The sequence below is a fragment of the Shinella yambaruensis genome, from assembly GCF_022899355.1.
GTDB classification, from domain to species: domain Bacteria; phylum Pseudomonadota; class Alphaproteobacteria; order Rhizobiales; family Rhizobiaceae; genus Shinella; species Shinella yambaruensis.
The window spans coordinates 283,915-508,168 of the sequence record NZ_JALJCK010000003.1; the positions used below are offsets into that span (position 1 = coordinate 283,915).

The 224,254-nt window shown below is 66.0% G+C and carries 217 protein-coding genes, 1 tRNA gene and 2 pseudogenes (2 of these 220 running past the window's edge); 103 read left to right on the forward strand and 117 right to left on the reverse strand.

The features are described from left to right. From MUU56_RS08535 to MUU56_RS08580, 10 genes are all read right to left on the reverse strand, one after another. Window positions 1–2,003: the 5' portion of a cellulose biosynthesis cyclic di-GMP-binding regulatory protein BcsB gene (locus tag MUU56_RS08535; RefSeq protein WP_244767152.1), read on the reverse strand. It extends 346 nt beyond the left edge of the window; 2,003 of the gene's 2,349 nt are visible here — the first part of the coding sequence; the start codon lies at window positions 2,001–2,003; the stop codon falls past the left edge of the window. Beyond that, window positions 2,003–4,174, reverse strand: a complete 2,172-nt coding sequence (gene bcsA / locus MUU56_RS08540) for a UDP-forming cellulose synthase catalytic subunit (protein WP_244766883.1) — start codon at window positions 4,172–4,174, stop codon at window positions 2,003–2,005. Before bcsA ends, MUU56_RS08535 begins: the two co-directional genes overlap by 1 nt. A gap of 81 nt (window positions 4,175–4,255) precedes the next feature. Then, on the reverse strand, window positions 4,256–5,179 hold the full coding sequence (bcsN, locus tag MUU56_RS08545) for a cellulose biosynthesis protein BcsN (RefSeq protein WP_244766884.1): 924 nt from the start codon (window positions 5,177–5,179) through the stop codon (window positions 4,256–4,258). Window positions 5,180–5,385: 206 nt separating this feature from the next. After that, window positions 5,386–5,871 carry a GlcG/HbpS family heme-binding protein gene (locus tag MUU56_RS08550; protein ID WP_244766885.1) on the reverse strand — a complete coding sequence of 162 codons (486 nt, stop codon included), beginning with the start codon at window positions 5,869–5,871 and terminating at the stop codon, window positions 5,386–5,388. 107 nt (window positions 5,872–5,978) lie between these two features. Then, window positions 5,979–6,575, reverse strand: coding sequence for a response regulator transcription factor (locus MUU56_RS08555; protein ID WP_244766886.1), 597 nt, complete (start codon window positions 6,573–6,575; stop codon window positions 5,979–5,981). Next, the gene (locus tag MUU56_RS08560; RefSeq protein WP_244766887.1) at window positions 6,572–8,161 is read right to left on the reverse strand and encodes a sensor histidine kinase; all 1,590 of its coding nucleotides are present in this window, start codon (window positions 8,159–8,161) and stop codon (window positions 6,572–6,574) included. Before MUU56_RS08560 ends, MUU56_RS08555 begins: the two co-directional genes overlap by 4 nt. Before the next feature lie 97 nt (window positions 8,162–8,258). Then, window positions 8,259–9,701, reverse strand: coding sequence for an amidohydrolase family protein (locus MUU56_RS08565; RefSeq protein WP_244766888.1), 1,443 nt, complete (start codon window positions 9,699–9,701; stop codon window positions 8,259–8,261). Beyond that, on the reverse strand, window positions 9,694–10,788 hold the full coding sequence (locus tag MUU56_RS08570) for an amino acid ABC transporter permease (RefSeq protein ID WP_244766889.1): 1,095 nt from the start codon (window positions 10,786–10,788) through the stop codon (window positions 9,694–9,696). The genes MUU56_RS08565 and MUU56_RS08570 overlap by 8 nt, the downstream gene beginning before the upstream one ends. A gap of 1 nt (window position 10,789) precedes the next feature. Then, window positions 10,790–11,938 carry an amino acid ABC transporter permease gene (locus tag MUU56_RS08575; protein WP_244766890.1) on the reverse strand — a complete coding sequence of 383 codons (1,149 nt, stop codon included), beginning with the start codon at window positions 11,936–11,938 and terminating at the stop codon, window positions 10,790–10,792. A 179-nt stretch (window positions 11,939–12,117) separates the two neighbouring features. Then, window positions 12,118–13,137 carry an amino acid ABC transporter substrate-binding protein gene (locus MUU56_RS08580; RefSeq protein ID WP_244766891.1) on the reverse strand — a complete coding sequence of 340 codons (1,020 nt, stop codon included), beginning with the start codon at window positions 13,135–13,137 and terminating at the stop codon, window positions 12,118–12,120. Window positions 13,138–13,713: 576 nt separating this feature from the next. Between MUU56_RS08580 and MUU56_RS08585 the strand changes: the two genes are divergently transcribed. Beyond that, window positions 13,714–13,911, forward strand: a complete 198-nt coding sequence (locus tag MUU56_RS08585) for a hypothetical protein (protein WP_244766892.1) — start codon at window positions 13,714–13,716, stop codon at window positions 13,909–13,911. A gap of 52 nt (window positions 13,912–13,963) precedes the next feature. Then, window positions 13,964–14,155: pseudogene (locus MUU56_RS08590) on the forward strand (hypothetical protein); the annotation flags it as partial. A 242-nt stretch (window positions 14,156–14,397) separates the two neighbouring features. Here MUU56_RS08590 and MUU56_RS08595 read toward each other — a convergent pair. Together MUU56_RS08595 and MUU56_RS08600 are read right to left on the reverse strand one after the other, a co-directional pair. Further along, window positions 14,398–15,612: an MFS transporter gene (locus tag MUU56_RS08595; protein ID WP_244766893.1), complete on the reverse strand. Its 1,215-nt coding sequence runs from the start codon at window positions 15,610–15,612 to the stop codon at window positions 14,398–14,400. Window positions 15,613–15,657: 45 nt separating this feature from the next. Continuing rightward, the gene (locus MUU56_RS08600; RefSeq protein ID WP_244766894.1) at window positions 15,658–16,356 is read right to left on the reverse strand and encodes a DUF899 domain-containing protein; all 699 of its coding nucleotides are present in this window, start codon (window positions 16,354–16,356) and stop codon (window positions 15,658–15,660) included. Window positions 16,357–16,442: 86 nt separating this feature from the next. Here MUU56_RS08600 and MUU56_RS08605 point away from each other — a divergent pair, with 86 nt between their 5' ends. Both MUU56_RS08605 and MUU56_RS08610 read left to right on the forward strand, forming a co-directional pair. Next, the gene (locus MUU56_RS08605) at window positions 16,443–17,663 is read left to right on the forward strand and encodes a helix-turn-helix domain-containing protein (RefSeq protein ID WP_244766895.1); all 1,221 of its coding nucleotides are present in this window, start codon (window positions 16,443–16,445) and stop codon (window positions 17,661–17,663) included. 33 nt (window positions 17,664–17,696) lie between these two features. Continuing rightward, window positions 17,697–18,329: a Vgb family protein gene (locus tag MUU56_RS08610; RefSeq protein WP_244766896.1), complete on the forward strand. Its 633-nt coding sequence runs from the start codon at window positions 17,697–17,699 to the stop codon at window positions 18,327–18,329. 49 nt (window positions 18,330–18,378) lie between these two features. Here the strand turns inward: MUU56_RS08610 and MUU56_RS08615 are convergent, their stop codons facing one another. From MUU56_RS08615 to MUU56_RS08640, 6 genes are all read right to left on the reverse strand, one after another. Beyond that, window positions 18,379–19,239 carry an urea carboxylase-associated family protein gene (locus MUU56_RS08615; RefSeq protein ID WP_244766897.1) on the reverse strand — a complete coding sequence of 287 codons (861 nt, stop codon included), beginning with the start codon at window positions 19,237–19,239 and terminating at the stop codon, window positions 18,379–18,381. A 228-nt stretch (window positions 19,240–19,467) separates the two neighbouring features. Continuing rightward, the gene (locus MUU56_RS08620) at window positions 19,468–19,827 is read right to left on the reverse strand and encodes a nuclear transport factor 2 family protein (RefSeq protein ID WP_244766898.1); all 360 of its coding nucleotides are present in this window, start codon (window positions 19,825–19,827) and stop codon (window positions 19,468–19,470) included. Between the two features lie 49 nt (window positions 19,828–19,876). After that, window positions 19,877–20,356 carry a carboxymuconolactone decarboxylase family protein gene (locus MUU56_RS08625; protein ID WP_244766899.1) on the reverse strand — a complete coding sequence of 160 codons (480 nt, stop codon included), beginning with the start codon at window positions 20,354–20,356 and terminating at the stop codon, window positions 19,877–19,879. 133 nt (window positions 20,357–20,489) lie between these two features. Further along, window positions 20,490–22,043 (reverse strand): alpha/beta fold hydrolase, encoded by a 1,554-nt coding sequence (locus tag MUU56_RS08630; RefSeq protein WP_244767153.1) that lies wholly within the window; start codon window positions 22,041–22,043, stop codon window positions 20,490–20,492. Window positions 22,044–22,210: 167 nt separating this feature from the next. After that, entirely contained in the window at window positions 22,211–23,377 is a 1,167-nt protein-coding gene (locus MUU56_RS08635) for an N-acetylneuraminate epimerase (protein ID WP_244766900.1), read from the reverse strand. Between the two features lie 33 nt (window positions 23,378–23,410). Continuing rightward, entirely contained in the window at window positions 23,411–24,952 is a 1,542-nt protein-coding gene (locus MUU56_RS08640; RefSeq protein ID WP_244766901.1) for a putative N-acetylmannosamine-6-phosphate 2-epimerase, read from the reverse strand. A 233-nt stretch (window positions 24,953–25,185) separates the two neighbouring features. Between MUU56_RS08640 and MUU56_RS08645 the strand changes: the two genes are divergently transcribed. The 7 genes from MUU56_RS08645 to MUU56_RS08675 all read left to right on the forward strand — a co-directional run bounded on the left by MUU56_RS08645 (window position 25,186) and on the right by MUU56_RS08675 (window position 32,511). Then, the gene (locus tag MUU56_RS08645) at window positions 25,186–25,917 is read left to right on the forward strand and encodes a FadR/GntR family transcriptional regulator (RefSeq protein ID WP_244766902.1); all 732 of its coding nucleotides are present in this window, start codon (window positions 25,186–25,188) and stop codon (window positions 25,915–25,917) included. Then, the gene (locus MUU56_RS08650) at window positions 25,914–27,500 is read left to right on the forward strand and encodes an ABC transporter substrate-binding protein (RefSeq protein WP_244766903.1); all 1,587 of its coding nucleotides are present in this window, start codon (window positions 25,914–25,916) and stop codon (window positions 27,498–27,500) included. Before MUU56_RS08645 ends, MUU56_RS08650 begins: the two co-directional genes overlap by 4 nt. 246 nt (window positions 27,501–27,746) lie before the next feature. After that, a complete protein-coding gene (locus tag MUU56_RS08655) occupies window positions 27,747–28,706 on the forward strand; it encodes an ABC transporter permease (RefSeq protein WP_064334178.1) in 960 nt (319 codons plus the stop codon). A 7-nt stretch (window positions 28,707–28,713) separates the two neighbouring features. Beyond that, complete coding sequence (locus MUU56_RS08660; protein ID WP_244767154.1) at window positions 28,714–29,583, forward strand: ABC transporter permease; 870 nt, start codon at window positions 28,714–28,716, stop codon at window positions 29,581–29,583. 20 nt (window positions 29,584–29,603) lie between these two features. After that, on the forward strand, window positions 29,604–30,521 hold the full coding sequence (locus tag MUU56_RS08665) for a dihydrodipicolinate synthase family protein (protein WP_244766904.1): 918 nt from the start codon (window positions 29,604–29,606) through the stop codon (window positions 30,519–30,521). A gap of 8 nt (window positions 30,522–30,529) precedes the next feature. Next, on the forward strand, window positions 30,530–31,546 hold the full coding sequence (locus MUU56_RS08670; RefSeq protein ID WP_244766905.1) for an ABC transporter ATP-binding protein: 1,017 nt from the start codon (window positions 30,530–30,532) through the stop codon (window positions 31,544–31,546). After that, window positions 31,543–32,511, forward strand: a complete 969-nt coding sequence (locus MUU56_RS08675; protein ID WP_244766906.1) for an ABC transporter ATP-binding protein — start codon at window positions 31,543–31,545, stop codon at window positions 32,509–32,511. The genes MUU56_RS08670 and MUU56_RS08675 overlap by 4 nt, the downstream gene beginning before the upstream one ends. Before the next feature lie 101 nt (window positions 32,512–32,612). Here the strand turns inward: MUU56_RS08675 and MUU56_RS08680 are convergent, their stop codons facing one another. From MUU56_RS08680 to MUU56_RS08735, 13 genes and pseudogenes are all read right to left on the reverse strand, one after another. Continuing rightward, window positions 32,613–33,842 carry a CaiB/BaiF CoA transferase family protein gene (locus tag MUU56_RS08680; protein WP_244766907.1) on the reverse strand — a complete coding sequence of 410 codons (1,230 nt, stop codon included), beginning with the start codon at window positions 33,840–33,842 and terminating at the stop codon, window positions 32,613–32,615. Window positions 33,843–33,846: 4 nt separating this feature from the next. Next, on the reverse strand, window positions 33,847–34,992 hold the full coding sequence (locus MUU56_RS08685; protein ID WP_244766908.1) for an extracellular solute-binding protein: 1,146 nt from the start codon (window positions 34,990–34,992) through the stop codon (window positions 33,847–33,849). Continuing rightward, a complete protein-coding gene (locus tag MUU56_RS08690) occupies window positions 34,989–35,849 on the reverse strand; it encodes an SMP-30/gluconolactonase/LRE family protein (RefSeq protein ID WP_244766909.1) in 861 nt (286 codons plus the stop codon). Before MUU56_RS08690 ends, MUU56_RS08685 begins: the two co-directional genes overlap by 4 nt. Beyond that, on the reverse strand, window positions 35,849–36,901 hold the full coding sequence (locus MUU56_RS08695; protein ID WP_244766910.1) for an ABC transporter ATP-binding protein: 1,053 nt from the start codon (window positions 36,899–36,901) through the stop codon (window positions 35,849–35,851). Before MUU56_RS08695 ends, MUU56_RS08690 begins: the two co-directional genes overlap by 1 nt. Before the next feature lies 1 nt (window position 36,902). Continuing rightward, the gene (locus tag MUU56_RS08700) at window positions 36,903–37,985 is read right to left on the reverse strand and encodes a hypothetical protein (protein WP_244766911.1); all 1,083 of its coding nucleotides are present in this window, start codon (window positions 37,983–37,985) and stop codon (window positions 36,903–36,905) included. After that, entirely contained in the window at window positions 37,985–38,743 is a 759-nt protein-coding gene (locus MUU56_RS08705; protein ID WP_244766912.1) for an SDR family NAD(P)-dependent oxidoreductase, read from the reverse strand. The genes MUU56_RS08700 and MUU56_RS08705 overlap by 1 nt, the downstream gene beginning before the upstream one ends. 2 nt (window positions 38,744–38,745) lie before the next feature. Next, the gene (locus MUU56_RS08710) at window positions 38,746–39,525 is read right to left on the reverse strand and encodes an enoyl-CoA hydratase/isomerase family protein (RefSeq protein ID WP_244766913.1); all 780 of its coding nucleotides are present in this window, start codon (window positions 39,523–39,525) and stop codon (window positions 38,746–38,748) included. 3 nt (window positions 39,526–39,528) lie between these two features. Beyond that, window positions 39,529–40,356, reverse strand: coding sequence for a carbohydrate ABC transporter permease (locus MUU56_RS08715; protein WP_244766914.1), 828 nt, complete (start codon window positions 40,354–40,356; stop codon window positions 39,529–39,531). Beyond that, window positions 40,353–41,237 (reverse strand): carbohydrate ABC transporter permease, encoded by an 885-nt coding sequence (locus tag MUU56_RS08720; protein WP_244766915.1) that lies wholly within the window; start codon window positions 41,235–41,237, stop codon window positions 40,353–40,355. Before MUU56_RS08720 ends, MUU56_RS08715 begins: the two co-directional genes overlap by 4 nt. A 55-nt stretch (window positions 41,238–41,292) precedes the next feature. Beyond that, the gene (locus MUU56_RS08725; protein WP_244766916.1) at window positions 41,293–42,510 is read right to left on the reverse strand and encodes an ABC transporter substrate-binding protein; all 1,218 of its coding nucleotides are present in this window, start codon (window positions 42,508–42,510) and stop codon (window positions 41,293–41,295) included. Window positions 42,511–42,537: 27 nt separating this feature from the next. Continuing rightward, a complete protein-coding gene (locus MUU56_RS08730; protein ID WP_244766917.1) occupies window positions 42,538–44,298 on the reverse strand; it encodes a substrate-binding domain-containing protein in 1,761 nt (586 codons plus the stop codon). A 249-nt stretch (window positions 44,299–44,547) separates the two neighbouring features. Then, window positions 44,548–44,676, reverse strand: a pseudogene (locus MUU56_RS32815) (sugar ABC transporter permease); the annotation flags it as partial. A 23-nt stretch (window positions 44,677–44,699) separates the two neighbouring features. Next, entirely contained in the window at window positions 44,700–45,377 is a 678-nt protein-coding gene (locus MUU56_RS08735; RefSeq protein ID WP_244766918.1) for a TetR family transcriptional regulator C-terminal domain-containing protein, read from the reverse strand. A gap of 224 nt (window positions 45,378–45,601) precedes the next feature. Between MUU56_RS08735 and MUU56_RS08740 the strand changes: the two genes are divergently transcribed. From MUU56_RS08740 to MUU56_RS08775, 8 genes are all read left to right on the forward strand, one after another. Continuing rightward, the gene (locus MUU56_RS08740; protein ID WP_244766919.1) at window positions 45,602–46,453 is read left to right on the forward strand and encodes a uracil-DNA glycosylase family protein; all 852 of its coding nucleotides are present in this window, start codon (window positions 45,602–45,604) and stop codon (window positions 46,451–46,453) included. A gap of 2 nt (window positions 46,454–46,455) precedes the next feature. Then, a complete protein-coding gene (locus MUU56_RS08745) occupies window positions 46,456–48,087 on the forward strand; it encodes a GMC family oxidoreductase (RefSeq protein ID WP_244766920.1) in 1,632 nt (543 codons plus the stop codon). Further along, a complete protein-coding gene (locus MUU56_RS08750; protein ID WP_244766921.1) occupies window positions 48,084–48,404 on the forward strand; it encodes an NIPSNAP family protein in 321 nt (106 codons plus the stop codon). Before MUU56_RS08745 ends, MUU56_RS08750 begins: the two co-directional genes overlap by 4 nt. A 154-nt stretch (window positions 48,405–48,558) precedes the next feature. Then, a complete protein-coding gene (locus tag MUU56_RS08755; protein ID WP_398431205.1) occupies window positions 48,559–49,584 on the forward strand; it encodes a BMP family ABC transporter substrate-binding protein in 1,026 nt (341 codons plus the stop codon). A gap of 61 nt (window positions 49,585–49,645) precedes the next feature. Continuing rightward, window positions 49,646–51,169: an ABC transporter ATP-binding protein gene (locus tag MUU56_RS08760; RefSeq protein ID WP_244766923.1), complete on the forward strand. Its 1,524-nt coding sequence runs from the start codon at window positions 49,646–49,648 to the stop codon at window positions 51,167–51,169. Next, window positions 51,166–52,212 carry an ABC transporter permease gene (locus tag MUU56_RS08765; protein ID WP_244766924.1) on the forward strand — a complete coding sequence of 349 codons (1,047 nt, stop codon included), beginning with the start codon at window positions 51,166–51,168 and terminating at the stop codon, window positions 52,210–52,212. The genes MUU56_RS08760 and MUU56_RS08765 overlap by 4 nt, the downstream gene beginning before the upstream one ends. Then, entirely contained in the window at window positions 52,197–53,090 is an 894-nt protein-coding gene (locus MUU56_RS08770; RefSeq protein WP_244766925.1) for an ABC transporter permease, read from the forward strand. The genes MUU56_RS08765 and MUU56_RS08770 overlap by 16 nt, the downstream gene beginning before the upstream one ends. A 41-nt stretch (window positions 53,091–53,131) precedes the next feature. After that, complete coding sequence (locus MUU56_RS08775; RefSeq protein WP_244766926.1) at window positions 53,132–54,640, forward strand: amidohydrolase family protein; 1,509 nt, start codon at window positions 53,132–53,134, stop codon at window positions 54,638–54,640. Window positions 54,641–54,697: 57 nt separating this feature from the next. Here the strand turns inward: MUU56_RS08775 and MUU56_RS08780 are convergent, their stop codons facing one another. The 6 genes from MUU56_RS08780 to MUU56_RS08805 form a co-directional block, all read right to left on the reverse strand. Then, window positions 54,698–56,092: an FAD-binding oxidoreductase gene (locus MUU56_RS08780; protein WP_244766927.1), complete on the reverse strand. Its 1,395-nt coding sequence runs from the start codon at window positions 56,090–56,092 to the stop codon at window positions 54,698–54,700. A gap of 33 nt (window positions 56,093–56,125) precedes the next feature. Beyond that, window positions 56,126–56,932 (reverse strand): ABC transporter permease, encoded by an 807-nt coding sequence (locus MUU56_RS08785; protein WP_244766928.1) that lies wholly within the window; start codon window positions 56,930–56,932, stop codon window positions 56,126–56,128. Window position 56,933: 1 nt separating this feature from the next. Continuing rightward, complete coding sequence (locus MUU56_RS08790; protein WP_244766929.1) at window positions 56,934–57,767, reverse strand: ABC transporter permease; 834 nt, start codon at window positions 57,765–57,767, stop codon at window positions 56,934–56,936. 8 nt (window positions 57,768–57,775) lie between these two features. Continuing rightward, a complete protein-coding gene (locus MUU56_RS08795) occupies window positions 57,776–58,891 on the reverse strand; it encodes an ABC transporter substrate-binding protein (protein ID WP_244766930.1) in 1,116 nt (371 codons plus the stop codon). A gap of 65 nt (window positions 58,892–58,956) precedes the next feature. Beyond that, complete coding sequence (locus tag MUU56_RS08800) at window positions 58,957–60,048, reverse strand: ABC transporter ATP-binding protein (protein WP_244766931.1); 1,092 nt, start codon at window positions 60,046–60,048, stop codon at window positions 58,957–58,959. Between the two features lie 104 nt (window positions 60,049–60,152). Further along, complete coding sequence (locus MUU56_RS08805; RefSeq protein ID WP_244766932.1) at window positions 60,153–61,061, reverse strand: LysR substrate-binding domain-containing protein; 909 nt, start codon at window positions 61,059–61,061, stop codon at window positions 60,153–60,155. 116 nt (window positions 61,062–61,177) lie between these two features. On the opposite strand from MUU56_RS08805, the gene MUU56_RS08810 reads away from it, so the two are divergent. The 4 genes from MUU56_RS08810 to MUU56_RS08825 are packed head-to-tail and all read left to right on the forward strand — an operon-like array spanning window position 61,178 to window position 67,127. After that, window positions 61,178–62,761: a zinc-binding metallopeptidase family protein gene (locus MUU56_RS08810; RefSeq protein ID WP_244766933.1), complete on the forward strand. Its 1,584-nt coding sequence runs from the start codon at window positions 61,178–61,180 to the stop codon at window positions 62,759–62,761. Window positions 62,762–62,789: 28 nt separating this feature from the next. Continuing rightward, window positions 62,790–64,517, forward strand: a complete 1,728-nt coding sequence (locus tag MUU56_RS08815) for an amidohydrolase (protein WP_244766934.1) — start codon at window positions 62,790–62,792, stop codon at window positions 64,515–64,517. Continuing rightward, window positions 64,511–65,476, forward strand: coding sequence for a CobW family GTP-binding protein (locus MUU56_RS08820; protein WP_244766935.1), 966 nt, complete (start codon window positions 64,511–64,513; stop codon window positions 65,474–65,476). The genes MUU56_RS08815 and MUU56_RS08820 overlap by 7 nt, the downstream gene beginning before the upstream one ends. Window position 65,477: 1 nt before the next feature. Further along, window positions 65,478–67,127 carry a 5-guanidino-2-oxopentanoate decarboxylase gene (locus MUU56_RS08825; RefSeq protein WP_244767155.1) on the forward strand — a complete coding sequence of 550 codons (1,650 nt, stop codon included), beginning with the start codon at window positions 65,478–65,480 and terminating at the stop codon, window positions 67,125–67,127. Here MUU56_RS08825 and MUU56_RS08830 read toward each other — a convergent pair. Further along, window positions 67,084–67,159: transfer RNA gene (locus tag MUU56_RS08830), tRNA-Ile, on the reverse strand. The two genes, MUU56_RS08825 and MUU56_RS08830, sit on opposite strands and share 44 nt — an antisense overlap. A 154-nt stretch (window positions 67,160–67,313) precedes the next feature. Here MUU56_RS08830 and MUU56_RS08835 point away from each other — a divergent pair. Beyond that, complete coding sequence (locus MUU56_RS08835; RefSeq protein ID WP_244766936.1) at window positions 67,314–68,069, forward strand: SIMPL domain-containing protein; 756 nt, start codon at window positions 67,314–67,316, stop codon at window positions 68,067–68,069. Between the two features lie 427 nt (window positions 68,070–68,496). Here MUU56_RS08835 and MUU56_RS08840 read toward each other — a convergent pair whose 3' ends face one another. The 7 genes from MUU56_RS08840 to MUU56_RS08865 all read right to left on the reverse strand — a co-directional run bounded on the left by MUU56_RS08840 (window position 68,497) and on the right by MUU56_RS08865 (window position 71,728). Continuing rightward, window positions 68,497–68,880, reverse strand: coding sequence for a hypothetical protein (locus MUU56_RS08840; protein ID WP_244766937.1), 384 nt, complete (start codon window positions 68,878–68,880; stop codon window positions 68,497–68,499). A 112-nt stretch (window positions 68,881–68,992) separates the two neighbouring features. Beyond that, a complete protein-coding gene (locus MUU56_RS08845) occupies window positions 68,993–69,343 on the reverse strand; it encodes a nuclear transport factor 2 family protein (protein ID WP_244766938.1) in 351 nt (116 codons plus the stop codon). A 140-nt stretch (window positions 69,344–69,483) separates the two neighbouring features. Then, window positions 69,484–69,906 carry a secondary thiamine-phosphate synthase enzyme YjbQ gene (locus MUU56_RS08850; protein ID WP_244766939.1) on the reverse strand — a complete coding sequence of 141 codons (423 nt, stop codon included), beginning with the start codon at window positions 69,904–69,906 and terminating at the stop codon, window positions 69,484–69,486. An 11-nt stretch (window positions 69,907–69,917) separates the two neighbouring features. Further along, the gene (locus MUU56_RS32655; RefSeq protein WP_263193634.1) at window positions 69,918–70,043 is read right to left on the reverse strand and encodes a hypothetical protein; all 126 of its coding nucleotides are present in this window, start codon (window positions 70,041–70,043) and stop codon (window positions 69,918–69,920) included. Between the two features lie 52 nt (window positions 70,044–70,095). After that, the gene (locus MUU56_RS08855; protein ID WP_244766940.1) at window positions 70,096–70,449 is read right to left on the reverse strand and encodes a DUF1428 domain-containing protein; all 354 of its coding nucleotides are present in this window, start codon (window positions 70,447–70,449) and stop codon (window positions 70,096–70,098) included. 105 nt (window positions 70,450–70,554) lie between these two features. Beyond that, window positions 70,555–71,064, reverse strand: a complete 510-nt coding sequence (locus MUU56_RS08860; protein WP_244766941.1) for a GrpB family protein — start codon at window positions 71,062–71,064, stop codon at window positions 70,555–70,557. 91 nt (window positions 71,065–71,155) lie between these two features. Next, complete coding sequence (locus MUU56_RS08865; RefSeq protein WP_244766942.1) at window positions 71,156–71,728, reverse strand: transglycosylase SLT domain-containing protein; 573 nt, start codon at window positions 71,726–71,728, stop codon at window positions 71,156–71,158. A 301-nt stretch (window positions 71,729–72,029) separates the two neighbouring features. Here MUU56_RS08865 and MUU56_RS08870 point away from each other — a divergent pair, with 301 nt between their 5' ends. Continuing rightward, on the forward strand, window positions 72,030–73,136 hold the full coding sequence (locus MUU56_RS08870; RefSeq protein WP_244766943.1) for an ABC transporter substrate-binding protein: 1,107 nt from the start codon (window positions 72,030–72,032) through the stop codon (window positions 73,134–73,136). 295 nt (window positions 73,137–73,431) lie between these two features. Here MUU56_RS08870 and MUU56_RS08875 read toward each other — a convergent pair whose 3' ends face one another. Continuing rightward, window positions 73,432–74,313 (reverse strand): branched-chain amino acid aminotransferase, encoded by an 882-nt coding sequence (locus tag MUU56_RS08875; protein ID WP_244766944.1) that lies wholly within the window; start codon window positions 74,311–74,313, stop codon window positions 73,432–73,434. 184 nt (window positions 74,314–74,497) lie between these two features. Between MUU56_RS08875 and MUU56_RS08880 the strand changes: the two genes are divergently transcribed. From MUU56_RS08880 to tam, 3 genes are all read left to right on the forward strand, one after another. Continuing rightward, on the forward strand, window positions 74,498–75,538 hold the full coding sequence (locus MUU56_RS08880) for a zinc-dependent alcohol dehydrogenase family protein (protein ID WP_244766945.1): 1,041 nt from the start codon (window positions 74,498–74,500) through the stop codon (window positions 75,536–75,538). Window positions 75,539–75,803: 265 nt separating this feature from the next. Further along, entirely contained in the window at window positions 75,804–76,454 is a 651-nt protein-coding gene (locus MUU56_RS08885) for a haloacid dehalogenase type II (protein ID WP_244766946.1), read from the forward strand. A gap of 11 nt (window positions 76,455–76,465) precedes the next feature. Then, window positions 76,466–77,239: a trans-aconitate 2-methyltransferase gene (gene tam, locus MUU56_RS08890; RefSeq protein ID WP_244766947.1), complete on the forward strand. Its 774-nt coding sequence runs from the start codon at window positions 76,466–76,468 to the stop codon at window positions 77,237–77,239. Here tam and MUU56_RS08895 read toward each other — a convergent pair whose 3' ends face one another. Next, on the reverse strand, window positions 77,240–78,886 hold the full coding sequence (locus MUU56_RS08895; RefSeq protein ID WP_244766948.1) for an alpha/beta hydrolase: 1,647 nt from the start codon (window positions 78,884–78,886) through the stop codon (window positions 77,240–77,242). Between the two features lie 175 nt (window positions 78,887–79,061). Here MUU56_RS08895 and MUU56_RS08900 point away from each other — a divergent pair, with 175 nt between their 5' ends. Continuing rightward, complete coding sequence (locus MUU56_RS08900; RefSeq protein WP_244766949.1) at window positions 79,062–79,445, forward strand: DUF1801 domain-containing protein; 384 nt, start codon at window positions 79,062–79,064, stop codon at window positions 79,443–79,445. Window positions 79,446–79,726: 281 nt separating this feature from the next. Here the strand turns inward: MUU56_RS08900 and rpoD are convergent, their stop codons facing one another. From rpoD to MUU56_RS08930, 6 genes are all read right to left on the reverse strand, one after another. Further along, window positions 79,727–81,781, reverse strand: a complete 2,055-nt coding sequence (gene rpoD, locus MUU56_RS08905; RefSeq protein ID WP_244766950.1) for an RNA polymerase sigma factor RpoD — start codon at window positions 81,779–81,781, stop codon at window positions 79,727–79,729. A gap of 417 nt (window positions 81,782–82,198) precedes the next feature. Beyond that, on the reverse strand, window positions 82,199–82,546 hold the full coding sequence (locus MUU56_RS08910) for a GFA family protein (protein ID WP_244766951.1): 348 nt from the start codon (window positions 82,544–82,546) through the stop codon (window positions 82,199–82,201). Between the two features lie 14 nt (window positions 82,547–82,560). Further along, a complete protein-coding gene (gene tdh / locus MUU56_RS08915; RefSeq protein ID WP_244766952.1) occupies window positions 82,561–83,598 on the reverse strand; it encodes an L-threonine 3-dehydrogenase in 1,038 nt (345 codons plus the stop codon). A gap of 33 nt (window positions 83,599–83,631) precedes the next feature. Beyond that, window positions 83,632–84,819, reverse strand: coding sequence for a glycine C-acetyltransferase (locus MUU56_RS08920; RefSeq protein WP_244766953.1), 1,188 nt, complete (start codon window positions 84,817–84,819; stop codon window positions 83,632–83,634). Between the two features lie 46 nt (window positions 84,820–84,865). After that, entirely contained in the window at window positions 84,866–85,321 is a 456-nt protein-coding gene (locus tag MUU56_RS08925) for a GFA family protein (protein ID WP_244766954.1), read from the reverse strand. Window positions 85,322–85,449: 128 nt separating this feature from the next. Further along, window positions 85,450–86,178 carry a class I SAM-dependent methyltransferase gene (locus MUU56_RS08930; RefSeq protein ID WP_244766955.1) on the reverse strand — a complete coding sequence of 243 codons (729 nt, stop codon included), beginning with the start codon at window positions 86,176–86,178 and terminating at the stop codon, window positions 85,450–85,452. 133 nt (window positions 86,179–86,311) lie between these two features. Between MUU56_RS08930 and MUU56_RS08935 the strand changes: the two genes are divergently transcribed. Next, on the forward strand, window positions 86,312–87,082 hold the full coding sequence (locus MUU56_RS08935) for an SDR family oxidoreductase (protein WP_244766956.1): 771 nt from the start codon (window positions 86,312–86,314) through the stop codon (window positions 87,080–87,082). A gap of 16 nt (window positions 87,083–87,098) precedes the next feature. On the opposite strand, the gene MUU56_RS08940 is transcribed toward MUU56_RS08935, so the two are convergent. Continuing rightward, window positions 87,099–87,578 carry a VOC family protein gene (locus tag MUU56_RS08940; protein WP_244766957.1) on the reverse strand — a complete coding sequence of 160 codons (480 nt, stop codon included), beginning with the start codon at window positions 87,576–87,578 and terminating at the stop codon, window positions 87,099–87,101. A 73-nt stretch (window positions 87,579–87,651) separates the two neighbouring features. Then, window positions 87,652–89,514 carry a DNA helicase RecQ gene (recQ, locus tag MUU56_RS08945; RefSeq protein WP_244767156.1) on the reverse strand — a complete coding sequence of 621 codons (1,863 nt, stop codon included), beginning with the start codon at window positions 89,512–89,514 and terminating at the stop codon, window positions 87,652–87,654. 145 nt (window positions 89,515–89,659) lie between these two features. Between recQ and MUU56_RS08950 the strand changes: the two genes are divergently transcribed. After that, on the forward strand, window positions 89,660–90,043 hold the full coding sequence (locus tag MUU56_RS08950) for a VOC family protein (protein WP_244766958.1): 384 nt from the start codon (window positions 89,660–89,662) through the stop codon (window positions 90,041–90,043). 15 nt (window positions 90,044–90,058) lie between these two features. On the opposite strand, the gene dnaG is transcribed toward MUU56_RS08950, so the two are convergent. The 3 genes from dnaG to MUU56_RS08965 all read right to left on the reverse strand — a co-directional run bounded on the left by dnaG (window position 90,059) and on the right by MUU56_RS08965 (window position 93,170). After that, complete coding sequence (gene dnaG, locus MUU56_RS08955; protein WP_244766959.1) at window positions 90,059–92,047, reverse strand: DNA primase; 1,989 nt, start codon at window positions 92,045–92,047, stop codon at window positions 90,059–90,061. Window positions 92,048–92,132: 85 nt separating this feature from the next. After that, complete coding sequence (locus tag MUU56_RS08960) at window positions 92,133–92,471, reverse strand: hypothetical protein (protein WP_244766960.1); 339 nt, start codon at window positions 92,469–92,471, stop codon at window positions 92,133–92,135. Between the two features lie 249 nt (window positions 92,472–92,720). After that, window positions 92,721–93,170, reverse strand: coding sequence for a GatB/YqeY domain-containing protein (locus tag MUU56_RS08965; protein WP_244766961.1), 450 nt, complete (start codon window positions 93,168–93,170; stop codon window positions 92,721–92,723). A gap of 323 nt (window positions 93,171–93,493) precedes the next feature. On the opposite strand from MUU56_RS08965, the gene carA reads away from it, so the two are divergent. Continuing rightward, window positions 93,494–94,702, forward strand: coding sequence for a glutamine-hydrolyzing carbamoyl-phosphate synthase small subunit (carA, locus tag MUU56_RS08970; RefSeq protein ID WP_244766962.1), 1,209 nt, complete (start codon window positions 93,494–93,496; stop codon window positions 94,700–94,702). Window positions 94,703–94,969: 267 nt separating this feature from the next. Here carA and MUU56_RS08975 read toward each other — a convergent pair whose 3' ends face one another. The 3 genes from MUU56_RS08975 to MUU56_RS08985 form a co-directional block, all read right to left on the reverse strand. Beyond that, window positions 94,970–96,355, reverse strand: coding sequence for an MATE family efflux transporter (locus MUU56_RS08975; RefSeq protein WP_244766963.1), 1,386 nt, complete (start codon window positions 96,353–96,355; stop codon window positions 94,970–94,972). A 151-nt stretch (window positions 96,356–96,506) separates the two neighbouring features. Then, entirely contained in the window at window positions 96,507–97,760 is a 1,254-nt protein-coding gene (locus MUU56_RS08980) for a TCR/Tet family MFS transporter (RefSeq protein WP_244766964.1), read from the reverse strand. Window positions 97,761–97,903: 143 nt separating this feature from the next. Further along, on the reverse strand, window positions 97,904–98,806 hold the full coding sequence (locus MUU56_RS08985) for a LysR family transcriptional regulator (protein ID WP_244766965.1): 903 nt from the start codon (window positions 98,804–98,806) through the stop codon (window positions 97,904–97,906). Window positions 98,807–98,910: 104 nt separating this feature from the next. Here MUU56_RS08985 and MUU56_RS08990 point away from each other — a divergent pair, with 104 nt between their 5' ends. Both MUU56_RS08990 and MUU56_RS08995 read left to right on the forward strand, forming a co-directional pair. After that, window positions 98,911–99,909: an aldo/keto reductase gene (locus tag MUU56_RS08990; RefSeq protein WP_244766966.1), complete on the forward strand. Its 999-nt coding sequence runs from the start codon at window positions 98,911–98,913 to the stop codon at window positions 99,907–99,909. Window positions 99,910–100,109: 200 nt separating this feature from the next. Further along, window positions 100,110–100,700 (forward strand): phosphoethanolamine transferase domain-containing protein, encoded by a 591-nt coding sequence (locus MUU56_RS08995; protein WP_244766967.1) that lies wholly within the window; start codon window positions 100,110–100,112, stop codon window positions 100,698–100,700. On the opposite strand, the gene ypfJ is transcribed toward MUU56_RS08995, so the two are convergent. After that, on the reverse strand, window positions 100,684–101,622 hold the full coding sequence (gene ypfJ, locus MUU56_RS09000) for a KPN_02809 family neutral zinc metallopeptidase (RefSeq protein WP_244766968.1): 939 nt from the start codon (window positions 101,620–101,622) through the stop codon (window positions 100,684–100,686). The two genes, MUU56_RS08995 and ypfJ, sit on opposite strands and share 17 nt — an antisense overlap. A gap of 109 nt (window positions 101,623–101,731) precedes the next feature. Beyond that, window positions 101,732–102,253 (reverse strand): DUF2306 domain-containing protein, encoded by a 522-nt coding sequence (locus tag MUU56_RS09005; protein ID WP_244766969.1) that lies wholly within the window; start codon window positions 102,251–102,253, stop codon window positions 101,732–101,734. A gap of 90 nt (window positions 102,254–102,343) precedes the next feature. Here MUU56_RS09005 and MUU56_RS09010 point away from each other — a divergent pair, with 90 nt between their 5' ends. The 3 genes from MUU56_RS09010 to MUU56_RS09020 all read left to right on the forward strand — a co-directional run bounded on the left by MUU56_RS09010 (window position 102,344) and on the right by MUU56_RS09020 (window position 104,979). Then, window positions 102,344–103,141, forward strand: coding sequence for a LytTR family DNA-binding domain-containing protein (locus tag MUU56_RS09010; RefSeq protein ID WP_244766970.1), 798 nt, complete (start codon window positions 102,344–102,346; stop codon window positions 103,139–103,141). Between the two features lie 78 nt (window positions 103,142–103,219). Continuing rightward, on the forward strand, window positions 103,220–103,879 hold the full coding sequence (locus tag MUU56_RS09015) for a dihydrofolate reductase family protein (RefSeq protein WP_244766971.1): 660 nt from the start codon (window positions 103,220–103,222) through the stop codon (window positions 103,877–103,879). A gap of 68 nt (window positions 103,880–103,947) precedes the next feature. Continuing rightward, complete coding sequence (locus MUU56_RS09020; protein WP_244766972.1) at window positions 103,948–104,979, forward strand: zinc-dependent alcohol dehydrogenase family protein; 1,032 nt, start codon at window positions 103,948–103,950, stop codon at window positions 104,977–104,979. On the opposite strand, the gene MUU56_RS09025 is transcribed toward MUU56_RS09020, so the two are convergent. After that, window positions 104,976–105,863: a LysR family transcriptional regulator gene (locus MUU56_RS09025; RefSeq protein ID WP_244766973.1), complete on the reverse strand. Its 888-nt coding sequence runs from the start codon at window positions 105,861–105,863 to the stop codon at window positions 104,976–104,978. The genes MUU56_RS09020 and MUU56_RS09025 overlap by 4 nt on opposite strands. Before the next feature lie 110 nt (window positions 105,864–105,973). Here MUU56_RS09025 and blaOXA point away from each other — a divergent pair, with 110 nt between their 5' ends. Next, the gene (gene blaOXA, locus MUU56_RS09030) at window positions 105,974–106,780 is read left to right on the forward strand and encodes a class D beta-lactamase (RefSeq protein ID WP_317633300.1); all 807 of its coding nucleotides are present in this window, start codon (window positions 105,974–105,976) and stop codon (window positions 106,778–106,780) included. Between the two features lie 152 nt (window positions 106,781–106,932). On the opposite strand, the gene MUU56_RS09035 is transcribed toward blaOXA, so the two are convergent. Next, a complete protein-coding gene (locus tag MUU56_RS09035; RefSeq protein WP_244766974.1) occupies window positions 106,933–108,114 on the reverse strand; it encodes an FAD-dependent oxidoreductase in 1,182 nt (393 codons plus the stop codon). 84 nt (window positions 108,115–108,198) lie between these two features. On the opposite strand from MUU56_RS09035, the gene MUU56_RS09040 reads away from it, so the two are divergent. The 6 genes from MUU56_RS09040 to fcl all read left to right on the forward strand — a co-directional run bounded on the left by MUU56_RS09040 (window position 108,199) and on the right by fcl (window position 116,485). Continuing rightward, window positions 108,199–108,774 carry a TetR/AcrR family transcriptional regulator gene (locus tag MUU56_RS09040; RefSeq protein WP_244766975.1) on the forward strand — a complete coding sequence of 192 codons (576 nt, stop codon included), beginning with the start codon at window positions 108,199–108,201 and terminating at the stop codon, window positions 108,772–108,774. A 188-nt stretch (window positions 108,775–108,962) separates the two neighbouring features. Beyond that, window positions 108,963–112,445, forward strand: a complete 3,483-nt coding sequence (gene carB, locus MUU56_RS09045; protein WP_244766976.1) for a carbamoyl-phosphate synthase large subunit — start codon at window positions 108,963–108,965, stop codon at window positions 112,443–112,445. A gap of 394 nt (window positions 112,446–112,839) precedes the next feature. Continuing rightward, complete coding sequence (gene greA / locus MUU56_RS09050) at window positions 112,840–113,316, forward strand: transcription elongation factor GreA (RefSeq protein ID WP_024271251.1); 477 nt, start codon at window positions 112,840–112,842, stop codon at window positions 113,314–113,316. Window positions 113,317–113,333: 17 nt separating this feature from the next. Continuing rightward, the gene (locus MUU56_RS09055; protein ID WP_244766977.1) at window positions 113,334–114,410 is read left to right on the forward strand and encodes a glycosyltransferase family 10 domain-containing protein; all 1,077 of its coding nucleotides are present in this window, start codon (window positions 113,334–113,336) and stop codon (window positions 114,408–114,410) included. A gap of 53 nt (window positions 114,411–114,463) precedes the next feature. After that, the gene (gmd, locus tag MUU56_RS09060; RefSeq protein ID WP_244766978.1) at window positions 114,464–115,534 is read left to right on the forward strand and encodes a GDP-mannose 4,6-dehydratase; all 1,071 of its coding nucleotides are present in this window, start codon (window positions 114,464–114,466) and stop codon (window positions 115,532–115,534) included. Beyond that, entirely contained in the window at window positions 115,535–116,485 is a 951-nt protein-coding gene (gene fcl, locus MUU56_RS09065) for a GDP-L-fucose synthase (protein WP_244766979.1), read from the forward strand. Window positions 116,486–116,586: 101 nt separating this feature from the next. Here the strand turns inward: fcl and MUU56_RS09070 are convergent, their stop codons facing one another. After that, the gene (locus tag MUU56_RS09070; RefSeq protein ID WP_244766980.1) at window positions 116,587–117,318 is read right to left on the reverse strand and encodes a hypothetical protein; all 732 of its coding nucleotides are present in this window, start codon (window positions 117,316–117,318) and stop codon (window positions 116,587–116,589) included. 113 nt (window positions 117,319–117,431) lie between these two features. Between MUU56_RS09070 and MUU56_RS09075 the strand changes: the two genes are divergently transcribed. Next, the gene (locus MUU56_RS09075; protein WP_244766981.1) at window positions 117,432–119,663 is read left to right on the forward strand and encodes a glycosyltransferase; all 2,232 of its coding nucleotides are present in this window, start codon (window positions 117,432–117,434) and stop codon (window positions 119,661–119,663) included. Window position 119,664: 1 nt separating this feature from the next. Further along, window positions 119,665–120,624, forward strand: a complete 960-nt coding sequence (locus MUU56_RS09080) for a mitochondrial fission ELM1 family protein (RefSeq protein WP_244766982.1) — start codon at window positions 119,665–119,667, stop codon at window positions 120,622–120,624. A gap of 54 nt (window positions 120,625–120,678) precedes the next feature. On the opposite strand, the gene MUU56_RS09085 is transcribed toward MUU56_RS09080, so the two are convergent. Continuing rightward, window positions 120,679–121,146 (reverse strand): Lrp/AsnC family transcriptional regulator, encoded by a 468-nt coding sequence (locus tag MUU56_RS09085; protein WP_023516337.1) that lies wholly within the window; start codon window positions 121,144–121,146, stop codon window positions 120,679–120,681. 252 nt (window positions 121,147–121,398) lie between these two features. Here MUU56_RS09085 and trxB point away from each other — a divergent pair, with 252 nt between their 5' ends. The 5 genes from trxB to MUU56_RS09110 all read left to right on the forward strand — a co-directional run bounded on the left by trxB (window position 121,399) and on the right by MUU56_RS09110 (window position 126,592). After that, a complete protein-coding gene (trxB, locus tag MUU56_RS09090; RefSeq protein WP_244766983.1) occupies window positions 121,399–122,373 on the forward strand; it encodes a thioredoxin-disulfide reductase in 975 nt (324 codons plus the stop codon). 112 nt (window positions 122,374–122,485) lie between these two features. Then, complete coding sequence (locus MUU56_RS09095) at window positions 122,486–123,382, forward strand: LysR family transcriptional regulator VtlR (protein ID WP_244766984.1); 897 nt, start codon at window positions 122,486–122,488, stop codon at window positions 123,380–123,382. 503 nt (window positions 123,383–123,885) lie between these two features. After that, window positions 123,886–124,191, forward strand: a complete 306-nt coding sequence (locus MUU56_RS09100) for an ArsR/SmtB family transcription factor (protein WP_244766985.1) — start codon at window positions 123,886–123,888, stop codon at window positions 124,189–124,191. 31 nt (window positions 124,192–124,222) lie between these two features. Next, window positions 124,223–125,344 (forward strand): alkene reductase, encoded by a 1,122-nt coding sequence (locus tag MUU56_RS09105; RefSeq protein ID WP_244766986.1) that lies wholly within the window; start codon window positions 124,223–124,225, stop codon window positions 125,342–125,344. Between the two features lie 153 nt (window positions 125,345–125,497). Continuing rightward, complete coding sequence (locus MUU56_RS09110; protein ID WP_244766987.1) at window positions 125,498–126,592, forward strand: calcium:cation antiporter; 1,095 nt, start codon at window positions 125,498–125,500, stop codon at window positions 126,590–126,592. A gap of 82 nt (window positions 126,593–126,674) precedes the next feature. Here the strand turns inward: MUU56_RS09110 and MUU56_RS09115 are convergent, their stop codons facing one another. Then, on the reverse strand, window positions 126,675–126,917 hold the full coding sequence (locus tag MUU56_RS09115) for a hypothetical protein (protein WP_244766988.1): 243 nt from the start codon (window positions 126,915–126,917) through the stop codon (window positions 126,675–126,677). Window positions 126,918–127,152: 235 nt separating this feature from the next. Continuing rightward, window positions 127,153–128,355 carry a pyridoxal phosphate-dependent aminotransferase gene (locus tag MUU56_RS09120; protein WP_244766989.1) on the reverse strand — a complete coding sequence of 401 codons (1,203 nt, stop codon included), beginning with the start codon at window positions 128,353–128,355 and terminating at the stop codon, window positions 127,153–127,155. Between the two features lie 323 nt (window positions 128,356–128,678). Between MUU56_RS09120 and MUU56_RS09125 the strand changes: the two genes are divergently transcribed. From MUU56_RS09125 to MUU56_RS09145, 5 genes are all read left to right on the forward strand, one after another. Beyond that, complete coding sequence (locus tag MUU56_RS09125) at window positions 128,679–129,587, forward strand: EAL domain-containing protein (RefSeq protein ID WP_244766990.1); 909 nt, start codon at window positions 128,679–128,681, stop codon at window positions 129,585–129,587. A gap of 173 nt (window positions 129,588–129,760) precedes the next feature. Further along, the gene (locus MUU56_RS09130) at window positions 129,761–129,961 is read left to right on the forward strand and encodes a hypothetical protein (protein WP_244766991.1); all 201 of its coding nucleotides are present in this window, start codon (window positions 129,761–129,763) and stop codon (window positions 129,959–129,961) included. A gap of 95 nt (window positions 129,962–130,056) precedes the next feature. Next, a complete protein-coding gene (locus MUU56_RS09135) occupies window positions 130,057–131,208 on the forward strand; it encodes a PQQ-dependent sugar dehydrogenase (RefSeq protein ID WP_280530987.1) in 1,152 nt (383 codons plus the stop codon). A 460-nt stretch (window positions 131,209–131,668) separates the two neighbouring features. Then, complete coding sequence (locus tag MUU56_RS09140) at window positions 131,669–131,884, forward strand: cold-shock protein (protein ID WP_064330734.1); 216 nt, start codon at window positions 131,669–131,671, stop codon at window positions 131,882–131,884. Between the two features lie 134 nt (window positions 131,885–132,018). After that, window positions 132,019–132,480, forward strand: coding sequence for a BA14K family protein (locus MUU56_RS09145; RefSeq protein ID WP_244766992.1), 462 nt, complete (start codon window positions 132,019–132,021; stop codon window positions 132,478–132,480). Between the two features lie 341 nt (window positions 132,481–132,821). Here MUU56_RS09145 and MUU56_RS09150 read toward each other — a convergent pair whose 3' ends face one another. The 3 genes from MUU56_RS09150 to MUU56_RS09160 all read right to left on the reverse strand — a co-directional run bounded on the left by MUU56_RS09150 (window position 132,822) and on the right by MUU56_RS09160 (window position 134,419). Next, a complete protein-coding gene (locus MUU56_RS09150) occupies window positions 132,822–133,463 on the reverse strand; it encodes an MBL fold metallo-hydrolase (protein WP_244767159.1) in 642 nt (213 codons plus the stop codon). A gap of 153 nt (window positions 133,464–133,616) precedes the next feature. Next, window positions 133,617–133,781 (reverse strand): hypothetical protein, encoded by a 165-nt coding sequence (locus MUU56_RS09155; RefSeq protein WP_244766993.1) that lies wholly within the window; start codon window positions 133,779–133,781, stop codon window positions 133,617–133,619. 137 nt (window positions 133,782–133,918) lie between these two features. After that, window positions 133,919–134,419, reverse strand: coding sequence for an Lrp/AsnC family transcriptional regulator (locus MUU56_RS09160; RefSeq protein WP_244766994.1), 501 nt, complete (start codon window positions 134,417–134,419; stop codon window positions 133,919–133,921). Between the two features lie 87 nt (window positions 134,420–134,506). Here MUU56_RS09160 and hppD point away from each other — a divergent pair, with 87 nt between their 5' ends. Together hppD and MUU56_RS09170 are read left to right on the forward strand one after the other, a co-directional pair. Continuing rightward, window positions 134,507–135,610 carry a 4-hydroxyphenylpyruvate dioxygenase gene (gene hppD / locus MUU56_RS09165; protein ID WP_244766995.1) on the forward strand — a complete coding sequence of 368 codons (1,104 nt, stop codon included), beginning with the start codon at window positions 134,507–134,509 and terminating at the stop codon, window positions 135,608–135,610. 247 nt (window positions 135,611–135,857) lie between these two features. After that, a complete protein-coding gene (locus tag MUU56_RS09170) occupies window positions 135,858–136,127 on the forward strand; it encodes a hypothetical protein (protein ID WP_244766996.1) in 270 nt (89 codons plus the stop codon). A 54-nt stretch (window positions 136,128–136,181) separates the two neighbouring features. Here MUU56_RS09170 and MUU56_RS09175 read toward each other — a convergent pair whose 3' ends face one another. Next, window positions 136,182–137,069, reverse strand: coding sequence for a branched-chain amino acid aminotransferase (locus tag MUU56_RS09175; RefSeq protein WP_244766997.1), 888 nt, complete (start codon window positions 137,067–137,069; stop codon window positions 136,182–136,184). Window positions 137,070–137,339: 270 nt separating this feature from the next. On the opposite strand from MUU56_RS09175, the gene MUU56_RS09180 reads away from it, so the two are divergent. The 4 genes from MUU56_RS09180 to MUU56_RS09195 all read left to right on the forward strand — a co-directional run bounded on the left by MUU56_RS09180 (window position 137,340) and on the right by MUU56_RS09195 (window position 140,737). Further along, window positions 137,340–137,816 carry a MarR family winged helix-turn-helix transcriptional regulator gene (locus tag MUU56_RS09180; RefSeq protein WP_244767160.1) on the forward strand — a complete coding sequence of 159 codons (477 nt, stop codon included), beginning with the start codon at window positions 137,340–137,342 and terminating at the stop codon, window positions 137,814–137,816. Between the two features lie 32 nt (window positions 137,817–137,848). Next, entirely contained in the window at window positions 137,849–138,556 is a 708-nt protein-coding gene (locus MUU56_RS09185) for a response regulator (protein ID WP_244766998.1), read from the forward strand. A 136-nt stretch (window positions 138,557–138,692) separates the two neighbouring features. After that, window positions 138,693–140,075: an ATP-binding protein gene (locus tag MUU56_RS09190; protein WP_244766999.1), complete on the forward strand. Its 1,383-nt coding sequence runs from the start codon at window positions 138,693–138,695 to the stop codon at window positions 140,073–140,075. Between the two features lie 77 nt (window positions 140,076–140,152). Then, window positions 140,153–140,737 (forward strand): DUF1349 domain-containing protein, encoded by a 585-nt coding sequence (locus MUU56_RS09195; RefSeq protein ID WP_244767000.1) that lies wholly within the window; start codon window positions 140,153–140,155, stop codon window positions 140,735–140,737. Between the two features lie 178 nt (window positions 140,738–140,915). Here the strand turns inward: MUU56_RS09195 and MUU56_RS09200 are convergent, their stop codons facing one another. From MUU56_RS09200 to MUU56_RS09215, 4 genes are all read right to left on the reverse strand, one after another. Further along, entirely contained in the window at window positions 140,916–141,257 is a 342-nt protein-coding gene (locus MUU56_RS09200; RefSeq protein ID WP_244767001.1) for a tRNA-binding protein, read from the reverse strand. A 193-nt stretch (window positions 141,258–141,450) separates the two neighbouring features. Next, window positions 141,451–142,269: a pyrroline-5-carboxylate reductase gene (gene proC / locus MUU56_RS09205; protein WP_244767002.1), complete on the reverse strand. Its 819-nt coding sequence runs from the start codon at window positions 142,267–142,269 to the stop codon at window positions 141,451–141,453. A 2-nt stretch (window positions 142,270–142,271) separates the two neighbouring features. Then, window positions 142,272–142,772, reverse strand: coding sequence for a type III secretion system chaperone family protein (locus tag MUU56_RS09210; RefSeq protein ID WP_244767003.1), 501 nt, complete (start codon window positions 142,770–142,772; stop codon window positions 142,272–142,274). Between the two features lie 391 nt (window positions 142,773–143,163). After that, on the reverse strand, window positions 143,164–143,421 hold the full coding sequence (locus MUU56_RS09215) for an accessory factor UbiK family protein (RefSeq protein WP_244767004.1): 258 nt from the start codon (window positions 143,419–143,421) through the stop codon (window positions 143,164–143,166). Window positions 143,422–143,661: 240 nt separating this feature from the next. Here MUU56_RS09215 and lgt point away from each other — a divergent pair, with 240 nt between their 5' ends. The 7 genes from lgt to MUU56_RS09250 all read left to right on the forward strand — a co-directional run bounded on the left by lgt (window position 143,662) and on the right by MUU56_RS09250 (window position 150,246). Further along, window positions 143,662–144,474: a prolipoprotein diacylglyceryl transferase gene (gene lgt / locus MUU56_RS09220; RefSeq protein WP_398431200.1), complete on the forward strand. Its 813-nt coding sequence runs from the start codon at window positions 143,662–143,664 to the stop codon at window positions 144,472–144,474. 12 nt (window positions 144,475–144,486) lie between these two features. Beyond that, entirely contained in the window at window positions 144,487–145,587 is a 1,101-nt protein-coding gene (locus MUU56_RS09225; protein ID WP_244767006.1) for a class I SAM-dependent methyltransferase, read from the forward strand. A 103-nt stretch (window positions 145,588–145,690) separates the two neighbouring features. Next, window positions 145,691–146,482, forward strand: coding sequence for a peptidoglycan editing factor PgeF (gene pgeF, locus MUU56_RS09230; RefSeq protein WP_244767007.1), 792 nt, complete (start codon window positions 145,691–145,693; stop codon window positions 146,480–146,482). Between the two features lie 37 nt (window positions 146,483–146,519). Next, window positions 146,520–147,671, forward strand: coding sequence for a M24 family metallopeptidase (locus MUU56_RS09235; protein WP_244767008.1), 1,152 nt, complete (start codon window positions 146,520–146,522; stop codon window positions 147,669–147,671). 117 nt (window positions 147,672–147,788) lie between these two features. Further along, on the forward strand, window positions 147,789–148,553 hold the full coding sequence (locus MUU56_RS09240; protein WP_244767009.1) for a hypothetical protein: 765 nt from the start codon (window positions 147,789–147,791) through the stop codon (window positions 148,551–148,553). A 124-nt stretch (window positions 148,554–148,677) separates the two neighbouring features. Beyond that, complete coding sequence (locus MUU56_RS09245) at window positions 148,678–149,610, forward strand: ribose-phosphate pyrophosphokinase (RefSeq protein ID WP_244767010.1); 933 nt, start codon at window positions 148,678–148,680, stop codon at window positions 149,608–149,610. A gap of 75 nt (window positions 149,611–149,685) precedes the next feature. Then, window positions 149,686–150,246, forward strand: coding sequence for a Kazal-type serine protease inhibitor family protein (locus MUU56_RS09250; RefSeq protein WP_244767011.1), 561 nt, complete (start codon window positions 149,686–149,688; stop codon window positions 150,244–150,246). 170 nt (window positions 150,247–150,416) lie between these two features. Here MUU56_RS09250 and MUU56_RS09255 read toward each other — a convergent pair whose 3' ends face one another. The 3 genes from MUU56_RS09255 to MUU56_RS09265 all read right to left on the reverse strand — a co-directional run bounded on the left by MUU56_RS09255 (window position 150,417) and on the right by MUU56_RS09265 (window position 153,537). Further along, window positions 150,417–150,791, reverse strand: a complete 375-nt coding sequence (locus MUU56_RS09255; RefSeq protein ID WP_244767012.1) for a DUF779 domain-containing protein — start codon at window positions 150,789–150,791, stop codon at window positions 150,417–150,419. Window positions 150,792–150,918: 127 nt separating this feature from the next. Further along, a complete protein-coding gene (adh, locus tag MUU56_RS09260) occupies window positions 150,919–152,427 on the reverse strand; it encodes an aldehyde dehydrogenase (protein WP_244767013.1) in 1,509 nt (502 codons plus the stop codon). A 150-nt stretch (window positions 152,428–152,577) separates the two neighbouring features. Next, window positions 152,578–153,537, reverse strand: a complete 960-nt coding sequence (locus MUU56_RS09265; RefSeq protein ID WP_244767014.1) for a helix-turn-helix domain-containing protein — start codon at window positions 153,535–153,537, stop codon at window positions 152,578–152,580. Window positions 153,538–153,933: 396 nt separating this feature from the next. Between MUU56_RS09265 and MUU56_RS09270 the strand changes: the two genes are divergently transcribed. Next, the gene (locus MUU56_RS09270; protein WP_244767015.1) at window positions 153,934–155,124 is read left to right on the forward strand and encodes a benzoate/H(+) symporter BenE family transporter; all 1,191 of its coding nucleotides are present in this window, start codon (window positions 153,934–153,936) and stop codon (window positions 155,122–155,124) included. 3 nt (window positions 155,125–155,127) lie between these two features. On the opposite strand, the gene MUU56_RS09275 is transcribed toward MUU56_RS09270, so the two are convergent. After that, window positions 155,128–156,582: a hypothetical protein gene (locus MUU56_RS09275; RefSeq protein ID WP_244767016.1), complete on the reverse strand. Its 1,455-nt coding sequence runs from the start codon at window positions 156,580–156,582 to the stop codon at window positions 155,128–155,130. Window positions 156,583–156,816: 234 nt separating this feature from the next. Here MUU56_RS09275 and MUU56_RS09280 point away from each other — a divergent pair, with 234 nt between their 5' ends. The 4 genes from MUU56_RS09280 (at window position 156,817) to pth (ending at window position 161,608) form a co-directional block, all read left to right on the forward strand. Next, the gene (locus tag MUU56_RS09280) at window positions 156,817–157,425 is read left to right on the forward strand and encodes a 50S ribosomal protein L25/general stress protein Ctc (protein ID WP_244767017.1); all 609 of its coding nucleotides are present in this window, start codon (window positions 156,817–156,819) and stop codon (window positions 157,423–157,425) included. A 237-nt stretch (window positions 157,426–157,662) separates the two neighbouring features. Then, window positions 157,663–160,050 carry an EAL domain-containing protein gene (locus tag MUU56_RS09285; RefSeq protein WP_244767161.1) on the forward strand — a complete coding sequence of 796 codons (2,388 nt, stop codon included), beginning with the start codon at window positions 157,663–157,665 and terminating at the stop codon, window positions 160,048–160,050. A gap of 20 nt (window positions 160,051–160,070) precedes the next feature. Then, on the forward strand, window positions 160,071–160,820 hold the full coding sequence (locus tag MUU56_RS09290) for a substrate-binding periplasmic protein (RefSeq protein ID WP_244767018.1): 750 nt from the start codon (window positions 160,071–160,073) through the stop codon (window positions 160,818–160,820). A gap of 71 nt (window positions 160,821–160,891) precedes the next feature. Then, on the forward strand, window positions 160,892–161,608 hold the full coding sequence (pth, locus tag MUU56_RS09295) for an aminoacyl-tRNA hydrolase (RefSeq protein WP_244767019.1): 717 nt from the start codon (window positions 160,892–160,894) through the stop codon (window positions 161,606–161,608). A gap of 3 nt (window positions 161,609–161,611) precedes the next feature. Here pth and MUU56_RS09300 read toward each other — a convergent pair whose 3' ends face one another. Then, the gene (locus MUU56_RS09300) at window positions 161,612–161,977 is read right to left on the reverse strand and encodes a hypothetical protein (RefSeq protein ID WP_244767020.1); all 366 of its coding nucleotides are present in this window, start codon (window positions 161,975–161,977) and stop codon (window positions 161,612–161,614) included. 40 nt (window positions 161,978–162,017) lie between these two features. After that, on the reverse strand, window positions 162,018–162,329 hold the full coding sequence (clpS, locus tag MUU56_RS09305; protein WP_244767021.1) for an ATP-dependent Clp protease adapter ClpS: 312 nt from the start codon (window positions 162,327–162,329) through the stop codon (window positions 162,018–162,020). 158 nt (window positions 162,330–162,487) lie between these two features. Here clpS and ychF point away from each other — a divergent pair, with 158 nt between their 5' ends. Genes ychF through MUU56_RS09320 form a run of 3 tightly spaced genes read left to right on the forward strand, consistent with a single transcriptional unit; the run spans window position 162,488 to window position 164,528 of the window. Further along, on the forward strand, window positions 162,488–163,591 hold the full coding sequence (gene ychF / locus MUU56_RS09310; RefSeq protein ID WP_244767022.1) for a redox-regulated ATPase YchF: 1,104 nt from the start codon (window positions 162,488–162,490) through the stop codon (window positions 163,589–163,591). A 6-nt stretch (window positions 163,592–163,597) separates the two neighbouring features. Beyond that, window positions 163,598–164,074 carry a MaoC family dehydratase gene (locus tag MUU56_RS09315; protein WP_244767023.1) on the forward strand — a complete coding sequence of 159 codons (477 nt, stop codon included), beginning with the start codon at window positions 163,598–163,600 and terminating at the stop codon, window positions 164,072–164,074. Continuing rightward, on the forward strand, window positions 164,061–164,528 hold the full coding sequence (locus MUU56_RS09320) for a MaoC family dehydratase (protein ID WP_244767024.1): 468 nt from the start codon (window positions 164,061–164,063) through the stop codon (window positions 164,526–164,528). Before MUU56_RS09315 ends, MUU56_RS09320 begins: the two co-directional genes overlap by 14 nt. A gap of 188 nt (window positions 164,529–164,716) precedes the next feature. On the opposite strand, the gene MUU56_RS09325 is transcribed toward MUU56_RS09320, so the two are convergent. From MUU56_RS09325 to MUU56_RS09360, 8 genes are all read right to left on the reverse strand, one after another. Then, on the reverse strand, window positions 164,717–165,259 hold the full coding sequence (locus MUU56_RS09325; protein WP_244767025.1) for an adenine phosphoribosyltransferase: 543 nt from the start codon (window positions 165,257–165,259) through the stop codon (window positions 164,717–164,719). A gap of 107 nt (window positions 165,260–165,366) precedes the next feature. Beyond that, on the reverse strand, window positions 165,367–166,245 hold the full coding sequence (locus tag MUU56_RS09330) for a cytochrome c1 (RefSeq protein ID WP_244767026.1): 879 nt from the start codon (window positions 166,243–166,245) through the stop codon (window positions 165,367–165,369). Window positions 166,246–166,272: 27 nt separating this feature from the next. Beyond that, window positions 166,273–167,541, reverse strand: coding sequence for a cytochrome b (locus tag MUU56_RS09335; RefSeq protein ID WP_244767027.1), 1,269 nt, complete (start codon window positions 167,539–167,541; stop codon window positions 166,273–166,275). Window positions 167,542–167,555: 14 nt separating this feature from the next. Further along, complete coding sequence (gene petA, locus MUU56_RS09340; protein ID WP_244767028.1) at window positions 167,556–168,134, reverse strand: ubiquinol-cytochrome c reductase iron-sulfur subunit; 579 nt, start codon at window positions 168,132–168,134, stop codon at window positions 167,556–167,558. 264 nt (window positions 168,135–168,398) lie between these two features. Next, the gene (locus MUU56_RS09345; RefSeq protein ID WP_244767029.1) at window positions 168,399–170,267 is read right to left on the reverse strand and encodes an ABC transporter ATP-binding protein; all 1,869 of its coding nucleotides are present in this window, start codon (window positions 170,265–170,267) and stop codon (window positions 168,399–168,401) included. Window positions 170,268–170,343: 76 nt separating this feature from the next. After that, window positions 170,344–170,655, reverse strand: a complete 312-nt coding sequence (locus tag MUU56_RS09350; RefSeq protein ID WP_244767030.1) for a type II toxin-antitoxin system RelE/ParE family toxin — start codon at window positions 170,653–170,655, stop codon at window positions 170,344–170,346. Then, on the reverse strand, window positions 170,652–170,924 hold the full coding sequence (locus MUU56_RS09355) for a type II toxin-antitoxin system ParD family antitoxin (protein ID WP_244767031.1): 273 nt from the start codon (window positions 170,922–170,924) through the stop codon (window positions 170,652–170,654). The genes MUU56_RS09350 and MUU56_RS09355 overlap by 4 nt, the downstream gene beginning before the upstream one ends. 108 nt (window positions 170,925–171,032) lie before the next feature. Then, entirely contained in the window at window positions 171,033–172,886 is a 1,854-nt protein-coding gene (locus MUU56_RS09360; RefSeq protein WP_244767032.1) for an ABC transporter ATP-binding protein, read from the reverse strand. Window positions 172,887–173,338: 452 nt separating this feature from the next. Here MUU56_RS09360 and MUU56_RS09365 point away from each other — a divergent pair, with 452 nt between their 5' ends. Further along, a complete protein-coding gene (locus MUU56_RS09365) occupies window positions 173,339–173,800 on the forward strand; it encodes a tRNA (cytidine(34)-2'-O)-methyltransferase (RefSeq protein ID WP_244767033.1) in 462 nt (153 codons plus the stop codon). Between the two features lie 76 nt (window positions 173,801–173,876). Here the strand turns inward: MUU56_RS09365 and MUU56_RS09370 are convergent, their stop codons facing one another. Further along, entirely contained in the window at window positions 173,877–175,085 is a 1,209-nt protein-coding gene (locus tag MUU56_RS09370; RefSeq protein WP_244767034.1) for an MFS transporter, read from the reverse strand. Continuing rightward, window positions 175,082–175,654 carry an NADPH-dependent FMN reductase gene (locus MUU56_RS09375; protein WP_244767035.1) on the reverse strand — a complete coding sequence of 191 codons (573 nt, stop codon included), beginning with the start codon at window positions 175,652–175,654 and terminating at the stop codon, window positions 175,082–175,084. The genes MUU56_RS09370 and MUU56_RS09375 overlap by 4 nt, the downstream gene beginning before the upstream one ends. A gap of 98 nt (window positions 175,655–175,752) precedes the next feature. Here MUU56_RS09375 and soxR point away from each other — a divergent pair, with 98 nt between their 5' ends. Beyond that, on the forward strand, window positions 175,753–176,187 hold the full coding sequence (soxR, locus tag MUU56_RS09380; protein ID WP_317633299.1) for a redox-sensitive transcriptional activator SoxR: 435 nt from the start codon (window positions 175,753–175,755) through the stop codon (window positions 176,185–176,187). Between the two features lie 38 nt (window positions 176,188–176,225). Here soxR and MUU56_RS09385 read toward each other — a convergent pair whose 3' ends face one another. After that, on the reverse strand, window positions 176,226–177,506 hold the full coding sequence (locus MUU56_RS09385) for a hemolysin family protein (RefSeq protein ID WP_244767037.1): 1,281 nt from the start codon (window positions 177,504–177,506) through the stop codon (window positions 176,226–176,228). A gap of 112 nt (window positions 177,507–177,618) precedes the next feature. Next, window positions 177,619–178,491, reverse strand: a complete 873-nt coding sequence (locus MUU56_RS09390; protein WP_244767038.1) for a LysR substrate-binding domain-containing protein — start codon at window positions 178,489–178,491, stop codon at window positions 177,619–177,621. Window positions 178,492–178,586: 95 nt separating this feature from the next. Here MUU56_RS09390 and MUU56_RS09395 point away from each other — a divergent pair, with 95 nt between their 5' ends. Then, window positions 178,587–178,979: a tautomerase family protein gene (locus tag MUU56_RS09395; RefSeq protein WP_244767039.1), complete on the forward strand. Its 393-nt coding sequence runs from the start codon at window positions 178,587–178,589 to the stop codon at window positions 178,977–178,979. 4 nt (window positions 178,980–178,983) lie between these two features. Here the strand turns inward: MUU56_RS09395 and MUU56_RS09400 are convergent, their stop codons facing one another. Further along, window positions 178,984–179,241, reverse strand: a complete 258-nt coding sequence (locus MUU56_RS09400; RefSeq protein WP_244767040.1) for a hypothetical protein — start codon at window positions 179,239–179,241, stop codon at window positions 178,984–178,986. 171 nt (window positions 179,242–179,412) lie between these two features. Here MUU56_RS09400 and hemF point away from each other — a divergent pair, with 171 nt between their 5' ends. The 3 genes from hemF to MUU56_RS09415 all read left to right on the forward strand — a co-directional run bounded on the left by hemF (window position 179,413) and on the right by MUU56_RS09415 (window position 181,015). Then, window positions 179,413–180,324, forward strand: coding sequence for an oxygen-dependent coproporphyrinogen oxidase (gene hemF, locus MUU56_RS09405; RefSeq protein WP_244767041.1), 912 nt, complete (start codon window positions 179,413–179,415; stop codon window positions 180,322–180,324). Window positions 180,325–180,409: 85 nt separating this feature from the next. Next, window positions 180,410–180,658: a hypothetical protein gene (locus tag MUU56_RS09410; protein WP_244767042.1), complete on the forward strand. Its 249-nt coding sequence runs from the start codon at window positions 180,410–180,412 to the stop codon at window positions 180,656–180,658. A gap of 165 nt (window positions 180,659–180,823) precedes the next feature. Next, window positions 180,824–181,015 (forward strand): DUF1059 domain-containing protein, encoded by a 192-nt coding sequence (locus tag MUU56_RS09415; protein ID WP_244767043.1) that lies wholly within the window; start codon window positions 180,824–180,826, stop codon window positions 181,013–181,015. Window positions 181,016–181,108: 93 nt separating this feature from the next. On the opposite strand, the gene MUU56_RS09420 is transcribed toward MUU56_RS09415, so the two are convergent. From MUU56_RS09420 to MUU56_RS09430, 3 genes are read right to left on the reverse strand one after another with little or no spacing between them, the layout of a single operon-like run. After that, window positions 181,109–182,386: a CCA tRNA nucleotidyltransferase gene (locus MUU56_RS09420; protein WP_244767044.1), complete on the reverse strand. Its 1,278-nt coding sequence runs from the start codon at window positions 182,384–182,386 to the stop codon at window positions 181,109–181,111. Then, window positions 182,383–183,015: a CoA pyrophosphatase gene (locus MUU56_RS09425; protein ID WP_244767045.1), complete on the reverse strand. Its 633-nt coding sequence runs from the start codon at window positions 183,013–183,015 to the stop codon at window positions 182,383–182,385. Before MUU56_RS09425 ends, MUU56_RS09420 begins: the two co-directional genes overlap by 4 nt. Beyond that, on the reverse strand, window positions 183,012–183,629 hold the full coding sequence (locus MUU56_RS09430) for a DUF1285 domain-containing protein (protein ID WP_244767046.1): 618 nt from the start codon (window positions 183,627–183,629) through the stop codon (window positions 183,012–183,014). Before MUU56_RS09430 ends, MUU56_RS09425 begins: the two co-directional genes overlap by 4 nt. Window positions 183,630–183,823: 194 nt before the next feature. Here MUU56_RS09430 and MUU56_RS09435 point away from each other — a divergent pair, with 194 nt between their 5' ends. From MUU56_RS09435 to MUU56_RS09455, 5 genes are all read left to right on the forward strand, one after another. Next, window positions 183,824–184,837: an AAA family ATPase gene (locus MUU56_RS09435; protein ID WP_244767047.1), complete on the forward strand. Its 1,014-nt coding sequence runs from the start codon at window positions 183,824–183,826 to the stop codon at window positions 184,835–184,837. Window positions 184,838–184,851: 14 nt separating this feature from the next. Further along, window positions 184,852–185,772 carry a DUF58 domain-containing protein gene (locus MUU56_RS09440; protein WP_244767048.1) on the forward strand — a complete coding sequence of 307 codons (921 nt, stop codon included), beginning with the start codon at window positions 184,852–184,854 and terminating at the stop codon, window positions 185,770–185,772. Next, window positions 185,769–188,576 (forward strand): DUF4159 domain-containing protein, encoded by a 2,808-nt coding sequence (locus tag MUU56_RS09445; protein WP_244767049.1) that lies wholly within the window; start codon window positions 185,769–185,771, stop codon window positions 188,574–188,576. The genes MUU56_RS09440 and MUU56_RS09445 overlap by 4 nt, the downstream gene beginning before the upstream one ends. A gap of 1 nt (window position 188,577) precedes the next feature. Next, window positions 188,578–190,650, forward strand: coding sequence for a hypothetical protein (locus tag MUU56_RS09450; RefSeq protein ID WP_244767050.1), 2,073 nt, complete (start codon window positions 188,578–188,580; stop codon window positions 190,648–190,650). 187 nt (window positions 190,651–190,837) lie between these two features. Further along, entirely contained in the window at window positions 190,838–191,371 is a 534-nt protein-coding gene (locus MUU56_RS09455) for a glyoxalase superfamily protein (protein ID WP_244767051.1), read from the forward strand. Window positions 191,372–191,539: 168 nt separating this feature from the next. Here the strand turns inward: MUU56_RS09455 and MUU56_RS09460 are convergent, their stop codons facing one another. Next, the gene (locus MUU56_RS09460; protein ID WP_398431079.1) at window positions 191,540–192,142 is read right to left on the reverse strand and encodes a GNAT family N-acetyltransferase; all 603 of its coding nucleotides are present in this window, start codon (window positions 192,140–192,142) and stop codon (window positions 191,540–191,542) included. A gap of 211 nt (window positions 192,143–192,353) precedes the next feature. Between MUU56_RS09460 and MUU56_RS09465 the strand changes: the two genes are divergently transcribed. Beyond that, window positions 192,354–193,340, forward strand: coding sequence for a glutathione S-transferase family protein (locus tag MUU56_RS09465; RefSeq protein ID WP_244767053.1), 987 nt, complete (start codon window positions 192,354–192,356; stop codon window positions 193,338–193,340). A gap of 2 nt (window positions 193,341–193,342) precedes the next feature. On the opposite strand, the gene MUU56_RS09470 is transcribed toward MUU56_RS09465, so the two are convergent. Then, entirely contained in the window at window positions 193,343–193,840 is a 498-nt protein-coding gene (locus tag MUU56_RS09470; RefSeq protein ID WP_244767054.1) for an NUDIX domain-containing protein, read from the reverse strand. Window positions 193,841–193,950: 110 nt separating this feature from the next. Between MUU56_RS09470 and MUU56_RS09475 the strand changes: the two genes are divergently transcribed. The 4 genes from MUU56_RS09475 (at window position 193,951) to MUU56_RS09490 (ending at window position 197,172) form a co-directional block, all read left to right on the forward strand. Further along, window positions 193,951–194,853, forward strand: coding sequence for a metallophosphoesterase family protein (locus MUU56_RS09475; protein WP_244767055.1), 903 nt, complete (start codon window positions 193,951–193,953; stop codon window positions 194,851–194,853). Window positions 194,854–194,982: 129 nt separating this feature from the next. Further along, window positions 194,983–195,600 (forward strand): tetratricopeptide repeat protein, encoded by a 618-nt coding sequence (locus MUU56_RS09480; RefSeq protein WP_398431075.1) that lies wholly within the window; start codon window positions 194,983–194,985, stop codon window positions 195,598–195,600. A 196-nt stretch (window positions 195,601–195,796) separates the two neighbouring features. Then, window positions 195,797–196,315 (forward strand): RNA polymerase sigma factor, encoded by a 519-nt coding sequence (locus MUU56_RS09485; protein ID WP_024270476.1) that lies wholly within the window; start codon window positions 195,797–195,799, stop codon window positions 196,313–196,315. Further along, window positions 196,315–197,172 (forward strand): anti-sigma factor family protein, encoded by an 858-nt coding sequence (locus MUU56_RS09490; protein ID WP_244767056.1) that lies wholly within the window; start codon window positions 196,315–196,317, stop codon window positions 197,170–197,172. Before MUU56_RS09485 ends, MUU56_RS09490 begins: the two co-directional genes overlap by 1 nt. A gap of 90 nt (window positions 197,173–197,262) precedes the next feature. On the opposite strand, the gene leuA is transcribed toward MUU56_RS09490, so the two are convergent. Both leuA and MUU56_RS09500 read right to left on the reverse strand, forming a co-directional pair. Further along, complete coding sequence (gene leuA / locus MUU56_RS09495; RefSeq protein ID WP_244767057.1) at window positions 197,263–198,972, reverse strand: 2-isopropylmalate synthase; 1,710 nt, start codon at window positions 198,970–198,972, stop codon at window positions 197,263–197,265. 500 nt (window positions 198,973–199,472) lie between these two features. Next, the gene (locus tag MUU56_RS09500) at window positions 199,473–200,051 is read right to left on the reverse strand and encodes an ATP-dependent Clp protease proteolytic subunit (RefSeq protein ID WP_117366840.1); all 579 of its coding nucleotides are present in this window, start codon (window positions 200,049–200,051) and stop codon (window positions 199,473–199,475) included. A 245-nt stretch (window positions 200,052–200,296) separates the two neighbouring features. On the opposite strand from MUU56_RS09500, the gene MUU56_RS09505 reads away from it, so the two are divergent. Beyond that, complete coding sequence (locus MUU56_RS09505) at window positions 200,297–200,875, forward strand: HupE/UreJ family protein (protein ID WP_244767058.1); 579 nt, start codon at window positions 200,297–200,299, stop codon at window positions 200,873–200,875. Window positions 200,876–200,905: 30 nt separating this feature from the next. On the opposite strand, the gene queF is transcribed toward MUU56_RS09505, so the two are convergent. The 3 genes from queF to MUU56_RS09520 all read right to left on the reverse strand — a co-directional run bounded on the left by queF (window position 200,906) and on the right by MUU56_RS09520 (window position 204,598). Continuing rightward, window positions 200,906–201,370, reverse strand: a complete 465-nt coding sequence (gene queF, locus MUU56_RS09510; protein WP_244767059.1) for a preQ(1) synthase — start codon at window positions 201,368–201,370, stop codon at window positions 200,906–200,908. Beyond that, entirely contained in the window at window positions 201,357–202,277 is a 921-nt protein-coding gene (locus MUU56_RS09515; RefSeq protein WP_244767060.1) for a cation diffusion facilitator family transporter, read from the reverse strand. Before MUU56_RS09515 ends, queF begins: the two co-directional genes overlap by 14 nt. 131 nt (window positions 202,278–202,408) lie before the next feature. Then, complete coding sequence (locus MUU56_RS09520) at window positions 202,409–204,598, reverse strand: anthranilate synthase (protein WP_244767061.1); 2,190 nt, start codon at window positions 204,596–204,598, stop codon at window positions 202,409–202,411. Between the two features lie 384 nt (window positions 204,599–204,982). Between MUU56_RS09520 and MUU56_RS09525 the strand changes: the two genes are divergently transcribed. From MUU56_RS09525 to MUU56_RS09535, 3 genes are all read left to right on the forward strand, one after another. Further along, a complete protein-coding gene (locus MUU56_RS09525; RefSeq protein WP_244767062.1) occupies window positions 204,983–205,300 on the forward strand; it encodes a hypothetical protein in 318 nt (105 codons plus the stop codon). A 391-nt stretch (window positions 205,301–205,691) separates the two neighbouring features. Next, complete coding sequence (locus tag MUU56_RS09530) at window positions 205,692–206,222, forward strand: extensin-like domain-containing protein (protein WP_317633298.1); 531 nt, start codon at window positions 205,692–205,694, stop codon at window positions 206,220–206,222. A 106-nt stretch (window positions 206,223–206,328) separates the two neighbouring features. Beyond that, window positions 206,329–206,835, forward strand: coding sequence for a DUF1993 domain-containing protein (locus tag MUU56_RS09535; protein WP_244767063.1), 507 nt, complete (start codon window positions 206,329–206,331; stop codon window positions 206,833–206,835). Window positions 206,836–207,064: 229 nt separating this feature from the next. Here MUU56_RS09535 and MUU56_RS09540 read toward each other — a convergent pair whose 3' ends face one another. From MUU56_RS09540 to MUU56_RS09585, 10 genes are all read right to left on the reverse strand, one after another. Continuing rightward, a complete protein-coding gene (locus MUU56_RS09540; RefSeq protein ID WP_244767064.1) occupies window positions 207,065–208,744 on the reverse strand; it encodes a formate--tetrahydrofolate ligase in 1,680 nt (559 codons plus the stop codon). A gap of 244 nt (window positions 208,745–208,988) precedes the next feature. Continuing rightward, on the reverse strand, window positions 208,989–210,137 hold the full coding sequence (locus MUU56_RS09545; protein ID WP_244767065.1) for a DUF2333 family protein: 1,149 nt from the start codon (window positions 210,135–210,137) through the stop codon (window positions 208,989–208,991). Next, window positions 210,130–211,431, reverse strand: coding sequence for a DUF6638 family protein (locus MUU56_RS09550; RefSeq protein WP_244767066.1), 1,302 nt, complete (start codon window positions 211,429–211,431; stop codon window positions 210,130–210,132). The genes MUU56_RS09545 and MUU56_RS09550 overlap by 8 nt, the downstream gene beginning before the upstream one ends. Before the next feature lie 10 nt (window positions 211,432–211,441). After that, window positions 211,442–211,849: a helix-turn-helix domain-containing protein gene (locus tag MUU56_RS09555; protein ID WP_280530988.1), complete on the reverse strand. Its 408-nt coding sequence runs from the start codon at window positions 211,847–211,849 to the stop codon at window positions 211,442–211,444. Between the two features lie 12 nt (window positions 211,850–211,861). Beyond that, window positions 211,862–212,110, reverse strand: a complete 249-nt coding sequence (locus tag MUU56_RS09560) for a type II toxin-antitoxin system RelE family toxin (protein WP_244767067.1) — start codon at window positions 212,108–212,110, stop codon at window positions 211,862–211,864. Between the two features lie 54 nt (window positions 212,111–212,164). Next, entirely contained in the window at window positions 212,165–214,075 is a 1,911-nt protein-coding gene (locus MUU56_RS09565; protein WP_244767068.1) for an AAA family ATPase, read from the reverse strand. 158 nt (window positions 214,076–214,233) lie between these two features. Beyond that, window positions 214,234–215,382, reverse strand: a complete 1,149-nt coding sequence (locus MUU56_RS09570) for a hypothetical protein (RefSeq protein ID WP_244767069.1) — start codon at window positions 215,380–215,382, stop codon at window positions 214,234–214,236. 187 nt (window positions 215,383–215,569) lie between these two features. Beyond that, window positions 215,570–216,658 (reverse strand): hypothetical protein, encoded by a 1,089-nt coding sequence (locus MUU56_RS09575; protein WP_244767070.1) that lies wholly within the window; start codon window positions 216,656–216,658, stop codon window positions 215,570–215,572. 171 nt (window positions 216,659–216,829) lie between these two features. After that, complete coding sequence (locus tag MUU56_RS09580; RefSeq protein ID WP_244767071.1) at window positions 216,830–217,207, reverse strand: c-type cytochrome; 378 nt, start codon at window positions 217,205–217,207, stop codon at window positions 216,830–216,832. A 28-nt stretch (window positions 217,208–217,235) separates the two neighbouring features. Continuing rightward, the gene (locus MUU56_RS09585) at window positions 217,236–217,823 is read right to left on the reverse strand and encodes a thymidine kinase (RefSeq protein WP_244767072.1); all 588 of its coding nucleotides are present in this window, start codon (window positions 217,821–217,823) and stop codon (window positions 217,236–217,238) included. A 229-nt stretch (window positions 217,824–218,052) separates the two neighbouring features. On the opposite strand from MUU56_RS09585, the gene MUU56_RS09590 reads away from it, so the two are divergent. The 6 genes from MUU56_RS09590 (at window position 218,053) to aptA (ending at window position 224,063) form a co-directional block, all read left to right on the forward strand. Then, window positions 218,053–219,012, forward strand: a complete 960-nt coding sequence (locus MUU56_RS09590) for a choline ABC transporter substrate-binding protein (protein WP_244767073.1) — start codon at window positions 218,053–218,055, stop codon at window positions 219,010–219,012. Between the two features lie 265 nt (window positions 219,013–219,277). Continuing rightward, window positions 219,278–220,150: a choline ABC transporter permease subunit gene (gene choW, locus MUU56_RS09595; RefSeq protein WP_244767074.1), complete on the forward strand. Its 873-nt coding sequence runs from the start codon at window positions 219,278–219,280 to the stop codon at window positions 220,148–220,150. Continuing rightward, complete coding sequence (gene choV / locus MUU56_RS09600; protein WP_244767075.1) at window positions 220,147–221,187, forward strand: choline ABC transporter ATP-binding protein; 1,041 nt, start codon at window positions 220,147–220,149, stop codon at window positions 221,185–221,187. Before choW ends, choV begins: the two co-directional genes overlap by 4 nt. 79 nt (window positions 221,188–221,266) lie before the next feature. Further along, window positions 221,267–222,031 carry a HugZ family pyridoxamine 5'-phosphate oxidase gene (locus tag MUU56_RS09605; protein ID WP_244767076.1) on the forward strand — a complete coding sequence of 255 codons (765 nt, stop codon included), beginning with the start codon at window positions 221,267–221,269 and terminating at the stop codon, window positions 222,029–222,031. 180 nt (window positions 222,032–222,211) lie between these two features. Next, a complete protein-coding gene (locus tag MUU56_RS09610) occupies window positions 222,212–222,550 on the forward strand; it encodes an ArsR/SmtB family transcription factor (protein ID WP_244767077.1) in 339 nt (112 codons plus the stop codon). Window positions 222,551–222,737: 187 nt separating this feature from the next. Beyond that, window positions 222,738–224,063 carry an omega-aminotransferase AptA gene (gene aptA / locus MUU56_RS09615; protein WP_244767078.1) on the forward strand — a complete coding sequence of 442 codons (1,326 nt, stop codon included), beginning with the start codon at window positions 222,738–222,740 and terminating at the stop codon, window positions 224,061–224,063. A 52-nt stretch (window positions 224,064–224,115) separates the two neighbouring features. Here aptA and MUU56_RS09620 read toward each other — a convergent pair whose 3' ends face one another. Beyond that, on the reverse strand, window positions 224,116–224,254 hold the 3' end of the coding sequence (locus MUU56_RS09620; RefSeq protein ID WP_244767079.1) for a saccharopine dehydrogenase family protein. The gene runs 1,484 nt beyond the window's last position; only the last 139 of its 1,623 coding nucleotides appear in the window; the start codon falls outside the window, past its right edge; its stop codon occupies window positions 224,116–224,118.

Consider the following 224,254-nt stretch of genomic DNA (forward strand, 5'->3'; position numbering starts at 1 on the left):
GCGACGAGGAAGCGCGCCGTGTCGCCCGGTGCCACGAGCGGCTCTTCGCCGGGCAGCAGGCGCAGCGAGGAGAGCGGGATGTCGAAGGTCTCCTGCAGCCAGGCTTCCAGCGCGGAAATCTGCCCGCGCCAGGAGCCGCCGCGCACGCGCGACTGCCACTCGTCTATGGCGTCCTGCGTCGCGCCGTGCTGCGCGCCGCCATCGGCCGGCCCGCCCCAGGCGGACGCGCTTTCGGCGGCGATATGCGTCTGGCCGAGCACGAGCGGGGGCAGCTGCGAGATCGTGCCCACCAGGATGGCATTGCGTTCGCCGATGGCGAGCGCCGAGGATTCCGGGCGCACCTGCAGCGCGCGCCCGCTCGAGACCGCCATCTTGCCGAGGAAGGTCGCGCTGGTCGACAGGGTGTCCGCGTCGAGGCGGTCGAGATAGAGCGCTACCGGATCGACCTGGCGATTGTAGGGGAAGCCCGTGCCCGACAGGGCGGCAAGGCTGGGGAGCTGCGCGACGCGGGCAAAACGCGGCATGCGGAACTCGGAGGAATCGAACAGCGCGAAGCGCGGCTCCTCGCTTGCGCTTGAGCCCGGCGCGCAGATCTTGTCCGCCTCGGTCAGGAGCGCGGTCTCGATGTCGATGCGGTTCGGCCCGGGCCGGAAATGCCGCATGGTCACGCGGATCGGCAGATGGCGGAAGACGCCGCCGTTGCGGCTGGTGATCGGCACCGTCGTCGCGATGTTGCCGTTCACATAGATGTCGATATGGCTGCCCGGCAGCACCTCCGGCGAATAGGCCGCATCGAGCAGCAGCGTCGCCTCGCCATAGGCATCCGCATAGAAATCCGAGGGAATGCCGATGTCGAAGCCGGTCCGATAGCGCCGGCCGCTGAATTCGCCGGTGCGCACACCGAGCGAGGCGAAGGTCGGCGACGTCTCTCCCAGGATGAGCGGCATGTCCGCGCCGTTGCGCTGGCGCACGCTGAGGGCTTCGCGTGTCACGCTGAGCGGCCGGTCGATGGGCGAGACCATGCCTTCCACCGCGCCTTCGATCGACGGCCAGTCCGGCCCGCTGACGACGAAGACCTTGCGGTCGCCGTCCGGCGCATCGACGAAGGTGGCGACGGCCGAGGAGCGCGCCGTCGCGGGCAGGCCCGGCAGCAGCGCCGCCAGATTGCCGGCCGTGCCGACCAGCACCGTCAGTTCCCCGGCCCCCGCCGTCGGCGGCAGCGCATCCGTAAGGTCGAAGGTCTGGTTCGGCATCTTCGCCATCAGCGCCAGCCCCTGGCTCAGCCGCATCAGCGCATTGGTGGCGACGGGCTGGCCCATTTCCGGCACGACCATGACGAACTTCGTCTGCCCCGTCGGCCCGAGGCCGATGGCCGCGATGTCGTCGGTCGTCAGGAGGCGGCCGCTCGTGTCGCGCGGCACCGTCAGGTAGGTGCGGGCCGGGTCGAGCGACGTCCACAGGTCATAGGTCGAGCGGATCGTGCAGTCGGTGCGGTGGCGATGCGCGGCATTGAAGGTCACCCGGTTGACGCCGGGGCGCAGGAGGCCCGCCGGCAGGTCGAAGCGCACGTCCTTGATGCCTTCCGCGGACTGGACCGGCACCTCGCCCACCACCACGTCGTTGACGACGACGGTGAGCCGGGAGGATTCCGGCGCCACGACGACGGCGTTGGAATAGCCGAGATTGATCGTGGTCGCGCTGCCCGCCTGCTGCGGGGTGAGGAAGAGCGGGAAGGACTGGCTTGCGACCTCTCCTTCCAGAAGCAGCGACTTCGCGGGAACGATGTAGCGCCGCGTGGAAAGGTCGGGGGTCGCCGCCTTCTTCTCCGGCTGCCTGGTTTCCCGCACCGCGGGGGTGGTCTCCTCCACCGCCGGCGTCTTCTCGACGGCCGGATCGCGTTCGCCGGACATGTCGAAGGGCACGGACGTATCCTGCGCGAAGGCGACGGACGCGGAGAGCGAGAAGACGAGGCCGCAAAGCGCGGCCCTGACGGGCGGGAGCATCACGAGGCAGCCTCCTTCTTGCGTCCGCCGCCAAGGCTGCGCGCGAGATAGAGCAGCCCGCGGCTGGTCTGGTAGACGGCGATGCCGAGGAACCACAGCGAGCCGCGGAACAGGCCCGGATTGTAGCGGCGCGAGACCTGGAAATCACTCCACTGGTTGGAGTTCGCGAAGATCAGGTCGGCGACGAGCGAATGGTGCCGCGCCACTTCCGGCATGAAGCGGCAGCCGACGGCGATCACGCTGCCGAGGTTTTCGACATTGCGCACATCGACCGGCAGGACTTCCTCCTGCCCGGCGCCGTAGGGCGTGAAGCGCAACGCGCAGCGCGCATCCTTCGCCAGGTCCGGCTCCAGCCCGAAGACCTGCACGCGCGCGCCGTTGGCCGAGACATTCTCCAGGGTCGAGGGATATTCCCGCCCGTCGACGATGAAGGTGCAGCGGCGCTTGACCGTCACGCGCCGGCTCGCCGCCCTTTCGCTGCGCTCCGAGACGACGCCGAGCGCGCAGCCCGCGATGATGAGGTTGAGCAGGTTCCAGCCGCCGACGACGAAGGTGACGTCGGCCTTGTAGGGCTCGGAATAGAAGCGGTAGATGCTCATCAGGAAGGCGACGAACAGCACGGCGAAGATGACGAAGAACGGCCGGCTGATCTCCGAAAGCCGCGATTCGCGGATCGACTCGTCCTTCGCGGTCACCTTGAAGGTCGGCTTGGTCGGGTTCAGCATGACCGAGACGACGGCGGGCAGGAGATGCACGCTCTGCACATATTCGTAGAGCTCGGAGATCCAGGGCCAGCGGAACGAACCGTAGAGATAGTTCTGCATCATCAGGTTCACGAGCATGTAGGCGAGCGTGTAGCCGAGGAACTCGCCGCCGGAGGCCGTGAAGATTTCCAGGTCGAAGAACAGGTAGAACAGCGGCGCGAAGAGGAAGATCGTGCGCGGGAAGGGAAACAGCCAGAACAGCATCGACGACATGTAGCAGAGCCGCTGCGGCAGCGAGAGGCCGCGCTTGAACAGCGGGAAGCGGAAGCGCAGGATCTGCATCATGCCCTGCGCCCAGCGGCTGCGCTGGCCGATGAAGCTGGCGAAGGTGGCGGGCTGCAGGCCGGCAATCAGCGGCTTGTCGACATAGACGCTGTTCCAGCCGCGCGAATGCAGCGCCAGCGCCGTCTCGCAGTCCTCGGTGATCGAGAGGCCGGAAAAGCCGCCCGCCTCGTTGAGCGCGGTGCGCCGCAGCACGGCGGCCGAGCCGCAGAAGAAGGCGGCGTTCCATTTGTCGAGGCCGCGCTGGATGATGCCGTAGAACATCTCGTTCTCGCTCGGCATCGTCTCGAAGGTGCGCAGGTTCCGCTCCAGCGGATCCGGGTTGAGGAAGAAATGCGGCGTCTGGACGAGGAAGAGCTTCTGGTCGTCGGCGAAGTAGCCCACCGTCTCGCGCAGGAAATCGCGGGCCGGCGCATGGTCCGCGTCGAAGACGGCGATCAGCTCGCCGGTCGAGTGCTGCATGCCGTTGTTCATGTTGCCGGCCTTGGCATGCTCGTTGCGGGCGCGGGTCAGGTAGTTGACGCCGAGGTCGCGGCAGAGCGCCTGGAGCTCGCGGTGGCGGGCTTCGGCCACCTGCGCCTCGATCACCGCCGCCGCATTGCGCTTCTGCTCCGTGCCGCCGTCGTCGAGCAGCCAGACCGTGAGCTTGTCCGCCGGATAGTCCATCGCCTTGGCGGCGGCGAGCGTGTTGGCGAGGAGGCCGGTGTCCTCGTTGTAGCTCGGCACGAAGACGTCGACCGTCGGCAGCCGGCCCTCCTCGGCAACGCGGCTCTTGCGCGGCGGCAGCGGCATGGCGACGACGAAGAGGCTGAGCGCCAGCATCATCACACTGTACATCTCGGCGAGATAGAGCAGGAAGCCGGGTATGAAGTTCTCCAGCTGGTTCAGCGGTGGCAGCGTGCTGGTGGTGCGCCAGTAGACGTAGCGCAGCACGACGGCGGTGCCGAAGGCGAGCGCGATCAGCCGCCAGATGCCCTCGGCGCGCAGCACCTTGATCACCGCCATGAAGGTGACCACCGCGATGCTGGCGATGAGCTGGGTCTGCAGGTTGATGGGCAGCGTGATCACGAGGATCACCAGGGCGGAGACCAGTGCCCACAGGATGATCGTGCCGATATGTCTCATACGCCGTCCTTCGCCGTCATAGCGTGTTCCAACCCGGGACCTTACGCCCCATTATGTTAAGGAAAAATTAGGCGCCGGACTTCAATTGCAGGTTGTCGACCCGGAGGACGATGTAATGCAAACGGGTGACGGCACCACGACGGCCTCCCCTTCCGTTCCTGAGACGGTGCCGCCGGTCGGCGACGGCACGATGACGGCATCGCCCCTGTCGAGCGTCTCGGTGCGCCGTTCGACAGGTTTCCTGTCCGTCTGGCGGCGGGCAGCCGGCACGCGCGTACCGGTCTCCACGACGGTCGTGATCGGCGCCTTGCGCTCCTCGATCGCGACCCGCAGCGGCTCGCCGCCGCCAATCCCGCTGTCGACCGCAGCCGGCGTGCCGTAGGGGTTCCAGGTCGCGCCGGAAAAGCCGCCGACGATGGTGTAGCCGTACATCATCTCGACCAGTTCCTTCTCGCCCGCACCGGACTGGCAGACGCGCAGGCGGATCTGGATGGAGCCGTAGCTGTTGAGCTTGTCGCGGTCCGCCTCGTCCGCGCGGATCTGCTGCCAGCCATAGAGGCAGCCGTCGTCGCCCGCGCCGCGCCCGTAGGCGTAGCCGAACGGCCCGTAGCTGTTGCGCACGAAATTCGGCGAGATCGCCAGCGCGCGGCCGGGCAGCGCGGCGCGGATCTCGCTTCGGATCGCCGAATGCTGCACCGGCTTGAAGGCCAGCGTGCCGCCGGGCATCGCCGTCGTCTCCACCGGGCCGAAGGCCTGGATGCTGATGAAGTTCTGGCCGGGCGTCGCCGCCGAGGTGGACAGCGCGATCTGCTGCTCGACCGCATTGGTATATTGCCGCTGGATCACGCTGACGATCGACAGCGTGCCCGGACCGGGCAGCACCAGCGCGCTCGACGCCGGAACGGTGGTGGAAAGCGTCGCGATACCGGCGCCCGGTCGCGCCGCGCAGCCGGCAGCCAGCGCTGCTGCCGTGCAGGCCGCAAGCAGGAGGCTCCTCTGAAACACCCTGCCGCCACGACCGGAAAAACGAATCGCCGCCGAATCATCCATGCAGCACTCATATTTCGCCCGGGCGCGAATAGGAATCCCCCATATCCAGCCATCGCCCTGCCCGCATCAGCTTCGGGCAAGCGGCGCCTTTGGCCGCGCGAACGGCAAGAAGCCCCGGCATCCGCACGATGCCGGGGCTTTTCCGTCACCTCGACGGCGTCTTACTTCAGCTTGCCGCTGACGGCCTCGATGCCGGCGCGGGCGCATTCGTCGTCGATATCGCCGCTCGGCGCGCCGCCGACGCCGATGCCGCCGATCGTCTCTTCACCGGCCTTGACCGGCACGCCGCCGGCAAGCACCAGCAGGCCCTCGATCGAAACGAGCTGGGCAGCGGCCGGGTTCTTGCCGACATTTTCGGCGATCGTCTGGGTCGGCGTGCGCATGGACGCGGCGGTGTAGGCCTTGCGGACGGCGCTGTCGAGCGTGTGCGGGCCGGCGCGGTCGGCACGCAGGACCGCGCGGGTGACGCCGGCGCGGTCGACGACGGCGACCGATACGTTGAACTTCTTGGCAGCGCAAGCCTTCACGGCAGCGTCGGCCGCCTCGACGGCGATGTCGAGCGGCATGTTGCGCTCGGTGAGGATTTCAGCCCGGGCGGCGCCGGCAAGCGTGAGGGCGGCGAAGGCGGCGGCAACGAAGGTCTTCATGTCTATCTCCATCTGGGCCGCTCGGTCTCGTTGGCGGCGACGGCCCTCTTTTCGGAGATTTCCGGCTTTCGCGGTATCGGTGGACGGACGGAGCGGGGTCGGTAGGACTACGGAGCCTGCCCGATCAGCGAAAGGCGCGCGAATTCCGCGACCGAGGTCGTGCCGAGCTTCTGGGCGATATTGGCCCGGTGCGTATCGACCGTGCGGGGCGAGAGCTGCAGGGCTTCGGCAATCTCCTTCGTCGACCAGCCGCGCCCCACCATGTCCAGCACCTCGCGCTCGCGGTCGGTGAGCTGCGCCACCAGTTTCGCCGCCTCGGCCCGCTCCGCATGCACGTCCAGCGCGCCCGAGGCCTGCTGCAGCGCCTCGACCAGCACCTGCTCGTCGATGGGCTTGGTGAGGAAATCGACGACGCCGGCCTTGAAGGCGCGGCGGCAGGCATGCACGTCGCCATGGCCGGTGCAGATGATCGTCGGCCAGTCGCAGCCGATGGCGGCGAGCTTCTCGTGCAGTTGCAGGCCCGTGATCGCCGGCATGCGCAGGTCGAGCAACAGCACGCCGGGCTTGAGCTTCGGCGCGCGGGCGAGGAACGCGGTGGGATCGCCGAAGGTCTCGATGCGGATGCCGTAGGTGCCGAGCAGCAGCGACAGCGCGCTGCGCACCCCCTCGTCGTCATCGACCAGATAGACCGGCGCCATCGTCATTCCGCTGCCTCTTCCCGTTCCTCGATGCCGTCCGCCGCCGGCAGCCGCACGGTGAAGACCGCGCCGCCCGCCGCCGCGTTTTCCGCCGAAATGCTGCCGTCGAAACGCTCGACGATGCTTTCGCACAGGCTGAGCCCGAGCCCCATGCCGTCCGGCTTGCCGGAGAAGAACGGCTCGAACAGCCGCGGCAGGATATCCGGCGCAATGCCGGCGCCGTTGTCGCGAACGTGGATCGCATAGCCTGCCGCATCGGGCGTGAGCGCCACGCGCACCCGCCCGTCCGTCCGCCCCGCCTCGCCCACCGCGTCGGCGGCATTGCGGATGAGGTTGTGGATGACCTGCTCGATCTCCACCGGATCGACCCGCGCCAGCGCCGGGGCCTCCGGCAGGTCGACGTCGAGCGCGATGCCGCGCCGGTCGAGGTCGATGCGCGACAGCGCGACGATATCGGCGACGTGGCGCGAAAGGTCGTGCACGCCGGCCTCCGGCGCGCTCTTGCCGACATAGGCGCGCAGGCGCACCAGGATATCGGCCGCGCGTTTGGCCTGCAGCACATTGGCGGCAAGCACGCCGTCGATCGGCGTATCCTTGAGGCCGGCCGCCGCCGCGATGCGCCGGCCCGCCTGGCTCTGGCTGAGCAGCGCCGTCAGCGGCTGGGTCAGTTCATGGGCGATGCCCGAGGCCATCTCGCCCATGCTGTTGATGCGCAGCGCATGGGCAAGCTTCGTCTCGTGCTGGCGCAGCGCCTCTCGCCGCGCGGCCGCCTCCGCCGCCTCCCGCGCCAGCGCCGCCTCCTGCCGGTGGCGCAGCAGCGAGCGCACGAGCACAAGCCCGGCGAGCGAGATTGCGGCGAAGAGGGCAAGCGGCAGCGGCGGAAGAAGCGCCGCCAGCGTGACATGGCGTTGCAGCGAAAGGCGCAGCGGCTGCGTGGCGCTGGCGATCGGCGCCTCGAAGCGGATGGTGCGGGCGAGGAAGCCCGAACCCGCGGGCTGCGCCGCCCCCAACTCCAGCAGCGTGCCCTCCCCCGTCGCCAGCCGGAGCAGGGCCCAGCGCGGCAGTTCCTCGTCCTCGACGAGCCTTGCCCCGTCGATATCGAGGCTGACGGCCATCGTGTCGTTCATGCGCTTCATCAGGCGATAGTGGCCGGGCCGCGCGTCCGCGCCGTAGACGGCCTTGCCGGCCGTCAGCGCCGCCACGGCCTTCGAGACCTCTTCGGGGCTCGCCGTCGCGCCGTCGGCGGATGTCGCCGAACTCACGACGCTCGCCCCCTCGCCCGGCGTCAGGCGGATGAGGTCGATCGCGACGATGCGCGGATAGAAGCGCAGGATGGATTTTGCGACGAGATCGAAATCCTCCGACGGCTGCGCCTGCGCAAGCCCGAGGGCACTGAGGCTCGTCAGGTGGGCATCGTGCTGGGCGACGCGCTGCGAGACCGCCCTTTGCAGCGCACGGCCGCTCTCGGAGACGTCCAGCTCCAGCGCCTGCCGGTGGCTTTCGGCCGAATAGAGGCCGAAGGCGGCGACAAGCAGCAGCCATCCGCCGGCAAGGGCGGCCGAGGAACGGAGAAAGGTCGGGCGTGCACGCATCCGGGATGAAGCCGCGTCAGGGATCGGGAGGACCATCATAGGGCCTCGCCCGCGCCTTGGCGATCCGCAGCACCACGGATAGGCGGTCGGGATCGCGTCAGGACAGGACCGGCAGCGACAGCGGTGCGAGCGTCGTGGCGGGCCGGCCGCGCGGATCGTGCGCCGGAAGGCGGCGCACCGCGAAATCCTGCACCGCCTGCAGCTCGGCCAGCGCACCGTCGTAATCGACCAGCGTCGGGCGATCCTCCCACATGACGCAGGCGCCGTCGACATAGACGGCGTCGACGGCGCGTTCGGCGGCGCAATGCAGGAGGTTGCGCAGCGGATCGTAGAGCGGCTGCATGCCGGGGTGCCTGAGGTCGACCAGCGAAAAATCCGCCTTCGCGCCGCGGGCGATGCGGCCGATGTCGCTGCGTCCCAAGGCCCTGGCACCCGACAGCGTAGCGGCCTCGAAGACCGCGGCGGTATCGACATCGAAGACCGAGCCGCCGGCGATGCGGGCGCAGATCATCGCCATGCGCATCTCCTCCAGCATGTTGAACGGATAGCTGTCCGTGCCGATCGCCACGTTGACGCCCGCCTGCCGGTAGCGGCCGAGCGATTGCAGCACCATGCCGCTGCGCGAGAAGGTGATCGGGCAATGGGCGACGCTCGTCCCGCTGGCGGCGAGCCGGTCGAGGTCGGCCGCCGTGCGCTGGCGCGTCCAGGCATGGCTGTCGATGAAGATGCAGTGCCCGAGGATGAGGTCCGGCCCGAGAAGGCCGAGGCTTTCGAGATAGGCGACGGCGGTGAGGCCGTGGCGGCGCATGAGCTCCTCGTGCTCGGCCATGGTCTGCGCGGCATGCACGGTGATCGGCACGCCGCGGCTGCGCGCCGCCTCCGCCGCCGCCTGCAACAGGTCCGGCGAGCAGGTCTCGACCTGCGCCGGGGCGACGATTCCGCCGAGCCGGCCCGAGGGATGCGCGCGGGCGGCATCGACGGTCTCCAGCGCCCGGGCGAAGGCGTCGCGGCCGCGCGCGGCGTCCCAGCGGAAATCGAGCCGGTGGCTGCCTTCGACATGCCAGGCCGCCTCGCGGAAACCCGGGGCGACATAGGCGCGCGCGCCGCTCCTTGCGAGCGTCGGCAGCCAGCAGGCATGCGGGCCGGCAATGTCGACGAAGGTGGTGACGCCGCTGCGCAGGAGATCGCCGAGCATGACGGTGAGCGCGGCCTCGACCGCGTCGTCGCTTATTTCGATCAGCGTCGAATATTCGTACATCGCCTGACCCCAGAGGGCCGCCGTGCCGGCATCCTCGAACAGGCTCTTGGAGACCGGCTCCTCGCCGGAATGGCAGTGCACGTTGACGAAGCCCGGCATGACCATGCGGTCGCGGCCGGAGATTTCCGCCGTGAACGGCCCCTCGTAGCGCCCGCCGACATGGACGAAGCCGGCCGCATCGAAGGCGACGTCCGCATCGCGGAGATAGGCATGGCCGCCGCGGGCCGCATCATAGGCGATGACGGTATGGGCGTTGCGGATGACGGTGATCGTATCAGGCATGGGTCGTCCGGAAATGCTTTTCGAGGAAGCGGCTATAGGCGCCCATCAGGGCACTGAAGGTGAAGTAGACGGCGGCGGCGACGAGATAGCCTTCGAGCACGGCGATGCCCTGCCATTGCGGATCGCGGATGGCCGAGCGCACCGTATCGAGGAAATCGACGAGGCCGACGATGGTGACGAGCGTCGTGTCCTGAAAGAAGCCGATGAACAGGCCGACCATCGGCGGAATGACCTTCTTGAGCGCCTGCGGCAGCACGATCTTGCGCATGACCTGCCAGTAGTGCAGCCCGAGCGAGGATCCCGCCTCGTATTGTCCGGCGGGCACGTCCTGCAGGCCGCCGCGCACGATCTCGGCGATATAGGCGGAGGCGAAGAGGATGATCGCCACCTGCGCGCGCAGCAATTTGTCGATGGTGACGCCCTCGGGCATGAACAGCGGCAGCATGACCGTCGCCATGAAGAGGATGCTGATCAGCGGCACGCCGCGCACGATCTCGATGAAGCCGACGGCGAGGACCCGGATCGCCGGCAGGTTGGAGGCGCGCGCCAGCGCCAGCACGATGCCGAGCGGCATGGCGAGCGTCAGCCCGACGAAGGAGAGCATGAAGGAGAGCGGCAGGCCGCCCCAGCTCGTCGTCGCGACGGGCGTCAGGCCGAAGACGCCGCCGGCCATCAGGATGTAGAGCACCGGCAGGACGACGAGGATCCAGGCGAAAAGCAGGCCCCGGCTCCAGAAGCGCGGCATCATGGAAAGGAGGAAAGCGGCGAAGAGCAGCAGCAGCGCCAGCATCGGCCGCCACTGTTCGTCATAGGGGTAGAAGCCGAACAGCATGTAGCGCAGTTTTTGCGCGACGAACGGCCAGCAGGCGCCGCTTGCCGCCTTGCAGGTCTCGCCGTTGCCGGAGAACACCGCATCGACCACCAGCCAGCCGAAGGCGAGCTTGGCGATGAAGACGATGGCGGCGATGGACAGCACGCTGACGAGCGTGTTGCCGGGCGTGCCGAAATAGGCGGAAAGCCTGCCGAGGCGCGGGGCCGCCGGTGCCGGCTGCGGCGGCGCCAAAGCAAGAGTCTGGACGTCGGCCATCTCAGCGCTCCTTCAGCGCGACATGCGCATTGTACCAGTTCATCAGCAGCGAGATGGCGATCGACAGGGCAAGGTAGACGCCCATGAAGATCGCGATCGTCTCGATCGCCTGGCCGGTCTGGTTCATCACCGTGTTGGAGACCATGACGAGGTCCGGATAGCCGATGGCGATGGCGAGCGAGCTGTTCTTGAAAACGGTGAGATAGGTGTTGGTGAGCGGCGGGATGATGATGCGCAGCGCCTGCGGCAGCACGACGAGCCGCATGGTCTTGCCGCGGGCAAGGCCGAGCGCGGCCGCGGCCTCCCATTGGCCCTTATTGACCGCCTGGATGCCGGCGCGCACGATCTCCGCGACATTGGCCGAGACGCTGAGCGCAAGGCCGAAGAGCAGCGCCACGAATTCCGGTCGCACATGCAGCCCGCCCGTCAGGCGGAATTTTCCGGCCGTCGGGAAATCCCAGCTTATGCCGACGCCGCCCGCAAGCCAGAGCAGCAGGGCCGGCAGCACGAAGGCGGCCGTGGCGATGAGCCCGCCATGGTTCGACCGGCCCGTCGCGACACGCTTGCGCATGGAAACCCGGCGGATGGCGAACGCCGCCACCGCGCCGCCGAGGAGGCAGGCGAGCAGCGCGCTGCCGCCGCTTTCGACCAGGGCCGCCGGCACGACAAGGCCGCTGTTGGAGAGATAGACGCCCGGCAGGAGGTTCAGCGCCTGCCTGACCGGCGGCAGGATGAGGATGATCAGCGAATACCAGAGGAAGAGATAGAGGAGCAGCGGCACATTGCGCAGAAGCTCGACATAGACGAGCGCAAGACGCGCCAGCAGCGGATTGCGCGACATGCGCGCAATGCCTACCGCAAGGCCGAGGAGCGTGCCGAAGATGGCGGCGAGCAGCGACACCTTCACCGTGTTGGCGATGCCGACGAGGATGGCCCGGCCGACCGTATCGGTCGCCTCGAAGGCGATGGCGGCCTCGGTGATGACGAAGCCGGCAGGCCGCGAGAGGAAGTCGAAGCCGGTCGCGATGTTCTGCTTGGCGAGGTTGCCACTGGCCGTCGAAAACATCGTCCAGCCGACGAGGATCACGACGCCGATCGCGACGACCTGGTAGAAATAGGCGCGAAAGCGCATGTCGTGCAGGAAAGCCATGAAACCTCGCCGCCATGATCAGGGATGCATGTACAGGTTCGGCAGGAGAAGGATGTGCCCCCTCAGCCCTGCGGGCATCTCCCCCTGAGATTGATTGTGGCACCCCCTCACCCCTTGCCGATCTCCCCCATCGAGGGGGAGATGCCCGGCAGGGCAGAGAGGGGGTATGCTTCAAGCGATCAGCGGATCGGCGGCGAATAGATCAGGCCGCCGGCGTTCCACAGCGCATTGGGGCCGCGCGTCAGGCCGAGCCTGGTGCCCTCGCCGACATTGCGCTCGAACACTTCTCCATAGTTGCCGACGCTCTTGATGATGCTGTGGCCCCAGTTGTTGTCGAGGCCGAGCATCTTGCCGAGCTCTTCCGTGGCGCCGAGCATGCGCTGCACGTCCGGGTCCTCGCTCTTCAGCATCTCGTCGACATTCGCCTGGGTGATGCCCTTCTCCTCGGCGGCCATCAGCAGCCAGACCGACCAGGAGACGATGTCGCCCCAGTTGGAATCGTTCTGGCGGAAGGCCGGCGCCAGCGGCTCCTTGGAGATGGTCTCCGGCAGGACCACATAGTCGTCCGGGTTGTTGGCGACGGCGCGGATCGAGGCAAGGTCGGACCGGTCGGAGGTGATCGCCTCGCAGCGGCCGGAATAGAAGGCCGCACGGTTCTCGTCCGGGCTTTCGAAGACGACCAGTTCGAACTTGCCGTTGATCGCGCGGAAGAAGTCGGAAATGTTCTGCGCCGTCGTGGTGCCCGGCAGGGTGCAGATCGCCGCTTCCGTCAGCTCCTTGGCGCTGGCAACGCCGAGCGACTTCGCCACCATCAGGCCCTGGCCGTCATAGAAGACCGTCGGGCCGAAATCGAGGCCGAGCGAGGCATCGCGCGAGAAGGTGTGGGTCGTCTGGCGCGACAGGACGTCGATCTCGCCGGACTGCAGCGCCTGGAAGCGCGTGTTGATGTTGGTCGGGACGAACTCGACCTTGTCGCCGTCGCCGAAGACCGCGGCGGCGATCGAGCGGCAGATATCGGCGTCGAAGCCCTGCATGCGGCCCTTGTCATCGGGTGCCGCGAAACCCGGCGTCGCCAGCGAGACGCCGCAGACCAGCTTGCCGCGCGCCTTGACGGTTTCGAGCGTGCCGGCGGCCGAGGCCTGGCCGGCCATGGTCAGTCCGAGCGCGGCCGCGCAGATCGAAAGAAGTGCCTGCTTCATGCTTCCCCTCCCATTGGGTGTCGTTGGATGCGGCCGGCGTCGCCCTCCAGCGGCACCGCCCCATCGCGATCTTCCGGATCGCAATTATTGTGTACAATGCAAAAAACACATCATCAACAGTTCCCGATATAGAATGTCGACAATCCCGTGAAATCGGCCATGTACTTTGGGTATGAAGCCATTTACGTTGGACATTAACTGCCGTTTCGCACGCTTCCAGGGGCGCATCTCACGCCGCAGAAGGGTCAGGGCGTACCGACAAAGCTGTCAGACGATACAGTTTTCCGGATATTTAATTATACAATCTTCGTCGGACATCCGTGGTCGGATCTCCCGCCTGGATTTCTCCCGGACGACGAGGCCGGAACGCGAATGTTCCGGCCTCGTCGCTGTTTCGCGTCGGCGCGGCAGCTTTCCGCAACACGCATCTCCACTCCCCGCAGGCGGGGCTTACGCTATCGCGAAAGCCCCTTCCGCCACGCTCCCGGATGCACCCGATTTTTTCCTCTTTCCACCGGAACAATCGCTCCCCTTGCCGGTTGGAGCAGGGTCGAAGACGATTGAGCGTGATCGCCCATGCCGGACCAATCCAAGCTGTTTCCCGACCACCGCAGGCTGTCGGGGGAGCGCTACACGATAGAAACCTTTCGCGCGGCCTATGACCTGCCGGCGCAGGAGGCCAAGCGCCTCTACGACAAGTTCGGTCCCTCGAAACGGGAGCTGGACCTGCTCATGCGCGCCCGCGAGAACCCGGCGCAGTTCCTGAATTTCTGAGACGCGCCGGAACAAGCCCGGAATAAGCCCCGGAGTAATAAAGGAGCCGACCATGACCATTGGAAAGCCGCAGAGCGGTGCCCCCGGCACCACCGAGCAATCCCCCCGCTGGGAAGGCCCCGAGGCGACGCGTCCGCGGGGCTACCTTCCCGCCAAGGACGATCCGGATCGCGACCGGGACGCCCATGGGGAAAACAATGCCGACCCGTCCCGGGAGAAACTGCGCGATGCCGGCAAGACCCGCGACGACCCGCCGGACGATGCCGCTAAGACCGAGGAAGAAAGGATCGAGCGCAAGCAGGCGACGAACCCCGCCCTGATGCCGATCGGCGACCCGTCCGGAGCGGCATAGGGCAAAGCTGTCCGCACCACGTCTGCATCGCCGCCCACCCCTTCTCCCCGGCGAGGAGAAGGGATGGGCAAAGGTTTTCGTCCATTTCCCGGGGTTGCACCCTGGGAACCGAGCGTACGATGCACCCCGACCGTTCAGGCCGCCGCCAGCGCCTCGCGCGCCTTCGGCACCGGCTTGAACGTCATGGCGATCAGGAAGGCGCCGAGGCCGATGCCCCACGAGCCGACATAGAGCCAGGTATAGCTGGCGAAGGTGTCGTAGATCAGCCCGCCGGCTACCGGCCCCAGCGCCATGCCGAGGCTGCTGGCCATGGCCGTGCCGCCGATGACGGTGCCCATCATGCGCAGCGGGAAGTTTTCCCGCGCGATCACCGCATAGAGCGGCATGACGCCGGCATAGATGAAGCCGAACAGGCCCGCCACGACGTAGAAGGAGGCAAGCCCGCCGGTGAAGACATAGGCGAGCGCGCCGAAGGCCTGCGCGAAAAGGCCGAGCACCAGGATGTGCTTGGCGCCGAACCGGTCGCCGAGAAGGCCGAAGACGACCCGGCCACCCATGCCCGCGAGCCCCTCGATGCTGTAGATCGAGACGGCGGCGATCATCGGAATGCCGCAGGTGATGGCATAGCTCACCGTGTGGAAGATCGGCCCGGAATGGGTGGCGCAGCAGAAGAAGTTCGTCAGGCACAGGATGATGAACTGCGGCGTCTTCAGGATATCGCGCGTCGTCATGCCGGCCTGTGGCTCGTCGGACGCGGCAAGGCCCTCGCCGCCCGCCTCCAGCGCCGGTGCGCGCCGCACCAGCAGGGATGCCGGGATCATCACGACGGCGACGAGGAGCGCGATGATCTGCATCGCGCTGCGCCAGTCGTTGAAGGTGACGAGCCAGGCGGCGAAGGGCGACATGGTCATCGGCGCCATGCCCATGCCGGCCGAGACGAGCGAGACGGCAAGGCTCCTGTGCGTGTCGAACCATCCCGTCACACAGGCCATCATCGGCGCGAAGACCGCGGCGACCGCCACCCCCGCCACCAGGCCGAAGACGAACTGGAAGGCAAGGAGCGACGGCGCAAGGCTCGCCGCAAGCAGGCTCGCCGCCAGGAGCACCGAGCCCGACAGCACGACCGGCCGCGGCCCCCAACGGTCCGAAAGGCCGCCCCAGACCATGCTGGCGAAGGCCATGGCGAGAAAGCCGACGGTCATGGCGGTGGAAATGCCGGTCACCGACCAGCCGGTATCCCTGGCGATCGGCAACAGGAAGACCGGCAGCGAGAACATCGCGCCGATGGCGATGCAGCCGAGGAGGCCGCCCGCGGCCACGATCACCCAGCGATAATGCGTATGGATCATTGTCATCTCCTCTGCGGCCGCCGGCTGGCCGGGGCCGCGCCCAAATCAATACTGATCGTGCCGCCTTACCCATTCCATAGGATGGCGAAGGCCGTCCTCGTCGCGGCCCTTCGGCACGAGGTCGAGGAAGTGATAGGCACCGTTCACCATCTCGACGCCGCGCGCGTAGCAGGAATAGGTGTGGTACACCTCGCCCGGCCCGCTCCTGTAAAAGACGCTGACGCCGACCATTTCCGACACCGTGTTCGAACAAATCGCGAAATTGTAGTAGGCGCGCCCCGCCGCCAGTTCCTCCGGTGTCGCGGAGGCCTGGTAGTCGAAGTTGAAGTCGCTGCCGCCCGAGGACACCCACGGAAAGCTCCAGCCCATGCGCCGCCGGTAGGATTCGATCTTTTCCAGCGGCGCGCGCGAGACCGCCGTGAAGGTCACGTCGCGCTGGCCAAGATGGACCGGAATGCCGTTGAAGTTGTCGGCCCAGAAGGAACAGGACTTGCAGCCTTCCTGCCAGTCGGGCCCGAGCATGAAGTGATAGACGAGGAGCTGCGAGCGCCCGGCGAAAAGATCCTCCAGCGTCAGGCCGCCATCCGGCCCCTCGAAACGGTAGGCCTTCTCCACCCGTTCCCAGGGCATCGCCATGCGGCGGCGGGTCAGCGCCTCGCGCTGGCGGGTGAAGGCCTTTTCCGCGGCCAGCAGCTCCAGGCGGGCTTTCAGCCAGTCCTCATGGGAAACGACTTGATTGCGCATCGTGAAACGCCTTTCTTCTCTATCGATGCACCGAGACTAAGCGGCAGCCGCGGAAAAGCGGGAGTTACAAGTGTGACGGGAATTCAATGGACTCGATGATCACCGCCGCCGCCCGGGCGCTCGCCACCGGCGATCCGCTCGGCGCGCTGAACCGCGTGGCGCTGCGCGACGACGCGCCGGCACTTGCGCTGCGCGGCATCGCCATGGCGCAGCTCGGCGATCTCGACCGCGCGAAGGCGCTGCTGAAGAGCGCCGCCCGCGCCTTCGGCCCGCGCGAGGCGGTGGCGCGGGCACGCTGCGTCGTCGCCGAGGCGGAAATCGCCCTCGTCTCGCGTGATCTCACCTGGCCGGTGAAGGCGCTTTCCGCCGCCGAGGCGACGCTCGCCGCCCATGGCGACCGGCTGAACGCCGCCCATGCCCGGATGCTCGCCGTCCGTCGCCTGCTGCTGATCGGCAGGCTCGCCGAGGCCGCCGCGCTCCTGGCCGCGATCGATCCCGTCCCCCTGCCCCCGCCGCTTCGGGCCGCGCACGCGCTCGCCGCCGCCGGCATCGCGGTCCGCCGGCTGCACACGGCGACGGCCCGCGAGGCCTTCACGCGCGCCGCCGCGGCCGCCCGGCAGGCCGGCATCCCCGCCCTGATCCAGGAGGTGGAGGACGCCGCGACGATCCTGCAAAGGCCGGCTGCCCGCGCGATCGCGGATGGCGGGGAGCGTCCTCTCCTTCCCCATGAGGTCGAGACGCTGCTGGCGACCGACAGGCTGGTGGTCGATGCCTGCCGCCACGTCGTGCGCTGCGGCGAGACCACCGTCTCGCTGGCCACGCGGCCGATCCTGTTCGCGCTTCTGCGCACGCTCGCCGAGGCCTTTCCCGGTGATGCCAGCCGGGAAAGCCTGCTGCTGCGCGCCTTCCGCGCCCGGCAGGCGGACGAGTCCCACCGCGCCCGGCTGCGCGTGGAGATGGGCCGGCTGCGGGCCGAACTGGAAGCCCTCGCCGAGATCACCGCCACGCGGGACGGTTTCCTGCTGGTGCCGCGTGACGGACGGACCGTCGCCGTGCTGGCGCCACCGCGTGACGAACCCCATGCCGACGTGCTGGCGCTCTTTGCCGATGGAGAGGCCTGGTCGAGCTCGGCGCTCGCCATCGCGCTCGGCACCAGCGCGCGCACCGTGCAGCGCGCCCTCGAACAGCTCTGCGCGGACGGCAGGGTGCAGGCGATCGGCCGCGGCCGCAGCCGGCGCTGGCTGACGCCGACGCCCGGCGCTTTCTCGACACTCTTGTTACTCCCGGGTCCGCTGCCGGGCGATTAGGATCGTCCCATCAACGATCCAAAGGAGATTGAGATGACCACTTCCAAGGCAGACATCCTGCGCGAATACGGCCCCTTCCCCGGCGTGGAGCAGGTCCACGGCGTCACCTTCGACGGCAAGGCCGTCTGGTTCGCCTCCGGCGACAAGGTCAATGCCCTGGACCCGGACGACGGCCGCGTGCTGCGCACGATCGACCTTTCGGCCCATGCCGGCACCGCCTATGACGGCCGCCACCTCTTCCAGATCGCGGAAGATCGCATCCACAAGATCGATCCCGCCTCCGGCGCGATCGTTTCCACCATCCCCGCGCCCGGCAATGGCGGCGATTCCGGTCTCACCTGGGCGGAAGGCTCGCTCTGGGTCGGCGAATACCGCAGCCGGCAGATCCACGAGATCGACCCGGAAACCGGCGCCGTCCTGCGCACCATCCAGAGCAACCGCATGGTGACGGGCGTCACCTGGGTGGATGGCGAACTGTGGCACGGCACCTGGGAGGGCGAGGAAAGCGACCTGCGCCACCTCGACCCGAAGACCGGCGCCGTGCTCGACACCATCGTCATGCCGGCGGGCACCGGCGTATCGGGCCTCGAATCCGACGGTGCCGACCGCTTCTTCTGCGGCGGCGGCAACAGCGGAAAGATCCGCGCCATCCGCCGCCCGCGCTGAGCGTCTTGCTACCGCCGCATTGTCCGGCGCCGAAGCGATGCCGCTTCGGCTAGAGCCCGTGGGTGCCGTCGTAGCCGTTGACCGGCGGCGGCGCCCAGCCTTCCGGCAAAGCCTTCGGCTTGTAGATCTCCACGACCATCGGATAACACGCCGCCGTGTCGGAGGAATGCTGCGCCGAGCAATCCCCGCCCGGGCAGGCCGACATGCAGCCGAGAAGGTCGATCTCGGCGAAGAACTCCAGATAATCGTCCGGCCGCACCGGGCTCGCCTTCATGAAATACTGGCCCGTATCGCGCGTGAAGCCGGTGCACATGAAGACGTTCAGCACGTCGTGCACATAGGTCTCCGCCTCGCGCGGCGCCATGCCGGTCTTCGCCGCGAAAGCGCGGGTGAGGTTCGAGTGGCAGCAATGGTGATACTGCCCGCCGTGGCTGAGCAGGTTGTGCGTATAGGGATCGCACCGCGTGCCGATCACGTCATGCACCGCGCCGCCGAACGCGTCGAAGCCGTACCAGTCGAGCGTATCGTGCGTGATGGTCGCGATGGGGCGCAGATAGGGGAAATTGGAGAAGAGCTGGTCGCCGAGGCCGACATGGGTGCCGGCGAGCGCCCGCGTCTTGCCCGTATAGAGCCGCTCCTTCAGGTCATTGGCATTGAAGAGGTTGAGGTCTCCCACCTGCGGCCCCTCGCTGCAGACGATGCGGCAGAAATGTCCCGCCGGCACCGACCAGGTCGCCGCCTCGCGCGGCGGCACGACGACCGTCTCGACGAGCGCCAGATCGTCGCGGAGCGCACGATAGGCGGCAAGGTCGGGGCGCGGCAGGGTCTCGACCGGGTAGCAGATCACCGGCTTGACCGCCTTGCGGGCCGCGGCGTCGCCGGGCGCCGCCGTGATGGGCGTGGGCTTCATCTCTCGTCTCCATGTCCTGTCGCCGCGCCGTCCCCGGCCTCGCGAACCAACGGCGACTATAGCCGCTTCGCACCGCCTGTCAGCCGCCCTTTCCGACGCGGCACGCCGCGATACATGCGAATTTTTTCGAGGAACCTTGGCGCGCCGCCGACGCCCGGCTGACGGCCGCAGGCAGGGCGCAATTCGGGCGCCACGGGCATTGTCGCCCGGGCGCCCTTTGCACCACGCTTACTCGTCCCAGGCCTGCACGACCGTCTGGCGGACGATGAGCCCGTCGGAAAGCTCGAGGATCGCCGCGCAGAAAACGCGCGTGCCGTCCGGATAGGCACAGGCCTGCGTGAAGGCGAGCCGGCTGCCCTCGGCGATCGTCGTATCGACCTGGTGGGTCATTGCCCGGCTGCAGATGTCGTCCCAGAAGGTGGCGATCGCCTGCCTGCCGCGCACGTCGCGCGGCTTGCTCGGCGGGTTGTTCCGGTCGATGACGCGCACGACCGCGTCGTCGGCATAGAAGCTCGCCAGCATCTTGCCGTCGCGTCCTTCGATGGCTTGCTTGATCGCCGCGCCATCCACGGCCTTGGTCCGAAGCATGTCGTCCTCCTTTGGCCGCCTGTCGCGGCGACGGGAATTGCAGCGCCGCCTAGGGCGCCGTCTTCGCCATCCGGGCGGCGCGGGCGAGGATATCGTCCGTCTCCTGCCGGAATGTCGCCGGATCGACCTGCAGGCCGTTCAGCACCGTCGACCAGTGCCGCACGATCGAGGCCATCGCCACCGCCTCGCGGATCTCCTCATCCGTCGCGCCGTTCAGCTTTGCCGCCGCCGTGTGGAAGTAGACGCAATACTGGCAGGGGATCTGCGACGACACGGCGAGCCCGAGCAGCTCCTTCGTCTTGCCGTCCAGCGCCGTATCGGGATTGAGCTGCAGCGACTTGAACTCGGTCCAGGCGCCGGCAATGCCGACCGCCGGGAAAGCCTTGAACATGACGGGCACCTGGCCGAGCGTCGCCTCGATGTCCTTGTAGGCGGCCGCCGAGCCGTCGTCGGCGTGCAGCGGCGCGGCAAGCGCGATACCCGCCGTCAACGCGGCGGCAAAGATCAAGCATGTCCTGATCGGTGTCATTTTCCTGTCTCCCTCGGCTCTTCCCTCCGGCGACCGCCGCCACGGGGAATGCATGCCGCCACCCTAGGATCTTGCCGTTCGCGCCGCTTCGCCCGAAAGCGCCATGCCGCGCATGGCTCTGCCGGGCCAGCGGTCAGCGGTCTTTCTGGCCGGCGGAAAATGCCGCCGCCGCGGCGCGCGAGCCAAGGTCGAGCTTGGTGAGGATGTTGGCGACGTGGCGCTTCACGGTGTGCTCGCTCAGCGCCAGCATGGCGGCGATCGCGGGGTTGCTCATGCCATCGGCGACGCGGGCGAGGATTTCGCGCTCGCGCGCGGTCAGCACGGCGAGCGACGGTCCGGGGCCTTTCTTCGGCACTGCGGGTTCCAGGTGCTGCTCGGCGACCACCAGGACGATCTCCAGCGGATGGCTCCGGCCTTCGACCTCCATCACGCCGCGCGCGGCGAAATGCAGGCCCGAGCCGGCGCTCAGTTCCCCCACAAGCGAGGAGGCCATGATCTCGCCGGATCCGGCCAGGCCCGCGATACGCTCGGTGACCTGCACTGCAAGCCCCGTCATCGTCTCGCCGCCGATCTCGATTTCGCCGACATGCACGCCCTGCGCCAGGGCAAGCCCGAGCGCCGCACCGGCATCCCTCAGCGCGAGCGCCGTGCGGGCAGCGCGGGCCGGGCCGTCGAAGCGCGCGACGAGCCGGTCGCCGTCCCAGCGCAGACACCGCGCCCCCAGCCGCTCCGCCGCGGTGAAGGCCGCGGCCTGAAAATCCTCGGTACACTTCGACCATGCCCGATCCCCAAGACGGGAGGCAAGCCGCTCCGCGCCGTCGATACGCGCCACCAGAAGGGCGGCAAGCACGCGGTCGGCCTCCGTTACCGGCCGCGCGCCGGTCAGGAACTCCTCGACCTCGTCCGCGATGCGGTCAACGTCGCCGGTCCAGACCGGATGGTCGCTGCCGGGTATCTCGACCAGCCGGGCACCGGCGATCCGCGCCTTGAGGTAACGGCTGCCATCGGGGCTGACATGGGCGTCGTTGCAGCGATGGATAAGCAGTGTCGGAACGTTCACGGCCGGCAAGGCGCCACGCACGTCGATCGCGGCATTCATGCGCGCCAGCGAGATCGCGGCGGCAGGGCTTGCCGACAGGCGTTCGAAGCGTGCCCACCACGGGGCGAAACGCTTATCGTTCACCAGTCGCGGCGCAAAACTCTTCAGCGTGGCGCCACTGCCCCAGCCTGCATCCAGCACCCCCATGAATTGCTCGAGCGCCGTCTCGTCCATCACCGAGCTCTTGAAATGCGCATAGCCGCCATAGAGGATAAGGGCGCGCGTGCGCTCCGGGCAGGCGGCGGCGAAGAGGATCGCCATCGGCACCCCCTCGGAGACGCCGAGGATCGCGGCCCGGCCGCTCCCGGCGGCGTCCATCACGGCGCGCACGTCATCCATCCGAGCCTCGATATCGGGCAGCGCCGCGGCATCGACCGGGTCGGAGAGGCCGGTGCCGCGCTTGTCGAACTGGATCACGCGTGAAAATGCCGAGAGCCGCTTCAGCAGGCGGCTGTAGCCGGGATCTTCCCAGTTCAGTTCGAGGTTGGAGATGAAGCCCGGCACGAGGACGAGATCGAGTGCGCCCTGGCCGACGACCTGATAGGCGATGTGGAGGTTCCCGCTTCTGGCATAGCGCGTTTCGAGCATCTTCACGAAACCTCTCCGTAGGGATGCATACCTTACCAGAACACACCATCGGGAAAAATCCGCCATGCACGCCGCATCGCGAGGGGACATTCGTCGGCGGCGGCGCTGCAACAGCCGCGGTCGAGGGCAAGGCCGTTCTGCGATCCGTCCGCTTCTCCGAGGAGCCGTCAGTTTTCGATCGACGTGCCCCGCCCGTCCCACCTGAGCAGGAAGACGTCCGCCCGCGGCATGCCATCGCCGTCCTCGCCGCCGGCGATCAGGAGGCCGCCGGGCACGGCGAAGGAGGCGCCATAGGCAAGACCGCGCGGCAGCCGTCCGGCAAGCTTCCAGCTCGTCCCGCCAAGCACATAGACCTCGTCGCGCCAGCCCTTCTTCAGGCCGTCATGCGCGAACCAGCGGCCGGCCTGCGCATTCGCCCTGGCACCCGGGAAATTCGTGCCGCCGGCAAGAAGGACATCGCCGCCGACGATGCCCGCATAGGCACCGGCCACCCCTTCCTGCCGCTGCCCGGACAGGACCGGCGGGAGATCGGCCAGCTTCGTCCAGACGGCGGACGCTCCCTTGATCTCGACGCGCTTCACCTCCGGCGTGCGCAGGCCGGGCTTGATTTCCCCGCTCATCACCAGGAACCGGCCATCGCCCTCCGCCACCAAAGCGGGGTCGCAGTTCGGCAGGTACGGATTGTCGCCGAGCGAACCCCAACGGTTGGCGGCAGGGTCGTAGACCAGCAGCTTGTCGTTCCACCGGTACGCCTTCGGCTCCATACCCATATAGGACGCGACGAGTGCCCGGAAGCCTTCCGGATCCGCCTCCTTGTCGATGGCCCCGGTCTCGGCGAGGTAGGTGTCGAAGAGCGCCTTGTTGTAGCCGCCGACAAGGACGATGCGGCCGTCGCCGAGCGAAACGGCCTTTGCGCCGGAAAGCCCGACCGGCGTCTTCGTGTCGCGCTTCGACCAGCGGTCCGATTGCGTGTCATAGGCATAGACCGTGTCGAAGATGATCGGGGACCGGGCGTTCTCGGCCGCTTTCCCATTGCCGCTGAACAGGTAGATCGTCGTCGCGGAAACGGCGACGGCCGCGCCGTTGGTCACGGGGCCGATAAAGGGCGCGCGTTTCTGCCAGCCCGCGGCCGGGGCGGAGAGATCGAGGGCGTAGAGGTCGGTTCCGGCCGAGCCGAGACCGACAAAGGCCATGTCGCCGACGCGGGCGGCAACGCCGTTCTTCACCGGGGCGGGCAGGTCCGGCCAGGTTTCAGCGGCCATGGCCGCCCCCGTCGACAGGGCCAGGACGGCCAAGCCCGCCCGGAGCGATCGTGTCGGCATGGAAACAGGCATGCATTTCTCCTCTCCTTCAAAGACCGTTGCCGCTCACGGCGCCGACGCCGCGATATCGGCGGCGCCGATGATGCCGGCATCCGCCCCCAGTTCCGCCAGGGCGAGTTCGGGCACCATGACCTCGGGATGGGCGCGCAGGGCTTCGAGAAGCCCGTCGAGGAAACCGTCGGCAAGCCCGACGCCGCCGCCGATGACGATCCGCTCGGGATCGACGATGGCCTGGAGGCCCGCAATGGCGGCGGCGAGCCGCTTCGTCGCGGTATGGAGAATGTCCTCAGCCCAGGCCTCGGCCGCGCCGGCGGCCGCCAGAACCGTTCGCGCATCGCCGTTGCGGCCGGCCGCGCGCGCCGCCCGGGCCATGCCGAAGCCCGATGCCAGGGTTTCCAGGCGAACGCTTTCGCCCGGAAGGACAACCGGAAGCTGGCCCAGACTGCCGGCGAGCCCGCGCGCGCCGCGGCGCAGCCGGCCGTCAAGGACGAGCCCGCCGCCGATGCCGCTCGACACGGTCAGGAAAGCCATGTCGCGCCCCTGCCCCGCACCGAAGCGATATTCGCCCCAGGTCGCGGCCTGGGCGTCGTTGAGGATCTCGACGGGCATGCCGAGGATTGCGGCAAGTTTGCCGGCAAGCGGAAACTCCCGCGGGATATCCAGCGTCTCCCGGTTGAGCGCCGACCAGGCGCCGCCGGCGACAAGGCCGGTGACGGCGGCGGCGGCACGGGCGTATCGGCCGCCCCAACCTGCCACGAGCCCGGCCATGGCATCGCTCCAGGCGTCCCCTCCGACGACGGCAGGCGTCGGCATCACGCGGCGGTCGAGGATCGCCCTGCCCGCGACGAGGGCGGCAAGCGTCTTGGTGCCGCCGATGTCGAAGGCAAGCACGGGCGCGGGCGGGCGCGCCGCCGTCTCGACCGCCTGCCGGAACCATGCCGTCACATGTTCCGGCCGCGTGATCGCCGATCCGACCACCACGGCATCGGCACCGGCGCGGATGGCCGCGCCCGCCGCTTCCGGTGTGTTGTAGCGCCCTTCGGCGAAGACCGGCGCGCCGAGCCGGGCGCAGCGGGCCACGAGACCGAGGTCGGGTTCCTTCGGCACGGGGCCGGGGCCGGCATAGCCCGACATGGTGGTGCCGACGATATCGGCACCGGCCGCAAGGGCCGCGCGCGCCTCGTCCTCCGTGGCGATATCGGCCATGGCGAGACGGCCGTGCCGCTTGATCTCGGCGATCAGCGCCGGCACGGAGACCGGGCGCGGACGGTCCGTCGCATCGACCGCGATGATGGCGGCACCCGCCTCGGCAAGCGCCGCGACATCCGGCAGGAGCGGCGTGATGCGCACGGGGCTGCCGTCGAGATCGCGCTTGACGAGACCGATGACCGGCAGCCGGCTCGCCCCGGCGACGCCCGCCACATTGGCACGGCCTTCGATGCGCAATCCGGCCGCGCCGGCGCTTTCGGCGGCCCGCGCATAGGCCACCACCGATGCCACGGTGTCGAACGGGCCGGCGGGAACCGGCTGGCAGGAGACGATCAGCCTCCCCTTCAACTGCGCGAGAATGGACTTGAGGTCGTGCATCGAGGGTCTTCCCTGTCCCGTGCGGCCCCCGCTGGGCCGTGTCGTTGAAGGCGCGTCGGAGGGGCCATGCGGCGTGGCCGGTGCGGTTTGCGCTTCGCCGGGAGACCGAATTGAAGTATCCGTGAAGTGAACCGCTTATTGGCAATTTCAATATCCAATTGACAGATATCCTACAAGTGGATAAATGTAGGGCCACTGTCTTTTCGGAGTCAAAAAGGCAACCGGAGACGAAGATGAACGTGAAGTCGATCAAGCCCCTGAAGCGCGCGCCCCTCCTGCATGTCTCGGTGCAGGAAAGCCTGCGCAGCTATATCGAGGACAACCACCTCGATGCGGGCGCGCCCCTGCCGCCCGAAGGCGAGCTTGCCACCCAGCTCGGGGTGAGCCGCAATTCGGTGCGCGAGGGCATCAAGGCCCTGGAATCCGTCGGCGTGCTGGAATCGCGCCGCGGCATCGGCGTCTTCGTCAAGGCGTTCTCCTTCGAACCGCTGCTGGAAAACCTCGCCTATGGCCTCGGCGGCGCGCTGAAGCAGATCGAGGAGGTCATCACCATCCGCCGCACGCTCGAGGTCGGCCTGATCGGGCGGACGCTGGAGGTCATCGGCGCCGACGATATCCGCGAGCTGCGCGAGACCGTCGAGCGGATGCGGGTCCGGGCGGAGCGCGGCGAGAGCTTTCCCGAGGAGGACCGGCATTTCCACCAGCTGCTCTTCCGTTGCCAGCAGAACGAGGTTCTGCTGCGGCTGATCGAGGTGTTCTGGCTGGCCTTCTACAAGGCATCCGACTTCGTCAACCTCAACAATACGGACCCCATGCAGACCTGGCGCGACCACGCCGCCATCGTCGATGCCGTGGAGGCGCGCGACCACGCCGGCGCCCGGGACCGGCTCGACAAGCACTATGCCGGCATCACCCGCGTGATCGCCGACAACAAGACCACCGTTTCATCAGGGAGGATGACATGAATCTGAAGACCACATTGTCGGCGCTTGCCCTTTCGGCGGCGCTGCTCGGCGCCCTGCCCCTGGCGCCGGGCCAGGCACGCGCCGAAGGCGGCACGATCTCCGGCGGCTTCGACGTCGGCCCGGGCGGCTTCCAGGGCAATTTCAATCCGCTGGCGGCGACGAGCGGCTTCACCTGGCTCGTCACCTATTTCGAGCCGCTGGTCATCTACGACGACAAGCTGACGAAGGTCATCGGCGCGCTGGCCGACAGCTACGAGGTCAGCGCCGACCAGAAGACCTACACCTTCAAGCTTACCGAGGCCAAATGGCATGACGGCCAGCCGTTCACCGCAAGGGACGTCCGCTTCACGCTCGATCTCGCCCGCAACGACAAGGCCGGCTCGGTCTTCGCCGCGCGCCTCGGCGTCGTCCAGTCCGTCGAGGCGCCGGACGACCGCACGGTCGTGATCACCCTGTCGGCGCCGTCGCCGAGCATGCTCGACACCCTGACCAAGGTGATGATGCTGCCGGAACACGCCCTTGCCCCGATCCCTCCCGAGCAGATCGCAAAACACGCCTGGTGGTCCACAACGCCGATCGGCACCGGCCCGTTCAAGTTCACCAAATATGTCGCCGACCAGTATGTCGAACTCGCCGCCAATCAGGACTACCACGGCGGCAAGCCGGCGGCCGACAAGCTGATCAACCGCTACTTCGCCGACCCCGCCGCCGCCATCGCGGCCCTCCGGTCGGGCGAGATCCAGTTCACCTATGTCGATTCCAACGATGTGTCGACCTTCAGCGGCGACAGCGCCTTCCGGGTGATCGAGGGCGATTCCTACGTCGTCAACTATGTCGGCTTCAACCAGGAGGTGCCGCTCTGGCAGGACCTGCGCATCCGGCAGGCCTTCATGTACGCGATCAACCGCGACGCCATCATCCAGAGCCTTTATGGCGGGGCGGCCAAGCCTGCCAACTGCGTCTATGTCGCCGACCAGCTCGTGCCGCAGGGCATCGAGAGCTATGGCTACGACCCGGAAAAGGCCAAGCAGCTTCTCGCCGAGGCGGGCTGGGACAAGATCAACGGCGACAAGCCGGTCACGATCCTGACCTATTACACCTCGCCGCTGGCGACCAACGTGCTCGCCGCCATGCAGGCCATGCTCGCGCAGGTCGGCATCAACATCGTGCCGCGCGCCGTCGACACGCCGACCTACAACTCGATCGTCTACCAGCAGTCGGGCAATTCCGGCGACTACCCGCTGATCTATGCCGGCCTGCAGAACGGCCCGGATGCCTCGAACATCAATATCGGCCTCAACGAGAAGCAGATCCCGCCGGCCGGCGCCAACATCATGCGCATCCGCATGGCGGCGGTGACGGAGGCGCTGGACGCCGCCCTGGCCGAGACGGATGACGCCAAGCGCGACGCCCGCTACCAGGACGTCTGCAAGGCGACCAATGCCGAGCTGCCCTGGGCGACGATGTGGGTCGCCAACCGTTATGGTGTCGTGTCCTCGAAGCTCAAGGACTTCGTATGGACCCCGGCGCCGGCCGGCGGCCCGTACCAGGCCCATGCGGAAAAGTGGTCGATCGCCGAATAGGCGAAGACAAGAGGGCGCGGGCTGCCCCGCACCCTCGGTTTGATGACAAACATCGCTCCAAGCACTCCGTCATCCTCGGGCTCGACCCGAGGATCCGATTGCCTCCAGGGGTTATGGATGGTCGGGTCAAGCCCGACCATGACGGAGGAGAGGTTTGCGGACTTTGTCGACAGTGAGGGCACGGCTTGCCCCGCGCCCTTCCACAAGCCACCCTCGGCCAGTCACGCGATCAGGTGTTGAACCCGCATGTTACGCTATTGTCTCCATCGCCTGCTCGTCGGGCTCGCCATGCTGCTTGCGCTGACGGTGCTGATCTTCACGCTGCTGCAGCTGACGCCGGGTGATCCGATCGATGCCTATATCGATCCCAACGTCGCCATGACGAAGGAGGCGATGGACGCGCTGCGCGCGCGGCTCGGCCTCGACCAGCCACTGCCCGTGCAGTATCTCGCCTGGCTGTCGCAAGCCGCGCAGGGCAATCTCGGCCATTCGCTGCAGCGCTTCAACGAGACGGTATCCGGCCTCATCCTCTCGCGCATCGGCCCCACCCTCCTCTTGATGGGCGCCGGCCTCTCCATCGCCATCGTGATCGGCATTGCCAGCGGCATCCTCAGCGCGGTGCGCCGCAACACCGTGCCCGATTACTCGCTTTCGGTGCTGGCGCTGCTCGGCATTTCCAGCCCGGCCTTCCTCACCGCCCTGCTCGGCCTCTACGTCTTTTCCGTCCGGCTGAAATGGACGCCGTCGGGCGGCATGCTCACCCCGGCGACCGATTTTTCGGTGGGCGATCTCCTGCACCACCTCATCCTGCCGGCGACCGTGCTGTCCATCGGCCATGCGGCGCTGATCATGCGCTACATGCGCGCCTCGATGCTCGAAGTGCTGAACCAGGACTATGTCCGCACGGCGCGCGCCAAGGGCGTCCGGGAGTTCTGGGTCGTCACCAAGCATGCCCTGCGCAACGCGCTCCTGCCCGTCGTCACGCTGATCGGCTCGACCATAGGCCTCGCCGTCGGCGGCGCCATCTTCGTCGAAAGCGTCTTCAACTGGCCGGGCATGGGCCTGCTTCTGATCAGCGCGGTGGAGACGCGCGACTATCCGGTCATCATGGGGGCCACCCTCGTCATCGGCGCTTGCGTCATCGTCGTCAACATCCTGACCGACCTCGCCTATGCGGTCATCGATCCGCGCATCAAGGTAGCCTGAGATGACAATGCCCGCCTCCCCTTCCTCCTCCGGTCCGCTGGCGCGGGCAACCGGCCGCTTCCTCCTCAACCGGGCGGCCCTCGTCGGCGTGGCGCTGCTGCTTCCGCTGCTCGCCGCGGTGCTGACCTATCCCCTCTGGATGCCCTACAGGCCCAACGACATCGACCTCCTGGCGATGAATGCCGCCCCATCGGCGGCGCACTGGTTCGGCACCGACGGCGTCGGGCGCGACGTGCTTGCAAGAACGCTGGAAGGCGGGCGGATCTCGCTGCTGGTCGCCGTCTCCTCCGTCGTCCTGTCGACGGCCATCGGCTTTCTCGTCGGTGCGGTCTCGGCCTTCGGCGGGCGCTTCGCCGATGCGCTCGCCATGCGTTCCGTCGACCTTGCCATGACGCTGCCGCCGGTGATCTTCCTTCTGGTCCTCGCCTCCATCGTCGGCTCCGGCATCTGGTCGACCGTCGTCGTCATCGCGCTTTTGTCCTGGCCGGTCCTGTCGCGCATGATCCGCGCGCGCCTGCTGGAACTGCGGGAGCGGGAGTTCGTCATGGCCTCGCGCGGCATGGGCGCGGGCATCGGGCACCTCCTCTTCCGCCACGGCCTGCCCAATTCGATCGACATCCTCGTCGTCTACGCCACGCTGCAGGTCGCCAACGCCATCCTGCTGGAGGCGGGCCTCTCGTTCCTCGGCCTCGGCGTGCCGCCGCCGGCGGCGAGCTGGGGCAACATGCTGAATGCCGCGCGCTCCACCGCCGTGCTCGAACAGTATCCCTGGCAATGGCTGTTTCCCGGCGGCGCGCTGGTGCTTGCCGTGCTGGCCATCAACTTCATCGGCGACGGTCTGAGGGACGCCTTCGACCCCCGCGTAGACCTCAATTGAAACCCCGGAAAGAGAAGCAAATGTCCAAGTTCTTCGGTGTCGTTCCTCCCGTCGTCACCCCCCTCAACGACGATTTCTCCGTCGACTACACCTCCTATACGCGCGTCCTCGAACATCTGATCGACAATGGCTGCCACGGCCTGTTCCCGCTCGGCTCGACCAGCGAGGTGGTGTTCTACGACGAGGCCGAGCGCCGCAGGATCCTCGAGCACACGGTGAAGGTCGCCAACGGCCGCGTGCCCGTCATCGCCGGCGCCATCGATCCGGCGACCGACCGCGTCATCCGCCATGCCCGCACCGCCAGGGAAGTGGGGGCCGATGCCGTCGTCGTCACCGCGCCCTTCTACACCATCACCAGCCAGGCCGAGACGCTGGATCACTTCCGCATGATCCGCGACGCCGTCGATATCCCGCTGATCGCCTATGACATCCCGGTCTGCGTCCACACCAAGCTCACCCGCCAGACCGTCGTGACGCTGGCGCAGGAAGGCACGATCATCGGCCTGAAGGATTCCTCCGGCGACGACGGCAATTTCCGCTATGCCCTCAGCGATCTCGCGGGCAACAAGGACGTCTTCCTGATGACCGGGTCCGAGATCGTCGTCGACAGCGTGCTCGCCATGGGCGCGCACGGGGTCGTGCCGGGCCTCGCCAATGTCGATCCAGCAGGCTATGTCCGCCTCTGGGACGCCGCAAAGCGCGGCGACTGGGCGGCCGCCCGCACGGAACAGGAGCGGCTCTGCCGCCTGTTCGAGATCGTCTGGGTCGCCGCCGGCCGCGTCAGCGGGGGTGCGACCGGCGTCGGCGGCTTCAAGACCGCGATGCGCAGCCTCGGCATCATTTCCACCAATGTCATGGCGCGTCCGCGCGCCCCGCTCAACGAGGCCGAAACGCGCAGGATCGACGAGATCCTGCGCTCCGTCGGCCTCCTCGCCTGAGGTCGCCGATGACGTCCGAACCCATTCTTGAGATCAGCAACCTCAGGACCGTCTTCCGCTTGCGCGGCCGGGAGATCGCCGCCGTCAACGGCATCGATCTTGCCATCCGCCCCGGCGAGACGGTGGCGCTGGTCGGGGAATCGGGTTCGGGCAAATCGGTGACGAGCCTCTCCGTCATGCGGCTGCTTGCCCGCAGGATCGGCGTGATCGACGACGGTTCGATCCGCTTCCGCGGCAAGGACGGCAGGACGAAGGACCTCGTCACGCTCGGCGAGGAGGAGATGCGGCAGATCCGCGGCAACGACATCGGCATGGTCTTCCAAGAGCCGATGACGAGCCTCAACCCCGTCTACACCGTCGGCGACCAGATCTCCGAATCGCTGCGCGTCCACCGGCGCCTCGGCCGGCGTGAGGGCATCGAGGCGGCCGTCGGCCTGCTCGACAAGGTCGGCATTCCCGATGCGCGCCGCCGGCTGGGCCAGTATCCGCACGAACTGTCCGGCGGCATGCGCCAGCGCGCCACCATCGCCATGGCGCTCGCCTGCGATCCGACGCTGCTGATCGCCGACGAGCCGACCACGGCGCTCGACGTGACCATCCAGGCGCAGATCCTCGACCTCATGCAGTCGCTGCAGCGCGAGCGCGGCATGGGCATGCTGTTCGTCACGCACAATCTCGGCGTGGTCGCCGAGATCGCCCACCGGGTCGCGGTGATGTATGCCGGCCGCATCGTGGAGACCGGCCCCGTCTCCGAGGTGTTCAGGACCCCGCGCCATCCCTATACGATGGGGCTCTTGAAATCGATGCCGCGCCTCGGCACGGCGAGCGAGATGAAACGGAGCGGCGCAAAGCTGCCGGCCATTCCCGGCATGGTGCCGAGCCTTGCCGACCTTCCGGCCGGCTGTGCCTTCGCGCCGCGCTGCGCCTTCGCGCGCGATGCCTGTCGGCAGGCCATGCCGGCCCTTTCCCCCGTCAACGACCATCACGGCAGCCGCTGCATCCGCTGGCAGGAGATTTCCGCATGACCGAAGCGCCCCTCCTCTCCGTCCGCGGCCTTGCCAAGCACTACCAGACGCGCGGCGCCACCCTGAAGATCCTTCAGGACATCTCCTTCGACATCGCAAAGGGCGAAGTGGTGGGGCTGGTGGGCGAATCGGGCAGCGGCAAGACCACCATCGGCCGCTCGGTCCTGAGATTGATCGAGCCTTCGGCCGGCGCGGTCGTCTTCGACGGCGACGACCTGACGACGCTTTCGGGCGGCGAGTTGCGCCGCCGGCGCCCGCGCATGCAATATATCTTCCAGGATCCCTACGCCTCCCTGTCGCCGCGCATGACCATTGGCGAGATCCTGACGGAAGGCCTGAAGATTCAGGGCATCGGTTCGCGGGCGGAGCGGCTGGAGCGGGCAAGGAAGGCGCTCGAACAGGTGGAACTGCCGCCGGACGCCATCAACCGCTACGCCCACGAATTCTCCGGCGGCCAGCGCCAGCGCATCGGGATCGCGCGGGCACTGACGCTCGCGCCGGACTTCATCGTCGCCGACGAGCCGGTATCGGCGCTCGACGTGTCGATCCAGGCGCAGGTGGTGAACCTCATGCGCGACCTGCAGCAGCGCCTCGGCCTGACCATGCTGTTCATCTCGCACGACCTTGCCGTCGTCGAATATATCTGCGACCGCGTCATCGTGCTCTATCTCGGCCGCATCATGGAGATCGCCACGAGCGAGGACCTCTATGCCCGCCCGCAGCATCCCTACACGCAGGCGCTGATGTCCGCGATCCCCTCGCCGGATCCGGATCTGGCACGCAAGCGCGAAATCCTGAAAGGCGACATTCCCAGCCCCGCCAATCCGCCGAGCGGCTGCGTCTTCCGCACCCGCTGTCCCAAGGCACTCGACGCCTGCGCCGCGGCGGTGCCGCAATTGCGGGAAGTCGCGCCGGGCCACGTCAAGGCCTGCATCCGCGACGACATCGGGTATCCGGAGCCATAGAGAAAGCGGCACCGGATCCGACCAGGCGGGCCGATCCGGTCACGGAGCTGGGCGCATCGCCAGGACGCTCGGCAGCGCGCGTGGGCCGACGCTTGCCGTCCCTATCCGGAAACAGGGTCGGAATACGCGATCCCGGAGGCGAGCCAGGCATCGACCTGTTCATCCGCATAGCCGAATTCGCGCAGGATCTCGCGCGTGTGCTGGCCGACCAGGGGCGCAGGCCGGCGGATCGTCGCAGGCGTTTCCGAATGGCGCACTGCGGGCGCGACGACCTTGACCGTGCCGGCCCGTGGATGCTCGTAGCTCGTCACCAGTCCCATGTGGCGCACCTGCGGATCTTCCGCGGCCTGGAGATGGGACTTCACCTCGCCGCACCAGATGTCCGCCTTGAGCAAGGCCTCCAGCAGCGCCGCCGTCGTCCATTTCCCGGTCTCCGCCGCCAGCCGGCGCCAGATCTCGTCGCGTTGCGCAAAGAGCTTTTCGGGATCGTCGTAGACGAGAAGGTCGTCGTTGCCGAGCACGCCGACGAGCGTGCGGTAGGGGCTCATGGCGATCGTCACCCAGCCGTCCCGGGTCGGATAGGTGCCGAACGGCGCATCCATGCCCGGATGGCCGATGCCCGAACGCGGCCGCTGGAAATCCTCGTTGAAGTTCAGCGCCGTCACCATTTCCTGGTTCTGGTGCGCGAGCATGCCGGCAAGCAGGTTCACCTTGACCTCCTGCCCCTGCCCGGACCTCTCGCGCCAGTAAAGCGCCGAGAGGATGCCGTAGACCATGTTCATCGCGCCGATCTGGTCGGAAAAGCCGGCGCCGACGGGCGTCGGCGGCGCGTCGGCCTGCCCGGTCGCCGCCATGATGCCGGTCAGCCCCTGCACGAGCATGTCCTGGCCCGGCCGGTCGACATAGGGGCCCTCCTCGCCGTAGCCGGAACCGGAGCAATAGATGATCCGCGGATTGACCGCCCGGAAGTCCTCGTATCCGTAGCCCATCGCCTTCATGACGCCGGGCCGGAAGTTCTGGACCACGATATCGGCGCTCTTCGCCATCTCCATGAGGACCCCGTGCACGTCCGGGGATTTGAGGTTCAGGGCGATCGAACGCTTGTTGCGGTTCCAGGCAAGAAAGTTCGGGCTCTCGCTGCCGCCCACCCATTTGTTGCGGAAGGTCAGCGAGCGGAAGAGATCGCCCTTGCCGGGACGCTCGACCTTGATGACGTCCGCTCCCATGTCGGCCAGAAGCTGCGTGGCGAAGGGGCCTTGCAGGAGGTGCGAGAAATCGAGGATGCGGATGCCTGCGAGGGCGGCGGGGGTGGACGTCTGGGTCTCGGTCATGGTGTCAGCCTTTTCGGTCGTCGAGATGGCCCCTCGCACCATGGCGCGCGCGGAGCCAAAGGGTGCGCAGGACGGCAAGGGTGGTTTCCGGTTCCTCCCGCCGCTCCAGCGCCAGGCGAATGCGTTCCGCCGCGGCCGTCTGGAAGGCGATGTATCCGTCGAAGCGGGGGCGCAGCAGTGCCCTTTCCGCTGTTGCGAGCGTGTTGCGATAGAAATCGCCCCACGCGCCGTTCGTCCCCGCATCCTGCCAGGCGGCCCGCGCCGAGGGCTGGCCGCCGAAGGCAGGAAAGACCTCGACCTGCGTCGGCGCCGCGAGCAGCGAGGCGATATGCGCCAGCAGCGCCGGCGTCGGCTTGCAGCGGCGGGAAAACGCAATGCCCGTGCCGCCGATGACGCCGCCCGCACCGCCCGCCCGGCGCAGCGTGTCCGAAAAACGGACCACGTTGGGCGCATGGCCCGGCGCGGCATAGGTGACGTAGCCGAAGACCAGCGGCACGAGCGCGATGTCCCGGCCGCGCGCCATGGCCTCCAGAAGGCCGATCGGATTGAGCCTTTCGCTTGCCGGGGGTCGGCGGGCATAGAGGCGGTGCATGACCTCCAGCGCGGCCGCGCCTTCCGCATCGGGCAGGAAGTCCCCGCCACCCACGCGGCCGCCCGCGCCCGCCACCATCGACATCAGGGTCAGCACCGCATGGGGGCCGGCGAGCGACTGTGCCACCGGCAGGCGCGCTGCCAGTGCCGAAACCTCGTCCCAGTCACGGGGCGGTTCGGCGATGAGGTCCGCGCGGCGGGCCATGACCTGGGTGGCGACGTCCAGCGGCAGCGCCCAGGTCCTGCCGTCCCAGCCGTAGCTCTCGGCGGAAGGGCCTATGCTGTCCCGCCGCCAGGTCGCAAGCTGTTCGGCGGAATAGAGCTCTTCGAGCGGTATGAAGCAGTCCTCCGCGACCGCCTCCCCGATATGCGGGTGGTCCATGACCAGGAGGTCGTTGCGTTCGGCAAGCGCGCGGATGGGCGCGCTTTCGAAGCCTTCGAGCGGCTGCCTGTTCCAGTGGATCAGCGGCTGCGCAAGGCCCGCATTCACCCGGCGCGCGGTTTCGGCCAGGGCGTCGTAGCCGCGGGGATGGTCCCATGTGAGGCCGACGAAGGTCATGCCGTGGCCCTCCACAGCGGCGGCGCCCCGATATCGCAGTCGATCGCCGCGATATGCCAGCGGCCGAGATTGGCCGCGAAAAGCCGCATGCCGTCGAAGGCGATGTTGGTGGGATGGCAGAGCACATGGGCCGTCGGATCCTCCGCCAGCGTGGCGACGGCGCCTTGCGCATCGACGCGCAGGATACGGGAAGGCTCGTAGAGCGCGACCAGCAGATTGCCGGCCCCGTCGAAGGCAAGCCCGTCCGGATAGCCGGGCAGGTCCGTGGCGAACGGAGTGATCGCGCCCGCGCCGCCATCCGCCCCGATCGCGATGCGCGACACGCGCCGGGCGAAGGTCTCGCAGACATAGAGCGCCTCCTCCCCCGGCCGCATGGCCAGCCCGTTGGCGAAGGCGAAGCCGGCGTCGCACCAGAGGCTTCCGGGCCCGCCCGCAAGATCGAAGGACCAGATGCCCGGCCCCGGCCGGCCGGGATCATGGCTGTCCGAGACGAGAAGGCGGCCCCGCCGCCGATCGACCACCGGATAGTTGGGAATGCGCAGGCCCGGCGCGGCAAGCTGCCGGAGGGAGCCGGCGGCAAGGTCCAGCCGGAAGACGGCGGCGTGCTTGAGGTCGCAGGCATAGAGCGCCCTGTCGCCATCGAAGGCAAGGCCGAGGATGAAGCCGCCCGTCCCCGCGACCCGCTCGATGCGGCTGCCGTCCGGCGCGATGCGGCAGATCTCGCCGTCCTGGTTGCCGCACCAGACCCAGCCGTCCGGGCCGATGGCAACGCCTTCGGGATGGCTGAGCCGCGGCTCGCTCCAGATCCCGTCGAAGAACACCCGCAGGCGATCCTGCGCGAGGAGAGGCGCCGGCATCATACCTCCCCCCGGCGCAGGCCGGTCGCCGCGTCGAAGAGATGCATGCGCCCGGGCTCGAAGTTCAGGGTGACGGGCGCGCCGCGCTCCAGCCCCGCCTCCGGCGCAAGCTTTGCGGCGATCAGGGCATCGCCGGCCTTCACCGTCAGGATCGTGCAGTCGCCGAGCAGCTCTGACGAGAAGACCGTGCCGGAGAAATGGCCGTCGCCCTCCGGCGCGATGCGCACATGCTCGGGCCGCACGCCCAGCAGGACATCGCCGGCCGCATGCGCCAGCGGGAAACGCCCGCCCTCGCTGGAGAACCAGCCGTCCAGAAGCCGGCCCGGCAGGAGGTTCATCGGCGGCGAGCCGATGAAACCGGCGACGAAGGTATTGGCCGGGCGCGCATAGATCTCGGCCGGCGTGCCGATCTGCTGGATCGTCGCCTTGTTGAGCACGACGATCCGGTCGGCCAGTGTCATGGCCTCGACCTGGTCGTGGGTCACGTAGATGGTCGTGACGCCGAGGTCGCGCTGAAGGTTCTTCAGCTCGCCCCGCATCACCGTGCGCAGCTTCGCGTCGAGATTGGAGAGCGGCTCGTCCATCAGGAAGACCTGCGGACGGCGCACGATGGCGCGCGCCAGCGCCACGCGCTGGCGCTGGCCGCCGGAGAGTTCGGCGGGGCGCCGGGTCAGGAGATGGCCCATGTCCACCCGCTCGGCGGCGGCGCGCACCAGCGCCTCCCGCTCGGGCCGCGCGACCTTTCGGATCTTCAGCGGATAGGCGATGTTCTCGCCGACGGTCATGTGCGGGTAGAGCGCGTAGTTCTGGAAGACCATGGCAAGGTCGCGGTCGCGTGCCGGCATGTCGTTGACCCGCCGGCCGCCGATGCGGATCTCGCCCGAGGTCGGTTCCTCCAGCCCCGCGACGATACGCATCGTCGTCGACTTGCCGCAGCCCGAGGGGCCGAGCAGGACGAGGAACTCCCCGTCCCCGATGGAAAGATCCAGCCCCGCAAGGGCGGTATAGGCGCCGAAACTCTTGGTCAGCTTGCGCAATTCGATTGCGGCCATGTCACTCGTGTCCTTTCAGGAAGTCGCGGCGCCAGGGCAGCTCGATCCGCCGCCCGGCACTGTCCGAGATCGTGAGCCGATCCCCGTCGACGGAAATGTTCGCGATATCGGCCCACCCCTCCGGACGGGGCAACGCGCCCATCACATGGCGGACGACATGGCTGCGCCCCGCGGCAAGCGGCAGGCCCGTCGCCACGCCCTCGGCGGCGACCGGATTGGCGGCCGCGGCCGCCGCTTCGCCGGCAGGCCCCGGGCAGCAGCCGTCCTCGATGCCCGTCACGCCGACGACCCGGCCATTCCATGGCGCATGGTCGCGCCCGCCGTTCGAAAACCAGAGCATGGTGACCGGCAGGACGGACGGATCCTTGAGGAAGAAGACGATGTCGTCCTCATCCTCGCGGATCACCGCGGACCAGCCGAGCGCCGCATCCGGCGCCTCGACGAGGGTGACGAAGTCCTCGTTGCGCCGGCCGATCGGCCAGCGCGAGAGATCGACGGTCTCACCCTCGGCGCCGGCCATCCGGCGAAGGTCGGTGCCGCGCGCCGGATAGGCAAGGCACGAACGGCCCGATTCGAAAACCTCGGCAAAGGTGAGTGCGGCGCGCTTGCGCGACGTGAAGAAACGCCCCCGGCCCGACAGGTGCAGCATCGGGTGATGGGCGACGGGCAGCACGCCCTCTCCCCCGTCGATCCCATGCTCCTGGTAGAGCAGCGGCGCGTCCTTCGCGATTTCGAGGCGCTTCGTGATCCGCGCGCCGGATACGTCGCGCGCGAGAACGGAGCGGATGGCATGGGGTTCGTGCACCTCCACACGCCACGGGCTGTTGGCGGTCCAGCCATGGGCGGGAACGTCCGGATCGGCGGCGGCCGCGAACGGGGCGCAGAAGAAGTCTCCGGCGAGCCGGCATTCGGCGGGCGAAAGGCCGGGAAGCGCCCGGGTCGCCGGCTCCTCCCGCCAGGGCGCGGCATAGAGCGGCTCGAACGACCGGCCGGCCCAGCGAAAGGACAGCCGCGGAATGTTGCCGACCGCGGGGTCGAACTGCAGCGCACCGCATGCCGTGCCGATGGACACGAGATCCCGCATCATTCGCCCCGGATGGCGAGGCCGCCGTCGCAGCGCACGATCTCGCCGGTGATGAAGCTCGCCTTGTCCGACGCCAGGAAGGCGACGAGTTCGGCGACCTCCATGGGCTGGCCGAAGCGGCCGATCGGATGCGCCCGGTTCCAGCTGTCGATCAGGGCCTGCGCGTCCTCGGTCTCCTCGAAGATCTTCTCGTTCATCGGCGTCATGATGGTGCCGGGCGCGACCGCGTTGACACGGATGCCCGCCTTGGCGAGGTCGATCGCGCATTGGCGGGTCAGCGCGATGATCGCCCCCTTGGCGGCGGCATAGGCCGGCCAGCCCTGAAAGCCGATCAGCCCCTGGACCGAGGAGAGGTTGACCACGGCCCCGCCGCCGCGCCTGCGGAGCAGGGGCACGCAGGCCTTCATCGTGCGCCAGAAGCCGGTCAGGTTGGTGTCGATCACCGTCGTCCAGCGTTCCTCGTCGATCTCGTCGATCACGCCGTTGAGGGCGACGGCGGCATTGTTCACGATGATGTCGAGGCCGCCGAAGCGCGTTTCGGCAAGCCGCGCCATCGCCTCCATGTCCGCAAGACGGCGGACGTCGCCGCTAAGGAACGCAACGTCGTTCCCGAGCCTGTCCGCCAGCGCCGCGCCGCTCGCCTCGTCGATGTCGGAAAAGACGACCTGCCCGCCCCGCGCCGCGAAAATCTCCACGCAGGAGCGGCCGATGCCCTTGGCGCCGCCCGTCACGACAATGACCTTGCCCTTGAATTCCATGATTATTCCATCCTGAACTGGGGATCGCGCTTTTCCAGGAAGGCATCGATCCCCTCCTGGCCGTCGGCCGTCGAATAGAGGCGGAACAGCACTTCCTGCTCGAGGCTCTTGGCCGCCTCGATGCCGGCATCCTGCCCTTCGCGCAGCAGCCGCTTCATCTCGGCCGCCGCCAGCGGGGCGACCTTGAGGCAGGCGCGCGCGCGCCGCAGGATGGCCTCGTCCATGCCCGCAGCGGGAACCACGTCGGCGGCGATGCCGAGCTCCAAGGCGCGCTGCGCCGAAAGCCGCCAGCCTGCGAGGAGAAGATCGGAGGCCGCATATTTGCCGACCGCCCGGAGCAGCCGCTGCGTGCCCCCGCCGCCCGGGCAGAGGCCGAGCCGGCCTTCCGGTAGGCCGAGCTGCGCCGTCTCGGAGAGGATGAGGATGTCGCAGCAGAGTGCGATCTCGAACCCGCCGCCGAGCGCAAAGCCGTCGACCGCGCAGATGACCGGCTTGCCGATGCGTTCGAGCCGGTCGAAGACGCGGCGGGAGTTGAACTGGTAGGCGGTGAATTCCGCCCGCTTGTTGCCCTGGTATTCGGCAATGTCGGCGCCCGCGACGAAGGCCTTGCCGCCCGCCCCGCGCAGCACGATGACGCGCACGCCGGGATCGGCGGCGGCGGCATCCAGTGCGGTCTCGAATTCCCGCATCAGCGGCGTCGAGAGCGCGTTCAGCTTTTCCGGCCGGTTGAAGAGAAGCTGGCGGATGCCGGGAGAAAGATCCGTCGGTTCGATCAGCGCCATGGCCTAACCTTTCACGGCACCGGCGGTGATGCCGGCGACGAAGTAGCGTTGCAGGAAGAAGAAGACGGCCATGACGGGCAACGAGACCATGACCGAGGAGGCCATGAGCTCGCCGTAGCGGATACCGTACTGGCCGATGAAGTCGTTGAGACCGACCGGCAGGGTGCGCATCTCCTTCGTCGAGGTGAAGGAAAGCGCGAAGAGGAATTCCTGCCAGGTCACGATCAGCACATAGACCGAGGTCGCGATGAGGCCCGGCCGGGAGAGCGGCACGACGATGTCCCAGAACACCCGCATCGGCGTCGCGCCGTCCACGGCCGCCGATTCCTCCAGCGCCGCCGGAAGCTTCAGCAGGAACCCCCGCAGCATCCAGATCGCCACCGGCAGCGTCACCGACACATAGGCAAGGATCAGCGACCAGTAGGTGTTGAGCAGATTGGCGCCGCGCATCATCTTGTAGATCGGGATGATGATCGCCGAGTGGGGAAACATCTGGGCCAGGACCACCAGCCCGATCAGCGCCGAGATGGCGGCAAGCTGCCCGCGGGTGAAGCTGTAGGCGGCGAAAAGGCCGAGGCTGACCGTGATGGCGACCGTCGAAAGCGACACGACGAGCGAGTTGAGGAAGTAGGTCCGGAATTCGGGCCGGAACGCCGTGATGTAGTTGCCGATCGTCGGGTCGTCGGGCCAGAGCCGCGCCGGGATCGCGAAGGGTTCCGTCGGCGGCTTGAGGCTGACGGAGATCATCCAGAAGAACGGCAGGAGGACGACGGTCGCCAGCAGGAGCTGGAGCAGCATCAGTCCGAGGCGCGTCGCGCGGGTCTGGTTCATGCTGCGGCCCTCCGCCGGCTGGCCCCGCCCTGGACGATGGCGTAGAGCGCCACGAGCACGGACAGCACGAGGATCGAGAACACGCCGTAGGTCGCCGCCTCGCCGAAGCGGAACTGGCCGAAGCCCGTTTCGAAGATCTTGGTCGGGAAGATGTGGGTCGCCGATTGCGGACCGCCCTTGGTCAGCACCCAGATGATGTCGAAATAGTTGAAGGTGAGGATCAGCGTCAGCACGATATTGACCACGATGACGTCCCGGATCGCCGGCAGCGTGACGTCGAGCAGGCGGCGGACCGGTCCCGCCCCGTCGAGCATCGCCGCCTCGATCTGGCTCCTGTCGACGTTCTGAAGCGCCGCCAGATAGATCAGCATGGAGAAGGGAAACCCCTTCCAGACGGCCGCGACGATCACGGAGGCCATGGCCATGCGGCTGTCGGCGAGCCAGGCGACACTGTTCTCGATAAGCCCCGCCGAAAGAAGCAGCGAGTTCACGAGGCCGAGCTGCGGATCGTACATGAAGCGCCACAGGATCGCGGCAACGACGCCCGGCAGGATGAAGGGCAGGAGCACGATGGCGCGCAAGGCGCCCTGCATCGGCAGGTTCTGGTTCAGCAGCAGCGCGGCGAGGAAGCCGAAGACGTTCTGGAGCAGCACCACGCCGAGCGTCCAGACGATCGAGTTGACGAGCACTTCCGCAAAGGTGCCGTCCGCGAGCACGCGCCGGTAGAGCGCGAGGCCCGCGAACTTCGGATCCGGGTTCAGAAAGCTCGTCTCGTGAAAGCTCTCATAGACCGTACCGACCATCGGATAGTACAGCATGACCGCCATCAGAAGCAGGGCGGGTGCAAGAAGCAGCCAGTAAAGCCGGCGGTCTTGGCGCATCGGAAAAGCCTTGTCCTGTGCCGCACCCCGTTTCCGGGATGCGGCGGAAGATGGATTAGTCGAGGGCGTTGATGGCGTCGCAGGCCTTCGCCGCCGCATCGGCCGGCTTGCCGCCCGCATAGATGTCCTGGAACATGGCGACCTGCGCATCGGCAAGCTCGAGATAGCGCGGCGAGAGCGGCCGTGCCTTGGCATTGTCGAGATGCGTCATGATCGTCTGCGGCTCCTGGCGGTTCTTCGCCAGGAAGGCTTCGGCAGCCTTCTTGTTGGCCGGGATGAGGTCGACGACGTCGCCGTTGACATCCTCGCGCACCATGAACTGGATGAATTTCCAGGCCGCGTCCTTGTGCGCGGAGGTTTCGAAGACGGCGAGGTTCCAGCCGCCGAAGGTGCCGACCGGGGTCTTGCCCTCGGGCGCCGTGCCGTTCACGAAGCCCCAGCTGAGGCTGCTCTTCTGCAGGGTCGGCTGCTCCAGCGCGGGCCAGAACTCGATGGCCAGCGAGCCGTTCAGGAACAATTCGCGCATGTCGCCCGACGAAGCGTTCAGGATGCCGCCGGGCGCGAACTTCGAAAGCTCCTGGAGATAGGCGAGCGCCTCGACGGCGGGCGCCTCGGTCAGGGCGCAGCTTCCGTCGTCGTTGAGGATCCGGCCGCCATTCGAGAAGATGAAGGAATCGCCGACGACGACCGTGTCCTCGCCCTTGTGGCCGAACAGGCCGACACCGAACTTGCCGTCGGCCGTAAGCTTCTCGGCCGCCGCCTTCAGGCCCTCGAAGGTGCCGAGGCTGGCCGGATCGACCTTGGCCGCATCGAGCAGCGCCTTGTTGTAGTAGCTGAACTGCCAGACATCGACATTGAACGGAATGCCGTAGAGCTTGCCGTCCAGCACGGCCGAATCCCAGGCGCCGCCGAAGAAGCCGTCACGGGAAAGACCGGCCGCGGCGGCCTCTTCCGTCAGATCGGAGACCGCACCCGCCTTGGCGAAGGCGCCGACCCAGATCTGGTCGAGCGTCGCGATGTCGGGCGCATTGCCGCCCTGCACCGCCGTCAGCAGCCGCTGCTGATATTCCGGATAGGGAACGGTCGTGACCTCGATCCTGATATCGGGGTTTTCCGTCATGAACCGCTCGACCGCCGCCTTCTGCACATCGGAGAGGCCGCTTTCGGTCTGCTGGTTGTCCCAGAACTGAAGCGTCACCTGCTGGGCAAGCACCGGGCCTGCCGAAAGCAGGGCCGTTCCAAGAAATACGGTCGTCATCAGTGATCGCGTCATGGTTTCCTCCCTCGCGATTGGATTGTCTCAGGACTGAATTCTGTAGTTCCCGTCCGCCTCTGCCGTCGGCTCGGGATGGATTTCGCCCGCGATCAGCACGTCGATGCCGACCGAACGGAAGCGCTGGCGATCCTCGGGCAAGGCGCCGTCGTCGGTGAGCACGGAGCGGATCTGCGAGATGCCGGCGATGCGATGGTTGGCGTCCGAGCCGAGCGCGACGCTGTCGGCGAGCACGATGCCCACCTCCGCCGCATTGATGAACCGCAGCGCCGCCAGCGCCCGGCGCTCGTCGAGCGAGGAAAGGCCGAAGCCGGGCGTCACGCCGTCGACCGCAATGAAGGCAAGATGCGGGCGCACCCGCTCGAAGATCGCCCCGAGGCTGGGGCCGACGAGGCAGCGGTCCGCCTTCTGGTATTCCCCGGCGGTCAGGATCACCTTGATCGCCGAAACGTCCTCCAGCGCATGCAGCACGTCAAACGCGTTCGTCACGACCGTGACGCCCTGGAGCTGTTCCGGCTTGCGCACCGCCAGGCTGCGCAGTTCCTCTGCAAGGAACGTGTTCGCCTGCCCCTCGTTCAGGGCGACGACCATTCCCGGGCGAACGAGCTGGGCCGCGCTTTGCGCGATTTCGCGGCGCAGCCGGGCGATCTCCGCGGAAATGCCGTGATGCGGCGGCGACACGACGAGCGTGGCGCCATAGAGCGCGCAGCGCACCTGCATGGCCGCCGCCATGCTGCGGTACCAGTCGTGCGCCGGATAATGCGGCAGGAAGCCGATCCGGCGCGTGCGGAGAAGCTTCGCCTGGAAGCTTAGGCGAATGTCGCCCAGCCGTTCCAGGACGTCCTCCCTCAGGCGCCAGCCCTGGGCGCCCGTCTCGAAATAGTCGGACAGGGTTTGCGGCGTGACGATGGCATGCGGCGTGACGGTATCCGGCGGGTTCTGTCCGAGAATGCCGAGAACGGCCATGTCGATGGCAAGGCGACCGACGACCTCCGGGAACAGGGCGCCGACGGCCCGAAGCGGACCGCTTTCGAGAAGCCGCGCCATGAACGCGGCGCTTTCGCCCCCCATCGAATAGACGGCGACCTTCCTGTCCAGGCGCTCCGCCGCCTCGATCCCGGCTATGGCGGCATGATCGTTCACCGCGAAGACCAGGTTGATCGTCTCGTCCGCCGCGAAGGCATCGTGGGCGACGCGCAGGCCGATCCGGTAGCTGCCCTGCCCGTTGACCCGATGAACGGCCGCAGGCTTGACGCCCGCCTCGGCCAGGCCCGCCTCGAAACCCGCCACGCGCTCGCGCGTGTTGGGCAGTTCGGCGACGCCGATCACGAGCATCGAGAGCGGCCTGTCGCCGACCTCGCGGGCCGCCAGCCGGCCGAGCTCCACCCCTGCGGCGAAATTGTCCGGGCCGAGATAGGCCCCGCCCGGCTGGGACGCGCTTTCCGCGATGAAGGGGATGCCACGGCGCACGATTTCCCGCCTGAGCACCTCGCTTCCCCGGCCGGTGATCGGCGGCAGGATGACGGCATTGAGCGAATCGAGATCGGAGGCGAGCGGGTTCGTCTCCGCGCCCGGCAGCACCCCCTTGGCGCGCACGAGCACATCGTCCGGCATCACCGCCCCGCCGTGGCGTCGCCGGAGCGCACCGAGCTCGTCCAGATGGACAAGGTCGCGCCGGATCGTCACGGCGGCGACACCGGGCATGAAGCGTTGCAACTCCTCCATGCTCACCACGCCCTGTTGGCGCAGCAGGGAAAGAATCCGCGCATGTCGCTGCTCTTTGATCATTTGATCTCCTCTCCGACTACAATCACGAAGGCATCGCAGGATATCAACGACAAGACGGGCGGGATCGACTACGGACGGAGATCATTCAGTAGATAGTGATCAAAAACGATCACGCAGGTATTCCCGCGCGACGGCTCTCCAGGCGGGTGCGCAGCAGGGCACGGTTGCCGAGATCCGCCAACGCGTCGTGCCTCGCCATAGGGCGAGCCGCTCTTCATTCCCCTTGCGTGCCTGAATATTCTCGGCGGCACCGCAGGCGCGCATGGAAATCCACATGAAGCCGGCGACGACTTCGGGAGCCGCGTTGGGCAGGAGGACGATGGACGAGAGCGTCTTGTGGAAGTTTATCGGCCGCCGGAACGCGATCGCCGAGATGAGGAGGGCGATTTACTTCTTGCCCGTCACTCCGGACGGACGAGGAGCCCGTTCAGGACAGTGTTCGTGATCGTTTTCGCAGCCAGGTCGTAATCGGCGGTTCGAAGCTGCCGGACGTCCAGCGCGTCGCATGCGAGCGCCTCGAACTCGACGTAGAACTGGGTAGCCGACCACAGCAGGATGAAGAGGTGCCGTGCATCCACCCTGACGATCTTTCTCGCCTCCGCCCAGCCATCGAGTACACCGGCCTTTTCAGCGGTGACCCTGCGCATATGCTCGCGCGCTTCAAGCGAAAGGTGCTCCGCCCCCTGCAGGATTTCGTTGGCGAACAAGCGCGTTTCGGCCGCGTTCCCGCGGGCATGCTCCAGCTTGGCCCGAACATAAGCCTCGATTGCCTCCGCGGGCTCGCGGTCTGCGGATATATGACGGAACGCTTCGTCCCAACTATGGATCAGGCGGTCGATCGTGGCGTTGTAGATCTCCTCCTTCGACGAGAAGTAGTAGTAGACATTGCCCTTCGGCAGCCCCGATGCCTTTGCGATCTCGACGATCCGGGCGCCATCCAGTCCCTTCCTCGAAAAGACCTCGACGGCTGCAGTCAGGATCTTGAGCACGTTCCGCGCCCTGATCCGCTCATCCGAAACAGCGTGCGAAGGAACCCCTCGACCAGAGGTCACATTGTTGGTTTTCGGTTCCTCTGCCATCGTCTATCCCGTTAATTTATTTAGATTTTATGCGCGACCGCCGCTCATTCCAACGGTCAATTCTTCCTGGTGGAGCTTGCCGGGCGGGCGTTCTGGCTCTCCCGGATTCGAAGCACCAATAAAAAGGAAGTTGACAAGATGGTCAACTTTCTTCATGAAAAGCTGACAAAACGGTCAGGTTCTGGAGGAGCCGCCGCAATTCGACTGCCTTGAGGAGGGTGCGCATGGCCATGTCGCTACGGGCCGCCATGACCGAATTCATGGCCGACTGGTCGACCGACCTGGACGAGACCTGGCGCGCGCTCATCGGGCATGCGGGCCCTGATTTCTATGCGGTGGCGCCCGAGCTCGAGCTTGAGGTCTGGGAACCGATCTTTCCCGTCCGCCGCGGAAAGCACTTTCCGGGAATGCCCGCCGGCGCCCATTGCCTGCGGGCCTTCGACGGGATCGCTCCTGAGGACGTTCGCTGCGTCATCCTCGGCCAGGACCCCTACCCCGAACCCGGCTTTGCGACCGGCCGGGCCTTCGAGGCGGGAAACCTCGCCGAATGGCGCGAGATGGACAAGATGTTCTCGAAGAGCATCCGCGCCTGGACCCAGCTGATCGTGGCGGCCCGGACCGGGGACCTCTCCTACGCCCGCAGTTTCGCCGAGTGGCCAAGGACGCATGCCGCCATCGAGAACGGCACCGTCGCGCTGGAAGCCCCGTCCCGCATAGCGGATCGCTGGGTCGGCGAAGGCGTTCTGCTGCTCAACGCCTCGCTCACGCTCACCCGCTTCAAGGTCGAGATCGATGCGCACCAGTCCAGGGGCCATTTGCGGCTCTGGCGCCCGATCATCCTGGAGACCCTGCGCAGGCTCGTGGCGCAGGGAAGACCGCTCGTGTTCATGGGTTTCGGTGACGCGGCGGCGGAGGCGTTCGCCGAGGCCGGCATCGACGAACGGGTCGGCGGCCCCTTCCGCTGCATCCTGCGCGACCACCCTGCCCGCGCCGACGCCGTCCTTTCAAGGCCCAACCCTTTCATTCTCTGCAACGACTACCTGGAGGAGATGGGCGCTCGTCCCATCGCGTGGTGACCATGGCGGCAACGAAGACATACGATTTCATCATCATCGGCGCCGGCTCGGCCGGCTGCGTGCTGGCCAACCGCCTGTCCGCCGATCCCGCCAACAAGGTGCTTTTGCTGGAAGCCGGCGGCAAGGACCTTAATCCGCTGTTCCGCCTGCCCATGCTGATGGGCAAGCTGTTCCATTCGGGCATCTACAACTGGCATTATCATACGGAGCCGGAGCCGCACCTGAACGGGCGCTCGCTCTACTGGCCGCGCGGCAAGGTGCTCGGCGGCACGTCCACCATCAACGGCATGATCTATGTGCGCGGCAACCGTCACGACTATGACCGATGGGCGCAGATGGGCGCTGCCGGCTGGTCCTATGACGAGGTCCTGCCGGCCTTCCTGCGGTCCGAGGCCCACGTCCAGCGCAACGGCGCCTTCCACAACACCGAGGGCGAACTTACCGTCTGCCGGGCACGCGGGTGGAACGGGCTTCTCGATGTCTTCAACCAGGCAGGCGGAGAGGCCGGATACCCGCTCAATGACGACTTCAACGGCGAGGAGCAGGAAGGTTTCGGCCGCTATGACTTCACCATCACCAAGGGCAAGCGCTGCTCCACGGCCTATGCCTTCCTGCGGCCCGCAAGAGACCGCCCGAACCTGACGATCCTGACCCGTGCCCATACGAGGCGCGTGCTCATCGAGAACGGCCGCGCGGTCGGCGTCGAGTTCAGTCGAAGGGGCAACACGTCGAAAGCCTATGCGGACCGCGACGTGATCCTCTCGGCCGGCGTGGTCAACTCGCCGCAGATTCTCATGCTTTCGGGAATCGGCGCGGCCGACGAGCTTGCGGAACACGATATCCGTGTCGTCCGGGACCTTCCGGGCGTCGGCAAGAACCTTCAGGACCATGTCGACTGCGTCATGGCCTATGAGTGCCGCGAACCGGTCACGCTCTATTCGGACCTCAGGGCCGACAAGCTCACCTGGTCCGTTGTCCAGGGCATGCTGTTCGGGGAAGGCATCGCCACGACCTTCCCCTACGAGGCCGGGGCCTTCGTCAAGTCGCGCACCGACCTTGCGGCGCCGGACATCCAGCTTCACTTCATGCCGGCGCTCGAAAAGACGGCAAACCTGCATTTCCCGAACCCGTTCAGGAAGGAGCGGGTGGAAGCCAATCACGGCTTCTCGCTGCGTGTCGGCCCGGTCAATCCCGAAAGCCGGGGCGAGATCACGCTGCGCTCGGCCGACCCGATGGATCGCCCGCGCATCACCGCGAACTACCTGCAGACCGAGTTCGACATCCGCACGATGATCAACGCCATCCGCATCACGCGCGAGATCATCAGCCAGAAGGCTTTCGACAAGTATCGCGGCCAGGAACTCGCGCCGGGGCCGGCCGTCGAAAGCGATGCCGAAATGGTCACATGGCTGCGCGCCAATGCCATGACGACGTTCCACCCCGTCGGCACCTGCAAGATGGGCAGCGATCCGATGGCCGTGGTCGATTCCCGCCTGAACGTTCACGGCATCAAGGGGCTGCGCGTCGCCGACGCCTCGATCATGCCGATCATTTCCAGCGGCAACACCAATGCCCCGGCGATCATGATCGGGGAAAGAGCCGCCGATTTCATTCTCAAGGAGACATCCAGATGATCGTCGAGCATCGCACCTACACATTCCGGCCGGGAACCGTCGACGGCTGGCTGAAGAAATACGAGGCCGAGGGCCTGCCGATCCAGAAACGGCACCTGAACACGTTTCTCGGGCTCTATGTCAGCGAGATCGGTTCCCTGCACACGACGGTGCTGATGTGGGGCTACGACAACCTCGCGGACCGCGAGGCGCGGCGGACCGCCATGTATGCCGATCCCGAATGGCAGGCGTTCATTTCCGGGGTCTGGTCCCTCGATGCGATCCAGCGCCAGGACGTGATGATCATGAACCCGGCGCCATTCTCGCCGGGCGCCTGAAGCGGGAAGCGGGCACCCCCGCATCACGAAAGAAATCGGCTGGCGCGCTGCGCCTGCCCAACGACAAGAAGACGCAGACATCGAACCTCCAGAGCAAGGGAATGGGAAAATGACGAACAGAACCTCGAATGAAATCAACGTGCTGCGCCATGCGATCGGCCGCCGCTCCTTCCTCAGGACGTCGGCGGGATTGGCCGCCTTCACCATGGCGGGCGGTCTTTTGACGGCCGTGGCACATGCGTCGGGCGGCCTCGTGGCGCTGGTGCACACGCAGGCGGCAGGCGATGCCGGCCCGGTGGACTCGATGATCGCCAAGCTCAAGCAGCTCTCCGGGGAACAGGGCTTCGAATATCGCGCGGTCTACGCTCAGGACCCGGCGACCTACGAGACCATCTTCCGCACGCTGGGCGATGCCGGCGCGGCGGTTATCGTATCGACCTTCAACGAGGTCGCGGAACCCTTCAAGGCGCTTGCGCCGTCGTACCCCGACACAAAGTGGATCCAGCTTTTCGCCGACCCCTTCGAGCCGGCGATCCCGAACGTCGTGACGGTCGCCTACGACTACTATCTCGGTTGCTACCTTTCCGGCATCTTCGCTGCGCGCGTCAGCAAGTCGGGCAAGCTGGGCTTCATCGGCGGCGTCTCCATTCCGCCGATCAATGCCGACTACAACGCGTTCAAGGCAGGCGCGGAATCGGTGCGTCCGGACGTGTCGGTAACGGTCGCCTTCGCCGGCTCCTTCCAGGACCCGGCCAAGGGACAGGAGATCGCGACCCAGATGTATTCGAGCGGCATCGACTACATCCAGACCGACGCGGCCGCGACCGACTTCGGCATCATCGCCGCGGCGAACGAGGTGGAAGGCCGGCTGGTCAGCGTGCTCGATCCGGCACAGTTCCCGCAGGGACCCAGGTCCGTCATTTCGATCGTCGGCCTGGACTTCGGCACCTCGCTCTACAACGAAGTCACGAAAGCGCTCGGCAGCGGTTTTGCCGGTGGCACCCATGAGCATACCGGCCTCGGAACGGGCGTGATCGACTTCATTCGCTCTCCCCTCTTCGCCGAGCAGGGGCCGGCGGACATCATCACCAGGGCAAAGGAAGTCGAGCCCGAAATAGCCGCGGCGCGGGCGGCGATCCTGGACGGGTCGCTCAAGGTGCCGTTCAATACGAACCTCTGACCTTCCATCGGATCATGCTGCGATGAAAGAAGACAGATCCCCCATATTTGAATGCCGCGATGTGACGGTGCGCTACGGCCCCGTCGTCGCGCTCTGCGGTGTCGGAGCCGTCTTCGAACGTGGCATGATCCACGCCGTGGTCGGGCAGAACGGCGCGGGCAAGACGACCTTTGCCCGCGTCCTGGCCGGTCTCGTGCGCCCGGCATCCGGCGAACTTGCGATCGACGGGCGGTCCCTTCCGGGCGGCAATGTCAACGATGCCCGCATGGCGGGCGTCGAGCTCGTCCACCAGAGTTTCGCCCTGCCGCCCTCCTTCACCGTTGCCGAGGCGATGCAGTTCGGCGCCGCGGGCGGAGGGATGTTCAGCAGGAGCCGCCTGGAAAAACGGTGGCAACCCCATCTCGACGCGCTCGATGTCAAGGTCCAGGCCCGGCAGCGCATCCGCGACCTGCCGGTGGAAACGCAGCAGGGCGTGGAAATCGCCCGCGCGCTCGTCTCGGATGCCAAGCTGCTCATCCTCGACGAGCCGACGGCGGTGCTCTCGCCGGAAGGCGCGGAAAAGCTCTTCGAGCGCGTCCGCCGATTGAAGGAGCGCGGCGTCACGGTCATCCTGATCCTGCACAAGATCCGGGAAGTCCTGGCCATCGCCGACACGGTGACGGTCCTGCGCGGCGGGCGGCTTGTCGATGGACCGCTGGCCTGTGCCGGCATAGACGCGGATCGCCTGGCGGAACTCATCATCGGCCCGGCTGGCGCGCGCGCCCTGAATTCCGAGGACAAGGCCGCGCTGACCGGCGCGGCGGCGGTGACACATGCCGGGCAGCACGACGCCCCCGCCGGCGCCACGCCCATCCTCAGGATGCGCGCCGTTTCCACGCGGCCCGATCCCGAGGGCCCGGCGCTCGAAAAGGTCGACCTCGACATCCGCCCGGGAGAAATCATCGGGGTGGCGGGCGTCGAAGGCAATGGGCAACGGACGCTCGTGCGGGCGATCTCGGCGCTGGCGGACCTCGTCGAGGGCGAGATCGCCATCGGCGACAGCGACGTGACCCGCGCCCCGCTTGCGGCCCGGCGCGCGGCCGGGCTGCGCGTCATCCCCTTCGAGCGCAATGTCGAAGGACTGAGCCTGACCAGCTCGCTCTGGGAGAACTGGTCGGCCCGCAGCCTTCTCCAGATGCCGCTCCTTTCCGCCATCAGCCCCGTCGCCATACGCAGGGAGTGCGATACGGCGCTCAAGCAATGGGACGTGCGCTATTCCGAGGTCGGCCAGCGGGCCGGCTCGCTCTCCGGCGGAAACGCGCAGAAGGTCATCCTGTCGCGCGAAATGGACGAAAGCGCCCGCCTCATCCTTGCCGCACAGCCGACGCGCGGCCTCGACATCGGGGCGACGTCGTTCGTATGGGAATCGATGCGCAGCGCGCGCTCGCGCGGCTGCGGCCTGCTGTTCATCTCCTCCGATCTCGACGAGATCTTCGACATCTCCGATCGGGTGATCGTCATGCTGTCCGGACGCATCGTCGCGCAGTTCCGTCCCCCCTATGATATCACCGCCGTCGGCGCGGCCATGACAGGAGTGCTGAGATGATCGATCGTCTTGTCTCGGTTTTCCGTGCCCTGATCTTCATCCTGATCGGCCTTGCGCTTTGCGGCATGATCTTCCAGGCGGCCGGCTACTCGGCGCCGTTGATGTTCCACGCGATCGCCGATGGCGCCTTCCTGCGGACCGGCGCCCTGCAGCAGGCGCTTCGCTGGGGCCTGCCGCTGTTCATCACGGCGGTCGGCGTGGCCGTTTCCTTCCGGGCGGGCTATTTCAATATCGGCGCCCAGGGACAGTTCTACATGGGAGCCATCGCGGCCGCCTTCATGGCGGAATGGCTGAACGGCGCACCGGCTCCCGTCGTGATACCGGCCTGCTTTCTTGCCGGCATGACGGGCGGCGCGCTTTGGGCGCTTTGGCCTGGCCTGCTCCGGCTGAAGTCGGGCGCCGACGAGGTGATCACCACGCTGATGGGCAACTTCATCGCCGGCCTGGTGCTTCTCTACGTGACGGCCGGGCCGCTGAAGGACCCGTCGGGCACGGGGCAGCAGGCCTCCAGCCGGCCGCTCGACGGCACCTACCGCATCAGCGACTCGCTCGGCCTGTCCCCGACGATCATCGGCATTGCCGTGGTGGTCGGCGTGGTCCTGTGGCTTCTCGTCAACCGCACGGCCTTAGGGGTCTTGTCGGGCCTTGCCGGCCGAAACCCGACGATGGTCGAATGGCAGGGGGCAAGGACCTGGCGCATCGGGCTTGCGAGCTTCCTCCTCAGCGGCGCCCTTGCCGGTCTTGCCGGCACCATCGAGTTCATGGGACCCAACGGGCGGCTGACCGGCGGTTTCCTGCCGGGTCACGGCTTCACGGCCATCCTCATCGCGCTCGTCGCCAATTTCTCCGTCGTCGGGACGGCCTTCGTCTCGCTGTTCTTCGGCGGCCTCGCCTCGGCCGCCCTGTACCTGCCGATCATGGCCGGCCTGCCGTCCTCGGCGATCGACATCATCAATGCGGCCATCGCGCTCTTCATCACCGCAAAGTCCAGTCTCGTCGACCGGATCGCGAAACTCGGGGGACGGATATGGAAGACTTCGTAATCGCCATCCTGCGCTCCGGCACGCCGCTGATCTATGTGGCCCTTGCCGGCGTCATCGCCCAGCGCGCCGGCATCTGGCATCTCGGCCTGGAGGGGCTGATGATCACCGGCGCCTGCGCAACGGTTCTCGGCATCGTGCTCACGCAATCGATCTGGCTCGCCCTTCTCGGAGCGATCGTGGCCTGCGTCCTCGGTTCGATCCTGTTCTGGTTCGTGGTGGAGAAGCTCAAAGCCAACCAGATCATCGCCGGCCTCGGGCTTTCGGGCCTCGGGCTTGGCGGCACGGCGCTCGCCGTCCAGTCGATATTCGGGACACAGGCGGCGGTCAGCGCGCCCTTCGGCCTGCCGCGCATCGGCCCGGCATTCGGAGTCTTCGGCTCGCTCTCCATCCTGGTCTTCATCATGCCGGCGATCGTGTTCGCGATGTGGGTGCTGTTGCGGCGAACCCGTTTCGGCCTGCGCCTTGCGGCGTCGGGCGAGCATCCCTTCGCCGCGCGCGGCGTTGGCGTCAACCCGTCGGCGATGCGCCTTGTCGCGCTGATGATCGGCGGCGTGCTCTGCGCGCTTGCCGGCGCCGAGCTCGCCACCGGAAGCCTCCAGATCTTCGCCCAGAACATGACGGCCGGCCGGGGGTTCATGGGCTTTGCCGCCGTCATCTTCGGCGCCGGCCATCCCATCGGGGCAACCCTTGCCGCGGTGTTCTTTGCCGTTGTCGGCGCGCTCGGCATCAGGGCGCAGCTTACCTTCGGCGATCGCATCCCGCACGATCTGCTGCTGGCCCTGCCCTACATCGCGACCGTCCTCGGCATCTGGCTGAGCACGCAGTTGCGCGGCGGCACCAGGGCAAACAACGCCTTCGGCGAGCTGCGCGACCAATGACACCGGCCCGCGACGCAGCGCGACAGGAGCAGGAGAAAGCCATGCCCCAGACATTGATCAAGAACGCGACCCTTTTGACCATGGATGCCGCGAACGGAAGCAAGCCGTTCAACGGCGACATCCTGATCGAGGGAGGCCGCATCGCCGCTATCGGAACGAACCTCGCAGCGCGCCCGGATGCCGCAATTATCGATGGCCGGGACCGGCTGGTGATGCCGGGCCTCGTCAACGCCCACACCCATTCGAGCGAGACCTTCTTTCGGGGGCGGTATGAAGGCATGCCTCTCGAAATCTGGCTTCTCTACGCCTATCCGCTGCTGATGGGACCGGTCATCGACGAACGGCTTCTCTACCTGCGCAGCCTCCTGCTGGCGATGGAATCGCTGCGCAACGGCGTCACGACGATGTGCGACGATTTCTTCGATCCGCCCGCGCACGACCTCTCCCGGCTCTCCGCCGTGTTCAGCGCCTATGCGGACGCGGGCATCCGTGCCAATGTCTCCAGCGCCGTCATGAACGTCCACACGCTGGACGCCCTCCCCTACGCCAGGCAGGTGATGCCGCTCCACCTTCAGGAGAAGCTCGATTTCGGTCCGCCCATGCCGGCCGCGGCCTATATCGACTACTGCCGCTCGGCCTTCGCGACGCTGCACCGCCGGGCCGGACGGCTCAGTTTCATGATCGCGCCCTCGGCGCCGCAACGCTGCACGCCGGATATGCTCCAGGCCTGCCATGCCCTGGCCGTCGAGATGGGCGTGCCCCTGCACACGCATATTCTCGAAACCAAGACGCAGGCCGTGACCGGCCAGGCTTTCTTCGGCAAGAGCCTGATCGCCTATATGCGCGATCTCGGCGCGCTGTCGCGCAACACCACCATCGCCCACGCCGTCTGGGTGAGCGAGGACGATATCGCGATGATGGGCGAGGCCGGATGCTCGGTCGCCCACAACGCCGTCTCCAACCAGAAGCTCGGGGCCGGCATCGCGCCGATCCGGCAGCTGCTCGACGCCGGCGTGGCGGTCGGCCTCGGCACGGACGGCGTCTCGTCGAACGACACCGCCCGCATCTTCGACGTCATGCGGGTCGCCGGCCTGGTCCACAGCGTTTCCGGCCCCGACCACGACAGATGGATCCGCGCCGACGAAATCCTCGCCATGGCGACGATCGGCGGCGCCCGCAGCGCCATGCTGGAAGACGTCATCGGTTCGCTGGAGGTCGGAAAGGCCGCCGATCTTCTGATCCTCGACCTCACCACCCTCAGCTTCACCCCGCTCAACGACATTGCCAAGCATCTCGTCTATGCCGAGAACGGTTCCTCGATCGAGACGGTGATGGTCGCGGGAGAGGTCGTCGTCCGGAACGGCCGCCTTCAGACGATCGACGAGGCAGCGATACTGGCGGAAATCCGTGAGCGTGTCCCCGCGCATCTGGCCGCGCATGCGGAACTGGAGAAGCTGAACGCAGCCTTCCACTCCACGATGGCCGAAATCCACCGGCGTTCCACGTCAAAGGCCATCGGCATGAACCGCTATGCCGGCAATGACGGCTAGGGAGGCCGCTCGATATCCGGGCTGTCCTTGGAAGCATGACGCAACCGTCCGCCGACCTTAAACCGGCGTGACGATCTTACCGGGGTTCAATACCCATTTCCGGTCCAGACATGCCTTGATCGCGCGCGCGAGATCCTGCTTCACTGGATCGGCGTAGCGTTCATACGCACTACGCTTGTCGATGCCGACCCCGTGCTCAGCCGAGAACGATCCGCCGATCTCTCCAAGGCCCGTATAGAGCACGTCCTCGATCGCCCTATAACGTTCGGGCGACGGATTGTCGGTGTTGACGGAAATGTGCAGGTTGCCGTCAGCGAGATGGCCGAAGACATAAGGCGCATAACCCTTGTCGATCGCCAGGAGACCGTCCGTGATGCGCGCGACATAGCCATCGATTGCAGCCGCGGGAACAGACACGTCAAAGGATGGCGGATGGCTGTGCATGCGCTCGATCTGTTCCGTCTCCTCACGCAGCCGCCAAATGGTCCTCGCCTGCTCCATGGAAGCCGCCACCAGCCCGTCGAGAATGCCGGCCTCCTCCCAGATGCTCGAAAGCCCTTCCTCCAGCGCGCTGGTCGCCTCCTCGACGGTTGCCGCGCCAAGCTCCAGGGCAAGCAGGCACGGCGAACCGAGCGGCAACCGTCCCGAATCCAATCCGAGCATCCCTGCCATTGCGACGGCAAAGTCCCGCCACATGATTTCCGCGGCCCGCAGGTTGGCGCCGGGCATGGCAAGCAAATGGCTGACGACCCGTTGGGCGCTGGCCGCATCATTGGTCCCGATGAGCGCCGTGGCCGATGCGCCACCGAGCGGCTCGAGCCGAAGCACGGCGCGGGTAACGATGCCCAGCGTGCCCTCGGCACCGACGAACAGGTGCTTGAGGTCATAGCCTGCGCTGGTCTTTAGAACGCGCGTCAGGTCGCTGAACACGCGGCCGTCCGGCAATACCGCCTCGAGGCCGAGAAGACGATGGCGCATCGTGCCGTTTCGAAACGCCATTATGCCGCCGGCATTCGTGGAGATCATGCCCCCGATGGTGCAGCTGCCTCGCGATGCAAGGTCGATGCCGGGATCAAGGCCATGGACGGCTGCGGCCTCCTGAAGCACGGCCAGAGGCGTTCCGGCTTGAACGATCGCGACCCGGCCCAAACGATCGATCTCTTCGACCCGGTTCATCGCGCCGAGATCGCAGATGATCTGCCCGGAAACCGTCGCCGCGCCACCGGCGAGCCCCGTTCGGCCGCCCTGCGGAACCAAGGGGATCCCTCTTTCGAGACAGAAGCGCACCAGCGCCGACACGCTGCCAACATCCGCCGGGCGGACCAATGCGGCCGCTCCAAAATTGCGACCGTCGAATCCCGGATCGCGGACGGCGAGCTCGTCCCGCCCCCAAATCGTCGCATCCGGCAGGGCGCTACGCAACTCGGAGAGAAGATCGCTCCGCACGCTCATCGTTGTCCTCATGTTACGGGTTGCAGGACGGCTTCACGCGGCGCCCCTCGCCCGGCGATAGACCACGCGGGCGGTCATCACCGTCACGGTGATCAGGATCAGGATGACCGAGATCGCCGCGATCGAGGGGTCGATATTGTCGCGCAGGCCCATCCACATCAGCCGCGGGAGGGTGATGGCATTGACGCTGGTGATGAACAGCGTGACGCCGATCTCTTCCCAGGACAGCACGAAGGACAAGAGCCACGCCGTCGCTATGCCGAACTTGATGTTGGGTATGATGACCTGTGTCGCTCGCTCCCAGGTGGACGCGCCGAGACCGCGCGCGGCCAGATCGATGCGCCGGTCCACCTGGCTCAACGACACGAGGATCAGCACCACGGCGAACGGTACCGTCACGACGACATGCGCGAGTGCCACGCCGAGCCACGTATCGTAGCCGACGACGCTCCCGATGCCCGACATGGACGTGAGCAGGAAGTAGAGGGTGATCGCCGAAACCACCGGCGGGACGATCATTGGCAACAAGACGAAACCGACCAGAACCGCCGTGTAGCGCGGCCGGAACATCCATATGCCGAGGCCGAAGACGAGCGCCAGGAGCGTCGCGAGCGTGCTGGAGACGATGCCGATGCGCAAGCTGAGCAGGATACTGTCCAGCCAGCGCGGGTCGTCGACAAGCGCGCGATAGTGCCTGATCGACAGCTCTCCCGTCGGCATCGAAAGCATGCGCGACGGAGTAAAGGACACCGGCACGACCGCAAGCAGCGGCATCAGCAGGAAGATCGCCACCAGAAAGGCGAGGAACAGGGCGATGGGACCGGGACGGTAGCCGCTCATGTCAACCTGCCATTTGGGAGGGCCGCAGGAAGCGGAACAGGGCTGTGGTCAACAGGCCGACGATCAGGACAAGCGTGATGCTGATCGCAGCGCCGAGACCCCAGTCGGGACTCTGGAAGATGCGAAGGTAGACCAGCTCCGCCACCATGACGCTGCGGCCGCCGCCGAGGATTGCCGGCGTTATGAAGAAGCCGAGCGCGAAGACGAAGACGATCAGCGCGGCCCCGATGATGCCCGACATCGTCATCGGCACGAATATCGACCAGAAGATGCGGGTGCGGCTTGCCCCAAGGCCGCGCGCGGCAAGCAGGACGCGCTCGTCCAGCGCGCGCATGGCCGAGGCGATGGGAAACACCGCGAAGGGAATGAGGAAATGCGTCATGCCGACGACGACGCCGAACTCGTTGCGAACGAGCGCGAGAGGTTCATCGAGGATGCCTGTCGCACGCAGCCAGGTATTGATGAGCCCCTGATTGGACAAAAGCGCCACCCAGCCGAAGGCACGGGTCAAGACCGAAATCCAGAACGGCACGAGGATGCAATATTCCGCCGCAAGCCGCTGGCCCGGCGTGCCGCGCACCCAGACATAGGCGATCGCATAGGCGGCAGCGACTGCCGTCACCGTCACCAGCGCACAGATGCGCGCTGTACGCACGAACACCGATTGCACCAGCGGGTCGGTGAGCAGCGCATGATACTGCCCGAGCCCCGGCTCGGGCAGCGTAACGCTCCATTTCATCACACCAAGAAACGGGATGCCGTAGGCCAGCGCGAGGAGCAGGAGCAGCGGCGCCAGGAGGAGCGCCGCGCCGAGATTGTGGGAGCGCGCGAACATAAGGCGGCTCAGGCGGAGATGATCTTGGTATATTCGTCGAGCGCCGGCCCGTAGTTTTCGGCGTACCATTCCATATCGAGCGGTATCTGCTTGCTCATATTTGCAGGATCGACCGGATTGAGGCGCTTCTTCTCCTCGGGGATCAGCGCATCGGCAGCGGGGTTCGCCGGACCCTGCCCGAGCATGTCGAACATGACGAGCTGCTTCTGCGGGTCCTGTGCGCTGGCGATGAACTTCATCGCCGTGTCACGGCCGCCGGGATTGCCCTTGATGACGGCCATGGCACCCGGGGACAGCAGGCCCTGATCCCAGATGAACTTGATGCGGCCGCCCGAATCCTGCTCGATCAGCGAGGCGCGCGTCGACCAGACCAGGGCCATCGAGGCTTCACCGTCGAGAAGCAGCGACTGGCTTTCCGAGCCGCCGCCCCAATAGGCTATGACGTTCTCCTTGAAGGCGGCGATCTTGTCGTGCGCGCGCTTCAGGTCCAGCGGATAGAGTTGTTCCGGCGCCACGCCGTCACCGAGGAGGGCCGCCTCCCACATGGCGCTGCCCCATTTGTAGAGCGAACGCTTGCCCGGGAACGTCGTCACGTCGAAGAAGTCGGCCATGCTCTTGGGCGGATTGTCGCCGTATTTTTCCGAGTCATAGGCGATGACATAGGAGAAGAAGTAGCTCGAAGCCGCATAGTCCCAGCCGAAACCGGGGCGCATCTTGCCCTTGTCGACGACGGCGTAGTCGATTTTCTCCATCATGTCCTGCTTGCCGAGCGTGATCGCCGAGAACGGGTCGGCGTCGACGATGTCCCAGCTCGGCGCGCCGCTTTTGAACTGGGCGGTGATGGCCCCTTCGGTCGGGCCCGAACCGTCCTGCTTGACGGTGACGCCGGCCTCCTGCTGGAACGGCTGGCCATAGGCCTTGTCATAGGCGGTGACGGCATCGCCGCCCCAGTTCACGAACACGAGCTGCTTTTCCTGCGCCAGCGCACCGCCCGCCCTGAACGCCAGCGGCGCGCCGGCAAGAAGCATGGCGGCCAGCTGCGTAAAGCGCCGGCGGCTCATTTCGCCGCGCTTGACCTTGTCTGCGAGGATTTCGAGGCAGTCTTTCTGAAAGGCTTCATTCATTGTCGTTCCCCTGTTTTCTTGGATCTTCGGACTTCAATGGATCAGTCTTCTGCTTGTAAAATCTCTCAAACCGTCTCCGGCAGGATAAGTCCCCTCTCGGCGGGCCATGTCAGCCAGACGGTGTTGCCTTTCTCGAGCGCGAAGCGCGCGGCTTCCATCGGGACAGAGACGCTGGCCCTGCTCCCGCTGCGCGTAATCAGGTCGAGGCGCACCGCGGAGCCGAGATAGGTCGAGGATACCGCCGTGACGGGGATGCTGTTTTCGGCGATCGCCGGCTCCCGTGCGATCGACATATGCTCCGGGCGCACCGCGAGGATGGCCTCGCCGCGCGCTTCGCCGGGAGCAAAGCGCAGGGCGACCTCGCGATCCTCGCACAGGCCCTTCGCGCCGCCCTCGTCCGGCCGGATGTCGCGCAGCGGCAGCATGTTGATCTCGCCCAGGAACTCCGCGACGAAACGGTTGCCGGGGCGCTCGTAGACCTCCTGCGGCGTGCCGACCTGGAGAAGCTCGCCATGATTGAAGATGGCGACGCGCGAGGAGAGCGCCAGCGCCTCGCTCTGGTCATGGGTGACGAAGACGAAGGTCGTTCCCGTCTCCTCGTGCAGGCGCTTCATTTCCGCCTGCATCTGGCCGCGCAGGCTCTTGTCGAGAGCCGAAAACGGCTCGTCGAGAAGAAGAACCCCGGGCTCAAAGGCGAGCGCGCGCGCCAGTGCGACGCGCTGCTGCTGGCCACCGGAAAGTTTCGCCGGCAATTTGTGCTCATGGCCCTGCAAGCCGACACGCTCGACCATTTCACCGACGCGGCGCTTGATCTCCGCCTCGGATTTGCGGCGCACGCGCAGCGGAAAGGCGATGTTGGCGGCGACGCTCATATGCGGAAAGAGGGCATAACCCTGGAAAACCATGCCGGAAGAGCGGCGTTCGGCCGGCTGGTCGGTGATGTCGATGCCGTCGCTGAACAACTGTCCCCGGCTCGCACGTTCGAACCCGGCAAGGATCATGAGGAAGGTCGTCTTGCCGGAACCGGACGGGCCGAGCAACGTGAGAAATTCGCCGCGGCCGACATCGAGTGAAAGATTCTTCAGCGCGTGGAACGCGCCGTAGCTCTTTCCAATGCCGACCGCCTTGAGTTCCGCTGCACGTCTCGACTGCTGCATAGGCTCTCCCTCACCTGTCGAGGAAAGCGTATGCGCGCAATCGGCTCACGGCAACCGAATTATTTTCGCATTATTGGCAAATTCCATTCACCTATCCGGATCGACTATACCCGCACGCTTTGCGCGTCGGCCGCCGCATTGGCCAGGCTGGATCGCAGCCAGTCCCGGAAGGCCGGAAGGACCGGATGATCCGACTTGGCGGGATCGACGACCAGATAGTAGGAGCGCGAGGCGCGAACCGCGATGTCGAAGGGGCGCACCAGCCTGCCTTCGCTCAACGCCTTCTGTCCGGTGAGCTCATCGCCCATGGCAATGCCCTGCCCCGCTATGGCGGCCGAGAAAACCAGGTTCATGTCGGAAAAGAAGATGCCGCTCGCCGGATCGGCGTTTTCGACCTTGCTGAGCGAAAGCCACCGCGACCAGTCCTCGAAGTCGTTAAGATGGAGCAGGTTCGTGCGCAGCACGTCGGCAGGCTTTGCGAACCCGCCAAGCCGGTTGAGCAGGCTCGGGCTGCAAAGCGGGGTGAAGCGCACATCGCACAGAAGCTCCACGCTGCGGTTCGGCCAGTTGCCGTCACCGAAGGCGATGAACGCGTCCACATCGGGATTGCTCACATCGTCGAGGCGCCGCGGCGTGAGAATGGAAAGGGAGACATCCCGGTACATCTCCTGGAATTCCGCGATATGGGTACATAGCCACAGCGAGGCGAAGCCCGGCGTGCAACTGATACGGAACGAACCGCCGATGCCGCCGTCCCGGTATTGCGCCCCGGCATCACCGAGCATCGTCAAAGCCTTGTGCACGTCATGGGCATAGCGCCGGCCGCGCGCGGTGAGCGCGACACCCTTGCCGACGCGCTCCAGCAGGTCGAAGCCGAGATCGCGCTCCAGCAGCCGCAACTGGTGGCTGACGGCGCTGCGGGTCAGGTGCAGTTCGTCCGCCGCCCGCCATACGCTGCCGTGGCGCGCGAAACTTTCGAGCGCCCGCAGCGCCTGTGTCGATGGAATCCGCATAACGCCCCGTCAAGTGAACAGAATTTGCACGAAACGATAAAACATATCACTTTTTGCGCAAGCCTTTCACTGCTTTCCTCTGATGGCAGGTGCAACACGCGAGGGCTTGACACGACATGACCGCAAACATTGCCGAGGAGACCGCAACGAACTGGGTCGATGCGCACGCCGGCGCCCTGTCGGAATGGACGAGCACTATCTGGCACAAGGGAGAGACGGCCTGGCGCGAGTACGAATCCGCCGCCTGGTATGTGGAGCGCCTGCGCAGCGAGGGATTCACGGTCGAGGAGGGCTCGGGCGGCATGCCGACGGCCTTCGCCGCCTCCTGGACAAACGGCAAGGGCGGCCCGGTCATCGCCAGCTATGCCGAATATGACGCCGTGCCGGGCAACTGCCAGGCCGCAAGCACGCAGAAAGGCCCCCGTCCCGGTCTCAACGAGCATGCCGGCGGCCATACCGATCCGCATTCGGCGCTTGGCATGAGCGCCTTCGGCGGCCTTCTCGCCACCAAGGCGGCGATGCAGGCACATGGTCTTCCCGGCACGCTGAAGTTCTTCGGCGAGCCCGCCGAAAAGGTGCGCGGCTCCAAGCCGATCCACGCCGCCAAGGGCTATTATGACGGCCTCGACGCGATGATCAGTTTCCACCCCTGCTACATGCTGCCGCTGTGCAACACGGTGAACTGGGACACCCATTGCGGCGCAGCCTATGCGATGGTGTACCGCTTCGTCTGCGACGAGCCGGAAACATGGCTGAAACGGGCCGACGGCCTGCCGATCCCGCAGGCGCACAGCGCCGTGCGTGCGCCCGGCGCCAACGATGCGCTTTTCACCATGTACAACGCCTCCAAGGCGCTGCGCGATTCCATGCTGCCGCATATGGGCGGCTGGTCGATCAGCGAGGCGATCCTGACGGCGGGACAGGCGACCGCCGACAACCTGCCGGCGCGGCTTTCCGAAATCCAGTACATCATCCGCGTGCCGACCGTGGAACTGGCCGAACAGGCGACCCTGATCCTCGACCGCAACGCCGAGGCTGCCGCCCGGCTGACCCATTGCCGCGTCGAAAAGATCTGGGTCTCGAAATCGCGCCCCGGCCTTGCCAACCATGTGATGGCCGATCTGGTCTATGGCAAACTCGCCGCCGTCGGCGCGCCGAAATGGGCCGCCCGCGCGAAGGAGATCGCCCGCGAGATCCAGTCCAGTGTCGGCCTGGAGCCGATGTCGAACCCCTTCCTGCCCGATTGCGAGAGGCTGATCAGCCCGCAGGAGGCCGAGCGCATCCTGCGGCAGGACCTGCCGCCCTCACAGGTCAACTACACCTCGGACGACTATACCGACATGTGCTGGCACGCGCCGACGGCGCGCCTTTACATCGCCCGTCCCATGCTGAGTGGGCCCGCCGGTTTCTCCTATCCCGACTGGGTGATGAACGCACTGGGCGGCATTCCGGAAACCATCGACCCGATGGTGATCTGCGCATCGAAGACCATCGCTCATTCGATGCTGGAGCTGCTGCAGAACGCCGGGGTGCGGGCCGCTGCCCGCAGGGAATTCGAGGAGCGCACCGGCGGCGGTGTCGGCGGCACCGGATGGATTCCGCCGCTTGCCGACTACGAGGCGCCGATCGGCCTGCGCTGGCCCGAATATGTCACAACGGTGCGCGGCCGCGAATGGTGGATCCCGACCGCCGGCTATTGATGCCGCCCCTCTCCATAGGTAGACGATCATGCGCTCTCTCTACGACCATCGCCCCAGCCACGCAGCCCGCGACGCTCACGCCGACCTCGTCCTGACCAACGGCCGTATCTATACCGGCGATCCCGGATTGCCGTGGTGCCAGTCCCTGGCCGTTTCGGGCGGGCGCATCGTTGCGCGTGGCGAGCGCGCGGACGTGGAGCACCTCATCGGGCCGCAGACCAGGATAAAGGACCTCGGCGGCCGGTTTGCCATGCCGGGTCTCTACGACATGCACACCCATCCCGACCTGGCGCTCGCACCGCGCTATGCCGAGGATCTGGACATCGGCATCGTCGATCCGACGCCCGATCAGGTGCGCGACGCCGTGCTGGCCTATGCGGCCAGGCACCCGGATCGCGAATGGATCTACGGGCAATATTTCGTCCGCTACACCTTCCGGCAGGCCGGCCTCGTGCCCGGCCGGGACTGGCTGGACAACGTGCTGCCCGATCGCCCCGTCGCCCTGCTCGACCGCATGTGGGGCACCATGATGGTCAACAGCGAGGCGCTTCGCCGTGCCGGCATCGGCGCTGAGACGCCCGACCCTCCCAACGGCTATCTCGAACGCGATCCGATCAGCCACGAACCGACGGGCCTGCTCATCGACGGTGCCTACGCCCTGATTCATGCCGCGATGCCGCCGACGCCCGTCCCGGTGCTGCGCGCCGCCTATCGCGACGGCGTACGCTACCAGTCCGCGCGCGGCGTGGTCGCCACCAAATACGTGCATGTCTGCGAGAACCGGCTGGAGGCGCTGCAAACCCTCGACCAGGCCGGCGAACTGACGCTCAGGGTCGAGGCCGCGATCAGCTGGCAGGACGATATCTTCCCCGTGCGCCGCCGCTGGGAGCTGCTCGCCGGCGAACGTCACTACTACCGCTCAGCCCGGCTCAACGCCAATGCCGTGAAATTCCACTTCGACGGCACCGTCGAACCGCGCTCGTCCTATCTCATGACGCCCTGGGACGGCGCGAACAGCGCCTGGCGCGGCAAGCTCAACCTGACGCCGGAACATCTCGCCGACATGGTCTGGGACATGGACCGGCAAGGCATCCGCGTGATCGCCCATTGCACGGGCGATGCGGCCTCCGACACGTTTCTGGACGCCGTCGAGGCGGCACGCCGGCGCCCGGGCGGCCTGGGCGTGCGCCATCAATGCGCGCACTCCACCATCCTGCACGGCGGCAACCTCAAGCGTTTTCGCGAGTTGAACGTCACCGCCGAATTCTCGCCGGTTTCATGGTATCCCTCGAAATTCGTCTCCGGCGCCCGTTCCGGCTACGGTCCCGAGCGGCTGTCGCGCGCCTACAACATCAAGGGCGTGCTGGAGGCCGGCGGCGTCGCCGTCGTCGGCACCGACTGGCCCGTCAGTCCACTCGATCCCTGGATCGCGCTGGAAACCATGGTGACCCGGGCCAATCCCTGGGGGGAAACCGAGGGCCGGTTCGGCGAGCCGATCTCCCTCACCCAGGCCATCGACGTGATGACCAGAAACGGCGCCTGGTCGATGGGCATCGAGCACGAGGCCGGCACGCTGGAGATCGGCAAGTCCGCCGACATCATCGTGCTCGACCGCAACCTCTTCGAGATCGAGCCGCAGGGCAACATCCACTCCACCAGGGTGGACCTCACCTTCATGCAGGGGCAGCTCGTGCACGACCGGTTGGACGCGGCTTCCGAAGCCATCTGGCACGGCGAGGCCCCGAAACTATGGTGACCAGGCAGGCCAGACCAATACCGGTCACCGTGATCGGCGGCTTTCTCGGCGCGGGCAAGACGACGCTCGTCAACCATATTCTTGGCGGCGACCACGAACTGAAGATCGCCGTGATGGTCAACGATTTCGGCGCGATCAACATCGACGCCGCGCTCATCACCTCGACGGAAGGCGGCCTCTACAGCCTCTCCAATGGCTGCGTTTGCTGCGGGTTGAACCAGGGCCTCGTCGAGCAGCTCGAAGAGCTGCTGAGCGCCCGCATCGACATCGACCATATCGTCATCGAGGCAAGCGGCGTCGCCGATCCCGCGCGGATCATGGACACGGTACGCTATGCCCGCTTTGCCGGGCGGCTGAGGGGCGATGCAATCGTCGTGCTGGTCGATGCCGCTGGCTTCGACGGCGCCATCGCCGCGGCGCCCGGTCTTGCGGAAGCGCAGGTCGGATCGGCCGATCTCCTGATCCTCAACAAGACCGATCTCGTATCGCGCGACACCCTTGACGCCTGGCATGCGCGCTGGGCCTTTCCCGACACGCGGACCATCGAGACGACGAACGCGCGCGTGCCGTTCGACCTCCTCTTCGCCAGCGGTTTTCCCTCCCGCGGCGCTAGCTCGCCCTTCACGGCCGTGCCGGTTCACGAGCAGGCCGAAAGCATTACGTGGCGGCATGACGGCCCCATCGACGCCAAGCGCCTGCATGGCGTGCTCGCTGCGCTGCCTGCCCGCATCTACCGGGCCAAGGGTTTCGTGCAGGCAAGCGATGGCCGACTGTTCGCCGTTCACGTGGTCGGCACGCGGGTCTCCTTCGAACCGGCGGCGCATCTGCCCGAGGGCTTCGACGGACAAAGCCTGCTCGTGCTCGTCGGCTTCGGCCGGGATCTGCCGTTTGAAGGGGTGCTCGCGCAATTGAACGGTTGCGGTGCTCTTGCCCGCTCCGGGAAGAAGGGATCTGCCTGAGATGAAGACCGTCGGAACCTATCTGGTCGAACTGCTTGCCGCATATGGGGTGGATACCGTTTTCGGCATCCCCGGCGTCCATACGGTTGAAATGTATCGCGGGCTGCCGGGCAGCGGCATCCGCCACGTGACCCCGCGCCACGAACAGGGGGCCGGGTTCATGGCCGACGGCTATGCCCGTGCCACCGGCAGGCCTGGCGTTTGCTTCGTAATTTCCGGCCCCGGCCTCACCAACATCGCCACCGCCATGGCGCAGGCCTACGGAGATTCCGTGCCGATGCTGGTCATCACCAGCGTCAACCCGCCTGGCCGCATGGGGTCGGGCGAAGGACACCTGCACGAACTGCCCGACCAGCGCCAGCTCGCTCGCCAGTTCACCGCCTTCAGCCACACCGTGCTGCGGGCGGAGGAGCTGGCTCAGGTCATCGCCCGCGCCTTTGCCGTCTTCGCTTCGGCCCGTCCGCGCCCGGTGCATATCGAGTTGCCTGTCGATCTGCTGACGCTGGATGCCTCCGTACTGCCCTCCCCGCAGAAGCGGCCGCCCCCTAGCCGCCCCGCGCCGGAAGCGCAGGCAATCACGGCCGCCGCCGCCCTGTGCTCGCAGGCCGTGCGCCCGGTCATCCTGGCCGGCGGCGGTGCCGCCGATGCCGCGTCCCCCTTGCTCCGGCTGGCCGAAACGCTCGACGCCCCGGTGATCATGACCGTCAACGGCCGCGGCGTTCTGCCACCGGGCCATCCCCTTGGCGTTTCGTGCAGCCCCGCCATGGCGGCGACGACCAACCTCATCGAGGCGGCCGATCTGGTGATTGCGGCGGGCACCGAGTTTGGGCCGACCGACTACGATTTCTATGAGACGGGCGGCGCGCGCATCACCGGGAAACTGATCCGCATCGACATCGATCCCGAGCAGGCCATGCGCGGCCGGCCGGCCGATATCGCGCTGGTAGCCGACTGCGCCCTTGCGCTCGACGCGCTGACCGCGAGGATCCCGCCGCGCGCGGCGAACGACGGGGCTGCACGTGCAAGGGCCGCCAGAGAGGCTGTTCGAGAAATGCTCAATCCGGTTCTGCGCGCCGGCGTCGATCTCATGGAGATCGTGCGCGAAGCCCTGCCCGACGTCATTATTGTCGGCGACTCCGCGCAGCCCGTCTATGCAGGCTGCATCGACTTTGCCGCGAACAGGCCGCGGTCGTGGTTCTGCTCGGCAACCGGCTACGGCACGCTCGGCTATGCACTGCCCGCCGCCGCGGGAGCGCTGATCGGCACCGGCCGACCAACCGTCTGCCTTGCCGGTGACGGCGGCATCCAGTTCACCCTGCCCGAACTCGCCGCCGCCCGCGAGGCCGGCCTGCCGCTCGTCGTGCTGCTGTGGAACAACAACGGCTACGGCGAGATCAAGGCCTACATGGAAGCACGCGGCATCGCGCCGATCGGCGTCGACATCTATACGCCGGATTTCCTGGCCATCGCCCGCGGCTTCGGCTGTAAGGCCGAGCGCCTGAGAAATCCTGGCGAGCTGCCGGCGCTTTTGAGATCGGCCATCCGGCGTACGTGCCCCACGGTCATTGAAATCGATGAAGAGGCCTATGTAACCGCCACGGCAGAAATGGTGGGCCCGGAGGGACTCGAACCCCCAACCAAGCGGTTATGAGCCGCCGGCTCTAACCATTGAGCTACAGGCCCGTCCCGGCGGATGGCCGGGGGCGTCGGTCAATGGCGGCCGACGCGTAGAGACCGTCTAGACGAATTCGGCGGACCTCACAAGCGTCGCCGTATTCTCTACACAATCACGGGCGAAGAACGGCGCAAGGGACGCAACCATCAGGAGATTTTCTTTATGTTCTACGGAACCCTGGGCCGCCGCATGGGCGCCAGCCTTGTCGCGCTTTCGCTTGCTCTTGCCGCTGCAATGCCGATCGCCGCGCGGGCTGAGGACAGCGCCAAGCCGCGCGAGGCGACCATCGTCGTCACCGGCGAAGGCCGCGCGGAGATGGCGCCCGACATGGCCCTGATCGACCTCGGCGTCGTCAAGGACGCCAAGACGGCCCGCGAGGCGCTCGATGCCAACAACAAGGCGATGGCCGACATCCTTGCCGCACTGAAGGAAGCCGGCATCGAAGATCGCGACCTGCAGACCTCCGGCTTCATGATCAACCCGCAATACCAGTATCCGCAGAGCTCGACCGGCGAGAACCCGCCGCCGGTGCTGATCGGCTTCCAGGTCACCAACACGGTGACGCTGCGCGTGCGCGATCTCTCCAAGCTCGGCGAGATCCTCGACAAGGCCGTGACGCTCGGCGCCAACCAGGGCAACGGCATCCGCTTCGTCAACGACAAGCCGGATGCCGCCGTCAGCGCGGCGCGCAAGAAGGCCGTCGAGAACGCCATGGCCAAGGCCAAGGAACTGACGGATGCCGCCGGCGTCGGCCTCGGCCGCGTGCTGGAAATCTCCGAAACCACCTATCGGGCCGAACCCATGCCGATGATGCGCGCCATGGCCAAGGACTATGCCGAAGGCGGCGCCGTGCCGCTCGCCACCGGCGAGAACAGCTATTCCGTCACCGTCAACGTGACCTTCGCGCTCGGCAGCTGAACCGCGCGAAACGACGCGTTCTCAAAAGGGCCGGGCAACCGGCCCTTTTTCGTCCCGGACGATCACCCGTGAAACGGATGCGGACGATCATCGGCGGGGAAAGGCCTCGCTCCCGTATCCTGCAGTAGGAAGCGCGCGGGTATCCTTCCCCTCTTCGCGGCGCCGCCTTCACCGTGAACAGCATGCTTCCATCCCGCCCAGGGCAATCGCCATCGCACGGTATCGCCGTTCCCTTCCCTACCCGCCGGAAGCGTGGGCAGGCCGCACGCCCTTCGTTCCACGGCCTGCGGTCCTACGGTCCTGCCGGGAATGGTGAGGCGCAAAACGCAAAAACCCTCCCGGCGGAACCGGGAGGGCGGCCGCTCGCCGGCCGGGGGTGACCTTGCGGGCGGCGTTCAGGGAAAGGCCGGCGAACCGATCTTTCCGCTCAGCGCCAGAGCACCGGGCAATAGCGGTCGTTGGCAAAGACGATGCGGCCGTAGCCCTGGTAGCGGAAGCCCTCGACGACGACCTTGCGCGGCGTGACATCGGCGATGCGGGCGCGGCGCAGGCCGAGGTCGTGCGCCTTCACCATGGCCAGGCGAGGATCGCAGCGTCCGCGGCCGCCCCAGTTTCCATGGCGGCGATCGTTCCGGCGATCCCAGCGATCGCGGCGCCCGTCATGGTCGCGGATCTCGAAGAAGCCGTTGCGATAGCCGACCTGCTCGATCGACAGCTCGATATTGGCGGCGGAGGCGGCCGGCATCGTAGCCGTCAGCGCGCCGAGGCCGAGAACGGCGGCAAGAAGGGATTTTTTCAGAAAGCGGGTCATCGGGGGGATCTCCTGTTCACACCGGCCGGGCCGTTTCGTCCGGCGATTGAGGAGACCTTAGAGGCGCGAGGCTGAACGGAGGCCGAAGCCGCCGTTCAGCCTCCGTTCAACTTCATGAACCGGTGAAGAAGGCGATGCGGGTGATGGCCCCGTCCTCGAGCTCGAGCAGCAGGATCTTCTCCTTCGAATAGGCATCGCCCGCCGCCGACCTGCCGCGCGCCGTCAGGCGGATCGCGACATTGTTGCCGAGCGCATCGCTCATCACCAGCGCGTCGCCATAGCTTTCGTCGAAGGCCTCGAAATGCCGGGCGAGACGATCGCGCAGCGCAGCGCGGCCATTGTCCATGCCCTCGCCGATGCCGGAGATCGAAACATCCTCGTGAACCTTGCCGGCAAGGGCGGCGAAGTCGCGGGCGTTCAACGCCTCGATGACGGCATGGTTGATGCTTTCGGTATTCGCCATGAACATCTCCTTCGAAATCCGCCGCGCGGGCACCCGCCGGGCCTTCGCCGGCGACAGGCGAGAACAGGACCCGGAACGCAATCGCGACACGCTCCGGGATGGATCGCCGCAGGAACGTTCCATCGTGCCGGCCGGTTCCGTCAAGGGCCGAGATGCAGGACGATTTCGCGCCGATGCGGCCGGTCGCGGTGCTCGAAGAGATAGAGGCCCTGCCAGGTGCCGAGCGCGAGGCGGCCGCCGACGACCGGAATGCCGATCGAGACGGCTGTCAGCGCCGCCTTGATATGGGCCGGCATGTCGTCCGGCCCCTCCAGCGTGTGCACGATCCAGCGCATGGCGGGATCGTCCGAGGGCGGCACGAGCCGGCGGAAAAACTGGTCGAGATCGCGCCGGACATCCGGATCGGCATTCTCCTGGATGAGCAGCGAGCAGGAGGTGTGGCGGACGAATACCGTCAGCACCCCCTCCTCCATGCCGGCGCCCCGCACGAAGGCGGCGGCCTCGCCGGTGAATTCGTAAAGCCCCTGCCCGCGGGTCGGAACCGTCACGATCGTCTGCGGCATGCGGCGTCGCCTCAGCCGATGGCCCAGAACAGGGTGCCGACGACCACGATGAAGGCGAGGATGACGCCCATGAAGCGCGCCAGGCCCATGTTCGTGTCCGTCGTCGATCCGACGATCGCGTAGTAGAGGTTCGTCATGGCGTTTCCTTTCTTCCGGTCCGGATGCGGGTTTAGCGTACCTGCCGGCGGCTCACAACTCGACGACCGCCTCGAAGCCGCCGTAGATCATGCGCTTGCCGTCGAAGACATCCTTGCAATCCTCGCCCTTCAGGCGCTCGTCCGCCATCACCTTGGCGAGGATCTCGTCGCGCTGCGCGCGCGAGGCGTAGGTGATCCAGGAGAAGACCACCACCTCGTCGTCCTTCGCCAGCACGGCGCGGGGAAACGAGGTGAGTTCGCCATAGGGCACGTCCTCGCCGATGCACTCGACATAGTCGATCGCGCCGAACTCCTTCCATATATCGCCCGCCATGCGCGCCATCGCCTTGTACCGCTCCAGATTGGCCTTCGGCACGGCCAGCAGGAATCCATCGACATAGGTCATGATCGTCTCCTTCCAGGGTTTGGACATGACAAGGACGTGTGGCGCGGGGGCGATCCGACAAGGGGGGTGGATTTTTATACGATGACAGGCGGGCAAAAGGATGAACTACCAGCGCGGCGGAGGAGCGTTGCGGATCGCCGCCTCTATGAAATCCCGCTTTGCAGCGGTGTAGGCATCTCCATCCAGAAAGAACCGTCTGGAAAGTTGCTGCTTCAACGCGCCGTAGGCTTCACGAAGCGCCCCGTCTTGACGCAGCCTGTCACGAAACACCAAGCGCTTGCGATGCGTCTCATTTCCCGGTGGGCACAGATAGACACGGCAGGCAGGCTCCCGTTTTGCCAGAAAGGCCCACATATCGTCGTCATAGCGGTTTCCCCGCGCGCCGTAGCCCGCCTGCACAATGCGCTGGCAGGCAGGCTCGATCAGTTCCCGGCCGCAAAGCGTCACATCGATATCGATGATTGGCTTGGCGGCAAGCCCCGGCACGGCGGTGCTTCCGACATGATCGATTGCATTGACGGCATCGCCGAGCAGCGCCCGAAGAGACTTTGCAATCTCCGCGAACAAATCCGGCCATGCCGCATCATAACCGACGACGACGACGGGAGTGGGCAAAGCCGATCTCCTTGTCCCGATGGAAGCTGCGCGCGGAAATACCAGCGTGCACGGCCGAAACGCGGAACATCGTAGCGGCAATCCACCCTGCCTACCATGCCCCGCAATTCTTCAACTGTCGCGAATAGCTGACCGCCATGTTCGACGCGCGCTTCGCGCCGGCCTTGGCCGTGCCGCTCCAGTTGCCGCGCGAATAGCCGGCATGGCCGTGGTAGTAGGCGATGTAGAGGCGGTAGGTGTCGTTGAGGGCGATGCCGTTCCTGCGGTTGCTCTCGGCGTGATACCAGGCGATGAAGCGGATCGCGTCGGAGAAATCCGTGCGGTTGGCGGCCCAGCGGCCGGTCACGCGCTTGTATTGCGCCCAGGTGCCGTCGAGCGCCTGCGAAAAGCCGAGCGCGCTCGATTGCCGCTTCCAGGGGATGAAGCCGAAGAGCTTCGTGCGCGGCGGGCGCGCATTGTGCCGGAAGCCGGACTCCGTGTAGATCGTCGCCATGAGCACGGGAACGGGCACGCCATATTCCCGCTCGGCGCGGTAGGCGGCGCGCCGCCAGTTGTCGAACAGGCCGTCACGTTGCTCGAAGATGGCGCAGGCATTCTGCGTCTGCCGCGGAACAGACGCGCATCCGGCAAGCAACAGGAGGACGACGATCAAGACGCAACGCATCGCAGTTCCTCAGAATTTCCCGGATATTTATAAATCGTAAATCTTAACAATCCGTTTTGATTCAATTGCCGCATACCGCCTTCCATTCACGCGGGTGATCCGCCCATCAAATATGCAAATGCATTATTTTGTTGCGCTTTTTCCCCTTCCGGCCTAATCAATCTGCAGCACGCCGGCCTTTCGTGAACGATTGTTCCGGACCGTGAAAGAACCCGCTCCGCATCGGAATCCGGCAAGCGCCGTCCGGACGCGTGAGCATCTGCGACCGGGCCGCCCCATGGCCCCAGTTGAGGAGACTCCCATGAAGAAGCAGATTTTTGCCGGCGCCCTGCTCGCCGCATCCGTCGCCTTTGCCCCGCTCGCCCATGCGGATATCGTCATCGGCCTCGTCGCCCCGCTGACCGGCCCGGTCGCCGCCTATGGCGACCAGGTGAAGAACGGCGCGGAAGCGGCCGTTGCCGAGATCAACAAGAACGGCGGCATTCTCGGCGAACAGGTCGTCCTGAAGCTGGCCGACGATGCGGGCGAGCCCAAGCAGGGCGTTTCGGCCGCCAACCAGATCGTCGGCGAAGGCATCCGCTTTGTCGTCGGCCCGGTGACCTCGGGCGTCGCCATCCCGGCCTCCGACGTCTTTGCTGAAAACGGCGTGCTGATGGTCACCCCGACGGCGACCGCGCCGGACCTGACGGCCCGCAGCCTCGAAAACGTGCTGCGCACCTGCGGGCGCGACGACCAGCAGGCCGAGGTTGCCGCCGCCTATGTGCTGGCGAGCCTGAAGGACAAGAAGGTCGCCGTGATCCATGACAAGGGCGCCTACGGCAAAGGGCTGGCCGATTCCTTCAAGGCCGCGCTCAACAAGGGCGGCGTCACCGAGGCGCTCTACGACTCGGTCACCCCGGGCGACAAGGATTTCAGCGCGCTGATCACCCGCCTCAAGGCCGATGGCGTCGAGGTCATCTATTTCGGCGGCTACCATCCGGAAGGCGGCCTGCTCGCCCGCCAGCTGAAGGATCTCGCGGTCAACGCCACGATCATCGGCGGCGAAGGCCTGTCGAACAGCGAATACTGGGCGATCGGCAACGAAGCGGCTGCCGGCACGCTCTTCACCAATGCCTCCGACGCGCTGAAGAGCCCCGATTCGCAGGCCGCCGTCGCCGTGCTCAACGAAAAGGGCATCCCGCCGGAAGCCTTCACGCTCAATGCCTATGCCGCTGTCGAGGTTCTCAAGGCCGGCATCGAGAAGGCCGGCAGCGCAGAGGATTCGGCCGCCGTCGCGGCAGCGCTGAAGTCCGGCGAAGCCATCCCGACCGCCATCGGCAAGCTGACCTACGGCGAGAACGGCGACCTCACCTCGCAGAGCTTCTCGCTCTTCAAGTGGGAAGACGGCAAGATCGTCGCCGCCGAATAAAGCGAAAGACGCCAGGAACGGAAAACGCCCCACATGCCGCGTGGATCCTCGGGTCAGGCCCGAGGATGACGGCAGTGGGTGGGGCTGGGTTTACCGGCGAATCTGACGCTGGGGCGAGAGCCCCGGCGTTTTTGTTTGGCGACGTCCGCCTCGCCTCTCCTCCGTCATGGTCGGGCTTGACCCGACCATCCATGCAACAAACGCTGCGCTTGCCGCTGGTTGACGGCAGTGGGTAGGGTGGGGTTCACTGGCAAACCTGGCGCCGGGGCGAAAGCCCCGGCGATCTTGTTTGCCCTCACGCGTCGCCGTCGGAATGGGCCCAGTCGAAATAGAGGTCGCGCGCCTTGGCGGTGATCGGGCCGGGCTGGAGGTCGCGGTCGTCGAGGCGCGTCACCGGAACCACCTTGGAATAGTTGCCCGAGGTGAAGATCTCGTCCGCGCTCTCGAAATCGGCGACCGCCAGCGTCGTCTCGACCACCTCGAAACCGGCTTCTTTCAGCAGGCCGATGACGCGCATGCGCGTGATGCCGGCAAGGAAGGTACGGTTGGCGGCGGGCGTGAAGACGACGCCGTCCTTGACCATGAAGATGTTGGACGAGGCGGTTTCGGCGACATTGCCCAGCATATCGCGCACCAGCGCATTGTCGAAGCCGCGCTTGCGGGCCTCCACCAGCATGCGGGCATTGTTCGGATAGAGGCAGCCGGCCTTGGCATCCGTCGGCATGCATTCTACCGTCGGGCGGCGGAAGGGCGAGAGGGTCAGTGAGGATGCGGCCTTCGGGTCGCCCATCGGCGCCTCGAAGAGGCAGAGCGCGAAGCGGGTGGATTCCGCGTCCGGCGCCACCACGCTGAACGCGCCGTGCTCGGCCCAGTACATCGGCTTGACATAGATCGCCGTCTTGCCGTCGAACTTCTTGACGCCTTCCCAGGACAGCGCCTCGATCTCCTCGGCCTTCACCACCGCCTTGAGGCCGAGCGCCTCGGCGGAGCGGTTGACGCGCTGGCAATGCAGGTCGAGGTCGGGCGCGATGCCGTCGAACCAGCGTGCGCCGTCGAAGACGGTCGAGCCGAGCCACATGGCGTGCGAGGTGGGGCCGATGAGCGGCGGGTTGCCTGAAACCCATTCGCCGTCCACGAAGGTCCAGGTCGTCGAGCGTGGTGAGGTATCGACTGGCATTTTGTAAACTCCTTTTCGCCCATCAAGGCCCGGCGGGCCGGACCGGTCAAGTCACAAATGCCTTCCGACAGCCGGTCGCGCTTGTCCATTCAAGATGTTGAATGGGTGCATCAGGCCTTATCATGGGTGGCGCCGTTGAGGGCATTCGGGACGCATGCGATACAAAGGCGGAAGGGAGATCACCATGCGCGCGATGTATTACGAAGCCTTCGAGGCGACACCCGAGATCCGCACCCTGCCCGACCCGACGCCGACGCCCGGCGGCGTGGTGATCAAGGTGGAGGCGACGGGGCTCTGCCGCTCCGACTGGCACGGCTGGATGGGCCATGACCCGGATATAAGCCTGCCGCATGTGCCGGGCCACGAGCTCGCCGGCAAGGTGGTGGCCGTCGGCAGGAACGTGCGCCGTTTCCGCGAGGGCGAGCGGGTGACGGTGCCCTTCGTCTCCGGCTGCGGCCATTGCGGCGAATGCCGCTCGGGCAACCAACAGGTTTGCGAAGAGCAGTTCCAGCCCGGCTTCACCCATTGGGGCTCCTTCGCCGAACTCGTCGCCATCGATTTTGCCGACCACAATCTCGTGCACCTGCCGGACGCGATCGACTATGCGACGGCCGCCAGCCTCGGCTGCCGCTTCGCCACCTCCTTCCGCGCCGTCGTCGACCAGGCGCGCGTGACGGGCGGCGAATGGGTGGCCGTGCACGGCTGCGGCGGGGTAGGCCTCTCCGCGATCATGATCGCCGCCGCGCTCGGCGCCAATCCCATCGCCATCGACATTTCCGCGGAGAAACTGGACTTCGCCCGGAAGATGGGCGCCGTCGCCGCCATCAATGCACGCGAGGTCGCCGATGTCGCGGAGGCCGTGCGCGAGATCACCGGCGGCGGGGCGCATGCCTCGGTCGACGCCCTCGGCTCGCCCGTCACCTGCTTCAACTCGATAAAAAACCTGCGCCGGCGCGGACGGCACGTGCAGGTCGGCCTGATGCTCGCCGACCATGCGACGCCCCAGATTCCCATGGCCCAGGTCATCGGCCACGAACTGGAAATCTACGGCAGCCACGGCATGCAGGCCTGGCGCTACGACGCCATGCTGGCGATGATCGAAAGCGGCAAGCTCACCCCGCAACGGCTGATCGGCCGGCATGTCAGCCTGGAGGAGGCCGTGCCAGCCCTGACGGCGATGGACAAGGCAACCGACCTCGGCATCAGCGTCATCACGCGGTTCTGAAGAAGGCCCGTTCGGCCTGGCTTCGCCGCCAGGCCCCTCATCCGCCTGCCGGCACCTTCTCCCCGCCTGCGGGGAGAAGGGGGGAGACGAAGCTTTCCCCAACCAGTACGCGCGCGAGAAAAGGACGAGCATGCCTCCTTCCCTTCTCCCCGTTTACGGGGAGAAGGTCGCGGCAGCGGGATGAGGGGCGGGCGCCAAATAATTTGACATTCCCACGTCGATGGCGACCAATCGCCGTCGACAATGCCAGAAGGAATCGCCGCCCATGTCCCATGCCGCCTATGTCTTCGACGCCTATGGCACGCTGTTCGACGTGCACGCGGCGGTGCGCCGCCATGCGGGGGATGTCGGGCCGAACTACCAGATCTTTTCCGAGATCTGGCGGGCCAAGCAACTCGAATATTCCTGGACGCGGGCGCTGATGGGCGCCTATGCCGATTTCTGGCAGCTCACCGAGCAGGCGCTCGACTATACGTTCAAGCGCATCGGCGGCGTCGATCCGACGCTGCGCCAGAAGCTGCTCGACGCCTACTGGAAGCTCGACTGCTACCCGGAAGTGCCGGCCGTGCTGAAGGCGCTGAAGCAGCGTGGCGCGCATATCGCCATCCTCTCCAACGGCTCGCCCGCCATGCTGGCCTCGGCGGTGAAGAATGCCGCGCTCGACACCGTCATCGACGACATCTTCTCGGTCGATGCGCTGAAGACCTACAAGACCGCCCCCGCCGTCTACGATCTCGTGACGACGAACTACCGGCTCTATCCGAATGCCGTCTCCTTCCAGTCCTCCAACCGCTGGGACATTGCCGGCGCGACGAAATTCGGCTTCCGCACCGTCTGGATCAACCGCAGCGACATGCCGGACGAGTATTTCGACCTCGGCCCCGCGCTGATCCTGCCGTCGCTCGAAAGCCTCTGAACGGAGCCGCCATGGCCTGGTCCGCCGCGCAATACCTGAAATTCGAGGACGAGCGCACCCGCCCTGCCCGCGACCTGCTGGCACAGGTGCCGGCCGACCTTGTCGCCGGAACCGTCTACGACCTCGGCTGCGGGCCGGGAAACTCGACGGAGCTGCTGGTGGAGCGCTTTCCCGGCCGGGGCGTGCGCGGCGTGGACAATGCCGGCGACATGCTGAAGGCCGCGCGCCGGCGCCTGCCCGGCGTCGATTTCGTCGAATGCGACCTTCTGAAATGGCGCCCGCACGAGCCGGCTGCCCTGCTCTTCGCCAATGCCGTCTTCCAGTGGCTGCCCGATCCGGTGGCGCTGATGGCGCGGCTGGTGGAGGGCTTGCGGCCCGGCGGCGTGCTGGCCGTGCAGATGCCGGACAACTGCAACGAACCCTCCCATCTCCTGATGGAGGAAAGTGCTCTTGCCGGCCCCTGGCGGGGCGCCTTTGCCGAGGGCACGCCACGGCGCGGCCCGATGCCCGACCCGGCCGCCTGTTTCGACGCGCTCGGTCCAAAGGCCGCCCGCGTCGATGTCTGGCACACCGTCTACAACCATCCCATGGCGGATGCGGCCGCCATCGTCGACTGGGTGAAGGCGACGGGCCTGCGTCCCTATCTCGACCGCCTGCCGGCCGGAGAGCACGACGCCTTCCTCGCGGACTACGAGAACCGGATCGCGAACGCCTACCCGCCGATGGCCGACGGGCGCCGGCTGCTGCGCTTCCCGCGGCTCTTCATCATCGCCGTCAAGGGCTGATCACCGCCCCGCGCGGAACCTCTCCTTGAGTCTCGCGATGTCCGCCGCACTCCAGTCCGTCACGTCCGTCACGGCGATCCACGGATCGACATAATGCTCGCCTGCATAGACATGGCCGAGCCCCATCGGCGTCGTGGTCGCCATGGCCATGTCGAGCGTCAACTGCAGGAAGGTGACGACCGGATACCATTCGAAATCCGGCGAGACATCCGGCCCGCGCGGCACGGCCATCCAGGCCGGCTGGCGGTAGAAGGCATAGGGATCGTAGAAGGTGATCGGGTCGCTGGCATATTGCAGATAGACGATGCGCATCGGCCCCCAATGGTCGCCCGCCGCAGGCAGCACGTTCTTCTGGCTGGTGAAGCGCACATAGGAACCGTCACGGAAGCGCGGCAGCCAGGCGGGCGTGCCGGGATTGCGGTCCGCCGTCATCTTGCGCCAGATGCGGCTCGGAAACGGCGGGCCGGCCCACAGCGCCCCCTGGTAGGGATCGCCGATCACCTCGAAGAGTTCGGCCGACTGTTCCGACGACAGCGCGCCGAGGCTTAGGCCGTAGAGATAGAGCTTCGGCCTCTTGTCCTTCGGCAGGCTCGTCCAGTGGCCGTAGACCGCGCGGAAGAGCGCCCGCGCGGCCTCGGCGCCATAGTCCGGCTCGGCGAGCAGCGAAAGCCAGCTGGCGAGATAGGAATACTGGATGGCGACGCTGGCGATGTCGCCATGGTGCAGGTACTCGACCGTGTCGATGCCCTCCGGATCGATCCAGCCGGTGCCGGTCGGCATGACGATGACGAGCGTCGCGCGCTCGAAGCCGCCGACACGGATCAGCTCGTCGAGCGCGACCTTTGCCCGCGCCTCCGGCGTCTCGGCGGCGTTGAGGCCGGCATAGACGCGCAGAGGCTCCATCGCCGGCCTGCCCGTGAAGACGGCGATGTCCTCTCCCGTCGGTCCGCTCGCCACGAAGGAGCGGCCCATGCGGCCAAGCTCGTCCCAACGCACCAGCGAGGCGGTGCTGCCGGATTTTCTGGGATCGGAAGGTTCGGCCGTGTCCGGCTCGATCACCTGGTCGAGCCGGCGGAAGGAGGAATCGGCCGTATGCAGCACGAAGCGCACCAGAATGCCGTCGGCCAGCGTCCAGAACAGCGTCGCGGCCAGCGCCGTGCCGATGACGGAGGAGAGCCGCCGCGGCGCCGCCCGGCGCGAGGTCCTCGCGAACAGCCGGGCGAGAAAGGCGAAGAGCCGCCCGAGGCCGAAGAGCACGAGGAAGACGGCGAGCGCGATGAGCCCGACATAGAAGGGATGCGCCGTCTCGATCGGCGGCAGCTGCATCAGCGTGCGGATGGAGTTCTGCCACTCCGCCGTGCGCCAGAGGAAGACCAGCGCCACGACGGCGCAAAGGCCCCCCGCGCCCGCGGCAAGCCAGAGACGGACCCGGTCCTTCGCCTCCGGCAGCTCGAGCCAGAACCACAGCGCGGCAAGCGCCACGCCGAGCCCGTAGCCGCAGGCCATGGCGACGCCCGAGAGCACGCCCTGCGTGACATAGGTGCGCGGCAGGAGGCTTGGCGTCAGCGAGGCGGCAAAACACAGCGTGCCCAGGATCAGCCCGGTGGCGGAGAAGGAGAGGATGAAGCGCCAGAGCCGATCCCGCATGACTACCCTTCCGTCGTTCCATTCACCTTGCGCGGGCAAGCCTTGCACGGCGGCGGGAGCGAGGCAATCCGCACGCCGGCTCGTGTTCGGCAAAAGCCCCCGCATCCACAGGCCAAGACCGTCGCCCTTGCCGGCCGTTCGCGGTAAGCTCCGGCGGTTTCGGGAGGAGAGCAGAATGCGCAAGGAAAAACCGGCGGACAGCCCGGATGCCTATGTCGTGGCCCTCGACGGCTGGCGACGCGAGACCGTCGAGAGGCTGCGCGCCGCCGTCCTTGCCGCAGGAGCGCTGGAGGAGCGCATCAAGTGGGGTCACATCGTGTGCTTTTCCAACGGCCCGGTGCTGTTGATCCGCGCCGAGGCGGCCCGCGTGCTCTTCGGCTTCTGGCGCGGCAAGCGGCTGCGCGAGATCGAGCCGCGGCTGAAACCCGGCGGCAAATACGAAATGGCGACGATGGTCTACGTCGAGGGAGGTCCTGTGGATACGGCGGTCGCCGAACGGCTTGCTCGTGAGGCCATTCGCTTGAACGCCGAGATCGGTGATCCGACGAGGAGTTCCTAGAACAGTTCCAGCCGAAGCGAAATCGCTTCAGCGTCGGATAATGCTCCAGATGAGTTGTGGGCCGCCCCTCTTCTCCGAGCTGTCTTGTAGCACCGCCATCTCTCCTCCGTCATCCTCGGGCTTGACCCGAGGATCCATGCTACGAACTCAAGCTATGTCGCGGGGCGTGAACCCTCGGGTCAAGCCCGAGGATGACGGAGGAGAGATATTTGCCCTGATTCCATAAACAAAAAAGCCCCGCGACCTCTCGGTCGCAGGGCTCGTTTCATCTCACCGTCGCCTCAGCTGTCGAGGAACGAGCGCAGCTTGCGCGAGCGGCTCGGGTGCTTCAGCTTGCGCAGCGCCTTCGCCTCGATCTGGCGGATACGTTCGCGCGTCACCGAGAACTGCTGACCGACCTCTTCGAGCGTATGGTCGGTGTTCATGCCGATGCCGAAGCGCATGCGCAGCACGCGTTCCTCGCGCGGCGTCAGCGAGGCGAGCACGCGGGTCGTCGTCTCGCGCAGGTTCGCCTGGATGGCGGCGTCGATCGGCAGCAGCGCGTTCTTGTCCTCGATGAAATCGCCGAGGTGGCTGTCTTCCTCGTCGCCCACGGGCGTTTCGAGCGAGATCGGCTCCTTGGCGATCTTCAGCACCTTGCGCACCTTTTCAAGCGGCATGGCGAGCTTTTCGGCAAGCTCTTCCGGCGTCGGCTCGCGGCCGATCTCGTGCAGCATCTGGCGCGAGGTGCGCACGATCTTGTTGATCGTCTCGATCATGTGCACCGGAATGCGGATCGTGCGGGCCTGGTCGGCGATCGAGCGGGTGATCGCCTGGCGGATCCACCACGTCGCATAGGTCGAGAACTTGTAGCCGCGGCGATACTCGAACTTGTCCACCGCCTTCATCAGGCCGATATTGCCTTCCTGGATGAGGTCCAGGAACTGCAGGCCGCGGTTCGTGTACTTCTTGGCGATCGAGATCACGAGACGGAGGTTGGCTTCCACCATCTCCTTCTTGGCGATGCGCGCCTCGCGCTCGCCCTTCTGCACCATGTGCACGATGCGGCGGAATTCCGAGATGGAGATGCCGGTCTCGGTGGCGAGATTCTGGATCTCCTGGCGGATGTCGCGGATCGTCGTGTTCTCGCTCTTGGCGAATTCCTTCCAGCCGCGGGCCGCAAGGTTGGCGATCGACTTCATCCAGTTCGGATCGAGCTCCGCGCCGTTGTACTGTTCGAGGAACGAGTCGCGCTTGACCCCGTAGCTCTCGGCAAGGCGCAAGAGGCGGCCCTCGTTCTGCACGAGGCGCTTGTTGATGTCGTAGAGCTGCTCGACGAGGCTGTCGACGCGGTTCTGGTTGAGCGACAGCGACTTGACGGCGGTGATCAGCTCGTCCTTGAGCTCCTTGTAGCGGCGCTCCTGGGCGGGCGAGAGCGTGCCGGTCGCCTGCAGGCGGGCTTCCACCTGCTGGTCCTGCAGCTTGCGCAGCTTCTTGTAGGTCTCGGCGATCGTGTCGAGGGTCTCCATGACCTGCGGGCGCAGTTCCGCTTCCATGGCGGCGAGCGAGAGGTTCGACTCGTCGTCGTCCTCTTCCTCCTCCTCCGGCGGCAGGCCTTCGCCGCCGACATTGGTGATGTCGTCGTCGTTGGCGGCACGGGGCTTGCGGGTCTTTTCCTTCTCCTCGGCCGCCTTGCGGTCGGCCTCGATCTTCTCCGGCGACTGGAACTGCGGGGCAGCCTTCGCCTCGGGACCGGAATAGGTCGTCTCGAGATCGATGATCTCGCGCAGGAGGGTCTGGCCTTCGTTGAGTTCATCCCGCCAGATGATGATGGCCTGGAACGTCAGCGGGCTCTCACAGAGGCCGGCGATCATCGTCTCGCGGCCGGCCTCGATGCGCTTGGCGATGGCGATTTCGCCCTCGCGCGACAGAAGCTCGACGGAGCCCATCTCGCGCAGGTACATGCGCACCGGGTCGTCCGTGCGGTCGGTCGGCTCCTTCTTCTTGGCGGTCGCAAGCGCGGTGCCGCCGGAAGCGGCCAGCTCCCCGCCTTCGCCCTCGTTGTCGTCGTCGCCGCCGTCTTCCTCGCCGCCCTGGGCCGCCTCTTCGGCGTCCTCGTCCTCGATGACGTTGATGCCCATGTCGGAGAGCATGGCCATCGTGTCCTCGATCTGCTCCGAGGTCACTTCCTCGGACGGCAGGACCGAATTCAGCTCGTCCATGGTGACATAGCCGCGCTTCTTGGCGGCCTTGATCATCTTCTTGACGGCATCGTCGGAAAGATCGAGAAGAGGGCCGTCGGATGCGCCTTCGCGTTCGTTTTCGACTTCCTCGTTCTCTTTGACCTTTGTCGCCATTTATTTCGTCGCTTTCCTGAGCATCAGTTTCCAAGCGGTTAGGGGCTCCGCGCCGATCGCCTTCCGGCGTCGTTAGCGCGAATCAGCGTCCCTGACCTAACGGATTGACAATTAAATCCCGATTAACCACATCCCGGCCCTCGGGCGTGTGGCGATGTTGCCGAAGCAACACAATTGACATGACTTCCCGATCCGCCGTACCCATTCCTTCTCAGCCAACAATGGTGATTCCCAGAATTTTCGGTTACGTCAAGCTTTTCCGGCAAAAAAGCCGGAAAAGGTTCCGATTCGGGTTCGCGGACAGGAAAGTCGGCGGATCCGGGCGATTATCCCTCATGTAGGCGCCCTTCGGAAAAAGACAAGGGCCGCCAATCGCCCGGAAATCAATGTCTTGCGCCGACCGATTCGCCCTCCCGGTCAAAAGGAGCGCCCGTCGACCTTGTTGATCGTCAGGGTCTCCAGATCGATCGCCGGAATGCAGCGCAGATTGACCGCCGCCATCCTGTTTCCTTTCGGGTCGCTTCCCTCGCCATAGGGCGCGATGCCGCACTTGGCGCAGAAATGATGCTGGATGACATGACGGTTGAAGGTGTAGGTCGAGACATCCTCCTTCGGCGTGGTCAGGCGCAGGTTCTCCGCGGGCACGAAGGCGAGCAGGCCGCCGCGCCGGCGGCACATCGAACAATTGCAGTCGAGCCCGCTATCGAACTCGCCCTCCACCTCGAAGGCGACGTTGCCGCAGTGACAGCTTCCCTCGTATTTCATGTCCAGACCTCCTGTTAATTCCAGTCCATGACGACCTTGCCGGAATTGCCCGAGCGCATCGCCTCGAAGCCGTCACGGAATTCATCGATCCTGATGCGATGGGTGATGATCGGCGCAAGATCGAGCCCGCCCTGCACGAAGGCGATCATCTTGTACCAGGTCTCGAACATCTCGCGGCCATAGATGCCCTTCAGCGTCAGCATCTTGAAGATCACCTTGTTCCAGTCGATGCCGAAACCGTCGGGCGCGATGCCGAGGATGGCGATCTTGCCGCCATTGTTCATCGTGTCGATCATCGAGCGGAAGGCCGGCGGCGCGCCGGACATTTCTAGGCCGACATCGAAGCCCTCGGTCATGCCGATCTCGGTCATCACCTGCGAAAGGTCCTCCTTCGAGGCGTCGACGACATGATCGATGCCGACCTTGCGGGCAAGATCGAGGCGGACGGGATTGATATCGGTGATCACGACCTTCCGCGCGCCGGAGCGCTTTGCCACCATCGCCCCCATGATGCCGATCGGCCCGGCACCGGTGACGAGCACGTCCTCGCCGACGAGGTCGAAGGACAGCGCGGTGTGCACGGCGTTGCCGAACGGGTCGAAGATCGCCGCCACCTCGTCGGGAACATCATCCGGGATCGGCACCACATTGTGCTCGGGAATGCAGACGAATTCTCCGAACGAACCCGGCCGGTTGACGCCGACGCCCTTGGTATAGTGGCAGAGGTGCCCGCGGCCGGCGCGGCAATTGCGGCACTTGCCGCAGACGATGTGCCCCTCGCCCGAGACCCGCTCGCCGACATGGTACTTGGTGACGGCCGAGCCGACCTCGGCGATCTCGCCGACGAATTCGTGGCCGACGACCATCGGCACGGGGATCGTCTTCTGCGCCCAATGGTCCCAGTTCCAGATATGCACGTCCGTGCCGCAGATCGCCGATTTCTTCACCCGGATCAGCACGTCGTTCGGGCCGACCTCCGGCACCGGAACATTTTCCATCCACAGGCCGACTTCAGGTTTTGCTTTAACCAGCGCACGCATCATGTTCGACATGACGAAATCTCCGCAAGGGATTCAGACGATTCTCTAAATGACGCCCAGTTCACGCCCGACTTCGGCAAAGACCTCGATCGCCTTGCGAACATCCGCCTCCTCATGCGCCGCCGACATCTGGGTGCGGATGCGCGCCTGGCCGCGCGGCACGACAGGGAAGGAAAAGCCGATGACGTAGACGCCCTTCGCCAGCATGCGCGAGGCCATTTCCTGCGCGAGGCTCGCATCGCCCAGCATGACCGGGATGATCGGATGCCCCTCGCCCGCAAGCGTGAAGCCGAGCTTCGTCATCTCGGCGCGGAAGAGATCGGCATTGGCATAGAGGCGCTCGCGCAACGCATCGCCATTGTCGATGAGATCGAACACCTTGAGCGAAGCGGCCGCGATGACCGGCGCCAGCGTGTTGGAGAAGAGGTAGGGCCGCGAGCGCTGGCGCAGCCACTCCACGACCTCCCGCCGGCCGGACGTATAGCCGCCGGAAGCACCGCCCAGCGCCTTGCCGAGCGTGCCGGTGATGATGTCCACCCGCCCCTCGACGCCGCAATGCTCGGCCGAGCCGCGGCCATGTTTTCCCACAAAGCCGACGGCATGGCTGTCGTCCACCATGACCATCGCGCCGTATTTTTCCGCAAGGTCGCAGACGCCCTGAAGGTTGGCGATGATGCCGTCCATCGAGAAGACGCCGTCCGTGGCGATCATCTTGAAGCGCGCGCCTTCCGCCTTCTTCAGCTCCTCCTCCAGGCTCGCCATGTCGTTGTTGGCATAGCGGAAGCGCTTCGCCTTGGAGAGCCGCACGCCGTCGATGATCGAGGCGTGGTTCAGCGCATCGGAGATGATGGCGTCCTCCTCGGAGAGCAGGGTCTCGAAGAGGCCGCCATTGGCGTCGAAGCAGGAGGAATAGAGGATGGTGTCCTCCAGCCCGAGGAAGGACGAGATGCGCGCCTCCAGCTCTTTGTGCTCCTCCTGCGTGCCGCAGATGAAGCGCACCGAGGCCATGCCGTAGCCGTAGCGGTCGAGCGCCTGCTTGCCGGCCTCGGCCAGGTCCGCGTTGTCGGCAAGGCCGAGATAGTTGTTGGCGCAGAAGTTCAGCACGCGCTCGCCCGAGGCGACGGCGATCTCGCCGGCCTGCTTGGAGGTGATCACGCGCTCCGACTTGTAGAGGCCCGCGGATTTGAGGCCGTCGATTTCGGACTGGAGATGGGCGATGAAGGCGGAGGTCATGGGCACGCACTCGCGGAAATGGTGGAAAGGTTCAGGCGGCGACGGCTCAGGCCGCGCTCGCCGCATAGGCGCCGATCAGTTTCTCGTAGTCCTCCATCGGCGGGAACTTTTCATAGCTGTGCACGGCCGGCGTCTGCGCCCAGGCGAGCTTTTCGCTCGTATAGGTCTCGATGAACGGGCTGTACCAGCCGGTCTCGTCCAGCATGGTCGGCCGCACATTGACGAAGAAATCGAACCCGGCGGGCCGGGTGAACATCCAGGTCATGCAATCCGGGCAGAAATGATGGCCGGCCTCCGCGCTCGCCCCGGCGACGACGGGATCGCCCGCGATGACGGCAAAGCCCTCCGCCGGGATCGCCGCGCTCAGTGAATAGGCGCTGCCCGACATGTGCTGGCAGCCGGTGCAATGGCAGGCCATGGTGAGCATCGGCGGTGCACTGATGCGGATTTTCACACGCCCGCAACGGCAGGCGCCGTCGAGCGGCAGGTCCGGTCTTTTCATGGGCACGGCTCCCCTTCCGTTAGACGCCGGCTTGTCGTTCTGATCATGGTGCCGGCGAATTGCTCCACTGCGATAGTTCTAGCGCAGCGGAAAGCGACGTAAAGGGTTGCGCCGCTCTTTTCGCCGTTTCAGGACCGTTCGCAGGCGATCAGCAGGAACATCGGCCGGTTGAGCTCCACCTGCCATTCCGGATGTGCCGCAAGCTGCGCCTCGCTCGGCCGCCATTCCTCGACCTGGCGGATGGAAAAGCCGGCGGCGATCAACGCATTGAGGGTCGTGCCGAGCGTACGGTGGTGCTTGACGACGCCCTTGGCGAGCCAGTCCGTCGTGCGCGGGCCTTCGACGAGATAATCGTCGACCGGCCAGACAGTCCGGCCGTCTATCTCCGACCAATCCGGCCGGGACGGCGCCATGTAGAGCGGATGCTCGATGGTGAAGACGAAGGAGGCGCCCGGTACCAGCGCGGCATGGACGGTGCGCACCAGCCGGCCGAAATCCTTAATATAGTGGAAGGCGAGCGAGCTGTAGGCGAAATCGAAGGCCCCGGCCGGCAATTCCAGCCGGTCGAGATCGGCGATCTCGTAGCGGACGGCGGGAGACGCCGTCTCCGCCCGGGCGCGGGCGATCATGTTCTCCGAGAGGTCGAGGCCGAGCACGCTTTCCGCCCCCGCCTCCGCCGCGTGGCGCGCGAACCAGCCAAAACCGCAGCCGAGATCGACGATGCGCTTGCCCGCCAGGTCCGGCAGCAGCGCGCGCACCGCCTCCCACTCCGCCGCGCCCGCAAGGCCATGCACCGAACGGGGAAGACTGGAATAGCCCTCGAAGAAGGCGGGCTGGTCGTAGATGTTCTGGGCCATGGCGATCCTTTCGCACCGGAGATAGCGCCTTTTTGCGAAAGGACAAAGTCGTGCATTGCCGCGGGCCTGGCGGCCGCAGGGTTGACAGGACAGTGCTTGCCCTGTCCGGTGGCGGCGCGAAAGGATTTGGGCCATGACGATACTGGAAAGATTCTCCCAGAAGGGCCGCGTGGCGCTCGTCACCGGCGGCGGCCGCGGCCTGGGTTTCGAGATCGCCAAGGCGCTGGCCGAGGCCGGCGCCCATGTGGTGGTCACGGGCCGCACGGCCGCGACGCTCGACCGGGCGGTCGAGAGGATCGCGGCAGCCGGCGGCAGCGCCGCCGCGGCAGCCTTCGACATCGCCGACCGGACCGCCCAGCGCGCCGTGCTCGCCGGGATCGAACAGGCGCACGGCCGGCTCGACGTGCTCGTCAACAATGTCGGCGCCCGCGACCGCCGGCCGCTGTCGGAGATGGACGACGCGGCGATCGACGAATTGATCCGCACAGACCTTTCCGCCGCCGCGAGCCTCTCGCGTGACGCCGCCGCGCTGATGAAGCGCAACGGCCACGGGCGGCTGATCGCCATCACCTCGATCGGCGGCCATGTGGCCATGCCGAACGACGGCATCTACCCCGCCGCCAAGCACGGCCTCACCGGCCTCATGCGCAGCATGGCCGTCGAATACGCCCCGCACGGCATTACCAGCAACGCCATCGCCCCCGGCTGGTTCGCGACGGAAACCAACGCGGCGCTTGCCGCCGACGAGGGCCTGATGCCCTTCGTGCGCCAGCGCATCCCCGTCCAGCGCTGGGCCCGCGCCGACGAGATCGCCGGCGCCGCCCTGTTCCTCGCCAGCGACGCGGCGTCCTTCGTCAACGGCCATGTGCTGGTCGTCGACGGCGGCATGACCGTCCGCATGTAGCGGCCGGGTCTGCGCCTCATCCGGCTTGCCGCGCCGCAGCCGCCTCCAGCGGCGCGATGTCGAGCTTGACCATCTGGAGCATCGCCTCCGTCACGCGCTTGACCTTCGCCTGGTCCGGGTCGCTCATCAGCTCGCCGAGCCGCGTCGGCGCGATCTGCCAGGAAAGGCCCCAGCGGTCCCTCAGCCAGCCGCACTGCTCCACCGAGCCGCCGTCCCGCAGCGCATCCCAAAGCCGGTCGAGGTCGCCCTGCGTCTCGCATTCGACCATGATGGAGAAGCTGTGGTTGAACGGGTCGAGCGGGCCGGCCTCGATTGCCATGTAGCGCTGGTCGCCGAGCGTGAAGCTGGCGATCTTCACGCTGCCCGGCGGTCCGCTCGGCGTTTCGGCCGGAAGCGACGAGACCCAATGGACCGAGGAACCGGGAACAAGCGACGTGTAGAAGCCGATCGCGGCCTCCATGTCCTTCTCGAACCAGAGATGCTGCGTAACCTTCATCGGACTGTCCTCCTTGCTTGAACCCACACAAGGACGAGGAGGACCGGAACGTTCCGACAGCGGCGTTAAAAAATCAGCCGCTGAATTCGTCGATGACGGCGAGGAAGGCGTCGCCGAACCGGTCGCGCTTGGAAACGCCGATGCCGGGAATGTCCAGCAGCTCCTCCCGGTCGCGCGGACGTTCCTTGGCAAGCGCGATCAGCGTCGTGTCCGGGAAGACGACATAGGGCGGCACGTCGAGGTCCTTGGCGATGGACAGCCGCTCGGCGCGCAGCAGCTCGAAGAGCTCGCGGTCGGAGCCCGCGAGGTTGGAGCGTTCGCGGGCGGCAGGAGAGCCGCCGGCCTTGCCCTTGCGCCCCGCCTGAGGGCGATCCTTGCGCAGGAGGACCTGCCGCTCGTGTCGGAAGACGGCGCGCGCCTCGGGCTCCAGCTTCAGCGCGCCATAGGCGGCGTGGTCGACGCTGATGAGGCCGGCCGCCAGAAGCTGCCGGAAGATCGACTGCCAGACGCGCCCGGCAATGTCCTTGCCCGCCCCGAAGACCGGCATGGAGGTGTGGCCGAAGCGCTCGGTCTTCTCGTTGACCGCGCCCACCAGCACGTCGATGACATGGGCGGCGCCGAAGCGCTCGCCGGTGCGGTAGACGGCGGCGAGCGCCTTGATCGCCGCTTCCGTGCCGTCCCAGGTCTCGACCGGGTTGCGGCAGGTATCGCAATTGCCGCAATGGCCGGAATGGCTTTCGCCGAAATGCGCCAGGATGGCCTTGCGCCGGCAGCCGGCCGTCTCGCAGATGGCGAGCAGCGCCGTCAGCTTGGCGCGCTCGATGCGCTTGACCTCCTCGGACGCCCCGCCCTCGTCGATCATCTTGCGGCGCTGCACGACGTCGGCCATGCCATAGGCCATCCAGACCTCGGAGGGCAGGCCGTCGCGCCCGGCGCGCCCCGTCTCCTGGTAATAGGCCTCCACCGAGCCCGGCAGGTCGAGATGGGCGACATAGCGCACATCCGGCTTGTCGATGCCCATGCCGAAGGCGACCGTCGCGACGAGGCAGAGGTTCTCCTCCTTCAGGAAGGCATCCTGGTTGGCGTCGCGCACCGCGCGGTCGAAGCCGGCATGGTAGGGCAGCGCGCGAACGCCCTGCGCGTTCAGCCAGTCGGCCGTGTCCTCCACCTTGGCGCGCGACAGGCAGTAGACGATGCCGCTCTCGCCCTGGTGGCGCGAGAGGAAGCGCAGCAATTGCTGGCGCGCCTGGTCGCGCTCGGCGATCTCGTAGGAAATGTTCGGCCGGTCGAAGCTGGTGGTGAAGACCGCCGCGTCCTGAAGGCCGAGCCGCTCGATGATGTCGCCGCGGGTGTGCGGATCGGCCGTCGCCGTCAGCGCGATGCGCGGAACGCCGGGATAGCGCTCGCCGAGAACGCCGAGCGCCCGGTATTCCGGCCGGAAATCATGACCCCATTGCGAGACGCAATGCGCCTCGTCGATGGCGAAGAGCGCGATGCGCGCATCGGCGACGAGCTCGGCAAAGCCTTCCGTGACGATACGCTCGGGCGTGACGTAGAGGAGATCGAGCTCGCCCGCGCGCATGGCATCGCGCACGGCGAAGAATTCCTCGCGCGTCAGGGAGGAATTCAGCGCGGCAGCCCTGACGCCGAGTTGCTTCAGCGCCTCCACCTGGTCGCGCATCAGCGCGATCAGCGGCGAGATGACGATGCCGACGCCCTCGCGGCAGAGCGCCGGGATCTGGAAGCAGAGCGACTTGCCGGCACCGGTCGGGAACAGCACGACGGCATCGCCGCCGCCGACCACATGCTCGACCACCGCCTGCTGCTTGCCGCGGAAGGCATCATAGCCGTAGACGCGCTTGAGCACGTCGAGCGGATCGTCCGTCGGCGCATCGAACAGGGCGGCAAGGGGGGTGGAAGGTCGGGCTTCGATCATCATCTGCACTTTCGTTCCCCCCATTCTGACCAAGCGGGCGTGGTTCGGCAACCGCCCGCGCGCCGACGTCCACCGCTCAATAATGTTCTTGATTTGTTCCAATTTCAAGATAAGGTTGCAAAAAATCGACATGGGAGAGGCAGGAATGGATGTCTATGCAACCCTCGGCACATCGGATGCCGCGGCCACCACGCCCTTTTACGACGCCGTCCTCGCGACGATCGGCTGGGCCGTGCGGGCGGATTATCCGGGATTGCGCGGCTACACCCGAGGCGGCGGCCCCGACGGCTTCATCCTCTGGCTGTGCACGCCCTTCGACGGCGCGCCGGCAAGCCCCGGCAACGGCACCATGATCGGCTTTCCCGCCGCCTCGCATGACGAGGTGGGGGCCTTCCATGCGGCCGCCCTCGCCCATGGCGGAACGGACGAAGGCGCGCCCGGCCCGCGCCCGCATTACGGCCCCAACTGGTATTCCGCCTATGTCCGCGATCCGGTCGGCAACAAGCTTGCCATCGTCTACGACGAATGAGGACCGGGGCGGCGGCTACTTGCCCGCCGGCCCCTTCACGCGGCCGGAGAGCACGCCGAAGCCCTCGATGATGGCTTCCTGGTTCTCCAGGCGCACGGTCTCCATCTGCACCTCCTGCAGCGCGCGAAGGATCTGGGGGACCCGTTCGCCGTCGCCCTCCTCGGTCGCAACGGCAAGCTCGCGCTCCAGCTCGCGGCGCTGCCAGAGCAGGGCGCGGGTGCGCTTGTGCAGGGCGAGCGCCTGGAGGAAGCCCTCGCGGGCATCCTCGGGCGCGGCCTCCGCCGTCGCGGTCCACAGGCGGGAGTTGCGGATCTGCTGGTCGAGCCCGCGCAGCAGCGTGTCGAAGCCTGCCGCCTCCAGTTCCTCGACCAGCCGGTCGCGTTCCAGCCGGGCGCCGACGGAGCCGGCAATGCCGAGCAGCGCCGACCAGAGCCGCTGCAGGTCGCGGTTCTCGTATTCGATGATGGCGATCTCGTCATAATCGCTGAAGAGCAGGCCGGGATGATTGACGACGGTGAGCGCCAGCACGCTTTCGCGCAGCGCCGGCAGCTCCTGCGCGCCACGCACCAGCGCCGAGCGCGCCAGCCGGTCGGAAATGCCCGAGGAGACGGACGTGCCCTGCTGCGCGCCGCTTCCGAGGCGTTGCCCCGCACGGCCTCTGCCGGCGACAAAGCCGCCCTGCCGTTGCGCGGGGCGGAAGAAGGCGTTCAGCCGGTCGCGCATGTTCTGCTGGTAGTGGCGGCGCACATCCTCGTCGGCGATCACGCCGGTGACCTGGCGCAGGCGCGCCTCGAGCGCCGCCCGGCTTTCCGGCGTCTCGAAACTCACACCCTGCACCTCGCGGCTCCAGATCATCTCGGCGAGCGGCCGGGCGCCTGCCATCACCTTGTCGAAGGGCGCGCGGCCCTCCTGGCGCACGAGGTCGTCCGGGTCCTTGCCGTCGGGCAGCAGCGCGAAGCGCACGGTGCGCTCCGGCTTGATGAAGGGCAGCGCGAGGTCGGCGGCGCGGTTCGCCGCGCGAATGCCCGCGCCATCGCCATCGAAGCACAGCACCGGCTCCGGCGTCATCTTCCACAACAGGTCGAGCTGGTTTTCCGTGAGCGCCGTGCCGAGCGGCGCAACGGCATTCTCGATGCCGGCCTGGTGGAGCGCGATCACGTCCATATAGCCTTCGACGGCGATCACCGTGCCAGCGGTCTTCTCGTCCTGTCCGGCGCGGCTCGCGCCCTGCGCGGCCTTGCGGGCCCGGGCGTGGTTGTAGAGCACATTGCCCTTGTGGAAGAGCTCGGTCTCGTTGGAATTGAGGTATTTTGCCGGCGCATCCGGCGACATGGCGCGCCCGCCGAAGGCGATGACCTTCTCGCGCACCGAGAGGATCGGGAACATGATGCGGTCGCGGAAGCGGTCGTAGGAGACCGGGATGTCCGGCCCGTGCACGACGAGGCCGCAAGCCTCGATCGCCTCCTTCGGCACGCCCTTGCCGGCAAGGAACTCCTTCAGCGCATTGCGGCTTTCCGGCGCATAGCCGAGCCGGAAGGTCTCGATGGTGCGCCCCGTCAGGCCGCGGTCGCGCAGGTAGGCGCGCGCCTTCGCGCCTGCCGGCGTCTGGAGCTGGTCCTCGAAGAAGCGGGCGGCCATCTCCATGACCTCGACGAGGCCGGTGCGCTCCTTCTCGCGCTGCTCGGCCTCGCGGTCGGGCTGCGGCATGGCGACGCCCGCCATGTCGGCGATCTGCTGCACGGCCTCCGGGAAGGACAGGCCGTCGAGATCGGTGAGAAAGCGGAAATGGTCGCCGGAGACGCCGCAGCCGAAACAATGGTAGAGGCCCCTGCGGTCCTCGCAGTGGAAGCTCGGCGACTTTTCGCCATGGAACGGGCAGCAGGCCCAGTAGTCGCCGCGCGACACATTGGTCTTGCGACGATCCCAGGTCACGCGTTTGCCGATCACCTCCGAAATGGAGACGCGGTCGCGGATCTCGTCTAGGAAGGCATTGGAAAAGCGCATGGGTCCCTCGGTCGGGGTCCATATAACCATGCACGGCGCCCACCGCCAGCGATAGTCGCCTGCCCACAGCAATTCACAGGCACCGTCAGAAACCCATGTCCGGCGCATAGAAGCAGCGCGGCGTGTCCTCGGTCGGGTAGAGACAGAGATGGTACTCGCCGTCCTGCGAGCGGCGCGTCATGTCCTGCGGCATGAGGAAGATGTGGCTGCGGGTGGCGAGGCGATGATCGCCGGGCGCCAGCGTCACCCGGTAGCCGCCGGCGATGATGCGCACGGTGGTGGCGGGAATCATCTGGCAGTCACCGTTATGGCTGTTGCCGTTGCAGCAGAAGGCCTCGTACTGCCAGCCGCTCGCCGCGTCATGCGCGACGGCCGGCCCCGCAACAAGGAGCGGCGCGAGGGAAAGAAGGAACGTCAGACGCATCGGCTCGGCCTCCTTGGACGGCCACCGGGCATTCGACGCAAAACATATCCGGCGGCATCGCATGCACTTCGCCGGGGCGAGCCGATGGGCGATCGCCGCCGCATCGTCGGGCTCCTGTTGACCGATACAACGGCATTCGGCGCGTTTGGTTCCCGCCGATTGCCCGGCATGCGTGCCGCGACGAAACCCACCCACCGAACAGAAAGGGCGGCCGAAGCCGCCCCTCATCCGGATAATGTCGTTGCCGGCCTACTTCAGGAGGTCCTTCACCACGCCGGAGGCCTTGGCGAAATCCATCTGGCCGGGATAGCGCTCCTTGAGCACGGCCATGACCTTGCCCATGTCGCGCAGGCCCTGCGCGCCGATTTCGGCGATGGCCGCGGCGATGAGGTCCTTCATCTTGTCCTCGGCGATCTGCTCGGGCAGGAAGCTCTCGATGACCTTGATTTCCTCGCGCTCCTGCGCGGCGAGTTCCGGCCGGCCGTTCTCGGAGAAGATCTTGGCCGATTCCTCGCGCTGCTTGATCATCTTGGCAAGGATCTGCAGCAGTTCGTCGTTCTCGACCGGCCCCTTGCCGACACCGCGGTTGGCGATGTCGCAGTCCTTCAGCTTGGCCTGGATCAGGCGCAGCGTGGAGACACGGCAGGCATCCTTGGCCTTGAGTGCATCCTTGAGGGCATTTGCGATCGTATCGCGCATCATTTTCTCCATTGGAAGCCGCCGGCGCCGGATGCGCGGCTGGGCTTCGATCATCGTTCGATTGTGCATGCTCATAGACCGGCAAAGGGCTTGCCGGCAAACGGATTGCGCAAGCGATTGAATCTCAACGCTTTATAATTCCACGCAATCCACAGGCAACGGTTGACCCCGTCATCCGCTTTGTCTATTTTTCGGCACCTGCACGAAAATCGGCAATCAGGGCGAACCAACGCGGGCTTCCGCGCGCCTTTGCCTGCGATCTTAAATGGTGCCCGGTCCATCGGCTTTCAAGCCCGGGGCCAGGCGCCGGAAACGGGATACTCATGACCTCGACCCCCGCATGGACCACTGAAAAGCCGACCGCCCTGCTCGTTCTCGCCGACGGCACCGTCATCGAAGGCAAGGGCATCGGCGCCACCGGCAAGGTGACCGCAGAAGTCTGCTTCAACACGGCGCTGACCGGCTACCAGGAAATCCTGACCGACCCGTCCTATCTCGGCCAGATCGTCACCTTCACCTTCCCGCATATCGGCAATATCGGCGCCAATGACGAGGACATCGAGGACCTGACGCCCGCCGCTCGCCACGGCGCCGTCGGCACGATCTTCAAGGCCGACATCACCGATCCTTCCAACTACCGCGCCGCCAGGCATCTCGACGGCTGGCTGAAGGCCCGCGGCATCATCGGCCTTTCCGGCATCGACACACGCGCGCTCACCGCGTGGATCCGCGAGAACGGCGCACCGAACGCGGTGATCGCCCACGACCCGAACGGCGTCTTCGACATCGAGACGCTGAAGGCGGAGGCGAAGGCCTGGAGCGGCCTCGTCGGCCTCGATCTCGCCAAGGTCGCCTCCTCCGGCCAGTCCTCGCGCTGGAGCGAGAAGCCCTGGGTGTGGAACGAAGGCTACGAGGACCTCGCCGAGGGCGACGTGAAGTACCACATCGTCGCGCTCGACTACGGCATCAAGCGCAACATCCTGCGCCTCTTCAGCGGCCTTGGCTGCAAGGTCACCGTCATGCCGGCAACCTCCAGCGCCGACGACGTGCTGGCGCTGAAGCCGGACGGCATCTTCCTCTCCAACGGCCCGGGCGATCCGGCGGCGACCGGCGAATATGCCGTGCCGGTCATCAGGACGCTGATCGACACGGGCATCCCGATCTTCGGCATCTGCCTCGGCCACCAGATGCTGGGCCTTGCCGTCGGCGCCACGACCGAGAAGATGCACCAGGGCCATCACGGCGCCAACCACCCGGTGAAGGACCACACGACCGGCAAGGTGGAGATCGTCTCGATGAACCACGGCTTCGCCGTCGCCTCCGCCTCCCTGCCCGACGGCGTGGAAGAGACCCACATCTCGCTGTTCGACGGCACGAATTGCGGCCTGCGCCTTGCCGGCAAGCCGGTCTTCTCCGTGCAGCACCATCCGGAGGCCTCGCCAGGTCCGCAGGACAGCCACTACCTCTTCCGCCGCTTCATCAACCTGGTGCGCGAGAAGAAGGGCGAAGAGGCCATCCCCGAACGGGCGTAAGCCGTCGCCGATACCTCGCCTTCGTCATGGTCGGGCTTGACCCCGACCATCCACGCCCCACCCGCGGCTTGGTTCCTCGGGTCGAGCCCGAGGATGATGGAGTGCTTGGAGCGATGTTTGCCGCCAAACTGAAGCCCCGGATATGGTCCGGGGCTTTTCTTTTTCCGAAAGAAGCCATTCCGTCGGGGAAGCATCCTGTGCGCAGTAGAGCAGCAGGTCGTCATAATCGTTTCAATCCACGCTCCCGGAAGCAAGCGACCAGGAGGCTCAGGCGAGCCGATCGCCGCCGCGCTGCTTCACCAGCCGGTAGAATCGCCAGTTGAGCAGCACGGACGCCGCAGCGAGGCCGGCGAGAAAGCCGAACCAGACGCCGATGCCGCCGAAGCCGGCCGGGAAGGCGAAGAACCAGGCGGCAAGGAAACCGATCGGCCAGTAGGAGATGACGGCCATGATCATCGGGATGCGCGTGTCCTTGAGGCCGCGCAGCAGGCCGGCGGCGATCGCCTGCAGGCCGTCGACGAGCTGGAAGATGCCGGCGATCACCACGAAGGGGCCGGCGATCGCCAGAACGGCAGCGGAATCCTTGCCGGCCTTGTCGAGGAAGATCGAGGCGAGCGTCGTCGGGACGAGGGCGAAGAGGATGCCGCCGGCGACCGCGATGATCGCGGCGATGATCAGCACCGCCCAGGCGGCGCGCACGACGCCGAGATGATCGCCGCGCCCATGCGCCACGCCGACGCGCACCGTGCCGGCCTGCGCCAGGCCGAGCGGGATCATGAAGGCGATGGAGGCAAGCTGCAGCGCGATGCCGTGGGCGGCCAGCTCCAGCGTGCCGATATTGCCCATCAACAGCGAGGCGCCGGTGAAGAGGCTGACTTCCGCCAGCATGGTCAGGCCGATCGGCAGGCCGAGATGGACGACCTCGCGGAAGGCCGGCCAGTCCGGCCGCCAGAAGCGCACGAAGAGCTCGTAGCGGCGCATTTCCGGGCGTGACTGGATATAGGCCGTCAGCAGCACGAAGCTCAGCAGGTTGACGCCGAGCGAGACGATGGCCGCCCCCTCGATGCCCATGGCCGGGAAGCCGAAACGGCCCAGCACCAGCGCATAGGCGAAGAAGGCGTTGACGGTCAGGATGACGATCGTGACGTAAAGCACGATGCCGGCCCGGCCATGCGCGCTGACGAGGCCGCGCAGCGTCATGAAGAGCAGCCCCGGCGCCATGCCCCATTGGGCGATCTTCAGGTAGCTGCCGGCCAGCGCCGCCACTTCCGGCTTCTGGCCGGCATAGAGCAGGATGCGTTCGGCATTGTAGAAGAGCGGCACCATCAGCATGGAATAGAGCAGCACCACCCACATGCCCATGCGCACCGCACGGCGCACGGAAACCGCATCGCCGCGGCCATAGGCCTGCGCCACCATGGGCATGACGGCATTGGCAAAACCCGAGCCGAGGATGAAGATCGTGAAGAAGAACTGGCTCGACAGAACGATCGCCGCCAGATGCGCGGCGCCGAGGCGGCCGAGGATGACCACGTCCGTCGTGTGAATGCCGAGCTGGGCGAGCTGCGCGCCGATCAACGGCACGCCGAGGGTGAAGGTCGCCCGGAAATGGGCGCCCCAGCGGTTGTCCTCGCGGTGCGGTGCCATGTGCATGATACTTCTCACTTTCGCATCGCTTCGGATCATAAGTTCCCGCCGCGATCAATCGAATAGATTTGATGCTTTCATCAAAAACGCCGGAATCCGGCTCCGTGCGGCGCTCGCGAGCGGAATTTTCGTCCGGATTTCCCGTTTTGAAAGCGCTTCAGGCCCTTTCCGCCGCCAGATTCCCGCTCGGACCCGCTCCGGCACCACGCAGCTTCACGACGAAGATCACGAGGCCGATGAAGAGCATCACGGCCGCGAGCGCGAAAGGCGCGCCGGCAAAGACGACCGGCGCGGCCGGCCCCGTGAAATGGCTGAACACCTGGGTGAAGATCAATGGACCGATGATCGTCGTGATGCTGGAAACGCTCGTCAGCGCCCCCTGCAATTCGCCCTGCGCGGAAGGCGGAACGCGGGCCGAGGCGATGGAGCGCAGCGGCGGATCGGCCAGGCTTTCGAGCGCCGTCAGCACGATCACCGCATAGATCATCCAGCCGTGGACGGAGGCGGCGTAACCGGCAAGGCCGAGCACGGCGAAGGCGAGGCCGACGACGGCCGTGCGGAACTCGCCGAGCCTCGGCACGACGCGCGGCAGCACGAAGGCCATGACGATCGCCCCGCCGACCCCGAAAACGCCGAGCGACAGGCCGATCTGCCCCTCGCTCCAGCCGTAGCGCAGCGCCGAGACGAAGGACCAGACGGAAGGATAGACGGCATGCGCCAGCCAGTAACAGAAGAAGACGAGGCCGACCCACAGGACGCCCGGATAGTTGCGCATCTGGAGGAGCGCGCCGAGCGGATTGGCGCGGGCAAGCTCGAAGCGGCGGCGGTGGGCCGTCTCCAGGCTTTCCGGCAGGAGGAAACAGGCCGCGACGAAATTGAGGAAGGCGAGCACCGCCGCCCCGTAGAACGGGATGCGCGGGCCGAACTCGCCGAGCAGCCCGCCGATGACGGGCCCCAGCGCGAAGCCGGTGCCGAAGGCGATGCCCATGAGCCCGAAATTCTTCGCCCGCGTCTCGTCCGTGGAGACATCGGCGATATAGGCGGCGGCCGTGCCGAAGCTGGCGCCGCTGATGCCCGCCAGCACCCGGCCGACGAACAGCATCCAGTAGCTGGTCGCCAGCGCGCAGATGAGGTTGTCGATGGCGAAGGTGAGGATGCAGGCGAGCAGCACCGGCCGCCGGCCGAAGCGATCGGAGAGATTGCCGATGAAGGGCGCGAAGAGGAACTGCATGCCGGCATAGACGAGCAGCAGCCAGCCGCCGTCGATCGCCGCCTGGCTGATATCGTCACCCGTCAGCTCGCGCAGATAGGTCGGCAGCACCGGCATGATGATGGCGATGCCGATCACGTCGAGGAACATGATCATGAAGACGAGAAGGAGCCCGCGCCGGGTGGACCTGGCATCGATCATGGCTTCACCCTTGGTAAGGATAGCGCCCGGCACGCGCGGGCGAAATGTCAGGCGAAGACTTCTATTTCACTTTTTGCCGTGAAACAATCCGTGAACATTGCAATTTTTTTGATGAATTAGTCGCGATCCGCTGATGAAAGGCCTCATTCCGGCCAGGGATGCGCCTTCACGAAATCGACGAAGGCCCGCAGCGGCGCGGGCATCAGGGTGCGGCTCGGATAGTAGAGGAAGGGGCCGGAAAAGGTCTGGATCCAGTCGGGCATGACGACCTGCAGCGCGCCGGAGGCAAGGGCCGGCGCCAGGAATTCCTCGAAGGTGCAGACGATGCCGAGGCCCGCCGCGGCGGCATGCTGCTCCACCTCGTTCGATTCGGAGATCAGGCAGGCCGGCGGCATCAGCGAAACCTTCTCCTCGCCCCGCTCGAAGGCCCAGGGCAGCACATGACCGCTGGCGAAACGGTGCAGGATGCAGCGGTGCCGCATCAGGTCGCGCGGATGTTCCGGTGCCCCGTGCGCCTCGATATAGGCGGGCGCGGCGGCCACGACGAAGCGCTGCCGGCGCGGGCCGATCGGCACGGCGATCATGTCCTGGTGCAGCGCCTCCTCATAGCGGATGCCGGCGTCGAAACCCTCCGCCAGCACATCCACCAGCGCATCGTTGGACGCGACCTCCAGCGTGATGCCGGGATAGGCCTTGAGGAAGGGCGTGGCGATCGGCGGCAGCACGAAGCGCGCGACGATGCCGGGCACGTTCAGCCGGAGGCGGCCGACCGGCCGGTCGCGCAGGCTGTTCACCCCGTCGATCGCCGCCTCGACCTCGGCCAGCGCCGGCGCCAGCCGCTCCAGGAGGCGCGCACCGGCATCCGTCAGCGTCACGCTGCGCGTCGTGCGGTTGAAGAGGCGAAGATCGAGCCGCCCCTCCAGCCGCCGCATCGCCTCCGACAGCGCCGAGGCGGAGACGCCGCGCAGCTTGGCGGCGGCGCGGAAGCTCTTCACCCGGGCGATGGTGACGAAGGCATCGAGATCGGCAAGGGGAATCTGGCTCATTGTTCGAAAAACCGCACGACTTGTTCGGGATGGATCGGATTATCGCACAACCGCGATGGCGGTAAAAGAGCATCGACCGAAAGGCAGCGAACAGGAGAAACCCCATGAAGACCATCACCCTCGGCAAGACCGGCCCCGTCGTTTCCACCATCGGGCTCGGCTGCATGGGCATGTCCGGCATGTATGGCCCCGCCGACCGGGCGGAAAGCATCGCCACCATCCATGCCGCGCTCGACGCCGGCATCACCCTTCTCGACACCGGCGATTTCTACGGCATGGGCCACAACGAGATGCTGATCGCCGAAGCGCTGAAGGAGCGCCGCCGCGAGGACGTGCAGCTCAGCGTGAAGTTCGGCGCGCTGCGCGGGCCGGACGGCGCCTGGAGCGGCTACGATTCCCGCCCCGCAGCGATCCGCAACTTCCTCGCCTACTCCCTACAAAGGCTCGGCACCGACCATATCGACATCTACCGTCCCTCCCGTCTCGACCCGGCTGTGCCGATCGAGGAGACGATCGGCGCGCTCGCCGACCTCGTGAAGGCCGGCTACATCCGCCATATCGGGCTTTCCGAAGTGGGCTCGGAAACGATCCGCCGGGCGGCGGCCATCCATCCGATCGTCGATCTGCAGATCGAATATTCGCTGATCTCGCGCGGCATCGAGGACGATATCCTGCCGACCTGCCGGGCACTCGGCATCGCGGTCACCGCCTATGGCGTGCTGTCGCGCGGCCTGATCAGCGGCCATTGGCAGAAGGGCGAAACGGCAGGCGGCGATTTCCGCACGCTGAGCCCGCGGTTCCAGGAGGGCAACATCGACCGGAACCTGGCGCTCGTCGAGGCCCTGCGCCGTGTCGCGGAGGAGAAGGGCGCCACCGTCGCCCAGCTCGCCATCGCCTGGGTCGCCGCGCAGGGCGCCGATATCGTGCCGCTTGTCGGCGCCCGGCGGCGCGATCGCCTGGCCGAGGCGCTGGCTGCGCAGCAGGTCGCGCTCTCCGAGGCCGATCTCGCCGCGATCGAAGCCGCCATGCCGAAGGATGCCGCCGCGGGCGAGCGCTACCCGGCCGCCATGCTGGCGCATATGGACAGCGAAAAGCGGGCCTGAGGCCATGGGACGGGCTGCGGCCGCGGCCGGCAGCCCGTTCCCGCTCCAATCCTGCCCGCTTCGGCGCGACGGGCGGGAGCCGTCAGCGAATTGTCAGCTTCCTCGTGAGAGAAATGCGCGCGATGGGGGCCGCTTGTCATTCGCCGGTAACGGCGCGGGGCGAGATATGTCCTCCGCATGTCAGCGTTCGAGGACCGGCAATGTCATTCCGCTCAGTTCAGGGCCGCTCAGCTCAGCGCCGCTTTCCCGCCGCAAGGCCCGCCTTCGGCAGCCTGACGGTCAGCCTTGCGACCGGCCTCTATCTCTTCCTTGTCACCAGCCGCGATTTCTGGATGGAGAGCTGGGCCCTGCTCGGCGCCCGCCCCGGCACGCTCGTGCTGGTGACGGGCGGCTTCCTTTGCCTCTTCATCGTCACCTGCGTCGCCGTCTCCTGGAAACGGGTGATGAAGCCGCTCTTCGCGGCGCTCCTTCTTCTCGCGGCGGCGGCGGCCTGGTTCATGGACGAGGACGGCGTCTTCCGGCCGCACGCCTCCGTCCAGCCGCTCTCCCTTGCCGTCCACATGCTGGTCTTCGGCGGCCTGCCGGCTGCCCTTCTCCTCTGGGTGAAGGTGGTGCACCGGCCGTTCTTCTGGCAGCTGCGCGGCAACCTCGCGATCGCCGTGCCGATGCTCGCGGTCGCGCTCGCCATCGCCCTGACGCACGCGACCAAATATGCCCTGATCGTCGAGGAAGACCTGAAGCTCGCCGACGGCGGCAATGCCGCCGGCGCTTCGATCATACGTCGCCCTTGAACGTGTCGCAGGCATCGACCCGGCCGGTGTCGAAGCCGCGCTTGAACCAGCGGCGACGCTGCTCGGACGTGCCGTGGTTGAAGCTTTCCGGCACGACATAGCCCTGCATGCGCTTCTGCAGCGTGTCGTCGCCGATCTGGGTGGCGGCGTTCAGCGCCTCCTCCAGGTCACCGCGCTCCAGAAGGCCCTTCTGCTCGGTGTACTTGCCCCAAATGCCGGCATAGCAATCGGCCTGAAGCTCGACGCGGATCGACATCTGGTTGGCCTCCACCTCGCTCATGCGCTGGCGCTGCTGGTTGAAGCGCGGCAGGACGCCGGTGAGGTTCTGCACATGGTGGCCGACCTCGTGGGCGACGACATAGGCCTGGGCGAAGTCGCCGGACGCGTCGAACTTGCCTGCCAGCTCGTCGAAGAAGCTCATGTCGAGATAGACCTTGCGGTCGCCCGGGCAGTAGAACGGGCCGGAGGCCGCCGATGCGAAGCCGCAGGCCGACTGCACGGAGCCCGAGAAGAGCACCATCTTCGGCTCCTCGTAGCGCTCGCCGGCCGACTGGAAGATGCCGTTCCAGGTATCCTCCGTCTCGGCAAGAACGGTCGCCATGAAGGCCTTGGTCTCCTCCTCCTGCGGGGAGGTGCGGCGGCTTGCGCTTTCGGTCTGCTCGAAGCCCGGCATGCTGACCTGCCCGCCGCCCTCGCCCATCACCTGCAGGAGGTCGATGCCCATCGCCTTGAAGACGAAATAGATGACGACGAGGAAGATGATGGTGCCGATGCTCATGCCGCCGCCGGCGCGGCGTCCCGTGCCCATCGGGATGCGGAAGCCGCCATTGCCGCGGCCGAACGGGTTGCTGCCTCCCGCCGAGCGACCGGCTCCGCGCTGGTCCTCGATATTGCTCGACTGGCGACGACCTTTCCATTCCATGGCGCATTTCCCCGAATTGATTGCCGACGAACGCTCACCGCATGAATTCGTTCCTCAGCAACGACTTATAGGGCCTGCCGCGCCGCCATGCAAAACGAAAAGCGGAGCCTCAGCGCCGCCGGAAAACCGCCTCGAAACGCTCCGTCCAGCCGGCCTGGCGCGCCGCAAGGGCCCCGGCCGCAACGAAAAGCGCGCTGACGACGGCCGCCGCAAGCACGCTCGCAAAGCCCGAGGCGCCGTCGAAGATCATCGCGCCCATCACCCGGTTCGGCACCAGCGTGAAAAGCCCGGCGACGACGATGCCGCCGAAATACATGCCGGCGACATGGGCGCGGTGCGCGCGGATATCGCGGCGGCGCACGGCGCGGATCGCAAGGGCGCTTCCGGCGATGACATAGACGGAGAGCAGGTGGATCGGGCTGAAATCGCCGACCGTCTTCAGGTCGTGGATGAAGAAGGTCGAAAAACTCGTCAGCACCATCAGGAGCAGCCAGACCTTGCCAAGGCGGCGATGGGCAGGCGTGCCCTTGGGGCGGGCGAGCAGCACGGCCCCCAGCACCGCCGCCGGCAGGACGGTGGCGACATGGAACTTTACGGCAAAAGGGGCGGCGAGAAGCGGCTCGAGGGTCATGGCAGGCTCCGGGACGGTTGAATTCGCCATCGTCTTCCGCCATTGATCGGGCCGCCTCAAACGCTTTGGCCCGAACGGACGGAAAACTTCGTGGAACGCCCCCTCCTGCAATCCGCGCTTCGTGAACTGCAGGTCTTCCTCAGCGCCCCGCGCTTCTGGGCGACCTTCGGCGCGGTCGTGCTGATCTTCTGGGTGACCGGTCCCTATGGCACGGCGGAACGGCTGGCGAGCGTGCCGCGGCTCGGCTTCTGGCTCGTGCTGCACGCCGTCGCCTGGGCCATCGCCGTTCTCGCCATCGTCACCGTCAACACGCTTTTCCGGCAGAGGATGCCGGGCCTCCTCGCCCGCATGGCGCTCGGCACGCTGGTGGCCGGCGTGCCGGTGGGGCTGGCCACGAAGGCGATCAGCCTGATGACCTTCGGCGGCACGCCCACCCCGGCAGGGATCGCCGAAAGCATCGCCACGGGGCTCCTCCTCTCGGCGCTGTTCTGCGCGCTCACCTTCATGACGATGGGCAGCAAGCAGGCCGAGGCGCTGTCCACCGCGCCATCGCCGGCCGCGGCTCCGGAAGACCGGGCGGAAATCCCCCTGCTGCGCCGCCTCAGGCCGGAGAACCGCGGCCCCATCCTGCACATGACGGTCGCCGACCACTATACACAGGTGACGACGAGCCGCGGCCGCGAGCTGATCCTGCTGCGCTTTTCCGATGCGCTGGCCGAATGCGGCGACACGCCGGGCCTCAGGGTGCACCGCTCGCATTTCGTGGCCGACGCCCATGTCGACAGGCTGCTGCGCACGGAGGGCCGGCTGGCGATCCTCCTGAAGGACGGGCAGGAAGTGCCGGTCAGCCGCAGCCGCGTCGAGGCGGTGCGGGCCCGCTGGGGGTAAATTTTCGCGTGTCTGTCGGATCGCCGTCCCGTCCTGCGTCTCTAGATATCAGGCCATCAAACCATCGGGAGAAGATCCATGCGAAAGATCATTGTCGGCGCCTTCGTCAGCCTCGACGGCGTCATGCAGGCGCCGGGCGGACCGGAGGAGGACCCGGTCGGCGGCTTCAGGTTCGGCGGCTGGGTCGCCCCGTTCTTCGACGAGACGGCCGGTGCGACGATCGATGAACTTTTCGCAAAACCCTTCGACCTGCTGCTCGGCCGCAAGACCTACGACATCTTTGCCGCTCACTGGCCCTATGCCGGCGCCGATGACCCGATTGGACCGCTCTTCGATCGCATCAACAAATATGTCGCGACCCGAAACCCGGCCTTCAGGACCACCTGGCAGAACAGCCATGTGCTCGGCCCGGACGCGCTTGCCGCCGTCAAGGCGCTGAAGAGCGAGGACGGGCCGGACCTCCTGACACAGGGATCGACCGACTTTCTCAAGGCGCTGTTCGAGAATGATCTCGTCGACGAGATCAACGTCTTCACCTTCCCGGTCATTCTCGGCAAGGGCAAGCGGCTGTTCGGCGACGCATCCTTCCCGCGGGCCTTGACGCTGGTGAATTCGCGCGCCAGCGAGAACGGCATCGTCATCAGCAAATATGCCCGCGCCGGCGAGGTGACGACGGGCTCCTTCGAGTTCGACACGCCGACGGATGCCGAGCTGGAGCGTCGCCGCAACCTGACGTGAAGACGGAACGGCCTTGACCGGCCGCGCCGTTGCGGCTCCTATCTCTCCGAGGGAAACGGGAGGACGGGATGAAAGCGGGGCGGCTGGAGGCGATCGGCGAATTCTTCGTACGCACGGTGGAAAAGCCGGAGCCCGGCCCGGACGATCTTCTGGTCCGGATCGAGGCGGCCGGCATCTGCGGCACGGATCGCCACCTCTTCCACGGCGAGTTTCCCTGCCGGCCGCCGGTGACGCTCGGCCATGAATTCTCCGGCATCGTCGAGGCCGTCGGCAAGGCCGTCATCGATGTCCGCCCCGGCATGCGCATCACCGGCGATCCGAACATCCATTGCGGCCGCTGCGCGCAATGCCGGCGCGGCCGCGTCAATCTGTGCGAGAACCTGCAGGCGATCGGCATCCACCGCGACGGCGGCTTTGCCGACTATGTGCTGGTGCCGCAGAAGCAGGCCTATCAACTGCCGCTCTCGCTGCCGCCGGAGCACGGCGCGTTCTGCGAACCGCTCGCCTGCTGCCTGCACGGCACCGACATGGCCGGCATCAAACCCGGCAGCACCGTCGTGGTGCTGGGCGGCGGGGTGATCGGCATGCTGGTCGTGCAGCTCGCCCGCCTTGCCGGCGCGACCACCGTCATCCTCGTCACCCGCCAGGCCGTGCGCCGGAAACTCGCCGAGGAGATCGGCGCCACCCATTCCTTCGATCCGGGCAATGGCACCACCATCGAGGGCATAGCCGGCAAGGCTGGCCTGCTGCCCGGCGGCGCCGATGTCGTCATCGAATGCGCGGGCGTTGCCGAGACCGTGACCGAGGCGCCGAAGCTTGCCCGCAACGGCGGCACGGTCGTCATCCTGGGCGTGCTGCCGCAGGGCCAGACGGTGGAATTCGAGCCCTTCGACCTGCTCTTCCGCGAGGTGAAAATCCTCACCTCCTTCCTCAACCCCTTCACCCATGGCCGCGCCGCGGCGCTGATCGCCTCCGGCACGATCAAGGTCGATCGCCTTATCTCCCGCCGCATCGGCCTCGACGACCTGCCGGACGCCGTCGCCAACCCGCCGCGGCCGGGCGAGGTGAAGGTCCTGGTCATGCCGGGCCTGAAGACCTAGCCCAGCCCCTCCTGCGCCACCGCCTCGGCCAGCCAAGCCGAAAAGGCGGCCATGGCGGGGGTAAGGCTACGCGATTGCAGGCGGGTCAGCCAGTAGCTTCCGAGCGCAAGGCTCGTCTCGAACGGCTGGACGACGGCACCGGCCGCCAGAAGGCGCGAGAACATCAGCGGCGGGGCAAGGCCGACGCCGGCGCCCTGCAGCACGGCCTCCATCATGGCGAGCGAGGTGTCGAAGACGATAGCATTCTGCGGCGGCTGCGTGCGCGGCAGGCCGGCGGCCTCGAACCAGCGGGTCCACTCGTCGCGGCGGTAGGACCGCAGCAGCGTCAGGCCGAGCAGGTCCGCCGGCTCCCTGAGATCGTGCGCGACAGCGGGGATGGCAAGCACGGAGAGCGGCGCATCGAAAAGGCGCACCGCATCCGTGCCGTGCCAGGCGCCGGCGCCGAAGCGGATGGCGAAATCGAGCCCCTCGGCGGCAAGGTCGACGCGGTTGTTGTTGGTGGACAGCCGCACCTCCACGAAGGGATGGCGCTCGCGGAACGCGGCAAGCCGCGGCAGCAGCCAGCCGACGGCAAAGGTGCCGACGGCGCCGACCGCCAGGATTTCCCGCACATGGCCGCCGCGAAAGCGCTCCACCGCATCGGCCATGCGGTCGAAACTGTCGCGCAGCACCGGCAGCAGGCTCTCCCCCTCCGCCGTGATCATCAGCCCGCGCGGCAGGCGCTTGAAGAGCACGACGTTCAGCTGCTCCTCCAGGCTCTTGACCTGGTGGCTGACGGCGGCCTGCGTGACATTCAGCTCGATCGCCGCCCGCGTGAAGCTGAGATGGCGGGCGGAGGCCTCGAAAGCGCGGAAGGCGTTCAGCGGCAGATATGGCCGAACCATGGCAAAGCCCCAATTTTCCTAATGGCTGAGACCAGTATTGATCTTTTGCCAGCGCATCAAAGCACTGCTATCCAGAATGCACAAGCCATTCAAATTTCGAGGAAAACGTGATGGACATGCGTCTTTTCGCGGCCGGCATCCTGCTGGCCGCAGGCTTCAACGCGCCGGCCGAAGCCCGCATTATTTGTACGATCGTCGCCGATGCGGCGAGTGACGAGGTCATCCTGGAAAAGGGAGACTGCGAGAGCCGCGTGACGCCCGCCTCCACCTTCAAGGTACCGCTCGCCGTGATGGGCTACGATTCCGGCTTCCTGGAAGACGCGGACGAACCGGTCCTGCCCTTCATGAAGGGCGATCCGGACTGGGGCGGCGATGCCTGGCGCCAGCCGGCGACGCCGAAGCGCTGGATGGAGTTTTCCATCGTCTGGTATTCGCAGCGCATCACCACGTTCCTCGGCTACGAGCAGCTGCGCGACTATGCCGATGCCTTCGGCTACGGCAACGCCGACATGGCGGGCGACCCGGGCAAGGACAACGGGCTGGAGCGCGCCTGGATCGCCTCCTCGCTGAAGATTTCGCCGCGCGAGCAGGTGGCCTTCCTGAAGAAGCTGGTGAACCACGAACTGCCGGTCTCCGCCGATGCGATGGACCGGGCGATGGAAATCCTCGAGCGGCGCGACCTTGCCGACGGCTGGCGCGCGCAGGGCAAGACCGGCATGGCCTATCCCCGCAAGGCCGACGGCAATTTCGACTATGCCCGGCCGTGGGGCTGGTATGTCGGCTGGGCCCGCCGCGACGACCGCACCGTCGTCTTCGCCCGCCTCAACCAGGACGAGAAGAAGCAGGAGCCGCGCACGAGCCTGCGCGCACGGGACGGCATCCTGAAGGAGCTGCCGGGGCTTCTGGCGACGGAGTGAATGGGCAGGCGCAGCAGCGCACGGCCCCTCACCTGCCTGCCGGCATCCTCTCCCCGCAAGCGGGGAGAAGAGCGATGGGCTCGCCGTTTTCCCCCTTCTCCCCGCCTGCGGGGAGAAGGTCCCGGCAGGGGGATGAGGGGCAAGCACGCAGCCTAGCGTCGGGGAACCATCCCGAGCCCCTTGCGGGCGAGGCCGGAGAGGTTGAGCGCCAGCTTGCGGCGGAAGACCGGCGATGCACCGAGAAGGCGCAGGACGAGGTTGCGCAGGATACGGCCGGCAAGGCTGCGCATGGTTGCGATCCGCGTCAGGCGGTCGGCGAGCGCCAGCACCTCCGCCGCGGCGGGACGGCGTTTCTCCTCATAAAGATCGAGCGTCGTGTCCGGCGCCCTGCCGGCGATGACCTCCGCCAGCAACTGTCCCAGCACGACGGCATCGACAAGCCCCGTATTCATGCCCTGCCCGCCGGCCGGGCTGTGCACATGGGCGGCATCGCCCATGACGAAGAACGGGCCTGACCGATAGCGCGCGGCGACGCGGTGATGCACGCGGAAACGCGAACTCCAGAGGACCTCGCGCACGCGGCCCGGTGACTTGCGCGGGCCGCGGGCATCGAGCAGCGCCTGCACGAAGGCCGCGTCCGGCGCTTCGGGGGCATCCTCGACGGGCGCCACGATGCGGTAGCGATTTGCCGGCAGCGGCGCGACGACGCCCATGCCTTCCGGCGAGAAGAACAGCGTCACCTCCGTGCTCAGGGCCCAGTCCATATGGACATCGGCAAGCACGAAGGAACCGGCATGGCTCTCCCCGTCGAAGGCGATGCCCGCGGCCTCGCGCACGACGCTGTGCATGCCATCGCCGCCGACGACATAACGGGCGCGGATGGCCTGCGGCCCCTCCGGCGTCTCGACATGGACCACCGCCCCCGCCGCATCGCGCTCGATCCGCGTCGCCGTGACGCCCCGCGCGACGGCGCCGCCGAGGCTTGCCAACCGGTCGGCAAGGATCGCCTCGGTCTCGTCCTGCGGGATCATCAGGATCTGGGCATAGCGCGAGGGCAAGGTCGAGAAGTCGAGCTCCAGCAGCGCCCGGTCATGGTCGCGCAAGGCAAAGCGGGTGAGCGGCAAGCCGCGACGCTCCAGGTCGTCCGTGACGCCGAGCCGTTCCAGCGCCTCCAGCGTATGGGCATGGATGACCGCGGCGCGCGAGGTGTTCTGGCCGGCCGCAAGGCGGTCGACGATGACGGGCCGCACGCCCGCCTGTTGCAGGGTGACGGCGAGCGCAAGGCCGGTCGGCCCTGCCCCGACGATCAGCACATCGGTTTCCTGCGGCAGCATGGTTCGCACTCCAAAAAAATCAACATATGTTGACTTTTATGCCGGGTGCTTGAATTTGTCAACACGCGTTGGCATTTTCTGACCATGACCGATTCTCCCACGAAGAAAACCAAGTCCGACCGTACCCGCGAGGCCATTCTCGAAGCCGCGCGGCTGCTCTTTGCGCAAAAGGGTTATGACGGCACGACGGTGCGCGACATCGCCGCCGCCGCCGCGATCGATCCGGCCATGGTGATCCGCTACTTCGGCGGCAAGGACGCGCTGTTCGCCCGCGCGGCGGATCTCGATCTGCGGCTGCCCGACCTCACCGCCCTTCCCCGCAACGCGGTGGGCGAGGCGCTGGTGCGGCACTTCCTCACGGTATGGGAAGGCGACGGCGGCACCACCGCCTTGCCGATCGCCCTGCGCTCGGCCGCCTCGAACGATCTTGCCGCCGCGCGGCTGCGGGAGATCTTCGCGACCCAGGTCGCCCCCGCCATCGCGCGGCTTGCCGGGCCGGATGCGCCCGCCGTCGCCGGCCTCGTGGCGACGCAGATCCTCGGCCTTGCCTTCACCCGCTACGTGCTCAAGCTGCCGCCCGTCGTGGCGCTGCCGCGCGAGCGCCTCGTCGCGGAAGTCGGCCGCTCGATCCAGGCCTATATCGACGGCGCGCGGCCCTGAGGCAACCGGCGCGGAGGGCCGGCATATTTCCTGTCGATTGGTCCATTTTCGGGGTTCCGCTCGCCTCCGCATTTGCCTATAAGCCGCTTCTAGCCTTGAAAGACCTTTTTTGCGCGCCCGGCCGGTGAACCCATCACCATGCCGGTTTTTTCGCGCACGCGGCCGAAGCGAAGAGAACGGATAGAGAGATGCCCAAGCGCCAAGATTTGAAATCGATCCTCATCATCGGCGCGGGGCCGATCGTCATCGGGCAGGCCTGCGAATTCGACTATTCCGGCACCCAGGCCTGCAAGGCGCTGAAGGAGGAAGGCTACCGCGTCATCCTCGTCAACTCGAACCCGGCGACGATCATGACCGATCCGGGCCTCGCCGACGCCACCTACGTCGAGCCGATCACCCCCGAGGTCGTCGCCAAGATCATCGCCAAGGAGCGCCCCGACGCCCTGCTGCCCACCATGGGCGGCCAGACGGCGCTCAACACCGCCCTCTCCCTCAAGCGCATGGGCGTGCTCGACCGCTACAATGTCGAGATGATCGGCGCCAAGCCGGAAGCCATCGACAAGGCCGAGGACCGCGCGCTCTTCCGCGAGGCCATGGCCAAGATCGGCCTCGAAACGCCGAAATCGATGCTGGCGAACGCCACCGAGATCAAGGACAAGGACCGCAAGGTTCATGAGGCCGAGCGCGCCAAGCTGAAGGCCGAGCTTTCCGGCGATGCGCTGGACAAGGCGCTGGACGAGCTGGAAAACCAGTGGAACCTCGGCGAGACCGACCGCAAGCAGCGCTATATGAGCCACGCCATGGCGATCGGCGCGCAGGCGCTCGACGAAATCGGCCTGCCCGCCATCATCCGCCCGTCCTTCACGCTGGGCGGCACCGGCGGCGGCATCGCCTACAACCGCTCGGAATTCTTCGAGATCGTCAATTCCGGCCTCGACGCCTCGCCGACGACGGAAGTGCTGATCGAGGAGTCGGTGCTCGGCTGGAAGGAGTACGAGATGGAGGTCGTCCGCGACAAGGCGGACAACTGCATCATCATCTGCTCCATCGAGAACATCGACCCGATGGGCGTGCACACGGGCGATTCGATCACGGTTGCCCCTGCCCTCACCCTGACGGACAAGGAATACCAGATCATGCGCAACGCCTCGATCGCGGTGCTGCGCGAGATCGGGGTTGAGACCGGCGGCTCGAACGTGCAGTTCGCCGTCAATCCTGCCAATGGCCGCCTCGTCGTCATCGAGATGAATCCGCGCGTCTCGCGCTCCTCGGCGCTCGCCTCCAAGGCGACCGGCTTCCCGATCGCCAAGATCGCGGCGAAGCTCGCCATCGGCTACACGCTCGACGAACTGGAGAACGACATCACCGGCGGCGCGACCCCGGCCTCGTTCGAACCTTCCATCGACTATGTGGTGACGAAGATCCCGCGCTTCGCCTTCGAGAAATTCCCCGGCGCCGAACCGACGCTGACCACCGCCATGAAGTCGGTCGGCGAGGTCATGGCGATCGGCCGCACCTTCGCCGAATCGCTGCAGAAGGCACTGCGCGGCCTCGAAACCGGCCTGACCGGCCTCGACGAGATCGAAATCCCGGGCCTTGGCGACGGCAACGACAGGAACGCCATCCGCGCCGCCATCTCCACGCCGACGCCGGACCGCCTGCGCATGGTCGCCCAGGCGCTTCGCCTCGGCCTTTCGCTGGAAGAGGTGCACGAGGGCTCGAAGATCGACCCGTGGTTCCTCGAGCAGTTCAAGGCCATCGTCGACATGGAGGCCCGCATCCGCGAACACGGCCTGCCCGAGGACGCCGAGAACCTGCGCATGCTCAAGGCCATGGGCTTCTCCGATGCGCGCCTCGCCACCCTCTCGGGCAAGCGCCCGAAGGAAATCGCGGAACTGCGCAACCGCCTCGATGTGCGCCCGGTCTTCAAGCGCATCGACACCTGCGCCGCCGAATTCGCTTCGCCCACCGCCTATATGTATTCGACCTACGAAACCCCGTTCGCCGGGGCCACGCGCTCGGAAGCCGGCATTTCGGATCGCAAGAAGGTCGTCATCCTCGGCGGCGGCCCGAACCGCATCGGCCAGGGCATCGAGTTCGACTATTGCTGCTGCCACGCCGCCTTCGCGCTGAAGGATGCCGGCTATGAGGCGATCATGGTCAACTGCAACCCGGAAACCGTCTCGACCGACTACGACACGTCCGACCGGCTCTATTTCGAGCCGCTGACCGCCGAGGACGTCATCGAGATCCTCAAGGCCGAACAGACCAACGGCGAAGTCGTCGGCGTCATCGTGCAGTTCGGCGGCCAGACGCCGCTGAAGCTCGCCGAAGCGCTGGAGAAGAACGGCATCCCGATCCTCGGCACCGCGCCCGACATGATCGACCTTGCCGAAGACCGCGACCGCTTCCAGAAGCTCCTCCAGAAGCTCGACCTTACCCAGCCGAACAACGGCATCGCCTATTCGGTCGAACAGGCGCGCCTCGTCGCCGGCGAGATCGGCTTCCCGCTCGTCGTGCGCCCCTCCTACGTGCTCGGCGGCCGCGCCATGCAGATCATCCATTCGGAAGGCCAGCTCCAGACCTACCTGCTCGACACGGTGCCGGAACTGGTGCCGGAAGACATCAAGCAGCGCTATCCGAACGACAAGACCGGCCAGATCAACACCCTGCTCGGCAAGAACCCGCTGCTCTTCGACAGCTATCTGTCGAATGCCGTGGAAGTCGACGTCGATGCGCTGTGCGACGGCAAGGACGTTTTCGTCTCCGGCATCATGGAGCATATCGAGGAAGCCGGCATCCATTCGGGCGACTCGGCCTGCTCGCTGCCGGTCCACACGCTGTCAAACGAGACCGTCGACGAGCTGGAACGCCAGACGAAGGCACTGGCCAAGGCGCTGAACGTCGGCGGCCTGATGAACGTGCAATACGCCATCAAGGACGGCACGATCTATGTGCTCGAAGTGAACCCGCGCGCCTCGCGCACGGTGCCTTTCGTGGCGAAGACCATCGGCGCGCCGATCGCCAAGATCGCCGCCCGCGTCATGGCCGGCGAGACGCTCGATGCCGCGATTGCGGCCTATGGCGAGAAGCCCGACCCGCGCAACCTGAAGCACATCGCCGTCAAGGAGGCCGTGTTCCCCTTCGCCCGCTTCCCGGGCGTCGATACGCTGCTTGGGCCTGAAATGCGCTCGACCGGCGAGGTCATCGGCCTCGATACCGATTTCGCGCTCGCCTTCGCCAAGTCGCAGCTCGGCGCCGGCGTCGACCTGCCGCGCGAAGGCACGGTCTTCGTCTCCGTGCGCGACGAGGACAAGGACCGCGTGCTGACGGCTGTGCGCCTGCTGACGGAAATCGGCTTCAAAGTCATGGCGACCTCGGGCACCGCCCGCTTCCTCGCCGAAAAGGGCATCGAGGCGACCAAGGTCAACAAGGTGCAGGAAGGCCGCCCGCATGTCGAGGACGCCATCCGCAACCGCCAGGTCAGCCTCGTCATCAACACGACGGACAGCAACAAGGCGATCTCGGATTCGAAGTCGCTGCGCCGCGCCGCGCTGATGCAGAAGGTGCCCTATTACACGACCATGGCCGGCGCCGAAGCCGCCGCCCAGGCGATCAAGGCCCTGAAGCAGGGCCAGCTGGAAGTCCGGCCGCTACAGGCCTATTTCTGAAACTGAAACGCGCCGTCAAGCCAGGCAAGGCCCGGCTTCAGGCTGCTCGGCGGCCGCGCGGATCCTCTGGTTGAACCCGAGGATGACGGCAGCGGGTGGGGCGATTTGTCATCAAGCTTCGGCCGGGCCTCGCCCGGCTTTGTCGTGCGCACCCAACCGCCGCGGCCTGCACGCCTCCCGCGATAAGCGGCAGGCCGCAACGCGGAGTGATTGTTCCCGCTTCTGTGGGCGAAGATCCGCCTGCGGCGAAAAAACTGGCTTTCGGACGACGCAATCTGCTATAAGGGCCGTTCAAACGCTTTCGACGGTTCCGGGGATTCCTCTCCGGAGACCGTTTTCTTTTGCGTTCGCGCAGGCGGGAGCCTGGGCGGCGCGGGCTGAAGGACGGGATAAAATGGTTGAAAAGGTACCGATGACTCAGGGCGGTTTCGTCAAGCTGCAGGAAGAACTGCGCTGGCGTCAGCAGGAAGAGCGTCCGCGAATCATCGAAGCGATCGCCGAGGCACGCGCCCATGGCGACCTGTCGGAAAACGCCGAGTACCACGCCGCCAAGGAAGCCCAGAGCCACAATGAAGGCCGCATCACGGAGCTGGAAGACTTCGTCGCGCGCGCCGAGGTCATCGACCTTTCCAAGATGTCCGGCTCCAAGATCAAATTCGGCGCCAAGGTGAAGCTCGTCGACGAGGACACCGAGGAAGAGAAGGTCTACCAGATCGTCGGCGACCAGGAAGCCGACGTGAAGCAGGGCCGCATCTCCATCTCCTCGCCGATCGCCCGTGCGCTGATCGGCAAGGAAGTCGGCGATTCGATCGAGGTGAACGCGCCGGGCGGCTCCAAGGCCTACGAGATCCTCGCCGTCACCTGGGGGTGACGGACAAGGCGAGCCCCATGCTTTCCACAGGGAAGAACGGCACCGCCGCGACGGTGGTCAAGGTCATGGACCGGGTCAACCGGACCCACGGCATAAGCCCCCTTGCCCGGCAGGTGCCGTCCGGCTTCTCCGCGACGCGCGGCCTCGCCTTCACCTTCGATCCCGAGGCGCGCGACTACGACTGGCTGGTGGTCTACGAGAACCTGCCGTCGGCCGGCAGCGAACGCCGCTCGATGCGGGTGGAAGAGCTCGCCTGTGCGCCCGAGAACACCATCCTCTTCACCACGGAGCCGTCGGGCATCAAGATCTACGGCCGCGCCTTCACGCGGCAGTTCGGCCATGTGGTGACGAGCCAGGAGCCCTTCGCGCTCCACCATCCCGGCCGCATCTGGAGCCAGGCGGGCCTGCGCTGGTTCTACGGCGAAGGCAGCCGCCACCTGATGACCGCCGACGAGATCGCCGGCCATTTTCCGGAAAAGACCAGGGTCATCGGCACGGTCTGCTCGACGAAGCGGCAGGGCCACACGCTGCATCGCCTGCGGTATGATTTCACGCAGGCCATGGCCGCCCGCATGCCGGACCTCGACGTCTTCGGCCGCGGCCACCGGCCGGTCGACGACAAGGCGGAATCGATCGATCCCTACAAGTACCATATCGCCATCGAGAACCACCTCGCCCCACACCACTTCACGGAGAAGCTGGCCGACCCCTTCCTCGGCCTGTCCCTGCCCTTCTATTTCGGCGCGCCGAACGCTGCCGATTATTTTCCGGCCGACAGCTTCATCGCCATCGACATCCGCAAGCCGGACGAGGCGTATCGGATTATGCGCGAGGCGATCGACAACAACGAATATGAGAAGAGGCTGCCCGCCATCCGCGAGGCGCGCCGGCGCGTGCTGGAGGATCACAATCTCGTCGCACTGATCGCCGATGTGGTGGAGAAGAACGGTACCAGGCCGAAAGGCGACGGCAGGGCCGTGCTGAAGAGCCAGCGCGCGGCGCGGCAGGGCCACCCGCTGCTGACGGCTGGCGATTTCCTCTTCCGCGAGGCGCTTCACCTGAAAAACCGCATTGCCGGCCTGCTGACACGCTGAACGGCTCCGACAAAGGCCTGCTCTAAAACCCGCATTCATCCTGGAGAACAGACGTGTCCAAGAAACCGGTGGCTTTGATAACGGGTGTGACGGGCCAGGACGGCGCCTATCTCGCGCAGTTGCTGCTCGACAAGGGCTACATCGTGCACGGCATCAAGCGCCGCTCCTCCTCCTTCAACACGGGCCGCATCGAGCACATCTACGAGGATCCGCACGAGCCGGACCCGCAGCTTTTCCTGCACTATGGCGACATGACGGACGCGACGAACCTCGTGCGTATCGTGCAGCAGACCCAGCCGGACGAGATCTACAACCTCGCCGCCCAGAGCCATGTGCAGGTGAGCTTCGAGACGCCGGAATATACAGCCAATGCCGACGCCATCGGCACGCTGCGCATGCTGGAGGCGATCCGCATCCTCGGCCTCGAAAAGAAGACGCGCTTCTACCAGGCCTCCACGTCCGAGCTCTACGGCAAGGTGCAGGACGTGCCGCAAAGCGAGACGACGCCCTTCTATCCCCGCTCGCCCTATGCGGCGGCGAAGCTCTACGCCTACTGGATCGTCGTCAACTACCGCGAAGCCTATGGCATGCATGCCTCGAACGGCATCCTCTTCAACCATGAAAGCCCGCTGCGCGGCGAGACCTTCGTGACGCGCAAGATCACCCGCGCTGTCGCCGCCATCACGCTCGGTCAGCAGGACCAACTCTTCCTCGGCAATCTCGATGCCAAGCGTGACTGGGGCCATGCGAGGGAATATGTGCGCGGCATGTGGCTGATGCTGCAACAGGCGGAGGCCGACGACTACGTGCTGGCGACCGGCGAGACGACCACCGTGCGCCAGTTCGCCGAATGGTCCTTCGCCGAGGCCGGCATCACCATCCGCTGGGAGGGCCAGGGCGTCGACGAGAAGGGTTTCGACGCGGCGACGGGCAGGCAGCTCGTTTCCATCGACCCGCGCTACTTCCGCCCGACGGAGGTCGACCTCCTGCTCGGCGATCCCTCGAAGGCCGAACGGGTGCTCGGCTGGCGCCATGAAACGGGCGCGCACGAGCTTGCCCGCGAAATGGTGCGGGAGGACCTGAAGCTCATGCGGAAAGAGTTTTCAGAAAAGGGCCGTCCCTGAATGTACGACCTTGCGGGAAAACGCGTCTTCGTCGCCGGCCATCGCGGCATGGTCGGCAGCGCCGTCGCCAGGCGGCTGGCGGCCGAGAACTGCACGGTGCTGACCGCGCCGCGCGATGCGGTGAACCTGGAGCGCCAGGCGGATGTCGAGCGCTTCTTTATGGCCGAGCGGCCGCAGGCGGTGGTGATGGCGGCGGCGAAGGTCGGCGGCATCCTCGCCAACGACCGCGCGCCCGTGGACTTCCTCCAGCGCAATCTCGCCATGGAGATGAACGTCATCAAGGCGGCGCACGAGGCCGGCGTCGAGAAGCTGCTCTTCCTCGGCTCGAGCTGCATCTATCCGAAATTCGCGGACCAGCCGATCACCGAGAGCGCGCTCCTGACCGGCGCGCTGGAGCCGACCAACGAATGGTACGCCATCGCCAAGATCGCCGGCATCAAGCTCTGCCAGGCCTATATGAAGCAGCACGGCGCCCGCTTCATCTCGGCCATGCCGACCAATCTCTATGGCCCGAACGACAATTTCGACCTTCAGACCAGCCATGTGCTGCCGGCGCTGATCCGCAAGGCGCACGAGGCGAAGCTTGCCGGCCTCGACCATGTGACGATCTGGGGCACCGGCTCGCCGCGCCGCGAATTCCTGTTCAGCGAGGATTGCGCCGATGCGCTGGTCTTCCTGCTCAAGCATTACGAGGACTACGAGCACGTCAATGTCGGCTCGGGCGAGGACATCGCCATCCTCGACCTCATGACGCTCGTCGCCGAGGTCGTCGGCTTTGAGGGGCGGATCGAGACCGATCCCTCCAGGCCGGACGGCACGCCGCGCAAGCTGATGTCGAACGCTAAGCTGGCGGCGATGGGCTGGAAACCCGTCACGGGGCTCCGCGAGGGCATCGACCGTGCCTATCGCTGGTATCTCGACACGCTCGGCCGCCAGAGCATTTCCAGCTGAAGCGAAGTCGCTTCGGCGTCGGATAATGCGGCAAAAACAAGAATCTAGAACATTTTCGGTGAACCGGAATTCACCGAAAATGTTCTAGAGGCCGGCGCGCCTCAGCGCCAGTTCTCGTCGATCCAGCGCGTCGGCCGGACGTGCTTGTAGGCCTTCTTCCACCAGGCCTTCACCGGCCATTGGCCGATCACGGCCTCGTCGGGGTCGGGCTTGCCGGTGAACGCGACGATGCGGGTGCCTGCGGGCAGCGGCACGTCCCTGAAGAAGTTCAGCGGCCAGCGGGGCAGGAGCGTGTGCTTGAAGCTGACGCACCATTCCGCCGGCCAGTAGGTCATGGTGTCGACCGCGGCGGAGACGTAACGCTGCGAGATCGTGTGCTTGTTGATCTTGGCGTCCGGGTCGCGGACGAAATCGTCGTAGATATGCGTGTTGGTGCCGACCGTCCAGCGATAGACCGAGGTGTTGCCGATGCCCTGGCCGGGCTGCGTCCAGTTCTCGGCAATGCAGAACTTGCCGGGCGCATAGTCGAAGAAATCGTCGAGCGGCCCGGTGATGACCACGTCGAGATCGACGAACAGCACGTCACCTTCGAGGTCTGCCAGCGGGGCCTGCCAAAGCGAGATCTTGCGCCACGGCTTCCAGGCGACGCGCTCGGGAATGGTGATCGGCGGCAGCGGGAAGACGGAGACCGCGGGATCGATGCCGTCGGCATCCTCCGTGAAGCAGACGAGCCGCGTCGGACGCACGGTGTTACGCTTGATCATGGACCACAGGCGGTTGACATAGTCCGCCGGATAGCGCGTGCCCCATTTCATGCATACGATCGTCTGCATCCGCATCATCTCCTCTGGACCGCGCCGATTGAGCGCCGGCGCCTCCATAGACCATATCGCCGGCCGGTGGTAGGAGTTCCGCGAACACGCCGCATTTTCGAGCCCCACATCCCATGAACATCCTCATACTCACGCAATGCTTCCCGCCGGTCGTCGGCGGGATCGAGAACATGATGGGCTCGATGGCGCTTGCCCTGCAGGAGGGCGGCCACACCGTCACCGTGCTGGCCGACGACGATCCGGACGCCGCGGATGGAAGCCGCCCCTACCGCATCAAGCGCTTCTCCGGCTGGAAGCCGCTGCGGCGCTGGCGCAAGGCGCGGGACGCCGCAAGGCTTGTCCGCTCCGGCACCTACGACCGGATCATCACCGACACCTGGAAGAGCGCCGAGAATCTCACGATAGACACCGTTCCCGTCACCGTGCTCGCCCATGGCATGGAGTTCCCCGCGGCCCCGTCGCGGCGCAAGGCGCAGCGCATCCTGACGGCCATGGCCAAGGCGAAGGACGTCATCGCCAATTCCAGCTTCACCGCCAGCCTTGCCGCGCCCTATGTGGCGGCCGGCCGGGTGCGCACCGTCACCCCCACCGTGCCGGCGCAGGCGGCGGCCGATCCCGACCGGCTGGAGGCGCTGCGGAGGGCCTATGGCGACGGCTTGCAGGTCGTGACGCTCTGCCGGCTGGAGCCGCGCAAGGGTGTGGACCGGCTGATCGAGGCCGTCGCGGCCCTGCATCCGGCCTATCCCGGCCTGACCCTGCACGTCGCCGGCGACGGCGCGGACCGCGCCCGGCTCGAAGGCCTCGCGAAAGACGCCGGCATCGCCGGCGCGGTCATCTTCCACGGCCGCGTGTCGGACGCGGAAAAGGCCGCCCTCCTGGCACGCGCCGACGTCTTTGCCATGCCCGCGCGCCGCGAGGGCAATTCCGTCGAAGGCTTCGGCCTCGTCTATCTGGAGGCGGCCTGGTATGGCGTGCCGGCTCTTGCCGGCCGCGACGGCGGGGCGGCGGATGCCGTGCACGACGGCGAGACGGGGCTTTTGTGCGACGGCGCCGATCCGGCCTCGGTGACGGCGGCGCTGGACGCGCTGCTCGGCGACCGTGACTTCCGGCTCCGGCTCGGCGAGAATGCCGCCCGCCATGCCCGCGAACAGACCTGGCAGCACAAGATCGAGGATTTCCTGATGCCTCCGCCGGAAGCACAGACGACCACCGGACCGCGCGTTCTCCAGCTCCTCCCGGCCCTCGGCGATGGCGGCGTGGAACGCAGCGCCGTCGAAATGGCCGGCCATCTTGGCACGCTCGGCCTGCCGAACTGGATCGCCAGCGCAGGCGGCCCGCTCGTCGCCGCCGCGGAGGCCGCGGGCGCCAGGCACGTCACGCTGCCGGTCGGAAAGAAGTCGCCCTTTTCCGCCATTTCGGCCGCACGGGCCGTCGCACGGCTGGTCGACGCCGAGGGCATCGACATCATCCATGCCCGCAGCCGCGTGCCGGCCTGGGTCGGCCTTCTCGCCTGCCGCCTGGCGCGCCGGCCGGTGCGTTTCGTCACGACCTTCCACGGTGTCTACAGCCACGGCAACGCCCTGAAGCGCTTCTACAACAGCGCCATGCTGCGCGCGCCGCTGGTCATCGCGAATTCCGGGTTCATTCGTGACCACATCGTCACCGTCTACGGTTTTCCGCAGGCGCGCGTCGTCGTCGCACCGCGCGGCGTCGAGCCGGAGCTCTTCGATCCTGCCGCCATATCGGCCGAAACACGGGCGGCCCTGCGCAGCGAGCTCGGCGCCTCGGCTGACGGCCCGCTGGTGGTGATGGTCGGCCGCATCACGCGGTGGAAGGGCCATGCCGTGCTGCTGGAGGCCGCCGCCCGGCTCGATCGTCCCGGTCTTCGCCTCGCCTTCGTCGGCGGCGGCTCGGACGCGCTGGTCGCCGAGCTCCAGCGCGACATTGCACGGCTCGGCCTCGACGGCCGCGTCACCTTCACGGGCAGCCGGCGGGATATCCCCGCGATCCTCGCCGCCGCCGATCTTGCGGTTTCGGCCTCGACCGATCCGGAAGCCTTCGGCCGGGCGGCGATCGAGGCGCAGGCAATGGGCACGCCCGTGATCGCCACCGATCACGGGGGCAGCCGGGAGACGGTCCTGCCCGGCAGGACCGGCTGGCTCGTGCCGCCCGGCGACGCCGCCGCGCTTGCCGACGCCCTTGAAGAGGCGCTTGCCGACCCGGACCGCCTGAAGGCCGTGGGCACGAACGGCCGGGCGCATGTGCTCGCCAACTTCACCACCCGGCAGATGCTGGAGAAGGAGTTTTCCGCCTATGAGCGGCTGATGGCGGGGCCGCGGCGCTGAGATGGCGAAGGGCGCCCCTCCCGTCGTCTGGGTTCTGACCGACGGCAAGGCCGGCGACGAGCAGCCGCTGATCGGCCTTGCGGAGGCCATGGGGTCGGTACCGGTCCTGCGGCGCGTGGCGCCGCGGCGTGCTTTCACCTGGCTGATGCCATGGGGCCCGATCGACCCGAAGGATGCGCCCGCGAAGAGCGGCTCGCCGCTCGCCCCGCCCTTTCCGGACATCTGCCTTGCCACGGGCCGGCGCGCGGTGCCCTATCTGCGCCGGCTGAAGGCGCTGGCGCCCGCGACCTTCTGCGTGCTCTTCAAGGATCCCCGGACCCGGCGGCACGGCGCGGACCTTCTTATCGTGCAGCAGCATGATGCGCCCCGCGGCGCAAATGTCCTCGTCGTCACCACCGCGCCCAACCGGCTTTCCCCGGAACGGCTGGCAGACGCGCATGCCGCCTTTGCGGAGGCGCTCGCCCCCCTGCCCCGACCGAGGGTCGCCGTGCTCGTCGGGGGCGACAGCCGGCACCATCGGTTCACGGACGCCGACAACGACCGGTTCCTTCGCGGCCTTGAGGCAAGGCTGGAGGATGGCTGCGGACTGATGATCACCACGTCGCGCCGCACGCCGGCACCGCTCGCCAACGCCCTCTCCGGCCTCGGCAACCGGCCCCAGGTGCGCTTCTGGGACGGCACGGGGGAGAACCCGCTCCTTGCCTACCTGTCATGGGCGGACGAGATCGTCGTCACCGCCGATTCGACCAACATGGTGGGCGAGGCGGCCGCGCTGAGCGTGCCCGTGCAGATCTTCCACCCGTCCGGCGGCCATGCGAAGATCGACAGGCTCATCGCCGCCCTGTCGCAGGAGGCCGTCATCGGCCGGTTTCCGGAGGAACCCGCGCACGGCCATGCCAAACCGGTCAATTCGACGCCCGGGCTGGCGGAGGAAATCCTGAAGCGCTGGCGGGCGAGCTAGAGTTCCGGCGCAATTCCGGACGCAGAACCGCTTCGCACTTTTGCCGGTATTGCGCTAAAGCTCGACCAGCCCGACCTTCTTGACCTGGCGGATCGTCAGCATGGTGCGCACGGTATCGACCTGCGCATTGGCGGTCAGTTCCTCGATGACGAAATCCTGGAAGCGCGTGAGGTTTTCGGCGACACAGTGCAAGAGGAAGTCGCTGTCGCCCGAGACCATCCAGGCCTGACGCACCATCGGCCATTCGCCCGTCGCGGCGGCAAAGGCCTTGAGGTTCGCCTCCGACTGGTGCTTGAGCCCGACCATGCAGAAGGCGACGAGGTCGTAGCCGAGCGCCGGGGCGTTCAGCATCGCGGTATAACCTTCGATGATGCCTGCCTCCTCCAGCTTGCGCACGCGGCGCAGACAGGGCGGCGCGGAGATGCCGGCACGGGCGGCGAGCTCCACATTGGTCATCCGGCCATCGGCCTGAAGCTCCTTCAGGATACGGATGTCGATGGCGTCGAGTTCGGCACGAAACATGGGAGTTTTTGAAACCTTTCAGGGCGGCGACCGGAAGTGACCCGAATCGCCCACATCAGCGCAACATTGTTACCGCAAGCGGCACAAATATGTCACGCGCCTTCGCTTGCCTGTTGGCAAAGCCTTGCGCGCACTTGAAACTCACGGCACTCCCTTCATAAATGAGGGTCGAAAAACGACACGCCGGCCAATGCCTGCGCGCCACCCGCGCGGATTGGCCCATTGGGGCGGAAGGCCCCGGAAGGAACGACCATGTCCACCCGCCACGTCAAGGTGCTGATCATCGGCTCCGGCCCCGCCGGCTACACCGCCGCCATCTATACCGCCCGCGCCATGCTGGAGCCGGTGCTGATCGCCGGCATGGAACAGGGCGGCCAGCTGATGATCACCACGGATGTGGAAAACTACCCGGGCTACGCCGATCCGGTGCAGGGGCCGTGGATGATGGAACAGATGCTCAAGCAGGCGAGCCATGTCGGCGCCGAGATCGTCAACGACCTCGTGACCCGTGTCGACCTCGACGTGCGCCCCTTCCGTATCTCCACCGACAGCGGCGCCGAATGGACCGCCGACGCGCTGATCATCGCGACGGGCGCCAAGGCCAAGTGGCTCGGCATCGACACGGAGCCCAAGTTCATGGGCTTCGGCGTCTCGGCCTGCGCCACCTGCGACGGCTTCTTCTATCGGGGCAAGGACGTCATCGTCGTGGGCGGCGGCAATTCGGCCGTGGAAGAGGCGCTCTACCTCTCCAACCTCGCCAGGACCGTGACGGTCGTGCACCGCCGCGACAGTTTCCGCGCGGAACGCATCCTTCAGGAGCGCCTGTTCGCCAAGGAGAACGTCAAGATCGTCTGGGACCATGAGGTCGTGGAATATCTCGGCGCCGATCCCAAGCCGCCGATGCCCGCCTCCGTCAACGGCGTGAAGCTGCGCAACGTCAAGACCGGCGAGACGCGCGACATGGCGACGGACGGCGTGTTCGTGGCGATCGGCCATGCGCCGGCGGTCGAGCTCTTCAAGGGCAAGCTGCGCCAGAAGCCGAACGGCTATCTGTGGACGGCGCCCGATTCCACGGCGACGGACGTGCCGGGCGTTTTTGCCGCAGGCGACGTCACCGACGATATCTATCGCCAGGCGGTGACGGCGGCCGGCATGGGCTGCATGGCGGCCCTCGAAACCGAAAAATACCTTGCAGGTCATATGCCTGTCGCAATTGCGGCCGAGTAGAAGCCGCCAACAAAGGGTGGCGGGATAGTCCGACCGCCCGCGTGGGAACAGTTGAATCAGCGACCGGGCGGGAAGCACGCGCTCCCCGCCACAAAGACATATGGGGGTCAGAATGCCGCTCGATTGGGACAAGCTGCGGATCTTTCATGCCGCGGCCGAGGCGGGCTCGTTCACGCATGCCGCAGACAAGCTGCATCTTTCTCAATCGGCCATCAGCCGCCAGGTGAGCGCGCTGGAGCAGGATGTCGGCATCAAGCTCTTCCACCGCCATGCCCGCGGCCTCATCCTCACCGAGCAGGGCGAGATCCTCTACCGCACCGCGCACGACGTGCTGATGAAGCTCGAAAGCGTGCGCGTGCAGCTGACGGAAAACACCGAGAAGCCGAGCGGCAAGCTGCGCATCACCACCACGGTCGGCCTCGGCCAGGGCTGGCTGACCGACAAGGTGCAGGAATTCCTCGCGCTCTACCCCGACATGCAGGTGCAGCTCATCCTCGACAACGAGGAGCTGGACGTGAACATGCGCCATGCCGACTGCGCCATCCGCCTGCGCGAACCGCAGCAGTCGGACCTCATCCAGCGCCGGCTCTTCACCGTGCACATGCACATCTATGCCGCGCCCTCCTACATCAACCGCTACGGCGAGCCGCAGTCGATCGATGATCTCGACAACCACAAGATCATCACCTTCGGCGAGCCCGCGCCGAGCTACCTGCTCGATGTGAACTGGCTGGAGATCGCCGGACGCGATTCCGACAATCCGCGCCCTTCCGTCTTGCAGATCAACAGCCAGACCTCGATCAAGCGCGCCTGCCTGCTCGGCATCGGCGTCGCCATGCTGCCCGACTACATCGTGGGGCGCGACCCCGGCCTGCTGCAGCTGCCGCTGAGCGCGGATATCCCCTCCTTCGATACCTATTTCTGCTATCCGAGCGAGATGAAGAATTCCGCCAAGCTCAAGGTTTTCAGAGACTTCATCGTCGCCAAGGCGCGCAACTGGAACTTCTGAGGGAGCGGATTCGGCAGGCCTGCGTCCCATGCATGGCTGGCATGCACATTAAATGATTGATGTATGCCCATAAAACCATCATATCGCACGCAGCTGATGCACTTTGGTGGCTTTTTCCTCCCAGTGCCACCGCACCAGCTGTTCCCCTCTGGAGGTTTTATTACCTTCAAAACTATAAAGGGCCCAAGTTGACCTTGCGGCCCTCTTTTTTTGCCTTCCGTTAACCAAGACGGAATTTTCACGCTTCCTGCAAAACTTGGCACGCGTTTCCCTTGAAGAAGCGGCCTGTCTCCCCCATATTCAATTCAGCCGACGCACTTGCGGTCTTTCTCCTCCCAGTGCCGCGCGTTGGCTGTTCCCCTCTGGAGGTTCTAATACCTTCACACCTGCAGGGCCCAAGCTTCGCTTGTGGCCCTCTTTTTTTGCCTGGACCTCTTGCATCGGAAAACGGCGAACCCAATATCGTTGATATACGATATACTCATCGCTGAACCACGATCGACATGACCGAGCTCGACGCCGACGAAATCCTCAAGGCCCTCGCCCATCCCAAGCGGCTGGAAATCCTCGCCTGGCTGAAGGAGCCGCAGCGGCATTTCGCCGGCCAGGAGCACCCGCTGGATTTCGGCGTCTGCGCCGGCCAGATCGAAAAGCGCTGCGCGCTCTCGCAATCCACCGTCTCCGCCCATCTTGCCACCCTCCAGCGCGCCGGCCTCGTGACGACGCGCAAGGTCGGCCAATGGGTGTTCTTCAAACGCGACGAGGAAAAGATCGCGGCCTTCCTCCACCACATCAACCGCTCGCTTTGAGCGCTCTCCCCAAGCCAGAAGAAGGACTACCATGACCTCGCTTTTCGACCCCCTCAAGATCGGCGACATCCAGCTTGCCAACCGCATCGTCATGGCGCCGCTGACGCGCAACCGTTCGCCGGGCGCCGTGCCGAACACGCTGAATGCCGCCTATTACGAGCAGCGCGCCAGCGCCGGCCTGCTCATCACCGAAGCGACCGCCATCAGCCACCAGGGCCAGGGCTATGCCGACGTGCCGGGCCTCTACAAGCCGGAAGCGCTGGAAGGCTGGAAGGAAGTCACCGATGCCGTGCACAAGGCCGGCGGCAAGATCGTCGTGCAGATGTGGCATGTCGGCCGTATCTCGCATGACACGCTGCAGCCGAACGGCGGCAAGCCGGTCGCCCCGTCGGCGATCCGCGCCAAGTCGAAGACCTATCTCGTCAATGCCGACGGCAGCGGCAGCTTTGCCGAGACCTCCGAGCCGCGCGCGCTGGAGAGAACCGAGCTGCCCGGCATCATCGAGGACTATCGCCGCGCCGCCCGCGCCGCCATCGACGCCGGCTTCGACGGCGTCGAGATCCATGCCGCCAACGGCTACCTGATCGACCAGTTCCTGCGGTCCGGCAGCAACACCCGCACGGACGACTATGGCGGCTCGATCGAGAACCGCGCCCGCCTGCTCTTCGAGGTCGTCGACGCCATCACCGCAGAAATCGGCGCCGGCCGCACCGCGATCCGGATCTCGCCGGTCACACCCGCCAACGATGCCTTCGACCCGAACCCGCAGCCGCTCTTCACCCATGTGGTCGAAGGCCTCGCCAGGTATGGCCTTGCCTATATCCACATCATCGAAGGCGCGACGGGCGGGGCGCGTGACCACCAGCAGGGCGACGCACCCTTCGACTATGCGGCGTTGCGCGCGGCCTACAAGGCCGCCGGCGGCAAGGCGGCCTGGATGGTCAACAACGGCTACGACCGGGCGCTCGCCATCGACGCCGTCGAAAGCGGCAGGGCCGACCTCGTCGCCTTCGGCAAGCTCTTCATCGCCAACCCGGACCTCGTCGAGCGGCTGAAGAACGACACGGTGCTGAACACGCCGGACAAGGATACCTTCTACGGCGGCGGCGCCAGGGGCTACACTGACTATCCGATCCTCGAAAACGTCGCCTGACATTTCTCACCGGGATGCTGCGCAATCCAGCTCCCCGGTGCCTCCTCCCCCGAGGGAGGACAGAACGCCCGCAGTCTCCTCCCTGCGGGCGTTTTCTTTTTGCGCGGCTCGGCTACATCTATTCCAGCACATCTGTCGAAAGGCCGCCCGCCCATGCTCTCCAGCCTGCTGAAGGAACGTTTCCTGTTCGTCGGCCTTGCCGCCGCCCTCCTCGCCTATGCGACGGAGCACAGTCTCCTGGAGATGGGCCGCCTGCCGGTGCTCGTCGCGGCCTTCGCGCTCGTTTCCGCCATCATCCTCGTCTCCACCCGCATCGCCCATCACGCGGAAATCCTCGCCTCGAAGGTGGGCGATCCCTACGGCACGATGATCCTGACTCTGGCGGCGGTGCTGGTGGAGGTCGTGGTGCTGGCGATCATGATGCAGGGCGAGACGTCGCCGACGCTGGTGCGCGACACGATCTATGCCGCCGTGATGCTCGACATCAACGGCATTCTCGGCCTCGCCGCCCTCCTCGGCGGCATCCGCCATGGCGAACAGCCCTACAACGACGATTCGGGAAAGACCTATGGCGTGATGATCCTGACGGCCATGGGCATTTCCATGGTCGTGCCGGAATTCGTGCCGCGCGAAAGCTGGCATCTCTATTCGGCCTTCACCATCGGCGCGATGATCGCGCTCTACGCCCTCTTCCTGCGCATGCAGGTGGGCGCGCACAGCTATTTCTTCAGCTACGCCTATCCGCGCGCCGAACGGAAGGAGGGCCTGCCGAGCAAGGCGCCGGACGACAGCGAGGCGGCGAGCGTCTCGATCGTCATCATCGTCTTCGGCGTGGTGCTGATCGGCGCGCTGGCCGAAGTCATGTCGGTGCTGCTCGCCACCGGCCTCAAGGGCACGGGCGCCCCGCCGGCGCTGATGGCCGTCATCGTCGCGGGGATCTCCGCCGCGCCGGAAATCCTGACGGCGCTGCGCGCCGCGCTCGCCAACCGCATGCAGTCCGTCGTCAACATCGCCATGGGCGCCTCGCTTTCAACGGTCATCCTCACGGTGCCCGTCATGGAGGCGATCGCCCTCTACACCGGCCAGCCTTTCATCATGGCGATGACGCCGGTGCAGACGGTCATGGTGATGATCACGCTGATCGCCGCCGCCATCAACCTCAACGACGGCGAGACGAACGCCATCGAGGGCATGACGCACTTCATCCTCTTCGCCACCTTCGTCATGCTGACGATGATCGGGCTCTAAAGCATTTCCAGCAAACGTGCGCAGCAGCTTTGCGTCCGGAAATGCGTGAAGAGCAAATGCTCCGGGATAGGGGCAAGGGCCGTTACGGCCGGTCGTATTCCCGGGTCAGGCCCTTGTAATATTCGCCGGGATCGTAGCGCAGCGTGCGGGACTTGCCCGGGTTGTTGAAGAAATAGTCGTAGAACGACATGTACTGCGCCCGTTCGCTGACTGCGCTGCCGCGCGGCGCCCGCTCGGCGCCGTTCTCGTAACCGTCCGCGGCAATGGCGGGCGCGGCGACGGCAAGGGCCGCCAGGGCGGTTACGGCGAGTGACTTCATTTTCATGGTCCTGCTCCAGGATTCGCTTTCCCTCAATATCGGCAACGAAAGCGGAAATTTCACGGGGGGACGGCAATAAAAAACCCGCCGTCGCCGGCGGGCCGAATTGTCGAGAAGATCCGCCAGCCTCCCGTCCACCCTCCGGATGCGGTGGCTGGTCCTCGGCTCAAGGCCGAGGACGACGGCAGCGGGCGGGCGGGGTTTGTCGCACCGGCCCTTGCCGGCGGGCTTGGCTCGCCGCTTACGTGCAGGCCGCGCAGAAGCGCTGGATGCGCTTGCAGGCTTCTTCAAGCTGGGCTTCCGAGGTCGCATAGGAGATGCGGAAGTTCGGGCCGAGGCCGAAGGCCGAGCCATGCACGACGGCGACGCCTTCGGCTTCCAGAAGCTCCGAGACGAAGTCCTCGTCCGTCTCGATGACCTTGCCCGACGGCGCGGTCTTGCCGATCAGTCCCTTGCAGGACGGATAGACGTAGAAGGCGCCTTCCGGCGAGGGGCACTCGATGCCCTTGGCCTGGTTGAGCATCGAGACGACGAGGTCGCGGCGGCCCTCGAAGATCTTCTTGTTTGCCGGAATGAAATCCTGCGTGCCGTTGAGCGCCTCGACGGCCGCCCACTGGGCGATCGAGCACGCACCCGACGTCTGCTGGCCCTGGATCATGTCCATGGCCTTGATGAGGGCGAGCGGACCGGCCGCATAGCCGATACGCCAGCCGGTCATCGCATAGGCCTTGGAGACGCCGTTCATGGTCAGCGTGCGGTCGTAGAGGCCGGGCTCGACCTCGACCGGGGTGGCGAACTTGAAGTCGCCGTAGGTCAGGTGCTCGTACATGTCGTCCGTTAGCACCCAGACATGCGGGTGGCGCATCAGCACGTCCGTCAGCGCCTTCAGCTCGTCATGGCTGTAGGCGGCGCCCGAGGGGTTGGACGGCGAGTTGAAGATGAACCACTTAGTCTTCGGCGTGATCGCCTTTTCGAGGTCCTCGGCCTTCAGCTTGAACTTGTTTTCCTGCGTCGTGGCAACGAAGACCGGCGTGCCGCCGCAAAGCGACACCATTTCCGGGTAGGACACCCAGTAGGGCGTCGGGATGACGACTTCATCGCCCGGATTCAGCGTCGCCATGAAGGCGTTGAAAAGAATCTGTTTTCCGCCGGTGCCGACGATCGTCTGCGCGGCGGTGTAGTCGAGGCCGTTCTCGCGCTTGAACTTCCTGGCGATCGCTTCGCGCAGTTCCGGAATGCCGGAGACCGGCGTGTACTTCGTCTCGCCGCGGTTGATCGCGTCGACGGCGGCCTGCTTGATGTTGTCGGGCGTGTCGAAATCCGGCTCGCCAGCACCGAGCCCGATGACGTCACGGCCTTTCGCTTTCAGTTCACGCGCTTTCTGGGAAACGGCGATGGTGGCGGAAGGCTTCACACGGGAAAGGGCGTCGGCAAGAAAGGCCATGATGGAGATGTCCTCATCGGGTTCAAAGACGGCTTGACGCCATGGACCCGGAGCGCCGGCTCCATAGCGGTTAGGTCTATGTCGAATGTGGGCGGGTCTTGCAAGCACGAAGGACGAAAAAAGCGGGAAATGCGGGCTCTACCGCAAAAATTCATGAAGCCCATCAACGGAGGGAATGGATTGCGGGCCTGCCTGGAAAGCGACACACCAATTGGTTGAAATGACGTGCAACAGAAGAGATTTTTACGCGAAGGATTAAGCCGGCATTAACGGGTGTCGCCTATGATCGTGCGGTCGGGACGTCCCAGCGGATGGTGCGCTGCATGAGCGAAAGAAGCATCTTCTCCAATCTCGTCCGGCAGCCGGACGGCGCCTTCGGCGCAGCCTACGGCCCGTTCCTGCTGCAATCCGCCCTCCAGCCGATCTTTTCGGAGCGGCCGGACGGCCGGCTGCAGATCGCCGCGTTCAAGGGCCTGATCCGCGCCAGCGCGGGCGACATGCCCTGCTCCCCGGCGGAATTCTTCGCGCGGGTGCCGGAGGAGGAGCGCACGGCGGTGGACGGGCTTTGCCGCAGCCTGCACATCCTCAACGCCGGCGCGCTCGGCCGGCGCGAGGCCGCGCTGATCATCAATTTCCACGCCGGCCTCTACACGACGCCCCAGGCGATCCGCCAGGAGGTGGAATGGCTGCGGCTCGCCGCGCACGAGGCGGGCCTGCCGCCGGCGCGCATCGCCTGCGAGATCCGCGAGCACCCGCAGGACGAACTCGACATGCTGGCGTCCTTCGCTGCGCGCCTGCACGGCGCCGGCTTTGCCATCGCCATCGACAACTATATGGGCGAGGACCGCGATCTTGCGCGGCTGGAGCGCCTGAAGCCGCAATTCGTCACCTTCGACACCGCCTGGCTGCGCAGCTTTGCCGAAAACTCCGCCGGCCTCGCCCTGTTGCGCGTCGTCATCGGCCAGTTCGCGCACAAGGGCATCCGTGCCATCGTCGGCGGCATCGAGGAACCGGAGATGATCGCGCTGTGCCGCGACATGGGCGGGCCGCTGATGCAGGGCTATCTGCTCGCCCGGCCGGAACCGGCCCCGACGAGCTTCAACCTCACCTTTCCCGAAGGCGACGACGCGCCGGCGCAGGCCCCCGCGGCCGCATCTGCCACGGCAGGCTCCGCGCCGGTGGAAAACCGCGCCACGCGCCCCGTCCGCCAGTTCGGCCGAAGAGGCATCTAGGACGGCGGAGCCGCGCGCTCTATTCGGTCGAACGCACTGAAAATCCGCCTTTTTTACCCTGCCACCTTTTCGCCACAATAAATGTCGGGCCTTGCCGCAATTCGGTCGTCGTCGCGCCGATTTCGGCGGGCTTTTTCGATGCCAAGGCAAGCGAAGGACAGGAGGGGAAAACGATGTTTCTGGATGAAGACAAGATCGGCAGGAAGCCGAAGGCACGCGAGTCCCGCGCCATGTTCCTGATCGCGATGACGGCGCTTGCCGCCTGCGTCGCGATGGTGATCAGCCTGATGTCGCCGCCGGCCGTCGCGCTCGACACGATCAAGACCTCCGGCATCGAAAAGACGGAGCCTCACGTCGAGCCCACGCAAAAGTGAGCCGCCCGCCCCGGCCCCGCCCTTGAAAGCCGCTCGCCTCTGGGCCAGTTAACGGCAGAAGACAGGAGACGGCGATGCGACAGGACAATCGGCCCTTGAAAGGCATTTTGGCGGGCACCGCCGCGACGCTCCTCCTGACCGCGACGCTTCTGGCCTCCCCCGCATCCGCCGCCGAAACCCGCGAAATCCCCAGCAAGAAGGCCGCGCTCGTCGTCGAGACGCTGGCGACGGGCCTGAAACAGCCCTGGTCCGTCGAGGTCCTGCCCGACGGCGCCTACCTCGTTTCCGAAAAGGGCGGCACGCTCCGCCTCGTGCGCGACGGAAAGGTCTCCGCCCCGCTTCGCGGCGTGCCCGAAGTCTCGACCACCGGCCAGGGTGGCCTGCTCGACATCGCGCTCGCCCCGGATTTCGCCAGCAGCCGCACGCTCTACCTGACCTACAGCGCCCGCGGCAATGGCGGCTCCGGCACGGCGGTGGCCAGGGCGAGGCTTTCGGCCGACGGCACGGCGCTGGAGGACACGACGCGCATCTTCCTGATGAACCGCCTCACCGCGCGCGGCCAGCATTTCGGCTCGCGCATCGCCATCGCCGGGGACGGCAGCCTGTTCTTCGGCATCGGCGACCGAGGCCAAGGGCCTCGCGCGCAGGACCCGCGCGACCATGCCGGCGCCATCCTGCACATCAACCCGGACGGCAGCCCGCATGCCGACAACCCGTTCCTCGGCAGTGCCGAGGGGCTGGCAGAGATCTGGTCGAAGGGCCACCGCAACCCGCAGGGCCTGACCATCGACCCGAAGGACGGCACGCTGCTCACCGTCGAGCACGGCGCGCGCGGCGGCGACGAAATCAACGCCCCGCAGCCCGGCCGCAACTATGGCTGGCCCCTCGTCTCCTACGGCAGGCACTATTCCGGCGCGGAGTTCGATCTCGGCTCGGCGGCGGAAGGGTTCGAGCCGCCTCTCTATTATTGGGACCCGTCCATCGCGCCGGGCGCCATCGCCGTCTATCGCGGCGCGATGTTCCCGGAATGGGAGGGCAACCTGATCGTCACCGCCCTCAAATACCAGCTCGTCGCCCGGCTGGAGCGCGATGAAAGCGGCGCCATCGTCGCGGAGGAGCGGATGTTCGGCGGCGAATTCGGCCGTATCCGCGATGTCATCGTGGCGCCCGACGGCGCGCTGCTGCTCGTGACGGACGATACGAACGGCGCGCTGCTGCGCGTCTCGCGCTCGACCACGACGGACTGACATCGTCTGGCCTTGGCCTGTCCGGCCGCGTCCGCCCAAGTATGGCGGCACCGCACATGCACAGCCCTTCCTTCGGCAGCGCAATATAAATCATACGAAAACTGCAAAGCCCCGCAGAGCCTGCGGGTTTTTTCGGCAATCGCCCGGAATTTGACCAAAGTGAGGCGCGGCAAACCGGCGGCAAAACTTTTGCTTGCCAATTTAACGCAAACACATCACTCTTGCGCCGTTCGGGCAATTTGCGAACACGGGAAGACCTTGAATAAAAGCGCGCCGGAGACGCGAAACAATTCCGGGCAGCCAAGATCCGGACGGTCCACGGGACTATCTGGCTGGCTGGCTGCGGTGAAAACAGGACCCTTTCCTCAACCTCGAGAACTGCCTGCCTAACGCCCCTTGGGGCAAAACTGATATGCTGCCCGCCGCCAAATATACGGGCAGAGAGAAAAGGACCTGACGCATGGCCGAGACTGGCACCGTAAAATTCTTCAACACCGAGAAGGGCTTTGGCTTCATCAAGCCCGACAACGGTGGTGCGGATATCTTCGTACACATTTCCGCTGTGCAGGCCTCCGGCCTGAACGGCCTTTCCGAGAACCAGAAGGTAAGCTTCGACACGGAACCCGATCGCCGCGGCAAAGGCCCGAAGGCGGTCAACCTGCAGATCGCCGGCTGATCCAGCGGCTTTCAGGAATTTCAGTTGAAGCCCGGCAGAGATGCCGGGTTTTTTCGTTCAGCCGCCATTCAGCCTCGTTTGTCTAGTTTCCTCGCCATCAGCCGGCATTGGGCCGGAGCGTAGGGAAAGACGTCATGAACAAGTTTCTCAAGACCCTGGTGCTGTCCGCCGCCGTCGCCGCGACGACCCTCACCGCAACGACCGGCATCGTTGAAGCGCGTGACCGCAACCGCGATGGCTACTGGCGCGAAGGCGATACCTATGAATACCGCAAGCCGCGCCGCCATCACCGCGACCGCGACCATGGCCGCGACGCTGTCGTCGGCGGTGCGCTCGGCCTTGCCACCGGCCTGATCATCGGCGGCGCGATCGCCTCCCAGCCGCGCTACGAGGAACGCCGCGTCTATGTCGAGCCGGATTATTACCCCGAGCCCGAGCCGCGCGTGATCTACCGCGAGCGCGTGGTCGTGCCGACCTACGAGCCGTGGACGCAATCCTGGTACGATTACTGCGCCCAGCGCTACCGCTCGTTCAACCCGCGCACCGGCACCTTCGTCGGCTATGACGGGCTGGAACATTTCTGCACCGCCGGCTGAGGCCGGACCGGACCGGCATCGAGAGGCGGGCGCCATCACGGCGCCCGCCTTGGTTTTTTGCCGACCCCAACCGCACTCGCGACGTCATCCTTAGGCATGGCCCGAGGATCCGCCAGCGTGCCCGGAGCATGGATGGCCGGGGCAAGCCCGACCACGACGGAGGAGAGGTTTGGCGGAAATCGTCAACGGCCCGACAGGCGCGGCATAGCGTCCGCCTTGATTTTTTTGGCGACCTCACCCCACCCCCGGCGTCATCCTCGGGCTCGACCCGAGGATCTACCGCGGTGCCCGGAACATGGATGGGTCGTCGGGCCTGACCATAACGGCACGCGCCTTTGTCTTTAAAGCCCGCGCAGGAACGGATTGCTGCGCCGCTCCTCGCCGATCTTGCCGCCCGGCCCGTGCCCGCAGAGGAAGCCGACCTCGTCGCCGAGCGGGAACACCTTGTCGCGGATGGACTCCAGGAGCTGCTGGTGGTTGCCGCCCGGCAGGTCCGTGCGGCCGATCGAGCCGTGGAAGAGCACGTCGCCGAGATGGGCGAAGCCCTGGCCGCGGTGGAAATAGATGACGTGGCCCGGCGCATGGCCGGGCGTGTGGTAGACCTCGAACGTGTGGTCGCCGAAGGATACCGTGTCGCCGTCCTCGAGCCAGCGGTCCGGCACGACATTGCTCACCTTCATCGGCACGCCGAACATCGAGGCCTGCGCCTCCAGCCGCTGCAGCAGCAACAGGTCGTCCTTGTGCGGCCCGACGATATCGACGCCGAGCGCCTCCTTCAGTTCCTTCGCGCCGCCGGCATGATCGATATGGCCATGCGTCAGCCAGATCGCCTTCACCGTGATGCCGTTCTCCTTCAGCGTGTTGAGGATCACGTCGACATCGCCGCCCGGATCGACGACCACGCCCTCCTTGGTCTCGCTGTCGAAGAGAATGGTGCAGTTCTGCTGGAAGGGGGTGACGGGAATGATGCCCGCCTGAAGCATGCCCATGGGGTCCTCGCTCAAAGTGCCGCGTTGCGCCTGATATAGCCATTACGGCGCCGCGCGCAAAGCATGCTGCAGAACGTCAGGTCTTGCGCATAAGCCCTTCAACCGACTCCGGGATCATGCGGCGAGCCACGCGAAAACCGGACGCCCTCAGCGCAGGCTGGCGATCTCCTGTGCGGGGCCGGTCGCCAGCGTCGGCGAGACGGTGGAGAAAAGCAGCGCCACGACGGCGATGTTGACCGCGGCATAGAGGTAGACGACCGGACGGAGGCGATTGGCGACCGGGTTGTCCTGTTTCGGGGTGTTCGTCTGCATGATCCTGTTCCCTGGCTGTCGGCCGTGCTCGGCGCTGTCTCGTTCGTTGTGATCGGTTTCTACAACGGCGGCAGAGTCGGGCGTGTTCCCGCGGGAACAGGGCAACGGGGATCACTGTTGCACACCGGCAACAGTGCTCAGAGCGGCAGCGCCATCGTCTCCTTCAGCGTATCGAGCACGATGGCGGTCTTCACATGCGAAACGGATTCGTGCGGCAGCAGCACATCATTGACGAAGGCCGACAGCGCCTTGAGGTTCGGCACGACCACCTTGATGATATAGTCCATCTCCCCCGTCAGCGAAAAAGCCTCCAGCACTTCCGGCAGGTTGGAGATCAGCCGCGCGAAGCGCACCGCATTGTCGCGGTTGTGCGTCGAAAGCGTCACCGTGACGACGATGACGATGCCGAGATCGAGCTTCTCGCGGTCGAGCTCCGCCCGGTAGGCGCGGATGATGCCCTCCTCCTCCAGCCGGATGCGCCGGCGCGAACATTGCGAGGGGGAAAGATGGATGCGCTCGGACAGTTCGTTGTTCGTCAGGCGCGCATCCTCCTGCAGATGCGCGAGCAGTTTACGGTCGAAGTCGTCCAGTTGCACGGATTTCCCTCCAAGTCTCCATATGATGCACGAAGATCGCATGAAATTGCCAAAGCGCAAGCACTATGCATGCACATTGCATGGAAGACGCGCCATACTTCCCGCCATCACCATCGAGGAGGACGAAGGATGGGCCCTTTCCCGCATGACGCACCGCCGGCGCTGATCACCGCCGACAACCCGGCCGGGACCGACGGGTTCGAGTTCGTCGAATTCGCCCATCCCGAGCCGGAAAAGCTGGAAGAGCTGTTCGCCCGCATGGGCTACAGCAAGGTCGCGACCCACCGCACCAAGGCGATCTCCGTCTGGCGCCAGGGCGACATCAACTATGTCATCAATGCCGAGCCCGGCTCGCACGCCATGACATTCGCCGGCCTGCACGGCCCGTGCGCCGCCTCCATGGCCTGGCGCGTGGTCGATGCGAAACACGCCTTCGCCCATGCCGTCTCCAAGGGCGCGACGCCCTATGAAGGCGACGACAAGGCGCTCGACGTGCCCGCCATCGTCGGCATCGGCGGCTCGCTGCTCTACTTCGTCGAGAAATACGGCGCCAAGGGCTCCGCCTATGACGCGGAATTCGACTGGACGGGCGAGCGCGACCCGAAACCGGCCGGCGTCGGCTTCTACTATCTCGATCACCTCACCCACAATGTCTATCGCGGCAACATGGACAAGTGGTGGGACTTCTACCGCGAGCTGTTCGGCTTCAAGCAGATCCACTTCTTCGACATTGACGGCCGCATCACCGGCCTCGTCTCGCGCGCCATCACCTCGCCCTGCGGCAAGATCCGCATTCCGCTCAACGAATCGAAGGACGAGACGAGCCAGATCGTCGAATACCTGAAGAAGTACAAGGGCGAAGGCATCCAGCACATCGCCGTCGGCACGGACGCGATCTACGACGCCACCGACAGGCTGGCCGACAACGGCGTGAAGTTCATGCCCGGCCCGCCGGACAACTATTACGACCGCTCCTATGTGCGCGTCGTCGGCCATGAAGAGCCGGTCGAGCGCATGAAGAAGCACGGCATCCTGATCGACGGCGAAGGCGTCATCGACGGCGGCATGACGAAGATCCTGCTCCAGATCTTCTCGAAGACCGTAATCGGCCCGATCTTCTTCGAATTCATCCAGCGCAAGGGTGACGAAGGCTTTGGCGAGGGCAACTTCCGGGCGCTCTTCGAATCGATCGAAGAGGATCAGATCCGCCGGGGCGTCATCGCAGCAGAATAACAACCGCGGCAACCAAGCCACTGCGGGGAAGGAAGAGGCGGCCGCTGAGCGGCCGCCTCTTTTCGTTCAAAAAAACTCCGGTGCAGGAGCACACGGGCAAATTGACTTATCCCAGTTTTGTCCGCACGTTGCCGGTGCCGAATTTTTCGGCAACGGGCGCGCGGGCTCCAGGCCGCGCCCCGGTAGCGAGGCAAGTGTCCGGTCCGGATCACTCTCCATTCCGGGCGGACCTTTCGGAGGGGAAGTCATGGAAGCATTGATGCCCATCATCACGCAGCTCATCGCCGGTGCCATTGGCGGCAACGTGGCCGGCGCCGCCCTGAAACAGGCGGCCGTGAGCGCGATCGTCCGCACCATCGTCGGCGCCATCGGTGGTGTCGGTGGCGGCTTTCTCCTGCAGATGCTGGGCGGGGAAGCCGGCCTCTCGGGCCTCGTCGCCGACGGCATCGGCGGCCTCGTCGGCGGCGGCGTGCTGACGGCGATCGTCGGCGCGGTGCTGGGCAAGAAGCCGGCCTGAGCAAACGAAAGGCGGCCCGAAAGGGCCGCCCGGTTCATCACCCGGATTAGCCGCTCACTCCGCGGCGGCGGCGACCGGATACACTTCCTTCATGTAGTCGTTCATCAGCGTTTCGCAGATCGTGCCCGGCGTGAAGCGGTAGGGGCCGATTTCCGAAACCGGCGTCACTTCCGCCGCCGACCCCGTGAGGAAGCACTCGGAGAAGTCCGAAAGCTCTTCCGGCAGGATCGCCCGCTCGACCACCTGGTAGCCGCGGCGCTTGGCAAGCTCGATGACCGTGCGGCGCGTGATGCCGTCGAGGAAGCAGTCCGGCACCGGCGTGTGGATGACGCCGTCCTTGACGAAGAAGATGTTGGCACCCGTGGCCTCCGCCACCTGGCCGCGATAGTCGAGCATCATCGCATCCGCATAGCCCTTTGCTTCGGCGGCGTGCTTGGAGATCGTGCAGATCATGTAGAGGCCGGCGGCCTTCGACTTCGAGGGCGCGGTCCTCGGGTCGGGACGACGGTACTCGGCGATGTCGAGGCGGATGCCCTTCAGCTTTTCGGCCGGGTTGAAGTAGCTGCCCCACTGCCAGATGGCGATGGCGACGTTGATGCGGTTGTTCTGCGCCGAAACGCCCATCATCTCCGAGCCGCGCCAGGCGATCGGCCGCGCATAGGCCTCGGAAAAGCCCTGGCGCTTCAGGAGCTCGATGCTCGCCGCGTCCAGCTCTTCCACGGAATAGGGAATCTTGAAGCCGAGGATCTCGGCGGACGTGTGCAGGCGCTGGTTATGCTCGGTGAGCTTGAAGATGCGCCCGCCATAGGCGCGCTCGCCTTCGAACACCGCGCTCGCATAGTGCAGGCCGTGCGTCAGCACGTGGATCTTCGCGTCCTTCCAGTCGACGAACTCGCCGTTGAACCAGATTTGTCCGTCCAGTTGATCGAAAGGAACTGCCATCGTCTCATCCTCCGGCGCGTCCGCGCCATTCTTTCAAGTTGATTGTTTCGCCCGTTACGGTCTAACCAGAAACGGGCCTGGATTACCCGATCATAAGCGTAATCCAGATTGGGGATCGGAAAAACACCGGATTTCTTCGGCGCCCGGGAACCGCACGATGCGCGGGACCCTAACAAGGGTGGTAAAATATGTCAACAAAGCTGACATATTTTGCTATAAATTACGCGGAGACGGCAAGGCATGAAAGGAAATGACAACGTGGCGCGACAGATGCCGGACAAGAACGGCGTGAGCGAGCTGCACCACGACGCCATGACGGGCGGCGGCCGCATCGATTTCGAGATCATCGAGGGCTTCTTCTTCGCCTATCGCGACTTCATTTCCGATCCCGACGCGATCCTGGAAAAGAGCGGCTTCGGCCGTGCCCATCACCGGGTCGTGCACTTCGTCAACCGCGAGCCCGGCATGACGGTCGCCGACCTGCTCGACACGCTGAAGATCACCAAGCAGAGCCTGGCGCGCGTCTTGAAGCAGCTCATCGATTCCGGCTATATCCAGCAGGTGGCCGGCCCCGAAGACCGCCGCCAGCGCAAGCTCTATCCGACGCGGGCCGGACGGGAGCTGGCACTGGCGCTCGCCGAGCCGCAATCCCGCCGCATCGCCCGTGCATTTGAGGCGATGAGCGCGGACGAGCGCCGGGTGGTGATCCAGTTCCTCACCGGCATGCAGAACGCCAAGAGCGAATGAACGACTGAAAAGCAGAAAAGGCAGGACAGACGATGACCGCTGCCGGCACGCCTTCCGACGATGCATCCCATCTCCTCGTCGTCGACGACGACACCCGCATCCGCGATCTGCTCAACCGCTACCTGATGGGCGAGGGTTTTCGCGTCACCGTCGCCGCCGATGCGGACGAGGCGCGGCGCAAGCTGCGCGGGCTCGACTTCGACCTCATCATCATGGACGTGATGATGCCCGGTGAAAGCGGCCTGTCGCTGACGAAGAGCCTGCGCGAAATCCGCCCCGTGCCGATCCTGATGCTGACGGCGCTCGCCGAATCGAAGGCCCGCATCGAGGGCCTCGAGGCCGGCGCCGACGACTACCTCTCCAAGCCCTTCGAGCCGCGCGAACTGGTGCTGCGCATCAACAACATCCTGAAGCGCAACGCCGCGCCGGTGACGCCGAAGATCGAACAGGTCATGTTCGGCCCCTACACCTTCTCCATCGTGCGCAAGGAGCTGAAGCGCGGCAGCGACGCCATCCGCCTCACCGACCGCGAACAGGAGATCATGCTGCTGTTCTCGCTGCGCGCGGGCGAGACCATTCCGCGCCACGAGCTGATCGGCGAAGAAACAGAAGTGGGCGAACGCACAATCGACGTGCAGATCAATCGCTTGAGGCGTAAGATCGAGGACGACCCGTCCAACCCGGTGTGGCTGCAGACCGTACGCGGCATCGGCTATCGATTGAGCGTGGAGCAAGGCTGACCGTGCGCTGCCGAGTCCAATTCAAGAAGAGGTTCAACGCGGCTTTCCGCGCGCATCCGCATGATGAAGGCCTTGCGGCAAGGTCTTGGCGCGACTCAGACAATCGTCGCTGCACCATCGTGGAAAATCCGGTCCCATGACCACCTTCGAGAGCTTCAAGCGGGATATCGAACGCGCGCCGGCGGCCGGCTGGAAGCGCCTTGCCCGCTGGCTGCGCCGGCAGATGCCGACGGGCCTCTATGCCCGCTCGCTGCTCATCATCATCATCCCGATGGTGCTGCTCCAGTCGGTCGTCGCCTTCGTCTTCATGGAGCGCCACTGGCAGCTCGTCACCCAGCGCCTTTCGACGGCCGTCACCCGCGACATCGCCGCCATCATCGATCTCATCGACACCTATCCGCAGGATGCCAACTATTCCGAGATCACGCGCATCGCGCGCGAGCGGCTGGAGCTCAACATCGCCATCGAGCCCGGCACGGAACTGCCCGCCCCGCGCACCAAACCCTTCTTCAACATCCTCGACGAGATCCTGAGCGAGGAGATCGTGCGGCAGATCCGCCGCCCGTTCTGGATCGACACGGTCGGCGAAAGCAATCTCGTCGAAATCCGCATCCTGCTCGACAACAAGATCCTGCGCGTCTATGCGCGGCGCAACCAGGCCTATGCCTCGAACACGCATATCTTCCTGCTCTGGATGGTCGGCACCTCGCTGGTGCTGATCACCATCTCCATCCTCTTCCTGCGCGGCCAGATCCGGCCGATCCTGACGCTGGCGCAGGCGGCGGAGAGCTTCGGCAAGGGCCAGAAGATGCCGGAGGACTTCGCGCCGCGCGGGGCGGACGAGGTGCGCCGCGCCGGCCTTGCCTTCATCCTCATGCGCGAGCGCATCGAGCGGCAGATGGAGCAGCGCACGGCCATGCTGACCGGCGTCAGCCACGACCTGCGCACCATCCTCACCCGCTTCAAGCTGCAGCTCGCGCTTGCCGGCGACAATCCCGACCTGCAGGGCCTCAACAAGGATGTCGCGGACATGCAGACCATGCTCGAGGGATACCTCTCCTTCGCGCGCGGCGACGTGGAGGAGGACGTCGGCCGGCTGCGGCTCACCGACCTCTTCGACAAGTTCGCCATGGAGGCGGAGTTGCACGAACGCGCCTTCTCCAGCGAGATCGACGGCGAGGACGAGGTCATGGTGCGGCCGAACGCCTTCAGCCGCCTCGTCGGAAACCTCGTCTCCAATTCCATGCGCTATGCCAAGACCGTGCATGTCGAGGCGCGCCACCGCTCGAAATGGCTGACCATCACCGTCGACGACGACGGCCCCGGCATTCCCGAGCGCTCGCGCGACGATGTGTTCAAGCCGTTCTTCCGGCTCGACGAGGCGCGCAATCTCGATGCATCGGGTACCGGCCTCGGCCTTGCCATCGCCCGCGACATCGCCCGCAGCCACGGCGGCAATGTCACGCTGTCGGACAGCCCGATGGGCGGCCTTCGCGCGACGATCCGCATTCCCGCATAGGGCATTTCCAGCCGAACCGGCATCGCTTCGTTGCCGGATAGTGCGGCAAGAACAGGAACCGATAAGGGGCCGAGCCTATGAGCGTATTCACTTTCGACGGCCTGACCTGGCTCAACCCGCCGGCCGAAAGCGCGATCCGCGACGGCCGCCTCCATGTCCGCACCGGTCTTGAGAGCGATTTCTGGCAGCGCACCTATTACGGCTTCCAGCCGGACAGCGGCCATTTCCTACACCGCCCCTGGATCGGCGACTTTACGCTGGAGACGACTTTTTCCGGCCGCTACGAGACGCTCTACGACCAGGCCGGCCTGATGGTCCGCCACGACGAGACGACCTGGATGAAATGCGGCATCGAGTTCACCGACGGCGCGAAACATTTCAGCGTGGTGGTGACGCGCGGCTATTCCGACTGGTCCGCCTTCCGCATCGATCATGATTTCAAGGCGATGTCCGTGCGCGTGACGCGCAACGGCGATGCGCTCTTTATCCAGTACCGGACGGATGCCATGACGGACTGGCGCATGGCGCGCCTTGCCTACTTTCCGCCGGAGCTTTCGGACCTTTCGGTCGGCCTGATGGCCTGCTCGCCGCAGCGCGAGGGTTTCGAGGCGGAATTCACGGAGTTCCGGCTAGGCCCGCCCCTGTCGCGGGATATTCATTAGAACAAAAGTCCGTTCTCTCCAAGACAGTCGCCCTCACCTCTCTCACACAAGGGCCCCCACCCCCCCTCCGTCATGCTCGGGCCTGACCCGAGCATCCACACCCGGGAGAATGAATCCTCGGCTCGGAGGCCGAGGATGACGCTGCGTATGTGGCAAGGCAGGCCGTCTATTCCCTGAATCAGCACATCTTCCTGCCGTTCGGCACCGGCCGCTCGACGCCGGCGAGGACGATGGCGCCGGTCTCGTCCTCGAAGCCGAGCGTCAGCACTTCCGAGCGCACCGGACCGATCTGGCGCGGCGGGAAGTTGACGACGGCCAGCACCTGTCGGCCGACGAGGTCTTCCAACGTGTAATGCACGGTGATCTGCGCCGAGGATTTCTTGATGCCGATCTCGGGGCCGAAGTCGATCGTCAGCTTGTAGGCGGGCTTGCGCGCCTCCGGGAACGGCAACGCCTCGATGATGGTGCCAGCGCGGATGTCGACCCGTTCGAAATCGGCGTAGCTAATGGTCTCGGTCATGAGAAATCCTCGCGTTACAGCATTTGCCCTGGCCCCTCATCCCGCTGCCGCGACCTTCTCCCCGCGAGCGGGGAGAAGGGGATATGCCGCACCGCGTTCCCAGATCACTCACCCCTCGTGGGGCAAGTCCCCTCTGCCCGTTTACGGGGAGAGGGTTAGGGTGAGGGGCAAAAATTGAGAACGGCCGGAAAGATCAGCCCGCCAGTTCCTCGGCGCGCTTGCGGGCGGCGGCGATCGCCTTGTCGAAGAGCGGCTGCATGCCGTCCTCGGCCATGAGGACGGCAAGCGCCGCGGCGGTTGTGCCGCCGGGCGAGGTGACGTTCTGGCGCAGGCGCGCGGCGTCGTCGGGGGACTGGTGAAGCAGTTCACCAGCCCCCGCGACGGTTTCCCGTGCGAGCCGCATGGCGAGGTCCGCCGGCAGGCCCGCTTTGCGTCCTGCCTCCGCCATGCACTCGACGAGATAGAAGACATAGGCCGGGCCGCTGCCCGAGACTGCCGTGACGGCGTCGATATCCCCCTCGGATGCGACCCATTCGACGGGGCCGCTCACCTTGAGAAGGGCATGCACGAAATCGCGCTGGCCCGCGGAAACGCGGGCATTGGCATAGGCGCCCGTCACGCCGCGGCCGATCATGGCCGGCGTGTTCGGCATGGCGCGCACCGTGGCGGCCGCGCCGAGATGGCTTTCGAGATTGGCGACCGTCTTGCCGGCAGCGACCGAAACGATGACCGTCTCCGGCCCGACAAGCCCCTTCAGCGGCGGCAGTACCTGGTCGATCACCTGCGGCTTGACCGCGACGAAGATCACCCCGGCCGTCACGCCCTCGGGCGCCGACGTTTCATGGCGCACGCCGTTGTCGGCGATCAGCTTCGCCAGGGCCGGCTGCGGGCCGGGATCGATGACGATGACCGAGGAGCCGGAAATGCCGCTCTTCAGCCAGCCGGCAAGCATGGCGCCGCCCATGTTTCCGGCACCGATGAGAATGATGGGGCCTGAACCTGCAACCGTCATCCTTACGCTTCCCCAACCGTCTCGAACAGGACGGCATCGACGGCGGACTGGGCGTCCATGCCGGACCAGACGACGAACTGGAAGGCCTGGAAATAGGCCTCGCAGGCTTCGAGCGCGCTGGACAGCAGCACCTCGACCTGCCTGTTGGTGGGCTCCGCCCCGCCGGCGAGCAGCAGCGACTGGCGGAAGATCACGACATCCTCGCGGCGCCACAGGTCGAAATGGCCCATCAGCACCTGGCCGTTCACATGCGAGAGCAGGCAATGCACCTCGTTGACGCGGCTCTCGGGAACCTTGATGTCGAAGGCGCAGGCAAGGTGCAGCGCCTCGAACTCCTCCATCCAGGAGAAGGACACGTGGTAATCCGTCCACCTGCCTTCGACCGTCATCGCGATCTCGTCTTCGCCGGACCGCTCGAACGTCCAGTCATTGTTGGCTGCGACGAACTCGATCATGTCGACCGGGTTGGACTGACGCCCGATATCCAATTCCATAAGGCTCATGCATCACCTTCAAGGCCGGAAGGCATGCGACATCGTGCTCACACACACGACGCGGCAAACCGTACTCCGGATACAACACTGAATGATTGCTCGGCACTTTGCGCAATCTGGACGACTTACCCTGCCCGAAGCTTGCGCTGCCCGTCTCGAATCATCATTTAAAATCAGTGTATAACGCCGGAGTCACGACGCCAGCCCCTGGCTTGCCATTTTCTCCGTCCGGTTGTGGACAGAGGTTGTGAAAAAGATTCAGGTCGAAGGCTTAAGAGACTCTTCGAAAAGGGCTTTTCGCAAGTGTCCACAGGGGTAAAAATTTTATTAAAAAAAACGGTTGGCGCGGGGTGAATCACGCCAACCGAGTCCTGTCGGTCAAAACCCGTGCCGGAACGGCTCAGCCGCCCGCGTTGAGGCGGGCTTCCAGCGCCTCGATGCGCTTCAGGAGCGCATCGTTTTCGTCCCGCGCCTTGATCGCCATCTCGCGCACCGCCTCGAATTCCTCGCGCTTGACGAGGTCCATGCCGTTGATGAAGCGCTCGGCCTGGGCGCGGAACATCGTCTCGGCCTCCTTGCGCACGCCCTGCGCGGCGCCGGCGGCATCGGTCATCAGCTTGGCGAAGTCGTCGAGAATGCGGTTCGCACCGGTGGTCATGGTCTGCCCTCCTCGGGTGTCGATGGTCCTTTCGGGCGCCAGCGCCCGCGTCTTGTCCCTGAGGTAGGGTCTGAGGCCGCCGCTTGCAAGCGGATTCCGGTGGATCGCCGCCGGTTCACGCCGTCACGCCGCCCCCGATCACGATTTATCGCCTTGACCCTGCCCCAAGGGGCCGCCATCTTCCGCCCGAAAACGCAAAAGAGCCCCATCTTGACGAACCTTGCCCAACTCCTCGCCATCATGCCCTATCCGCAGATCGATCCGATCGCCTTTTCCATCGGCCCGGTCGCCGTGCACTGGTACGGCATCGCCTATGTCGTGGGCATCCTGCTGGGCTGGGTCTATGCGCGCCGGCTGATCGAGACGCCGCGCCTGTGGGCGGGCGCGGCACCGATGAGCCGCACCCAGCTCGACGACTTCCTCGTCTGGGCCGCCGTCGGCATCATTCTCGGCGGCCGCATCGGCTATATCCTGTTCTACGATTTCCCGAACGTCGCGGCCGATCCGCTGCGCGCCCTGCAGGTGTGGAACGGCGGCATGTCCTTCCACGGGGGCCTTGCCGGCACGACGCTCGCCATGATCCTCTTCGCCCGGCGCAACGCCATTCCGGTCTGGAGCCTCTTCGACATCGTCGCCGCCGTCGTGCCGATCGGCCTGTTCTTCGGCCGCATCGCCAATTTCGTCAACGGCGAGCTCTGGGGCCGCCTCTCAGACGCGCCCTGGGCCGTGATCTTCCCGGAGGCCGGCCCCTTCGCCCGCCATCCGAGCCAGCTCTACGAGGCGGGTCTCGAAGGCGTCGTGCTGCTCGTGGTGCTCGCGCTCGCCATCTATCGCTTCGCCGCGCTGAAGCGGCCCGGCCTCGTCACCGGCCTCTTCGTGGCGGGCTATGCCCTGTCGCGCATCACGGTCGAGTTCTTCCGCGAGCCGGACCCCCAGCTCGGCTATCTCCTCGGCGGCTGGCTCACCATGGGCATGCTGCTCTCGCTGCCGATGCTCGCCCTCGGCCTCTGGGCGATCTTCCGCGCCCGGCCGGCCACCCCGGTCAGTGCCTGAGCGAACGCGCCAATGCCCACACCCCTCGCCCGCAAGATCAAGGCGCTGATCCGCACCAACGGCCCGATCAGCGTCACCGATTATTTCGCCCTGTGCCTTGCCGATCCCGAACACGGCTACTACCGCACCCGCGACCCCTTCGGCGCCGCCGGCGACTTCGTCACCGCGCCCGAGGTCAGCCAGCTCTTCGGCGAGATGCTCGGCGTCTTCCTCGTCCATGCCTGGCAGAAGCACGGCGGTCCGGCGGACGTGCGCATCGCCGAGATCGGCCCCGGCCGCGGCACGATGATGGCCGACATGCTGCGCGTCGTGGCAAGGATCGCCCCGCAGCTCTACGAGAACGCGACGATCCACCTGATCGAGACCAGCCCGAAGCTGCGCACCATCCAGCACGAGACGCTCGGCACCCATGCCGCGCGCGTCTCCTGGCACGACAGTTTCGAGGAACTGCCGGACGGCTTCGTGCTGCTCGCCGCCAACGAGCTCTTCGACGCCATCCCGATCCGCCAGTTCATCAAGACCGCGTCCGGCTTCCGCGAGCGCCTCGTCGGCCTCGATGCGAATGACGCGCTGACCTTTGCCGCCGGCGTCGCGGGCCTCGATCCCGCGCTCCTGCCGGAAAACCACAAGGCGATGCCGAACGGCACGATCTTCGAGATCGCGCCGGCCCGCGAAGCCGTCATGGCGACGATCGGCGAGCGCATCGCCCGCTTCGGCGGCACCGCGCTCATCATCGACTACGGCCATTTCGTCACCGGCTTCGGCGATACGCTGCAGGCGGTGCTGAAGCACGACTTCGACCCGCCGCTCGCCCATCCCGGCGAGGCGGACCTGACGAGCCATGTGGATTTCGAGCGCCTTGCCGGTGCGGCGGCAAGCGTGGGCCTGCATGTGCACGGCATGCTGCACCAGGGCGATTTCCTCGTCGGCCTCGGCATCGGCGAGCGGGCCTCCGCCCTCGGCCGAAACCGCGACGCAGCGACGCAGCAATCGATTCTTGCCGATGTCGACCGGCTCGCCGGCGCAGGCGTCGGCAAAATGGGTGATCTTTTCAAGGTCTTGGCCGTCGGCAGCACGCCGCTTGCGCTCTTTCCCTTCCGCCAGCCGGATTGACACCGGGCGTCAGGCCGGACAACATCCGGCCCGATTTGCACCCCGCATGCCCCGGCCGAAATCCTTGGCCCGACGGGCCGCCCAAAGCCCAGCCGAGAGACCGATGAAGGACGACGCGCTCCCCTCCCCGATCGAAAGCCCGCTTCTGACGGAGCGTGCCGGAAAGGCCGCGCAGCACGGCTTCTTCACGCGCGCCGGCGGGGTTTCCGACGGCATCTACCGCGGCCTCAATGTCGGCCTCGGCTCGAAGGACGAGCGCGGGAAGGTCGAGGAGAATCGCGCCCGCGTCGCCCGCTGGTTCTCCGTAACGCCCGACCGGCTTGCCACCGTGCACCAGGTCCATTCGCCCGACGTCGTCGTGGTCGACGGCGACTATGACGGTGCACGGCCGCAGGCCGACGCGCTGGTCAGCGCCGCGCCCGGCATGGTGCTCGGCGTCCTCGCCGCCGATTGCGGCCCGATCCTCTTCTGCGACCCCGAAGCCCGCGTCGTCGGCGCCGCCCATGCCGGCTGGAAGGGCGCGCTCTACGGCGTGCTCGAGAGCACCGTCACGGCGATGGAACGGCTCGGCGCCAACAGGCGGAACATCGTCGCCAGCCTCGGCCCCTCGATCAGCCGGCGGAACTACGAGGTCGGGCCGGAATTCGTGGAGCGTTTCCTCGGCGTCGACAAGGCATACGAGCGCTATTTCACGCCGTCGGAAAAACCGGGCCATGCCCTGTTCGACCTGCCGGGCCTGACGACGCAGCGGCTGGCCGAAGCCGGGGTGACGGCGGAAAACCTCGACATCTGCACCTATCCGGACGAAGACCGCTTCTTCTCCTATCGGCGCACCACGCACCGCCAGGAGCCCGACTACGGCCGCCAGATTTCGGCGATCATGCTACGGGGCTGAGGCCCCCAAAACGACACAGGACGAGGGAGACACCGCCATGGCACTTCACTTCGACAGCGAGGAATACGCCAACCGGCTCCAGCGCCTCACCGCCCGCATGCGGGAGGAGAAGATCGACGCCATGCTGCTCTTCGCACAGGAGAGCATGTACTGGCTGACCGGCTACGACACCTTCGGCTACTGCTTCTTCCAGACGCTCGTCGTCAACGCGACCGGCGAGATGGTGCTGCTCACCCGCTCGGCGGACCTGCGCCAGGCGCGCCACACCTCCAACATCGAGAAGATCGAGATCTGGATCGACCGCGTCAACGCGGATCCGACGATGGACCTGAAGAACCTGCTCTCCGATCTCGATCTGCTCGGCTGCCGCATCGGCGTCGAATACGACACGCACGGCCTGACCGGCCGCAATGCGCGCCTCCTCGACAACCAGCTCCAGAGCTTCGGCCAGATCGTCGATGCGTCGGGCCTCGTCAGCCGCCTGCGCCTCATCAAGAGCCCGGCCGAGATCGCCTATGTCGAGCGTGCCGCCGCCCTCTCCGACGATGCGCTGGCCGCCGCCCTTCCCCTCATCGTGCCGGGCGGCAACGAGGCCGCGATCCTCGCGGCCATGCAGAACGCGGTGCTGGCCGCCGGCGGCGACTATGCCGCCAATGAATTCGTCATCGGGTCGGGCGCCGACGCCCTGCTCTGCCGCTCGAAGTCCGGCCGGCGCAAGCTCGATGCCGAGGACCAGCTCACCCTCGAATGGTCTGGCGTCAGCGCGCGCTATCACGCACCGATGATGCGTACCGCCATCATCGGCGAGCCGACCAACCGTCACCGCGAGCTCTACAGCGCCTGCCGCGAGGCCATGCAGGCGATGGAAATGGTGCTGCGCCCCGGCAACACCTTCGGCACCGTCTTCGAGACCTTCGCCCGCATCATCGACGAGCGCGGCCTTGCCCGCCACCGGCTGAACACCTGCGGCTATTCCGTCGGCGCGCGCTTCGCGCCCTCCTGGATGGACCAGCAGATGTTCCTGATGGGCAACCCGCAGGAAATCCAGCCGAACATGTCGCTCTTCGTGCACACGATCGTGCTCGATTCCGAAAGCGGCACGGCCATGACGCTCGGCCAGACCTATCTGACGACGACCGACACGCCGAAGGCGCTGTCGCGCTACGGGCTCGATTTCATCGAGGTCTGACGGGTCAACCGCAGGCCCCGCAAGATCCCGCGATTGACAGGCCTTGAGGCGGCACCCATAAATCGTTGCGGGGAACGGAGGAGGCGAAAAGCCTTCCGCAGGACACGGACGACGACGATGCAAGAGCTGATGAAGCGGCTGGCACTGATCGGCCTCATTGCCACCCTTGCCGGCTGCAACAGCACCGACGCGCTGACGCCGCAGGTCGATGTCGGCGGCGGCACCTTCAATTCGCCCCCGGTCACCCAGAACGACCTCGACCAGATGAGCGCCCAGACGACGCCCGTCACGCGCACCAGCCAGGAAACCGCCTTCACCCCGTCATCCGGCACCGGCGCCACGACCGGCGCGGACACCGCCGGCACGCTGCAGGGCCAGGCCGACGCGCTCGCCCGCAACACGGGACGCCGGACGGCAGATGCGGAGCTTGCCCGCACCACCGCCCAGCGCTCGCTCGCGGCGGAAACATCGACCGGCGCGGAAGAGATCGCCGCCGTCCCGACCGCCGCCCAAGCCGGCGAGACGATCCGCTTCCTGCCGATCATCGGCGCACCGGTCGAGGCCGTGACACCGCTCTCCAGGCGCCTCGGCGCGGCTGCGCGCGGAAGCGGGCTGACGATCCGCAGCGCCTCGGACAATTCCAGCAAGTACATCCTGAAGGGCTACTTCTCCGCCATGAACGACAACGGCAAGACCACCGTCGTCTATGTCTGGGACGTGCTCGACGGCAACGGCGCGCGGCTGCACCGCATCCAGGGCCAGGAAAGCGTCTCGGGCACGGCCTCCGACCCGTGGGCCGCCGTGCCGGCGCGCACGATGGAGGGCATCGCCGACACGACCATCCGCCAGTATCTCGACTGGCGCGGCACCACCCGTGGTTAAGCGCGTTGCACTGTTAATCACAGCGAAATGCGAAGAAACGCTTTTCCGCGGCGCAAGACCCTTGCATTCGCGGATTTTGCCGCTTAAAGCCCCCCCATCAGCATAATCCACAGGCGGACCATAGATGAAGGTTTTCGCGGGCAATTCGAACCGGCTCCTGGCCGAAGCGATCTGCAATTATCTGAATGTTCCGCTCGGCCGGGCCACGGTCAGACGCTTCGCAGACCAGGAAATCTTCGTGGAAATCCAGGAGAACGTGCGCGGCGAGGACGTCTTCGTCGTCCAGTCGACCTCGTTCCCGACCAACGACCACCTGATGGAAATGCTCATCATGATCGATGCCATGCGCCGCTCCTCGGCGCGCCGCATCACGGCCGTGATCCCCTATTTCGGCTATGCCCGCCAGGATCGCAAGCCCGGCCCGCGCACGCCGATCTCGGCAAAGCTCGTCGCCAACCTCATCACCGAGGCCGGCGCCGACCGCGTGCTGACGCTGGACCTGCATGCCGGCCAGATCCAGGGCTTCTTCGACATCCCGACCGACAACCTCTACGCCGTGCCGATCCTGGCGCGCGACGTGAAGGAAAACTACAATCTCGAAAACGTCATGGTCGTCTCGCCCGACGTCGGCGGCGTGGTGCGCGCCCGCGCGCTGGCCAAGCGCCTCGACTGTCTGCTTGCCATCGTCGACAAGCGCCGCGACCGGCCGGGCGAGTCCGAGGTGATGAACGTCATCGGCGACGTCGCCGGCAAGGACTGCCTGCTGATCGACGATATCGTCGATTCGGGCGGCACGCTCTGCAACGCGGCCGAAGCGCTGCTGAAGAACGGCGCGACCAGCGTCACCGCCTATATCACGCACGGCGTTCTGTCGGGCGGCGCCGTCGCGCGCGTCACCTCGTCCAAGCTCAAGGAGCTTGTGATCACCGACACGATCCAGCCGACCACGGCCGTCCAGTCGGCGCACAACATCCGCGTCATCTCGACGGCCAACCTCCTCGGCGAGGCGATCAACCGCACCAGCGCCGAGGAATCGGTGTCGAGCCTGTTCGACTGACGGATTTTTGCCGGGGCTGATATCGGCCCCGCGATTTCTGCGCTAAGTTCCCCCTAGATTCGACAGGGGAAATCCATGATCTCGATGCCATTTCTGTCCCGGCTCGCAGGGCCTATCGCCATCCTTCTCGCGGCCGGCACCTTGGCGGCCTGCTCGGTCGAGGCCGACCAGGGCGGAGGCGGCTACAATCCGCGCCCGCCGCAATTCTGCACCCGTGAATATGCCCCGGTCTGCGGCGAGCGCGGCCGCGACCGCCAGACCTTCGCCAATGCCTGCGAGGCGCGCTCCAGCGGCTACGGCATCATCGGCCGCGGCGAATGCCAGTTCCGCCGCCCGGATCGCGACCGGGTCGGCTGGCAGGACCAGGACCGCGACGGCTGGAGCAATGACGGCCGCGATCGCCCGGACAGGGACAGGGACCGCAATCGCAACGACAGGGACCGCCGGGATCGTGACCGCGACGACCGGGGCGATCGTGGAGACCGCGAGCGCCCGCGCGACCAGCGCGTCTGCACGATGGAGTACAACCCGGTCTGCGGGCGCCGCGGCACCGACTTCAAGGAATTCGGCAATGCCTGCTCGGCGCAGGTGGCCGGTTTCAGTGTCTATCGCGCGGGCCGGTGCCCGGTGCGCTGAGCCCATCCTGACACGCAGACAACCACGCCGATCTCTCCTTCGTCATGGTCGGGCTTGACCCGACCATCGACAAGCCCTTGAGAACCATGGATCCTCGGCCTTGGGCCGAGGATGACGTCGCGGATGGCCGGGTTTCCGGAAAATGCCGGGCCACGTGCCGCGGGCTTTCGTCAACGCCCCGGCAGCGGGCAGGCCTCGCCGCCGGTAAAGAGGCGCGAGCGGGTGAGGAAGCGTTTCTCGCGGCCATTGTCGAGCGAGAACATGCCGCCGCGGCCGGGCACCACGTCGATGATCAGCTGCGTGTGCTTCCACACGTCGAACTGGCTCTCGCTGATATAGACCGGCACGCCGCCGATCTCGCCAAGCTTCACGTCCCGGTCGCCGACGATGTAATCGTCCGCCGGATAGCACATGGGCGAGGACCCGTCGCAGCAGCCGCCCGACTGGTGGAACAGGATTTCCGGATGATCCGCCTGGATCTCCCGGATAAGCGCAAGCGCGGCATCGGTCGCCACCACGCGCGGCTGGGTCGAGACTTCGGACATGACGGCTCTTCCTCCAAACGATTTTCCCTCCCCCCGGGAACGGGGAGAGGGATGGGGCGGAAAGCGACGGCGGACAGGGCTCCCGCACCCTTTGCGCGCCTTCTCCGGAGGAGAAGGGGGCGGTCGCTCAGAAGAAACCGAGCGCCTTGGGAGAGTAGCTGACCAGCATGTTCTTGGTCTGCTGGTAGTGATCGAGCATCATCTTGTGCGTCTCGCGGCCGATACCCGACTGCTTGTAGCCGCCGAAGGCCGCATGGGCCGGATAGGCGTGGTAGCAATTGGTCCAGACACGGCCGGCCTGGATGTCGCGGCCGAAATGGTAGCAACGGTTCGCATCGCGGCTCCAGACGCCGGCGCCGAGGCCGTAGAGCGTGTCATTGGCGATGGCGAGCGCCTCCGCATCGTCCTTGAAGGTCGTGACCGAGACGACCGGCCCGAAGATCTCCTCCTGGAAGATGCGCATCTTGTTGTGGCCGCGGAAGACGGTCGGCTTGACGTAGTAGCCGCCCGACAGATCGCCTTCGAGTTCGTTGCGCCCGCCGCCGGTCAGCACTTCCGCACCTTCCTGCTTGCCGATGTCGATATAAGAGAGGATCTTCTCCAGTTGCTCGGACGAGGCCTGCGCGCCGATCATCGTCGCCGTGTCGAGCGGGTTGCCCTGCACGATCTTCTCCACGCGCTTGACGGCGCGTTCCATGAAGCGGTCGTAGATCTTCTCGTGCACCAGCGCGCGGCTCGGGCATGTGCAGACCTCGCCCTGGTTCAGCGCGAACATGGCGAAGCCTTCCAGCGCCTTGTCGAGATAGTCGTCATCCTCGTTCATCACATCGGCGAAGAAGATGTTCGGCGACTTGCCGCCCAGCTCCAGCGTCACCGGAATGAGGTTCTGGCTGGCATATTGCATGATCAGCCGGCCGGTCGTCGTCTCGCCGGTGAACGCGATCTTGGCGATGCGCGGGTTGGAGGCGAGCGGCTTGCCGGCTTCGAGGCCGAAGCCGTTGACGATGTTGAGCACGCCGGGCGGCAGGAGGTCGCCGATGAGCTCGGCCCAGATAAGGATCGAGGACGGCGTCTGCTCGGCGGGCTTCAGCACGACGCAATTGCCGGCGGCTAGCGCGGGAGCGAGCTTCCAGGCGGCCATCAGGATCGGGAAGTTCCACGGGATGATCTGGCCGACGACGCCGAGCGGCTCGTGGAAGTGATAGGCGATCGTGTCGTGGTCGACTTCGCCGATCGTGCCCTCCTGTGCCCGCACGCAGGCGGCGAAATAGCGGAAGTGGTCGATGGCGAGCGGAATGTCGGCCGCCATGGTCTCGCGCAGCGGCTTGCCGTTGTCCCAGGTCTCGGCCTTGGCGAGGAGTTCGAGATTGTCCTCCATGCGCTGGGCGATCTTCATCAGGATGTTGGAACGCTCGGTGGCGGAGGTGCGGCCCCACTTGTCCTTGGCGGCATGGGCGGCGTCGAGGGCGAGCTCGATGTCGGCGGCGTCGGAGCGGGCGATCTCGCAGAGCTTGCCGCCGGTGATCGGCGTGATGTTGTCGAAGTAGCGGCCCGCGACCGGCTCCTTCCACTCGCCACCGATGAAGTTGCCGTACTTTGCCTTGTACGGGTTTTCGACGATCTTCTGGTGCAGCATGTCATTCCTCCCATGAAGGGCCCGGATGGGCCGTCGGGAAGGATGGTGCTGCGCTTCGGCCGATTGCGGTAGGGGCCGCAGGACGATGGTCGCCGCGACTGTTTCAGAATTGAGACAGGCCGGTGCGACAGCCTGTGCTGCGCTGCAATATCAGTTGATCGAGAGCTTCTTCATCTTGCGGTACAGCGTCGCCCGGCTGATGCCGAGCAGGTCGGCGGCCTGGCTGACATTGCCGCCGGCGCGCGTCAGCACGCGGCGCAGCGCGGCCCGTTCCGCGTCGTCGAGGTCGCGCCCGTCCTCCGCCCTGTCCTCGTGCAGGAGATCGGAGGCGGCGACGCCCGTGGCGATGCGCCGGTCGTCGAGGCCGAGCACCTGGCGCGCGGCGCGCGTTGCGCCCAGCACGAGGTCGTCGCGGTCGACGGCGAGCAGCGCCGGCGCAGCACGGCCCTCGACGGGCACGAGCAGGATGCGGGCGGCGGAGAAGGCGCGGCGGAAGAGCCCCGCCTCGATGCGCGCGGCGGCATCGCGGACGGCCTGGGAGAGGATCGACATGGTCATCTCGCCGGCATCGTCGCGGCAGGTGGAAATGTCGATGGCGGCGGCGATGCGCCCCGTATGGTCACGGATCGGCGCGGTGGTGCAGGACAGGCCCGTATTCTGCGAGAGGAAATGCTGGTCGCGCAGAATGAGCACGGGCCGCTCGTCGGCCAGCGCCGTGCCGATGCCGTTGGTGCCGACGCTCGCCTCGCTCCACACCGTGCCGGACCAGAGCCCGACGCCGCGGAAATCGCGATCGTCGCTCGCCGCCCCGCGCCGTTCGAGCGCGATGCCGTGCTCGTCCGTCAGCAGCAGGCAGCAACCGGCCTTGCCGACGGTGGCGAAGAGCCGGTCGATCTCGCCCCGCGCCTCCTCGATCAGCACGCTGGAGCGCGCCCGCGCCTGGCGGAATTCCGATTCGGTCAGGCGCCAGGGCGTCCGCGCCTCCTCCGGGGAAAGGCCATGCAGCGTGAGGCAGCGGCGCCAGGACGCGGCAACAGGCGAACTTGCCGCCGCCGACGCATGGGCCGCCACGGTCTGCACATGATCCGCGTGATCGAAACGCTGAGGCATCCGCTCTCCTCCCCGAAAGCTTCGACCGATCGTCGCACCAGAATACAACGCCCAACGACTATACCCATGTTTGCGCCCGCGGGTCCAGCGGGACGAAGGTACAAGGCTCCGACCGTGGCGCAGACGGGCAAAGTCCTCCGCCTCTCCCTGGCTGTGGGAACAGGAACGGTCGCCCATGGAATTGGGAGGGCAGACACCTCCTGCCCCTTCTCCCCGCCGGGAAGAAGGGGGGAAAGGGGCGACCTCGCACGATATACGGTTGCCCTGGTCGGCGCGGAGACTGGCGGAATGACGGTGCTCATTCAAGGCACACTGCCCCTGCCCTCGCCACAAGCCTGTTCCCAAGCCGCCCGGCGCCTGTTACCAGTGCACATTCCTTTCAGCATCGATCCTGCCATGTTTCGTGATTTTTCCGCTCAAGCCCTGTTCATGGGCCTGCTCACCGCCTTCGTCGGTTTTGCCAGTTCCTTCGCCGTCGTGCTGCACGGGCTGACGGGCGTCGGCGCGACGGAAGCCCAGGCGGCCTCCGGCCTGATGGCGCTGTCCGTGTCGATGGGCCTGTGCGCCATCGTTCTCAGCGCCGCGACGCGGCTTCCCGTCTCCATCGCCTGGTCGACGCCGGGCGCGGCGCTGCTCGCCAGTTCCGGCGCGGTGGAGGGCGGCTTTGCGACAGCTGTCGGCGGGTTCCTCGTCTGCGCGGTGCTGATCGTCATAGCAGGCCTCTGGAAGCCGCTCGGCCGCATGGTCGCCGCGATTCCGGCGACGCTCGCCAACGCCATGCTTTCGGGCGTGCTGATCGGCCTCTGCTTCGCCCCCGTGAAGGCCATCGCCTTCGATCCGCTGCTCGGCCTGCCGATCGTTCTTGCCTGGGTGGTCGTCGGCAGCATCAACCGGCTTTATGCCGTGCCCGCCGCGCTTGCCGCCTTCGTCGCGGTGCTCGCCTTTGGCATCGACATTCCCGATGGCGCCTTTGCCGGGCTCACCGATGCCCTGCTGCCGCAGCCCGAGATCGTCGCGCCTGTCTTCACGGTCGCCGGGCTCGTCGGCATCGCGCTGCCGCTCTTCATCGTCACCATGGCCTCCCAGAACATTCCGGGAATCGCCGTGCTGAAGGTCAACCATTACGAGCCCAGCCCCGGCCCGCTCTTCGCCGTCACCGGTCTCTTCTCGCTGCTGTCGGCGCCCTTCGGCGGCCATGCGGTCAACCTCGCCGCCATCACCGCCGCCATGTGCGCCGGCAGCGACGCGCATCCCGACCCGGCCAGGCGCTACTGGGCGGCGATCAATGCCGGCGTCTTCTACGTGATCTTCGGACTTGCCGCGGGCGCCGTCACGGCCTTCGTCAGCCTCGCCCCGCCGATCCTCATCCAGGCCGTCGCCGGCCTCGCGCTGATCAGCGCCTTCGCCGGCTCGGCGCTCAACGCCTTCCACGCCGTGGAAGGGCGCGAGGCGGCTGCGGTGACCTTCCTCGTCACCGCCTCAGGCGTCTCCTTCGCCGGCATTTCCGGCGCCTTCTGGGGGCTGATCGCCGGCGGGCTGATGCTGGCGCTCGCCCGTCTCACGGCAAGGCGCCGCGCAAGACCCTGATGCCTACTGCTGGAACGGCAGCGGCTGGCCGTTGATCAGCACCTTGCCGTCCTCGCCGACCTTGACGTCCCAGACCTGCGCGCCGCCGCCGGCATCGCGCGCAAGGCCCTTCATCATCAGGAGGCCGAAGGCGGCCTGGCCGAATTGCGGCACGGTGGCGGCGTTCTTCTGGAGATAGGCGACCGTCTTGTCGAAGTTGCGCATGGTCAGCGTCACCTCGGCGCTGTGCCGGTCCTTCTGCTCGGGATAGACCTGCATCTTGCCGGCAAGGTGCACGTCATAGATCGGCGAAACGGCGGAAACGTCCTCGAACTCCACGGTCATCGCGCCATCCGGCAGGACGATACGGCCGATTTCCTTGTTCTGCTCGTCCGTCAACGGCTCGGACTTGGTGAAGTCCGCATGGTCGATGAGATAGTTGACGGCGCCCGCAAGGTCGAGATCGGTCACCGCCGCCTTGAAGGTCGCGCGCTCCGGCACGGCCTCCGCGAAGGTGGCGGGCAGGATGCCGGCCGGCGGCCTGGGCTTCTCCACGCCGAAGCCGAAGCCGACACGGGTGGAATGGGCGATGCCGTTCATGTCGATGACATAGCTGACGCTCTCGGCGCCGAATATGCCCCGCTCCGTGCCGACCGTCACATTGGAGGCCCTGATCGTCTCGGTGAGATTGTCGAAGACCGGCAGGGCGGAGCGCAGCATCTCCTTCAGCCGCGCCGCATCCGCTGCCTCCAGCCTGTCCTTGTGCATGTTGTCGAGCACGAAGAAGACAAGGTCCTGGACCACCTTGTTGCGCGCGCCGTCCATGCTGACATCGATGTCGACCGTATCGGCGCTTATGTCGACCCGGCCGTTCGTCCCGCCGGTGATCGTCTCGGCAAAGGCCTTCATCACGCCGGTGCTGGATATGTCGAGGATGCCCTCCCCCTTCTTCTCGGCGGCAAGGCGCATCGCCGTCTCGCCGAAGCTCGCCGTGATGCTCTCCTGCGGCGAAGTGCTGGTGAAGGCGATCCTCTCGGCCGTCCAGTCGGCGGAGGTGAAGTAGAGGATGTCCGGATCGTAGATGCCGTCGAGCTTCATCGAGGCGATGATATAGGAGAAGGAGTTCTTGCCGGGCGCGGCATCAACCGAGCCCTTGATGTCGAAGCTGTCGCTGGCCTCGACGCGGTAGGTGCCCTCTGGCATGGGCCGGAGATAGGCCGTCGTCGGCTTCAGCCCCTCGACCGTCACCGCGCCGGACTTGTGCTTTTCGACAAGCACGGCCGGATTGAAGCGCAGTTCGTAGAACGAGGTCGCCGCCTTGACGGTGACGAGGCCGGCCTCGATCATGTCCTGCGGCAGGTAGCGCGTGAGCTTCTGCTGGATGCTCTCGGCTTCGGCCGGCGAAACCGCCTGGGCGAGGGCCGGGCTTGCCGATGCCAGCGCGAATGCGGCCGAGGCCATCAGGATCTGTCGTCTCATCGTGGCCTCCTTCGCCGAACCGGTTTGCAGGCGAACATCCAATCATGACCGCATCGTGTCAATCCGGCCACGGGCCTTGCATTTCCGGGCATTCTCGTTTATCGAGCCCCCGTCCGCGTAGACACCCTTGGAGGCAACGTGGATGAGGCTTTCACGAAATCCTCAAGCTTTTTGCGCGGCGGAGTGCTTCTCCGCGTGCGAAGGGCTCTCCAGTAACACATGAAAGGTAAAGCCATGAGCCACGAAACTTACGAGCTCAAGGCCGAGACGCGCGAACGGGTTGGTAAGGGGTCCTCCCGTGAACTTCGCCGCAACGGCCTTATTCCCGCAGTCATCTATGGCGACAAGCAGGCCCCGCTCTCCATCGCCATCTCGACCAAGGACGTCACCCAGCGCATCCACGCCGGCGGCTTCAAGACGACCGTCGCCACGATCGACGTCAACGGCGAGAAGATCAAGGTCCTGCCGAAGGACTACCAGCTGGATCCGGTCCGCGACTTCACGATGCATGTCGACTTCCTCCGCGTTTCGGGCAACACCCACGTCGTGGTCGAAGTTCCGGTTCACTTCATCAACGAAGAGAAGTCCCCGGGCATCAAGGCCGGCGGCGTCCTGAACATCGTTCGCCACGCTGTCGAGCTGCACGCGCTGGCCGGCGACATTCCGGAATTCCTCACGGCCGACCTCACGGGCCTCAAGGTCGGCGAAGGCATCCACATCTCCAACATCAAGCTGCCGAAGGGCACGAGCCCGGTCATCACCGACCGCGACTTCACGATCGCCACGATCGCCGTCCCGGCTGCCGGCGTGAAGGAAGAAGAAGCAACGGAAGCGTCCGAGTAATCGGCTCCGTTCAGAAACGATCCTGAAAACCCCGCATCCCACCGGATGCGGGGTTTTCTTTGTCCGCCGCCAGGCACTACCGTTGCGGGAAGCCTGAGCAACCGGCACTTTTCCGGATCGCCATTTCAGCAACATTTAAGACTTTGGTGAAAATCTAAGCCTCCAAAAATGACGAAAGCCAACGAGGGGCATCATGGGCGGGCTTGGCATCATGGCAGGGGGGCAACCGGCATGAAAATGCATTCGGTGGAAAGCCGCTTCATCGCCATCGTCATCGGCGCCCTGCTCATCTTCGTCGCCCCGCTCTTCGTGCTGTTCCTGATCCTTTCGTCCGACCGCGTGGCGCGCGAGCGCCTGCAGAACACCGAAGTTCTGCTGCAGGCCAATGTCCAGGCGCTCGGCAAGCCGCTCTGGGATTTCGACAAGGACAGCATCGACCAGATCGTCGGTGCGTTGCAGGCGGATGCCGACATCGCCTTCGTCCATGTGCGCGACACGTCCGATCTCATCGACATCCGGAAGCCCGCCACCCGTCCCGATCCGGACGACACGCGTTCCATCGTCAAGGCAGACATCCTCTACAAGGCGAACGACGGCATCAAGAAGGTGGGCACGGCGGAAATCTGGATCCGCAAGGCGCATCTGCTCTCGCGCTTCTCGAAGGACGAGATGAGCATCTTCACCATCTTCTTCTTCGCCGTCGCCACCCTCTTCACCGCCGCCATCATCGGCAACCGCATCACCATCATCCGCCCCCTGATGCGGCTGACGGCGGCCATCGAGGCGACGCGCCGGCTCGGTTCGCGCCACCATGTCGACTGGACCTCGAACGACGAAATGGGCGCGCTCGCCCATAACTTCAACGAGATGCAGAGCAAGCTGGAGCGCGAGGAGAAGGAGCTGAAGCTCGCCCATGCCCGCGCCACCGACATCTACAACCTCACGCCGGCCATGCTCTTCTCCATCGATGCGGACAACCGCATCACCGCCGTCAGCGACTACTGGCTGACGGCGACCGGCTATCGCCGCGCCGCGGTGATCGGCCAGGAATTCACCGATTTCGTCGCCGAGGACTGGCGCGACACCTACCGCAAGCGCCACGACGAAAACAGCGTGGAAGGCGGGATCTGCGAGGCGACCGTGCGCTTCCGCTGCGCCGACGGCAGCATGATCGACGTGCTGATCCTCGAAACCGGCGTGGCGGCCAGCAGCAGCCGGCAGGCGCTGTCGCTGTCGGTCATGACCGATGTCACAGACCTCAAGGAGGCGGAGAACCGCAACCACCGCCAGGCGATCACCGACCATCTGACGGGGCTGCTCAACCGGCAAGGTTTCGAATCCGTGCTCGACGAGCTGATCGGCGACGTCGACAAGCTCGGCCAGCAGCTCGCCTGCCTCTTCGTCGATCTCGACCGCTTCAAGTGGATCAACGACAATCTCGGTCATGCGGCGGGCGACGACGTGCTCTGCCAGGTGGCGACGCGCCTGCGCCGGCAGTTGCGCGCGGGCGACCGGATCGCCCGGCTCGGCGGCGACGAATTCGCGATCCTGCTTTGCGCGCCGAACGCGTGCCAGCTCGCCATGGATGTCAGCGAAAGGCTGGTCGCCAGCCTGCGCACCCCGCTCACCGTCAACAGCGCCGATCTCCATGTTAGCGCCAGCATCGGCGTCGCCGTCTATCCCGACCATGCAGAGACGGCGGCCTGCCTGCTGCAGAAGTCGGACATGGCCATGTATGCGCGCAAGCGCAGCGGCAAGAACGGCGTGCAGCTCTTCGACAGCAACATGGTGGACATCGCCCGCAAGCGGCTGGAGACCGAGCAGTTCATCGACCAGGGCCTGCGCGAGGACTGGTTCATCGCCCATCTCCAGCCGATCGTGTCGCTCGCCGACGGGCGCGTCGCCGGCTTCGAGGCGCTGATGCGGCTCAACCACCCCGAGCGCGGCCTGCTGCCGCCGGCCGAGATCATCGGCATTGCCGAGGAGAACGGCTCGATCGGCCGCATCGGCGATTGCATCCTGTCGAAGTCGATCGCCAGCCTTTCGATCATCTCGAAGCTCGACGGGCTTGCCGACGCCTATCTCGCGGTGAACTTCTCGCCCCTGCAGTTCGAGCCCGCCCTGCCCGCGCGCCTTGCCGCCCTGCTTCTGGAGCACGGCATCACGCCGTCGCGCATCGTGGTGGAGATCACCGAGGCGGTGCTGATGCTCGACAATCCCGTCGTGCGCGAAGTGCTCGACGCGCTCTCCGACCTCGGCTGCCGCATCGCGCTCGACGATTTCGGCACCGGCTATTCCTCGCTGTCCTATCTCAACCGCTTCCCCGTCGATATCGTCAAGGTCGACCAGTCCTTCACCCGCTCGCTTTCCTCCGACCAGCCGGACGTGCGCCGCAAGAGCCGCATGCTGGTGGAAGGCATACGCACCATCTCGCACCAGATGGGCTGCGCCGTCGTGGCGGAAGGCATCGAGACGACGGAACAGTGGGATATCCTGCAGGCCATGCAGGTGGAATTCGGCCAAGGCTACCTCCTGAGCCGCCCTCTGCCGCTTGACGCATTGCTGGAGAAGCTGGACGAATTCACGGTGACGGAGAGACCCGAACGCCGGGCCGCCGCCTCCTGACGAAGGACAAGGACGAGACGATGAAGACGCTGCTCTTGACGCTTTGCCTGTCGCTCGCCCCTCTTTCCGCGCCGCTTGCCGAAACCCTGCATTTCGTGACGGAGGAATACGCCCCGTTCAACTATTCCAGGGACGGTAGGATCACCGGCATCGCCGTCGAGCAGGTCGCCGCGATCACCAAAGCGGCGGGCGTCGACTACACGATCGAGATCATGCCGTGGGCCCGCGCCTTCGCTTTGGCGGAGAACCAGCCGATGAACTGCGTCTTCACGGCCGGCTACAACCGTGAACGCGCCGGCCGCTTCGCCTGGGTCAATCCCCTTCTGAAGGACGAGATGGTGCTCCTGAAGCGCAAGGACGGCAGCAAGGGGCCGGACAGCATGCAGGAGGCGCTCACCATGAAGGTCGGCTCGCAGCGCGGCGACTTCGCCGTCGAGGCGCTGGAGGATCTCGGCTTCAAGGATATCGACCTTGCCGTGGACATCGACATCTCGGTGCGCAAGCTGCTCTCCGGCCGCATCGACCTGATGCCGACCTCGATCAAGACCTATGAGAACCTGGTCAACCAGGGCCAGCCGGTCGAAAAGGCCATGCTGATGGCCGGCCAGATCTACGGCCTCGCCTGCCACAAGGACACGCCGCCCGACCTCATCACGCGGCTGCAGGCGGCGCTCGACCAGCTCATCGTCAGCGGCGAGCAGGATCGCATCTTCGCCGCCTACGGCCTGCCGCCGAACACGCGCACGGCCGATGGCGGCGCGAAGAAATGATCGCGGGCGGTTGACTTCCGGCCGCTTTCGCGGTGGTGAAGGCGGGACAGATCCTTTTGGCGGACCATTCCATGCAGATCATCGCGGGGCTCGGCAATCCGGGCGCAAAATATGCGGGCAACCGCCACAATATCGGCTTCATGGCGCTGGATGCGATCCACCGCAAGAACCCGTTCTCGCCCTGGTCGAAGAAGTTCAAGGCGGAGATCTCCGAGGGCGAGCTTGCCGGCGAGAAGGTGCTGCTCGTTAAGCCGCAGACCTTCATGAACCTTTCGGGCGAATCCGTCGGCGAGGCGATGCGCTTCCACAAGCTCGCCCCCAAGGACATCGTCGCGATCTACGACGAGCTGGACCTTGCCCCCGGCAAGGCGCGCATCAAGGTCGGCGGCGGCCATGGCGGGCACAACGGCATCAAGTCGATCGACGCCCATTGCGGCAAGGACTACAGGCGCCTGCGCCTCGGCATCGGCCATCCGGGCGTGAAGGAGCTCGTCACCCACCATGTGCTCGGCGATTTCGCCAAGGCCGACCATGGCTGGCTCGATCCGCTGCTCGACGAGCTCGCCCTCAATGCCGACATGCTGGTGCGGGGAGAGGATTCGCAGCTGATGAACAAGCTGGCGCTCGCCACCGGCAGCAAGCCGGAAGCGGAAAAGGCACCCGCGCAGAAGCCGGCCGGCCAGTCGCACATCCGCCAGGCGCGCAACCACGCCCAACCGAAAATCCTGCCGACGACGGGGCCGATGGCGGAGATGCTGAAAAAGCTGCTCGGCAACAAGGGCGAGTAGGACCTACAGCCAGCGGATCGTTTCGAGCCGGTAGAGGAAAAGGTCCCACAGCCAGGCAAGCGCCGTCTCGATGCCCCGCGCGACAAGGCCGGAGGCGCCGTCGGAAAACAGCATGACGGCGAGGCCGGCAAGGCCGCAGCCGACCGTCGCGTTCCGGAAATTCCGCCAGAAATCGAGCCGATAGTAACCCGCGAAGATCCGGTCGTTCCAGTCGTAGCCGTCGCTGACGACGAGATCGAGCGTCGTCCGGTCGAAAAGCCGGTCGGGAAAGACATTGAAGACGGCGCGGCAGACGTGCCCGATCGCCCCTACAAGAAGGAAGAACACGAAGGCAACGGCATAGTGCCAGGTGGCGGCTTCTTCGATCATGGCCGCAGCATGGGCGAAGACCGCTAATATCGGATGAAGCCTATTCCTCCGGCTCGGTCTGGAAGAGCAGCGGGAAGCCCGCCTCCTTCGCCAGGTCCGTCGCCTCCTTCGCCTTGGTCTCGGCGATGTCGCGGGCGCAGACGACCACGACGGACGTGCCCATCTTGTGCGCGGTCATCATCACCCGGTAGCTCGTCTCCTCCGCCATGCGGAACACGGCTTTCAGCACCAGCACGACGAATTCGCGCGGCGTATAATCGTCGTTGACGAGAATGACCTTGTAGAGCCTCGGCCGCTCCAGCTTCGGCTTCGTCACCGTTTTCGGGGTCAGGGTCGTGTCACCATTGCTCATGGGAAGCTCCTCGTATTCCGGCTTCGAGCGATGTGCGGCCCATTGTGCACCGCAGGAGGGACGACTTCAAGGCCCGCGCGGCCCGAAGCCCTTGACCCTGCCCCCGCCATCCCCCATAGCGATGGCAACGATTTTCTAAGACGAATGGATCACCTTCCATGGGCTTCAAATGCGGTATCGTCGGTCTGCCGAATGTCGGCAAGTCGACCCTCTTCAACGCGCTGACCAAGACGGCGGCGGCGCAAGCGGCCAACTATCCCTTCTGCACCATCGAGCCGAACACCGGCGAGGTGGCGGTTCCCGATCCGCGCATGAAGGCGCTCGCCGCCATCGCCGGCTCCAAGGAGATCATCCCGACCCGCATCTCCTTCGTCGACATCGCCGGCCTCGTGCGCGGCGCCTCGAAGGGCGAAGGCCTCGGCAACAAGTTCCTCGCCAACATCCGCGAAGTCGATGCGGTCGTGCATGTGCTGCGCTGCTTCGAGGACGATGACATCACCCATGTCGAGGGCCGCATCAACCCGGTGGGCGATGCCGACACGATCGAGACCGAGCTGATGCTCGCCGACCTCGAAAGCCTGGAGCGCCGCGTCGAGCAGACGCGCAAACGCGCCACCGGCAAGGACAAGGAGTCCATCGCGCAGCTGCCGATCATGGAAGCCGTGGTGAAGCTGCTGAACGAGGGCAAGCCGGCCCGCCTTCTCCTGAAGACGCTGGCGCCCGAGGAGATCGACGTCCTGCGCGGCCTCAACCTGCTGACCTCGCACCCGGTCCTCTATGTCTGCAACGTCGCGGAGGCCGACGCCTCGACCGGCAACGAGCACACCGAGGCCGTTGCCGCCATGGCGAAGGAACAGGGCGCCGAATGCGTCATCATCTCGGCGGCGATCGAATCCGAGGTCGCCCAGCTTCCGGAAGAGGAAGCGGCCGAATTCCTCTCCGCGCTCGGCCTCGAGGAAGCGGGCCTCGACCGGCTCATCCGCGCCGGCTACCACCTGCTCGACCTCATCACCTATTTCACGGTCGGTCCGAAGGAGACCCGCGCCTGGACCATCGTGCGCGGCACCAAGGCCCCGCAGGCCGCCGGCGTCATCCACACGGATTTCGAACGCGGCTTCATCCGCGCCTTCACCATCTCCTATGACGACTACATCGCCTACAAGGGCGAAGTCGGCGCCAAGGAAGCCGGCAAGGGCCGCGACGAAGGCAAGGAATACGTGGTGCAGGACGGCGACGTCATCCACTTCCGCTTCAATACGTAAACGCCCATGACGGACGCGCAGCTGACCTTCGAGGATTTCACGCCCGGCCGCCGCTTCGATTTCGCGGAGCGGACGCTGACGGCGGACGAGATCATCGCCTTCGCGCGGGAATTCGATCCCCAGCCCATGCATCTCGACGAGGAAGCCGGCCGCACCAGCATCCTCGGCGGGCTCGCCGCGTCCGGCTGGCACACCAGCGCCGTCATGATGCGCATGCTCTACGAGGCCTATATCCGCGGCTCCACCTCGGAGGGCTCGCCGGGCGTCGATGCCATGGAATGGAAGCGCCCGGTGCTCGCCGGCGACACGCTCGGCGGCCATTGCGAGGTGCTGGATGCGCGCGTCTCGCGCTCGCGGCCTGAGATCGGCATCGTGCGCATGCGCGCCACGGTGACGAACCAGCGCGGGGAAACGGTCGCGCTCTGCGAATATATCAACATGATGCGCCTTGCCGAAAAGGGAGCCGACCATGCGCATGGCTGAGCTCTACGCCTTCGGCGAGGCCGTCGAGATCGGCAGCCTCACCTTCACCGCCGAAGACATCATCCGCTTCGCCAGGAATTTCGATCCGCAGCCCTTCCATCTCGATGCGGAACTGGCCAGGCACGCGCTGTTCGGCGGCCTCTGCGCCTCCGGCTGGCATTCCAGCGCAGGGTGGATGAAATGCTTCGTGCCCTTCTGGACGGGCGAATGCCGGCGGCTCGCCGCCGAGGGGATCGCGCCTCCGAAGCTCGGCCCCTCCCCGGGCTTCACGAACCTGCGCTGGCTGAAGCCGGTCTTCGCCGGCGACACGATCACCTATTCGGTGACGCTGACGGCCTCGCGCGAACTCGCCTCGCGGCCGGGCCGGCTGATCAATACGATTTTGTGTGCGGGAAGGAACCAGAATGGCGAGCCGGTCATCCGGTTCGAGAGCACGGTTCTGGAATTCGTCTGAACCGCACGTTCGGTTTGCCCCTCACCCCAACCCACTCCCCGCAAGCGGAGAGAGGGAACTTGCCCCATGAACAGTATGGGCCGGGGAAACCGGCGCGGCATATCCCTTCGCCCCGCTTGCGGGGAGAAGGTGGCCGGCAGGCCGGATGAGGGGCGACACCGCAGACGGCAGATCGCGGGCAGCTATGCTCAATGCCCGTCGAACGCCACCAGCGTGCGCACTTCCACGTCGAGCGCTTCAAGCTTCTTCCGCCCGCCGAGTTCCGGCAGGTCGATGACGAAACAGGCCGCGACGATATCCGCCCCCATCTGGCGCAACAGCTTCACCGCCGCCTCCGCCGTGCCGCCGGTGGCGATCAGGTCGTCGACGAGGATGACCTTCTCGCCCGGCCTGATGGCGTCCTTGTGCATCTCCATCTCGTCCACGCCGTATTCCAGGCTATAGGCGATGCGCACGGTCTCGTGCGGCAGCTTGCCCTTCTTGCGGATCGGCACGAAGCCGGTCGACAGCTGGTGTGCCATGGCGCCGCCGAGGATGAAGCCGCGCGCCTCGATCCCGGCGACCTTGGCAACGCCGATGCCCGCATAGGGATGCACCAGCTCGTCCACCGCGCGGCGGAAGGCGCGCGGATTGCCGAGCAGCGTGGTGATGTCGCGGAACATGACGCCGGGCTTGGGGTAATCCGGGATGTTGCGGATCGCGGCGACGAGTTCATTTTCGAGTGTGGACATGGGAATTCCGACTGCGGAGGGCTTTTTCCGGTTATTGCAGGTGCGGCATCGCCCCACAACAAAAAAGGCGGCCCGAAGGCCGCCTTTCGACAGAGCGGCAGGACCGCTCAGTGTTCCTTGTTCGCGTAGACCGACTTCTTCGTCAGGTAGATCAGGCCGGTGAAGATCACCAGGAAGACCATGACCATGAAGCCGGTGCGCTTGCGGTCCTCCAGGTGCGGCTCGGCGGCCCACATCAGGAAGGCGGAAACGTCATGCGCATACTGATCGACCGTCTGCGGCGAACCGTCGTCATAGGTGACCTGGTCGTCGGAGATCGGCTTGGCCATGGCGAGCGCCGCGGCGTTTGCGAAATACGGGTTGTAGTGCGTGCCTTCGGCGACCTCGACATGCGCCGGCGGCTCTTCGTCATAGCCGGTCAGCAGCGAGTAGATGTAGTCCGGGCCGCCTTCCTGGTACTGGGTGAAGATGTCGAAGACGAATTGCGGGAAGCCGCGGGTGATGCCGCGCGCCTTGGCGATCAGCGAGAAGTCCGGCGGGGCCGCGCCATTGTTCGAAGCGGCAGCCGCCTCGTGGTTGGCGTAGGGCGACGGGAAGTAGTCGGACGGAACGGCCTTGCGGGTGAACATCTCACCATCGCTGTTCGGGCCGTCCTCGACCTCGTAGTTCGCCGCGAATGCCTTCACCTGGGCTTCCGAGTAGCCGAGACCTTCCAGCGTGCGGAAGGAGACGAGGCTCATCGAGTGGCAGGCAGAACAGACTTCGGTATAGACCTTCAGGCCGCGCTGGAGCTGGCCCTTGTCATACTTGCCGAACGGGCCGGCGAAGCTCCAGTCCTGCTGCTTGGGCTTGTGGATCGGGTAGTGGGGCGTGGCGTGCTCCGCTTCGGCGCCACCGGCGGCATACTCGTCCTGCGCGGTCGCGAAGGAGACGCCGATACCGGCGAAGAGGGCGAGCGACAGAATGCCTGCAACAAGCTTTTTCATTGTCATGGTTCCTTTCGTCGCTCGCTATCAGGCTCTGGCCGCCTTGGCGTTCTTCTTTTCCAGAACCGCTTCCGTGATCGAATTCGGAATGCGCTTCGGGGTCTCGATCAGGCCGAGGATCGGCATGAGGACGATGAAGAAGCCAAAGTAGTAGACCGTGCCGAGCTGCGAGAGGATGACGTAGATGCCTTCGGCGGGCATGGCGCCGAGCCAGCCGAGCATGATGGCATTGGCCACGAAGATCCAGAAGAACAGCTTGTACCACGGACGGTAGACGGCGGAGCGAACCTTGGAGGTGTCGAGCCACGGCAGGAAGAAGAGGATGATGATCGAGCCGAACATCACCAGAACGCCGCCCAGCTTGGAGTCGATCGGGCCGATGTTGAAGGTGATGGCGCGCAGCATCGCGTAGAAGGGCAGGTAGTACCATTCCGGAACGATATGGGCGGGGGTCTTCAGCGGGTCGGCCGGGATATAGTTGTCCGGGTGGCCGAGGTAGTTCGGCATGTAGAAGATGAACCAGGCGAAGACGATCAGGAAGACCGAGACGCCGAGGGCGTCCTTCAGCGTCGCATAGGGCGTGAAGGCGACCGTGTCGGTCTTGGACTTCACCTCGACGCCCGTCGGGTTCGTCTGGCCGGTGACGTGCAGCGCCCAGACGTGCAGGACGACGACGCCGGCGATCATGAACGGCAGCAGGTAGTGCAGCGCGAAGAAGCGGTTCAGCGTCGGGTTGTCGACCGCGAAGCCGCCGAGCAGGAACTGCTGGATCCACTCGCCGACCCACGGGAAGGCCGAGAAGAAGCCGGTGATGACGGTCGCGCCCCAGAAGGACATCTGGCCCCAGGGCAGAACGTAGCCCATGAAGCCCGTCGCCATCATCAGGAGGTAGATGACGACGCCGAGGATCCAGAGGATTTCACGCGGCGCCTTGTAGGAGCCGTAGTAGAGGCCGCGGGCGATGTGGAGATAGACCGCGATGAAGAAGAAGGACGCGCCGTTGGCGTGCATGTAGCGCAGGAGCCAGCCGTGGTTCACGTCGCGCATGATCTTCTCGACCGAGTTGAACGCGACGGTGGTTTCGGCGGCATAATGCATGGCCAGCACGATGCCGGTCAGGATCTGCACGATCAGCATCACCGACAGCATGGCGCCGAAGGTATAGGCATAGTTCAGGTTGCGCGGGACCGGGTAGGACACGAAGCTGTCATGGATCATGCGCGGCAGAGGCAGCCGCGAATCGACCCATTTTTCGATGCCAGTCGTCGGCTGGTAGGTTGAATGTTCAGCACTCATTATCAGTAGTCCCCTCAACCGATCTTGATGACTGTGTCGGATACGAACGAGAAGGTCGGCACGGGCAGGTTCTCGGGGGCCGGACCCTTACGAATACGACCGGCGGTATCGTAGTGAGAACCATGGCAGGGACAGAACCATCCGCCGAAATCGCCGGCCTGGCCGAGCGGAACACAGCCGAGATGGGTGCAGGAGCCGATCATGACGATCCAGTTCTCCTTGCCCTCGCCGGCGGAGCGGTCGAGATCCGTCGCCTGGGCGTCGGAAGCGATGTTGGCGTTACGGGCGACCGGGTCCTTGAGGTCGGAAAGCTGGACGGCCTTCGCCTCCTCGACTTCCTTGTCGGTGCGGTTGCGGATGAAGACCGGCTTGCCGCGCCACTTGGCGGTCAGCGACATGCCCGGCTGCAGGCTGGAGACATCGACCTCGATGGAGGCGAGCGCCAGCGTGGACGCGTCCGGACGCATCTGGTCGATGAACGGCCAGGCAACCGCAACGCCGCCCACGACGCCCGCCATACCGGTGGTCAGGTAAAGAAAATCGCGGCGAGTGGGCTCGCCCAGGGATTCGCTTGTTGTCTCGTGTTCGCTCACGGCTAAACCATCCTCTCACGCAAAGTCTGCGGAAAACCGCAACGCCCCTTTGGAAACCGGCAAGATCCGGACACAATACGGCCATAGATTCCCCGTCAATCCGGCGCGTTCTATGCTTGATCGCAAATTATGTCCAGCCTTGGCAAGGGGAGGTGGGCACATTGTCGCGGGAAAAACGGGGCATCTTGACAAGGCGCAGGCATCGCCTTGAACATCCAGCGCTTCCGGGCTTGGAAAGGGCGTGGGAAACGACGCTTTGCGGCCCTATTGCGCCGCTTCCTCGTGGCCGAGGAACCCGCCCGACTGGCGCGACCAGAGATCCGCATAGAGCCCGCCGCGCGCGACGAGTTCCGCATGGGTCCCCTCCTCCACGACATGGCCGCGATCCATGACGATCAGCCGGTCGAGCGCGGCGATGGTGGACAGGCGATGGGCGATGGCGAGCACGGTCTTGCCGCGCATCAGGCGCTCGAGGTTCGACTGGATCGCCGCCTCGACCTCCGAATCGAGCGCCGAGGTCGCCTCGTCGAGCACAAGGATCGGCGCGTCCTTCAGCATGACGCGGGCAATGGCGATGCGCTGGCGCTGGCCGCCCGACAGCTTGACCCCGCGCTCGCCGACATGGGCGTCATAGCCCTTCCGGCCGCGCTGGTCCTCCAGGGCGAGGATGAAGTCGTGCGCCTCGGCCTTCCGCGCCGCCTCGATCATCTCGGCCTCGCTGGCGTCCGGATTGCCGAAGAGGATGTTGTCGCGGATCGAGCGGTGCAGCAGCGCGGTATCCTGGCTGACCATGCCGATATTGACGCGCAGGCTCTCCTGCGTGACGGCGGCGATATCCTGCCCGCCGACGAGAATCCGCCCGCCTTCGAGGTCGTAGAAACGCAACAGCAGGTTGACCAGCGTCGACTTGCCGGCGCCGGAGCGGCCGACGATGCCGACCTTCTCGCCGGGACGGATCGACAGCGTCAGGTCGTCGATGACGCCGGACGGACGGCCGTAATGGAAGCGGATGGCTTCGAAGCGGATTTCGGGGCGGGCGACCTTCATCTCGACCGCGTCCGGCGTGTCGACGAGGCCGATCGGCTGGGAGATCAGGTCGGCGGAATTCTGGATCGTGCCGATGTTGCGCATGATGCTGTTGAGCTGCGTCATCAGCCGGTTGAGCAGGAAATTCAGCCTGAGCACCAGCGCCATGGTGAAGGCGACCGCGCCGGAACTGGCGATGCCGCCGAGCCACAGATGGATGGAGAGCACCGCCATGGCGACGATCATCAGCCCGGAAACGAAGGCCATGGAGGCGCGCACGCCCGTCAGGAAGCGGGTGAAATCGAGCGTGGTCTTCTGGAAGATGTCGAAGCCGCTGCGCATGTAGCGGTCGTTCGCCTCGTCGCGGCCGAAGAGCTTCAGCGTCTGGATGTTGGAATAGGCATCGACCATGCGGCCGCTGAGCATGGACGCGGCTTCGGCGGTCTGGCGCGAATGTTCGCGGATGCGCGGCACGAAGTAGCGCGCCAGCACGGAGAAGACCACCAGCCACACGCCGAGCACGGCGGCGAGCCGCCAGTCGAGCCCGCCGAGCAATACCAGCGTCGAGGCCGTGTAGATCGTCACGAACCAGACGCTTTCCATGAAGGAGGTGATGACGTCGCCCGTCGCCTGCCCCGCCGACCAGACCTTCGTGACGATGCGGCCGGAGAAATCGTTCTGGAAGAAGGAGAGCGACTGGCGCGCGACATGCACATAGGACTGCCAGCGCACCAGATTGTAGAAGCCGGGCGTGATGACCTGCTGGTCGACGAGCGCCGTGAGAAACGTGACGAGGAAGCGGACGAGGCCGATCAGGCCCAGCATCATCAGAAGCTCCGGCCCGTGGGCGGCCATGAGGCCGCTCCACCCGTCCGCAGGCTTGACCGTCGCCAGGATATCGACCAGCCGCCCGACGAACCAGAAGGTCGCCGCCTCGATGCCCGCCGTGACGCCGCCGAGCACAAGCATCGCCGCAAACGGCGCCTTCGCCTGCCCGACATAGAACCAGATGAAGGCGAAAAGACCCTGCGGCGGGCGAAGGTCATCCCGCCGCGCGAAGGGCTGAATCCAGTTCTCGAACCAGGAGAAGAGCGGGCGGAAGATCATGCCTCCGATATAGGCGGTTTTTGACGGGGGACAAATTAAAGATTGGAAAGGTGGCCCCTCTCGGATCGGCCGGACGCTAGCCTTCCAAGATGCGCGTGATATCCCGGCGTCCATGGAGAATGCGGACTATCGCCACTTCATCCGGCGAGACCAGATAGTAGACTTTCAGATCATCAAAACCATCTATGGGCCAGGTTCTCAGACCAGCGAGCCGGCGATTTTTGACCGAGCGCGGCGCTCCCGCCTGCGGCGTATGGGAAATATGATCGATGGCGGCGCGCGTGGCGGCAAGGAATCGATCGGCCGCAAGGTCCTGCCCGATTTCGATGAAATATTCGATCTGCCGGAGAATATCGGCGCGGGCGGATGGAAGGACGATCGTTTTCAACGTGCTTTGCTTTTACGCGAGCGCGTGGCAAGAAGTTGAGTGGCTTCCGTTTTCAAGTCCGCCCAGAAGGCGGCGTCAGGCACATCTCCCTTGCCGGAGGCGAGCCCTTCGAGCAGGAGGGCTTCAAGCCGGGCCTCCTTTTCCTTTTCCTGCGCGTCGCGCAAGAGGCTGCGGAAATATTCACTGACATTGCCATAGCCTTTCGCCTCGATCTGGCTTTCAACGAAGGATTTCAAGGTGTCAGGCAGAGAAATGGTGATGGTCGCCATGGGACGCTCCTTTGCATTGCCATAAGATAGCATAGCGCCCAAAAATCCCAATAGATAAGAACAATTATGAAGGCGCCCCTTCCGCTGGAAAGGGCGCCCTCTGACCTGTTACTCCGCCGCCGCTTCCGCCTCGGCGTCGTCGGCGATGAAGCCGCCGGACTGGCGGGTCCAGAGATCGGCGTAGATGCCGCCTTTGGCGACCAGTTCGGCATGGGTGCCGGTCTCGTGGAGACGACCCTTGTCGAGAACGACGAGACGGTCCATCTCGGTCAGCGTCGAGAGGCGGTGGGCGATCGCGATCACCGTCTTGCCCTGCATCAGGGCGAAGAGGTTTTCCTGGATCGCCGCCTCGACCTCCGAATCGAGCGCCGAGGTCGCCTCGTCCAGCACCAGGATCGGCGCGTCCTTGAGGAAGACACGGGCGATCGCGATGCGCTGGCGCTGGCCGCCGGAGAGCTTGACGCCGCGCTCGCCGACCTGGGCATCGAGGCCCGTGCGACCGTGCTGGTCGACGAGACCTTCGATGAAGTCCCAGGCATTGGCGCGCTTCGCCGCCTCGATGATTTCCGCATCGCTCGCCTCCGGCTTGCCATAGGCGATGTTGTCGCGGATCGAGCGGTGCAGCAGGGAGGTGTCCTGCGTGACCACGCCGATCTGCGAGCGCAGGCTGTCCTGCGTCACCGTCGCGATATCCTTGCCGTCGATGGTGATCTTGCCGGATTCGAGGTCGTAGAACCGGAGCAGCACGTTCATCAGCGTCGTCTTGCCGGCGCCGGAGCGGCCGACGAGGCCGACCTTCTCCCCTGCCCCGATCCTGAGCGACAGGTCCTCGATCACGCCCTTGTTCTTGCCGTAGTGGAAGCGGACATGATCGAAGTCGATCGCGCCCTTGGCGGCCGGCAGGGCCGGTGCCTGCGGCGCATCCATGATATCGTGCGGCTTGGTCATCATGCCCATGCCGTCATAGACCGTGCCGATGTTCTCGAAGAGCGCGGTCACTTCCCACATCACCCATTGCGACATGCCGTTGATGCGCATGGCAAGGCCGACCGCCACCGCCACGGCGCCGACGGACACGTCGCCGGACATCCAGAAATAGATGCCGATCGCCGTCGTACCGAATAGCGCGATGACATTGTTGATGTCGATCACGATGTTGAACAGGGTGATGAGCCGCATCTGCTTGTGCACGGTCTGCAGGAACGCGTCCATGCCTTCGCGGGCATAGCTCTCCTCCCGGCCGGCATGCGAGAACAGCTTCACCGTCGCGATGTTGGTGTAGCTGTCGACGATGCGGCCCGTCATCATCGAGCGCGCATCGGCCTGCTCGCGGGAGATGACCATGAGCTTGGGCACGAAGTAGCGCAGGATGCCGAGATAGATCACCAGCCAGACGAGCAGCGGCACGACGAGCCGCATCTCCGCCGAGGCGATGATCGCGATCATCGAGATGAAGTAGCTCACCACGTAGATGAAGACGTCGATGATCTTCATCACCGCTTCGCGCACGGCAAGCGCCGTCTGCATCACCTTCGTCGAGACGCGGCCGGCGAACTCGTTGGAGAAGAAGGTCATGCTCTGGCGGATGAGGTAGCGGTGCATCTGCCAGCGGGCGATCATCGGGAAATTGCCCGCGAGCGCCTGGTGCATGGTCATGGTGTGCAGCGCGCCGAAACCGGGGATGATCAAGAGCAGCAGCGCCGCCATCCACACGAGCGTGTCGCCCTCGCGGGCGAGGAACGTGCCGGGATCACCGGCCGAAAGCCAGTCGACGATGCTGCCGAGGAACTGGAACAGCACGACCTCGGCGATGCCGAGCACCATGGAGCAGAAACCGAGCAGGGCCAGCCAAGGGGCGGCCGGGCGCGTATAGTGCCACAGGAAGGCGAAAAGGCCCTTCGGGGGCAGCGAGGGCGCCTCGGAAGGATAGGGATTCAAGCGTCTTTCGAACCAGCCGAACATGGCTTTCTCCGTAATAGAAAGACGGAACCGGCACGGACGGCGCAAAACGGGCGCGGTCAGGAACGGGGTTCCGGCAGGATTGCCGTGGGGCGACGAAAAGCGTCACACGACGAAGTAAAATGAAGAAACGGTGGGAATCTTGGTGGCGAAACGCCTACGCGAGAAGAGGCGTCAATCCAGCCGGGAGGCGCGGTCGATACATGGTATCCATAATGATCCTCCCTTTTCTCGCGTTGAAGATGCGCCTTGGTTAGCGCGAAACGACGCAATTTGCCAGCCGCTTTGTCGCAATTTCGTCTTTCCGGCCAATTCTGTTGCCCTGCCGCCACATCCGCGATGGCATCCCGCCGCTTTTCGCCGAAAGGCGGGTCGGTACCATCTTTTTGTCTTTCCGCGATTTTGAAGACGAAACCGCTTCGCACTTTGGCCGGAATTGCTGTAGGCGAGGCCGCATGTCCGCACTTCGCATCGCCCTCTACCAGCCCGACATTGCCGGCAATACCGGCACGATCCTGCGTTTCGCCGCCTGCCTCGGCCTTTCCGTCGACATCATCGAGCCGGCCGGCTTCGATATTTCCGACCGCAGCCTCAAGCGGGCCGGCATGGATTACCTTGCCGCCGTGACGCTGACGCGACATGTCAACTGGGAGCGATACGAGGCGTGGCGGCGGGAAAGCGGCCGCCGCCTTGTGCTCGCCTCGACCAAGGCCGCCCAACGCTACACGGATTTCGCCTACCGGCCGACCGACATCCTGCTCTTCGGCCGCGAAAGCGCCGGCGTGCCGGACCACGTGCATGACAGGGCGGACGGCCGGGTGCTCATCCCCATGGTCGAGGGGCAGCGCTCCATCAATGTCGCGCTCGCCGCCGCGATGATCTGCGGCGAGGCCCTGCGCCAGACGGGTTTTGCCTGACCGCACGCATTTCCTCTCCGTCCCGAATCGCAAAAGCGCTCCGCCCTTCCGGCTTCGCGCGGCTACGGGAATCGCCCTAGCCATCACCCGGCCACAACCAGCGCAACGCGAAGGCCACGACGCCGAAGGCCAGCACGATGGCGCCGACAATAGCATAGGCGCCGTCGTAACCCGATACGGCGATCAGCGGCTGCGAGACGACGGGCGAGAGGAACTGGCCGGCAAAGATGCTGGACACCAGGAGGCCCGAGACGCGGCCACGCCGGGCCGGCGGAGCGAGCAGCATCGCGGCGGCCGCGAAATTCGGCATGATCGTGCCCATGCAGACACCGGAGACGGCCATGGCCGCGAGCACGCCAGCATAGCTTTCCGCCCCCGAGAGCAGCAGGAACGACAGGCCGGCCGAGACGAAGCCGAGGCCGAAGACGCCCATGATGCCGGCGAGGCGCCGGAAGGGCGCGAAGGCGAGCGCGCTCACCACGCCGACGAACTGGCCCGCGCCGATCGCCGTGCCGGCAAGGCTCGGGGCGGCAAAGCCGAGCGTTTCGAGGTAGAAGGGAAGCTGCGTCGGGATCATGTAGAAGGCGATCATGTTGACCGCGGCGGCGAGGAACAGCAAGGCGAGCAATGCGGTGGCGCGACCGCCGAGCCGGTCCGCCCCGGTGGCGGGGCCGGCCGGCCGCGCGCGGCGCGGCTCCGGCAGGAAGGCGAGTGCCGCCGGCACCAGCAGGACCGCCACCGTGTAGATGAGGAACGGCCCGCGCCAGTGGACCTCCGCAAGGAAACCGCCGCCGGTGAGGAAAATCGTGCCGCCGACGCCGACGAAGGCCTGCTGCAGGCCCATGTAGCGATCACGCGCCGCGCCCTGGAAGAAATCGCCGACCAGCGCCGTCGTCGCCGTCATGATGCCGCCGACCGCAATGCCGAGCGCGGCGCGCCCGACCAGGAGGCCGGGCAGCGTATCGAGGACGAGGCCGGACGCCCCCGCAATGGCGAACAGCGCAAGCGAGACCGTGAGCAGCGGCTTGCGGCCGAAACGATCGACCAGGAAGCCGGCCGCCGGAGAGAACAGCGCGATGAAGACCGCAGGCAGCGTCAGCACCAGCCGGCTGAGCAGCGCGACATTCTCCACATCGGCGAACCGCGCCGCGATGCCCGGCAGCGAGGCGGAAATCGTCGCGCCGGACATGATGGTGAGCGTGCTGATGAAGAGCAGCGTCGAGTTGCGCCGGAGATCTGCCGGGGAGCGGGCGACCTCCGCTGCCGCATAGTGTTCCGGCTTCATGCTGCGGCCTCGTCATAGCGCGTCGCGATGCGCGCCGCCTTCAGCGCGTTCGCCCACCAGGTCAGGCGCTTCATCAGGACGGCAAGCTGGCCGTTGAGCTGGCCTTGTCGGAAAGGGTTGCCGACCGGGTCGAAATGCGTCCAGGCATGGGCAAGGCTCACCGTCTCGCGGATCGCCACCGCATGTAGCTCGGCAAAGACCAGCCGCAGCTGCTCGACGGCGCGCAGGCCGCCGGAGACGCCGCCATAGGCGATGAAGGCGATCGGCTTGGCATGCCAGGGGCGGAAGCAGCTGTCGATGATCGCCTTCAACGCCGCCGGATAGGCATGGTTGTATTCCGGCGTGACGATCAGGAAGGCATCCGCCTGCGAAGTCCGGCTTTCGACCAGCTCTGCCGAGGCCTCGTCGAGGCCGCCGGGCGTGAAGGCCAGCTCCATCGGGTCGATGCGCACGATGTTGAACTGGCCGAAACCGGCGAGTTCAGGCTCCAGCCATCCCGCGATCGTATCGGCAAAGCGCCCTTCGCGGCCGCTGCCATAGATGAGGGCGATCGTCAGTCTGTCAGTCATGCGGCGGCTCCGTCTTGGAAATGCGAGGAGCCGCTGGTATAAAACCTCAACTTAAGTTGAGGTCAACAGCCATGACGGAAAAATGTCCGAGGACCGGCATGCCCCGGGAACTCAGCGTCGGCGAGGTCGCCGAGCGTAGCGGCATCGCGGTCTCCACCTTGCATTTCTACGAGACGAAGGGGCTCATCCACAGCCAGCGCAACCGCGGCAACCAGCGGCGCTATCCGCGCAGCATCCTGCGCCGGGTGGCGGTGATCAAGGTGGCGCAGCGCACCGGCATTCCGCTTTCGGAGATCGCCGACGCCCTGTCGGTCCTGCCGCACGACCGGCCGCTGACGAGCCTCGACTGGCGCAAGCTCTCGGAGACCTGGCGCCGCCAGCTCGACGAGCGCATCGCGCGCCTGACGAAGCTGCGCAACCAGCTCGACGGCTGCATCGGCTGCGGCTGCCTGTCGATGCAGGAATGCCCGCTGCGCAACCCGCTGGACGAACTGGCCGCCGAAGGGCCGGGCCCGAGGCTGCTCGAGCCCTGACCTTCAGGAACGCGCGACCGCGGCTTGATGGGATCGGCTCAGTCCAGCCGCGTGGCGAGCAGCTTGTCGACGCGGCGGCCGTCCATGTCGACGACCTCGAAGCGCCAGCCCTGCGTTTCCGTGACCTCACCGGTCTTCGGCAGCTTCTGCAGCGATTCGATGACGAGGCCGGCGGCGGTCTGGTAGCTGCGGCGGGCCGGCAGCTGCAGGCCGAGGCGATCGGCCATCTCGTCGATCGGCATGGCGCCGGCGATCAGCCAGGAGCCGTCCTCGCGCTGCACGGCATAGTCGTCGTCGCCTTCCTCGATATCGGCGCGGAACACGCCGGCAATCGCCTCCAGCACGTCGGCGGGCGTGATGACGCCCTCGAAGTGGCCGTATTCGTCGTGGACCAGCATCATCGGCACTTCGGAAGTGCGCAGCTTGTCGAGCACGCGCATCGCGTCCATCGTGTCCGGCACGATCGGCGCGGGGCGGATGAAGGCGCGGATATCGAGCGGCTGGCCGGCCAGCACGGCCGAGAGCAGCTCGCGCTTCTGCACGATGCCGACGATCGTCTCCGGCCCGCCATCGGCGACCGGCAGACGGGAATGCTGGCTCTCGTTGAGGGTCTGGTGGATTTCCTCCATCGTGTCGCCGAGATCGATCCAGTCGACATCGTTGCGCGGCGTCATGAGACCGCGCGCCTCGCGGTCGGAAAAGCGCATGACGCCGGCGATCATCAGCTTTTCGCCGCCCTCGATGACGCCGGCAGCCTCCGCTTCGGCGACGATGGTCTTGATTTCCTCGTCGGTGACGACGCTCTCGGCAACCTCGTGCTGGCCGGTGAGGCGGAAGATCAGCCGCGTCGAGGCGTCGAGGATCCAGACCGCCGGGGCGCCGATCTTGGAGAGCAGCGACATGGCCGGCGCGACGAGCGCGGCGAAGCGCTCCGGGTTCTTCAGCGCGATCTGCTTGGGCACCAGCTCGCCGACCACCACCGAAAGATAGGTGATGATGAAGATGACGATACCGTAGCCGAGCGGATCGGCCAGCCAGTCCGGCACACCCTCGGCATAGAGGATGTCACGCAGGCGCCCGCCGAGCGCGGCACCCGAAAAGGCACCGGCGAGAATGCCGATGAGGGTGATGCCGATCTGGACGGTGGAGAGGAACTTTCCGGGGTGGTCCGCCAGCTTCAGCGCGGCGGCGGCGCCGCGCGAGCCCTGCGCGGCCATGGTCTTCAGGCGCGGTTTTCGCGCGGAGACGATGGAAAGTTCGGAAAGGGCGAAGACCCCGTTGAAGAGGATGAGGAAGACAGCAATCGCGAGTTCGAACAAGGACTGTGAGCCGTGCTTCTGAACCGCAACGGCGCCTTTCTGTTGATGACGATGGCCGCAAGATAGGGGCGCGGCGGGCCGCCGTCAATCGAACTTGCCGATCACGGTCGCGTCAGGTGGGGATCACGAGCATTTCGAGGAGGATGTCGCGCAGCCGCCCGACCGGCGCGGACGGCGCCGCCTCGGCCGTGTGCAGCATCAGGTCGACGCTGCCGAGCGCCGGCAATCCGGCCCGTTGCGGGTCGAGCACGCGCAGATGCGCGGGCATGCCGGTGGTGGTGCGGATCGTCACGCCGAGCCCGGCCGTCACCGCCGCCCAGAGCCCGGCAAGGCCGGGGCTGGAAAAGACCTGCCGCCACTCCCGCCCGGCCGCCGAAAGCGCATCGACGGCGGCGGCCCGGAACGAACAGGGCGGATCGAAGGCGATGAGCGGCACCGGTTCCCCGGCGGAGACGTCGTAGTCCGCCGCCGCGATCCAGACGATCGGATGGGTGGCGATGTGCCGGCAATGCGCGCTTTTCTGCCCGCCCCAGGTGACGGCCATGTCGAGGTCGCCGCGCTCCACCGCCGCCACCAGCCTGGCGCCGCGATCGACCCGCGCCTCGACGCGCAGCTTCGGATGCGCCCGGGAAAAGCGGCCGAGCACCGGCGGCAGCGACGTCTCGGCAAAGTCCTGCGGAATGCCGAGCCGCAGCCAGCCGTCGAGCGCCCGGCTGGAGCCGAGCATCATCATCGCCTCGTCGTTCAAGTCGAGGATACGCACCGCATAGTCATGCAGCGCCTCGCCGGCATCGGTGAGCGCAAGGCCCCGGCCCTGTTTGGTGAAAAGCGTCTGGCCGCTGAGATCGGCAAGCTTCTTCAGTTGCAGGCTGACGGCCGGCGGCGTTCGCCCCAGCGCCTCCGCGGCTTTCGCAAAGCTGCCGAGCCGCACCCCTGTGACGAAGGTGCGCAGCACGTCCATGTCGAAGTTGCGGGGCGAAACCATTCAGTTTTCCAAAACCATATCTGCAATGCTTCTCAATTTTAAAAACGATAGTCGCGCAATAGGCTCATCCCGTCAACACGAGACAGGAGACGACCATGCCCTTCCTCCATATCCGCCTCGCCGGCAGGAACCTGACCGACGGCGAGCGCCTGCACCTCCAGGACGAGGCCACCCGCCTTGCCGTCACGCTGCTCGGCAAGCGCGCCGAAGCGACCGCGGCCCTGGTCGAGGGAACACCGATCGCCGACTGGACCATCGGCGCGCGCCGGCAGAAGGTGGCCGGCCATTTCGAGATCCTGATCAGCGAGGGCACGAACACGGCGGAGGAGAAGGCCCGCTTCATCGCGGCCGCCTATGCCCTGCTGGAAGAAACGCTGGGCGCGCATCTCAATCCGGTGACCTATGTCGTCATCCGCGATATCGCGACGGACAGCTGGGGCTATGGCGGCCAAACGCAGGAAAGCCGGCGCGTTGCCGTTGCGGCATGAAGCGTCAGTCGGCGCTCGGCAGGCGGCGCATGGTGAACTCGATGCGGTCGCCCTCCATGGCGCGCCAGCTCTCGACCTCGGTCCAGTAGGCGGCCTTCGGCCAGAGGTCGAACCATTCGCGCGCCTTCTCCCGCGCCGCCTGCCGGTCGAGGCAGAAGGTCTCGCGGACGAAATGGCCCTCGCCGGCGGGTTTTTCGCGACGGCGACGCTCGATATGGCGCCGGAGCCCTTCGAGAGGGGGTGGACCGGGAACACGCGCCATGCAGATTTCCTCCTGGCAGCACATTCGACGGAAGAAACATAAGCCGCCCCCGCGCATTTTGCGAGTCCCGCCGTCCCCAGCCGATGCCCCGCCCGCGGTTGCCAAACGGCGCAAAGTTTTGGACTGTGGCGAAAATGCGATTCGGCGGGCTGCCCGCCAGCGGGAAGCACCATGGAACGACCAGACCTGCCGAAGGGCCTGCCCGAGGACATCGAAGAGAAGAAGAATGCCGCCCGCGCCTGGTTCGAGCGGCTGCGCGACGCGATCTGCGCCAGCTTCGAGGCGATCGAGGACGACCTGCAGGGGCCGCTCTCCGACATGCGGCCCGGCCGCTTCGCCGGCAAGGACTGGCTGCGCGAGGGGGGCGAAGGCGGCGGCGGACGCATGTCGATGATGGAAGGCCGCGTCTTCGAGAAGGTCGGCGTGCACACGTCCACCGTCCACGGCGAATTCTCGCCGGAGTTCCGCGGCCAGATCCCCGGCGCCAGCGAGGACCCGCGCTTCTGGGCCTCCGGCATCTCGCTCATCGCCCATCCGGTGAACCCCAACGTGCCCGCCGTGCACATGAACACGCGCATGGTCGTGACCACCAGCCGCTGGTTCGGCGGCGGGGCGGACCTGACGCCGGTGCTCGACCGCCGCCGCGTGATGGACGACCCGGACACCACGCTCTTCCACAAGGCGATGGAGATCGCCTGCAACCGCCATCCCGTCGCCGACCACCGGAAATTCAAGGAATGGTGCGACGACTACTTCTTCCTGAAGCACCGGGGCGAACCGCGCGGCACCGGCGGCATCTTCTACGACTGGCTGCATTCGCCGGAAGAGCTCGGCGGCTGGGACGCCGACTTCGCGTTCACGCAGGATGTCGGCCGGGCCTTCGCCATGGTCTATCCGAAGATCGTGCGCGCGAACTTCAACAAGGGCTGGACGGAAGAGGACCGTGACGAGCAGCTCGTGCGGCGCGGCCGCTATGTCGAGTTCAACCTGCTCTACGACCGCGGCACGATCTTCGGCCTCAAGACGGGCGGCAATGTCGAATCGATCCTCTCCTCGCTGCCCCCGGTGGTGCGCTGGCCCTGAAGGCCGGCCCTCGCCGCCTTGTGATTACAGATCCGCGCCGTCCATGGTATGATGCCGCCTGCATGAGTCCATGGAGGAAGCAGTCATGAAGATTGCAGCACAAGAGGCAATGCAGGCGGGTCCCGACCCGAAATCCCCCGAATTTCTCGATCGTTTCGCCGAAACCATCCGCGCCGAGAGCGGGCTCGACCTGCCGCACGCCTATTTCGTCGAGGAAGCCCGGCTGCGGCTTGCCAGCGGCGTGGTTCACCACCTCGTCGATCACCACACGACCCCGGCCCAGTTCCAGTCGTCCTGCTGCTTCGACGCCTGGGCGAAGGACGACGCGGCCTGACAATGGCCGCCCGCAAAAGCGGCGATGAATCCGCGCCCGGGGCGGAACCCCGGGCGGCTTTCGCCGTTTCTCGGGACGGCCAACCGAGCCATCGGCCCGGCCGCGATTTGGCCGGCGGGCCCTCATCTGCTACACTGGTTCCGTTGAAACGACAGGAGATAGGTCATGAGACTTTTTGAATGCGGTTCACTCGTCCCCGGATGCGACTGGCATACGCGGGCCAATGACGACGCCGAAGTCGTCCGCCGCGCGGTCGAGCACATGCGCGCCGTCCATGGTGAGGCGATCATCCGGGAAAGCATGGTCGACCACATCAAGGAACGCATCGTCGACGAGAAGGCGGCCGACGCCGCCTGACGGGCAGCGCCCCCGCAAGCCCCTTGTCGATCTGCCCCACCTTCTCCCCGCCGGGGAGAAGGAAATTGTCGGTGTGACTGGACGTTCCTGCTTCTAGGCCTTCGAAGGCTCTCCCTCCTGCCTGGCCAGTGCTTCCAGGCGGGCAAGCAGCTTGGTGCGGCCGTCATGAAAATTGCCCGCCACCCACGCGTCTTCGATCGCGCCGAGCACCGCGCCGACCTTCGGGCCGGCGGGAATGCCGGCGGCCAGCACATCCGCGCCATTCAGCGGGAAGGTCGGCTTGTGCCATGTCTCCGCCTTTGCGAGGAGCCGCTGGCAAAGCCCGGCAAAGGCGAGCGCCTGCGGATCGGCGAGCCCGCGGGCCCGGGCGGATGCGAGCGCCAGCTTCAAACGCATGGTCAGCCCCTCAGCGCCGTTGCGGTAGAGCAGCCGCTCGAACGCCGTCTCGGCGAGTTTCTGCGCGATTTCCGGCGCGCCTGCCCAATGGTCGAGAGTGGCCGCCTCGGCCCTGGAAAGGCGCAGGCGCCCGGCAAGCGCCTTCAGGCGCGCGCGGTCCGGCGGCACCATGGCGGCAAGGCGCAGCAGCGCGTCCGGCATCCAGCCGAACGCCGTCTCGGCATCGACCAGGCCGGGGATCGCATCGATGCCCCATTTCTCCGTTTCGGGCAGGATCGCGGTGAGCACGCCCGCCTGCCGCATCCACAGCAGCGCCCGGCCGGGATCGGGCGCGGCCAGCAGCTTCTTCGTCTCGGACCAGACCCGTTCCGCCGAGAGTTTTCCCAGCGTATCCTTCGCCCGCGCGCAGGCCTTCAGCCCCTCCGCATCCGGCCGGCCGCTGCCGTAAAGCGCGAAGAAACGGAAGAAGCGCAGGATGCGCAGATGGTCCTCCGCAATGCGCGTCGCCGCATCGCCGATGAAGCGCACCGTGCGGCTCTCGATATCCGACAGGCCGTTCACGAGATCGATGACCGTGCCGTCGTCGGTGGCGTAGAGCGCATTGATCGTCAGGTCGCGCCGCTCGGCATCCGCCCGCCAGTCCGTGCCGAAGGCGACGTCCGCGCGGCGGCCATCGGTGGCGACGTCGCGGCGCAGCGTCGTCACCTCGAAGGGCTTGCCGTCGAGGACCAGCGTCACCGTGCCGTGCTCGATGCCCGTCGGCACCGCCTTGATGCCGGCCGCCTTCGCCCGCTCGACCACCGCTTCCGGCCGCAACGTCGTCGCGATGTCGATATCCGCGACCGGCAGGCCCATCAGGCTGTTGCGCACGGCCCCGCCGGCGATGCGTGCCTCCCCGCCGTCGCTGTTGAGCAGCGCCAGCACGCGAACGAGCGCCGGATCGGCAAACCACGCCTCGCCCGAAACAGACGTCATGCATAAAGCCTTTCATAGATCACCCGCACGATGCCGGCGGTGATGCCCCAGATATTATGCCCCTCATAGGGCATGCGATAATAATGCCGCTCGCCGCCGAGCCAGATTCCGCTGCCCTGCTCGTGGTTGCGCGGATCCATCAGGAACGACAGCGGCACGTCGAAGACCTTCTCGACCTCCGCCGGATTGGGCGTCAGCTCGAACCCCGGCTGCACCACGGCAAGGACGGGCGTGATGGAAAAACCCGACAGCGCCTTGTATTGCGGCAGACGCCCGACCGGCTCGACGAAGCGGCGGTCGAGGCTGATCTCCTCCTCCGCCTCGCGCATCGCCGCAGCCTCGACGTTCTCGTCCTCGTCATCGACCGCGCCGCCCGGAAAGGCGATCTGGCCGGAATGTTTCCGCATGGTGGCGGTGCGCTGGGTGAAGATGACCCGCGCCTCGTCGCCATCGTCGACGACGGGGATCAGCACCGCCGCATCGCGCAGCTTCATGTCTTCGAGATGCGGAATGACGCCCGGATTGAGCAGGCTGTCGCCATGCTCGCGCCAGGTCCCCTCGCCGAGCGTCAGCATCTGTTCCAATGCCCGGCGGCGGAACTCGGCGGCGCTGTAGGGCGGAAAACTCATCGGGTGAGCGCATCCAGCTCGGCGGCCGGCATGATCGGGAAGACCACGCCGCCGGAGCGCACCGCGAACATGTCCGTCCCGTCGATCTCGACCGTCTCGCCAAGCGCGACCAGCTCGTACATCATCGCCCGCGAGACCAGGGCCTCCAGCCGCCCGCGCACGAGGAGATAGGGCTTCAGCTCGCTGTTCCCGCCCGCAATGACGAAACGCAGCGGGTGCTCCGGCCCCGCCTCCACCACATCGCCGACATTGGTGCGGAAGGTGAGCTTTTGCGCCTCCCCCTCGCCCGACGCATTCATCTCGACGGCGAGGAACGGCGCGTCAACGACCCGGATGCCGACCTTCTCGACCGGCGTCACCAGATAGGTCCTGCCGTCCTCGTCCTTGCGCAGGACGGTGGAGAACAGCCGCACCAGCGGCGCGCGGCCGATCGGCGTTCCCAGGTAGAACCAGGTGCCGTCGGCGCGGATCTCCATGTCGATGTCGCCGCAGAATGGCGGATTCCAGCGCTCGACCGGCGGCAGGCCGCGCCCGCCGGTTTCCGCGCCGGCCCGTGCGATCAGCGCGGCCAGTCCTGCCGCATCGCTGCTTTCGCGAATTTCGCCCGTTGCCATTGTTCCGTCCCGGTTGAACCCTATCTCCGCGAGAGGCCCTTCTTCACGAAGAGGAAAGGGTGGATACACTCACGAGATAGTCATTTCGTGGCCGCTTGTCAGCCACGGGTGAGCTAATAAGCTTTCTATCTATGAAGCGGACGCGGCAAGACCACGATTCGCCGAAGATTTTAGGACCGGTAGTGGAGAGACCCATGGGCGTTCAGAATTCCCCCGAGGCAGGCCTGGACGAAAAGGCGGTGATCGCCGCCGCGGAACGGGCGCTCTCCGACATCGCGATCATCCGCAAGGAGGTCGCCAAGGTCATCTTCGGCCAGGAAAGCGTGGTCGAGCAGACGATGCTGGCGGTGCTCTCGGGCGGTCATGCCCTGCTCGTCGGCGTGCCCGGCCTTGCCAAGACAAAGCTGGTGGTCACCCTCGGCACCGTGCTCGGCCTTTCCTCCAGCCGCATCCAGTTCACGCCGGACCTGATGCCCTCCGACATCCTCGGCTCGGAGGTGATGGACCAGGACGAGAACGGCAAGCGCTCCTTCCGCTTCGTGCCCGGCCCGATCTTCACCCAGCTCCTGATGGCCGACGAGATCAACCGCGCCTCGCCGCGCACCCAGTCCGCCCTGCTGCAGGCCATGCAGGAATATCACGTCACGGTCGCCGGCCAGCCGAACGACCTGCCGAAGCCCTTCCATGTGCTGGCGACGCAGAACCCGCTGGAGCAGGAAGGCACCTATCCGCTGCCCGAGGCGCAGCTCGACCGCTTCCTGCTGCAGGTCGACGTCGACTATCCGGAACTTGCCGCCGAACGCCAGATCCTGCTCGAAACAACCGGCGTGCACGAGGCACAGGCGAGCGCCGCCATCTCGGCCGCGCGCCTGATGGAGATCCAGAACCTCATCCGCCAGATGCCGGTCAGCGAAAAGGTGCTCGACGCCATCCTCTCGCTCGTGCGCTCCGCCCGCCCCGGCAACGGCATCGCCTCCACCGACAAGCACGTCGCCTGGGGCCCCGGCCCGCGCGCCGGCCAGGCCATGATGCTGTGCGCGAGAGCCCGCGCGCTCTATGAAGGCCGCCTCGCGCCTTCCGTCGACGATGTTCTCGCCCTTGCCGAACCCGTGCTGCAGCACCGCATGGCCCTCACCTTCGGCGCGCGCGCCGAAGGCATGTCGGTTCGCGACGTCATTGCAGGCCTCGTCCGCCAGGCCGGCGGCTGAGCGGGGCCGATCACATGGCGACCGTCGGCCAGATCGTCCAACCGACCCCGACCCGCGAGGTTCTCTCGCGGGCGCAGGCCCGCGCCGCCCTCATCCCCGATTGCATGGTGGAGGCCCAGCGCCTCGCCAACACCGTGATCGCCGGCTGGCATGGTCGCCGCAAGCGCGGCATCGGCGAGAACTTCTGGCAGTTCCGCCCCTATGTCGACGGCGAGAGCCTGTCGCGCATCGACTGGCGGCGCTCGGCCCGCGACGACCATACCTATGTGCGCGACCGCGAATGGGAGGCCGCGCACACCGTCTGGGTCTGGGCCGATCTTTCTCCGTCGATGATGTACAAATCGACCTTCGGCAGCGTCTCGAAGGAAAGCCGCGCGCTCGTGCTCATGCTGGCGCTCGCCGAAATCCTCGCCCGCTCCGGCGAGCGCATCGGCTGCCCCGGCATCATGGAGCCGATCGCCGCGCGCAACGCCGCCGAACGCCTCGCCACCGCGCTGATGCACGCCGGCATGACCGGCGGCCTGCCGGAGACGAGCATGATCCGCGGCAACAGCGATATCGTGCTGATCGGCGACTTCCTCGATCCCGTCGAGGATGTCATGCAACGCCTCGCCCCCCTCGCCCGCCGGGGTCTCAGAGGCCATGTGGTGGAGATCGCCGACCCGGCGGAAGAGACCTTCCCCTATGTCGGCCGCACCGAGTTCACCGATCCCGAAAGCGGCCAGAAGCTCACCGCCGGCCGCGCCGAGACGCTGAAGGACGACTATGCCCGCGCCTATGTCGCCCGGCGCGAGACGCTGGCCGACAATCTGCGCCATCTTGGCTGGAGCTTCGTGCCCCACCGCACCGACCGCCTCGCCTCCGAGGCGCTGGTCGCCGTGCACATGTATCTCTCCGGCATGCCGGCGATGAGGACGGAGGGTCGCGGCCGATGAGCGCCTTTGCCTTCGCCTTTCCCGCCGTCCTCACCGCGCTGGTGCTGCTGCCGGTCATCTGGTGGCTGCTGCGCCTGACGCCGCCGAAGCCGCTGACCGAAGTCTTCCCGCCCTTCGCCATCCTCGCCTCGATCATGAAGCGCGAGGAGACCCCGGCGCAAAGCCCCTGGTGGCTGACGCTGCTGCGCATGCTGATGGCCGCCGCGATCATCTTCGCCATCGCCGACCCGGTCTTCAACCCGCGCACCAATACGCTGGCAAGCAGCGGCCCCCTCGCCCTCGTCCTCGACAACAGCTGGGCCTCGGCCACCGACTGGCAGCAGCGCATCGACACGGCCTCGACGCTGATCGACGACGCGGAAAGCCGCGACGTGCCGATCTCATTGGTGCTGACCGCCGACCGCCAGCACGACGCCGTGCCGGTCGATGCCGCGACGGCGCGCAACCGCCTCGCCGCCGCCGAAGTCCGCCCGCTCCCGGCCGACCGCGCGTCGGCCGTCGCCTCGCTGCGCACCGCGCTCGACGGAACCGCGCCGGGCACCCTCGCCTTCATCAGCGACGGCATGGCGGGCGGCGAGACGGACGAGACGGTCTCCGCGCTGCAAGCACTTTCACCGGCCGATTTCCGCCTGATCGCCGGCGACGGCGCCCCCGCCGTCGCCTTCACCGCGGCCAGCAACGGCGCGGACGCGCTGTCCGTCACCCTCACCCGCCTCGACGGCGGCCCGGCGCGCAGCCTGCCGCTGACGGCACATGATTCGCGCGGCCGCCCCATCGCGACGGGCACCGCCGATTTCGCCGCAGGCAGCACCATGACGACCGGCACGATCACCGCCCCCTTCGAGCTGCGCAACGACTTCGCCCGCATCACCATCGACGGCCTCGCCAATGCCGGCGGCACGTATCTGCTCGACGACGGCTTCCGCCGCCGCCGCGTCGCCTTCCTCTCCGGCGAGGTGGTCGATGCCAGCCAGCCCCTCCTCTCGCCGCTGCACTACATCAACCGCGCGCTCGCCCCCTATGCCGACCTGATCGAGCCGAGCGTCGCCGACCTCTCCGTCGCCATCCCCGAACTGCTGGAACAGAACCCCTCCGTGCTGATCATGGCCGATATCGGCCGCCTGCCGGAGGACGTACAGGCCGAAGTTCAGCGCTGGATCGAAGCAGGCGGCATGCTGATCCGCTTTGCCGGCCCGCGCCTTGCCGCCGCACCGGCGGACGATCCGCTCGTGCCGGTCATGCTGCGCAAGGGCGAACGCGCGCTCGGCGGCGCTCTTTCGTGGTCCGAGCCGCAGCCGCTCTCCGCCTATCCGGCGAACAGCCCCTTTGCCGGCATGCGCGCGCCTGAAGGCATCCTCGTCAAGCGCCAGGTGCTCGCCGAGCCGACGCCGGACCTTGCCGAGCGCACCTGGGCGAGCCTTGCCGACGGCACGCCGCTGGTGACGACCGGCCCGCTCGGCTCCGGCCGCCTCGTGCTCTTCCATGTCAGCGCGGAAACCGGCTGGTCCAACCTGCCGCTCTCCGGCGATTTCGTCGAAATGCTCCGCCGCACCGTGCAGCTTTCGCGCGGCGGCGGCGTCTCCACCGGCAACGGCGCCGAGACGCAGGGCCTGCCGCCCTACCGGCTGATGACGGCGAACGGCACGCTCGCCGCCGCCACCGGCGAGGCCAAACCCCTTGCCGCCGGCAACGCCACGAGGGCGATCGCCAGCTTCGACAACCCGCCCGGCCTCTACGGCACGGAGGACGGCTACGTCGCCCACAACCTTTTCCCGCCGGGTCATGAAATCCGCCCGCTCGCCGTCGCCGAAGGCGCCGCCGTCCGCCAGCCGCTCGCCGGCAAGGAGACCTGGTCGCTGAAGCCGCATCTCTTCACGCTTGCCGCCCTCTTGCTGCTTGCCGACTGCGCCATTGTGCTCTTCATGGGCGGGGCCTTCGCCGCCGCTGCCCGAAGCATGCCGAAGCGCGGCGCCACCGCCGCCCTGCTGCTGGCCCTCATGGCCGGCGCGCTGGCGGCGCTGCCGTCCGAAAGCCGGGCGGATGACGCAAAACCGGGCGACGAAAATATCCTGTCGCGGCTCGACACCACGCACCTCGCCTATGTCGTCACCGGCGAGGGCGAGGTGGACCGCATTTCCGAGCGCGGCCTAGCCGGCCTCACGGAATTCCTCACCTACCGCACCACGCTGGAGCCCGGCGAGCCGGTCGGCATCGACATCTCCAGGGACGAGCTGTCGCTCTACCCGATCATCTACTGGCCGGTGAGCGCCAGCGCCGAAATGCCCTCCAGCGCCGCGATCAGCCGCATCGACGCCTATATGCGCAATGGCGGCACGGTGCTGTTCGACACGCGCGACCAGTTCGTCTCGCTCGACGGCAGTTCGACGAGCCCGAACACCGAACGCCTCCAGGCGATCCTCGCCAGCCTCGACATTCCCCCGCTCGAGCCCGTGCCCACCGATCACGTCCTGACCAAGGCCTTCTACCTGCTCGCGAATTTCCCCGGCCGCTATGCCGGAAGCCCGCTCTGGATCGAGGCGGAGCTGGACCGTGCCGAGGACCCGAGCCGCCCGGCCCGCGCGGGCGACGGCGTCTCGCCGATCATGATCACCGGCAACGATTTCGCCGGCGCGTGGGCGGTCGACGCCAACGGCATGGCGCTGCTGCCGACCGTGCCGCCGGACGAGATCCAGCGCGACCACGCCTTCCGCGCCGGCGTCAACATCATGATGTACATGCTCACCGGCAACTACAAGGCGGACCAGGTGCACGTACCCGCCCTCCTCGAACGGCTGGGGCAGTGACATGACCCTGCAATTCTCCCCCTTCCTGCCCTGGCTCGCCATCGCCGCGATCGGCCTTGTCGGCCTTGCGCTTGCCGCCCTCGGCTTCTGGCGCGGCCTGCGCGGCGCCGTCATCCGCGCGCTGGCGCTCGCCCTCCTGGTCTTCGCGCTCGCCAATCCGGTCTTCCTGCAGGAGGACCGCGAGGCGCTGTCGACCGTCGTGCCCGTCATCGTCGACCGCAGCCAGAGCCAGGACAACGAGCAGCGCACCGCCCAGACCAACGCCGCACTGGAAGGCCTAAAAGAACGCTTCGCCCGCTATCCCCGCATCGAGCCGCGCATCGTCGAAGCGGGCGACGACGGCACGTCGGACACGCCCTCCACCCGTCTCTTCGACGCCCTCAACGCGGCGATCGCCGATGTGCCGCGCTCGCGCGTCGGCGGCGCGATCCTCCTCACCGACGGCCAGGTGCATGACATTCCGGAGGCTTCCGCCTTCTCCAGCTTCGAGGCGCCGGTGCACGCGCTCGTCACCGGCCGGCCGGACGAGTTCGACCGCCGCATCGAGATCGTCAGCGCGCCGCGCTTCGGCATCGTCGGCGAGCCGCAGGAGCTGAAATTCCGTGTGGTGGACGACGGCGCCGGGCCCGGCGACACCGCCCGCGTGACCGTGCGCCTCAACGGCAACGAGATCGCCTCGGAAATCGCGCAGCCGGGCACCGAGCAGCCGCTCCGCTTCACCGTGCCGCGCGGCGGCAACAACATCCTGGAATTCGAGGTCGAGCCGGTCGAAGGCGAGATCACCACGGCGAACAACCGCGCCGTCCATGTCATCGAGGGTATCCGCGAGAACCTGCGCGTGCTGCTGGTCTCCGGCGAGCCGCATGCCGGCGAGCGCGCCTGGCGCAACCTTTTGAAGTCCGACACCGCCATCGACCTCGTGCACTTCACCATCCTGCGCCCGCCGGAAAAGCAGGATGGCACGCCGATCAACGAACTCTCGCTGATCGCCTTCCCGACGCGCGAACTGTTCGTCGACAAGATCAACGAGTTCGACCTCATCATCTTCGACCGCTACCAGCACCGCGGCGTGCTGCCGATCCTCTATTACGACAACATCGCGCAATATGTCGAAAACGGCGGCGCGCTGCTGATCGCCGCGGGGCCGGAGCATGCGGGCAACGATTCCATCGCCGGCACGCCGCTCTCTGTCGTGCTGCCGGCGAACCCGACCGGCGCGATGAACGAGGCGGCCTTCTACCCCCGCCTCTCGGACCAGGGCAAGAAGCACCCCGTCACCCGAGGCCTCGAAGGCGCGAACGAGGAACCGCCCCATTGGGGCCGCTGGTTCCGCACCGTCGACGTGCAGCGCCCGGACGGCAATGTCGTGATGGAGGCCAATGACGGCAAGCCCCTCCTCGTGCTGAACCGCGCCGGCAAGGGCCGCGTCGCCATGCTGCTTTCCGACCAGGGCTGGCTCTGGGCGCGCGGCTTCGAGGGCGGCGGCCCGCATGTCTCGCTCTACCGGCGCACCGCCCACTGGCTGATGCAGGAGCCGGCGCTGGAAGAGGAGGCGCTGACCGCGCGCACCTTCGGCCGCACGCTCCAGATCAACCGCCAGACGATCGGCGACGCACCCGGCGAGGCGACGCTGAAGCTGCCCTCCGGCGCGACGCAGCAGGTGACGCTGAGCGAGGCCGAGCCCGGCCTCTACCGCGCCGAGGTGCCGACGGCGGAGACCGGCCTCTACGAGATCACCAACGACGATCTCTCCGCTCTGGTGCATGTCGGCGCCGTCGATGCGCCGGAATTCAAGGCGACGATCTCGACCACCGAAAGCCTGAAGCCGCTCGCCGACGCCACCAAGGGCACGGTGCGCCGGCTGGTCGATGCGGAAGGCGAGACGGTTTCCCTGCCGCCGCTGCTGCCGGTGTCGGGCCAGGTGCGCACGGTCGACGAGAACCGCCTGTCGCTGCGCATGACGGACGAGACGGTGCTGAAGGGCATCAACTCGCTGCCGCTCTTCGCCGGTTTTGCCGGCGTCGGCCTCCTGCTGCTCGCCTTCTCGGCCATGTGGTATCGCGAAGGGCGATAGGCCCTCTGGCGTCGCGCCTGCCGTTCGGCTAGTCTCGCCGCACGGCCGGAGGCGGCCGGCAGACCCGCACCTTTTCCGAAGGCATGGCGAACGCCTCCCTGAAAACCTTTCACCACCGTTCATCGTTGGCGAAGGCGTCGGCAATGCGGGCACTGACGAAGACTTCGCCTTGAGACGAGGAACGGACATGCGCGATTTTCGCGACGCAAAAACCATGGCGAAAACCCTGCGGGAGGCGCTCGCCGCCCGCGCCATCAAGATCACCCACAGCGAAGCCCTCGAAATCGTCGCCCGCCAGTTCGGCGTCGAGACATGGAACATCCTGTCCGCCAGGATCGAGGCGAAGCCGGCGAACGGTATCGAATTCGAGCAGGCGGTGCCGATCGTGCGCATCTTCGATGTGCCGAAGGCGCACGAATTCTATCTCGGCTTCCTCGGCTTTACCGTCGATTGGGAGCATCGCTACGGCGAGAACTTTCCGCTCTATACGCAGATCTCGCGCGGCGGGCTCAGGCTGCACCTTTCCGAACATGCGGGCGATGCCACGCCCGGCGGCAACATGGTCGTCTACATGACCGGCATCCGCGCCTTCCAGAAGGAGCTGATCGGCAAGGACTACCGCTACATGAAGCCGGGGCTGGAGGACGAGGGTTCGCGGCTGGAGGTGACGGTGACGGACCCGTTCAACAACCACATCCGCTTCATGGAGTTGAAGGACTGAGAAAGCCCCTCATCCGGCTGCCGCCACCTTCTCCCCGCAAGCGGGGAGAAGGAAAATGCCGCGCCGCTTTCCTGAAAAGGGTAGCTCGATGGACAGGAGACGTTGCCAAGCCTCTCCTTCTCCCCGCTTGCGGGGAGAAGGTGCCGGCAGGCGGATGAGGGGCGCCTCTTAAATGCCGGCAGCAGTCCCCTCGTCACACCGCCACGCAATCACCCCCTTCAGCCGCTCATGCGTATCGGCCGCAAAGGGCATGACGAGCACGCGGGCGGGATCGACGGGGCCGGGGAAGGTCAGCGCGTTCCAGGCGACCTTCTCGAAGCCGAGCGGGCCGTAATAGGGCGGATCGCCGACAAGCACGACGGCTTCCGAGCCCTTGCGTTTTGCGGCGGCGCAGGCGATGCGCAGGAGCTCCCGGCCGATGCCCCGGTTCTTGTGCGAGGGCCTGACGGCGAGCGGGCCGAGAAGATGTCCCTTCACGCCGCCCGCCAGGACCGGCGTCATGCGCACCGAGGCGATCGTCTCTCCATCATCGGTACAGATGAAGGACAGCGACAGGTCGTGCGGCCCCTGCTCGCGGATGCGCGCAGCCGCGCGGACATGCCGGCCGGGGCCGAAGGCTTCTTCGTTGATGTGTTCGATGGCCGCGTCGTGGGAGGCATCTTCCGTCAGGTAGACGAGGTCGTGCTTGAGCATGTTCATGGATCGGGGAACCGGAGACGAAACGAGGGATGCGGGGGATCGCGCCACCGCCAGGGGGCGCAGCAGGAGCATCAGCGTCGTCGTGGGGTTCCGGTGTAGAACATGCGCGTTTCGTCTTCCCTGCCGGCGTGAGCGCCGGTGCTGGTCTGCGCGGATAGCAGAAATTTCGTGTCTGTCAAAGAGCAAAACGCACTGTTCATCAAAATGCACCTATCCACGTCCCGCCCATGCGCTCACTATGACCGCACGTTTTGGCCGCGAAGGGCCGCAGAAGGAGACCATCATGGGCATGCTCGTGGACGGCGTCTGGCATGACGTCTGGTATGACACGAAATCGACGAAGGGCCATTTCAAGCGCGCCGCCTCGCAGTTCCGCAACTGGATCACGCCGGATGGCGCCCCGGGGCCTTCGGGCGAAGGCGGCTTTGTCGCGGAGGCGGGACGCTACCACCTCTATGTCTCCTATGCCTGTCCCTGGGCACATCGCACACTGATCTTCCGCAGGCTGAAGAGGCTGGAGGACCTGATCACCGTCTCCGTCGTCGATCCGCTGATGCTGTCGAAGGGCTGGGAGTTCAAGGGCGAGAACGGCGGCACGCTCGATCCGCTGTTCGGCGCCGCCGCGCTCCACGAAATCTACCAGAAGGCCGATCCGCACTATTCCGGCCGCGTCACCGTGCCCGTCCTCTGGGACAAGAAGCAGAACCGGCTGGTCTCGAACGAATCGGCCGAGATCATCCGCATGTTCAATTCCGCCTTCGACGGCCTCACCGGCTCGCGCGACGACTACTATCCCGAGCCGCTGCGCGCCGAGATCGACGCCCTCAACGACGCGATCTACGACAGCGTCAACAACGGCGTCTACAAGGCCGGCTTCGCGACGACGCAGGAGGCCTACGAGGCCGCCGTGCAAAGGCTCTTCGAGATGCTGGACCAGCTCGAAGAACGGCTTTCGAAGAGGCGCTATCTCACCGGCGACCGCCTGACGGAGGCCGACTGGCGGCTCTTCACCACGCTGGTGCGTTTCGATCCGGTCTATGTCGGCCACTTCAAGTGCAATATCCGCCGCATCGCCGACTATCCGAACCTTTCCGGCTACCTGCGCGACCTGTACCAGGTGCCGGGCGTCGCCGGCACGGTGAACATGCGCCACATCAAGGAGCATTATTACCGCAGCCACACGACCATCAACCCGACGGGCATCGTGCCGGTCGGCCCGGAGCTCGACCTGACCGTGCCGCATGGCCGGGATCGGCTGAAAGCCGCCTGAACCTACCAGACGTCCGAAAACAGTGCCCGGCCGGCAAGCTCCTCCAGCCGCCTTCGGGTGGCGGCGGTCGTGTCGGCCGGCAGCGCGTCGAGCGCGAAGAAGCCGGCCTCGACGATCTCCCGGTCCTTCAGGCGCGGCGCCGACTGGGTGACGCCCTCGCAGCGATAGAGGAGGACATGGTCGCGCCTGCTGGTCTGCCGGTTGAAGTAGACGTGCACGAGCCGCGGCGGCGCCCCCAGGACGAGGTTGCCCTCCTCCCGCATCTCCTTGGCCAGCGCCTCCAGCGCCGTCTCGCCGCGCTCGATGCCGCCGCCCGGCAGGTGCCAGCCGGGCACGTAGCTGTGGCGCACGAGGAAGAGGCGGCCGGCCTCGTCGAAACAGGCGGCGCGCACGCCCATCGTCATGCCGCGGGAAAGCGCGAAATAGCCGTGCAGCACGCGCGTCGCGAGCCGCGTGAGGCGGCTGCGGGTCGGCGGGGCGGCGGGCTTGTCCTGGTCCATGGCGGCACTTCGCCGGAAGCGTTCGGCCAAATCAAGTCTCACCGCGCCAAAGGCCAGGGAATATCCACGCCTTGCGTTCCCCTTGCGCATCTTATGCTCTAAGGAAGGATATGTTCAGACTTGCCCATATATCGGACGTCCATCTCGGCCCGCTCCCCGCCCTCACCTTCCTGGAGCTTTTTTCCAAACGCATCACCGGCTTCGTCAACTGGCACCGCAACCGCCGCCGGCACCTCTTCGCCAACACGCTGGACATCGTGCTCGACGATATCGAGCGGCGCGATCCCGATCATCTGGCGATCACCGGCGACCTCGTGAACCTCGCCTCTTCGCTGGAAATCGCGGCCGTCAAGCACTGGCTGGCAGAGGCGGGCACGCCGGAAAACGTCTCGGTGGTTCCGGGCAACCACGACGCCTATGTGCCGGGCGCCTACGAAAAATCGACCAGGGCCTGGTATCCCTACATGCGCGGCGACAACGGGCCGGCCGAATGGCATGACGACTTCCACGTCTTTCCCTACATGCGGGTGCGCGATCAGGTGGCGATCATCGGCTGCTCGACGGCGGTCGCGACGCCGCCCTTTGCCGCCTCCGGCTATTTCGGCAGCCGCCAGGCCCGCGAGACCGTCAATCTCCTGCGGGCAGCCGAGGAGGCCGGCCTCTTCCGCGTCGTGCTGATCCATCATCCGCCGATTCGCGGCGCGACCTCGTTCCACAAGCGCATGATCGGCATCCGCCGCTTCGCCGCGACCGTCTCGACCGGCGGGGCGGATCTCGTGCTGCACGGCCACACCCACCTCAACACCGTGCACTGGCTGCCCGGACAGGCAAAGCAGATCCCGGTCGTCGGCATCGCCTCCGCCTCGCAGGGGCCGGGCGGCCACAAGCCGCCCGCCGGCTACAACCTGTTCTCGATCTCCGGCGCGCCGGGGAACTGGAACGTGATGCGCGAGCGATACGCCCTGACGCAGGACGGCCTGGCCCTGTCTCTCGCGGAAACCACGCGGTTCTGAAAAGCGCGAATAAAACCCCTCCTTCGCCCGTATCATCTTCTTAGAGCGGCCCGCCCTCCAGGGTCACCAGAGGGCCGGCCCGCTCCCGGACGGCCAGCGCCAGGCAGGCGAACGATCGAGAGGGAACCCATGACCATGCTCCGCCACACCATGCTGCTTTCATTCTGCGCCGCCGTCTCGCTGACGGCGCTGTCGGCCGCGCGCGCCGCCGATTCCGACACGACGACGCCACCGGTCGCGACCGAGACGACGACGACCTGCACCGACGGCAAGATCTGGAACGACGAGAAGAAGGAATGCGTCGCGCCGGAGGACCTGAAGCCGGCCGAGGGCACGGCGCCCGAGGACGAGGCGAAGGAGGAAGAACAGAAGAAGACCGAGCGCACGATCGACGACAAGCTCTACGAGGCGGCGCGCGAATTCGCCTATGCGGGCCAGCATGAGAACGCGCTGCGGGCGCTGCGCGCGGCCTATGACCAGGAGGACCCGCGCATCCTCAACTATATGGGCTACAACACCCGCAAGCTCGGCGACATGGCGCTGGGCATGACCTACTACGAGCGGGCGCTGCAGAAGGACGAGAACTACATCCTCGCCCGCTCCTATATGGGCCAGGCCCTGCTCGAACAGGGCGATGTCGAAGGCGCCCGCGTCCAGCTCGTCGAGATCCGCGACCGCGGCGGCGAGAATACCTGGGCCTATCGCGCGCTGCTTCAGTCGCTCGGCGGCGAGCGCACCACTTACTGACACATGGTTGGCGACGCCGTGCCAAAACGGCACGGCGCGGGCCAACAGGGGATCAATCTTGGAGGGAACGCGGGAAACTGCGCTCCCGGATGCCGTTCATGCTTGCAGACACTAGGAAGAATGTTTCATATCAGACGGTCGCCGCCCGCCCGGCAGCGAATAGAGTTTTGATCCCGAACGTTTCCTTGGAAAAGCAATGCGTCCGACGGCAGAATCGAATGAGTTCCGGCGAGAACTGGTCAATTTGCTGCCAAAGTTGCGCCGTTTCGCCATGACGCTGACGCGCAACGGCAGCGATGCCGACGACCTCGTACAGGAGGCATGCGAAAGGGCCATCACGCGGAGCCATCTGTGGAACGGGGAAGGCCGGCTGGAAAGCTGGGTTTATGCCATGACGCGCAATCTCTGGGTGGACGAGATCCGCAAGCGAAAGGTCCGCACAGGGTCCGGCACGGTAGATGTCGCCGAGCAGGATAGCCTGCATATCGAAGCGTCAGCCGACAAGGCGGTCTATGCCAAGCAGTTGCACAAGTTGATCATGACCATGCCGGAAGGTCTTTCGAGCGTCTTTCTCCTCGTCAATGTCGAAGGCCACAGCTATCGGGAGGCGGCGGATATTCTGGGCATACCGATCGGCACCGTGATGAGCCGGCTCTCGGCCGCCCGCATCCGCCTTGCGGCCATGATCTCCGAACAGATGGAAAGGAGGGCCTGATGGTGGAGAACACACAGGGTCTTCCGCTCGAAGTCCGCCTGTCGGCCTATCTCGACGGCCAGCTGCCGGAATCGGAAATGGACGAGATCAACGCGATCCTCGCCGAGAACGACGATGCGCGCATGGTCTTCGAGAAGCTGAAGCTCGGCAGCGAGTTCGGCGCCCGCGCCTTCGACAAGCTGCTGCAGGAGCCGATCCCGCTCGATCTGGTGCGCAACATCAAGGAGGCCGGCAAGAAGGACGACGAGCCGTCGCCGGCGGGTTTCGCCGCCATTCCGGTCGCCGCTGCCGCCCCGCGCCGTCCCTCGGCCTTCTGGCCGAAGGCACTCGCCGCCTCGCTCGTATTGTTCCTTGCCGGCGGTGCCGCCGGCTATCTCGTCGGCGAACGGCAGGACGGCGTGTCCCGGCTCGCCTCCAACCAGTTCGCCCCTGCCCGCACCTGGCTGGATGATATTGCCGACTACCATCGCATCTATGCCCGCCAGACACGCCATCTCGTGGAAGTGCCGGCAAGCGAGAAGGAGCATATCGTCGAATGGCTGACGGCCAGCACGGGCGTGCCCTTCACGCTGCCCGACCTTTCCGACCAGAACCTGACCTTCGAGGGCGCGCGCCTGCTGGTCGCCGGCGGCAAGCCGGCCGCCCAGCTTCTCTACCGCAATGCGCAGAACGAGGTCTTCGCCATCTGTTTCGTCCAGAGCGATCCGGTCGAAACCGTCACGGCCCTTGCCGAAAGCATGCGCAACGATATCGGCCTCGTCTCCTGGCAGAAGGGCAGCGCGTCCTATGTCGTGGTCGGCCCCTCTGCCGATCCAGCCCTCGAGCGCATCGCCGAGACGGTTTCCTCGACGATCTGAGCATCCGCGCAACAGGCGCCGCAGATCACGGACACCAAAAAGCCCGGCAGCATCGCTGCCGGGCTTTTTCTGTTCCGGGATCGTCGCGGCTCAGCCGCGGACGGCGAGCACGCGGTTGGCGGCCGAGACGATGGCTTCGAGCGAGGCCGTCACGATGTTCGTGTTGATGCCGACGCCGAACAGCTTGCCGCCCGGATGCTCGACTTCCACATAGGCGATGGCCGCCGCGTTGGAGCCGTGCTGGAGCGAGTGCTCGGAATAGTCCGCCACCGACATCGGGATGCCGAGATAGATCGACAGGGCATTGATGAAACCGTCGATCGGACCGGTCCCCTTGCCTTCGATGCGCTTCGTCTCGCCGCCGTCGGTGATCTCGGCGGCAACGATGCGCGTGCCCTTCTGGCCTGCGTCGTCCGGATAGGTGTGGTGGTCGACGAAGCGCAGGCGCGTTCCGGGCTGCGTGACGTAGCGCTGCATGAAGCTTTCATGGATGCGCTTCGACGGCAGCTCCACGCCCTCTTCGTCGGTGATGCGCTGGATCTCCTCGCGGAACTCCACCTGAAGGCTCCGCGGCAGGTTGATGCCGTAGTCCTCCTGCAGGATATAGGCGATGCCGCCCTTGCCGGACTGCGAGTTGATGCGGATGATCGCCTCGTAGGAGCGGCCGACGTCCTGCGGGTCGATCGGCAGGTAGGGCACTTCCCAGATCGGCTTGTTGGCTTGCCTGATGGCCTTCATGCCCTTGTTGATGGCGTCCTGGTGCGAGCCGGAGAAGGCGGTATAGACAAGTTCGCCGACATAGGGGTGGCGCTCGGGAATGGCCATCTCGTTGGAATATTCGTAGACCGCCTTGATGCGCTCGATGTCGGAGCAGTCGAGCTTGGGATCGACACCCTGCGTGTACATGTTCAAGGCCAGCGTCACGACGTCGACATTGCCCGTGCGCTCGCCATTGCCGAATAGCGTGCCCTCGACGCGGTCCGCGCCGGCCATCAGCGCCAGTTCCGTGGCGGCGATGCCGGTGCCGCGGTCATTGTGCGGGTGCAGCGAGATGATGACGTTCTCGCGGTTGTCGATGTTGCGGCACATCCATTCGATCTGGTCGGCATAGATGTTCGGCGTCGCCATCTCGACGGTGGACGGCAGGTTGAGGATCAGCTTGTTGTCCGCCGTCGGCCTGACGATCTCCACGACCGCATTGCAGATCTCCAGCGCCACTTCCAGCTCGGTGCCGGTGAAGCTCTCCGGCGAATATTCGAAACGGTAGCCGCCGCCGGCCTTGGCGGCCATGTCGGTGATCATCTTGGCGGCATCGGTGGCGATCTGCTTGATGCCGGCGACGTCCTTGCCGAACACCACGCGGCGCTGCAATTCGCTGGTGGAGTTATAGAAGTGGATGATCGGCTTGTGCGCACCTTCCAGGGCCTCGAAGGTGCGGGTGATCAGCTCCGGCCGGCACTGCACCAGCACCTGCAGGGACACGTCCTGCGGCACGTTGCCCTCCTCGACGCACCAGCGGGCGAAGTCGAAGTCGGTCTGCGAGGCGGAGGGAAAACCGATCTCGATTTCCTTGAACCCCATGTCGAGCAGCAGCTGGAACATGCGGGCCTTGCGGTCGTGGCCCATCGGGTTGATCAGCGACTGGTTGCCGTCGCGCAGGTCCACCGAACACCAGATCGGCGCTTGGGTGATCGTCTTGCCCGGCCAGGTGCGGTCCGGAATGTTGATCGCCGGATAGGCCTGGTACTTGACGGGCGCCTCGGGCATGCCCTGCTTGGGGGAATGGGTCTTCAAAATCATCGTCTTCGTCTCTTCGTCGTCCCGGCATTCGCGAAAGCGTCTTAGCGCAAGCGGGCGCATTTTGCGACGGCGAATGCTGGCCGTGGGCGGCCAAACCGGAATTAATGCATAGGGTGAAACGAGGAGCTATCGCCGGACGGGCTTTTCGGCCGCCGGGCGCTCCTCAGCGAACCCGGCAACCGCGCGTAAGGCCGAGAAGAAGAAGCGAGGAGAAGCCGCGCGAACGCTCGCGGACAGCTGCGCTGCCGCGGGAAACTCGTTCGATGATCTGTGCGCTGGTCTTCAACATGAGGCGTCTATACCGGCGGGTGGGAGAAAGCGCAAGCACCTCCAAAGAAAAAGCCCTCCGCAACGGGAGGGCTTCGCTTTTCTGCGAGGTCCGCAAACCTCTCTTTCGTCATGCTCGGGCCTGACCCGAGCATCCACACCACACCCGCCTTGTGGATCCTCGGGTCAGGCCCGAGGATGACGGAGAGGGTGGGGCAAGCGGCTGGAAAACCTCAGATATCCGCCTGCGAGGTCACGATGCGCGAAACGAGGCCGTAGCCCTTGGCTTCCTCTGCCGAGAGCCAATAGTCACGGTCCGTGTCCTTGGCGATCTTCTCGATCGGCTGGCCGGTGGCGTCGGCGAAGATCTTGTTCAGGCGCTCGTTCATCTTGATGATCTCGCGGGCCTGGATCTCGATGTCCGACGCCATGCCGCGGGTGCCGCCCGACGGTTGGTGCAGGAGAAAGCGGGTGTTCGGCAGGCAAAGGCGCTGTTCCTTCGGCGCGGCGACATAGATCAGTGCACCGGCCGAGGCGACCCAGCCCGTGCCGATCATCCAGACCTTCGGCTTGATGAACTTGATCATGTCGTGGATCGAATCGCCCGATTCGACATGGCCGCCGGGCGAATTCACGTAGATGCGGATGTCCTCGTCGCTGGCGGCGGCGAGCGCCACGAGCTGCGAGCAGACCTTCTGCGCCAGTTCCTGGTTGATCGGCCCGTAGATGAAGATCGAACGCGACTTGAAAAGATTCGCCTCCGTTTCCTTGCCCAGGGGCAGTTCCGTCTTCTTGTCGTCTTCGTCGCTCATCCAAAGTCTCCGGATTGCTCGTCAATAGTCCTGTCGCTGTCAGATAATGCGACTCACTGGCCAAGACAATGCAACAAAACCGATAAGGGGCGATAGAGCCTCGCCGCGCCACCGGAAAACAGGGTAAATGCGCCCGGCGCGTTGCGCACTTTGCGTATGGACTTGGCGCCGGCACCGCTCCTACGATGCGGCCTTATCGACAAAGGCGCCGGCCGCTCCCCAAGGCCGGCGGAACAGGGGACATCATGATCAGACGCATCCCGCTGGCGCTGGCCGCGCTCGCCGTCACGGCCGCACCGGCCTTCGCCCACCTCAATCCGGAAGAGCACGGCTCCTTCATGGCCGGGTTCTCGCATCCGCTCTTCGGCCTCGACCATATCCTCGTCATGGTCGCCGTCGGCCTCTGGGCGGCGCAGATCGGCGGCAAGGCGCTCTGGGGTGTGCCGGCCGCCTTCGTCGCCACCATGGCGATCGGCTTCGGCCTTGCGCTTGCGGGCGTCGATCTGCCCTTCGTCGAGCCGGCGATCCTCGCCTCGGTCGTCGCCCTCGGCCTGCTCGTGGCCATGGCGGTGAAACTCGACACGGCGGCCTCGGCCGCGATCGTCGCCGTCTTCGCGCTCTTCCACGGCCATGCCCATGGCGGCGAGCTCGGCAGCGCCGGCGCCCTCGAATTCGGCACCGGCTTCGTCGTCGCGACGGCGCTGCTGCACGTCGCCGGCATCGGCCTTGGCCTCGGCATCGCGCGCCTTTCGGGCGGCGGCGCAGCGGCGCGCATCCTCGGGGCCGTCACGGCGCTCGCCGGCCTCGTGCTCGCCTTCGGCTGACATCCGGGGGCGGCGGAAGAACCGCCGCCTTCACCCCCGCCCGCGATAGGGCTGCACGCCCTGCTCGGGGATCCACACGCCCTTCGGTGCATCGCCCGTCTGCCAGAACACATCGATCGGAATGCCGCCGCGCGGATACCAGTAGGCGCCGATGCGCAGCCATTTCGGCTCCAGCAGCCCGACGAGCCGCTTGGCGATGTCGATGGTGCAGTCCTCGTGGAAGGCACCGTGGTTGCGGAAGGAGTGCAGGTAGAGCTTCAGCGATTTCGATTCGACCAGCCAGCCGTCCGGGATGTAGTCGATGACGATATGCGCGAAATCCGGCTGGCCGGTCATCGGGCAGAGCGAGGTGAATTCCGGCGCCGTGAAGCGCACGACGAAATCCGTGCCTCCATGGTTGCTCGGCACCTTCTCCAGAACGGCGGCCTCCGGGTTGGACGGCAGGTCGACCGCCTGGCCGAGCTGCGACAGTCCCGATACGTCAGTCTTGCTCATTGTGAACCTCTTCGATCTTCACCTTGATTCCATGCGCCTTTTCGGTCTCCGGCTCGACATGGATGGCGATCTGCGCGCCGGGCTGCACGGCACGGATGGCATCCTCGAGCCGGTCGCAGATGTCATGCGCCTCGCCCACGGGCATTCGCGCCGGCACGACGAGATGGAAGTCGACGAAGGTCGCCGCCCCGGCCCTGCGCGTCTTCAGGTCGTGCACGCCGAGGGAGCCCGCGCCATGCGCGGCGATCGCCGCCTGGATGGCCTCGGCCTCCTCCGGCTCGACCGCATGGTCCATCAGGCCATCGACCGAATGGGCAATGACCCTCCAGCCCTGGTAGAGGATGTTGAGCGCGACGAGCACGGCCAGCAGCGGATCGAGCACCGCATAGCCGGTGGCGATGGCGAGAAGGAGGCCGACGAGCACGCCCGCCGACGTGACCACATCCGACAGGATATGCTGCCCATCCGCCGAAAGCGCCGGCGAGCGATAGCGTTTTCCCGCGCGAATGAGGATGAAGGCCCAGGCCGCGTTGATGACGCCCGCAAGGAAGTTGATGGCAAGACCCAGTGCCGGCGCCTCCATCGGCGCGGGCGCAAGCACCGCCGGCGCCGCCTCCGCGACGATCAGCAGCGCCGCGACCACGATCAGCACGCCCTCCAGGACCGCCGAGAGATATTCCGCCTTGTGGTGGCCGAAGGGATGAGTCTTGTCCGCGGGTTTTGCCGCATAGGTGATCGCCGCGAAGGCGACGATGGCGGCGACCACGTTGACGCTCGATTCCAGCCCGTCGGAGAGGAGCGCCACGGAGCCCGTCACCCACCAGGCGATGAGCTTCAGCCCCATCACGAAAAGCGAGAGCGGAATGCCCCAGAGCGCCAGCCGCTTGACCCGATCCGAATTTTCCATGCCATTCTCCATGCGCATGCAACCGAGTTGCAAAAAGCCTGGTCCATCAACGCAAAACCGCGCGCACGGGGACGTGCACGCGGTTTTCTCTTGGCGTCGGTATCGGCCAGTTCGGCCGTTTTGTCAAAGCCTCAGGCGGCTTTTATCTTCGCTTTCTTGGAAAGGTGGGCGACCACGTTCTCGATCATCCGCATGCCGGCGTCCTGGCCGAGCGTCATGATCGATTCGGGATGGAACTGCACGGCGGCGACCGGCTCGCTGGCATGCTCGATGCCCATGATCGTGCCGTCTTCGCTCTCCGCCGTGATGATGAAATCGCGCGGCAGCGTGGCGGGGTCGGCGAAGATCGAGTGGTAGCGCCCGACCGTCACCTCGCGGCCGAGGCCGGAGAAGACGATGCCCGGCTCCAGCACGCGGATGCGCGAGGGCTTGCCGTGCATGGGAATGGCGAGCTGGCGCAGCTCCCCGCCATAGGCCTCGGCGAGCGCCTGCAGGCCGAGGCAGACGCCGAAGATCGGCAGGCTGCGCGCCCGCGCCTTCTTGATCGTCGCCTTGCAGTCGAAATCCTTCGGGCTTCCCGGGCCGGGCGAGAGCACGACGAGATCCGGCTTGATGCGGTCGAACACCTCTTCGGGAACCGGCGTGCGCACGGTCGTCACATTCGCGCCCGTCTGGCGGAAATAGTTGGCGAGCGTGTGGACGAAACTGTCCTCGTGGTCGACGAGCAGGATGTTCACGCCCGCGCCCACGGCCGCGACGTCGCGCTGCACCTTGGCGGAGTTGCCGGACTTGGCGTCGCGGATGGCTGCGATCATGGCGGAGGCCTTCAGTTCGGTTTCGGCTTCTTCTTCCTGCGGATTGGAATCGTAGAGCAGCGTCGCCCCGGCGCGCACCTCTGCAATGCCGTCCTTGATACGGATGGTGCGCAGCGTGAGGCCGGTGTTCATGTCGCCGTTGAAGCCGACCATGCCGATCGCCCCACCATACCATGCGCGCGGACTCTTCTCATGCGCCTCGATGAAGCGCATCGCCCAGAGTTTCGGCGCGCCGGTGACCGTGACGGCCCAGGCATGCGAGAGGAAGCCGTCGAAGGCGTCCATGTCGTCGCGCAGGCGCCCCTCGATATGGTCGACCGTGTGGATGAGGCGCGAATACATCTCGATCTGCCGGCGGCCGATGACCTTGACCGACCCCGACTCGCAGACGCGGCTCTTGTCGTTGCGGTCCACGTCCGAGCACATGGTGAGCTCGGATTCGTCCTTCTTGGAGTTGAGCAGCTTCAGGATCTGTTCCGAATCGGCGATCGGATCGTCGCCCCGCTTGATCGTGCCGGAGATCGGGCAGGTCTCGATGCGCCGGCCGGAGACGCGCACGAACATTTCCGGCGAGGCGCCGACGAGATATTCCTGGTTGCCGAGATTGATGAAGAAGGAATAGGGCGACGGGTTGATCGCCTTGAGGCGGCGGGAGATTTCCGACGGCTTGCTCTCGCACCGCTCGAAAAACTTCTGGCCGGGCACCACCTCGAAGAGGTCGCCGCGGCGAAAACTCTCCTTGGCCTTGACCACCAGCTCGGCATATTCGCCGGGACGATGGTCGCCATGCGGCGGGATCACGTCGACGGTCTGGAACGGCTCCGGCGCGATCGCCTCGCCCCTGCCCTCCGTCGAAAGCCCGTCCTTGGCGAAATCGTAGCGGTCGATCCAGGCCTTGGCGGCGTAGTGGTCGACGACGAGGATCTCGTCCGGCAGGAACAGCACCATGTCGCGCTGGTCGTCCGGCCGCGTCAGCTTCAGGTCGATCGCATCGAACTGGAAGGCGAGGTCGTAGCCGAAGGCGCCGTAGAGGCCGAGGCTGGCATCCTGGTCCGAATGGAAGAGGTCGGTGACGGCGCGCAGCACCGTGAAGACCGTCGGCATCTTGGAGCGCTCTTCCTCGGTGAAGACCCGGTCGGGCAGCTTCACCTCGAGATCGAGCCGGTTTTCCGTGCGGGCGCCGAGCGCGAGTTCCGGCACATCCGCCAGGCGGTCGGCGATGAGGGAAAGCAGCACCGTGCCGCGGGCATTATAGGCCTCGATCCAGACGGCGCGGCCGAAGGAGGAAATGGCGAGCGGCGGATCGACGACGGCGGTGTCCCAGCGGGTATAGCGGCCGGGATATTCGTAGTTCGACGAGAAGACCGCGCCGCGCCGTTCGTCGAGCTTGTCGACATAGGCGGAAATCGCATGCGCATAATCGGCGGCGCGGCGGCGGCGCGTGACGGTCACCCCGCCCTTCGTCTCGTAGGCTTCGGCGCCGTCTTCCAGGATTTTCGTGGCCATTCCCCAACTCCGTTTCAGGCCCGTTTCGCTCAAGACGGCCCAAAAGAAAAAGCCGCCTCGAAGGTTTCGGGCGGCTTGTCGTCTCAATCACGCATGACTGGTCAAGGCCGCCTCAGCGAGCCCACCACCAGCCAGCGATGATGATCATCTTTTCCATGAGCGGAGTGTTAGCGTGAAGTGCGGGCGTACGCAAGACCGATTGCGACGGCCCCGATACCACTTTCCGGATGTTGCGCCTCCGCATCACCGGCCGTTGCGCTTGCTGCGCGAGGAAACGGCACGGTGAAACAATCTGTCAATATGGCGAATTTTCGCCATGTTCGGAAGTTTGCTCCTTTTGTGAGCGCATGCTAATGGCAGCGCCCCAGACATCGACATCAAGGCATGAAACCCATGGTCTCCATCATGGTGGAACAGTTCCGCGAAATGCAGGTCCTGCTCGCGGAAACGATCGCAGATTATGAAACGCCGGAGTTCAAGGGACTGGACGGCAGGATCGCCCGCGCCTTCGACACCATCTATCGGCACGACCCGCGCGATGCCGCCGAAGCCTGCACCATGGTGCGCTTCTTCCTCGACATCATCGAGGACAATGACAGCGGCGACAGCATCCATCTCATCCAGCGCGTGCGCACGATCATAAACGACTGCGCCGGCCGCTGTCCGCCGGCAATGGAAATCACCCACGGCGCGGGCATCTGACCGCTCAACCGGCAACCAAATCGGTTTTCCGGCGTTTCCTCGCTGATCTTGTCAGCCGGGAGACGGAACCATCGCCACGCTGCCTCGCCCAGACCCCTTCCGCGTTCCTTCGCCCCGTGGAAACAGGCCCGCTCCCGGTTTTCATGCAAAACCGCTGCGCATTTTCGCTGGGATTGTCCTGGCCCTCTTCGCCGCCGCCCTCATCCTGGCCGGCGCTGCCGACCTGCCGGAGGAAGGCCCACTTCCCGTCACAAGGCCGGAGCAGACGGCCGGCGACGATGCCGAAAAGGCGCCGCCGGAAACGATCGAATCCGGGCAGAAGCTGAAGGACGACGCGGAGAAGGCGAAGGAACGCCCCCGGGAGGACGACGGGCAGGAGGCCGCCTGCCGGGTGGCGCTGAAGGCCATCGGCGCCCTTTTCGAGGAGGCACCCGCCGTCGACGACGGCAAGGCCTGCGGCATCGACAGGCCCGTCCTGCTCAAGGGCCTGCCGGGCGGCATCAAGGTCGAGCCCGCGGCGACGATCCGTTGCGAGACCGCGCTGCAGCTTGCCCGCTGGATGGAGGGATCGGTGAAACCGTCCCTTGAGGCCGCCATGCCGGGCGAGGCCATCACCGTACTCTCCCAAGCCTCGGCCTATGTCTGCCGCAACCGCAATGGTGCGGACGAGGGCAGGATTTCCGAGCATGCCTTCGGCAATGCCGTCGACATTGCCGGCTTTGCACTGAAGAGCGGCAAGACCGTCACAATCCGCCCGGCGGACAAGGAGCCGACGCTGGAAGGCGCCTTCCAGCGCGCGATCACGGAGGCGGCGTGCCTCTACTTCACCACGGTGCTCGACCCCGGCAGCGACGCCGCGCACCAGAACCACCTGCATCTCGACGTGAAGGAGCGGCGCGGCGGCTACCGCTATTGCTGGTAGATGCGATTATATTTCGCCCCGCTCCTGAAAAGGCCGGGCGGCAGCGCCTATGTCAGGCATGGCCACTTGTGGCCATCCGCCATTCCCGCCCAACAAGGTTCCCGCCATGTCCATCCCCCCCTACGACCTCTCCATCCCCGCCTTCCAGCGCGGTTTCGCCGTGCTTTCCAAGCTGCTCGACAAGGCCGAGGCCTTCGCCGAGGAAAGGAAGATCAAGCCGGAGATCCTGGTCAACGCCCGCCTTGCGCCGGACATGCTGCCGCTCGCCGGCCAGATCCAGCGCATGAGCGACACCGCCAAGGGTGCGGCCGCCCGCCTGACCGGCACGGAGGCGCCAAGCTTTGCCGACGACGAGACGACGCTCGCCGACCTGCGCGTCCGTATCGCGAACACCGTGTCCTATCTTGCCACCGTGCCGGAATCCGCCTTTAAGGGCGGGGCGGAACGCACCGTCGTGGTGAAGACGCGCGGCGGCGAGACGAGCTATGCCGGCAAGGACTATCTCCTCACCTTCGCCCTGCCGAACTTCTATTTCCACCTGACCACCGCCTACGCGATCCTGCGCCACAACGGCGTTCCCGTCGGCAAGCTGGATTATCTCGGCCGGACCTGAACGGGCCGAGCGGCGTACTGTTCCTCGGACCTCATTGTCAAAAACCTCCCCCCAACCACCACCGTCATCCTCGGGCTTGACCCGAGGATCCATGTCACACGGCACGCCCTGGATTGGACGGGTGGATCCTCGGGTCAAGCCCGAGGATGACGAAGGAGAAGGCGCGGCTTGAGTGTCCAAGGGCCGATACGACGAAGCGACCAAGCGCCCGGAAGGGTCTTGCCTCGCCTCAGAACAACCCCTCGATGAACCCCTCCTCGTTGAGGAAGATCCTCTCCGACGACGGTACCTTCGGCAGGCCGGGCATGGTCATGATCTCGCCGGTGATGACGACGACGAAGCCGGCGCCGGCCGAGAGTCGCACCTCGCGCACCGGCACCGTATGACCGGAGGGCGCACCGCGCAGGTTCGGATCGGTCGAGAAGGAATATTGCGTCTTGGCCATGCAGACCGGCAGGTTGCCGTAGCCCTGCTCCTCCCAGATGCGCAGCTGGTCGCGCACCGACTTGTCCGCGATCACCTCGCCGGCATGATAGATGTCCTTGGCGATGGTCTCGATCTTCTGGAAGAGCGGCATCTCGTCCGGATAGAGCGGCGAGAACTGCGACAGGCCGGATTCGGCAAGCTCCACCACCTTGCGTGCCAGGTCCTCGATGCCGGCCGAGCCGCGCGCCCAGTGACGGCAGAGGATCGCCTCTGCTCCGAGCGTCGCGACATAGTCCTTCACCGCCTGGATTTCCGCATCCGTGTCCGAGATGAAATGGTTGATGGCGACCACGACGGGCACGCCGAACTTCTTGACGTTCTGCACGTGGCGGCCGAGGTTGGCGCAGCCCTTCTTCACCGCGTCGATATTCTCCCGGCCGAGATCGTCCTTCTTCACCCCGCCGTTCATCTTCATGGCGCGCACGGTGGCGACGATGACCGCCGCATCCGGCTTGAGCCCGGCCTTGCGGCACTTGATGTCGAAGAACTTCTCCGCCCCGAGATCGGCGCCGAAGCCGGCCTCCGTCACCACATAGTCGGCAAGCCTCAGCGCCGTCGTGGTGGCGACGACCGAGTTGCAGCCATGGGCGATGTTGGCAAAGGGACCGCCATGCACGAAGGCGGGATTGTTCTCCAGCGTCTGCACGAGGTTCGGCTGCATGGCGTCCTTCAGGAGCACGGTCATCGCGCCGTCCGCCTTGATGTCGCGGGCGAAGACCGGCGACTTGTCGCGGCGATAGCCGACGATGATGCTGCCGAGGCGCTTTTCGAGGTCCTTCAGGTCGGTCGCAAGGCAGAGGATCGCCATGACCTCCGAGGCGACCGTGATATCGAAACCCGTTTCGCGCGGATAGCCGTTGGCGACGCCGCCGAGCGAGGCAACGATGTGGCGCAGCGCGCGGTCGTTCATGTCCATGACGCGCCGCCAGGCGATGCGGCGGATGTCGATGTTCTGCTCGTTGCCCCAGTAGATATGATTGTCGATAAGCGCGGAAAGCAGGTTGTGCGCCGAGGTGATGGCGTGGAAATCGCCGGTGAAGTGGAGGTTCATGTCCTCCATCGGCACGACCTGCGCATAGCCGCCGCCGGCCGCCCCGCCCTTCACGCCGAAGCAGGGCCCGAGCGAGGCTTCGCGGATACAGGTGATCGCCTTCCTGCCGATGCGATTGAGGCCGTCGCCGAGGCCGACCGTCGTCGTCGTCTTGCCCTCGCCTGCCGGCGTCGGGTTGATCGCGGTGACGAGGATCAGCTTGCCGTTCTTCCTGCCTTTCTGCGCGGCGATGAATTCGGCACTGATCTTCGCCTTGTCATGGCCGTAGGGCAGCAGGTGCTCGGGCGGAATGCCGAGCTTCTCACCGATCTCCAGGATCGGTCTTTTCTTGGCGGCGCGGGCAATTTCGATATCGGATTTCACGTCGGCCATGCGGTGTCGCTCCCTCTCGGCACAGCTACCGCAACCGGGTCTCCTCCCCTGACGGCGGTGCTTCCTTCATTATCTGCCGCGCCATTTCATCGTGAAGCCGGGGGCAATGCCACACCGGGTTTTGCCGCTTGCTAGACCAGAAACGACATGGGGGGATAAATTTGCGGCGAATAGCGAATAGCGAATAGCGAATAGCGAAAGAGATCGCGCCCCTATTCGCTATTCGCAACTCCCTATTCGCTCCCTACCGCGCCAGCACGTCGCGCATCTCGACGAGATTGGACCGCACGCGCAGGACATAGAAGCCCATCGTGGCAAGATGCGTTGGCATGATCCAGCCGTCCTCGCGGCCGTTGGAGATGATCGCCGGCTGGATGTTGAGGGCGGACCGCAGCTGCTTGATGCTTTCCGTCCAGAGCGGCTCGATGCCGCGCAGCCTGATGACCGCATCGAAATCCGCGCCGGCGGCCGAAAGGATGCCGTAATAGCCGTAGAGCTGGCCATAGGCGAACCAGTAGCGGTCGTCCGCACGCGTATCGAACCAACCGCCATTGTGGAACTCCGACCGTTCGCGAATGATCGCGGAGGTCGAGCCGATGTCGTTGGCGATGCGGTCGAGGAATTCGATCAGGTTGTCCGAACGGCCGTCGAAGATCGCCTCGCAGGATTCCAGCGCGGCGTTGAACTTGCGCAGGTCCGCCATCGCCGTGCGGTAATAGGTCGGCGTCGGCGTCTTCGGCAGCAGCGAATCCGAGCCGAAATACCAGGTCTCCTCATCGAACTGGATATTGCCGCGGGCCCGCTGGAGGTCGGCGTTGATGCCAGAGGTGCCGCGCACGCGGCCGAGCGAATCGACGAGCTCGACCGCCGTGCGGCGGACCGCCTGGTTGATGCCGCGCTGGAACGAGGCCTTGTTGTCGAACCAGGGCGTACGGTCCCAGTCGAGCCCGAAAAGGCCGAGCTTGTAGAGCAGCATGGACGAAATCCAGGCATTCTGGTTGACGTTGTAGTCGATGAGGTCGGCCGTCACATCGACGATGGCCGAGCGCACGCAGGTCTTCGGCTCCGGCTCGGCGACCTCGCCCGCTGCCGGCGTGGTCGCCTGCCCGCCCGATGCGCTGCCGGCATCCTGCTTGCGCTGGGCGAGATTGTAGGCGTTCACGTAGTCCGGGCTGAAGCCGGTCCACATCTGGGTCTGCCAGATGAAATAGGCGTAGAAGCCGACAAGCAGGAGCAGGCCGATGCCGATCGGCCCCTTGATGATCCAGCCGCGCGCCCGATACCAGTTCGTCACCGTCATGAACGGCCAGAGGATCCAGGCGATCACGAGGCCGATGCCCCGGCCGATGGCCGCGAAGATGCGTTGGAAAAACGCGACAATCGGGTCAAGCATTAGGGTCGTCCTCTCTGATGCCGAAAAGTTTCCTGCGGAAGGCAGCCTTGTCCTGCAGATAGGTCCGCGTCAACGTCGCCACAACATAGGCGCGGAACTTTTCGCTGTAGTGTTCGTAGGCGGCGTAGAACCCCTGCTTGTCGAAGACGAAGCGGGAGACGAAATCATAAGGAACCATCTGTGAAATCAGGCGGTTGACCAGCCACTGGTCCGGATGCTCGGGCGCTGCGCGCACCAGCATGAAGCGCCGCTGCGGCGGCACTTCGGCGATCTTGATCTCCCCCGTCGATGCGAGCGTTCGGATCGCCTCCTGCAGGAAGGGATAGGTGCCGTCGCGCGCCATGAGCTCGGCATTGCGATGCATCCAGGTCTGCAGCCAGATGCGGTCTGCCTTTTCGAGATCGGCGGTCGGATCACCCCGGTTGACGAGGCCGACCACCGTCATCTCCGCCCGGTGCTGGAAGAGGCCCGACGGCTCCACCCAGGAGGCGCGCGGCAGTTCCAGCCGCTTCGTGGAGGCCAGGAAATCGAAGATACGCTTGTGGTCGTCGAGCGCGATATAGCTCACCTGCCAGGGCCGGGAACGGCGGAAGCCCGGCACGGTCGGGTCGCAGATGACCGTCGTCGTCTTGTCGTCGAGGAAGACGTAGACGCCGCCGAAATGGTTCGCCCAGTAGGCCTCGTGGCGGAAGACGAGCTGGTCGGGCACCAGCGCGTTCTGGCGGATGTCGCCGGTCTGTTTCGCCAATTCCACCATGCGGTTGAGCATGGCATCGTCCGCCCAGGCATTCGGCACGGTCTTCAGCCGGTCGACGAGGCCGCGCAGCTCCCCCGCCTTGCCGAGCATGTCCTCGGCCGACAGGACCTTGAAGCGCACCTCGTTGATCGAGAGCAGGTCGTCGATGTCGTTGACGACGGAGACGGAGTCCTCGATCTCGCCATAGAGCGCATCGCGGATGGTGATGGCGTTGATCGCCCGGGCGTTGGCCGAGAAGAACTCGTGCATCAGCGCCGCGGTGTTGGAAAAGCTCGTATGCACGACCGGCAGGTTCACCTGCTCCGGCGTCATGATGATGAAGCGACGGTTGACGCGGTTCGGATCGAGATAGTCCCGATCGCCGAGCTCGTCGGCGATCTCCGGCGAAAAGCCGGTCATGTCGATGCGGAAGCTGGGAAGCGCCGTGCGGCGCATGCCGAACCCGTCGAGCGCCTTGTTGTAGCGCTCCACCAGATGCGGCTCATCGACCGGCAGCAGCCGGCCATAGATCAATTCGGCTTCGAGGAGGCGTTTCATGCGTCTTGAATCACTCGCTTACCGGCCTTTTATTGTCTTCACCCCAGAAAAGATCATCGAGATCAACACGCAAGGCCTTGGCGATGCTCCTGAAAACCGAAATGCTGCCTTCCTTCTTGCCGGTTTCGATCTCGGAAAGATAGGCCGCGCTGATGCCGATGGCCTTCGCCAGGTCCTTGCTCGTCATGCCGCGGAAATCGCGCCAGACGCGGATCGGGCTCTCTCCGTCGATCAGCCGGTCGACGAATTCGGACGGAACCTTGAGATCGTCGCCCTCCGCGATGCGCCGTTTGGCTTCGTCGTAGGCGGCGACGTCCTCCAGCATTTCCGCCATTTCGACGAGCGCCTCGTATTCGGCCCGCGCGAGCACGACCATCTCTTCGCCGCCCGGCGTGGTAAATCTGGTCACCTTGTTCATCGCCCGCTTCCTTCAGTAGATGTTTCCGCGGCTATCGACTTCAAGCACATCAAGAACGTCGCCATTTTCATCGAAGATCACACGCCAGTTACCGACCCGCAATCTAAAGCCCGCACGTCCCTGCAGCTTTTTGACATTTGCTTTCTGCGCTGCAGGATCGGCAGCATATTGGTAAATCTTCCGTCTGATCTTGTCGGCTTCGTTTCTCGGTATCCTGGCCAGCGTCCTTAAAGCCGGTGCATGAAAGACGACCTGTTTCATGGACACTAAACCTCACCCGGGCAACAGGCAATAAAATTCGCTAACAGCTAATTTTTACCACCGTCCCTCCGCCTTCATCGTCTCGATCTCGCGGATCGCCTTCTCGCGCTGGCGTTCGCGGCGGATGATGTCGGAAACCGCCGCGTCGTCGGATTTGTCCGTGTAACGGAATTCGCTGTCGGCGTAGCGGTTGATCTCCTGGAGGACCATTTCCATGGTGATCGGGCCGCGCAGTTCCTCGATCATCGCCTTCTTCTCGTCGTAGCCCTTGTGCATGAAGGCGCCGGCAGTGGCGAACCAGTCGTCCGGCAGGTCCACGTCCATGGCGCGCATCTTGATCGCGTCGGTGATGTTCTTGATGGCGCGGCCGGTGAAGCGGGGCTCGGCGATCTTAATGCGATGGAGATAGGCGCCGACATCGGCGAGCGACTTGATGGCGCCGTGCTCCTTCTCGTGCATTTCCCACACGGCGAGAAGGCCCTCTTCCTGTGGTTTTGCATGTTGTCCGTAGGAGGTGGAGACGGCACGCTTGATCTCCTGGCCCTCGAAGAGCGTGTGCGCGCCGAGCGGGATCGAGTGGTTCTTGCCGACCAGCATGGCGAAGATGTCGATATAGTCGTCCTCGGTCTGCGGCCCGTCGACCAGCCAGCGGGCACCGGCGCGCTGGCGCAATGCATCGTCGACATTTTCCGGATAGTTGGAGAACATGCCGAAGGTGCAGTTGCCGCGCACCACGGTCGAGGCGCCGGCAAAGCTTTCCATGAGGACCGCGGTCACCTCGTGCTGGCCGGCCGAGGCCCGGTCGTCCGAACGTTTCGCGGCGACCTGGTCGACGTCGTCGATCGTGCCGAAGCCGATCGCCTTCGGGTTGATGACGTTGTTGACGAATTCCTTGCAGTTCTGGCCGGATTTGCCCTGGTAGGAGGAAATCTGGTCGACGCCGAAATTCTCGTAATGGAAGGCGTAGCCGGCGGTCTGGCAGTAGTCGTTGACGAGGCCGGCGAGCATCTGGATGAGGATCGTCTTGCCGGTGCCCGGCATACCGTCGCCGATGAAGGTGAAGAGGAAGCCCCCGAGCTCGACGAAGGGGTTGAGCTGGCGCTCGAAATCATAGGCGACGAGCATCTTGGCGAGCTTCATCGCCTGGTATTTGGCGATGTGGTTGCCGATGATCTCTTCTGGCTTCTTGAAGGTCATCGTGAGCGGCTTGCGCTTCTGGCCGGGCGCGACGTCGAAGCCGGAGAGGGTGAAATCGTCCTGCTCGATGCGGATATGGGCATTCTCGAAGCCGGCAAGGCCGGTGAAGCGCGCGCGGCGGCTGATCAGCCCCTCGATGGCGACGCGGGCGAAGGCCCGGGCGCGGGAAACGAGCGCCGCATCGTCCGGCGCGCCGGCAATCGTCCGGTCGAGGCCGGCGACCATGCTCTTCAGCGCGTCCTGCGGCGTGTCGAAGAGATAGTCCGGCTCGCCGCCGTCCTCCACCGGTTCGCCCTCGCCCGGCAGCGTCGCGCCGAGATAGGCGGCGAAGGTGAAGGCGGCGATATAGGCGGAGGCGGAAAGCAGCGCCTTGAACTGGTTCGCCTCGTCACCCGCCAGGGGCGAGGCGAGATTGCGCGATTGCAGGCCTTCGAGATTGGTCTGGCGGGAAAAGGCATCCGTCACCGCCAGGGCGACCTGAAGACCACGGCGGGAGCGGAAGAGCACGGCATGCTGCTGCGGCGAGAGCAGCGGGTCGGCGGCGCGCACGGACTGGATGGTCCTTGCCAGCTCCACCTCGCGCGTGCGCCGCGCGCCGGCGGTCGAGACCGTCGACACGAAACGCCGGCCGGTGCCGGCAAGCGCGGTGCCCTGTCTGCCGTCGTCGCTTTCGAGGATGACGAGTTTGGTGACGAGGCTCTGCGCCGTCGCCTGGTGCTTGGCGATATCGTCTTCGTGGATCGTCGTCAGTCCGGCATTGAGGCTCATCGGTCTCAGTCCTTCTGATGGCTCGGCGGCAGAAACCACCGAGGGATTTGGGCTCCGTCAGGAGCGGTTTGCCGCCGGTCTCCCCGAAGCATCCGCGAGAACGCGACGGGTGGAGCGTGAAAGCGGCCGGTGGATCGTCGCCCGCCTGGCCGGGATGTTCACCCTTCGCTGATCACCTGGTTTCCCGAGATCACATGCACCTTGTAGGCGCCGAAAATGCCGGCGGTCTCGCCCGCGGCATAGAGCGCCTGATAGGCATCGTGCGGCACCAGCGCGTGTTTCTCATAGGCGCTGACGCCCATGCGGGCGGCCTCGAGATCGTCGGTCTCGATATGGAACTCCTCCTGCGCCGGGGTGGAGCTCCAGAAACCCTTCTTCGCCGGGCGCTCGGCCTTGGAGAAGACCTCCTGCACGGTCCAGGTCAGCAGCCAGGCGTTTTCCGGCTTCCGCACCTTGGAAAGGATCTCGTTGACCCGCTCGTTGTTCTCGGTGATGCCGGCCGAATAGAACGGCCCCAGCACGATGCGGCGCAGCTGCTTGGGATGCAGCGTCGGAAAATCCCGGTCGAGATTGGTGGCGATCGTCGCGGGGGTAAGCGAATAGGCGCTGTTCTTCAGCGCGAAATCGTCGAAGCGGCTGGCGAGCTCGGGATTGAGCAGGCCGCCGACCGGCAGCGGGATGTCCACCTCCGGATTGAGCTTGCCGTCCTTCGTCACCAGCATCTTGATGACGTTCTCGCTCGAATCCTCGATCGTCGCCATGTAGACCATCGGCAGCGTCGCCGTGCCGTCGAAGGCGCCCCAGCACACGACGTAATAGGGCCGCATGGTCTTCGGGTTGACAGCGACGCGGATCGTCTCCGGCAACACGAAGGGCGAGAAGATGTCGCCCTTGCCGATCTGTTCCAGGTAGAGCCGCTCGGCCATGCGCGCCTGGAGATCGCCCGGGAACGCCTTGTGACGCAGGATGAAATCCGCCATCTCGCCGCGCAGCTGGTCGGCATTCGGGATCGCGGCAAGCCGCTTTTCCGCGCTCTGCCGGTCGTTCTCCAGTTCCAGCACGTTCTGGAACACCGGAAAGCCGCTCTCGGCGCGCGAGACGCGGAACTGCTGGACGAAGCCGATGCGGTTCTCCCAGCAGGCGAAGGAGGCCTTCAGCCGGGCAAGGTAGGGCACGACGATCTCGCCCACCACGCTGTTGCGGTAGAGCGGCGAGTTGCGGTCGGCAAGGAAGATCTCAAGGCCGCCGAGGGCGGCGCGGATGGTGGAGAAATATTGTGCGACGGCGCTGTCGGCGGGGGCGTTCATGGCGCATCCTCACTGGCACTCCAAGACTGCCCCTCATCCGGCCTGCCGGCCACCTTCTCCCCGTGAACGGGGCGAAGGAGATATGCCGCGCTGGTTTCCTCAGCCAATACCCATTCGTGGGGCAAGTCCCCTCTCCCCGCCTGCGGGGAGAGGGTTAGGGTGAGGGGCAATGGCATGCCTGCGACCATCACTGCTTCACGTAGTTCGCGGTGTTGTGCTTGTCCATGACAGCCTGGAAGCGCCGGGCGAAGGCGTCGTCGGCGAGCTTCTTGCGGCGCTGGATGTCCTGCGTCGCCAGCATGTTCTTCTCGTGCATTTCGAGGAGATCGCCGATATGGCGCTGGGCGGCCGAGCCGATGCCGGCCATGGTCTCTTCCGCGGCCGTGTCGACCTGCGAGCCGAGCGTGTTGATCTTGTGCGCCACATCCTGCTGCGCGGCGGTCTTCAACGAATCCTCCAGCGCCTTGTAGAGCACGATGCGCTGCTCGGTATCGATGGTCAGCTTGTTGATCAGCGTGTTCTGCGCGGCGATCTGGTTGTTGAGCGAATCGACGAAGGTCTGGAACATCGAGGTGTAGCGTTCCAGCGTCTGGCTCTCGGCAAGCAGCTCCTGCTCCTTCGCCTGCATCTGGTTGTATTCCGTCGCCAGCGCCGAGCGCTCGCCTTCAAGGTCCGTGCGGGTCTTCTGGTCCGTCGAAGCGGCGATGCGGTTCTCGAGATCCATCAGCAGCGGGTTCAGCTCCTCGATGCGCTTCTGGGTGGCCTCGAGATTGGTCATCGTGCCCTTGCGCCGCTCGATCACCTGCACGAGGCTTGCCTCGGAGGTCTTGTAGCGCTGGTCGAGGATCGACTTCTGCTCCTTCAGGATGCCGACGATCGTGTCGGACTTGGAGAGAAGTTCCTGCAGGTTGCCGGCGAGCGACATGTTGCGCACGCGGTCGGTGCGCATGCGCTGCATCTTCTGCTTGGAGAAGATGCCGATGAACTTCTCGTAGCCCGTATAGCTCTTCATGCTCTCGAATTCGGTGCCGAAGATGTTCGTCGCATCTTCGAGGCCGATGATGAGGTCGGCGATATTGCCTTCCATCACGCGCTGCTGGGCGATGACGTCCTGGATGCGGGCGTTCTCGATGTCGAAATTGACATCGCCGAGCTTGGTGTCCGCCTTGGCGAACTGGTCGAGCACGGTGCTCGACTGCTCCAGCTTGCTGCGCATCTGGTTGACGACGCTGCGAGTCTTCTCGATTTCCGCATCGAAGTTCTGAAGTGTGGCCATGCTTGTCCCCTTGAAACTCTCCACGGCAGACGTCTGCGCCGCCCGATTTATTCCATCGCGGCAACACTATACGATTTCAGGCAGATAGGAACCTGCCCGCCGCCTTTACCGAACAAGATGTGGGACGGCACGGACCGCCCACAAGAGCGGTGCCGAAAATTTCGGCGGCGGCTAATGGCCCGCCGGCGCTTTCAGATAGGCGATGAGGTTGGCGATATCCTCGATCTTCCTCAGTCCCGCGAAGGCCATGGCGGTGCCCGGCACCATGGCCTTGGGCGACATCAGATACTCGGCGATCAAGGCCTCGTTCCACATCTTGCCGCCCTCGGCGAAGGCCGTCATGGCGGCGGAATAGCGGTAGTCGCCGACGGAGGCGACCGGCCGGCCGACGATGCCGGCGAGCGTCGGCCCGACGCGGTTGACCGGCTCGGTCGAATGGCAGGGCGCACATTTCTTGAAGACCGTCTTTCCCGCGACGGCATCGCCCTCCGCCAGGGCGGGGGCGGCGAGACAGAGGAACGCGGCGGCGGCGGCAGGAAGTCGTTTCATCATTTGTCCCCTCGCCGCCCGACGGCCGTCAATCGGCGTTCATGATGTCGTCCCAGTGGCGGCGGCAATAGGAAACGTACTTGTCATTGCCGCCGATTTCCACCTGCGCGCCTTCGCGCGCCACCTTGCCGTCCGCGCCGAGCCGGACGACCATCGTCGCCTTGCGGCCGCAATGGCAGATGGTGCGCACCTCGCGCAGCTCGTCGGCGATGGCTAGCAGCGCTTGCGAGCCGGGAAAGAGCTTGCCCTGGAAATCGGTGCGCAGGCCGTAGGCCATCACGGGGATGTGCAGCCGGTCGGCGACGCGGGCGAGCTGCCAGACCTGCGCCTCGGAGAGGAACTGCGCCTCGTCGACGAAGACGCAGGCGATCTCGCCGCCGCCGTCGCCGTTCAGTTCCTCGACATGCTTGTAGAGGTCGTCGGCATGGTCGAAGGCGATGGCTTCCGAGGTCAGGCCGATGCGCGAGGAGATGCGGCCCTGGCCCGCGCGATCGTCGAAGGAGGCGATCAGGATCGCCGTGCGCATGCCGCGTTCGCGGTAGTTGTAGGACGCCTGCAGGAGCAGCGTCGACTTTCCCGCGTTCATCGTCGCGTAACTGAAATAGAGTTTGGCCATGATTTTCTCCGTCCCCGCCTCATGGCCCGGCAGCGCGCGATTTTCCAGTCGAAAAGGCCGGAAAACCACAGAAAACCGCGCGGCCCGCCTTCTGCGACATCCATGTGCAAAATTGCGAACAGGTCCGAAATTTATTGGACGTTTCAGGGGCTTCCGGCTACGCCAAGATGCTTGAAAGCATATCGTTTTGATGATTGGCTAAACCATCAGTTATAAGGGGAGCAATAAAATGAAGTCTGCATCGCCATTCAAGACCCTTCTTGCCGCAGCCGTTTCCGTCCTCGCGCTTGGCGCCGCCAACGTCTCGGCCGCCGAAGCCGAAAGCTGTGGCAAGGTTCGCTTCTCGGACGTTGGCTGGACGGACATCACCGCCACGACCGCCACCGCGACCGTTCTGCTGAAGAGCCTCGGCTACGAGACGGAAGTGACGGTCCTGTCCGTTCCGGTGACCTATACGTCGCTGAAGAACAAGGACATCGACGTCTTCCTCGGCAACTGGATGCCCACCATGGAAGCCGACATCAAGCCGTTCCGCGAGGACGGCTCGGTCGAGACCGTGCGCGAGAACCTGGAGGGCGCGAAATACACGCTCGCAACCAATGCCAAGGGCGCCGAACTCGGCATCAAGGACTTCGCCGACATCGCCAAGCAGAAGGATGCGCTCGGCGCCAAGATCTACGGCATCGAGCCGGGCAATGACGGCAACCGCCTGATCATCGACATGGTCACCAACAACAAGTTCGATCTGTCGGGCTTCGAAGTGGTCGAATCCTCCGAGCAGGGCATGCTGGCCGAAGTCGCCCGCGCCGAGCAGGAAGGCACCCCGGTCGTCTTCCTCGGCTGGGAGCCGCACCCGATGAACGCCAACTTCAAGCTGACTTATCTCACCGGCGGCGACGACGTCTTCGGTCCGGATTTCGGCGGCGCGACGGTCTATACGAACGTGCGCCAGGGCTATGTCGCCGAATGCCCGAATGTCGGCAAGTTCCTGCAGAACCTCAAGTTCACGCTGGAAATGGAAAACCAGATCATGGGCAAGATCCTGAACGACGGCCAGGATCCGGAAACCGCCGCGACCGACTGGCTGAAGGCCAACCCGGCCGCCGTCGAGCCATGGCTTGCCGGCGTCACGACCAAGGACGGCAGCGGCGAGGCCCTGCCGGCCGCGAAAACGGCACTCGGTCTCTAACAGGGAAGAAGAGGAGCGGGGAGAAGACCTCCCCCCCTCCTCAGGTTGTTGACAGACCTCACCTCTCCCGCTGCCGTCATCCTCGGCCTTGAGCCGAGGATCCACATACCACGACGGCGATGGATGCTCGGGTCAAGCCCGAGCATGACGGCGGAGAGGTTTTCGGAACTTTGTCAGCGCTCTGTGGGCGAGAAGGAAACTTTCCCGCCCTTACTTCCCGCCGATAGTCGTTGCATCGTCAACCTCCAGACTAAGGCTTGCTGCCGTGGATTGGCTCACCGTCTCCAAAATTCCGATCGGCCCGATCGCCAAGGAAGTCGTCAACTGGCTGACGACCAACGGCAAGGGACTGTTCGACTTCCTGAAGGTCTTCCTGCAGGCCGGCATCGACGCCGTGCTCTTCCTGCTGCAGGGTCCGTTCTCCAGCGCCGGCGGCAGGTTCGGCTATGCGCTGTTCCTCATCGTGCTCGTGACGGGTCTCAGCTGGTGGTTCCGCCGCTCGATCGGCGTCGCCGCCTTCACCTTCCTCGGCCTCCTGCTCATCGTGAACCAGGGCTACTGGAAGGAGACGACGGAGACGCTGGCGCTCGTGCTGGCGGCGACCGGCGTCAGCATGGTGGTCGGCGTGCCGCTCGGCATCGCCGCCGCGCGCCGGCCGTGGTTCTATTCGATCCTCCGGCCGATCCTCGATCTCATGCAGACGATCCCGACCTTCGTCTATCTCATCCCGGCGCTGATCCTCTTCGGCCTCGGCATGGTGCCGGGCCTCATCGCCACGGTGATCTTCGCCATCCCCGCCCCGATCCGCCTCACCCGGCTCGGCATCATCTCGACGCCACCCTCGCTGGTGGAGGCCGCGCAGGCCTTCGGCGCGACGCCCGGCCAGGTGCTGCGCAAGGTCGAGCTGCCCTATGCGACGCCGCAGATCATGGCGGGCCTGACGCAGACCATCATGCTCTCGCTGTCGATGGTGGTCATCGCCGCGCTCGTCGGCGCCAAGGGCCTCGGCGTTCCCGTGGTGCGCGCGCTCAACACCGTGAACATCTCCATGGGCTTCGAGGCGGGCCTGTGCATCGTGATCCTCGCGATCATCCTCGACCGTCTCTTCCGCGCCGCCGATGAGGGAGACGCCAAATGACCGAAACCGTCGTCTTCAAGAATGTCTCCATCATCTTCGGCGACAGCCCGCAGAAGGCCCTCGCCATGGTCGATGCGGGCAAGACCCGCGACGAGATCGGCGCGGAGACCGGCCTGGTGCTCGGCGTGGCCGATGCCACGCTGTCGATCACCGAGGGCGAGATCCTCGTGCTGATGGGCCTTTCCGGCTCCGGCAAGTCGACGCTGCTGCGCGCCGTCAACGGGCTTGCGCCCGTGGTGCGCGGCGACGTGCAGGTGAAGGCCGCAAGCGGTTCGGTGAACCCCTATACGGCAACGCCCAAGGCGCTGCGCGATTTCCGCATGCACACCGTCTCAATGGTGTTCCAGCAGTTCGCGCTGCTGCCCTGGCGCAGCGTTGCCGACAATGTCGGCTTCGGCCTGGAGCTTGCCGGCGTGCCGGATCGCGAGCGCAAGGCGCGCGTTGCCGAACAGCTCGAGCTCGTCAACCTCGCCAAATGGGCGGACCGCAAGGTGAATGAGCTGTCGGGCGGCATGCAGCAGCGCGTCGGCCTTGCCCGCGCCTTCGCCACCGGCGCGCCGATCCTGCTCATGGACGAGCCGTTCTCCGCGCTCGACCCGCTGATCCGCACGCGCCTGCAGGACGAGCTGCTGGAGTTCCAGCGCCGGCTGAAGAAGACCATCCTCTTCGTCAGCCACGACCTCGACGAGGCCTTCCGCATCGGCAACCGCATCGCCATCATGGAAGGCGGGCGCATCATCCAGTGCGGCACGCCGCAGGAGATCGTCAAGAACCCGGCCAACCAGTATGTCGCGGACTTCGTGCAGAACATGAACCCGATCAACATGCTGACGGCCGGCGACGTGATGCAGCACGGCGCTTCAAGCAATGGCGGCGTGACGGCGACCGCGGCACCGCAGACCCCGCTCGTAGACATCCTCGACGCCATGGCCCGCACGCCGGGCAATGTCGGCGTCGTCGACAACGGCACGGTCGTCGGCACGATCAACGCGCAGGATATCGTGAACGGATTGACGCGGCACCGCCGGCGGGGGTGACGGTTCGCCCCGAACGGATTAGATAGAGCAGCGCCCCGCAACGGGCGCTGCTTTTTCATGGAAGGACGGGAGCAAGACCATGACCGAGAAGGACAGGCCGAGCGTCCTGCGCGAAACCGATGATGACGCGCGGCGCCTCGCCCGCACGCTGCTGCGCTCCGCCCGGAGCTGCGCGCTTGCGGTCATCGAGCCGGAAAGCGGCGCGCCCTTCGCCAGCCGCACGCTGACGGGCACCGACACGGATGGCACGCCGGTCATCCTCGTCTCCGCCCTTTCCGTCCACACCCAGGCGCTCCGGCGCGATGCGCGCGCCTCGCTGCTGGCGGGCGAACCCGGCAAGGGCGATCCCCTCGCCCATCCCCGCCTGACGGTGCTCTGCGAGGCAGAGGAAGTGGCCCGCGACAGCGCCGTGCATGCCGCGCTGCGCGAACGCTTCGTCCGCCGCCACCCCAAGGCGAAACTCTATGTCGATTTCCCCGATTTCGCCTTCTTCCGCCTCGTGCCGCTGCGCGCCCATCTCAACGGCGGCTTCGGCAAGGCCTTCGTGCTGACGGCGGACGACCTCATGATTCGCTCCCCGGCCCGCGGCGCGCTTGCCGAGATGGAAACCGGCGCCGTCGAGCACATGAACAGCGACCATGCGGAAGCGGCCGGCATCTATGCCCGCCACTATTGCGGCGCGAAGGACGGCGACTGGATCATCGTGGGGCTCGACGCCGCCGGCATCGACCTTGCCAGCGGCGACAAACTGAAGCGGCTGGAATTTTCACGCGAACTTGATCAGGCCACGGAACTTCGCGGGGAGCTTGCGCGTTTGCTTCGGGAAGCAAGGGCGGCGGGCTGAACCGTCTGCATTTGCGCGAAATCCGCTTGCCGCGCCTTTTTCGATAGGGAAGGCGCCTATCGCTATACGTGCAGGATACCCCCATTTCTGGCACTTGATGAGGGGTATTTTGTTTATATGCTAACAAGCGGATTCAAAAAATTACTTAATTTGAAGCGGAAACGCCCAAAGGAGTTTCAGATGGACAAGATTTCAGACGCAGAGCACGCGCAGGCCGAGGTTGCATCCGACTTTCTGTCCGCCATGGCCAACCCGAAGCGCCTGCTCATCCTGAAGGTCCTGGTCGAAGGCGAAATCGCCGTCGGCGCCCTCGCAAACCAGGTCGGTCTCAGCCAGTCGGCGCTGTCGCAGCACCTGTCGAAGCTGCGGGCGCAGAATCTCGTCACCACGCGCCGCGATGCCCAGACCATCTATTATTCCAGCAAGTCCGATGCCGTGCTGACCATTCTCGACGCGCTCGAGCGCATCTACAGGGCCCCCGGCAACGGGGCGTCGGAAAAGAAGCTTCGCATCGCCTGATCGCCTCCCCGCCTATCCCGATCGCAACGCCCCGGCCGGAATCCGGGGCGTTTTGCATGGAATCATCCGCTTGACGGCCCCGGGCGCCTTGATACTTTGACCAGCGGGTAAAAATTCCATCCGCAGTGCCCGCCGGGACGGCCCCCGCATTAAAGGCCCAGCATTTCAAGGATCACGGAGAGACCGCATGTCCAACCGCCTCAACACCCCCAACGACCTGCGTGCCTTCTGGATGCCGTTCACGGCAAACCGGCAGTTCAAGAAGGAACCGCGCCTCTTCGTCGGCGCCAAGGACATGTATTACACCACCCATGACGGCCGCCAGGTGCTCGACGGCACGGCGGGCCTTTGGTGCGTCAATGCCGGCCATTGTCGCCCGAAGATCACCGAGGCGATCCGCGAACAGGCCGGCGAGCTGGACTATGCGCCCGCCTTCCAGCTCGGCCATCCGAAGGCCTTCGAGCTCGCCAACCGCCTCGTCGACATCGCGCCCGAGGGCATGGACCATGTCCTCTACACCAATTCCGGCTCCGAATCGGTCGAGACCGCGCTGAAGGTGGCGCTCGCCTATCACCGTGCCAAGGGCGACGGCGCGCGCTTCCGCCTGATCGGCCGCGAGCGCGGCTACCACGGCGTCAATTTCGGCGGCATCTCCGTCGGCGGCATCGTCGCCAACCGCAAGATGTTCGGCACCCTGCTGACGGGTGTCGACCACATGCCGCACACCCATTTCCCCGAGAGGAACGCCTTCTCGCGCGGCGAGCCGGAACACGGCGGCGACATCGCCAGCGAATTGCAGCGCATCATCACCCTGCATGACGCCTCCACCATCGCCGCGGTCATCGTCGAGCCGGTCGCCGGCTCCACCGGCGTCCTCATCCCGCCGAAGGGCTACCTCCAGAAGCTGCGCGAGATCTGCACGCAGCACGGCATCCTGCTGATCTTCGACGAGGTCATCACCGGCTTCGGCCGCCTCGGCGCGCCCTTCGCCGCGCAGTATTTCGACGTGAAGCCCGATATCATCACCACCGCGAAGGGCCTCACCAACGGCGTGATCCCGATGGGCGCCGTCTTCGTGACCTCCGAGATCCATGACGCCTTCATGAACGGCCCGGAGCACATGATCGAGTTCTTCCACGGCTACACCTATTCCGGCAACCCGATCGCCTGCGCCGCCGCGCTCGGCACGCTCGACACCTACAAGGAAGAGGGTCTCCTGACCCGCGCCGCGGAACTCGCTTCCTACTGGGAGGAAGGCCTGCATTCGCTGAAGGATTGCCCGAACGTCATCGACATCCGGAATGTCGGCCTGATCGGCGCCGTCGAGCTCGCCTCCATCGCCGGCGAACCGACCAAGCGGGCCTTCAATGCCTTCCTCAAGGCCTATGAGAAGGGCCTTCTCATCCGCACGACGGGCGACATCATCGCGCTCTCCCCGCCGCTCATCATCGAGAAGCGCGAGATCGACGAACTGTTCGGCAAGCTGCGCGAGGTTCTGCAGAACAACATCTGATCCGGACGATCCGGCGGCGGGATGGCGGCTTCGGCCGCCATTTCCGTTCGCGTCAGAGCCGACGCAGCCGGCCGGAATAGTGCACGACCTCGCCAATGACCGGCAGCCCGATCGGCACGTCGAAGCAGAAATCCTCGCCTTCGGCCCATTCGCGCGCCGTGCTGCGCGGCGCCAGCGCCAGCGGCATCGGA

Coding starts and splice junctions, on each gene's coding strand:
- MUU56_RS08750 (WP_244766921.1), top strand. CDS start 48,084: ATGATCGTCGAGCATCGCACCTACACATTCCGGCCGGGAACCGTCGAC.
- MUU56_RS08960 (WP_244766960.1), bottom strand. CDS start 92,471: ATGCGTCTGACGTTCCTTCTTTCCCTCGCGCCGCTCCTTGTTGCGGGG.
- MUU56_RS09215 (WP_244767004.1), bottom strand. CDS start 143,421: ATGACCACCGGTGCGAACCGCATTCTCGACGACTTCGCCAAGCTGATG.
- MUU56_RS08940 (WP_244766957.1), bottom strand. CDS start 87,578: ATGAAGGTTACGCAGCATCTCTGGTTCGAGAAGGACATGGAGGCCGCG.
- MUU56_RS08765 (WP_244766924.1), top strand. CDS start 51,166: ATGATCGATCGTCTTGTCTCGGTTTTCCGTGCCCTGATCTTCATCCTG.
- MUU56_RS09335 (WP_244767027.1), bottom strand. CDS start 167,541: ATGAGTGCTGAACATTCAACCTACCAGCCGACGACTGGCATCGAAAAA.
- MUU56_RS09395 (WP_244767039.1), top strand. CDS start 178,587: ATGCCCTTCCTCCATATCCGCCTCGCCGGCAGGAACCTGACCGACGGC.
- MUU56_RS09540 (WP_244767064.1), bottom strand. CDS start 208,744: ATGGCCGACGTGAAATCCGATATCGAAATTGCCCGCGCCGCCAAGAAA.
- MUU56_RS09580 (WP_244767071.1), bottom strand. CDS start 217,207: ATGAAACGACTTCCTGCCGCCGCCGCCGCGTTCCTCTGTCTCGCCGCC.
- adh (WP_244767013.1), bottom strand. CDS start 152,427: ATGCTGCACCAGAAGATCGTCGAAAACCCGTACAAGGCAAAGTACGGC.
- MUU56_RS08585 (WP_244766892.1), top strand. CDS start 13,714: ATGCCGGACCAATCCAAGCTGTTTCCCGACCACCGCAGGCTGTCGGGG.
- MUU56_RS09485 (WP_024270476.1), top strand. CDS start 195,797: ATGCGTCCGACGGCAGAATCGAATGAGTTCCGGCGAGAACTGGTCAAT.
- clpS (WP_244767021.1), bottom strand. CDS start 162,329: ATGAGCAATGGTGACACGACCCTGACCCCGAAAACGGTGACGAAGCCG.
- MUU56_RS09145 (WP_244766992.1), top strand. CDS start 132,019: ATGAACAAGTTTCTCAAGACCCTGGTGCTGTCCGCCGCCGTCGCCGCG.
- MUU56_RS08845 (WP_244766938.1), bottom strand. CDS start 69,343: ATGGCGAATACCGAAAGCATCAACCATGCCGTCATCGAGGCGTTGAAC.
- MUU56_RS08720 (WP_244766915.1), bottom strand. CDS start 41,237: ATGCGCCAAGACCGCCGGCTTTACTGGCTGCTTCTTGCACCCGCCCTG.
- MUU56_RS08550 (WP_244766885.1), bottom strand. CDS start 5,871: ATGAAGACCTTCGTTGCCGCCGCCTTCGCCGCCCTCACGCTTGCCGGC.
- MUU56_RS09115 (WP_244766988.1), bottom strand. CDS start 126,917: ATGAAAATGAAGTCACTCGCCGTAACCGCCCTGGCGGCCCTTGCCGTC.
- MUU56_RS09555 (WP_280530988.1), bottom strand. CDS start 211,849: ATGAACAAGGTGACCAGATTTACCACGCCGGGCGGCGAAGAGATGGTC.
- carB (WP_244766976.1), top strand. CDS start 108,963: ATGCCCAAGCGCCAAGATTTGAAATCGATCCTCATCATCGGCGCGGGG.
- MUU56_RS08610 (WP_244766896.1), top strand. CDS start 17,697: ATGACCACTTCCAAGGCAGACATCCTGCGCGAATACGGCCCCTTCCCC.
- MUU56_RS09320 (WP_244767024.1), top strand. CDS start 164,061: ATGCGCATGGCTGAGCTCTACGCCTTCGGCGAGGCCGTCGAGATCGGC.
- MUU56_RS09550 (WP_244767066.1), bottom strand. CDS start 211,431: ATGAAACGCCTCCTCGAAGCCGAATTGATCTATGGCCGGCTGCTGCCG.
- MUU56_RS32655 (WP_263193634.1), bottom strand. CDS start 70,043: ATGACGAACCTCTACTACGCGATCGTCGGATCGACGACGGACACGAAC.
- MUU56_RS09515 (WP_244767060.1), bottom strand. CDS start 202,277: ATGGAAAATTCGGATCGGGTCAAGCGGCTGGCGCTCTGGGGCATTCCG.
- queF (WP_244767059.1), bottom strand. CDS start 201,370: ATGAGCAAGACTGACGTATCGGGACTGTCGCAGCTCGGCCAGGCGGTC.
- MUU56_RS09005 (WP_244766969.1), bottom strand. CDS start 102,253: ATGACCCTCGAGCCGCTTCTCGCCGCCCCTTTTGCCGTAAAGTTCCAT.
- MUU56_RS08565 (WP_244766888.1), bottom strand. CDS start 9,701: ATGCCTGATACGATCACCGTCATCCGCAACGCCCATACCGTCATCGCC.
- ychF (WP_244767022.1), top strand. CDS start 162,488: ATGGGCTTCAAATGCGGTATCGTCGGTCTGCCGAATGTCGGCAAGTCG.
- MUU56_RS09080 (WP_244766982.1), top strand. CDS start 119,665: ATGGCGAAGGGCGCCCCTCCCGTCGTCTGGGTTCTGACCGACGGCAAG.
- MUU56_RS09445 (WP_244767049.1), top strand. CDS start 185,769: ATGAGCGCCTTTGCCTTCGCCTTTCCCGCCGTCCTCACCGCGCTGGTG.
- MUU56_RS09610 (WP_244767077.1), top strand. CDS start 222,212: ATGGACAAGATTTCAGACGCAGAGCACGCGCAGGCCGAGGTTGCATCC.
- MUU56_RS08990 (WP_244766966.1), top strand. CDS start 98,911: ATGAAGACCATCACCCTCGGCAAGACCGGCCCCGTCGTTTCCACCATC.
- MUU56_RS08725 (WP_244766916.1), bottom strand. CDS start 42,510: ATGACGCGATCACTGATGACGACCGTATTTCTTGGAACGGCCCTGCTT.
- tdh (WP_244766952.1), bottom strand. CDS start 83,598: ATGTCGAACATGATGCGTGCGCTGGTTAAAGCAAAACCTGAAGTCGGC.
- MUU56_RS09160 (WP_244766994.1), bottom strand. CDS start 134,419: ATGCGATCTTCGTGCATCATATGGAGACTTGGAGGGAAATCCGTGCAA.
- MUU56_RS08785 (WP_244766928.1), bottom strand. CDS start 56,932: ATGAGCGGCTACCGTCCCGGTCCCATCGCCCTGTTCCTCGCCTTTCTG.
- fcl (WP_244766979.1), top strand. CDS start 115,535: ATGTACGACCTTGCGGGAAAACGCGTCTTCGTCGCCGGCCATCGCGGC.
- MUU56_RS09105 (WP_244766986.1), top strand. CDS start 124,223: ATGACCTCGCTTTTCGACCCCCTCAAGATCGGCGACATCCAGCTTGCC.
- MUU56_RS09570 (WP_244767069.1), bottom strand. CDS start 215,382: ATGAACGCCCCCGCCGACAGCGCCGTCGCACAATATTTCTCCACCATC.
- MUU56_RS08660 (WP_244767154.1), top strand. CDS start 28,714: ATGCCCGCCTCCCCTTCCTCCTCCGGTCCGCTGGCGCGGGCAACCGGC.
- MUU56_RS09285 (WP_244767161.1), top strand. CDS start 157,663: ATGCATTCGGTGGAAAGCCGCTTCATCGCCATCGTCATCGGCGCCCTG.
- blaOXA (WP_317633300.1), top strand. CDS start 105,974: ATGGACATGCGTCTTTTCGCGGCCGGCATCCTGCTGGCCGCAGGCTTC.
- hppD (WP_244766995.1), top strand. CDS start 134,507: ATGGGCCCTTTCCCGCATGACGCACCGCCGGCGCTGATCACCGCCGAC.
- MUU56_RS09370 (WP_244767034.1), bottom strand. CDS start 175,085: ATGAAGCCGGAACACTATGCGGCAGCGGAGGTCGCCCGCTCCCCGGCA.
- MUU56_RS09400 (WP_244767040.1), bottom strand. CDS start 179,241: ATGGCGCGTGTTCCCGGTCCACCCCCTCTCGAAGGGCTCCGGCGCCAT.
- MUU56_RS09040 (WP_244766975.1), top strand. CDS start 108,199: ATGACCGATTCTCCCACGAAGAAAACCAAGTCCGACCGTACCCGCGAG.
- MUU56_RS09330 (WP_244767026.1), bottom strand. CDS start 166,245: ATGAAAAAGCTTGTTGCAGGCATTCTGTCGCTCGCCCTCTTCGCCGGT.
- MUU56_RS09470 (WP_244767054.1), bottom strand. CDS start 193,840: ATGGACCAGGACAAGCCCGCCGCCCCGCCGACCCGCAGCCGCCTCACG.
- MUU56_RS09475 (WP_244767055.1), top strand. CDS start 193,951: ATGTTCAGACTTGCCCATATATCGGACGTCCATCTCGGCCCGCTCCCC.
- MUU56_RS09085 (WP_023516337.1), bottom strand. CDS start 121,146: ATGTTTCGTGCCGAACTCGACGCCATCGACATCCGTATCCTGAAGGAG.
- MUU56_RS09480 (WP_398431075.1), top strand. CDS start 194,983: ATGACCATGCTCCGCCACACCATGCTGCTTTCATTCTGCGCCGCCGTC.
- MUU56_RS08555 (WP_244766886.1), bottom strand. CDS start 6,575: ATGACGATGGCGCCGGTCTATCTGGTCGATGACGACGAGGGGGTGCGC.
- MUU56_RS09490 (WP_244767056.1), top strand. CDS start 196,315: ATGGTGGAGAACACACAGGGTCTTCCGCTCGAAGTCCGCCTGTCGGCC.
- MUU56_RS09100 (WP_244766985.1), top strand. CDS start 123,886: ATGACCGAGCTCGACGCCGACGAAATCCTCAAGGCCCTCGCCCATCCC.
- MUU56_RS09070 (WP_244766980.1), bottom strand. CDS start 117,318: ATGCAGACGATCGTATGCATGAAATGGGGCACGCGCTATCCGGCGGAC.
- MUU56_RS08835 (WP_244766936.1), top strand. CDS start 67,314: ATGTTCTACGGAACCCTGGGCCGCCGCATGGGCGCCAGCCTTGTCGCG.
- MUU56_RS08690 (WP_244766909.1), bottom strand. CDS start 35,849: ATGCCGGCGCCTCTCCTCGCGCAGGATCGCCTGCGGGTGTTCTTCGAC.
- aptA (WP_244767078.1), top strand. CDS start 222,738: ATGTCCAACCGCCTCAACACCCCCAACGACCTGCGTGCCTTCTGGATG.
- MUU56_RS09200 (WP_244767001.1), bottom strand. CDS start 141,257: ATGACCGAGACCATTAGCTACGCCGATTTCGAACGGGTCGACATCCGC.
- leuA (WP_244767057.1), bottom strand. CDS start 198,972: ATGATTTTGAAGACCCATTCCCCCAAGCAGGGCATGCCCGAGGCGCCC.
- MUU56_RS09425 (WP_244767045.1), bottom strand. CDS start 183,015: ATGAGTTTTCCGCCCTACAGCGCCGCCGAGTTCCGCCGCCGGGCATTG.
- MUU56_RS08700 (WP_244766911.1), bottom strand. CDS start 37,985: ATGCGGGATCTCGTGTCCATCGGCACGGCATGCGGTGCGCTGCAGTTC.
- MUU56_RS09505 (WP_244767058.1), top strand. CDS start 200,297: ATGATCAGACGCATCCCGCTGGCGCTGGCCGCGCTCGCCGTCACGGCC.
- MUU56_RS08770 (WP_244766925.1), top strand. CDS start 52,197: ATGGAAGACTTCGTAATCGCCATCCTGCGCTCCGGCACGCCGCTGATC.
- MUU56_RS09560 (WP_244767067.1), bottom strand. CDS start 212,110: ATGAAACAGGTCGTCTTTCATGCACCGGCTTTAAGGACGCTGGCCAGG.
- MUU56_RS09025 (WP_244766973.1), bottom strand. CDS start 105,863: ATGGTTCGGCCATATCTGCCGCTGAACGCCTTCCGCGCTTTCGAGGCC.
- MUU56_RS08865 (WP_244766942.1), bottom strand. CDS start 71,728: ATGCGTTGCGTCTTGATCGTCGTCCTCCTGTTGCTTGCCGGATGCGCG.
- MUU56_RS08670 (WP_244766905.1), top strand. CDS start 30,530: ATGACGTCCGAACCCATTCTTGAGATCAGCAACCTCAGGACCGTCTTC.
- MUU56_RS09255 (WP_244767012.1), bottom strand. CDS start 150,791: ATGTCCGAAGTCTCGACCCAGCCGCGCGTGGTGGCGACCGATGCCGCG.
- MUU56_RS08880 (WP_244766945.1), top strand. CDS start 74,498: ATGCGCGCGATGTATTACGAAGCCTTCGAGGCGACACCCGAGATCCGC.
- MUU56_RS08615 (WP_244766897.1), bottom strand. CDS start 19,239: ATGAAGCCCACGCCCATCACGGCGGCGCCCGGCGACGCCGCGGCCCGC.
- MUU56_RS09170 (WP_244766996.1), top strand. CDS start 135,858: ATGGAAGCATTGATGCCCATCATCACGCAGCTCATCGCCGGTGCCATT.
- MUU56_RS09270 (WP_244767015.1), top strand. CDS start 153,934: ATGTTTCGTGATTTTTCCGCTCAAGCCCTGTTCATGGGCCTGCTCACC.
- MUU56_RS09245 (WP_244767010.1), top strand. CDS start 148,678: ATGAAGGTTTTCGCGGGCAATTCGAACCGGCTCCTGGCCGAAGCGATC.
- MUU56_RS08775 (WP_244766926.1), top strand. CDS start 53,132: ATGCCCCAGACATTGATCAAGAACGCGACCCTTTTGACCATGGATGCC.
- MUU56_RS09430 (WP_244767046.1), bottom strand. CDS start 183,629: ATGGCAACGGGCGAAATTCGCGAAAGCAGCGATGCGGCAGGACTGGCC.
- bcsA (WP_244766883.1), bottom strand. CDS start 4,174: ATGAGACATATCGGCACGATCATCCTGTGGGCACTGGTCTCCGCCCTG.
- MUU56_RS09500 (WP_117366840.1), bottom strand. CDS start 200,051: ATGAGCGACGAAGACGACAAGAAGACGGAACTGCCCCTGGGCAAGGAA.
- MUU56_RS08820 (WP_244766935.1), top strand. CDS start 64,511: ATGGTGACCAGGCAGGCCAGACCAATACCGGTCACCGTGATCGGCGGC.
- recQ (WP_244767156.1), bottom strand. CDS start 89,514: ATGATCGAAGCCCGACCTTCCACCCCCCTTGCCGCCCTGTTCGATGCG.
- MUU56_RS08910 (WP_244766951.1), bottom strand. CDS start 82,546: ATGAAATACGAGGGAAGCTGTCACTGCGGCAACGTCGCCTTCGAGGTG.
- MUU56_RS08790 (WP_244766929.1), bottom strand. CDS start 57,767: ATGTTCGCGCGCTCCCACAATCTCGGCGCGGCGCTCCTCCTGGCGCCG.
- MUU56_RS08620 (WP_244766898.1), bottom strand. CDS start 19,827: ATGCTTCGGACCAAGGCCGTGGATGGCGCGGCGATCAAGCAAGCCATC.
- MUU56_RS08640 (WP_244766901.1), bottom strand. CDS start 24,952: ATGCACGACCTCAAGTCCATTCTCGCGCAGTTGAAGGGGAGGCTGATC.
- MUU56_RS09455 (WP_244767051.1), top strand. CDS start 190,838: ATGCGCGATTTTCGCGACGCAAAAACCATGGCGAAAACCCTGCGGGAG.
- MUU56_RS09275 (WP_244767016.1), bottom strand. CDS start 156,582: ATGAGACGACAGATCCTGATGGCCTCGGCCGCATTCGCGCTGGCATCG.
- MUU56_RS08740 (WP_244766919.1), top strand. CDS start 45,602: ATGGCCATGTCGCTACGGGCCGCCATGACCGAATTCATGGCCGACTGG.
- MUU56_RS09210 (WP_244767003.1), bottom strand. CDS start 142,772: ATGAGCCTTATGGAATTGGATATCGGGCGTCAGTCCAACCCGGTCGAC.
- pth (WP_244767019.1), top strand. CDS start 160,892: ATGCAGATCATCGCGGGGCTCGGCAATCCGGGCGCAAAATATGCGGGC.
- MUU56_RS08825 (WP_244767155.1), top strand. CDS start 65,478: ATGAAGACCGTCGGAACCTATCTGGTCGAACTGCTTGCCGCATATGGG.
- MUU56_RS08855 (WP_244766940.1), bottom strand. CDS start 70,449: ATGACCTATGTCGATGGATTCCTGCTGGCCGTGCCGAAGGCCAATCTG.
- MUU56_RS08895 (WP_244766948.1), bottom strand. CDS start 78,886: ATGCGGGATCGGCTCTGGCGCTTCATCCTCTCCTTCTCCGCCACCGGG.
- MUU56_RS09280 (WP_244767017.1), top strand. CDS start 156,817: ATGAGCCACGAAACTTACGAGCTCAAGGCCGAGACGCGCGAACGGGTT.
- MUU56_RS08850 (WP_244766939.1), bottom strand. CDS start 69,906: ATGCCGCAGACGATCGTGACGGTTCCGACCCGCGGGCAGGGGCTTTAC.
- soxR (WP_317633299.1), top strand. CDS start 175,753: ATGCCCCGGGAACTCAGCGTCGGCGAGGTCGCCGAGCGTAGCGGCATC.
- MUU56_RS09110 (WP_244766987.1), top strand. CDS start 125,498: ATGCTCTCCAGCCTGCTGAAGGAACGTTTCCTGTTCGTCGGCCTTGCC.
- MUU56_RS08570 (WP_244766889.1), bottom strand. CDS start 10,788: ATGGCCGACGTCCAGACTCTTGCTTTGGCGCCGCCGCAGCCGGCACCG.
- MUU56_RS09535 (WP_244767063.1), top strand. CDS start 206,329: ATGTCCATCCCCCCCTACGACCTCTCCATCCCCGCCTTCCAGCGCGGT.
- MUU56_RS09195 (WP_244767000.1), top strand. CDS start 140,153: ATGAGCGTATTCACTTTCGACGGCCTGACCTGGCTCAACCCGCCGGCC.
- MUU56_RS09450 (WP_244767050.1), top strand. CDS start 188,578: ATGACCCTGCAATTCTCCCCCTTCCTGCCCTGGCTCGCCATCGCCGCG.
- MUU56_RS09235 (WP_244767008.1), top strand. CDS start 146,520: ATGGCACTTCACTTCGACAGCGAGGAATACGCCAACCGGCTCCAGCGC.
- MUU56_RS08950 (WP_244766958.1), top strand. CDS start 89,660: ATGGATGTCTATGCAACCCTCGGCACATCGGATGCCGCGGCCACCACG.
- MUU56_RS08745 (WP_244766920.1), top strand. CDS start 46,456: ATGGCGGCAACGAAGACATACGATTTCATCATCATCGGCGCCGGCTCG.
- MUU56_RS09300 (WP_244767020.1), bottom strand. CDS start 161,977: ATGATCGAAGAAGCCGCCACCTGGCACTATGCCGTTGCCTTCGTGTTC.
- lgt (WP_398431200.1), top strand. CDS start 143,662: ATGCCCTATCCGCAGATCGATCCGATCGCCTTTTCCATCGGCCCGGTC.
- MUU56_RS09585 (WP_244767072.1), bottom strand. CDS start 217,823: ATGGCCAAACTCTATTTCAGTTACGCGACGATGAACGCGGGAAAGTCG.
- MUU56_RS09155 (WP_244766993.1), bottom strand. CDS start 133,781: ATGCAGACGAACACCCCGAAACAGGACAACCCGGTCGCCAATCGCCTC.
- MUU56_RS09190 (WP_244766999.1), top strand. CDS start 138,693: ATGACCACCTTCGAGAGCTTCAAGCGGGATATCGAACGCGCGCCGGCG.
- MUU56_RS09055 (WP_244766977.1), top strand. CDS start 113,334: ATGCTTTCCACAGGGAAGAACGGCACCGCCGCGACGGTGGTCAAGGTC.
- proC (WP_244767002.1), bottom strand. CDS start 142,269: ATGACGGTTGCAGGTTCAGGCCCCATCATTCTCATCGGTGCCGGAAAC.
- greA (WP_024271251.1), top strand. CDS start 112,840: ATGGTTGAAAAGGTACCGATGACTCAGGGCGGTTTCGTCAAGCTGCAG.
- MUU56_RS09020 (WP_244766972.1), top strand. CDS start 103,948: ATGAAAGCGGGGCGGCTGGAGGCGATCGGCGAATTCTTCGTACGCACG.
- hemF (WP_244767041.1), top strand. CDS start 179,413: ATGGAACGACCAGACCTGCCGAAGGGCCTGCCCGAGGACATCGAAGAG.
- MUU56_RS09525 (WP_244767062.1), top strand. CDS start 204,983: ATGAAACCCATGGTCTCCATCATGGTGGAACAGTTCCGCGAAATGCAG.
- MUU56_RS08935 (WP_244766956.1), top strand. CDS start 86,312: ATGACGATACTGGAAAGATTCTCCCAGAAGGGCCGCGTGGCGCTCGTC.
- MUU56_RS08605 (WP_244766895.1), top strand. CDS start 16,443: ATGGACTCGATGATCACCGCCGCCGCCCGGGCGCTCGCCACCGGCGAT.
- MUU56_RS09130 (WP_244766991.1), top strand. CDS start 129,761: ATGTTTCTGGATGAAGACAAGATCGGCAGGAAGCCGAAGGCACGCGAG.
- MUU56_RS09175 (WP_244766997.1), bottom strand. CDS start 137,069: ATGGCAGTTCCTTTCGATCAACTGGACGGACAAATCTGGTTCAACGGC.
- MUU56_RS09355 (WP_244767031.1), bottom strand. CDS start 170,924: ATGGCGACCATCACCATTTCTCTGCCTGACACCTTGAAATCCTTCGTT.
- MUU56_RS08685 (WP_244766908.1), bottom strand. CDS start 34,992: ATGACCTTCGTCGGCCTCACATGGGACCATCCCCGCGGCTACGACGCC.
- MUU56_RS08875 (WP_244766944.1), bottom strand. CDS start 74,313: ATGCCAGTCGATACCTCACCACGCTCGACGACCTGGACCTTCGTGGAC.
- rpoD (WP_244766950.1), bottom strand. CDS start 81,781: ATGGCGACAAAGGTCAAAGAGAACGAGGAAGTCGAAAACGAACGCGAA.
- MUU56_RS08675 (WP_244766906.1), top strand. CDS start 31,543: ATGACCGAAGCGCCCCTCCTCTCCGTCCGCGGCCTTGCCAAGCACTAC.
- MUU56_RS09465 (WP_244767053.1), top strand. CDS start 192,354: ATGGGCATGCTCGTGGACGGCGTCTGGCATGACGTCTGGTATGACACG.
- MUU56_RS08925 (WP_244766954.1), bottom strand. CDS start 85,321: ATGAAAAGACCGGACCTGCCGCTCGACGGCGCCTGCCGTTGCGGGCGT.
- MUU56_RS08985 (WP_244766965.1), bottom strand. CDS start 98,806: ATGAGCCAGATTCCCCTTGCCGATCTCGATGCCTTCGTCACCATCGCC.
- MUU56_RS08580 (WP_244766891.1), bottom strand. CDS start 13,137: ATGAAGCAGGCACTTCTTTCGATCTGCGCGGCCGCGCTCGGACTGACC.
- MUU56_RS09420 (WP_244767044.1), bottom strand. CDS start 182,386: ATGACGTCTGTTTCGGGCGAGGCGTGGTTTGCCGATCCGGCGCTCGTT.
- MUU56_RS09390 (WP_244767038.1), bottom strand. CDS start 178,491: ATGGTTTCGCCCCGCAACTTCGACATGGACGTGCTGCGCACCTTCGTC.
- MUU56_RS08815 (WP_244766934.1), top strand. CDS start 62,790: ATGCGCTCTCTCTACGACCATCGCCCCAGCCACGCAGCCCGCGACGCT.
- MUU56_RS09035 (WP_244766974.1), bottom strand. CDS start 108,114: ATGCTGCCGCAGGAAACCGATGTGCTGATCGTCGGGGCAGGGCCGACC.
- MUU56_RS09015 (WP_244766971.1), top strand. CDS start 103,220: ATGCGAAAGATCATTGTCGGCGCCTTCGTCAGCCTCGACGGCGTCATG.
- MUU56_RS09125 (WP_244766990.1), top strand. CDS start 128,679: ATGAGCGAAAGAAGCATCTTCTCCAATCTCGTCCGGCAGCCGGACGGC.
- MUU56_RS08810 (WP_244766933.1), top strand. CDS start 61,178: ATGACCGCAAACATTGCCGAGGAGACCGCAACGAACTGGGTCGATGCG.
- MUU56_RS08930 (WP_244766955.1), bottom strand. CDS start 86,178: ATGGCCCAGAACATCTACGACCAGCCCGCCTTCTTCGAGGGCTATTCC.
- MUU56_RS09410 (WP_244767042.1), top strand. CDS start 180,410: ATGAAGATTGCAGCACAAGAGGCAATGCAGGCGGGTCCCGACCCGAAA.
- tam (WP_244766947.1), top strand. CDS start 76,466: ATGGCCTGGTCCGCCGCGCAATACCTGAAATTCGAGGACGAGCGCACC.
- MUU56_RS08980 (WP_244766964.1), bottom strand. CDS start 97,760: ATGATCGATGCCAGGTCCACCCGGCGCGGGCTCCTTCTCGTCTTCATG.
- ypfJ (WP_244766968.1), bottom strand. CDS start 101,622: ATGGAATGGAAAGGTCGTCGCCAGTCGAGCAATATCGAGGACCAGCGC.
- choV (WP_244767075.1), top strand. CDS start 220,147: ATGACCGAAACCGTCGTCTTCAAGAATGTCTCCATCATCTTCGGCGAC.
- MUU56_RS09590 (WP_244767073.1), top strand. CDS start 218,053: ATGAAGTCTGCATCGCCATTCAAGACCCTTCTTGCCGCAGCCGTTTCC.
- MUU56_RS08680 (WP_244766907.1), bottom strand. CDS start 33,842: ATGACCGAGACCCAGACGTCCACCCCCGCCGCCCTCGCAGGCATCCGC.
- MUU56_RS09265 (WP_244767014.1), bottom strand. CDS start 153,537: ATGCCTCAGCGTTTCGATCACGCGGATCATGTGCAGACCGTGGCGGCC.
- MUU56_RS08655 (WP_064334178.1), top strand. CDS start 27,747: ATGTTACGCTATTGTCTCCATCGCCTGCTCGTCGGGCTCGCCATGCTG.
- MUU56_RS08560 (WP_244766887.1), bottom strand. CDS start 8,161: ATGCGTGCACGCCCGACCTTTCTCCGTTCCTCGGCCGCCCTTGCCGGC.
- MUU56_RS09365 (WP_244767033.1), top strand. CDS start 173,339: ATGTCCGCACTTCGCATCGCCCTCTACCAGCCCGACATTGCCGGCAAT.
- MUU56_RS08645 (WP_244766902.1), top strand. CDS start 25,186: ATGAACGTGAAGTCGATCAAGCCCCTGAAGCGCGCGCCCCTCCTGCAT.
- MUU56_RS08885 (WP_244766946.1), top strand. CDS start 75,804: ATGTCCCATGCCGCCTATGTCTTCGACGCCTATGGCACGCTGTTCGAC.
- MUU56_RS08730 (WP_244766917.1), bottom strand. CDS start 44,298: ATGATCAAAGAGCAGCGACATGCGCGGATTCTTTCCCTGCTGCGCCAA.
- MUU56_RS08600 (WP_244766894.1), bottom strand. CDS start 16,356: ATGCGCAATCAAGTCGTTTCCCATGAGGACTGGCTGAAAGCCCGCCTG.
- MUU56_RS09575 (WP_244767070.1), bottom strand. CDS start 216,658: ATGGCCACACTTCAGAACTTCGATGCGGAAATCGAGAAGACTCGCAGC.
- trxB (WP_244766983.1), top strand. CDS start 121,399: ATGTCCACCCGCCACGTCAAGGTGCTGATCATCGGCTCCGGCCCCGCC.
- MUU56_RS09250 (WP_244767011.1), top strand. CDS start 149,686: ATGATCTCGATGCCATTTCTGTCCCGGCTCGCAGGGCCTATCGCCATC.
- MUU56_RS09225 (WP_244767006.1), top strand. CDS start 144,487: ATGCCCACACCCCTCGCCCGCAAGATCAAGGCGCTGATCCGCACCAAC.
- MUU56_RS08840 (WP_244766937.1), bottom strand. CDS start 68,880: ATGACCCGCTTTCTGAAAAAATCCCTTCTTGCCGCCGTTCTCGGCCTC.
- MUU56_RS09150 (WP_244767159.1), bottom strand. CDS start 133,463: ATGCTTCAGGCGGGCATCATTCCCGTCACCCCCTTCCAGCAGAACTGC.
- MUU56_RS08695 (WP_244766910.1), bottom strand. CDS start 36,901: ATGGCCGCAATCGAATTGCGCAAGCTGACCAAGAGTTTCGGCGCCTAT.
- MUU56_RS08595 (WP_244766893.1), bottom strand. CDS start 15,612: ATGATCCATACGCATTATCGCTGGGTGATCGTGGCCGCGGGCGGCCTC.
- MUU56_RS08795 (WP_244766930.1), bottom strand. CDS start 58,891: ATGAATGAAGCCTTTCAGAAAGACTGCCTCGAAATCCTCGCAGACAAG.
- MUU56_RS08735 (WP_244766918.1), bottom strand. CDS start 45,377: ATGGCAGAGGAACCGAAAACCAACAATGTGACCTCTGGTCGAGGGGTT.
- MUU56_RS08805 (WP_244766932.1), bottom strand. CDS start 61,061: ATGCGGATTCCATCGACACAGGCGCTGCGGGCGCTCGAAAGTTTCGCG.
- MUU56_RS09565 (WP_244767068.1), bottom strand. CDS start 214,075: ATGAGCCTCAATGCCGGACTGACGACGATCCACGAAGACGATATCGCC.
- MUU56_RS09460 (WP_398431079.1), bottom strand. CDS start 192,142: ATGCTCCTGCTGCGCCCCCTGGCGGTGGCGCGATCCCCCGCATCCCTC.
- MUU56_RS08870 (WP_244766943.1), top strand. CDS start 72,030: ATGAAGAAGCAGATTTTTGCCGGCGCCCTGCTCGCCGCATCCGTCGCC.
- MUU56_RS09415 (WP_244767043.1), top strand. CDS start 180,824: ATGAGACTTTTTGAATGCGGTTCACTCGTCCCCGGATGCGACTGGCAT.
- carA (WP_244766962.1), top strand. CDS start 93,494: ATGACCTCGACCCCCGCATGGACCACTGAAAAGCCGACCGCCCTGCTC.
- MUU56_RS09440 (WP_244767048.1), top strand. CDS start 184,852: ATGGCGACCGTCGGCCAGATCGTCCAACCGACCCCGACCCGCGAGGTT.
- MUU56_RS09545 (WP_244767065.1), bottom strand. CDS start 210,137: ATGCTTGACCCGATTGTCGCGTTTTTCCAACGCATCTTCGCGGCCATC.
- MUU56_RS08665 (WP_244766904.1), top strand. CDS start 29,604: ATGTCCAAGTTCTTCGGTGTCGTTCCTCCCGTCGTCACCCCCCTCAAC.
- MUU56_RS09360 (WP_244767032.1), bottom strand. CDS start 172,886: ATGTTCGGCTGGTTCGAAAGACGCTTGAATCCCTATCCTTCCGAGGCG.
- pgeF (WP_244767007.1), top strand. CDS start 145,691: ATGAAGGACGACGCGCTCCCCTCCCCGATCGAAAGCCCGCTTCTGACG.
- MUU56_RS08900 (WP_244766949.1), top strand. CDS start 79,062: ATGCGCAAGGAAAAACCGGCGGACAGCCCGGATGCCTATGTCGTGGCC.
- MUU56_RS08965 (WP_244766961.1), bottom strand. CDS start 93,170: ATGCGCGATACGATCGCAAATGCCCTCAAGGATGCACTCAAGGCCAAG.
- MUU56_RS08625 (WP_244766899.1), bottom strand. CDS start 20,356: ATGACACCGATCAGGACATGCTTGATCTTTGCCGCCGCGTTGACGGCG.
- MUU56_RS08650 (WP_244766903.1), top strand. CDS start 25,914: ATGAATCTGAAGACCACATTGTCGGCGCTTGCCCTTTCGGCGGCGCTG.
- MUU56_RS09435 (WP_244767047.1), top strand. CDS start 183,824: ATGGGCGTTCAGAATTCCCCCGAGGCAGGCCTGGACGAAAAGGCGGTG.
- MUU56_RS08920 (WP_244766953.1), bottom strand. CDS start 84,819: ATGACCTCCGCCTTCATCGCCCATCTCCAGTCCGAAATCGACGGCCTC.
- MUU56_RS08715 (WP_244766914.1), bottom strand. CDS start 40,356: ATGAACCAGACCCGCGCGACGCGCCTCGGACTGATGCTGCTCCAGCTC.
- MUU56_RS09240 (WP_244767009.1), top strand. CDS start 147,789: ATGCAAGAGCTGATGAAGCGGCTGGCACTGATCGGCCTCATTGCCACC.
- MUU56_RS08995 (WP_244766967.1), top strand. CDS start 100,110: ATGTCATTCCGCTCAGTTCAGGGCCGCTCAGCTCAGCGCCGCTTTCCC.
- MUU56_RS09075 (WP_244766981.1), top strand. CDS start 117,432: ATGAACATCCTCATACTCACGCAATGCTTCCCGCCGGTCGTCGGCGGG.
- MUU56_RS09290 (WP_244767018.1), top strand. CDS start 160,071: ATGAAGACGCTGCTCTTGACGCTTTGCCTGTCGCTCGCCCCTCTTTCC.
- MUU56_RS08630 (WP_244767153.1), bottom strand. CDS start 22,043: ATGCTCGAAACGCGCTATGCCAGAAGCGGGAACCTCCACATCGCCTAT.
- MUU56_RS09605 (WP_244767076.1), top strand. CDS start 221,267: ATGACCGAGAAGGACAGGCCGAGCGTCCTGCGCGAAACCGATGATGAC.
- MUU56_RS09375 (WP_244767035.1), bottom strand. CDS start 175,654: ATGACTGACAGACTGACGATCGCCCTCATCTATGGCAGCGGCCGCGAA.
- MUU56_RS09325 (WP_244767025.1), bottom strand. CDS start 165,259: ATGTCCACACTCGAAAATGAACTCGTCGCCGCGATCCGCAACATCCCG.
- MUU56_RS09185 (WP_244766998.1), top strand. CDS start 137,849: ATGACCGCTGCCGGCACGCCTTCCGACGATGCATCCCATCTCCTCGTC.
- MUU56_RS09140 (WP_064330734.1), top strand. CDS start 131,669: ATGGCCGAGACTGGCACCGTAAAATTCTTCAACACCGAGAAGGGCTTT.
- MUU56_RS08780 (WP_244766927.1), bottom strand. CDS start 56,092: ATGAGCGTGCGGAGCGATCTTCTCTCCGAGTTGCGTAGCGCCCTGCCG.
- MUU56_RS09120 (WP_244766989.1), bottom strand. CDS start 128,355: ATGGCCTTTCTTGCCGACGCCCTTTCCCGTGTGAAGCCTTCCGCCACC.
- MUU56_RS08800 (WP_244766931.1), bottom strand. CDS start 60,048: ATGCAGCAGTCGAGACGTGCAGCGGAACTCAAGGCGGTCGGCATTGGA.
- MUU56_RS08710 (WP_244766913.1), bottom strand. CDS start 39,525: ATGGCGCTGATCGAACCGACGGATCTTTCTCCCGGCATCCGCCAGCTT.
- MUU56_RS08705 (WP_244766912.1), bottom strand. CDS start 38,743: ATGGAATTCAAGGGCAAGGTCATTGTCGTGACGGGCGGCGCCAAGGGC.
- MUU56_RS08575 (WP_244766890.1), bottom strand. CDS start 11,938: ATGGCTTTCCTGCACGACATGCGCTTTCGCGCCTATTTCTACCAGGTC.
- MUU56_RS09520 (WP_244767061.1), bottom strand. CDS start 204,598: ATGGCCACGAAAATCCTGGAAGACGGCGCCGAAGCCTACGAGACGAAG.
- MUU56_RS09095 (WP_244766984.1), top strand. CDS start 122,486: ATGCCGCTCGATTGGGACAAGCTGCGGATCTTTCATGCCGCGGCCGAG.
- MUU56_RS08635 (WP_244766900.1), bottom strand. CDS start 23,377: ATGCCTGTTTCCATGCCGACACGATCGCTCCGGGCGGGCTTGGCCGTC.
- MUU56_RS09345 (WP_244767029.1), bottom strand. CDS start 170,267: ATGATCTTCCGCCCGCTCTTCTCCTGGTTCGAGAACTGGATTCAGCCC.
- MUU56_RS08975 (WP_244766963.1), bottom strand. CDS start 96,355: ATGCACATGGCACCGCACCGCGAGGACAACCGCTGGGGCGCCCATTTC.
- MUU56_RS09180 (WP_244767160.1), top strand. CDS start 137,340: ATGCCGGACAAGAACGGCGTGAGCGAGCTGCACCACGACGCCATGACG.
- MUU56_RS09315 (WP_244767023.1), top strand. CDS start 163,598: ATGACGGACGCGCAGCTGACCTTCGAGGATTTCACGCCCGGCCGCCGC.
- dnaG (WP_244766959.1), bottom strand. CDS start 92,047: ATGCGCTTTTCCAATGCCTTCCTAGACGAGATCCGCGACCGCGTCTCC.